The 182,048-nt window shown below is 71.5% G+C and carries 171 protein-coding genes, 1 tRNA gene, 1 pseudogene and 1 riboswitch; of the genes and pseudogenes, 72 read left to right on the top strand and 101 right to left on the bottom strand.

All coding sequences use genetic code 11. From position 1 onward, the window contains the following. The first annotated feature begins 287 nt into the window (after window positions 1-287). The gene (locus tag ACHBTE_RS19470) at window positions 288-1,043 is read left to right on the top strand and encodes an SIS domain-containing protein (protein ID WP_394725216.1); all 756 of its coding nucleotides are present in this window, start codon (window positions 288-290) and stop codon (window positions 1,041-1,043) included. Between the two features lie 55 nt (window positions 1,044-1,098). Here ACHBTE_RS19470 and ACHBTE_RS19465 read toward each other — a convergent pair whose 3' ends face one another. From ACHBTE_RS19465 to pdxH, 3 genes are all read right to left on the bottom strand, one after another. Further along, window positions 1,099-2,514 carry a PAS domain-containing protein gene (locus ACHBTE_RS19465; RefSeq protein WP_394725215.1) on the bottom strand — a complete coding sequence of 472 codons (1,416 nt, stop codon included), beginning with the start codon at window positions 2,512-2,514 and terminating at the stop codon, window positions 1,099-1,101. 123 nt (window positions 2,515-2,637) lie between these two features. Next, the gene (locus tag ACHBTE_RS19460) at window positions 2,638-3,048 is read right to left on the bottom strand and encodes a RidA family protein (protein ID WP_394725213.1); all 411 of its coding nucleotides are present in this window, start codon (window positions 3,046-3,048) and stop codon (window positions 2,638-2,640) included. Between the two features lie 410 nt (window positions 3,049-3,458). Then, on the bottom strand, window positions 3,459-4,127 hold the full coding sequence (gene pdxH / locus ACHBTE_RS19455; protein WP_394725212.1) for a pyridoxamine 5'-phosphate oxidase: 669 nt from the start codon (window positions 4,125-4,127) through the stop codon (window positions 3,459-3,461). Between the two features lie 330 nt (window positions 4,128-4,457). Here pdxH and ACHBTE_RS19450 point away from each other — a divergent pair, with 330 nt between their 5' ends. Together ACHBTE_RS19450 and ACHBTE_RS19445 are read left to right on the top strand one after the other, a co-directional pair. After that, a complete protein-coding gene (locus tag ACHBTE_RS19450; protein ID WP_394725211.1) occupies window positions 4,458-5,558 on the top strand; it encodes a citrate synthase 2 in 1,101 nt (366 codons plus the stop codon). Between the two features lie 257 nt (window positions 5,559-5,815). Beyond that, complete coding sequence (locus tag ACHBTE_RS19445; RefSeq protein WP_394725208.1) at window positions 5,816-7,246, top strand: protein kinase; 1,431 nt, start codon at window positions 5,816-5,818, stop codon at window positions 7,244-7,246. A gap of 37 nt (window positions 7,247-7,283) precedes the next feature. Here ACHBTE_RS19445 and ACHBTE_RS19440 read toward each other — a convergent pair whose 3' ends face one another. From ACHBTE_RS19440 to ACHBTE_RS19390, 11 genes are all read right to left on the bottom strand, one after another. Then, complete coding sequence (locus ACHBTE_RS19440; protein WP_394725207.1) at window positions 7,284-7,907, bottom strand: TetR/AcrR family transcriptional regulator; 624 nt, start codon at window positions 7,905-7,907, stop codon at window positions 7,284-7,286. Further along, entirely contained in the window at window positions 7,895-8,629 is a 735-nt protein-coding gene (locus tag ACHBTE_RS19435; RefSeq protein ID WP_394725206.1) for an enoyl-CoA hydratase family protein, read from the bottom strand. Before ACHBTE_RS19435 ends, ACHBTE_RS19440 begins: the two co-directional genes overlap by 13 nt. Further along, window positions 8,626-10,203, bottom strand: coding sequence for a 4-coumarate--CoA ligase family protein (locus ACHBTE_RS19430; RefSeq protein WP_394725205.1), 1,578 nt, complete (start codon window positions 10,201-10,203; stop codon window positions 8,626-8,628). Before ACHBTE_RS19430 ends, ACHBTE_RS19435 begins: the two co-directional genes overlap by 4 nt. A 38-nt stretch (window positions 10,204-10,241) precedes the next feature. Then, complete coding sequence (locus ACHBTE_RS19425; protein ID WP_394725204.1) at window positions 10,242-11,372, bottom strand: acyl-CoA dehydrogenase family protein; 1,131 nt, start codon at window positions 11,370-11,372, stop codon at window positions 10,242-10,244. An 8-nt stretch (window positions 11,373-11,380) separates the two neighbouring features. After that, window positions 11,381-13,222, bottom strand: coding sequence for a biotin carboxylase N-terminal domain-containing protein (locus tag ACHBTE_RS19420; protein WP_394725203.1), 1,842 nt, complete (start codon window positions 13,220-13,222; stop codon window positions 11,381-11,383). Window positions 13,223-13,230: 8 nt separating this feature from the next. After that, entirely contained in the window at window positions 13,231-14,829 is a 1,599-nt protein-coding gene (locus ACHBTE_RS19415; protein WP_394725201.1) for an acyl-CoA carboxylase subunit beta, read from the bottom strand. Beyond that, window positions 14,826-16,514: an acyclic terpene utilization AtuA family protein gene (locus tag ACHBTE_RS19410; RefSeq protein ID WP_394725200.1), complete on the bottom strand. Its 1,689-nt coding sequence runs from the start codon at window positions 16,512-16,514 to the stop codon at window positions 14,826-14,828. Before ACHBTE_RS19410 ends, ACHBTE_RS19415 begins: the two co-directional genes overlap by 4 nt. Then, entirely contained in the window at window positions 16,511-17,305 is a 795-nt protein-coding gene (locus ACHBTE_RS19405) for a TIGR03084 family metal-binding protein (protein WP_394725199.1), read from the bottom strand. Before ACHBTE_RS19405 ends, ACHBTE_RS19410 begins: the two co-directional genes overlap by 4 nt. Before the next feature lie 199 nt (window positions 17,306-17,504). Continuing rightward, window positions 17,505-18,461, bottom strand: coding sequence for an EamA family transporter (locus tag ACHBTE_RS19400; protein WP_394725197.1), 957 nt, complete (start codon window positions 18,459-18,461; stop codon window positions 17,505-17,507). Between the two features lie 159 nt (window positions 18,462-18,620). Continuing rightward, the gene (locus tag ACHBTE_RS19395; protein WP_394725196.1) at window positions 18,621-19,745 is read right to left on the bottom strand and encodes a lipid II:glycine glycyltransferase FemX; all 1,125 of its coding nucleotides are present in this window, start codon (window positions 19,743-19,745) and stop codon (window positions 18,621-18,623) included. A 205-nt stretch (window positions 19,746-19,950) separates the two neighbouring features. Further along, complete coding sequence (locus tag ACHBTE_RS19390; RefSeq protein ID WP_394725195.1) at window positions 19,951-22,893, bottom strand: FAD-binding and (Fe-S)-binding domain-containing protein; 2,943 nt, start codon at window positions 22,891-22,893, stop codon at window positions 19,951-19,953. Window positions 22,894-23,054: 161 nt separating this feature from the next. Between ACHBTE_RS19390 and serC the strand changes: the two genes are divergently transcribed. Continuing rightward, window positions 23,055-24,173: a phosphoserine transaminase gene (serC, locus tag ACHBTE_RS19385; RefSeq protein ID WP_394725194.1), complete on the top strand. Its 1,119-nt coding sequence runs from the start codon at window positions 23,055-23,057 to the stop codon at window positions 24,171-24,173. Window positions 24,174-24,255: 82 nt separating this feature from the next. On the opposite strand, the gene ACHBTE_RS19380 is transcribed toward serC, so the two are convergent. From ACHBTE_RS19380 to ACHBTE_RS19360, 5 genes are all read right to left on the bottom strand, one after another. Beyond that, complete coding sequence (locus ACHBTE_RS19380; protein WP_394725192.1) at window positions 24,256-28,731, bottom strand: CHAT domain-containing protein; 4,476 nt, start codon at window positions 28,729-28,731, stop codon at window positions 24,256-24,258. Next, window positions 28,728-29,678, bottom strand: a complete 951-nt coding sequence (locus ACHBTE_RS19375; RefSeq protein ID WP_394725191.1) for a hypothetical protein — start codon at window positions 29,676-29,678, stop codon at window positions 28,728-28,730. The genes ACHBTE_RS19380 and ACHBTE_RS19375 overlap by 4 nt, the downstream gene beginning before the upstream one ends. Beyond that, complete coding sequence (locus tag ACHBTE_RS19370) at window positions 29,675-30,073, bottom strand: hypothetical protein (protein WP_394725190.1); 399 nt, start codon at window positions 30,071-30,073, stop codon at window positions 29,675-29,677. Before ACHBTE_RS19370 ends, ACHBTE_RS19375 begins: the two co-directional genes overlap by 4 nt. Before the next feature lie 188 nt (window positions 30,074-30,261). Further along, on the bottom strand, window positions 30,262-31,089 hold the full coding sequence (locus ACHBTE_RS19365; RefSeq protein WP_394725189.1) for an ABC transporter permease: 828 nt from the start codon (window positions 31,087-31,089) through the stop codon (window positions 30,262-30,264). Continuing rightward, window positions 31,086-32,060, bottom strand: a complete 975-nt coding sequence (locus ACHBTE_RS19360; protein WP_394725188.1) for an ATP-binding cassette domain-containing protein — start codon at window positions 32,058-32,060, stop codon at window positions 31,086-31,088. Before ACHBTE_RS19360 ends, ACHBTE_RS19365 begins: the two co-directional genes overlap by 4 nt. An 86-nt stretch (window positions 32,061-32,146) precedes the next feature. On the opposite strand from ACHBTE_RS19360, the gene ACHBTE_RS19355 reads away from it, so the two are divergent. Next, window positions 32,147-32,956 carry a TetR/AcrR family transcriptional regulator gene (locus ACHBTE_RS19355; protein ID WP_394725187.1) on the top strand — a complete coding sequence of 270 codons (810 nt, stop codon included), beginning with the start codon at window positions 32,147-32,149 and terminating at the stop codon, window positions 32,954-32,956. A gap of 42 nt (window positions 32,957-32,998) precedes the next feature. Here the strand turns inward: ACHBTE_RS19355 and ACHBTE_RS19350 are convergent, their stop codons facing one another. Both ACHBTE_RS19350 and ACHBTE_RS19345 read right to left on the bottom strand, forming a co-directional pair. Next, window positions 32,999-33,556, bottom strand: coding sequence for a hypothetical protein (locus tag ACHBTE_RS19350; RefSeq protein WP_394725186.1), 558 nt, complete (start codon window positions 33,554-33,556; stop codon window positions 32,999-33,001). Between the two features lie 71 nt (window positions 33,557-33,627). Then, the gene (locus tag ACHBTE_RS19345; RefSeq protein WP_394725185.1) at window positions 33,628-34,602 is read right to left on the bottom strand and encodes a WD40 repeat domain-containing protein; all 975 of its coding nucleotides are present in this window, start codon (window positions 34,600-34,602) and stop codon (window positions 33,628-33,630) included. Window positions 34,603-34,730: 128 nt separating this feature from the next. Between ACHBTE_RS19345 and ACHBTE_RS19340 the strand changes: the two genes are divergently transcribed. Then, window positions 34,731-35,414 (top strand): SGNH/GDSL hydrolase family protein, encoded by a 684-nt coding sequence (locus tag ACHBTE_RS19340; RefSeq protein WP_394725184.1) that lies wholly within the window; start codon window positions 34,731-34,733, stop codon window positions 35,412-35,414. A gap of 143 nt (window positions 35,415-35,557) precedes the next feature. Next, a pseudogene (locus ACHBTE_RS19335) lies at window positions 35,558-35,764 on the top strand (Uma2 family endonuclease); the annotation flags it as partial. A gap of 16 nt (window positions 35,765-35,780) precedes the next feature. Here ACHBTE_RS19335 and ACHBTE_RS19330 read toward each other — a convergent pair. Next, a complete protein-coding gene (locus ACHBTE_RS19330) occupies window positions 35,781-36,242 on the bottom strand; it encodes a hypothetical protein (RefSeq protein WP_394725183.1) in 462 nt (153 codons plus the stop codon). A 4-nt stretch (window positions 36,243-36,246) separates the two neighbouring features. Continuing rightward, a complete protein-coding gene (locus tag ACHBTE_RS19325) occupies window positions 36,247-36,372 on the bottom strand; it encodes a hypothetical protein (protein WP_394725182.1) in 126 nt (41 codons plus the stop codon). Window positions 36,373-36,375: 3 nt separating this feature from the next. Here ACHBTE_RS19325 and ACHBTE_RS19320 point away from each other — a divergent pair, with 3 nt between their 5' ends. Continuing rightward, window positions 36,376-37,365: an aldo/keto reductase gene (locus tag ACHBTE_RS19320; protein ID WP_394725181.1), complete on the top strand. Its 990-nt coding sequence runs from the start codon at window positions 36,376-36,378 to the stop codon at window positions 37,363-37,365. A gap of 40 nt (window positions 37,366-37,405) precedes the next feature. Here ACHBTE_RS19320 and ACHBTE_RS19315 read toward each other — a convergent pair whose 3' ends face one another. From ACHBTE_RS19315 to thpR, 3 genes are all read right to left on the bottom strand, one after another. Further along, the gene (locus ACHBTE_RS19315) at window positions 37,406-39,052 is read right to left on the bottom strand and encodes an ATP-binding cassette domain-containing protein (protein ID WP_394725180.1); all 1,647 of its coding nucleotides are present in this window, start codon (window positions 39,050-39,052) and stop codon (window positions 37,406-37,408) included. A gap of 62 nt (window positions 39,053-39,114) precedes the next feature. After that, window positions 39,115-40,350 carry a DUF1611 domain-containing protein gene (locus ACHBTE_RS19310; protein WP_394725178.1) on the bottom strand — a complete coding sequence of 412 codons (1,236 nt, stop codon included), beginning with the start codon at window positions 40,348-40,350 and terminating at the stop codon, window positions 39,115-39,117. A 230-nt stretch (window positions 40,351-40,580) separates the two neighbouring features. Further along, window positions 40,581-41,153, bottom strand: coding sequence for an RNA 2',3'-cyclic phosphodiesterase (gene thpR / locus ACHBTE_RS19305; RefSeq protein ID WP_394725177.1), 573 nt, complete (start codon window positions 41,151-41,153; stop codon window positions 40,581-40,583). A 104-nt stretch (window positions 41,154-41,257) separates the two neighbouring features. Here thpR and ACHBTE_RS19300 point away from each other — a divergent pair, with 104 nt between their 5' ends. After that, window positions 41,258-41,845, top strand: a complete 588-nt coding sequence (locus tag ACHBTE_RS19300) for a Uma2 family endonuclease (protein ID WP_394725176.1) — start codon at window positions 41,258-41,260, stop codon at window positions 41,843-41,845. Window positions 41,846-41,872: 27 nt separating this feature from the next. Here ACHBTE_RS19300 and ACHBTE_RS19295 read toward each other — a convergent pair whose 3' ends face one another. Next, window positions 41,873-43,252, bottom strand: coding sequence for an MFS transporter (locus ACHBTE_RS19295; protein ID WP_394725175.1), 1,380 nt, complete (start codon window positions 43,250-43,252; stop codon window positions 41,873-41,875). Window positions 43,253-43,281: 29 nt separating this feature from the next. Further along, a complete protein-coding gene (locus tag ACHBTE_RS19290; protein ID WP_394725174.1) occupies window positions 43,282-43,719 on the bottom strand; it encodes a MarR family winged helix-turn-helix transcriptional regulator in 438 nt (145 codons plus the stop codon). Window positions 43,720-43,874: 155 nt separating this feature from the next. Here ACHBTE_RS19290 and ACHBTE_RS19285 point away from each other — a divergent pair, with 155 nt between their 5' ends. Continuing rightward, window positions 43,875-44,057, top strand: coding sequence for a ribbon-helix-helix protein, CopG family (locus ACHBTE_RS19285; protein WP_394725172.1), 183 nt, complete (start codon window positions 43,875-43,877; stop codon window positions 44,055-44,057). Between the two features lie 6 nt (window positions 44,058-44,063). Here ACHBTE_RS19285 and ACHBTE_RS19280 read toward each other — a convergent pair whose 3' ends face one another. Then, complete coding sequence (locus ACHBTE_RS19280; RefSeq protein ID WP_394725171.1) at window positions 44,064-45,515, bottom strand: NCS2 family permease; 1,452 nt, start codon at window positions 45,513-45,515, stop codon at window positions 44,064-44,066. A gap of 116 nt (window positions 45,516-45,631) precedes the next feature. Between ACHBTE_RS19280 and ACHBTE_RS19275 the strand changes: the two genes are divergently transcribed. Next, window positions 45,632-45,919, top strand: coding sequence for a DUF2530 domain-containing protein (locus ACHBTE_RS19275; RefSeq protein ID WP_394725170.1), 288 nt, complete (start codon window positions 45,632-45,634; stop codon window positions 45,917-45,919). 106 nt (window positions 45,920-46,025) lie between these two features. Continuing rightward, on the top strand, window positions 46,026-48,422 hold the full coding sequence (locus tag ACHBTE_RS19270) for a cation-translocating P-type ATPase (protein ID WP_394725169.1): 2,397 nt from the start codon (window positions 46,026-46,028) through the stop codon (window positions 48,420-48,422). 73 nt (window positions 48,423-48,495) lie between these two features. Here ACHBTE_RS19270 and ACHBTE_RS19265 read toward each other — a convergent pair whose 3' ends face one another. Then, entirely contained in the window at window positions 48,496-49,410 is a 915-nt protein-coding gene (locus tag ACHBTE_RS19265; RefSeq protein ID WP_394725167.1) for a hypothetical protein, read from the bottom strand. A 233-nt stretch (window positions 49,411-49,643) separates the two neighbouring features. Then, a complete protein-coding gene (locus tag ACHBTE_RS19260) occupies window positions 49,644-52,766 on the bottom strand; it encodes a sacsin N-terminal ATP-binding-like domain-containing protein (RefSeq protein ID WP_394725166.1) in 3,123 nt (1,040 codons plus the stop codon). Window positions 52,767-52,991: 225 nt separating this feature from the next. On the opposite strand from ACHBTE_RS19260, the gene ACHBTE_RS19255 reads away from it, so the two are divergent. Continuing rightward, entirely contained in the window at window positions 52,992-53,639 is a 648-nt protein-coding gene (locus ACHBTE_RS19255; RefSeq protein WP_394725164.1) for a Uma2 family endonuclease, read from the top strand. 12 nt (window positions 53,640-53,651) lie between these two features. On the opposite strand, the gene ACHBTE_RS19250 is transcribed toward ACHBTE_RS19255, so the two are convergent. Next, the gene (locus ACHBTE_RS19250) at window positions 53,652-54,578 is read right to left on the bottom strand and encodes a DUF3027 domain-containing protein (protein ID WP_394725163.1); all 927 of its coding nucleotides are present in this window, start codon (window positions 54,576-54,578) and stop codon (window positions 53,652-53,654) included. Window positions 54,579-54,900: 322 nt separating this feature from the next. Between ACHBTE_RS19250 and ACHBTE_RS19245 the strand changes: the two genes are divergently transcribed. From ACHBTE_RS19245 to ACHBTE_RS19230, 4 genes are all read left to right on the top strand, one after another. Continuing rightward, window positions 54,901-56,328 (top strand): MFS transporter, encoded by a 1,428-nt coding sequence (locus tag ACHBTE_RS19245; RefSeq protein WP_394725162.1) that lies wholly within the window; start codon window positions 54,901-54,903, stop codon window positions 56,326-56,328. Between the two features lie 71 nt (window positions 56,329-56,399). After that, window positions 56,400-56,897, top strand: a complete 498-nt coding sequence (locus ACHBTE_RS19240; RefSeq protein WP_394725161.1) for a DUF2771 domain-containing protein — start codon at window positions 56,400-56,402, stop codon at window positions 56,895-56,897. A gap of 26 nt (window positions 56,898-56,923) precedes the next feature. Then, on the top strand, window positions 56,924-57,571 hold the full coding sequence (locus ACHBTE_RS19235; protein WP_394725160.1) for a futalosine hydrolase: 648 nt from the start codon (window positions 56,924-56,926) through the stop codon (window positions 57,569-57,571). Next, window positions 57,561-58,409: a 1,4-dihydroxy-6-naphthoate synthase gene (locus ACHBTE_RS19230; RefSeq protein WP_394725159.1), complete on the top strand. Its 849-nt coding sequence runs from the start codon at window positions 57,561-57,563 to the stop codon at window positions 58,407-58,409. Before ACHBTE_RS19235 ends, ACHBTE_RS19230 begins: the two co-directional genes overlap by 11 nt. A gap of 43 nt (window positions 58,410-58,452) precedes the next feature. Here the strand turns inward: ACHBTE_RS19230 and ACHBTE_RS19225 are convergent, their stop codons facing one another. Next, window positions 58,453-58,836: a cold-shock protein gene (locus tag ACHBTE_RS19225; RefSeq protein WP_394725158.1), complete on the bottom strand. Its 384-nt coding sequence runs from the start codon at window positions 58,834-58,836 to the stop codon at window positions 58,453-58,455. Between the two features lie 165 nt (window positions 58,837-59,001). On the opposite strand from ACHBTE_RS19225, the gene ACHBTE_RS19220 reads away from it, so the two are divergent. Then, the gene (locus ACHBTE_RS19220) at window positions 59,002-59,253 is read left to right on the top strand and encodes a hypothetical protein (protein WP_394725157.1); all 252 of its coding nucleotides are present in this window, start codon (window positions 59,002-59,004) and stop codon (window positions 59,251-59,253) included. Here ACHBTE_RS19220 and ACHBTE_RS19215 read toward each other — a convergent pair. The 4 genes from ACHBTE_RS19215 to ACHBTE_RS19200 all read right to left on the bottom strand — a co-directional run bounded on the left by ACHBTE_RS19215 (window position 59,229) and on the right by ACHBTE_RS19200 (window position 62,660). Further along, entirely contained in the window at window positions 59,229-59,855 is a 627-nt protein-coding gene (locus tag ACHBTE_RS19215) for an HAD family hydrolase (protein ID WP_394725156.1), read from the bottom strand. The two genes, ACHBTE_RS19220 and ACHBTE_RS19215, sit on opposite strands and share 25 nt — an antisense overlap. 84 nt (window positions 59,856-59,939) lie before the next feature. Continuing rightward, window positions 59,940-60,941: a hypothetical protein gene (locus ACHBTE_RS19210; protein WP_394725155.1), complete on the bottom strand. Its 1,002-nt coding sequence runs from the start codon at window positions 60,939-60,941 to the stop codon at window positions 59,940-59,942. A 76-nt stretch (window positions 60,942-61,017) separates the two neighbouring features. After that, the gene (locus ACHBTE_RS19205) at window positions 61,018-61,401 is read right to left on the bottom strand and encodes a hypothetical protein (RefSeq protein WP_394725153.1); all 384 of its coding nucleotides are present in this window, start codon (window positions 61,399-61,401) and stop codon (window positions 61,018-61,020) included. Beyond that, entirely contained in the window at window positions 61,398-62,660 is a 1,263-nt protein-coding gene (locus tag ACHBTE_RS19200) for a substrate-binding domain-containing protein (protein WP_394725225.1), read from the bottom strand. The genes ACHBTE_RS19205 and ACHBTE_RS19200 overlap by 4 nt, the downstream gene beginning before the upstream one ends. A gap of 208 nt (window positions 62,661-62,868) precedes the next feature. Between ACHBTE_RS19200 and ACHBTE_RS19195 the strand changes: the two genes are divergently transcribed. From ACHBTE_RS19195 to ACHBTE_RS19185, 3 genes are all read left to right on the top strand, one after another. Further along, complete coding sequence (locus ACHBTE_RS19195; RefSeq protein ID WP_394725152.1) at window positions 62,869-65,403, top strand: helicase-associated domain-containing protein; 2,535 nt, start codon at window positions 62,869-62,871, stop codon at window positions 65,401-65,403. Between the two features lie 188 nt (window positions 65,404-65,591). After that, window positions 65,592-65,717, top strand: a complete 126-nt coding sequence (locus tag ACHBTE_RS19190; RefSeq protein WP_394725151.1) for a hypothetical protein — start codon at window positions 65,592-65,594, stop codon at window positions 65,715-65,717. A gap of 102 nt (window positions 65,718-65,819) precedes the next feature. Continuing rightward, window positions 65,820-66,017 carry a hypothetical protein gene (locus ACHBTE_RS19185; protein WP_394725150.1) on the top strand — a complete coding sequence of 66 codons (198 nt, stop codon included), beginning with the start codon at window positions 65,820-65,822 and terminating at the stop codon, window positions 66,015-66,017. Here ACHBTE_RS19185 and istB read toward each other — a convergent pair. Beyond that, complete coding sequence (gene istB, locus ACHBTE_RS19180) at window positions 65,986-67,266, bottom strand: IS21-like element helper ATPase IstB (RefSeq protein WP_394725149.1); 1,281 nt, start codon at window positions 67,264-67,266, stop codon at window positions 65,986-65,988. The genes ACHBTE_RS19185 and istB overlap by 32 nt on opposite strands. Before the next feature lie 111 nt (window positions 67,267-67,377). Next, window positions 67,378-67,764: a hypothetical protein gene (locus tag ACHBTE_RS19175; protein ID WP_394725148.1), complete on the bottom strand. Its 387-nt coding sequence runs from the start codon at window positions 67,762-67,764 to the stop codon at window positions 67,378-67,380. Between the two features lie 200 nt (window positions 67,765-67,964). On the opposite strand from ACHBTE_RS19175, the gene ACHBTE_RS19170 reads away from it, so the two are divergent. Beyond that, complete coding sequence (locus tag ACHBTE_RS19170) at window positions 67,965-69,617, top strand: DNA repair helicase XPB (RefSeq protein ID WP_394725147.1); 1,653 nt, start codon at window positions 67,965-67,967, stop codon at window positions 69,615-69,617. A gap of 63 nt (window positions 69,618-69,680) precedes the next feature. Here the strand turns inward: ACHBTE_RS19170 and ACHBTE_RS19165 are convergent, their stop codons facing one another. Beyond that, window positions 69,681-69,860: a hypothetical protein gene (locus ACHBTE_RS19165; protein ID WP_394725146.1), complete on the bottom strand. Its 180-nt coding sequence runs from the start codon at window positions 69,858-69,860 to the stop codon at window positions 69,681-69,683. 290 nt (window positions 69,861-70,150) lie between these two features. Here ACHBTE_RS19165 and ACHBTE_RS19160 point away from each other — a divergent pair, with 290 nt between their 5' ends. Further along, window positions 70,151-72,199 (top strand): HelD family protein, encoded by a 2,049-nt coding sequence (locus tag ACHBTE_RS19160; protein WP_394725145.1) that lies wholly within the window; start codon window positions 70,151-70,153, stop codon window positions 72,197-72,199. Between the two features lie 172 nt (window positions 72,200-72,371). On the opposite strand, the gene ACHBTE_RS19155 is transcribed toward ACHBTE_RS19160, so the two are convergent. Further along, window positions 72,372-73,079, bottom strand: a complete 708-nt coding sequence (locus ACHBTE_RS19155; RefSeq protein ID WP_394725144.1) for a copper homeostasis protein CutC — start codon at window positions 73,077-73,079, stop codon at window positions 72,372-72,374. Between the two features lie 126 nt (window positions 73,080-73,205). Further along, complete coding sequence (locus ACHBTE_RS19150) at window positions 73,206-73,880, bottom strand: maleylpyruvate isomerase family mycothiol-dependent enzyme (RefSeq protein WP_394725143.1); 675 nt, start codon at window positions 73,878-73,880, stop codon at window positions 73,206-73,208. Window positions 73,881-73,949: 69 nt separating this feature from the next. Here ACHBTE_RS19150 and ACHBTE_RS19145 point away from each other — a divergent pair, with 69 nt between their 5' ends. The 4 genes from ACHBTE_RS19145 (at window position 73,950) to ACHBTE_RS19130 (ending at window position 76,881) form a co-directional block, all read left to right on the top strand. Next, window positions 73,950-74,663 carry an HD domain-containing protein gene (locus tag ACHBTE_RS19145; protein WP_394725142.1) on the top strand — a complete coding sequence of 238 codons (714 nt, stop codon included), beginning with the start codon at window positions 73,950-73,952 and terminating at the stop codon, window positions 74,661-74,663. Between the two features lie 27 nt (window positions 74,664-74,690). Continuing rightward, the gene (locus ACHBTE_RS19140; protein WP_394725141.1) at window positions 74,691-75,812 is read left to right on the top strand and encodes a GNAT family N-acetyltransferase; all 1,122 of its coding nucleotides are present in this window, start codon (window positions 74,691-74,693) and stop codon (window positions 75,810-75,812) included. Between the two features lie 57 nt (window positions 75,813-75,869). Continuing rightward, complete coding sequence (locus ACHBTE_RS19135) at window positions 75,870-76,301, top strand: PPOX class F420-dependent oxidoreductase (protein ID WP_394725140.1); 432 nt, start codon at window positions 75,870-75,872, stop codon at window positions 76,299-76,301. 106 nt (window positions 76,302-76,407) lie between these two features. Further along, complete coding sequence (locus ACHBTE_RS19130) at window positions 76,408-76,881, top strand: carboxymuconolactone decarboxylase family protein (protein ID WP_394725139.1); 474 nt, start codon at window positions 76,408-76,410, stop codon at window positions 76,879-76,881. Window positions 76,882-76,946: 65 nt separating this feature from the next. Here ACHBTE_RS19130 and ACHBTE_RS19125 read toward each other — a convergent pair whose 3' ends face one another. Continuing rightward, window positions 76,947-77,219, bottom strand: a complete 273-nt coding sequence (locus tag ACHBTE_RS19125; RefSeq protein ID WP_394725138.1) for a DUF4031 domain-containing protein — start codon at window positions 77,217-77,219, stop codon at window positions 76,947-76,949. Continuing rightward, on the bottom strand, window positions 77,216-77,584 hold the full coding sequence (locus tag ACHBTE_RS19120) for a hypothetical protein (RefSeq protein WP_394725137.1): 369 nt from the start codon (window positions 77,582-77,584) through the stop codon (window positions 77,216-77,218). Before ACHBTE_RS19120 ends, ACHBTE_RS19125 begins: the two co-directional genes overlap by 4 nt. A 55-nt stretch (window positions 77,585-77,639) precedes the next feature. On the opposite strand from ACHBTE_RS19120, the gene ACHBTE_RS19115 reads away from it, so the two are divergent. The 4 genes from ACHBTE_RS19115 (at window position 77,640) to ACHBTE_RS19100 (ending at window position 81,106) form a co-directional block, all read left to right on the top strand. Next, entirely contained in the window at window positions 77,640-78,548 is a 909-nt protein-coding gene (locus ACHBTE_RS19115) for a MurR/RpiR family transcriptional regulator (RefSeq protein ID WP_394725136.1), read from the top strand. Between the two features lie 52 nt (window positions 78,549-78,600). Further along, window positions 78,601-79,536 carry an N-acetylmuramic acid 6-phosphate etherase gene (gene murQ, locus ACHBTE_RS19110; protein WP_394725135.1) on the top strand — a complete coding sequence of 312 codons (936 nt, stop codon included), beginning with the start codon at window positions 78,601-78,603 and terminating at the stop codon, window positions 79,534-79,536. 141 nt (window positions 79,537-79,677) lie between these two features. Then, window positions 79,678-80,562: an aldo/keto reductase gene (locus tag ACHBTE_RS19105; RefSeq protein ID WP_394725134.1), complete on the top strand. Its 885-nt coding sequence runs from the start codon at window positions 79,678-79,680 to the stop codon at window positions 80,560-80,562. A gap of 10 nt (window positions 80,563-80,572) precedes the next feature. Next, window positions 80,573-81,106, top strand: a complete 534-nt coding sequence (locus ACHBTE_RS19100; RefSeq protein WP_394725133.1) for a DinB family protein — start codon at window positions 80,573-80,575, stop codon at window positions 81,104-81,106. Window positions 81,107-81,145: 39 nt separating this feature from the next. Here ACHBTE_RS19100 and ACHBTE_RS19095 read toward each other — a convergent pair whose 3' ends face one another. Beyond that, window positions 81,146-81,535, bottom strand: coding sequence for a hypothetical protein (locus tag ACHBTE_RS19095; RefSeq protein ID WP_394725132.1), 390 nt, complete (start codon window positions 81,533-81,535; stop codon window positions 81,146-81,148). Window positions 81,536-81,651: 116 nt separating this feature from the next. Here ACHBTE_RS19095 and ACHBTE_RS19090 point away from each other — a divergent pair, with 116 nt between their 5' ends. From ACHBTE_RS19090 to ACHBTE_RS19070, 5 genes are all read left to right on the top strand, one after another. Next, on the top strand, window positions 81,652-82,491 hold the full coding sequence (locus tag ACHBTE_RS19090) for a Scr1 family TA system antitoxin-like transcriptional regulator (RefSeq protein ID WP_394725131.1): 840 nt from the start codon (window positions 81,652-81,654) through the stop codon (window positions 82,489-82,491). Beyond that, window positions 82,475-82,735, top strand: a complete 261-nt coding sequence (locus ACHBTE_RS19085) for a DUF397 domain-containing protein (protein WP_394725130.1) — start codon at window positions 82,475-82,477, stop codon at window positions 82,733-82,735. Before ACHBTE_RS19090 ends, ACHBTE_RS19085 begins: the two co-directional genes overlap by 17 nt. Before the next feature lie 220 nt (window positions 82,736-82,955). Next, window positions 82,956-83,834, top strand: a complete 879-nt coding sequence (locus ACHBTE_RS19080; RefSeq protein ID WP_394725129.1) for a hypothetical protein — start codon at window positions 82,956-82,958, stop codon at window positions 83,832-83,834. A gap of 59 nt (window positions 83,835-83,893) precedes the next feature. Beyond that, window positions 83,894-84,574, top strand: coding sequence for a Uma2 family endonuclease (locus tag ACHBTE_RS19075; protein WP_394725128.1), 681 nt, complete (start codon window positions 83,894-83,896; stop codon window positions 84,572-84,574). 5 nt (window positions 84,575-84,579) lie between these two features. Beyond that, window positions 84,580-85,149: a hypothetical protein gene (locus ACHBTE_RS19070; RefSeq protein WP_394725127.1), complete on the top strand. Its 570-nt coding sequence runs from the start codon at window positions 84,580-84,582 to the stop codon at window positions 85,147-85,149. A 41-nt stretch (window positions 85,150-85,190) separates the two neighbouring features. Here ACHBTE_RS19070 and ACHBTE_RS19065 read toward each other — a convergent pair whose 3' ends face one another. From ACHBTE_RS19065 to thrC, 5 genes are all read right to left on the bottom strand, one after another. Further along, a complete protein-coding gene (locus ACHBTE_RS19065; protein WP_394725126.1) occupies window positions 85,191-86,318 on the bottom strand; it encodes an NADH:flavin oxidoreductase in 1,128 nt (375 codons plus the stop codon). Window positions 86,319-86,772: 454 nt separating this feature from the next. Then, complete coding sequence (gene groL / locus ACHBTE_RS19060) at window positions 86,773-88,395, bottom strand: chaperonin GroEL (protein WP_394725125.1); 1,623 nt, start codon at window positions 88,393-88,395, stop codon at window positions 86,773-86,775. Window positions 88,396-88,767: 372 nt separating this feature from the next. Next, a complete protein-coding gene (locus ACHBTE_RS19055) occupies window positions 88,768-88,971 on the bottom strand; it encodes a cold-shock protein (RefSeq protein WP_003986833.1) in 204 nt (67 codons plus the stop codon). A gap of 475 nt (window positions 88,972-89,446) precedes the next feature. Beyond that, window positions 89,447-89,722 carry a MoaD/ThiS family protein gene (locus tag ACHBTE_RS19050; RefSeq protein WP_394725124.1) on the bottom strand — a complete coding sequence of 92 codons (276 nt, stop codon included), beginning with the start codon at window positions 89,720-89,722 and terminating at the stop codon, window positions 89,447-89,449. Beyond that, the gene (gene thrC / locus ACHBTE_RS19045) at window positions 89,719-91,005 is read right to left on the bottom strand and encodes a threonine synthase (protein ID WP_394725123.1); all 1,287 of its coding nucleotides are present in this window, start codon (window positions 91,003-91,005) and stop codon (window positions 89,719-89,721) included. Before thrC ends, ACHBTE_RS19050 begins: the two co-directional genes overlap by 4 nt. 18 nt (window positions 91,006-91,023) lie before the next feature. Continuing rightward, window positions 91,024-91,179, bottom strand: a riboswitch (SAM riboswitch). Window positions 91,180-91,310: 131 nt separating this feature from the next. Here thrC and ACHBTE_RS19040 point away from each other — a divergent pair. Both ACHBTE_RS19040 and ACHBTE_RS19035 read left to right on the top strand, forming a co-directional pair. Continuing rightward, window positions 91,311-92,255, top strand: a complete 945-nt coding sequence (locus ACHBTE_RS19040) for a glucosyl-3-phosphoglycerate synthase (protein ID WP_394725122.1) — start codon at window positions 91,311-91,313, stop codon at window positions 92,253-92,255. Between the two features lie 110 nt (window positions 92,256-92,365). Next, the gene (locus tag ACHBTE_RS19035; protein WP_394725121.1) at window positions 92,366-93,799 is read left to right on the top strand and encodes a trehalose-6-phosphate synthase; all 1,434 of its coding nucleotides are present in this window, start codon (window positions 92,366-92,368) and stop codon (window positions 93,797-93,799) included. Between the two features lie 711 nt (window positions 93,800-94,510). On the opposite strand, the gene otsB is transcribed toward ACHBTE_RS19035, so the two are convergent. From otsB to ACHBTE_RS19020, 3 genes are read right to left on the bottom strand one after another with little or no spacing between them, the layout of a single operon-like run. Further along, entirely contained in the window at window positions 94,511-95,356 is an 846-nt protein-coding gene (gene otsB / locus ACHBTE_RS19030; RefSeq protein ID WP_394725120.1) for a trehalose-phosphatase, read from the bottom strand. 40 nt (window positions 95,357-95,396) lie between these two features. Beyond that, window positions 95,397-95,684: a DUF3263 domain-containing protein gene (locus ACHBTE_RS19025; RefSeq protein WP_394725119.1), complete on the bottom strand. Its 288-nt coding sequence runs from the start codon at window positions 95,682-95,684 to the stop codon at window positions 95,397-95,399. Between the two features lie 45 nt (window positions 95,685-95,729). Further along, window positions 95,730-97,022: an extracellular solute-binding protein gene (locus ACHBTE_RS19020; protein WP_394725118.1), complete on the bottom strand. Its 1,293-nt coding sequence runs from the start codon at window positions 97,020-97,022 to the stop codon at window positions 95,730-95,732. A gap of 98 nt (window positions 97,023-97,120) precedes the next feature. Between ACHBTE_RS19020 and ACHBTE_RS19015 the strand changes: the two genes are divergently transcribed. From ACHBTE_RS19015 to ACHBTE_RS19005, 3 genes are all read left to right on the top strand, one after another. Further along, window positions 97,121-98,098: an ROK family protein gene (locus tag ACHBTE_RS19015; RefSeq protein WP_394725117.1), complete on the top strand. Its 978-nt coding sequence runs from the start codon at window positions 97,121-97,123 to the stop codon at window positions 98,096-98,098. Between the two features lie 104 nt (window positions 98,099-98,202). Continuing rightward, window positions 98,203-99,309, top strand: coding sequence for an N-acetylglucosamine-6-phosphate deacetylase (nagA, locus tag ACHBTE_RS19010; protein ID WP_394725224.1), 1,107 nt, complete (start codon window positions 98,203-98,205; stop codon window positions 99,307-99,309). A gap of 142 nt (window positions 99,310-99,451) precedes the next feature. Next, window positions 99,452-100,381, top strand: coding sequence for a 1-phosphofructokinase family hexose kinase (locus ACHBTE_RS19005; RefSeq protein WP_394725116.1), 930 nt, complete (start codon window positions 99,452-99,454; stop codon window positions 100,379-100,381). A 63-nt stretch (window positions 100,382-100,444) separates the two neighbouring features. Here ACHBTE_RS19005 and ACHBTE_RS19000 read toward each other — a convergent pair whose 3' ends face one another. Continuing rightward, complete coding sequence (locus ACHBTE_RS19000; RefSeq protein WP_394725115.1) at window positions 100,445-101,389, bottom strand: CBM35 domain-containing protein; 945 nt, start codon at window positions 101,387-101,389, stop codon at window positions 100,445-100,447. Window positions 101,390-101,509: 120 nt separating this feature from the next. Continuing rightward, window positions 101,510-103,168, bottom strand: coding sequence for a diguanylate cyclase CdgB (cdgB, locus tag ACHBTE_RS18995; protein ID WP_394725114.1), 1,659 nt, complete (start codon window positions 103,166-103,168; stop codon window positions 101,510-101,512). A gap of 330 nt (window positions 103,169-103,498) precedes the next feature. Here cdgB and ACHBTE_RS18990 point away from each other — a divergent pair, with 330 nt between their 5' ends. Further along, window positions 103,499-104,098: a flavin reductase family protein gene (locus tag ACHBTE_RS18990; RefSeq protein ID WP_394725113.1), complete on the top strand. Its 600-nt coding sequence runs from the start codon at window positions 103,499-103,501 to the stop codon at window positions 104,096-104,098. Window positions 104,099-104,163: 65 nt separating this feature from the next. Further along, window positions 104,164-104,637, top strand: coding sequence for a GNAT family N-acetyltransferase (locus tag ACHBTE_RS18985; protein ID WP_394725112.1), 474 nt, complete (start codon window positions 104,164-104,166; stop codon window positions 104,635-104,637). Between the two features lie 52 nt (window positions 104,638-104,689). Here ACHBTE_RS18985 and arfB read toward each other — a convergent pair whose 3' ends face one another. Next, window positions 104,690-105,127 (bottom strand): alternative ribosome rescue aminoacyl-tRNA hydrolase ArfB, encoded by a 438-nt coding sequence (gene arfB, locus ACHBTE_RS18980; RefSeq protein ID WP_394725110.1) that lies wholly within the window; start codon window positions 105,125-105,127, stop codon window positions 104,690-104,692. 291 nt (window positions 105,128-105,418) lie between these two features. Here arfB and ACHBTE_RS18975 point away from each other — a divergent pair, with 291 nt between their 5' ends. Together ACHBTE_RS18975 and ACHBTE_RS18970 are read left to right on the top strand one after the other, a co-directional pair. Then, entirely contained in the window at window positions 105,419-105,994 is a 576-nt protein-coding gene (locus tag ACHBTE_RS18975; protein WP_030050335.1) for a TerD family protein, read from the top strand. A 91-nt stretch (window positions 105,995-106,085) separates the two neighbouring features. Further along, window positions 106,086-107,081 (top strand): GNAT family N-acetyltransferase, encoded by a 996-nt coding sequence (locus tag ACHBTE_RS18970; RefSeq protein ID WP_394725109.1) that lies wholly within the window; start codon window positions 106,086-106,088, stop codon window positions 107,079-107,081. A 36-nt stretch (window positions 107,082-107,117) separates the two neighbouring features. Here the strand turns inward: ACHBTE_RS18970 and ACHBTE_RS18965 are convergent, their stop codons facing one another. Then, window positions 107,118-108,521, bottom strand: a complete 1,404-nt coding sequence (locus ACHBTE_RS18965; RefSeq protein WP_394725108.1) for a M1 family metallopeptidase — start codon at window positions 108,519-108,521, stop codon at window positions 107,118-107,120. Window positions 108,522-108,562: 41 nt separating this feature from the next. Between ACHBTE_RS18965 and ACHBTE_RS18960 the strand changes: the two genes are divergently transcribed. Beyond that, window positions 108,563-109,063, top strand: coding sequence for a hypothetical protein (locus ACHBTE_RS18960; RefSeq protein WP_394725223.1), 501 nt, complete (start codon window positions 108,563-108,565; stop codon window positions 109,061-109,063). Between the two features lie 303 nt (window positions 109,064-109,366). Here ACHBTE_RS18960 and ACHBTE_RS18955 read toward each other — a convergent pair whose 3' ends face one another. After that, a complete protein-coding gene (locus ACHBTE_RS18955; RefSeq protein WP_394725107.1) occupies window positions 109,367-110,065 on the bottom strand; it encodes a pentapeptide repeat-containing protein in 699 nt (232 codons plus the stop codon). 132 nt (window positions 110,066-110,197) lie between these two features. On the opposite strand from ACHBTE_RS18955, the gene ACHBTE_RS18950 reads away from it, so the two are divergent. Together ACHBTE_RS18950 and ACHBTE_RS18945 are read left to right on the top strand one after the other, a co-directional pair. Continuing rightward, window positions 110,198-111,358 (top strand): FAD-dependent oxidoreductase, encoded by a 1,161-nt coding sequence (locus ACHBTE_RS18950; RefSeq protein WP_394725222.1) that lies wholly within the window; start codon window positions 110,198-110,200, stop codon window positions 111,356-111,358. 123 nt (window positions 111,359-111,481) lie between these two features. Continuing rightward, window positions 111,482-112,462 (top strand): zinc-binding dehydrogenase, encoded by a 981-nt coding sequence (locus ACHBTE_RS18945; RefSeq protein ID WP_394725106.1) that lies wholly within the window; start codon window positions 111,482-111,484, stop codon window positions 112,460-112,462. A 268-nt stretch (window positions 112,463-112,730) separates the two neighbouring features. Here ACHBTE_RS18945 and ACHBTE_RS18940 read toward each other — a convergent pair whose 3' ends face one another. Continuing rightward, window positions 112,731-114,137, bottom strand: a complete 1,407-nt coding sequence (locus ACHBTE_RS18940; RefSeq protein WP_394725104.1) for an NAD(P)/FAD-dependent oxidoreductase — start codon at window positions 114,135-114,137, stop codon at window positions 112,731-112,733. A gap of 18 nt (window positions 114,138-114,155) precedes the next feature. Between ACHBTE_RS18940 and ACHBTE_RS18935 the strand changes: the two genes are divergently transcribed. Both ACHBTE_RS18935 and ACHBTE_RS18930 read left to right on the top strand, forming a co-directional pair. Beyond that, a complete protein-coding gene (locus ACHBTE_RS18935) occupies window positions 114,156-115,079 on the top strand; it encodes an aminoglycoside phosphotransferase family protein (protein WP_394725103.1) in 924 nt (307 codons plus the stop codon). A gap of 9 nt (window positions 115,080-115,088) precedes the next feature. Continuing rightward, window positions 115,089-115,568: a GNAT family N-acetyltransferase gene (locus tag ACHBTE_RS18930; protein WP_394725102.1), complete on the top strand. Its 480-nt coding sequence runs from the start codon at window positions 115,089-115,091 to the stop codon at window positions 115,566-115,568. A gap of 94 nt (window positions 115,569-115,662) precedes the next feature. On the opposite strand, the gene ACHBTE_RS18925 is transcribed toward ACHBTE_RS18930, so the two are convergent. Then, window positions 115,663-117,429, bottom strand: coding sequence for an HEXXH motif domain-containing protein (locus tag ACHBTE_RS18925; protein WP_394725101.1), 1,767 nt, complete (start codon window positions 117,427-117,429; stop codon window positions 115,663-115,665). A gap of 11 nt (window positions 117,430-117,440) precedes the next feature. Further along, window positions 117,441-117,611, bottom strand: a complete 171-nt coding sequence (locus ACHBTE_RS18920) for a hypothetical protein (RefSeq protein ID WP_394725100.1) — start codon at window positions 117,609-117,611, stop codon at window positions 117,441-117,443. Window positions 117,612-117,892: 281 nt separating this feature from the next. On the opposite strand from ACHBTE_RS18920, the gene ACHBTE_RS18915 reads away from it, so the two are divergent. The 4 genes from ACHBTE_RS18915 (at window position 117,893) to ACHBTE_RS18900 (ending at window position 121,432) form a co-directional block, all read left to right on the top strand. Beyond that, the gene (locus ACHBTE_RS18915) at window positions 117,893-118,195 is read left to right on the top strand and encodes a trypco2 family protein (protein WP_394725099.1); all 303 of its coding nucleotides are present in this window, start codon (window positions 117,893-117,895) and stop codon (window positions 118,193-118,195) included. Window positions 118,196-118,199: 4 nt separating this feature from the next. Beyond that, a complete protein-coding gene (locus tag ACHBTE_RS18910; RefSeq protein ID WP_394725098.1) occupies window positions 118,200-119,312 on the top strand; it encodes a trypsin-like peptidase domain-containing protein in 1,113 nt (370 codons plus the stop codon). A gap of 132 nt (window positions 119,313-119,444) precedes the next feature. Further along, a complete protein-coding gene (locus ACHBTE_RS18905; RefSeq protein WP_394725096.1) occupies window positions 119,445-119,603 on the top strand; it encodes a hypothetical protein in 159 nt (52 codons plus the stop codon). A gap of 26 nt (window positions 119,604-119,629) precedes the next feature. Beyond that, the gene (locus ACHBTE_RS18900; RefSeq protein ID WP_394725095.1) at window positions 119,630-121,432 is read left to right on the top strand and encodes an HEXXH motif domain-containing protein; all 1,803 of its coding nucleotides are present in this window, start codon (window positions 119,630-119,632) and stop codon (window positions 121,430-121,432) included. 551 nt (window positions 121,433-121,983) lie between these two features. Here the strand turns inward: ACHBTE_RS18900 and fxsT are convergent. The 8 genes from fxsT to ACHBTE_RS18860 form a co-directional block, all read right to left on the bottom strand. Next, the gene (gene fxsT / locus ACHBTE_RS18895; RefSeq protein WP_394725094.1) at window positions 121,984-125,877 is read right to left on the bottom strand and encodes an FxSxx-COOH system tetratricopeptide repeat protein; all 3,894 of its coding nucleotides are present in this window, start codon (window positions 125,875-125,877) and stop codon (window positions 121,984-121,986) included. A gap of 354 nt (window positions 125,878-126,231) precedes the next feature. Beyond that, window positions 126,232-127,704: a hypothetical protein gene (locus ACHBTE_RS18890; RefSeq protein ID WP_394725092.1), complete on the bottom strand. Its 1,473-nt coding sequence runs from the start codon at window positions 127,702-127,704 to the stop codon at window positions 126,232-126,234. 81 nt (window positions 127,705-127,785) lie between these two features. Beyond that, window positions 127,786-129,024, bottom strand: a complete 1,239-nt coding sequence (locus ACHBTE_RS18885) for a wax ester/triacylglycerol synthase domain-containing protein (RefSeq protein ID WP_394725091.1) — start codon at window positions 129,022-129,024, stop codon at window positions 127,786-127,788. 22 nt (window positions 129,025-129,046) lie between these two features. Next, window positions 129,047-130,255 (bottom strand): beta-ketoacyl-[acyl-carrier-protein] synthase family protein, encoded by a 1,209-nt coding sequence (locus ACHBTE_RS18880; RefSeq protein WP_394725090.1) that lies wholly within the window; start codon window positions 130,253-130,255, stop codon window positions 129,047-129,049. Continuing rightward, window positions 130,252-130,530, bottom strand: a complete 279-nt coding sequence (locus ACHBTE_RS18875; RefSeq protein ID WP_394725089.1) for an acyl carrier protein — start codon at window positions 130,528-130,530, stop codon at window positions 130,252-130,254. Before ACHBTE_RS18875 ends, ACHBTE_RS18880 begins: the two co-directional genes overlap by 4 nt. 37 nt (window positions 130,531-130,567) lie before the next feature. Further along, window positions 130,568-131,839 carry a wax ester/triacylglycerol synthase domain-containing protein gene (locus tag ACHBTE_RS18870; RefSeq protein WP_394725088.1) on the bottom strand — a complete coding sequence of 424 codons (1,272 nt, stop codon included), beginning with the start codon at window positions 131,837-131,839 and terminating at the stop codon, window positions 130,568-130,570. Between the two features lie 137 nt (window positions 131,840-131,976). Beyond that, window positions 131,977-132,258, bottom strand: coding sequence for a hypothetical protein (locus ACHBTE_RS18865; RefSeq protein ID WP_394725087.1), 282 nt, complete (start codon window positions 132,256-132,258; stop codon window positions 131,977-131,979). Window positions 132,259-132,328: 70 nt separating this feature from the next. After that, the gene (locus ACHBTE_RS18860; RefSeq protein WP_394725086.1) at window positions 132,329-133,141 is read right to left on the bottom strand and encodes a hypothetical protein; all 813 of its coding nucleotides are present in this window, start codon (window positions 133,139-133,141) and stop codon (window positions 132,329-132,331) included. 476 nt (window positions 133,142-133,617) lie between these two features. Between ACHBTE_RS18860 and ACHBTE_RS18855 the strand changes: the two genes are divergently transcribed. The 3 genes from ACHBTE_RS18855 to ACHBTE_RS18845 all read left to right on the top strand — a co-directional run bounded on the left by ACHBTE_RS18855 (window position 133,618) and on the right by ACHBTE_RS18845 (window position 135,146). Further along, complete coding sequence (locus ACHBTE_RS18855) at window positions 133,618-134,100, top strand: hypothetical protein (RefSeq protein ID WP_394725085.1); 483 nt, start codon at window positions 133,618-133,620, stop codon at window positions 134,098-134,100. 178 nt (window positions 134,101-134,278) lie between these two features. Then, window positions 134,279-134,572 (top strand): hypothetical protein, encoded by a 294-nt coding sequence (locus tag ACHBTE_RS18850; RefSeq protein WP_394725084.1) that lies wholly within the window; start codon window positions 134,279-134,281, stop codon window positions 134,570-134,572. Between the two features lie 268 nt (window positions 134,573-134,840). Further along, window positions 134,841-135,146 (top strand): hypothetical protein, encoded by a 306-nt coding sequence (locus tag ACHBTE_RS18845; protein WP_394725082.1) that lies wholly within the window; start codon window positions 134,841-134,843, stop codon window positions 135,144-135,146. A gap of 118 nt (window positions 135,147-135,264) precedes the next feature. On the opposite strand, the gene ACHBTE_RS18840 is transcribed toward ACHBTE_RS18845, so the two are convergent. The 5 genes from ACHBTE_RS18840 to ACHBTE_RS18820 form a co-directional block, all read right to left on the bottom strand. Further along, window positions 135,265-135,609 (bottom strand): hypothetical protein, encoded by a 345-nt coding sequence (locus ACHBTE_RS18840; RefSeq protein ID WP_394725081.1) that lies wholly within the window; start codon window positions 135,607-135,609, stop codon window positions 135,265-135,267. A gap of 243 nt (window positions 135,610-135,852) precedes the next feature. Next, window positions 135,853-136,221, bottom strand: a complete 369-nt coding sequence (locus ACHBTE_RS18835) for a hypothetical protein (RefSeq protein ID WP_394725080.1) — start codon at window positions 136,219-136,221, stop codon at window positions 135,853-135,855. Between the two features lie 354 nt (window positions 136,222-136,575). Beyond that, complete coding sequence (locus ACHBTE_RS18830) at window positions 136,576-136,956, bottom strand: hypothetical protein (RefSeq protein WP_394725079.1); 381 nt, start codon at window positions 136,954-136,956, stop codon at window positions 136,576-136,578. 246 nt (window positions 136,957-137,202) lie between these two features. After that, window positions 137,203-137,442, bottom strand: a complete 240-nt coding sequence (locus tag ACHBTE_RS18825) for a hypothetical protein (protein ID WP_394725220.1) — start codon at window positions 137,440-137,442, stop codon at window positions 137,203-137,205. Window positions 137,443-137,629: 187 nt separating this feature from the next. Beyond that, a tRNA-Thr gene (locus ACHBTE_RS18820) sits at window positions 137,630-137,704 on the bottom strand. Between the two features lie 218 nt (window positions 137,705-137,922). Between ACHBTE_RS18820 and ACHBTE_RS18815 the strand changes: the two genes are divergently transcribed. The 3 genes from ACHBTE_RS18815 to ACHBTE_RS18805 all read left to right on the top strand — a co-directional run bounded on the left by ACHBTE_RS18815 (window position 137,923) and on the right by ACHBTE_RS18805 (window position 140,502). Further along, window positions 137,923-139,014 (top strand): ABC transporter ATP-binding protein, encoded by a 1,092-nt coding sequence (locus tag ACHBTE_RS18815; protein ID WP_394725077.1) that lies wholly within the window; start codon window positions 137,923-137,925, stop codon window positions 139,012-139,014. A 232-nt stretch (window positions 139,015-139,246) separates the two neighbouring features. Continuing rightward, entirely contained in the window at window positions 139,247-139,702 is a 456-nt protein-coding gene (locus ACHBTE_RS18810) for a hypothetical protein (RefSeq protein WP_394725076.1), read from the top strand. Window positions 139,703-139,770: 68 nt separating this feature from the next. Then, complete coding sequence (locus ACHBTE_RS18805) at window positions 139,771-140,502, top strand: NDP-sugar synthase (RefSeq protein ID WP_394725075.1); 732 nt, start codon at window positions 139,771-139,773, stop codon at window positions 140,500-140,502. Window positions 140,503-140,671: 169 nt separating this feature from the next. Here ACHBTE_RS18805 and ACHBTE_RS18800 read toward each other — a convergent pair whose 3' ends face one another. From ACHBTE_RS18800 to ACHBTE_RS18775, 6 genes are all read right to left on the bottom strand, one after another. After that, entirely contained in the window at window positions 140,672-142,327 is a 1,656-nt protein-coding gene (locus ACHBTE_RS18800; RefSeq protein WP_394725219.1) for a DoxX family membrane protein, read from the bottom strand. Between the two features lie 134 nt (window positions 142,328-142,461). Further along, window positions 142,462-143,403, bottom strand: coding sequence for a 23S rRNA (guanosine(2251)-2'-O)-methyltransferase RlmB (gene rlmB / locus ACHBTE_RS18795; protein WP_394725074.1), 942 nt, complete (start codon window positions 143,401-143,403; stop codon window positions 142,462-142,464). 98 nt (window positions 143,404-143,501) lie between these two features. After that, on the bottom strand, window positions 143,502-144,899 hold the full coding sequence (cysS, locus tag ACHBTE_RS18790) for a cysteine--tRNA ligase (RefSeq protein ID WP_394725073.1): 1,398 nt from the start codon (window positions 144,897-144,899) through the stop codon (window positions 143,502-143,504). Window positions 144,900-144,965: 66 nt separating this feature from the next. Next, window positions 144,966-145,463, bottom strand: a complete 498-nt coding sequence (ispF, locus tag ACHBTE_RS18785; protein WP_394725072.1) for a 2-C-methyl-D-erythritol 2,4-cyclodiphosphate synthase — start codon at window positions 145,461-145,463, stop codon at window positions 144,966-144,968. Continuing rightward, complete coding sequence (ispD, locus tag ACHBTE_RS18780) at window positions 145,453-146,229, bottom strand: 2-C-methyl-D-erythritol 4-phosphate cytidylyltransferase (protein WP_394725071.1); 777 nt, start codon at window positions 146,227-146,229, stop codon at window positions 145,453-145,455. Before ispD ends, ispF begins: the two co-directional genes overlap by 11 nt. 307 nt (window positions 146,230-146,536) lie before the next feature. Beyond that, window positions 146,537-147,019, bottom strand: a complete 483-nt coding sequence (locus ACHBTE_RS18775; protein WP_003953493.1) for a CarD family transcriptional regulator — start codon at window positions 147,017-147,019, stop codon at window positions 146,537-146,539. A 626-nt stretch (window positions 147,020-147,645) separates the two neighbouring features. Here ACHBTE_RS18775 and ACHBTE_RS18770 point away from each other — a divergent pair. Further along, window positions 147,646-148,347 carry a DUF461 domain-containing protein gene (locus ACHBTE_RS18770; protein WP_394725070.1) on the top strand — a complete coding sequence of 234 codons (702 nt, stop codon included), beginning with the start codon at window positions 147,646-147,648 and terminating at the stop codon, window positions 148,345-148,347. A 105-nt stretch (window positions 148,348-148,452) separates the two neighbouring features. On the opposite strand, the gene ACHBTE_RS18765 is transcribed toward ACHBTE_RS18770, so the two are convergent. Then, entirely contained in the window at window positions 148,453-149,133 is a 681-nt protein-coding gene (locus ACHBTE_RS18765) for a response regulator transcription factor (protein WP_015659563.1), read from the bottom strand. Next, entirely contained in the window at window positions 149,130-150,419 is a 1,290-nt protein-coding gene (locus ACHBTE_RS18760) for a sensor histidine kinase (RefSeq protein WP_394725069.1), read from the bottom strand. The genes ACHBTE_RS18765 and ACHBTE_RS18760 overlap by 4 nt, the downstream gene beginning before the upstream one ends. 447 nt (window positions 150,420-150,866) lie before the next feature. Here ACHBTE_RS18760 and phoU point away from each other — a divergent pair, with 447 nt between their 5' ends. From phoU to ACHBTE_RS18745, 3 genes are all read left to right on the top strand, one after another. Further along, window positions 150,867-151,568 (top strand): phosphate signaling complex protein PhoU, encoded by a 702-nt coding sequence (gene phoU, locus ACHBTE_RS18755; RefSeq protein ID WP_394725068.1) that lies wholly within the window; start codon window positions 150,867-150,869, stop codon window positions 151,566-151,568. Between the two features lie 503 nt (window positions 151,569-152,071). Beyond that, window positions 152,072-152,320 carry an SCO4226 family nickel-binding protein gene (locus ACHBTE_RS18750; protein WP_394725067.1) on the top strand — a complete coding sequence of 83 codons (249 nt, stop codon included), beginning with the start codon at window positions 152,072-152,074 and terminating at the stop codon, window positions 152,318-152,320. Window positions 152,321-152,365: 45 nt separating this feature from the next. Beyond that, window positions 152,366-152,617, top strand: a complete 252-nt coding sequence (locus ACHBTE_RS18745; RefSeq protein ID WP_394725065.1) for an SCO4226 family nickel-binding protein — start codon at window positions 152,366-152,368, stop codon at window positions 152,615-152,617. A 112-nt stretch (window positions 152,618-152,729) separates the two neighbouring features. Here ACHBTE_RS18745 and ACHBTE_RS18740 read toward each other — a convergent pair whose 3' ends face one another. From ACHBTE_RS18740 to ACHBTE_RS18730, 3 genes are all read right to left on the bottom strand, one after another. Then, window positions 152,730-155,447 carry a SpoIIE family protein phosphatase gene (locus ACHBTE_RS18740; RefSeq protein ID WP_394725064.1) on the bottom strand — a complete coding sequence of 906 codons (2,718 nt, stop codon included), beginning with the start codon at window positions 155,445-155,447 and terminating at the stop codon, window positions 152,730-152,732. A 123-nt stretch (window positions 155,448-155,570) separates the two neighbouring features. Further along, a complete protein-coding gene (locus ACHBTE_RS18735) occupies window positions 155,571-156,176 on the bottom strand; it encodes a dihydrofolate reductase family protein (RefSeq protein WP_394725063.1) in 606 nt (201 codons plus the stop codon). A 214-nt stretch (window positions 156,177-156,390) separates the two neighbouring features. After that, entirely contained in the window at window positions 156,391-157,152 is a 762-nt protein-coding gene (locus ACHBTE_RS18730) for a phosphoglyceromutase (RefSeq protein WP_359094813.1), read from the bottom strand. Window positions 157,153-157,324: 172 nt separating this feature from the next. Here ACHBTE_RS18730 and ACHBTE_RS18725 point away from each other — a divergent pair, with 172 nt between their 5' ends. After that, window positions 157,325-158,581 carry an MDR family MFS transporter gene (locus tag ACHBTE_RS18725; protein ID WP_394725061.1) on the top strand — a complete coding sequence of 419 codons (1,257 nt, stop codon included), beginning with the start codon at window positions 157,325-157,327 and terminating at the stop codon, window positions 158,579-158,581. A gap of 82 nt (window positions 158,582-158,663) precedes the next feature. Here the strand turns inward: ACHBTE_RS18725 and ACHBTE_RS18720 are convergent, their stop codons facing one another. Next, the gene (locus tag ACHBTE_RS18720) at window positions 158,664-159,101 is read right to left on the bottom strand and encodes a DUF2000 family protein (RefSeq protein ID WP_394725060.1); all 438 of its coding nucleotides are present in this window, start codon (window positions 159,099-159,101) and stop codon (window positions 158,664-158,666) included. A gap of 49 nt (window positions 159,102-159,150) precedes the next feature. Here ACHBTE_RS18720 and ACHBTE_RS18715 point away from each other — a divergent pair, with 49 nt between their 5' ends. Continuing rightward, complete coding sequence (locus ACHBTE_RS18715; RefSeq protein ID WP_394725059.1) at window positions 159,151-159,957, top strand: AraC family transcriptional regulator; 807 nt, start codon at window positions 159,151-159,153, stop codon at window positions 159,955-159,957. 27 nt (window positions 159,958-159,984) lie between these two features. On the opposite strand, the gene ACHBTE_RS18710 is transcribed toward ACHBTE_RS18715, so the two are convergent. Beyond that, window positions 159,985-160,485 carry a YbjN domain-containing protein gene (locus ACHBTE_RS18710; RefSeq protein ID WP_394725058.1) on the bottom strand — a complete coding sequence of 167 codons (501 nt, stop codon included), beginning with the start codon at window positions 160,483-160,485 and terminating at the stop codon, window positions 159,985-159,987. Beyond that, on the bottom strand, window positions 160,478-161,818 hold the full coding sequence (mshA, locus tag ACHBTE_RS18705) for a D-inositol-3-phosphate glycosyltransferase (protein WP_394725057.1): 1,341 nt from the start codon (window positions 161,816-161,818) through the stop codon (window positions 160,478-160,480). Before mshA ends, ACHBTE_RS18710 begins: the two co-directional genes overlap by 8 nt. 599 nt (window positions 161,819-162,417) lie before the next feature. On the opposite strand from mshA, the gene ACHBTE_RS18700 reads away from it, so the two are divergent. The 3 genes from ACHBTE_RS18700 to ACHBTE_RS18690 all read left to right on the top strand — a co-directional run bounded on the left by ACHBTE_RS18700 (window position 162,418) and on the right by ACHBTE_RS18690 (window position 166,047). Continuing rightward, window positions 162,418-163,212 (top strand): class I SAM-dependent methyltransferase, encoded by a 795-nt coding sequence (locus ACHBTE_RS18700; RefSeq protein WP_394725056.1) that lies wholly within the window; start codon window positions 162,418-162,420, stop codon window positions 163,210-163,212. Window positions 163,213-163,382: 170 nt separating this feature from the next. Beyond that, entirely contained in the window at window positions 163,383-164,465 is a 1,083-nt protein-coding gene (locus ACHBTE_RS18695; RefSeq protein WP_394725055.1) for an NlpC/P60 family protein, read from the top strand. A gap of 283 nt (window positions 164,466-164,748) precedes the next feature. Beyond that, a complete protein-coding gene (locus ACHBTE_RS18690) occupies window positions 164,749-166,047 on the top strand; it encodes a PP2C family protein-serine/threonine phosphatase (protein ID WP_394725054.1) in 1,299 nt (432 codons plus the stop codon). A 141-nt stretch (window positions 166,048-166,188) separates the two neighbouring features. Here ACHBTE_RS18690 and ACHBTE_RS18685 read toward each other — a convergent pair whose 3' ends face one another. The 4 genes from ACHBTE_RS18685 to ACHBTE_RS18670 form a co-directional block, all read right to left on the bottom strand. Beyond that, window positions 166,189-166,521 (bottom strand): DUF2516 family protein, encoded by a 333-nt coding sequence (locus tag ACHBTE_RS18685; RefSeq protein WP_394725053.1) that lies wholly within the window; start codon window positions 166,519-166,521, stop codon window positions 166,189-166,191. Between the two features lie 153 nt (window positions 166,522-166,674). Then, a complete protein-coding gene (locus tag ACHBTE_RS18680; RefSeq protein WP_394725052.1) occupies window positions 166,675-167,385 on the bottom strand; it encodes a hypothetical protein in 711 nt (236 codons plus the stop codon). Window positions 167,386-167,540: 155 nt separating this feature from the next. Next, on the bottom strand, window positions 167,541-168,191 hold the full coding sequence (locus tag ACHBTE_RS18675; RefSeq protein ID WP_394725051.1) for a helix-turn-helix domain-containing protein: 651 nt from the start codon (window positions 168,189-168,191) through the stop codon (window positions 167,541-167,543). A 156-nt stretch (window positions 168,192-168,347) separates the two neighbouring features. Beyond that, entirely contained in the window at window positions 168,348-168,692 is a 345-nt protein-coding gene (locus ACHBTE_RS18670) for a hypothetical protein (protein WP_394725050.1), read from the bottom strand. A gap of 178 nt (window positions 168,693-168,870) precedes the next feature. Between ACHBTE_RS18670 and ACHBTE_RS18665 the strand changes: the two genes are divergently transcribed. Further along, a complete protein-coding gene (locus ACHBTE_RS18665; protein WP_394725049.1) occupies window positions 168,871-169,794 on the top strand; it encodes an NAD-dependent epimerase/dehydratase family protein in 924 nt (307 codons plus the stop codon). Window positions 169,795-169,832: 38 nt separating this feature from the next. Here ACHBTE_RS18665 and ACHBTE_RS18660 read toward each other — a convergent pair whose 3' ends face one another. Continuing rightward, the gene (locus ACHBTE_RS18660) at window positions 169,833-170,375 is read right to left on the bottom strand and encodes an HAD domain-containing protein (RefSeq protein WP_394725217.1); all 543 of its coding nucleotides are present in this window, start codon (window positions 170,373-170,375) and stop codon (window positions 169,833-169,835) included. A gap of 11 nt (window positions 170,376-170,386) precedes the next feature. Further along, a complete protein-coding gene (locus tag ACHBTE_RS18655) occupies window positions 170,387-171,058 on the bottom strand; it encodes an RraA family protein (protein ID WP_394725048.1) in 672 nt (223 codons plus the stop codon). Window positions 171,059-171,241: 183 nt separating this feature from the next. Here ACHBTE_RS18655 and ACHBTE_RS18650 point away from each other — a divergent pair, with 183 nt between their 5' ends. Then, window positions 171,242-172,081: a nitroreductase/quinone reductase family protein gene (locus ACHBTE_RS18650; RefSeq protein ID WP_394725047.1), complete on the top strand. Its 840-nt coding sequence runs from the start codon at window positions 171,242-171,244 to the stop codon at window positions 172,079-172,081. A 53-nt stretch (window positions 172,082-172,134) separates the two neighbouring features. Here ACHBTE_RS18650 and ACHBTE_RS18645 read toward each other — a convergent pair whose 3' ends face one another. The 5 genes from ACHBTE_RS18645 to ACHBTE_RS18625 form a co-directional block, all read right to left on the bottom strand. Next, window positions 172,135-174,177: a HelD family protein gene (locus tag ACHBTE_RS18645; RefSeq protein WP_394725046.1), complete on the bottom strand. Its 2,043-nt coding sequence runs from the start codon at window positions 174,175-174,177 to the stop codon at window positions 172,135-172,137. Between the two features lie 74 nt (window positions 174,178-174,251). Then, a complete protein-coding gene (locus ACHBTE_RS18640) occupies window positions 174,252-174,863 on the bottom strand; it encodes a TetR/AcrR family transcriptional regulator (protein WP_394725045.1) in 612 nt (203 codons plus the stop codon). Window positions 174,864-174,872: 9 nt separating this feature from the next. Beyond that, a complete protein-coding gene (locus tag ACHBTE_RS18635; protein WP_394725044.1) occupies window positions 174,873-177,047 on the bottom strand; it encodes an aminoglycoside phosphotransferase family protein in 2,175 nt (724 codons plus the stop codon). A 258-nt stretch (window positions 177,048-177,305) separates the two neighbouring features. Further along, on the bottom strand, window positions 177,306-178,028 hold the full coding sequence (locus ACHBTE_RS18630; RefSeq protein ID WP_394725043.1) for an HAD family hydrolase: 723 nt from the start codon (window positions 178,026-178,028) through the stop codon (window positions 177,306-177,308). 29 nt (window positions 178,029-178,057) lie between these two features. Continuing rightward, on the bottom strand, window positions 178,058-178,936 hold the full coding sequence (locus tag ACHBTE_RS18625) for a winged helix-turn-helix domain-containing protein (RefSeq protein ID WP_394725042.1): 879 nt from the start codon (window positions 178,934-178,936) through the stop codon (window positions 178,058-178,060). Between the two features lie 153 nt (window positions 178,937-179,089). Between ACHBTE_RS18625 and ACHBTE_RS18620 the strand changes: the two genes are divergently transcribed. Further along, window positions 179,090-179,278 carry a hypothetical protein gene (locus tag ACHBTE_RS18620; protein WP_394725041.1) on the top strand — a complete coding sequence of 63 codons (189 nt, stop codon included), beginning with the start codon at window positions 179,090-179,092 and terminating at the stop codon, window positions 179,276-179,278. Window positions 179,279-179,332: 54 nt separating this feature from the next. On the opposite strand, the gene ACHBTE_RS18615 is transcribed toward ACHBTE_RS18620, so the two are convergent. Next, on the bottom strand, window positions 179,333-180,244 hold the full coding sequence (locus ACHBTE_RS18615) for a GntR family transcriptional regulator (protein ID WP_394725040.1): 912 nt from the start codon (window positions 180,242-180,244) through the stop codon (window positions 179,333-179,335). Between the two features lie 298 nt (window positions 180,245-180,542). Continuing rightward, window positions 180,543-181,802 carry a GNAT family N-acetyltransferase gene (locus ACHBTE_RS18610; protein ID WP_394725039.1) on the bottom strand — a complete coding sequence of 420 codons (1,260 nt, stop codon included), beginning with the start codon at window positions 181,800-181,802 and terminating at the stop codon, window positions 180,543-180,545. Window positions 181,803-182,048 lie beyond the last annotated feature (246 nt).

The following is a 182,048-nucleotide window of genomic DNA, read 5'->3' as shown; positions in this document are numbered from 1 at the left end:
CCCCCCCCCCCCCCCCCCCCCCCCCCCCCCCCCCCCCCCCCCCCCCCCCCCCCCCCCCCCCCCCCCCCCCCCCAGCCCCGCCCCACACCCCACCCGCAAGCGCTACACGCACCCCCACCAAGAAGCCACAGGCCGCCGCAGGCACCAACGCGAACCCCCACCGAGCAGCACCGCAGGCGAAGCGCACCCCCACCCCACCCGGCCGTATTGACACCGCACTGGTCCAGACCGCACCGTGATCCGCAACACACCCCCACCGCCCGCACCCCACCCCCGGAGGGCCCCGCATGAGCGACAGCACGCCGGCCGACCAGTTCTTCGACGCCGCGATCGGACTGCTCCAGCAGGTCCGGGACGACGAGGCCGAGAACATCGAGGCAGCCGGCACCCTGCTCGCCGACACCGTCGCCACCGGCGGCCGGCTCTTCGCCTTCGGCGCCGGTCACTCCTCCCTGGCCGCCCAGGACGTCGTCTACCGCGCCGGCGGCCTCGCCCTGATGAACCTCCTGACGGTCCCCGGCGTCGTAGGCGTCGACGTCATGCCCGCAACCCTCGGCTCCGCCCTGGAACGCGTCGACGGCCTCGCGAGCGCGGTCCTGGACAGCTCCCCCCTGCGCGCCGGCGACGCCTTGGTCGTCATCTCCCTCTCGGGCCGCAACGCCCTCCCCGTCGAGATGGCCACGAACGCCCGCGCCCGAGGCGTCAAGGTCATCGGCGTGACCTCGGTGGCGTACGCCTCGGAGACGACGTCCCGCCACGCCTCGGGCACCTACCTCAAGGACCACTGCGACATCGTCCTCGACTCGAAGATCGCGATCGGCGACGCGGAACTCACCCTCGACACGATCCCGGCCCCGTTCGCCCCCGCGTCCACGGTCGTCACCGCCGCGCTCCTCCAGGCGGTGATGGCAACGGCGGCGAGTGAGCTCGCCGCCCGCGGCATCGAGCCCCCGCTCCTGCGCTCCGGCAACGTCGACGGCGGCCACGAGTGGAACCGCCGCGTGTTCGAGCAGTACGGCGACAGGATCTTCTACCGGCAGTGAAATGAAGCGTCGCCTCACCACCCCGCCCGCTACTCCGCCCCCGCACCTCCGCCCGCTACTCCGCCCCCAGCACCCCCGCCAGATCCAACGCGGAAGCGATCCGCACCGCCACATCCTCCGCATACACCGCGTCGGCCCGCCCGAACGCGCTCCGCCCGGCCCCCCGCAGAAACGTGACGACACCGATCGTCCGCCCCCGGCTGCGCAGCACCGCGCACAGCGCGTGGACCGTGTCCGCCGGCCACTGCCGCCCCACCGCCCACTCGCGCGCCCGCTCCGCCGCGACGTTGCCCGCGTCGGCCCGTACCGACCCGGTCCGGGTCACGCACTGGAGCGCCGGGTGCCCCTCGCCGTAGCGCACCGGCAGCCCGGCCTCCCCGCCGAGGAGGCTCGGCCCGGGCGCCCCTGAGGGCGTCACGGCGACACGCACCAGCCGCACCGGATCGTCCGGCGGCGCATCCGACGACGCGCCCGCGTCCCGGCCGGCACCCCCCGCGACCCGGTCGATCATCGCGTGATCGGCGAACCCGGCCAGCGCGAAGTCCAGATGCACGGCCGCCGCCTCCGCGGGGTCCTCGCACTCCGCGGCGGCCCGCGCCGCCCGGTGCAGCTGGTTGGTGCGGAACCGCAGCAGCGCGGCCTCCTGCTCCGCCTGCTTGGCCTGGGTCATGTCCTGGAAGAGCCAGCCCACACCCAACGGCACCGGCTCCTCCGCGAGCGGCGAGGCCAGTCGTACGAAGCCACAGCGCCAGCACCGACGCCGCTCGCCCTCCGGTGTCCGTACGCTCACCCAGATCTCGGCGGGCGCGGGCGGCGCGCCCTCCGCCAGCACATGGGTGAGCGCGCTCTCCAGCTCCTCGACGCCCTGGGCCAGCAGCTCCCCGAGGGGGCGCCCGAGTACGGACGTCCGCCCGATGCCCAGCGCACGGGCCGCATGGGCGTTCACCACGGCCGGCCGCAGATCCGCGTCGACGAGCACGACACCCCACGACGCGTCCTCGAACAGGGCCTCGCTGAGCGCGATGGACCGCTCCAGATCGATCTGCGCGTGCACCTCGCTGAAGGCGCAGTACACCCCGGCGGGCTTGCCGTCCGGACCGCGTACCGCAGCCGACTGGGTCCGTACGAGCACCCGGCCGCCGTCCTTGGTCAGCAGGGCGAACTCGTGCACCTGGCGTCCGGGGGCCTGCATGGCGGACATCAGCCGCCCCTCGACCTCCTCGGCGTCGGCCTCGCGCACCGCCCAGCCGGCGAATCCGTGCCGCCCCACGGCCTCGGCGGCGCTCCAGCCCAGGATCCGCTCCGCCTCGCGGTTCCAGTGGGTGACGGCACCGTCCGCGTCGAAGGCGCACAGGGCCGCGTCCATGCCGTCGAGCAGGGCGGCGAGCAGGTCCGAACCGTCCCGTTCCGGCTGTTCGGGCTCGTCCGGCCCCAGCTCGTCGGTGGTCCCACTACGCCGGGAAGCACTCACCTGGACCCCCTGCCAAGCTGCGTCCGCATGTACGACGCGTCCGTTCGCTCACCAGCAATCATCTAACTGGAACGTGACACAGCGCACATCAAGTTCCCCAAGATTGAAGGAATCGTTGTACGGTCACGCGCGCGTGCCGCTTCCCCGGCGGGCGTACACCTCGATCTCGATCTTCATACGGGGATCGGCGAGTCCGCACATCATCATGGTCGCGGCCGGCCGCACATCACCGAAGTGTCTGCGCAGCACCGGCCAGCAGGGCTCGAAGTCCGCCCGGTCCGGCAGCAGGTACCGCACCCGCACCACGTCGGCGAAGGAGCTGCCCGCCTGGGCGAGCGCCGCGGCGACGTTGCGCAGGCACTGCTCGGCCTGCTCCACCACGTCCTCGGAGATCGTCATCGTCGTGTAGTCGAACCCGGTCGTCCCGGAGACATGCACCCAGTCCCCGTCGACCACGGCACGCGCGTATCCGATCTGCTCCTCGAAGGTCGAACCGCTGAGGATCGCCTGCCGGGTCACGCCTTGCTCCACCATGCACGGAACGCTAGGTGACCTGCGCGGATACCGACAAGAAAAAAACGGGTTGATCGGGTGGCCCACCACTTTTTATGGTGTGGGCACACGAGAAGGGAGGTGGTTCGGCAGATGTATGAGAACCGGACGCGTGAGGTGGCTGCGGGCTAGCGGCCCGTCACCCCACCAGTGCGGTGCCGGACCAGCACGTGACCGATACGTGCAGCCGGCCCAATCCCAAGCAGTCACCCGACCCGCGAGCTCGCCGGCACGTCCGGCCGGCTCCCCCCGTCACCGACGGTGGGACCCGAGCTCGCGGGTCGTCTGCTGTCCAAAAGCCTTCCAGAGCTCTCGGGAGCCTCTCGGGGGCCTTGAGCGGCTCTCTACGAGCCTTCCGGGGCCGTGCGCCGGTATGCCCAAGGCTCCGCCCCTCACGGGCTGAGCCGCTCCACGCGCCAGCTCCCGTCCTGCTCCACCACGTACCGCAACCGGTCGTGCAGCCGGTTCTCGCGGCCCTGCCAGAACTCCACCGTCTGCGGCGCCACCCGGAAACCGCCCCAGTGCGGCGGCACCGGCACCTGCTCGCCCTCGGGGTAGCGCGCCGTCAACTCGGCGTAGGAGGCGTCGAGTTCGGCACGGGACGGGATGACGGTGGACTGTGTGCTGGCCCAGGCGCCGAGCTGGGAGCCGTGCGGACGGCTGCGGAAGTAGGCGGCCGTCTCGTCGCGGCCGGTGCGTCGCGCCACGCCCGTGACGATGACCTGGCGGGCCATGGGGTGCCAGGGGAACAGCAGGGAGACGTACGGGTTCTCGGCGAGGTCGCGGGACTTGCGGGAGTCGTAGTTGGTGTAGAAGACGAAGCCGTGCTCGTCGAACTGCTTCAGCAGCACCGTGCGGGAGCTGGGCCGCCCCTCGGCGTCGGCGGTGGAGACGATCATCGCGTTCGGCTCGAAGAGATGGGCCTCCGCGGCGGCCTGCTTGAACCAGCGCGCGAACTGTTGCACCGGGGTCGCGGCCAGGTCGGTCTCGGCGAGGCCCTCGGCCCGGTACTGCTTGCGCATGGCGGCGGGGTCGAAGGGGACGGCGTCTCGGTCGGTCACCCGGTCATCTTGCCGTATGACACCGGCCCTGTACGGAGCGGTGTCCTTCGTCACTGGCTGGCACTGAGTGCCGCAGGGCCTCCCCAAAGGTGACACCCGGGGATATCGTGCTGATGCCGACGCGGTTGGATGACCCACAGCCGCACGGGGCATCACAGGGATACGCCCCGGACCGCGAGTCCGCCGAGGCCCGGTGTCCGAACGACCGGAAGCCGAGTCCGTGACCGTGGATCCACCCGGCGTACATGCCGTCTTTGCCGTCTCTGCCGACCGACATGTGGCCGTCCCACCCACGAACCATCTGTCGCCCACCTCACGAGGAGCCGCCTGATGTCCGACTTCGTACCCGGACTCGAAGGAGTCGTCGCGTTCGAGACGGAGATCGCCGAACCGGATAAGGAAGGCGGCGCGCTGCGGTACCGGGGCGTCGACATCGAGGACCTGGTCGGCCATGTCTCGTTCGGCAATGTCTGGGGGCTGCTCGTCGACGGGGCCTTCCGGCCCGGTCTGCCGCCCGCCGAGCCCTTCCCGATCCCAGTGCACTCCGGCGACATCCGCGTGGACGTGCAGTCGGCACTCGCCATGCTGGCGCCGGTGTGGGGTCTGAAACCGCTGCTGGACATCGGTGCGGAGCAGGCCCGCGAGGACCTGGCCCGGGCCGCCGTGATGGCTTTGTCGTACGTCGCCCAGTCAGCGCGCGGCCAGGGCCTGCCCATGGTTCCGCAGCGCGAGATCGACAAGGCCCAGTCCGTCGTCGAGCGGTTCATGATCCGGTGGCGCGGCGAGCCCGACCCCAAGCACGTGGCGGCCGTGGACGCCTACTGGACGTCCGCCGCCGAGCACGGCATGAACGCCTCCACCTTCACCGCCCGCGTCATCGCCTCCACCGGCGCCGACGTGGCCGCGGCGCTCTCCGGTGCCGTGGGTGCCATGTCCGGCCCGCTGCACGGGGGTGCCCCGTCCCGCGTCCTGCACATGATCGAGGAGATCGAGCGCACCGGCGACGCCGAGGCGTATGTGAAGCAGACCCTGGACAGGGGCGAGCGGCTGATGGGCTTCGGGCACCGCGTCTACCGCGCCGAGGACCCGCGCGCCCGGGTTCTGCGCCGCACCGCACGCGAACTCGGCGCCCCGCGCTTCGAGGTCGCCGAGGCGCTGGAGAAGGCGGCGCTGGAGGAGCTGCACAACCGGCGCCCGGACCGGGTCCTCGCCACGAACGTGGAGTTCTGGGCGGCCATCATGCTGGACTTCGCGGAGGTCCCGGCGCACATGTTCACGTCCATGTTCACCTGTGCCCGTACGGCGGGCTGGTCGGCGCACATCCTTGAGCAGAAGCGCACCGGCCGCCTCGTGCGCCCCTCCGCGCACTACATCGGCCCGGGCCCGCGCGACCCCCGCGAGGTCGAGGGCTACGCCGACATCGCGCACTGAGTTCCCCGACCCTCGGCGCACCCGGCGTCACGCGGATCCGATCGGCTCCGCGTGACGCCGTGACGCCGTGACGCCGTGATGCCGTGATGCCGCCCGCGGGCCGCTGTGCCGTCCGGTGCGGATGCCGTACGGAACGTGACTGATCCACTGCGCCAGTATGCTGGGGCGGCTGCGGCATCCCACCATCGCCCGTCCCGATGTGGTGAGTTGAGGCCCGCGGCGACCAGGTCGTCTCACTGCGCGAGGGATGGGAACAGGTGCTGACAGCGGGCCGCTACCGGCTGCTCGAGTCGATCGGGCGTGGGGGGATGGGGGAGGTCTGGCGGGCCTACGACGAGGCGCTCGCCCGGCACGTGGCCGTCAAGCTCCTGCTGCCCCAGGACTCCGACCCCACGGCCGTCTCCCGCTTCCGGCTGGAGGCGCGGACGGCGGCACGGATCGACCATCCCAACGTGGTGAGCGTGCGGGACTTCGGCGAGTACGACAACCGGCTCTTCCTGGTGATGGAGCTCGTCGCCGGCGACAGCCTCGCCACGACGCTGGTGCGCTCCGGCCCGCTGCCCGCCGAACGCGTGGCCCGGATCGCCGCCGAGGCCGCCGCGGGGCTGGCCGCGGCGCACCGGCAGGGCATCGTCCACCGGGACATCAAGCCCGGGAACCTGCTCCTGGACGCGGACGGCACCCTCAAGATCGGTGACTTCGGGATCGCGCGCTTCATGGACGATCCCGGCGCCGCGCTGACCGCGACGGGGCAGATCGTGGGCACCAGCCTCTACCTCGCCCCCGAGCGGGCCCTGGGCAAGCCGGCCGGCCCGGCCTCCGACGTGTACGCGCTGGGCTGTGTGCTCTACCAGTTGCTCACCGGACGCCCGCCGTTCCAGGCGGACACCGCCGTCGCCATCCTGCACCAGCACCTCGACGCGGTGCCGGTGCCGCCCCGGGAGCTGGGTGTGCCAAGTCTGCCGCCCGCCTTCGAGAGTTACTTGCTCAGCCTGCTCGCCAAGGAGCCCGAGCAGCGGCCCACCGCCCAGCAGGCCGCCGACTGGTTCGCCGGCGGCGCCTGGCAGGGCCGTCCCGAGCCCCTGCCGGACGCGGCCCCGCCGGGTCGGCGGAGGACGGCCGCCCCCGCGTCGGCGCCGGGGTCGCAGCAGGTCGGGGAGACCAGCAGCCCGACCACCTACATGCTGCCGTCGGCAAGGGGGACGTCGTCCCCCGCCGCCCCCGCCCGCGGCAGGCGCCCGGCCGGGTCCCGGCGCGTCGTCGTCACGGCCGCCGCGGCGGTGCTGTTCGCAGCCGCGATGCTGCTCGGCATGCTGTGGTTCTCCCCGGACAACACCGGCGCCGAGGGCACGGACTTCGAGGCCCCGCCCGGCGCGAGCGCCTCCCCGGCCGCGGACACGGCAACGGCCTCGGCCACGTCCCTCGAGCCGACCGGTCCGTCCTCGACGGCCTCACCGGTGCCTGCCGCGCGGACGGGCGCCCCGCAGGACGAGCAGGCGAACGAGCAGCGGGAGCAGGAGAGGGAACAGCAGCGGGAGCAGGCGAAGCGGGAACAGGAGCGGGCCGAGGAGCGGGAGCGGCGGCGCGAGCAGGAGCGCCGGCAGGAGCTTCAGCGCGAGCTCGATCAGCAGCGCCAGGCGCAGCAGGACGACGACGATGACGGCGGCGGCGGCGAGGACGACGACTGACGGAGCCGCGTCCAGGTCACAGCTTGCCCCACGGCCCTCAGCCCAGCGTCTCCTCCAGCAGCGCCGCCCACTGGGTCACCACGCGGTCGCGGCGGGCCGTGTCGTCGGTGAGGAGGTTGGCGAGACCGAGGCCGCGGGCCATGTCCAGCAGGCCCTGGACCGTTTCGCGGACGCCCGGGGCGGACTCGTCCGCGCCCAGCAGGTCGACCGCGATGCGGTGGGTCTCGCGGCCCACACGGGCCTCCAGCTCGGTGACCCGGGGGCGCAGCTGCTCCTCGTTCGACGCGGCCACCCACAGGTGCAGGGCCGCGCGGAACAGCGGACCGGTGTAGAGATCGACCAGCGCCGCCACCACCGCCCGGCGGTCCCCGGCCGCGCCCTCGGGGAACAGGTCGCGCAGGGCCGTGGAGCGTTCCTCGGCGACGTACTCGACGGCCGCCGTGAAGAGGTCCTCCCGGGTCGGGAAGTGGTGCTGGGCGGCGCCTCGGGAGACTCCCGCGCGTTCGGCGACGACGGAGACCGTGGAGCCCGCCCAGCCGTGTTCGGCGAGGCAGGCCACGGCGGCTTCCAGAAGACGCTGCCGAGTGGCGCGGCTGCGGTCCTGTTTGGGCACGCGGTCCGCCCGGTCCACGCGGTCGCCGACCGTGCTCACACCACCCATTCCGGATCCCGTCGTTCGAGGAAGGCCGTCATCCCCTCGCGGGCCTGCGCGGAGGAGAACAGCCGGGCCGAGAGCGCGGTCAGGTCGGCCGCGTCCCGGTCGAAGGTATCCAGCACCTTAGCCGTGAGCAGTGCCTTCGTCTCGGCCAGGGCCTCGGGGGAGGCCCTGCGCAGCCCGTCGAGGACGGGAGCCAGCACCTCGTCGACGTCCTCGCCCTGCGTCGTGAGCAGGCCGATCCGGGCCGCCTCCGGCGCGGTGAAGCGCTCGCCGGTGAGGTAGTAGCGGGCCAGCGCGCGAGGGTCCGTGCGGGGCAGCAGCGGCAGCGAGATCACCGCGGGGGCGACGCCGATGTGGACCTCCGTGAAGGCGAAGGTGGCCCCGCCCGATGCCGCCGACATGTCGCAGGCGGCGAGCAGGCCGAGGCCGCCGGCGCGTACGTGGCCGGTGACGCGGGCCACGACCGGTTTGGGCAGTTCGACGATCTGCCTCAGCAGGGCCACCAGCGCCTGTGGGGCCGGCGGGTCGCGCAGGTCGGCGCCGGCGGAGAAGGTGTTGCCGGTGTGGGTGAGGACGACCGCGCGGACGCCGGCGTCCTTGCCGCAGTCGGTCAGCGCGTCGGCGAGCTCGCCCACCAGCGCCGCCGACAGCGCGTTGCGGTTGTGCGGCGAGTCCAGGGCGAGGGTCTCGACGCCACGCGCGCGGGTACGGCCGATCAACGTCATGTGCTCTCCTTGGGCGCCCTCAGTTCGCGGCGCAGGATCTTGCCGGAGGCGGCCCGCGGGACTCCGTCGATGAAGGTGACCCGGCGGATCCGCTTGTAGGGGGCGACGCGCTCGGCGACGTACATCATGACCTCTCCTTCGGGGAGGTCGGTGGCGGTGGGCCGGCGCACCACATAGGCGTGCGGGACTTCGTTGCCGTCGTCGTCGTAGACGCCGATCACCGCGGCGTCCGCGATGCCGGGGTGGGTGAGCAGGAGGGCCTCCAGTTCGGCGGGGGCCACCTGGAAGCCCTTGTACTTGATGAGCTCCTTGACGCGGTCCACGACGAACAGCCAGCCGTCGGCGTCCACATGGCCGACGTCGCCGGTGTGCAGCCAGCCGTCGGGGTCGATCATCGCGGCGGTGGCGTCGGGGCGGCCGAGGTAGCCCTTCATCACCTGCGGGCCGCGGATCAGGATCTCGCCGGACTCGCCGACGCCGAGGTCCTTGTCGGGGTCGTCGAGGGAGACGATGCGCATCTCGGTGCCGGCGATGAGCTTGCCGACGGTCCCGGCGGGGGCGTCCCGCATGGCGGCGAGCGGCACCACATGGGTGCCGGGCGACAGCTCCGTCATGCCGTACGCCTGGCCGACGGGGGGCAGGCCGAGGCGCTGCGAGCAGGCCGTCGCGAGCTTCGCGTCCAGGGGTGCGGCGGCGCTGACGATGTACTTCAGTGACGACAGGTCGTACTGCGTGACCAGCGGGTGCTTGGTGAGGGCCAGGACGATCGGCGGGGCCACGTACAGGCCGGTGATGCGGTGGTTCTGGATGGCCGCGAGGAACGTCTCCAGGTCGAAACGGGGCAGGACGACGACGGTGGCGCCCACCCTGAGGGGCGCGTTCATCAGGGCGGTGAGGCCGTAGATGTGGAAGAACGGCAGCACGGCGAGGATGCGGTCGCCGGGGCCGGCCGGGACGGCGGGCTCCAGCTGGGCGAGGTTGGTGGCGATCTGGCGGTGGGTGAGCATCACCCCCTTGGGGATGCCGGTCGTGCCCGAGGAGTACGGCAGCGCGGCGATGTCCGCGGCGGGGTCGATGCCGACCTGTGGTTCGGGGGCGGCGGACGCCAGCATGTCGATGAGCGAGCGGTGTCCCGGCGCGCTGTCGCAGACGAAGATCTCCCGTACGCCGCCCGCGAGTTCGGCGGCCCGGCGCGCGGTCTCCAGCAGCGGGGAGACGGTGACGATCCAGCGGGCCGCCGAGTCCTTCAGCTGCTTGGCGAACTCCTCGGGCGTGGCGAGCGGGTGCACGGTCGTGACGGACGCCCCCGCGCGCGTGGCGGCGTAGAACGCGGTGGGGAAGGCCACCGTGTTGGGGCTGTGCAGGGCGAGGACGTCGCCCTTGCGTACGCCGGCCTCGGCGAGGGCGGCGGCGACGCGCCGGTGGAAGCGGTCGAGCTGCTCGTAGGTGAGGGTGGTGCCGTCCGTGCCGTCGATGAGCGCGGGTGTGTCCCCGAACTCGGCGGCGCGGCCCAGCACGGCCTCGTGGATGGGGAGTTCTACGGCCGGGACGTCTGCGTACTCGCTGCGGAACATGGTTCCTCCTCGCGACACGGTGCCGACGGACCTGCCGTTCAGTAGGACTTGGGCAGGCCCAGGGTCTGGTGGGAGACGTAGTTGAGAATCATCTCCCGGCTCACCGGGGCAATACGAGACACGCGCGCGGCGGTTATCAACGAGGCGAGGCCGAACTCACGCGTGAGGCCGTTGCCGCCGAGGGTGTGCACGGCCTGGTCGACGGCCTTCACACAGGCCTCCCCGGCCGCGTACTTGGCCATGTTGGCGGCCTCTCCCGCGCCGACGTCGTCCCCGGCGTCGTAGAGGTGGGCCGCTTTCTGCATCATCAGACGGGCCAGTTCCAGGTCGATGTGCGCCTGCGCGAGGGGGTGCGCGATGGCCTGGTGGGCGCCGATGGGGGCCTTCCAGACCGTACGGTCACGGGCGTACTCGACGGCACGTGCGAGGGCGTGGCGGCCCATGCCGATCGCGAAGGCGGCCGTCATGATGCGTTCGGGGTTGAGACCGGCGAAGAGCTGGAGGAGGCCGGCGTCCTCGTCGCCGACGAGCGCGTCGGCGGGCAGCCGCACGTCGTCGAGGGTCAGCTCGAACTGCTTCTCCGCGGCCTGCAGTTCCATGTCGATCTGGCGGCGCTCGAAGCCTTCGGCGTCGCGCGGGACGATGAACAGGCAGGGCTTGAGGTTGCCGGTGCGGGCGTCCTCGGTGCGGCCGACTATGAGGGTCGCGTCGGCTATGTCGACGCCGGAGATGAAGACCTTGCGGCCGGTCAGCCGCCAGTCGGCCCCGTCACGGTGGGCCGTGGTCGTGATGCGGTGGGAGTTGGAGCCGGCGTCGGGTTCCGTGATGCCGAAAGCCATGGTGAGCGTGCCGTCGGCGAGGCCCGGCAGCCACTGGCGCTTCTGTTCTTCCGTGCCGAAGCGGGCGATCACCGTGCCGCAGATGGCGGGGGACACGACCATCATGAGCAGGGGGCAGCCGGCGGCGCCGAGTTCTTCGAGGACGATGGAGAGTTCGGCGATGCCGCCGCCTCCGCCGCCGTGTTCCTCGGGGAGGTTGACGCCCAGGTAGCCGAGCTTGGCGGCTTCGGACCAGAGGGCTTCCCGGTCGTAGGAGCGGCCGTGGCGTTTGCCGAGGGCGGCCACCGCTGCGCGGAGGGCCTTGTGTTCCTCGGTTTCGGTCGTGGTCATGTGACTCCTCAGGTCTCCTGCACTACTGCCAGCAATGCGCCGACCGTCACCTGCTGGCCGGGCGCAGCGTCCAATGCCGTGAGCGTCCCTGTGACCGGCGCTGTGACCTTGTGCTCCATCTTCATCGCCTCCAGCCACAGCAAGGGCTCTCCGGCCCGCACAGCCGCTCCTACGGCCAGCCCGTCGGCGACTCGTACGACCGTCCCCGGCATCGGCGCGAGCAACGACCCCGGGGCGTGCTGGGCCGTCGGGTCGGGGAAGCGGGACAGTGCGGTCAGGCGTGTGGTGTTCACATGGATCTCGTCGCCGTACCGCGCCACCTCGAAGCCGCGTCGTACGCCGTCCACTTCGAGTACGACCCGGCCCGCGTCGGCGTGCACCACCCGCACCCCGTCCGCGTCCGGCCCGCCTCGCGTGTGGCGGTAGCGGACCTCGATCTCCTCGCCCGCCATCGTGTACCGCTTCACCTGCGGCTGTGACGGCACATTGCGCCAGCCGCCGAAGCGGGAGCGGCCGTGGGCGTCGGCGAGGGCGGCGGCCAGGGGCGCATACGGGTCGGGGACCGATTCGGTCAGGGCGGTGAGGTGGCGGTCGTAGAAGCCCGTGTCCATGCGGGCGGTCGTGAACTCCTCGTGGCGCAGGGAGCGGACGAGGAGATCGCGGTTGGTGGCGGGGCCGTGGACCGTGGCGCGCTCCAGGGCGCCCGCGAGTTTGCGGATCGCCTCCGCGCGCGTGGGGGCGTACGCGACGAGCTTGGCGAGCATCGGGTCGTAGTGGACGCCGATGTCGTCACCATCGGTGAAGCCCGTGTCCAGCCGGACGCCCTCGGGGACGGTGAACCGGTGCAGTGTGCCGGTCTGCGGGGCCCAGTCGCGGGCGGGGTCCTCGGCGTAGAGGCGGGCCTCGACCGCATGGCCACGCGCGCGTGGCGGATCGTCGCCGAGGGCCTGGCCTTCGGCGACCCGGAGTTGCTCGGCGACCAGGTCGATGCCGAAGACGGCTTCCGTCACCGGGTGTTCGACCTGGAGGCGGGTGTTCATCTCCAGGAAGTGCGCGTGGCCGTCGGCCACCAGGAACTCGACGGTTCCGGCGCCCACGTAGTCGACGGCACGGGCGGCGCGTACGGCCAGCGCGTGCAGTTCGCCGGTGAGCTGTGAGGAGAGTCCGGGCGCCGGGGATTCCTCGATCACCTTCTGGTGGCGGCGCTGGAGGGAGCAGTCGCGGGTGCCGAGGGCCCAGACCGTGCCGTGGGTGTCGGCGAGGATCTGCACCTCGACGTGACGGCCGTTCTCGACGTACGGCTCGACGAACACCTCGCCGTCACCGAAGGCACCGGCGGCCTCGGAACGGGCGCCGGCCAAGGCGGCGTCGAGGTCCTCCAGGCGGCGCACGACCCGCATGCCCCGCCCGCCGCCGCCCGCCGCCGCCTTGACGAGCACGGGAAGGTCGGCCTCGGTGACCTCGCCCAGCGGTGCGAGCCCCATGAGCTGCTTCGCCCGCGTCTTGGACGCCATCGCCTCGATCGCCTTTGGCGGCGGGCCGATCCAGACGAGACCCGCGTCGAGGACGGCGCGCGCGAAGTCGGCGTTCTCGGAGAGGAAGCCGTAGCCGGGGTGCACGGCGTCCGCGCCGGCGGCCACCGCCGCCTTGACGATCAGGTCGCCGTCCAGATACGTGGCGGAGGGCGCCGCTCCCGGCAGCCGTACCGCCGTGTCGGCCACGCGCGCGTGCAGGGCGTTCGCGTCGGCGTCCGAGTACACGGCGACCGTCCGGATTCCCAACTCACCGCAGGTGCGGAAGATGCGACAGGCGATCTCGCCCCGGTTGGCGACAAGCACAGAAGTGATCACTGGATCCCTCACATCCGGAAGACGCCGAAGCCACCGCGCGCGCCTTCGTACGGCGCGGTGTGGATGGCGGACAGGCACAGGCCGAGGACGGTGCGGGTGTCGCGCGGGTCGATGACGCCGTCGTCGTACAGCCGCCCGGACAGGAACATCGGCAGCGACTCCGACTCGATCTGCTGCTCCACCATGGCGCGCAGGGCCGCGTCGCCATCCTCGTCGTACGGCTGCCCCTTCGCGGCGGCCGACTGCCGGGCCACGATCGAGAGCACCCCGGCGAGCTGCTGGGGGCCCATCACGGCCGACTTGGCGCTCGGCCAGGCGAACAGGAAGCGCGGGTCGTAGGCGCGACCGCACATGCCGTAGTGGCCGGCGCCGTAGGACGCGCCCATGAGGACGGAGAGATGCGGCACCCGGCTGTTGCTGACCGCGTTGATCATCATCGCGCCGTGCTTGATGATGCCGCCCTGCTCGTACTGGCTGCCCACCATGTAGCCGGTGGTGTTGTGCAGGAACAGCAGCGGGATGTCGCGCTGGTTGGCGAGCTGGATGAACTGGGCGGCCTTCTGCGACTCCTCGCTGAACAGCACCCCTTGGGCGTTCGCCAGCACTCCGACCGGATAGCCGTGCAGGGCCGCCCAGCCGGTGACCAGGCTCGTCCCGTACATCGGCTTGAACTCGTCGAAGTCGGAGGCGTCGACGATCCGGGCGATGACCTCGCGCGGGTCGAAGGGCGTCTTGAGGTCGCCGGGGACGATGCCGAGGAGTTCGTCGGCGGCGTACTTGGGGGGTTCGGCGGGGCCCGGATCGCGGTACGCCTTGCGGTGGTTGAGCCGGGCGACCACGCGCCGCGCCTGCCGCAGGGCGTCCGGTTCGTCGACGGCGAAGTAGTCCGCGAGACCCGACACGCGCGCGTGCATCTCCGCGCCGCCCAGCGACTCGTCGTCGCTCTCCTCCCCGGTCGCCATCTTCACCAGCGGCGGGCCGCCCAGGAACACCTTGGCGCGCTCCTTGACCATGATCACGTGGTCGGACATGCCGGGCACATACGCGCCGCCCGCCGTCGAGTTGCCGAAGACGACCGCGACGGTGGGGATCCCGGCCGCCGACAACCGCGTCAGATCCCGGAAGATGGCACCTCCGGGGATGAAGATCTCCTTCTGGGAGGGCAGGTCGGCGCCGCCGGACTCCACGAGGTTGACGACGGGCAGCCGGTTGGCGAGCGCGATGTCGTTCGCGCGCAGGGCCTTCTTCAGCGACCAGGGATTGCTCGCCCCGCCGCGCACGGTCGGGTCGTTGGCCGTGATCAGGCACTCCACGCCCTCGACGACCCCGATGCCGGTGACGAGGGATGCGCCGACCGTGTAGTCGCTGCCCCAGGCGGCCAGCGGGGACAGCTCCAGGAAGGGCGTGTCGGGGTCGAGAAGCAGCTCGATTCGCTCGCGGGCGAGCAGTTTGCCGCGCTCCCGATGCCGTTCGACGTACTTCTCCCCGCCGCCCGCGAGGGCCTTGGCGTGCTCGGCGTCGAGGTCGGCGAGCCTGGCGAGCATGGTGTCGCGGCTCGCCCGGTAGTCGGGGCCGTTGGTGTCCAGGGTGGACGGCAGGACGGTCACAGCAGACTCTCCGGGATGTCCAGGTGTCGGGAGCGCAGCCATTCGCCGAGGGCCTTGGCCTGCGGGTCGAAACGGTGCTGGGCGGCGACGCCCTCGCCGAGAATGCCTTCGACGACGAAGTTGAGGGCGCGGAGGCCGGGCAGGACGTGCCGGGTGACCTTCAGCCGGCGGCTCTCGGGGATCAGCTCCTGGAACCGGTCCGCCGTCAGCTCGTGCGCGAGCCAGCGCCAGGCGTCGTCCGTGCGCACCCACACACCGACGTTGGCGTTTCCGCCCTTGTCCCCGCTGCGGGCACCCGCGATGAGGCCGAGGGGGGCACGCTTCCTGGGCGCGGGTACCGGCGGTTCCGGCAGGGGCGGCTCGGGCACGTCGTCGAGTACGCGCGTGTCGTGGGCCGGCGGCACAGGGATCCGGCGTCCGTCGTGGAGGACGGCCACATGGTCGACGGCCCCATGGGGGACGTACACGCCCTCGAAGACCCCATGGGGCGTGCCCTTTCCGGGTGGGGCGAGCACATGGAAGCCGGGATAGCTGGCGAGCGCCAGCTCCACCGCCGCCCCGCTCAGCACCCGTCCGACGTTCTCCTGGGCCGGGTCCCGTACGACGAGCCTGAGCAGCGCGCTCGCGGTCTCCTCGGTCGGGGCGTCGGGCCGGTCGGTGCGCACCAGGTCCCACCGCACCTCGGCCGGTCGCGCCTTGGCGAAGGCGTCGCTCATCTGCTGTCGCACCAAGGCCGCCTTGGCCTCGATGTCCAGCCCGGTCAGCACGAACACGACCTCGTTGCGGAAGCCGCCGAGGCGGTTCACGCCGACCTTGAGGGTCGGTGGCGGCGCCTCGCCCCGTACGCCGTCGATCCGTACCCGGTCCGGGCCGTCCTGGGTGAGCCGCACGGTGTCCAGCCGGGCCGTGACGTCCGGCCCCGCGTACCGGGCGCCCGCCGTCTCGTACAGCAGCTGGGCCGTCACCGTGCCGACATCGACCAGACCGCCGGTACCCGGGTGCTTGGTGATGACACAGCTGCCGTCCTCGTGGAGCTCGGCGAGCGGGAAGCCGGGGCGGGTGGCGGCGCCCTCGTCGAAGAAGGCGTAGTTGCCGCCGGTCGCCTGGGCCCCGCACTCCAGCACATGTCCGGCGACGACGGCACCCGCGAGCCGGTCGTGGTCGCCGGGCAGCCAGCCGAAGTGGGCGGCGGCGGGCCCGGTCACCAGGGCAGCGTCGGTCACCCGCCCGGTCACCACCACGTCGGCGCCCTCGCGCAGACAGGCCGCGATGCCGAAGCCACCGAGATAGGCGTGGGCGGCGAGGCTGTCGGGGTAGCGGTCCTTGAGGTCGTCGCCCTCGACATGGGCTACGCGCACGGACACACCGAGCCGGTCCGCCAACCGCCGTACGGCGTCCGCCAGTCCGGCCGGGTTGAGTCCGCCCGCGTTGGCGACGATCCTGACGCCCCGCTCCTGCGCGAGCCCGAGGCACTCCTCCAGCTGCCGCAGGAAGGTGCGGGCATATCCGGCACCGGGGTCCTTCAGCCGGTCGCGGCCGAGGATCAGCATGGTCAGCTCGGCGAGGTAGTCGCCGGTCAGCACGTCCAGTTCGCCGCCGGTGAGCATCTCACGCATGGCGTCGAAGCGATCGCCGTAGAAGCCGGAGGCGTTGCCGATCCGCAGCGGGCGGGCGGCGGGCGTCACCGTGCGGCCCTCTTGGGCGCGCGGCCCTCGCCGGGCGGGCCCGCGAAGACCTGGGCGATGTCGAACCAGCGGTCGGCGTCCGGGCCTTCGGCGCGCAGGGCGAGATCGGAGCGGTGGGCGCGCTGGGTGACCAGCAGGCAGAAGTCGACGGCGGGGCCGGTGACCCGTTGCGCGGCGTCCTCGGGACCGAAGGCCCACACCTCTTGGGAGGGAGCGACGAGTTCGACACGGAAGTCGTCCTGCGGTGCGGGGAGCCCATGCACTCCGAAGGCGAAGTCACGGGTCCGCACCCCGATCCACACCACATGCCTCAGCCGGTCGGTGGGTGTGCGCACCACACCCAGCGCGTCGGCGACATCCAGGCCATGGGCCCAGGTCTCCATGAGTCGGGCCGTGGCCATGGAGGCGGCCGACATGGGTGGGCCGTACCAGGGAAACTTGGCGCCCTTGGGTGCCTCGCGCAACGCCTGGTCCAGCGCGGCCCGCCCCTCCCGCCACCGCGCCAGCAGCTCGGCGGACGGCAGCGCCGCCCCCTCCTCGGCCCCCTCGTCGACGAACGACCCCGGCGACACCAGCGCCTTCTCCACCACCGAGTGGAACGCCTCGACGTCCGTCACGGCCAGCAGCGCGGAGTGATCCGTCCAGGCCAGATGCGCGATCTGGTGGGCGACGCTCCAACCGGGCGCCGGAGTGGCGAGCGCCCACTGCTCGGGGGTCGACTCGGCCACGAGCCGGTCGAGTTCCTCGCTCTCCTCGCGCAGGTCGTCGAAGACGGGCGTCGGATCGGACACGAAGCGCTCCCCTCGGGGCACGGCGGTGTGCGGCGTGCTGAGGAGCATGGCAGCGCGAAGGAAAACAAGCAAGCGTGCTTGCATTAATCGGCGGCTGGTCTCCGGAGCCTCACCGAAGGGCCTCGCCCTCAGGGCCTCAGCGCAGGGCCCCACCGCAGGGCCTCACCCCAGGGCCCCACCGCAGGACCTCGCCCCGGGACTAGCCCTTGTCGCGCTTCGAGGCCCTCGCCCTGCCCCGCCCCACCTGCGTCCGGACCGCGCCCATGCTCGCCGCGATGACCAGGGCGATCGCCAGGGCCTGGACGGTGGAGAGGGCCTGGTCGAGGACGAGGAAGCCGGCTGTCGCGGCGACCGCCGGTTCCAGGCTCATCAGGATCGCGAAGGTGGCCGCGGGAAGGCGGCGCAGGGCGAGGAGTTCGAGGGTGTAGGGGAGGACGGAGGAGAGGATCGCCACGGCCGCGCCGAGGCCGAGGGTCACCGGGTCGAGGAGCTTCGTACCCGACTCGGCGACGCCCAGCGGCACGAACAGGACGGCCGCCACCGCCATCGCCAGGGCGAGACCGTCGGCCTGGGGGAAGCGTCGGCCCGTGCGGGCGCTGAAGATGATGTAGGCCGCCCACATGGCACCGGCCGCCAGGGCAAAAGCCACACCTATGGGGTCGAGGCTGTCGAAGCCCCCACCGCTGAGGAGGAACACGCCGCCCAGGGCGAGCCCGGCCCAGACGATGTTGATCGCGCGGCGTGAGGTCAGGACGGACAGGGCGAGGGGCCCGAGGACCTCCAGGGTGACCGCGGCGCCCAGCGGGATGCGGGCGACCGACTGGTAGAAGAGGCCGTTCATCGCGGCCATGGTGACACCGAAGACGATCACCGTGCCCCAGTCGGTGCGGGAGTGGCCGCGCAGCCGGGGCCGGCAGACCACCAGCAGGACGACCGCCGCCACCACCAGCCGCAGCGCCACCACGCCGAGCGCCCCGGCCCTCGGCATCAGGCTCACCGCCAGGGCGCCGCCGAACTGCACCGAGATCCCACCGGCGAGCACCAGGCCCACGGGGCCGAGGGAGTTCCAGCGACGCGGACCACCTGTCGTCGACTCGGAGACGGCCGCCCGGGTGGGGGTCGATGAGGTCACGGCGGCGGCGTCAGGGGTGCTCACGGGCGTTCCAGGGGCTCGACTCGGGGGGTGTTCATCGTGCTGTACTGCCGAGTCCAGGGTAGTAGACCTCGTCAGGAGTGTGAACCCCGAATGCCACTGTCCCGGAGTATGGACATGTGGACAGGCGGGATGCGCGAGGCCACCGCCCCGGCCCGCGGTTCACCTGCGGGTCATGTACAGGTCCAACGCCTTGTGCAGCAGCCGGTTGAGCGGGAAGTCCCACTCCCCCAGGTACTCGATGGCCTCACCGCCGGCTCCCACCTTGAAGCGCAGCAGGCCCAGCAGATGGTTGGACTCCTCCAGGGTGTCGGTGATGCCGCGGAAGTCGTAGACGGAGGCGCCGAGCGCGTGGGCGTCGGTCATCATGCGCCACTGCATGGCGTTGTTCGGCTGTACCTCCCGCTTTCTGCTGGTGGAGGCGCCGTAGGAGTACCAGACGTGATCACCGACGGTCAGCATGGTGGCCGCGGCCAGGACGTCGCCGTCGTGGTGGGCGAGATACAGCCGCATGCGGTCGGGGTGTTCGGCCGTGAGCGCGGTCCACATGCGCTGGAAGTAGGGCAGGGGGCGCGGGATGAAGCGGTCGCGCTCGGCGGTCTCCGCGTACAGGGCGTGGAAGACGGGCAGATCGTCGTAGCCGCCGCGCACGACCTTCACGCCCGCCTTGTCGGCCTTCTTGATGTTGCGCCGCCACTGCTGGTTGAGGCCGCGCTGGATGTCGTCCAACGACCGCCCGGCGAAGGGAACCTGGCAGACGTACCGTGGCTGTCCGGCCGCGAAGCCCTCCTCGCCGCCCGGCTCGGTCTGCCGCCAGCCGGCCTGCCGCAGCCGGTCGGCGATGTCGAGGGCGCGGGTGTCGCACGACGTGGGCTCGGCGTCACGCAGGCGGCGCGCGGCCGGGTCGGCGATCGCCTCCTTCACCGCCTCGGGGCTCCAGCGGCGTACGACGACGGGCGGGCCGATCTTGACCGAGAAGGCCCCCTGCCGCTTGAGGTGGGCGAGCATCGGTTCCAGCCAGCGTTCGCAGAGATCGGGGGCGTGCCAGTCGATGAGCGGGCCCTCCGGGAGATAGGCCAGGTACTTCTTCAGCCTCGGCAACGGGCGCAGCAGCACCAGCCCCGCCCCGACCAGCCGCCCCTCCTCGTCGAACCACCCGAGACTCTCCGCCCGCCAGTCCGGCTTCACCTCACCCCAGGAGGGCACCTGTGTGTGGCTGGCGGCCGGGCGCGAGGCGACGAAGGCGAGGTGCTCGTCGCGGGTGAGGGGCCGGAGGCCGAGGGGCATGCGAGGCTCCTTCGAAACGGGGCAAATGCGCCCACCAGGCTATAGATCCCAGGCGGTGAGAGGCGGTCCGACACCAGCCCGGCGATCCGGCTGCTCACCCTGGCTCGTCCCGCCCGGCCATCCGGGTGCTCACCCTGGCTCATCCCGCCCGGCGATCCGGATGCTCACCCTGGGCTCACCCCACCCGCGCTCCGGGGCCTCGCCCCTATCCCGCCCCGTTCGTATCCCTCGCCCCATCCGCACTCTCCGCCCCCTCCGCCCCTACCGCGCCCTCCGCCCCTTCCGCCCCCTCCGCCAACGCCCGCGCCAGCACCTCCGCGAGATGCCACCCCCGGACGTCCCCCACCTGCGCCAGCTGGGTCCGGCAGGAGAACCCGTCCGCGAGCACCACGGCCTCCTCCCCCGCTCCCCGCACCGCCGGCAGCAACTGTTCCTCCGCGCACGCCACCGACACCCCGAAGTGCCCCTTCTCGAAGCCGAAGTTGCCCGCGAGGCCGCAGCAGCCGCCACTCAGTTCCCCGGACAGCCCCGCGGCCTCGCGCAGCCTGCGATCGGCCGCGTCGCCCAGGACCGCGTGCTGATGGCAGTGGGTCTGCCCGACCGCCGGCCGGTCCACGCGGGGCGGCGTCCAGTCGGGCGCCAGGCGCTCCAGCGTCTCCGCGAAGGTCAGGACACGGTCGGCCAGGCGCCGGGCCCGCGGATCGTCGTGCAGCAGTTCCGGCAGGTCGCAGCGGAGCGCCGCCGCACAGCTCGGCTCCAGCACGACGACCGGGGCGGTGGTCTCCAGCACCGGTTCCATCAGGTCGAGGGTGCGCCGCAGCACCGCGCGTGCACGGTCGAGCTGCCCTGTCGAGACGTACGTCAGCCCGCAGCAGACGCGGCCCCGCCCCCGCAGCAGGGATGCCGGATCCAGCGCCACCGTCACCCCTTCGCCCTCCCGCGGCCTGCGCAGCGGCACCGTGGGCGGCAGCGCCACCCGCAGCCCGGCCGCCTCCAGGACCCGTACGGCCGCCTGCCCCACGGACGGCGACAGGTGCTCGGTGAAGGTGTCCGGCCACAGGATGACCAGCGCACCGTCCCCCGCCGACGCCCCCCGCCGTTCCCACCACCGGCTGAACGTCCGCGTGGCCAGCCGCGGAATCTCCCGCTCCGGCGCGATCCCTCCGAGCCGTTTCGCCGCCGCCAACGGCCGGATCGCGGCCAGGGCGTTCACCAGTGCCGCCGTACGCGTACGCGCCACCAGGCGAAGCCACCGCGGGAGCCGTCCCATGCTGTGGTGCGCGGCGGGGCGGCGCCGGCCCTCGTAGTGGTGGTGCAAGAACTCCGCCTTGTAGGTGGCCATGTCGACCTCGACCGGACAGTCCGAACGGCACCCCTTGCAGGCCAGGCACAGATCCAGCGCGTCGCGCACTTCGGTCGAGCGCCACCCGTCGGTCACCAGTTCCCCGGCGAGCATCTCGTGCAGCATCCGGGCACGCCCGCGCGTGGAGTGCTCCTCCTGCCCGGTGACCCGGAAGGACGGGCACATCACGGCGGAGCCGGTCCCCGACGTCGTACGGCACTTGGCGACCCCGACGCATCTCCGTACGGCCGCCGAGAAGTCGCCGCCGTCGGCCGGGTAGCCGAAGGCCACGTCCACCGGCTCGCGGGGCAGCACGGAGAAACGGAGGTTGGAGTCGAGCGGGGCCGGGCGTACCAGCATCCCCGGGTTGAGCAGGTCGTCGGGGTCCCAGACGCCCTTGGCCCGCTCGAAGAGGGCGACCGTCTCGGCGTCGTACATCTTCGGCAGCAGCTCGGCGCGTGCCTGCCCGTCGCCGTGCTCCCCGGAGAGCGAGCCGCCGTGCGCCACGACGACCTCGGCGAGCTCCTCCGAGAAGCGCCGGAAACGGCCGACACCCGCCTCCGTCAGCAGGTCGAAGTCGATCCGGACGTGAATGCAGCCGTCGCCGAAGTGCCCGTACGGCGTCCCGCGCAGCCCGTGCGCGCTCAGCAGCGCGCGGAAGTCCCGCAGATAGGCCCCGAGCCGCTCGGGCGGAACCGCACAGTCCTCCCACCCGGGCCAGGCCTCGGTGCCGTCCGGCATCCGGGTCGCCGTGCCGCTGGCGTCCTCCCGGATGCGCCACAGGGCGCGCTGCCCGGCCGGGTCGGTCACGACCTGCGCGTCCAGAACGTCGGCGGCCCGCACGATCGCTTCCGCACGCGCGCGTGCCTCCCCGTCCGTTTCCCCGCCCGTCTCCACGAACAGCCAGGCCCCGCCCCTGGGCAGCGCGGCCGAGGCCGCCGGCGGCACCAGGTCCTGCGCCATGCCCTCCACGGTCAGCGGCGCGTACGGCAGCAGCCCGGCGGCGGCCTGCGCGGCGGCGCTCTCGTCGGCGTAGGCCAGCACGGCGAGGGCACGCGCGCGTGGCGGCTCCACCAGCCGTACGACCGCCTCCGTGAGAATCCCGAGGGTGCCCTCGCTGCCGCAGAAGGACCGGGCGACATCGGCACCCTTCTCGGGCAGCAGGGCGTCGAGGGCGTATCCGGAGATGCGGCGGGGCAGCTCGGGGAACGCGGTCCGCAGCCGGGACAGCTCCCCTTCCACCAGCCCGCGCAGCCCGTCCGGGGCGCCGGCCCACCCCTGCCCCAGCCGCAGCCTGCGCCCGCGCGCGGTCACCACGTCCAGCTCCCGCACGCTGTCCGCGGTCGTCCCCCACGCCACCGAGTGCGAGCCGCAGGAGTTGTTGCCGATCATGCCGCCGAGCGTGCACCGGCTGTGGGTGGAGGGATCGGGTCCGAAGCGGAGCCCGTGCGGGGCGGCGGCCTCCTGGAGCCGGTCGAGGACGAGACCGGGCTGGACGACGGCGGTGCGGGCCTCCGGGTCCAGCGACACGAGCCTGTTCATGTGCCGGGTGAAGTCCAGGACGACGCCGGTACCAGTGGCCTGTCCCGCGATCGAGGTCCCCCCGCCCCGTGCCACGACCGGCACCATGTGGTCCCGGCACACCTCCAGCACGGCGGCGACGTCGTCGGCGTCATGTGGTGCGACCACACCCAACGGGACGCGTCGGTAGTTGGACGCGTCCATGGTCGTCAACGCCCGGGAGGTGACATCGAACCCGACCTCGCCCCGGACGACCCTGCGCAGCTCCGCCTCAAGTTCCGACATACGTCCACTCAATCAGCCCGTCCGGGGTTTGAGGACAAGGCCCGTTCGGGGCCGAAGCGGAGGTCCGGGGGTGGCGGCCCGCAGCTCACGGGCACGACAGCCCTGTCTCACCCGACGGACGAGGTTTCACCCAGGTTTCCCGAAACGGCTACGCTCCCACCGTGGCTGAGATCCAGATTCCCGCTGACATCAAGCCCGCCGACGGACGTTTCGGCGCGGGCCCCTCCAAGGTGCGGACGGAAGCGCTGGACGCGCTGGCCGCGACCGGAACCTCCCTGCTCGGCACCTCCCACCGCCAGGCCCCCGTCAAGAACCTGGTCGGCCAGGTGCGCGAGGGCATCCGCGAGCTGTTCCAGCTGCCCGACGGCTATGAGGTCGTCCTCGGCAACGGCGGCTCGACGGCGTTCTGGGACATCGCGACGCACGGCCTGATCGAGAACAAGTCGCAGCACCTCACGTTCGGTGAGTTCAGTTCCAAGTTCGCCAAGGCCGCCAAGCTCGCCCCCTGGCTCGCCGAGCCGGACGTCATCGCCTCCGACCCCGGCACCCACCCCGAGCCGGAGGCCGCGGCGGGCGTCGACGTCTACGCCTTCACGCACAACGAGACCTCCACCGGCGTCGCCATGCCGATCAAGCGCGTGGCCGGTGCCGACGAGGGCGCGCTGGTCCTGGTCGACGCCACCTCCGGCGCCGGCGGTCTGCCGGTCGACGTCTCCGAGACGGACGTCTACTACTTCGCCCCGCAGAAGTCCTTCGCCTCCGACGGCGGCCTGTGGATCGGCGTCTTCTCCCCGGCGGCGATCGAGCGCGCCGAGCGCGTCCACGCGTCCGGCCGCCACATCCCGGAGTTCTTCAGCCTTCCCACGGCGATCGACAACTCCCGCAAGAACCAGACGTACAACACCCCGGCCCTGTCCACCCTCTTCCTGCTCAACCAGCAGCTGGAGTGGATCAACGGCCAGGGTGGCCTGGACTGGGCGGTCCGCCGCACGGCCACCTCCGCCCGCACCCTGTACGGGTGGGCCGAGGACATCAAGTACGCCAACCCGTTCGTCACCGACCCGGCCAAGCGCTCCGCGGTCATCGGCACGATCGACTTCACGGACGAGGTCGACGCCGCCGCCGTCGCCAAGGTCCTGCGCGCCAACGGCATCGTCGACACCGAGCCCTACCGCAAGCTCGGCCGCAACCAGCTGCGGGTCGCGATGTTCCCGGCGATCGACCCGGCGGACATCGAGGCGCTGACGAAGTGCGTCGACTACGTGATCGAGAAGCTGTAAGCGGCGAAGCGGCTTCGACCACGATCCCGAAGGGCGCCCGGCGAACACCCGGGCGCCCTTTGCCGTGCAGCGCGTCCGCTCCTCATGGTCCGACATGGACGAACGGCGCCCAGACGGACGGGCGTTGGGGCAGCTCGTCCCGCATGGCCAGGGTCACCCGGTGGAGCACCCGGGCGATGTCGTCCGCGTCGACCCGGCCGTCGCGCACGAGCTGCCGGTAGGTGGCGGTGCTGATCATCGCCGCTGCCGCGTCCCCCACCGACCACAAGGTGCCCACCACATGCCGCCATCCGGCGTGCTGGAGCGCGGAGGTGAGGGTGATGGCCTCGTCGAGGTTGTCCAAGCCGCCCAGCGCGGTCTGGCAGGCGGACAGGAAGGCCAGTTCACCGCGGCCGTGCCGGACGGAGGTGAGTTCCTCCACCGTCAGCATGCCGTCGTGGAGGTGCACACCCCCTTGGGAGGGATCCCTGAGGTTCTGGCCGCCATGGCAGCTGAAGTGCACCCAGGCATGCTCCGGCAACGCGTCCCCGACGGCCCGGCAGGTCGCCCGCGGGCCCGTGAGCTCGGTGCACCGTCCGGGTAACAGCGCGGTGAGGGCGGTGCTCTCGGCCTGGACGTTGGGCAGGTTCGGCAGGCCGGGGGTGGCCGCCAAGGTGACGAGAAGCAGGCGCGCGGCGTCGTCCGGGGTGCCCGGCCCGGTCCGGGGTGCCGGCCCGGTCTGGGGTTCCGGTCTCGTCCGGCTGCCGCTCAGCACCTTGAGCGTCGGAGCGTACGACGACACGACCCGGTCGAGTACGGTGCGTCCGGCGTTCTCCTGGTGGTGTCCCGCGGCGTGCAGCGGCAGCAGGGTCAGCGGTCCGGTGGGGTACCACCACACCCGGGGCAGGGCCTCGGGTGTCCCGCCGAGCGGGCCGTGTGCGTCGAGTGCGTCGAGTACGGGAGCGGCGACCGTGTCCCACAGCCAGCGCAACAGCTCGTCCACCGCCTGCTCCAGGCCGACCTGCTCCGCGAGGCCGCGCCGCCCGCCGGCGAATGCGATGAGGGCCGCCAGATAGGCGTTGGCCCGCTCCCCCGCCTCGGCGCCGCTGAGTCCGGTCAGCGGCACGCTCCGCACCGAGCCCGCCGCGACCAGCAGCGCGTCACAGCGCAGGCCGCTGACGTTGACCACCACGACAGGACCGTCCCCGAGGGCCGCGCACAGTGCCGACGCGGACAACGGCTTCAGGAACGTCTCGAAGTCGGGCAGGGACCGGACCTGCTCGACCAAGGTGTCCCAGCGTTCCGCCAGCCGCATCCTGTGGTCCGCCGGGACCGGCACGGACTCCCCGAGCAGCGACTCCGCCGGGCGGTCCAGTTCCAGGCGGACCGTGTCCAGTTCCCTCGCGAGGTCAGGCGCGGTCGCGTGCAGCTCGGCGAGATCGGACCGGACGTCGAGGATCTGCGACCAGATCACTCCGCGTCCCTGTTCCAGCAGTTCGAGGGCGAGGTCCGGCCGGTCGGCGGCGATCGCCGCGGCAGCCGCGTCCGCGGCCAGTCCACGGGCCTGGGTCAGCAGTTGCTCCCGGTCGCCGCGGCCGAGCCCGTGCCAGGCGAGCAGCGGCAGCTGGGCCACGGCGGTGGCGTAGCCGCTCAGCGCCGACTCGTGCTGGTCGCCCAGGCCGGCCGCGATCTGGCCCCACTGCCGGGCGGAGGCCAGCCTGGGCCAGGCCGGTGCCGCGGGATGACCGGCCACCTGACGCCAGCTGTCGATGGCCTCGAGGGCTTCGGCGCGCCGCCCAGTCCACTCGTACCGGCGCCGGTGCGCGTTGCCCAGGTTGACCAGCAGATGGAACCGGTCCTGGCTGTCGTCCGCGGCGAGTTCCAGACCTTGCTCATAGTGGCCGACCGCCCTGGACAGGTCCTGCGCCGCGGTGTCGTCGGCTGCCTCGCCGGCTGCTTCGTCGGCCCTGGCGACGAGGTGGACACCGAGGTTGTTCAGGTAGGAGGCCCGCCTGGGGTCCTTGGGCCCGGTCGCTTCGACCGCGGCCAGGGAGGACTCCACCGCCTGGTCCGCGTCCGCCCGCCGGCCGTCGTGCAGGTGCCGTTGATGCAGGGCGTAGGCGAGGGAGTTCAGGTAGCCGCCGCGCTGGGAGTGCCCCACCGGGGTCGCGTCGACCGCCTCCCGGGCGGTCGCGATGGCCCGCTCCAGGTCCTCGTCGTCGAACGTGCGCCGGTGCCGGGCGCGCAGCGCGATCGACAGGTTGTTCAGGCGTCCGCCGCGCCATGGCGAGCCCGGCTCGGTCAGGTCGGCGGACCGCTGCGCGAATTCGATGGTCTCGTCGAGGTCGGCGGCGGCGCCGCGTCGCTCGTACCTCGTGCCCACGGCACCGGCGAGGATCATCATCGCCGCCGCGTACTCGTCCCTGTCCTGGTCGGACCGTTCCACCGCGAGCCGCGCCTGGGCCACCGCGTCGTCGAGGTCCGCCCGGTCCCCCGAGCTCATGAACCGCTGCACCAAGGCACCCGCCAGATGGGACAGCGCCCGACCGTACGGCCCTGGAGCGGGCTGCGACGGGTCCGTCGCCGCCACCGCGGCCCGGCCGAGACCGACGGCCTCCTCGAGGTCGGCCGGTGCCCCGAGCGCCTCGTAGCGCTCTCGCAGCGTCGCGCAGAGCTGGGAGAGCACCTCATGGTGTTCCGGATGCCCGTCGGGGGCCGCTTCGAGGGCCGCGCGCCCGAGCTCGACGGCCTCCTTCCAGTCGCCGGGTGCGCCTTCGACGCGGGCCCTGCTGCGCAGATCGGTGCTGAGGTTCATCAGGAACTCGGCCTCGGGCTCCTCGGCGACAGCGGCCCGGAGCAGCGTGATCGCCTCGTTCAGCGCGTCGAGGTCCGAGGTGCGGTCGAAGCGGATGGACAGCAGCAGGGCGAGGGAGCGCCGCAGCGTCGCCCCGCTGAGGTCCGCCCTGCCGGTGCCGGATCCCTCGGCCAGGGACACCGCGCCCCGGCCGGCCTCGATCGCCGCGGCCATGTCCTCCTCGGTCTTGGTGCGGCGATAGCGCTCCGAGGTGAGGACCCACAGCTTGACCACCCGGTCGGGATACCTCGGGTGACTCCGCCGGGTCCCCGCACTCGCCTCCCTCAGGGCGTCGAGTGCCGCGTCGAGGTCCGCGAGGTCCTGACCGGCCTCGTAGGTCAGGTACCGGATCCACGCCGACTCCGCCAGGAACTCGGCGAGCTGACCCGGGTCCCGCTGCGCGCACCGGGCGACCGCCTCGTCGGCGTAGCGCAGGGACTCCTCCAGGTCGCCGCGCTCACCCTGCCTCTCGAATCGAACGCGCAGCATCCGGGCGAGATTGTGCAGGACGGAGTGGCGTTCGGCGCTGTACCCCGGATCGGTCAGCCCCTCCCGTCCGAGCGCGATCGCCCTCTCGAGGTCGGCGGGCTCGGGATGCTCGGCGCGCTCGAAGCGGGCCATCAGAGCACCGGCCAGGTTGGCCGTGACCGCCCCGCGGAAGACATACGCGGGCGGCAGGCACCGTACGGCTTCCTCGCCCAGGGCCACCGCCGCCTCGAGGTCGGCCGGGTCGGGGTCCGGTTCCATCTGCCAGCGGTTGAGATGGGCGCCCGCCGCGTTGGACAGATAGCGGGGGCGGTCGCGGTGGTCCGCAGGCAGGGCGTCCAGTGCTCGGCGACCCGCCTCGACGGCACCGGTGAGGTCGGAGAGGTCCCCGGTGTGAACGAAACGCCGCTGATGGGCGACGCCCTGTTTGGCCATCAGCACGCCACGGCTGACGTGGTCCGGTGGCAGTGCGTCGGCCGCGCGGGCCAGCAACGTGATCGCCTCGTCGACGCTCGGCAGGTCGCAGGCCCAGGACAGTGCGGCCATGGCCCGGTGGGCCCGCCGTGCCACCACCGGCTCCGCTGCGGTGAGCGGCCAGAGTTCGTCGGGCAGCTGGTCCGCGTCGACCGTCTCGATCCACCGGAAGAGCCGGACGGCTTCGTCGAGGTCGGCCGCGTGGTCCTCCTCGTCGTGGACGGCGAGATGGCGGTACCAGTGGAAGAGGGCCATGGCATGGGCGACCGGGTAGGGAATCCCGTCGGTGTCCGCGACGGTCATCACCAGGCGCCGTACCAGGGACGGACCTCGATCGTCCACCAGCCCTGACGGGTCGCCGTGGTTGCGGTAGAGGTCGACTCGCCTGCGGACTTCGTTCAGCAAGGTGTCCGGGGTCTCGGCGGACGCCCCGAGCAGGTCCAGGGCCTCCGGCGGTACGACCTCCGGGGCGGCCTCGGCGAACGGCGCGAACAGGGCCAGGGCCTGCCGGAGGTCGGGCCCCTGGTCCCGTTCGGGCAGCGCCAGATGACGGCACCAGTGGAAGAGCCCCAGGACGTAGGCGGCGTACGGGTCCAGCGCGACCGACGTGCCCGGCCCGCCGTCGTCCGTCCGATACGCCCGCAGCACGGCGTCGGCCTCCTCCAGCGCCTGCGGATCCAGGACCGTCCGGGGGTCCCCCTGCTGCCGATAGCGGTCGGTACGGTCCTTCAAGCGGTCCAGCGGACCCTCGGCTTCACCGGTCATGTCCCCTGCTCCCCGTCGGATGGGTGCTGGTAGGTGGGCGAGAACGGCACGTTCTGACGCCACTCGTCACACAGCGCCCGGTTCACGGCACGCTCCGCCGCCCGGTCGGCGGGCAGCGGCAGACGCAGTGCCGTCAGGAGTGTGAAGCGGTGCAGGTCGACGGCCGCGTGCACGGTCTCGGCATAACCGAGGGCGGCCTGCACCGCTCCGGAGTACGCGAGCACGGCGAGCGCCGCCGGCAGCAGCGCCAGGCACAGCCACCACCCGGACCGTGACAGCAGCGCGGTGGCGAACACGGCCGTGAGCGCGCCGGTCGCGGCCATCCGGACCGCGGTGTCCAGTGCGTTGCGCCGGTCGTCGACGACGGCTCGCATCCGGTCGTCGAGCAGCGGGTACAGACGTGGCCAGGCCACTACGGCGTCGAGTCCGTACGCCCGTCCCGCGGTGTCCTCCATGGCCGCGAGCACATTGCCCAGCGCCGTCGGCCGTACGAGATGGTCCGGCGCCGGAAAGCAGCGGTGCAGCGCCGATGCCGCCGCCCCCGCCCGCTGAACGTCCTCCTGCGCAGGGTCGCCGCCGGACGCGGGGCGGTTCAGCACGGCCCTGTCCGACATCCGCCGCTTCCGTACGAGCTGCCGTCGCCGGGCGAGTCCGGAGCCCAGCCGGCGCGGCCAGCCGCCCTCCAGAAGACGGACCAGGGGGAGTTGCAGCGGGGCGGCGAGCAGCGCCACGAGCAGGATCCCGAGGAGGATGCCGAGGATTTCCCCGGCCCCCAGCTGGGCCGCGGTGTCCCAGGAGGCGCTGAAGTCCAGCCCCGCTCCGGGCGCTCCGGCCCAGATGAGGGCCAGCAGGTACAGGGCGGCTGCGCACGTGGGCAGATAGCCGACCACGAAGAACCGTGCGGTGAGGACCTCTTGAGGTGGTTTCAGCAGGTCCCCCGGCCTCACCCGACGAGCTCCATCGCATGACCGCAGCCGGGACAGGCCGGCCGGAACCGGTCGTCGTGGAAGGCGCCGAATCCCTCGCCGGGGCAGCCGGGCTCGGGGCACCGGTAGTGCAGGGCGAGGTACTGGGTCGACGCACCGGGCAGGCTGCCGCCGTCGCCCTCGCCCGTGCCCCTCACCTGAACCGACACGCCGAAGGTGCGGGTCAGAAAGGACCGGGACGTCAGCACCACGGCCCGGCCGTCGACCACCAACGACACCGTCTCGGCATCCGGAGCTCTGAGCAGCACGTCCTCGATCACGGCGGCGGCATGCGCCTGAGAGGTTCCCTCGGGTACATGCACCGGGATCGCGCCGCTCGCCTCGGCGTCCGGATCGGCGAACATCCGATAATCCATCCGTTGAGAATGACACGCTTGGACATAACTGGCGCCTGTATGTGCGGAATTGACGAGACAAGACCAGACAGGGCCATGCAGGACAGACCGGACCTTCACCCGGCGCCCGCCCGCCCGTCCGCAGGCAGGCGCCGGGTGCACCGCGTGTCACGCAGCCGTACGGCCCACGGGTCACGGCGCCACGACGGTCACCGACTCAGCTTCTGGAAGCGCCGCACCGCGAGCGGCAGGAAGATCGCCGTGAGGATCACCGGCCACACCCCGGCCATCAGCAGCGCGTGCTGCTCGACCCAGGAGTCCCCGGCCACGACCCCGCCCGGCACCCCGAACAGCTCGCGGCTGGCCGCGGCCGTGGAGGAGATGGGGTTCCAGGCCGCCACCCAGCCCAGCCAGTCCGGCATCAGCTGGGGCGCGACGAAGATGCTGGAGATCATCGTCAGCGGGAAGGCGACCGCGAACAGACCGCCCGCGGCCTCCGGGTTGGGCACCATCAGGCCCAGCCACACGCCGATCCAGATCAGCGCGAACCGCAGCCACAGCAGCAGTCCGAAGGCGCCCAGCAGACCGAGCCCGCCGTCCGGGCGCCAGCCCATCGCGAAGGCCGTCAGCATCATGATCGCCAACTCGGCGCAGGCGGCGAGCAGATCGGTGATCCCGCGCCCGGCGACCACCGCGGACGAGGCCATCGGCATGGAGCGGAACCGGTCGATGACGCCCTTGGTGGAGTCGTGGACGACCAGCGTGGCGGTGTTGATGAAGCCGAACGCCATCGTCATCACGAACATGCCCGGCATCAGGAAGTCCTTGTAGTCGCCACCGCCGGGTACCTTCATGGCGCTGCCGAAGACATAGCCGTAGAGCAGGACGGACAGGATCGGGAAGCCCAGCTGCCAGGCGATGTTGACCGGTTGGCGCCGGTAATGGGTCAGGCCGCGGCGGACCATGTTCCAGACGTCGGCGAGGGTCCAGTACAGGCGGCCGTGCACGGGCGGGGCGGTGAGGTCCACGGCGGTCATACGACGGCCTCCTTCTCGGTCTTCTCGGTGCGGTGGCCGGTCAGGCTCAGGAACACGTCGTCGAGGCTGGGCCTGCGCAGTCCGATGTCCTCGACCGGAACGCCCTCGTCCTGGAGTGTGCGGGCCACCTCGGTCAGGGCGGCGACCCGGTCGACGACGGGGGCGTGCACGCGCAACTCCGTCTCGTCGGCCTCGGGTTCGCCGTCCGAGACCCGGGCGACGACCTTCACGACCCGCGGGATGTCGGACCGCTCGGCGACGACGACCTCGACACGGTCGCCGCCGACGAGGTTCTTCAGCCCGTCCGGGGTGTCGTCGGCGATGGCCCGGCCCTGGTCGATGACGGTGATGCGCGAGGCCAGCTTGTCGGCCTCCTCCAGATACTGGGTGGTCAGCAGTACGGTCGTGCCGCCCGCCACCAACCCCCGCACCGATTCCCAGACTTCGCCGCGACTGCGCGGGTCGAGTCCCGTGGTCGGCTCGTCGAGGAAGAGGACGGCCGGGGCGAGGATCATCGAGGCGGCGAGGTCGAGCCGGCGCCGCATGCCGCCGCTGTACTTGCCGACGCCCTTGTCGGCGGCGCCGGTCAGGTCGAACTGCTCCAGCAGCTCGGTGGCGCGCAGCTTCGCCCGCTTGCCGCCGAGGTGGAACAGCCGGCCGAACATCTCCAGGTTCTGCCGGCCGGTGAGCACCTCGTCCACGGCGGCGTACTGCCCGGTGAGGCCGATGCGTGCGCGGGCCTCGCGCGGCTGCCGGGCCACGTCGACCCCGGCCACGACCGCCCGGCCGCCGTCGAGCTTGAGCAGCGTCGACAGGATGCGTACGGCGGTCGTCTTACCGGCGCCGTTCGGGCCGAGCAGGCCGTGCACGGTGCCTTCGCGGACCGTGAGGTCGAAGCCGTCGAGCGCACGCTTGTCGCCGTACCGCTTCTCCAGGCCCTCGGCCCGGACCGCGTATCCGTCGTCCCCCATGGGTCCCCCTTTCCTTAACTGAGTACACCGTACCCTATTGCGCGTACAGTGTACTCGTTTTTTCCGGAAGGACTTAAGCTGACCGCATGACGAGGGGCAAGGGCGACAGGGACACCGGCGGCACGGGCACGGAGACCAGCGGGAGCGGCGACATCGCCCGCAGGCTGGAACTCCTCTGGGAGACTGGCCGCCGTCCCAGCCGCGGCCCCAAGCCGACGCTCACCCTGGACCAGATCGTGGAAGCGGCCGTCCGGGTCGCGGACGCCGAGGGCCTGGAGTCGGTGTCCATGCGCCGCGTGGCCACCGAGCTGGGCACCGGCACGATGTCGCTGTACCGGTACGTCCCCGGCAAGGCCGAGCTGCTGGACCTGATGCTGGACCGCGTCCAGCGCGCCTCCGAGAACCCGGCCGACCTCGGCGACGGCGGCTGGCGTTCGGCGCTGGAGGCCATGGGCCACGCGACCCTCGACCTGTACCGGCGTCACCCCTGGCTGCTCCAGGTCAACCAGTCCCGCCCGATCCTCGGCCCGAGCGCGTTCGACGGCATGGAGAAAGTGCTCGCCCGCATCAAACCCATGGGCCTGGCCGACCGCGAGCTGATCTCGGCGATCATCATGGTCGACGCCTATGTCGTCGGGGCCGCGCGCACCCAGCTGTACGCTCAGGAGGCGGAGCGCAGCACGGGCCTGACGGACACGGAGTTCTGGCAGGCCCAGAGCCCGATGCTGGAGAAGATCATGGCCTCCGGCCGCTACCCGCTCCTCGCCTCCCTCGACGAGAACACCTGGGGCTCCGACTTCGACCACTTCGGGTTCGGATTGCAGCGGATCCTGGACGGGCTGGAGGCCCTGGTCACCCGGCGCGCGGGCACGGACCCGCAGACGACGGCCGACTGACGGCGAGAAGGCGGCCGGTGCCGTGACACGCGCTCGTGATCACTACCTCCAGGGCGTCGGCTCCATGAGCATGGCGATCCAGCTCAGGATGCCCACAGGGAGGGCGACCAGGACGGCGTAGCCGAAACGGTCGGCCACCTTCTGGCGCCGTGAGGGCTCCCGGCGGCGTTCCGCAGGGCGCCCGCCGTTCCCGCGCGGCTTGACCGCCTGGTACGCGAGGACGGCCAGGACGACCACGCAGAGCGCGACCTGCCAGAGCTCGCCCAAGAAGCCCCAGATACCGGTCCGTTGGATTGTCTGCGCCTCGATGCCCTGGCGCGCGTCGAAGCGGGTGCCGTCCGGATAGTCGTGCCCGGTGCTCTCCAGGTGAACGGCGACGGCGTCCCCGGCGCCCCCGGCGTCCGGCGTGAAGTCGCCGTGGCAGTCGTAGTCGGAGTTCTTGCGGCTGGAGTCGGTGTCGAAGCAGCGCTCCACCTCGTAGGTGCCCGGCGTGCCGTAGATCCCCGCGGCCAACGCGAGGTCGGCGCTCGCGGTGACGCACCACAAGCCCATGACCACGGCGAGGACGCCCCCGCAGCCCCACCCGAGCACCCGCTTCACCAAACCGGCGTCACGCCCCCCTCGCCCCCTCATCCTCCCCCACCCCTCGACCCCTCGTCCCCGTCGATCCCTCATCCCCTCCGCAACAGCCGCCGCAGACCGAGGACCAGGACACAGCCGACCACGACCGCGACCGCGCCGACCTTGAGGTCACCGCTCGTGCCGCCGTCGCCGTCGCCGTCCGAGGAGGCCGAACTCCCGCTGCCGGAGGACGAGTCGGACGCCCCGCCGGCCTCGGGGGCGTCGTTGGCGATCACGGCGCTGCCGGCGCCCTCGCTGCCGAGCAGGAGCTTGGTCCCGTCGGCGGAGTAGGTGGCGGACTCGCCCTGCCCGAGGGGCACGCTGATGCGCCCGAGCCGCTTAAGTTCGCCGCCGTTCCAGTCGTACGCGATGCCGCCGAAGTAACCGCGTACGGCGAGCGTGCGGCCGTCCGGCGAGAAGGCGGCGTCCGTGGCCCACAGGTCGACCGGGGTGATGGGCTTGAAGACGTTCGTGCCCGAGGCGGAGAGCTCGGCCGGGGCCTCGTACAGATGCCCGCCGTCCTCCTGCTTGTCGATGATGTAGACACGGCCGGTCTTCGGGTGGACGACGAGCGACTCGGCGTCGCGCGGCCCGTCGGAGTACTTCACGACGTACTGCGTGGCGCGGACGGTCTGATCCTTGAGGGTCTTGGGCTCGGGCAGGCGGTAGATCCACACATAGGGCCACTCCACACCGTCGTTGTCGCCGATGTCGCCGACGTAGAGCTGGTTGTCCGGCCCCATGGAGACGGCCTCCACGTCACGCGGGGTGCCCACGCCCGTCAGGGTGATCGTCGCGACCGTCTCACCGGTGCTGCTGTCGACGGCGTACAGGAAGGCGCCCTTGTCCTGGTCGTTGTGCGTCCAGTAGATGCCCTTGTGCTGACGCGAGGCGGCGAGGCCGCTGGACTCGGTGATCCGCGGGTCCTTGATCGTGAAGTCCTCGTCGCCGTCGGCGGCGGAGGCGGGCAGCGTGAGCGCACCGGTGAGCAGGACCCCGGCGAGTATGGCGAGCGGTCGGCGCATGCCCCAAGCCTGCCATCCGCCCCGGTGTTCCGGAGACGGGGAGGGCGGCGGACGATCACGCGGGGGCGTGTCCGGGTTCACACGCCACCGGTCCCTACCCCTGGGTAGCGATCGTCCATCATGAGCGGATGCTCAGGTTCATGCCCGTCGGCGACTCCATGACCATCGGCAGCGCCGGCGAACACACGTGGCGCTACCGCATGTGGCAGCACCTGCGTGAGACGTACGGCGGCTCCTTCGCCCTCGTCGGCCCGCGCGAGACGCTGTACGACAAGGCCACGGACGCGCCCACGTCGTACGAGTACGCCGACGCCGACCCGGCCTTCCCGCGCGCCCATCTGGCCGGCTGGGGCGAGGGCTGGCTGCACATGGTGCCGCTGATCGGCGAGGCGGTGCGCTCGTGCCGGGCCGATGTGCTGCTGGTGTCGCTGGGCCTGATCGACCTGGGTTTCTACACGAACGCGGAGCAAACGGCACAGAACGCAAGGGCGTTCGTGACCGAGGCACGCTCGGCGAACCCACGGGTCCGCATCGTCGTCCTGCCGGTGATCCCGAACGTCCGCGCCGAGACGGACGCCCCCTTCGCCACCGAGGTCGCCCGCTTCAACGAGCTCCTCGCCAAGGCGGTCGCCGACCTCGACGAGCCCCGCTCACCCCTCCTGCTGGCCTCCCCGCCCCCGTCGTACGACATCCACCTCGACACCTACGACGGCACCCACCCCAACGCGACCGGCGAACACCGGATCGCGGAGGCGTTCGCGGAGGCGATGCACCAGGCTTGGGGGGTGGGCGAGCCGTACGAGGCCGCCTGACCTCTGGGGGGACAGGACGACCTGGTGGCGAGGCCGTCGCAGGTGAGCTTCCTCTCCGTGCCGCGGACGCTGTACGTATCGTCGTACTGCGCGGCTGCACAGGTCCGTGGGGCAGCCGGGGAGGAGCGCCACGATGACCGTCCTACGGCCCGAAGAAGAGGGCCTATGCGACCGCCGAAGTCCCGGTCCACCTCATCGCCGACCCGTACCAGGGGCGATGCTACGTCTACACCGAGCCCAAGGACGCCGACCACCAGCGCAGGACTCCCGTGGACTTCGGCACCGACGTCGACCTGACCGGCACCGTCGCCGACCTCGCGCTCAAGACCGACGGCTTCCCCCGCGACTGACGTCGCCGTCACGCCCTCAGAGCCTGAAGAACACCCCGCGCCAGGTCCACCCCGCCGCGAGCACCGTGTTTCGCAGCGGGTCCTTCACGTGCTTGGTGTCGAAGCTCAGCGTCTCGACCCGTCGGCGGCGGCCGTCGGGGCCCCGCTCGTACGTCCATTGCCGGTAGACGCCCGTCACCTGCCCCCGCGTGTACCGCCGGCCGCCCTCGGGCGAGGACGCCTCCCAACGCTCGTCGAAGGTGCGCACCTCACGCTTCGCCGGGTCCAGCTTCATCCGCGTCCGGATGGTCATGCGCAGCTCCGGGATCCTGGACTCCGCCACCAGGTCGGCGCGTTCCTTCGAGGTGCCGTGCCGCACGACGAAGGGCACGCCCGGACCGTTGAGGGCGAACAACGCGGCCCTGAGTTCCGTGGTGGGCAGCGGCGCGGTGGCGCTGTCGGGGTATCTGGTGCCGGTCAGCTTGTCGAGAAGGGCCATTGGATCAACGTACGCGGCCGGTGCGCCGTACCACCACGTCGTACGACAACTCCTCGGCCCCGGTCGCGGCACCCTGACGCGCCTTCAGGAAGCCCTTGCCTAGAGCGCACTCCACGTCGCTAGCGTGCACTGCATGAAGTACACGCAGCTCGGACGCACGGGACTCAAGGTCAGCCGACTGGTCCTCGGCACGATGAACTTCGGACCGCAGACCGACGAGGCCGACAGCCACGCGATCATGGACGCGGCGCTGGACGCCGGCATCAACTTCTGCGACACCGCCAACGTCTACGGCTGGGGCCAGAACAAAGGCCGTACCGAAAGCATCATCGGCAACTGGTTCGCGAAGGGCGAGCGGCGCGACAAGGTCGTCCTCGCCACCAAGGTGTACGGCAACATGGGCGCGGACGGCGAGGCGTGGCCGAACCACGACAAGCTGTCGGCCGTGAACATCCGGCGCGCGGTGGACGCGTCGCTCAAGCGGCTGAAGACCGACTACATCGACCTCTACCAGTTCCACCACATCGACCGCAGCACGCCGTTCGAGGAGATCTGGCAGGCGATCGACGTCCTGGTCCAGCAGGGCAAGATCCTGTACGTGGGGTCCAGCAACTTCCCCGGGTACAAGATCGCGCAGGCCAACGAGATCGCCGCCCGGCGGGGCGGGACGATCGGCCTGGTCAGCGAGCAGTGCCTGTACAACCTCTATGAGCGCCGCGCCGAGATGGAGGTCGTCCCGGCGGCACAGGACTACGGCCTCGGTGTCATCCCGTGGTCGCCGCTGCACGGCGGACTGCTCGGCGGCGTGCTCAAGAAGGAGGTCGAGGGCGGGCGGCGCGGCTCCGGGCGGGCCGCCGACTCCCTCGCCGACCCGGCCGTACGGGCGAAGATCCAGGCGTACGAGGACCTGCTGGACAAGCACGGTCTGGAGCCCGGCGAGGTCGCCCTGGCGTGGCTGCTCACCCGCCCCGGCGTGACGGGGCCGATCGTCGGCCCCCGCACCGCCGACCAGCTGCGGTCCGCACTGCGGGCGGCCGAGCTGGAGCTGAGCGAGGAGTTGCTGGCGGAGCTGGACGAGATCTTCCCGGGGCCGGGGCCTTCGCCGGAGGCGTTCGCCTGGTGAGGTCGTGAGAGCGGGAAAGGGCCGTCGGGTGACCGTCCCCCTAGGCCCTTTCCCGCTCCGCGCCCGGTCGGGCTCGTTCGTGGACCGTCAGACGGCCGTCGTCCATGCGCCACAGCACGTCCGCGCGGGCGGCGAGCCTCGGCTCGTCGGTGACGTAGATGACCGTGCCCGGATAGCGCTCGAACAGGCGTTGCGTCAGGTCGGAGCCGAGTGCTTCCTCCGACCTGGCGTCGTCCAGCAGCAGCACCCGGGGTTCGCTGCGCAGCGCCCGTACCATCGCCACCTGGTAGCGCACGGCCATGGAGACGCCGTGGCCGCCTTCGCCCACCCGGGTGTGCAGTCCGCCGGGCAGCAGTTCGGCGAGGGCGGTCATGTGCTCCGCGCTCGCCGTCCCGGTGACTTCCGGTGCTTCACCGAGGCGCAGGTTCTTGGCCACGCTGCCGCGCAGCAGGGGCAGTTCGGGGCTGGTGAGCCTGATGGCCCGGCGCACCGATTCGGGGTCGTGCCGGGTGAGGTTCTGGCCGTCGAGCAGCACCGCGCCGGTGTCGGGGTCCTGTAGGCGGGCGATGAGGCGCAGCAGCAGTGACTTTCCGGCGCCGGGGGGTCCTTGCAGCACGATCCGCTGCCCGGGCTCCGCGACGGCGGACGCCTCGAGGACGCCGTCGACGCCGAGCCCCACGAGTTCCAGGCGGCCGGGCCCGTCGGCGAGCGGCTCGGCTCCGGGCAGTGTGCCGAGCGGTGCCGGTGCGTCGAGGATCTCGGCGATGCGCCGGCGCGCGACGCGCGAGTGCTGCCAGTGTTCCTGCACGCGGGCCAGCGACGACAGGGGCCCGCCGAGGAAGTTCGCCACGGTCAGCAGCGCGGCGAGGGCTTCCCAGGTGGTGCCGGCCACGAGGCCCACGGTGACCACGATCAGCAGGATGCCGATGCCGCATGCCTCGGCCGTCGCCGACATCGCCCCGGTGAGGCGGGCTTGGCTCACCATGGCGTGGCCGTAGTCCCGGCTGCGCCGCCGCATGACGCGGCGCTCCTGGGTGACCCGCCCCAGGGACTGCATGACGGCGGTGTGGGTGACGCGTTCGTTGACGAACGCGGCGAGTCTGCCGTTGTGCCGTCGGGTGTCGCGTACGCGGTCACGCAGGCGGCGTCCGAGCAGGGCGACGGCGGTGGCGGCGAGGAGGATCAGGGCGGCCGAGAGCGCCCCGATGGGCGGCGAGATGACGGTGAGCACGCCCAGTGCGCAGGTGACGAACACGCCGTCCACCAGGATCGGTGCCACGCCCTTGCTGATCCACAGGCGCAGGGCCGAGGCGTCGCCGGTGAAGCGGAGCACGGTGACGCCGACGGTGCGCCGGTCCGGGCCCCCTGCCTCGCTGCCGGCGATGTGGTCGAACAGGCGCATTCTGACGCTGTGCACATAGCTCTGGGCCAGCCGTTCGGCGAGCGGCTCGCCCGCCGCCTTGAGCAGCACGGTCGCGCAGGCCGATATGGCCAGTCCCACGGCCAGGGTGGTGGGGGCGTACCCGGCGACATGCGTGTAGAGGGCGTTGCGGTGGTGGCCGGACGCGATCTCGGCGCCGTGCGTGACGCGGTAGGCCGCGCCGTGCACCAGGAGGGTGAAGCCGACCACGCAGACCGCCTGCCCGAACCCGGCGAGCACCAGCAGGAGCATCAGACGGCGCCGCACACCGCCGAGCGTGTGCGGCATCCGGACCCGGCGTCGGCCCGCGGTGGCCCCGCGGACCGCCCTCACGCCACTGTTTCGGCCGTCAGAGGGCTGCCGTACTCCACCAACCGCCCGTGCTCGTGCGCCGGCCCGCCGTGCTGCGTCAGCCGGGCGGCGTCCTCGGCCCCGGTCCCGGCCCCGTGGCCGTCCGCCGCGACACCCGCGACGCCCGCGACACCCGTGCCGCCCACAGCTCCTACGGCTCCCACGGCGCCCGCGAGCACGCGGCCGGCGACGGACGGATCGGCCAGGGCCGCCGCTTCGTACACCGGGATGTCCACGCCGGTCACCGCTTCGGCCATGGCCAGCGGCGACGCCGTCAGCACTCCGCTCAGGGCGATGACGGGAAGCCCTTCCTCGCGCAGCTGCCGTACGCCCGCGACCGCGCTGACCGAATCGCCGGCGGCGAAGACGATGCTGTCCACACCGGCGCGGAACTCCGGTGTGCGCATCAGTGCCGCGGTCTCCCGTTGCAGGATCCCGTCGGCGACCTCCAGGACGATGGCGTCGGCCTGGTGGCTCGTCAGATCCGTGATGGCGCTGCGCAGGACGCGGATCACCTGCGGCATCGGCAGCCGGTAGGTGGAAGGGAAGCCCAGGTCGGTGAAGTCGATGACGCGTGACGCGCCCGCGTCGGCCATCAGCGTGGGGTCGCCGGGCGCCCCGGTGCCGGTCACCTTCGCCGCGCCGACCCGGTGGCCGGCCAGGCTCAGGCCGCGGATGAGGGCGGCGGCCACGGTCGTCTTGCCCGCGTTCATGGAGGTGCCGAGTACGGCGATGGTGCGCGGGCGGGGAGCGAGGACCGGCACCACGGGCCGGGCGAGGCGGGCGAGGTTGATGACGTCGCCGTGCTCGTCGGTCACCAGGCCGAGGGGCTCCAGCCGGGTGGGGGTTTTCATCCTGGAGTGGGAGGACACGACCCGTCCCGCTATTCCGCCACCGGCGACCAGGTCGCAAGGTCCGAGGTCGTCCGGCACCTCGGCCTCGAACTGGTCGGGGGCGTAGCGGGCGCCGTAGGACACCACGACCGTGTCGCCGACGAACAGTCGGTTCCGCTTGCCGTGCACCTGCCCCAGGAAGCGGTGCTGGCCGATCTCGGTCACCCGGCCCAGCACCAGGTCGCCCGGCCGCGGAGGTCCGCCCTCCTTTCTCAGCCCCAGGGGTCTGGTGGTTCCGTAGCCCAGCTCGACAAGACGGCGAGCCGTGTACGAAACCTTCGCCACCTCATTGCCGGCAGCACTGAACAGCACGCTCTGCATGGACCGCTCCTTAACCCTCGTCCCGCGGAGCACCAGCATCATCCGCGCTCGCGGAGTGCGCACTCCGACCACGGTCATATGCGGCAATCCGGAACTCCGTACGGACGACGAGCCGCTGGAGGGCGCGGCACTACCTGCCGAGGGCTGCCGCCAGCGCCACCACGACGAACATCAACACAAGCGCACCGGCCATGATCCGGTTCCGGGTTTTCGGGTCCACGCCTTCGAGCCTAACCGGCCCCGCCGAGCGGCCGACGGGCGAGGGCCTCGTACCGGGGCTGTTCGCCCGCCGCTCCGGACGTCGGCAGGTTGCTGCGCACGAGCACCAGCTCCTCCACCGTCCAGGTACGGCTGTGGAACTCGTCGAGCGCCGTCACATACGGCCGTACGTCCACCGCCGACCGGCTCCTCGCGACCGTGAGGTGGGGCTTGTAGCGGCGGTGCTCCCCCATCGGTACGCCCGCCTTGCGTGCCGCCGCCTCGCTGCGGTCCGCCAGCAGCCGCAGGGTCGCGAGGTCCCCCTCCGCCCCCGTCCACAGGGCTCGCCCGTGCCCGAACTGGCCGCCGCCGCGCAGCGCCAGCGGGAAGGGGGCGGTGCGCCGGGCCACCCGCTCCAGGCGGGCCGACAGGTCGGGGACGAGGGCGTCGTCGACCTCGCCGTAGAAGGCGAGGGTGAAGTGCCAGCCGGGGCGGCCGGTCCAGCGCAGTTCGTCGGCGCCGGGCAGCTTCCGCAACTCCGCGACTGCGGTGGCCAGTTCGTGGGTCACGTCGTTCGGTGGCAGCACGGCGGCGAAGAGTCTCATGGGTCCAGTCTCGCTGTCACAGCCATACGTGACCCGGTCACCGTGCGTATCGTTGTACTGCGCGGCTGACCGTGACCGAGCGGTGGCCGGGGAGGAACGCCACGATGACCGTCCGTGACGACAGGATCGAGATGGCCGAGCAGAGCGGCGAGCTGACTCTGGACGTCCTGTTCGAGTGGCTGGAGACGATGCCCGTCCCCGAGGGAACGAAGGTCGAGATCGTCGGGGGGAACATCTTCATGTCGTCGCAGCGGCAGAACCACTGGGAGATCACCTTCGGTGTCGCGGAGCAGTTGCGGACCAACTACCCCCGCAAGCGCCTGGCGTCCGGGGTCCGGATCGACTTCCCCGGGCATCTGAACGGCTTCACCTGTGACCTGGCGGCCATGGCCGAGCGGTCGGTGAAGGACGGCAGGGGCCGCTGGCGCTGTCAGGACGTCGAATTCGTGGCCGAGGTGATCTCCAAGGACACCTCGGCCAACGACTACGGCCCGAAGAAGGACGTGTACGCCGCGGCCGAGGTGCCGGTGTACCTGATCGTGGACCCGTACACCGGCGAGTGGCATCTGCACACCCTGCCCAAGGACGGCAAGTACCACGGCGCCGTCGGCTTCTCCTTCGGCGAGGACATCGACCTGACCGGAACACCGGTCGGCCTCGTCCTCAAGACCGACGAGTTCCCCCGTGACTGACCGCCGCCCGACCCCTCCCGCGGGCCGCTACGCCACGGCCGCCAGCTGATCCTCCCGCCGCTCCTCGTCGGCCCGGGCGACGAAGCGGATGCGCGGGTGGCCGCCGTTCCAGCCGACCGAGAGCCTGAGGCCGCCCACCCGGGCCAGCAGCAGGGCGATCGTGACGGCCGCGGCGGCGGTGATGGCGCCGCCCACCGCGAGGCCCGCCCGGACGCCGTACTCGTCCGTGATCCAGCCGGCGATCGGCGCGCCCAGCGGCGCACCGCCCATGAAGACCATCATGTAGAGGGCCATCACACGGCCCCGCATGGCCGGGTCGGTGGACATCTGGATGCTGCTGTTGGCGGTGACGTTCACCGTCATGCCGAACATGCCTATGGGCGCCATGAGCAGGGCGAACAGCCACAGCGAGGGCACGAAGGCGGCCACCATCTCCATGGTGCCGAAGGCCACCGCCCCGACGATCAGCACCCGCATCCGGGCCGTGCCGCGCCGCGCCGCGAGCAGGGCGCCCGCCAGGGAGCCCACGGCCATCAGCGTGTTGAAGAGGCTGTAGGACCCGGCGCCGGCGCGGAAGACGTCGTCGGCGAAGGCGGACAGGTAGACGGGGAAGTTGAAGCCGAAGGTGGAGACGAACCCGGCGAGGGTGATGGTCCAGATCAGCTCCGGGCGCCCGGCGACATAGCGCAGCCCCTCCCGAAGCTGTCCCTTGGCCCGTGGGGCGCGCTGGACGACATGGAGCTCACGCGCCCGCATCAGCAGCAGTCCGGTGATGGGCGCGAGGAAGGACAGGCCGTTGGCGAGGAACGCCCAGCCGGTGCCGACGCCGGTGATCATCAGTCCGGCGACGGCGGGGCCGACCAGGCGGGCGGACTGGAAGTTCGCCGAGTTCAGGCTGACCGCGTTCTGAAGCTGGTCGGGGCCGACCATCTCGGTGACGAAGGACTGGCGGGCAGGGTTGTCGACGACCGTCGCGAGGCCGACGGCCAGGGCGGCGAGGTAGACGTGCCAGACCTCGACGTGTCCGGTGAGGGTGAGCACGGCGAGCGCGATGCCGGTGGCGGCCATCGACGTCTGGGTGACGAGCAGCGTGGGCCGCTTGGGCAGGCGGTCGACGAGGACGCCGCCGTAGAGGCCGAGCAGCAGCATCGGCAGGAACTGCAGAGCCGTCGTTATGCCGACGGCGGTGGCGGAGCCGGTGAGGCTGAGCACCAGCCAGTCCTGCGCGATGCGCTGCATCCAGGTGCCGGTGTTGGAGACGACCTGGCCGAGGAAGAACAGCCGGTAGTTGCGGACCTGCAGCGAGCTGAACATCGAGGACTTGCGGGGCTTGCGGGTGTCGAGGGTGTGCGGGGAGTCGTTGGCGTCCGGTGCGGGGGCGGAAGCTGCTCCGGGTCCCGAACTCAAAGGGGTTCGCCTCCTTGCGACGGCTGTGCCTACAGGTGTGCGAGCTTCTCCAGCACGGGGGCGGCGGCGCGCAGCTTGGCCCACTCGTCCTCGTCCAGTCCCTCGACCAGGGTGGCCAGGAAGGCGTTGCGCTTGCGGCGGCTCTCCTCGAGCATCGCCTCGGCCTGCTCGGTCTGCGTGACGACCTTCTGGCGCCGGTCCTCCGGGTGCGGCTCCAGGCGGACCAGTCCCTTGGACTCCAGCAGGGCGACGATCCTGGTCATCGACGGTGGCTGTACGTGCTCCTTGCGGGCCAGCTCACCGGGGGTGGCCTTGCCGCAGAGGGAGAGGGTGCCCAGTACCGACATCTCGGTGGGGCTCAGCGACTCGTCGACCCGCTGGTGCTTGAGCCGACGCGACAGTCGCATCACGGCGGAGCGCAGGGAGTTCACGGCGGCAGCGTCGTCGCCATGGGTAAGGTCCGACATGTTCTTTAGCGTAACTCATTACTCTCGCTAAAGACCACCGGATGCGCGCGAAGATGCCCGTGACCCGGACCACTGAACCACCTCATCACTCATATGGGTGATCCGGCGGCGGAACGTGACACAGCGCACCGAAGAGTGCCGCGACCCTCGTGTTCATGGGGACCAGCGTGCTCAGCCTGCGAATAGACCATGAGCTGCTCGAACGGCTCCGACAGCATGCGGCGAAAAGGGGAATGAGCGTCCAGGACTATGTCGTCCGGACGCTCATCCGCGATGACTTCGACGAACGGTTCCAGGCCGCCGTGGAAGAGACGGAGAAGTTCTACGGGCTCACCTGAGCCGGATCACGTCAGACCCAGCGCCGGCATCAGGTAGTAGAAGGTGAAGACCGCCGCCACCACATACATCGCCACCGGCACCTCCCGGCCGCGCCCGGCGGCCAGCCGCAGCACCGCGAAGGTGATGAAACCCATGCCGATGCCGTTGGTGATCGAGTAGGTGAACGGCATCATCACCATGGTCACGAAGGCCGGGATCGCGATCGTGTAGTCGGCCCAGTCGATCTCCTTGACGGAGTTCGCGAGGATCAGGAAGCCGACCGCGAGCAGGGCCGGGGTGGCCGCCTGGGACGGGACCATCGTGGCCACCGGCGTCAGGAACAGCGCCGCCCCGAACAGGGCGCCGGTGACGACGTTCGCGAGTCCGGTACGGGCCCCCTCACCGACGCCGGCCGTGGACTCCACGAAGGCGGTGGTCGCCGAGGAGGAGCTGGCGCCGCCCGTGGCGACGGCGAGGCCGTCCACGAACAGGACCCTGTTGATGCCCGGCATCTGGCCCTGGGCGTCGGTCAGCTTCGCCTCGTCGCTGACGCCCATGATCGTGCCCATGGCGTCGAAGAAGCAGGACAGCAGGACGGTGAAGACGAAGAGGATGCCGGTCAGCGCGCCGACCTTGTCGAAGCCGCCGAACAGGCTGACCTCGCCGATCAGCCCGAAGTCGGGGCTCGCGACAGGGTTGCCGGGCCACTTCGGCGTGGTGAGGCCCCAGGACGGCACGTTCGCGATCGCCTCGATGACGACGGCGACCACGGTCATCGTCACGATCGAGATGAGGATCGCGCCGGAGACCTTGCGCACGATGAGCGCGAGGGTGAGCAGCGCGCCCAGGATGAAGACGAGGACCGGCCAGCCGTTGAGGTGACCGTCGCCGCCGAGCTGGAGCGGGACGGTCGTCTGCGCGGCGTCCGGGATGCGGGAGACGAAGCCGGCGTCGACGAGGCCGATCAGCATGATGAACAGGCCGATACCGATGGAGATGGCCTTGCGCAGGCCGTAGGGCACGGCGTTCATGACGCGCTCGCGCAGTCCGGTGGCGACGAGCAGCATGACCACGAAGCCGGCGAGGACCACCATGCCCATGGCGTCCGGCCAGGACATCCGGGGCGCCAGCTGGAGGGCGACGACCGAGTTCACGCCGAGTCCGGCGGCGAGCGCGATCGGCACATTGCCGATGACGCCCATCAGCAGCGTGGTGAACGCCGCCGTCAGTGCGGTCGCGGTGACCAGCTGTCCGTTGTCCAGCTGGTGGCCGTACATGTCCTTCGCGCTGCCGAGGATGATCGGGTTCAGCACGATGATGTAGGCCATCGCGAAGAAGGTGGCGAGACCGCCGCGGACTTCGCGACCCGGCGTGCTGCCACGCTCGGAGATCTTGAAGAAGCGGTCGAGTGCGCCGTAGGCGGGGCCGGCTCCCGGCTGTTCAGGGGCGGGGACCTGGGCGGGGGCCGAGGTGGGCATGCTTGGCGGTTCCTACGAAGAGAAGTGGTCAGACACAAACCGTTTCAGTATGAACATATAAAGCCGCGATCGGCCATCTCCGCGCGTAGACAGCGCGGCCTCGTAAGCTGTCCCCCATGGCGAAGTGGACCCCGAAGCACGAGGCACCGGAGCCCCTGGAGGGGCCCGTGGTCGCCACCATCACCGGCGGCACGATCATCTGGTTCGTCCTCTTCGTCGTACAGCTGCCCTTCTACGGCTGGTTCGACGACCACGGACACACCTGGTGGGTGTGGACCTGCCTGGCCGGCGGCGGGCTGGGGCTCATCGGCATCTGGTACGTCCGCAAGCGCGACGCCGCCATCAAGCGGGCGGCGTCGCAGCAGCCGAGCGACGACGACGCCAAGGCGCCCGCCGCCGACTGAGGACGTACAACCACGGCACCACATCGGGCCGTTCCGGTCGTACCCAGGTCGGAACTTGTGCGCACTCGGCGGGTGAAGCCGTAATTCCGCACGTACCGTCGAATGCATGACGCATACCGACGCGGGTGCCGAAGTGGACAGCGCTGTGCACCCTGCCCCCGTCACGGTGGCGCCGGGCGGGCTGAGCGCGGCCGAAGTGGCCGAGCGGGTCACGCGCGGGCAGGTCAACGACGTCCCGGTGCGCAGCAGCCGGTCGATGACCGACATCGTCCGCGCCAACGTCTTCACCCGGTTCAACGCGATCATCGGCGTGCTCTGGCTGATCATGCTGTTCGTCGCGCCGATCCAGGACAGCCTGTTCGGCTTCGTCATCCTCGCCAACACCGGCATCGGGATCATCCAGGAGTGGCGGGCGAAGAAGACCCTCGACTCGCTCGCCGTGATCGGCGAGGCACGGCCCACGGTGCGGCGGGACGGGGTCGCCGCCGAGGTCAGCACGTCCGAGATCGTGCTGGACGATCTGATAGAGATCGGGCCGGGCGACAAGGCCGTCGTGGACGGGGTGTGCGTCGAGGCCGACGGCCTGGAGATCGACGAGTCACTGCTCACCGGTGAGGCCGATCCGGTCGTCAAACGGCCCGGCGACCAGGTCCTCTCCGGCAGTTTCGTCGTCGCCGGCGGCGGCGCCTTCCAGGCCACCAAGGTCGGCCGCGAAGCCTACGCCGCCCAGCTCGCGGAGGAGGCGTCGCGCTTCACCCTCGTCCACTCCGAGCTGCGCTCCGGCATCTCCACCATCCTCAAGTACGTGACCTGGATGATGATCCCGGCCGCGACCGGCCTGATCATCACCCAGCTGTTCGTCAAGGACAACGAGCTCGACGACTCGATCGCCCGGACCGTCGGCGGCATCGTTCCCATGGTCCCGGAGGGGCTGGTGCTTCTGACCTCCGTCGCCTTCGCGATCGGCGTCATCCGACTCGGCCGCAAGCAGTGCCTGGTGCAGGAGCTCCCCGCCATCGAGGGCCTGGCCCGGGTCGACACCGTCTGCCTCGACAAGACCGGCACCCTCACCGAGGGCGGCATGGACGTCACCGATCTACGGCCCCTGAACGGCGGCGACGAGGCATACATACGCAAGGTGCTCGGCGCCCTCGGCGAGTCCGACCCCCGCCCGAACGCCTCCCTGAAGGCCGTCATCGCCGCCTACCCGGACGCCGAGGACTGGCGCTGCACCGAGTCGCTGCCCTTCTCCTCCGCCCGCAAGTACAGCGGCGCCACCTTCAGCGAGGGCAACGGCGAGGCCAGCACCTGGCTGCTGGGCGCACCCGATGTGCTTCTGCCCGACGACGATCCGTCCCTGGCCGAGACCGACCGGCTGAACGAACAGGGGCTGCGGGTCCTGCTGCTCGCCCGCGCGGGCCGCGACCTCGACGACCCCGAGGTCTCCGAAGGGGCCGAGCCCGCCGCGCTCGTCGTGCTGGAACAGCGGCTGCGGCCCGACGCCGCCGACACCCTGCGCTACTTCGCCGACCAGAACGTCCGCGCCAAGGTGATCTCCGGGGACAACGCGGTCTCGGTGGGCGCCGTCGCGAGCAAGCTGGGGCTGGCCGGCACGACCGTCGACGCCCGCCGGCTGCCCCACGACACGGCCGGCATGGCGACGGCCATCGACGAGGCCACGGTGTTCGGGCGGGTAACCCCGCAGCAGAAGCGGGACATGGTGGGCGCGCTCCAGTCGCACGGCCACACCGTCGCCATGACCGGCGACGGGGTGAACGACGTGCTGGCCCTGAAGGACGCCGACATCGGCGTGGCGATGGGCTCGGGATCGGAGGCGACCCGGGCCGTCGCCCAGATCGTGCTGCTCAACAACAGCTTCGCGACACTGCCGTCGGTGGTGGCGGAGGGGCGCCGGGTCATCGGCAACATCACGCGCGTGGCGACGTTGTTCCTCGTGAAGACGGTCTACTCGGTGCTGCTCGCGCTGATGGTGGTGTTCTGGCAGGTGGAGTATCCGTTCCTGCCGCGCCATCTGACGCTGCTGTCCACGCTCACCATCGGCGTCCCGGCCTTCTTCCTGGCCCTCGCGCCCAACAAGGAGCGCGCGAAACCGCACTTCGTGCGGCGGGTCATGCGGTACGCCATCCCGGGCGGGCTGGTGGCGGCGGTGGCGACCTTCACGACCTATCTGATCGCCCGTCATCACTACACGGGCGAGGACACCCTGCCCGCGGAGACGAGCGTCGCCACGCTGACGCTGTTCCTGATCTCGATGTGGGTGCTGGCCATCATCGCCCGGCCCTACACCTGGTGGCGGATCGCGCTGGTGGCGACGATGGGCCTGGGGTTCCTGCTGGTGCTGGTGGTGCCGTGGCTCCAGGAGTTCTTCGCGCTGCGGCTGGTGGGGGTGACGATGCCGTGGATCGCGGTGGGCATCTCGGCGGTGGCGGCGGTCGCCCTGGAACTCACGTGGAGGTGGGTCGACCGCCGCTTCCCGGCCTGAGTGATGCCGGCTGCCGCAGCTGGTGCCTATGGCACGGGTGACTACGACAGCCGGTGCCTACGGCACGGTGTGACTACTGGACGTCGACGAAGTCACCCGCGGCGACGACCGCCGGGGTCGTCGAGGTGCCCGCGAAGTTGTAGCGGAAGTAGCCGTCGGTCGACGCGGTGACCGTGGTCTTCAGCTCACCGGTCGAGTTGGTCTTGATGGTCTTGACCGTGCTGTAGGTGTCGCTGCCCTTCTTGCGGAACTGCAGCTTCACCGGCTGGTTGGTGTAGCCGTGGTACTTGTTGTCCTCCCAGTTGGCCCGGGAGAGCTTGCCGGTGACGGTGATCGGCTTGCCCTTCTTCACCGGCTCCGGCGAGGCGTTGACCGTCTGCTTCGAGTAGCGCTGGACCAGCGTGGAGGCGAGGCCGCCCTGGTCCTTGTAGCCGACCTTGGTGATGTCGAAGGTCTCGCCGTCCGGGTCCTCACCGTTGAAGGCGATGGCCATCGCGCCGGCCTTCCAGCTGCCCGCGTCGGAGTTGATCAGCTCGCTGTCGGCCGGGTAGAAGTCGATCGTGCCGGTGCAGTTGGCCTTGGTCGACGACGCGGGCGTGCACTTCGCGTAGTTGTTGCCGAACAGCATGTTGTCCGGCGAGTCGAAGGAGCCCTTGTAGAGGTAGGGGTCGGTGTAGAAGTCACTGGCGGTGACGTCGACGTCCGCACCGTGCGTCATCGTGAACGACACCTTGGTGGAGACGTGGTTCGTCGTCCCGACCTTGACCGCCGTGGCGATCTTGAAGTTGGAGAAGGTGGCGTTCAGGGTGTACGGCTGGCCGTCTCCCGGGGCACGGGTGCCCGCGCTCCTGCCGGAGTCCTGCGCGGCCTCACGGATCTTCGCGATGTCCGCACGGCTCGCCGCGTCGTCGGCCTGCGCGGCCGGAACGGCGAGGGCGGAGAGGGCCAGGGCGCCGGAGACGGCGGCCACGGTGGCTCGTATGCGCATGCGTTCTCCACGTGGAGAAGGGGCCCCGCTGGTCGCTGTCCACTTGCGTGTCGCGGTCGCACCGGGGCCCGAGTGATCGTTGGAGTCTGTTGACCCACAAGATCAGATATGTGGCGGGGGCGCTCGGTTGTGCCGCAGATGAGGATGTTGCGCAAGTGTTATGAAGCTGCTGAACTCACGGTGCAGGCATACGAGTTGCCCGGCCCCGCACGAGAGCGCCCTGACCGGCCGCCTCAGTCGAACCAGCGGTCCCGTGCCAGCTCCGCCGTCCGGGAGGGATCCTCCAGCAGGGCCGCCACCTCGAACCGCCGCGGCCACTGCCCCGCCGCCCATGCGAGACCGGCGGCGACGCCCTCCAGGGTCGAGGCGTGCAGGGCGCCGTCGTCGGTGAGACGCCAGTCGATCTCGACTCCGTCCACGACGAGCTCCTCGTGCTCGACGTAGCTGTCCGGGGTCCGCGCCCCGAGCAGTACCCGCACCGATTCCGGTACGTCGTGCTCGGCGCCCTCGCTCGTCACCTCGCCGGTGACCGACTCGCTCAGCCGCCGCACCTGGAACAGCTCGGCCAGCTCGACGGCCCGGGACGGCCGTACCGGAAGCAGCGGCACGCCCTCGGTGAAGGGCAGCAGATCCGGCGAGTCGACGACCACCGCGTCCGCCGCGTCCACGACCTCCACCCGCCCGTCGACCACGGCCCGCAGCTCGTCCGGCAGCGTCACCTGCTCGGGATCGAGCTCGGCCAGCGCGCCGTACAGGGCGTGCAGCTGGGCCGCGGTGACCTCGCGCTCCGGGTCGGCGAGCCGGTCCAGCAGCTCGGCGGCGCCGCCCGGCTCGTCGAGCAGCGCGGCGACGGACGTGCGCACGCCCAGCGCCCGCAGCACCTGCTCGTCGTCGAAGCCGGTGGCGTCGGCCTCGTCGTACAGCCCGCGCAGCAGCGGGTCCCCGCCGGAGGCGAGCAGTCCGGCGGGACGGCGGCCGTCCAGCACCGGGTGGCCGCGCAGCCACCAGGCCGTGTACGGGCGCACCACCTCGTGGGTGCCGTCCGGCAGCAGGATCCGTACCGGCTGGGTGAGCGCGTCACGCAGCGGCGGCTGGGCGAGCAGGGCGAGGGCCTGCGGCCACTTGTCGTCGTCGACCAGGTCCAGATCGCGTACGGCGATGAGTTCGGTGGCGACCGGCGGTACCGGCGTGTCGGGGAACCGGTCGAGGATGTCCTCGCTCCACACGTCCACGGCGTCCAGCAGACCGGCGTCGTCGGGCTCGGCGAAGTCGCTCTCGCGCGGCTCCAGTTCGTCCGGGTCGAGGACGACGTCGGTGGCCCGGACCAGGGCGAAGTTGGCGAGCACTCCACACGCGGCGAGCGGCCCGGCACCCCACCTGTCCGCCAGATCGGCGTCCACGGTGGCCAGTTCGCCCTCGCGCATGACCTGGTGGAAGGGGCTGCCGGGGAGGACCAGTTCACCGGCGGGCGCCGGCTCCCCCTCCTCGTCGGGGAGCGCGAGGGCGCCGAGCCAGGGCTCGTCACCGGGCTCCAGGGCGGCGTCCCGCACGAGCGCGAGCACGGTCTCGGCCAGTTCCTCGGCGTCCGGGGTGTCCTCCTCCCAGCTCACACCGCCGTCGTCGTCGAGGGAGGCGGCGACGGCCGCGCGCACCTGGGGCGTGGTGAGGACCGCGCGGGGCGTGGCGGGCAGGGCGCCGAGCTTCTCCAGGAGCGGGTGGGCCGCTTCCCGGTGGGCGACCTTGAGGCCGAGCCGGGCGAGGACCTCGGCGTCGATGGGGGCGCCGTCGGAGGTGGGCAGCAGCACCTGCCGGGGGCCGATCGTCGTCCGCCCGTCGGCGAGCGGCACGGGGAGCCCGGACAGCCGGTCCGGGTCGACTCCGGCGAGGCTGTCGTACAGCCTCCGCCACCAGCCGGGCTCCTTCTCCAGCCCGGCCAGCCGGTCGACGGCGTCGGTGAGCGGGACGCGGGCGACACCCAGGGTCCGCAGCTCCACGCGTCGTTCGAGCCCGGCGGGCAGCAGCGTGGGCAGCACCTCGGCGAGCACCCGCACCGTGTCGCCACCGGCGCCCTCGACGACCTCCGCGTCCCGGGGCCGCAGCGATTCGGGCAAGTCGGAGTCGTGCTCGCGGGGCTCGACCGCGGGCGGCAGGAAGGAGGTCCGGGGCAGCCGCTCCAGGATCGCCTGGCGCAGCGCCCCGTCCAGCTCGCCCTTGCCGAGCGGGCCGGGCACCAGCCCGATGACGCCCTCGTTCACCGGCCGCCAGTCGGCGAGCAGTTCGGCGTAGGCGTCCGCCGCGCGCTGCACCAGGAAGTCGGTCAGCGGGCCGGGGGCAGCATGCCGGCGGGTGGTGTCGAGAGGGAAGGACGCGATGAGGAGGGCGGGGACACCCAGGGGTTCGTCGCTGGGCGTGGGGGCGTGGACGACGGGGGCGGTGCGGGGGCGGTCCGGGGTGCTGTCGGTGGCGTCGACGGGCACGGCCCAGGTCAGCGACCAGTGCGGGCGCAGCCGCTCCTCGACGGGGCGGTCGGCGAGGAGGTCGGGGGTGAGGGGGCCGTGGGCGACGGACGTACGCCAGTGGGTGACGCCGTCTCTGGAGTCCTCGACGACCGTGAAGGGGCCGTCGACGCTGCGGCGCAGGGTGCGCGGCTCGCCGTCGCCGATCTCGAGGACGACCTCCTCCAGGCCGGGCAGGGCGAGGAGCAGCGCGTCGTCGACGGAGTGCAGCAGCCGTTCGGCGAGGTCGGTGGCCGCGGTGTCGCGCAGCGGCAGGATGACGGCGGTGTCGTACGGGGCGGGGGCGGTGCCCTCGGCGGCGAACGGGAGCCGGAGCAGCGGCACATGGCCGTCCCGTCGCCGGATCTCGTCGCCCAGCCCGGGGCTGTGCCGTGCGGTGTCGCGGGCCAGCTCGCGGGCCTCGGCGAGGGACCAGCGCACACCGCCGTGCCGCCCGACGACCGCGGGCTCGTCGGTGACGGAGAGCACGGCGGCGAAGCCGACGCCGAAGCGGCCCACCGCGGCCGTGTCCCGCTTGGCGGAGGCGCGCAGGGTGGACAGCGACTCGACGCCGGCCGCGTCGAGCGGGGCGCCGGTGTTGGCGGCGACGAGCACCCCGTCGCGCAGGGTGAGCCGGAGCCGTCCGGTCACGCCCGCCCGGGCGGCGGCGTCGGCGGCGTTCTGAGCGAGCTCGACCACGAGCCGGTCCCGGTACCCGCCGAGGACGAGATCCTCCTCGGCGTTGGCGTCCTCGCGGAACCGGGCGGGGCTGGTCGCCCAGGCGTCGATGACACCCCGGCGCAGACGGGCCGTACCGAAGGGATCGGCACCTTCGGCCGCGGGCCGCACGAACTTGCTCACGTTGACTCTCCTCATCGGCTGCGATGAAGGTACCGCCTGGGCTGGGCGGGTGCAGATCAGAGATGAGGTGAGGGCGTGCGGCACGGCCGGTGAGGCGGTCCGCAGGTCATCGCGCCCCCGAACCAGGCGGTCGCTGCCGCGAGTGCCGATCCGACGTCCTGGAGGCCGCCTAGCATGAAAGCGACGATCCTTGCCCCTGGGCACAGACGACGAGGAGCGAGCGCCATGACCATCGCCCCGGACAACGCGCGGCAGGGTGCTTCCCACCTGTACCGGGCCATGCGCGACTTCGTGGAGTCAACGGACGGCACCCTCCCCGGCAGGTTCGAGATCACCAAGGAAGGGATCGTCCTCGACATGATGTCGCCTGTCCGGCCGCATGAGCTCACCGCCCTCCGTCTCCGGAAACGCCTGGAGAAGGTCATGCCTGAGGAGATCGTGGCCCATACAGGCGAGCCCGACGTCGAGATGGAGCCAGAAGGCATCATGCACCGCCCCGACATCATGGTGATCGCCGAGGCCGACATGGAGGGAGAGGGGTCCTTCGATCCTCGTACGCTCATCGCCGCCGTCGAGATCGTCTCGCGCTCCAACCCGGACAACGACTGGGTCACCAAGATGCGCGACTACCCGCTGATCGGCATCCCCGTCTACGCCGTCTTCGACCCCCGCACCGGCACCGGCGCCGTTCTCACCGACATCCACTCCACCCCCGGTGGCCCGCGCTACGCCACGCGCAAGGACTTCGTCTACGGCGAGGATGTCACCATCGGCGACTGGACGATTTCGACGGAGAACCTGCCGCGCTACAAAGCCGAGGAAGTCGAAGCGGCCGAGGACGAGGAGAGGGCCGGCGGTCACTCGGCCTCCTGAAGGGTCCGCGCCCTACGAGTGCCCCAGCTCCGCCGAGTCGTCGTCCGAAGTGACCGGGACCGAGCCCGAGTCCGGTGCCGGGCGCAGGGGGAAGGGGTCCACGCGGGTCTCGTCGATCACCGGCGGAGCCGGCCGTGGCGGCTTGGGCATGACCGCGGCCTCGGAGTGGCCGCCGCAGCCGTAGGTCAGGGAGACGACGCGGCCGTCGGCCGGGGAGAACTCGTTCGCGCAGACGCCGAAGGCCTGGCCCAGGGAGCCGCCGATCGGGGCGAGGAAGCCGCAGGTGACGCAGGACGCCGGGGCCGCCTGGGCCATGGGGGTCTTCGCGCCGAACGCCTCGTCCCAGCGGTCCGCGGCGACATGCAGGCCGTAGCGGGACAGGACCCGGGCGCGGCGCATGCCCAGTTCCTCCGCCACCGAGGCGATCGAGCCGCGGGACGGGACGACGGAGAGGTTCGCGGGGACGCCCCCGGCCACCTCCGCGTCCTCGGCCTCCACCAGCTCGGCCATCTCGTGCGAGACGGGCGCGTTCGGCCCGGGCTCGTCCTCGCCGGAGTAGCCCGGCTCCAGGCGGAGGTCCTCGGCGTCCGTGGGCAGCAGGTCGCCCGGGCCCATGTCGCCGGGGCGCAACCGCTCGCTCCACGGCACCCACTCGGGGGCCAGCAGGGCGTCCGGGCCCGGCAGCAGCACCACCTCGTCCAGCGTGACGACCTTCGCGCGTGAGGCGCGGGCCACCGTCACCGCCCAGCGCCAGCCGCGGTATCCGAGTTCCTTGCACTCGAAGAAATGCGTGACGACGCGGTCGCCCTCGGAGACCAGACCCGCGTGCTCGCCCACGACGCCGGGCGCGGCGGCCTCCTCGGCTGCGCTGCGCGCGAGGTCGACCGCCTCGGCGCACAGACGGTCGGGGGTGCGGCTTCGCGTTGTCGCTGCGCTCACAGGTATCGCTTCTCTCCTACGCCGTCACTCGGGTGCGGCCTCAAGGGCGGTGGAACGGACGGAGCGGACCTGTGGGCCGCGTCGACGTCCGCGTCCGAATCGCGCTCGGGCGCACCTACGTCATCCATTGTGCGGGATGGCTGAGATACGCACGCTACCTGTTCGCGAGCGCTGGGCCTACACCGACGGCCCCTTTCACCGCCGCGCGGCGAGTGGCGAAAGCCCGTCGCCCCGCGCGAACCGCCCCCGCCGGGCCGAGACCTTGCCCTCCATACGCGCCGTAACCGCACTACCCACCCCCATCTCGGGGCACTATTGCGTCGTGGCAACCGCGAGGCCGCCCCAAGGAGCCACCGGCGTCGGTGGCGCCAAGGGAGGCCGCAGTCGAGGTGGCGGAACGGGCCGGGTGCGCGGCTCCCTCCGCGCCATCGGCCGTGCCCTGCACTTCCCCTTCACCGGCCCCGCCCGCGGCATCCGCAAGGCCACGCACGCGCAGGGCGCCGGCGAGTCCGGCCTCGGCAAGCTGATCGAACTGCACGGGGTGAACGGCGCCGGGGACATGATGATCACCGTCGCCCTCGCCTCCACCGTCTTCTTCTCCGTCCCCACCGACGAGGCCCGCGGCCGGGTCGCGCTCTACCTCGGCATCACCATGGCGCCGTTCACGCTTCTCGCGCCCGTGATCGGCCCCCTCCTCGACCGGCTGCCGCACGGCCGCCGCGCGGCGATGGCGGGTGCGATGCTGGCCCGGGCGCTGCTCGCCCTGGTGCTGTCCAGCGCCGTCATCAGCGGCGATCTCCAGCTCTATCCGGCTGCACTCGGGGTGCTGGTCGCCTCGAAGGCGTACGGCGTCGTCAGAAGCGCCGTGGTGCCCCGTCTGCTGCCACCCCGCTTCTCCCTGGTGAAGGCCAACTCCCGGGTCACCCTCGGCGGTCTCCTCGCCACCGGCATCGCGGCACCGATCGGCGCGGGGCTCCAGGCGATCGGGCCGCGCTGGCCGCTGTACGGCGCCTTTGTGATCTTCATCGCCGGTACGTTCCTGTCGTTCTCCCTGCCGCGGAAGGTCGACTCGGCCAAGGGCGAGGACACCGCGCTGCTGGCCGCCGACGAGCAGCATCTGCACGGACCGCACCGGCAGCCGGTCAAACGCCCCGGGCTGCGTACCGTCGGCATCGCCGTCACCCACGCGCTCGGCGCCAACGCGGCCCTGCGCTGTCTGTCCGGCTTCCTGATCTTCTTCCTGGCGTTCCTGCTGCGCGAGCATCCGATGTCCGGGCAGAGCGCCGCCGTGTCGCTGGGGATAGTGGCCGTCGCCGCCGGGCTGGGGAACGCGTGCGGCACGGCCGTCGGGGCCTGGCTCAGATCCCGGGCGCCGGAGATCATCATCGTGACCGTCGTGGGTCTGGTGCTGGGCGTGGCGATCACGGCCGCGGCCTTCTTCGGCGCGGTCCTGGTGGCGGGCCTGGCGGCGGTCGCCGGGTTCGCGCAGGCGCTGGCCAAGCTGTCGCTGGACGCGCTGATCCAGCGGGATGTGCCCGAGCTGGTCCGCACCTCGGCGTTCGCGCGCTCGGAGACCCTGCTGCAGATGTCCTGGGTGCTCGGCGGCGCGATCGGCATCGTGCTGCCGCTGGAGGGCTCGCTGGGCCTGCTGGTCGGCGCGGCGATCGTCGCCACCGGCTGGCTGACCACCGTCAAGGGCCTGATCGGCTCGGCCCGGCACGGCGGGCACACGCGGCCACGTGTGGCATGACGGGCCGCGTGACCCACGGCACGCCGCCCCCGCGTAGAGAGAGCGTCATACCCGCCCGATAGCCTTCGCCCATGACCACGCTGCCCCGCGGCGAAGCCGCTGATGTACCACGTGCTGTGCGACGCCGCCGCGCCGTCGCCGCCGCCGGCGCCGTTTCCGCCGGACTGCTCGTCCTGTCGGCCTGCGACCAGCCGACGCCGCTGGCCACGATCACGGTCGGCTCCTCCTCCGTCCACTCGGAGGCCACCTGCGGTGGTGAGGGCAAGGCCCTGAAGACGCCGGACCTGGCGAAGTGCCTCAAGAACAAGAACCTCGAGTCCATCAAGGTCGACCCGGACGACACCGTGCGCTTCGGCGTCGACCCGGAGATCGCGGACGAGGGCTGGACGATCCTCATGAACGGCCAGCCGCTCACCGACTCCAGCAAGAAGACGTACCGCACCGTCCCGGGCAGCGTGTTCTTCAACGCCCAGTACGGCGCGAGCGGCGACTCGACGCTGGTGTCGATCAAGGAGGGCGAGCAGGACGTGACGGGTCTGTGGTCCTTCAAGCTCAAGAAGGACAGCTGACCACGTCCGCCGTACCACGGGTCCTGGTGGCCACCGCGGTCCCTGCGGAACGGGACGCGGTGGCCCGGGCGCTCACGGCCCCCGGCGCCGAGCTGATCGCCGTCGGCGTGGGCCCCGCCCAGGCCGCCGCCGCCACCGCCACGGCACTCACCACCGCCGCCCTGAAGGGCACCCCTTACGGGCTGGTCGTCTCGACCGGCATCGCCGGCGGCTTCGCCCCGCACGCCCCCGTCGGCTCGCTCGTCGTCGCCGACGAGATCACCGCCGCCGATCTGGGCGCGGAGACCCCCGACGGCTTCCTTCCCGTCACCGAGCTGGGCTTCGGCACCGTCACCCACCGTCCGCCGGAAGCACTCGTACGAGAGGTCGTGGCCGCCACCGGCGCCCGTCCCGGCGCGGTCCTCACCGTCTCCACGGTGACCGGCACCGCCGTGCGCGCCGCGCAGCTTCGGGAGCGTCACCCCACCGCCCTCGCCGAGGCCATGGAGGGCTTCGGCGTCGCCGAGGCCGCCGCCGCGCACGGCACACCCGTGCTGGAGCTGCGCGCGGTCTCCAACGCCGTCGGCCCCCGCGACCGCGCCGCCTGGCGCATCGCGGACGCGCTGGCCGCGCTGACGGAGGGCTTCGGGAAGCTCGCGCCGGTACTGGAGAGTTGGAACCCCCATGAGCAGTGAGCTGTTGCAGATCGCGTACTCCCCCTGCCCGAACGACACCTTCGTCTTCGACGCCCTCGCCCACGGCCGGGTGCCCGGCGCCCCGGCGCTCGACGTCACATTCGCCGACATCGACATCACCAACGGCATGGCCGAGCGCGGGGAGTTCGACGTCCTGAAGGTGTCGTACGCCGTGCTGCCGTACGTCCTCGGCGCCTACACCCTGCTGCCCTGCGGGGGCGCGCTGGGGCGGGGGTGCGGGCCGCTGGTGCTGACCCGGGAGGCGGGGGTGGACCTCACCGGGCGTACCGTCGCGGTGCCGAGCGAGAAGTCGACGGCGTATCTGCTGTTCCGGCTGTGGGCCGCCGACACGCTGCCCGGCCGGGTCGGCGAGATCGTGGTGATGCCGTTCCACGAGATCATGCCCGCGGTGCGGGACGGGAAGGTCGACGCGGGACTCGTCATCCACGAGGCGCGCTTCACGTACCAGAACTACGGGCTGCACAGGCTCGCCGACATGGGCGAGCACTGGGAGGACACGACCGGGCTGCCCATTCCGCTGGGCGCGATCATCGCCAAGCGGTCACTGGGCGAGGAGCAGCTGCGGCTGCTCGCCGACTCGATCCGGACATCCGTCCGGGCCGCCTGGGACGACCCCGAGGCCACCCGCCCGTATGTCATGGAACACGCCCAGGAGATGGATCCGTCCGTCGCCGACCAGCACATCGGGCTGTACGTCAACGAGTTCACCGCCGACCTGGGCGAGGACGGCTACGCGGCGGTGCGCGGGCTGCTCACGCGGGCTGCGGCCGAGGGGCTGGTGCCGCCCCTCGGACCGGAAGCGCTGGACTTTCCGTAGGACCGGAAGAAGCCCGTGTCCAGCGCCTGTGCGGGGGCTGGGGCTAGACGTCGAGCTGGTCGGCGACCGCCCGCAGGAGGCCCGCGATCTTCTTGCCAGCGGTCTTCTCCGGGTAACGGCCACGCTCCAGCATCGGCGTGATGTTCTCCAGGAGTGTGGTCAGGTCCTGGACGATGGAGGCCAGTTCGTCCGGTTTCTTACGCTGGGCGGCGGCGACCGAGGGCGTCGGATCGAGCAGGGTGACGGAGAGCGCCTGGTCACCTCGCTGACCGGCGACCACACCGAACTCCACTCGCTGTCCCGGCTTGAGTGTCTCTACTCCGGCGGGGAGGACCGAGGAATGAACGAAGACGTCACCGCCGTCGTCGCGGGAGAGAAAGCCGAAGCCCTTCTCGCTGTTGAACCACTTGACCTTGCCGGTAGGCACGTCTGTCCTCGTCCTCGTACTCGTCGGAAAACTGCTTCTGAAAACGGCTCTTGATAGCACTACAGCGGGTCGACCATGACCCGCCGGTTCCAAGGCTAATGCTCCCCGGGCAGGTGACAAGACGTCGCCCGGTTGTTCCCTCGCGCAGGGAACTACCCTGGTCGAGTGCGTGACAAAACCCAAACGAATTCCGCCGCTCCCGGTGACCGACTGATCCGTGCCGGTGGGGTCGTCTTCATCATCGGTGCCGTGGCCACTTTGGTCACGGTGGCCCCGTTCCTCCTCGGCACGACGCCTTTTCCGACGTACATGTTCGGACTGAGCATGCTCATGGGCGTCGGATTCCTCGTCGCCGGGGCCGGCGTGCTGCGGTCCGTCGCGGCCGGAAGGCGTCAGGCGCGCGGCGCCGCCAGGTAGCCGGTGAGCCAGTCCGGGAACTCCTCCAGGCCCGGCAGGACGACGTCCGCGCCGAGCGCCCGCAGCTGATCGGCGTCGTACGGCCCGGTCGCCACGGTCACCGACAGGGTGCCGGCGGCACGGGCGGCGCGTACGTCGCCCTCGTGGTCACCGACGTAGACGCCCGCCTCGTGCGCGCGCAGGGCCTCCGCCTTCTGCTCGGCCCAGAGGTTGCCTATGACCGCGTCCGGCTCGATGCCGAGATGGGCGAGGTGCAGCTTGGCGTTCGGCTCGTACTTGGCGGTGACGACGATCGCGCGTCCGCCGGCCTCGCGCACGGCGGCGATCGCCTCGCGGGCACCGGGCAGGGCGGGGGTCGCGGCGATGGCGGTCGTGGGGTACATCTCGCGGTACAGGTCGGCCACGGCCGGGACCTGCTCCGCCGGGAACCAGTTGATCAGCTCCTGGGCCAGGGGCGGGCCGAGGCGGGTCACCGCGAGGTCGGCGTCGATGTAGGTGCCCGTCCGCTCGGCGAGCGCCGTGTAGGTGGCGTGGATGCCGGGGCGGGAGTCGATGAGGGTCATGTCCAGGTCGAAGCCGACGGTGAGTGCCATATGGGCCATTGTGCCCAGGGCCGCCTACGGGCAGACGCCGGGTGCGGGTGAGGGGCGCGCGGCGACTCGGTCGTGGGCGCTGCCGGACGCCCCCTAGGTCTTGCGCTGTGAACGCCAGACGATGAACAACGCCGACGCCAGCGCCGCGCCCCGCACCACCCAGGGCCATGTCTCCGCGAGCGCCGCGTTCGCCTGGCCCTCGGCGATGGGGGTGCCCCAGCGGGCTTCGGTACGGCCCCAGAGCCAGACGACGCCGGCGGTGAGGGAGAGGGCGGGGAGGATCACGACCGCCCACTTGGTCTCGGCGTCGGACAGGCGTCGTGAGCCCCACGCGATGAGCCAGCCGAGCAGGAGCACGACGAGGTTGCCGAGGACCGCGCCGGCGACGAGGAGGGCCGCGGCGAGCAGCAGGAGGGGGTTGCTCCAGCGGCCGTCGGGGAGGGTGGGGCGGCGGATGAACCGGCGGCGCGGTGCCGCCTTCGGTGCGGCCTCCTCGGTCTGCGCGGCGGTCGGGGCGGGCTCCTCGGCCGGTTCCTTCTTCCGGAGGCTCGGGTCGTCGGGCGCGGGCGGGCGCCTGAGCATCTCCGGGATCTCCACGCCGCCGACGAAGCCCGGCACGTCCTCGCCCGGTCCGAAGGGGCTGCTGTCCACCCGCCACCAGTCCGCCTGGAGCGCGCTGCCGCCGAGGTCGGCGGTGCTCGCGAGGTGGGGCGGCGGGGACGCGTCGTCGGCTGCCGGCGCCGGCTCGGCGGGGCGGGGACGCGGCACCATGCGGCGCAGGCCCTTGGGGCGGGCCGGCTCGCTCCCGCCACGGCTGTCCGGCTGCACGGGCACGGAGGTGACCGGCCCCTGCGGGGCGGGGGCGGCGTCGCCCCCGGCGGCCGTGACGACCTCGTCCGGGGTGCCGAGGCGGGCGATGATGCGACGGACGGCGGCGGGGCTGTCGACGGGCACCTTGGCGCGCCGCCGGTCGATCTCGCCGCGCAGCTCGGACACCAGGCGCATGCGGGTGGCCGACGGCAGCTGCCGTTGCTGGGCCACGTCGCCGACGCGGCTCAGATACTCGTAGACGACCTGGTCGCTCTCGATCCCCACGAAGTCCCCTCCGGGGTGGGTGCGTCGGATACCCCGTGGCACGACGTTAGCGCAGGACAGCAGGCGGGTGCGCGGGTCAGTCCGGGCGGCACTCCCCCGAGTTGCGGGCCTCGGAGCACAGGCCGTGGCCGTGCTCGTGGAGGATGTCGCCGCCGCTCTGCCGGGTGAGGAAGTTCAGGAAGGCGGCGGCGACGGAGCCGGCCGGGGGCTCGCCGTAGGTGTAGGCGAACTCGGTCTGCCAGTAGGGGTAGTTCGTCTCCTCCACGCCCTCGGCGGTCGGCTGCCTGCCGTCGATCGCCACCTTGACGAAGCGGTCCGCGCCGCCGTGTCCGGCGACGACGGCGGCCTCGCTGTAGCCGAGGGCGCCGGGGGTCGAGGCGACGGTGTCGAGCATGGTGTCGGTGCTGCCGACCTCGCAGCGGCCGTATCCCCCGGTGTCCAGGGCCGCGCAGTCCGTCACCGTGAACTGGGCGGTTCGCGGCCGTCCAGGACCTTGCGGACGAGGGTGCCGCGGGTGCCGGAGCCGGGGTTGCGGTTGACGAGGTGGACGGGGACGTCGTTGCCGCCGACCTGCGACCAGTTGCGGACGCGGCCGGCGAACAGGGCGCGGATCTGGTCCAGCCTGAGGTTCTCCACGCCCGCGCCCTTGTTGACGACGAGGCTGAACACGGAGAAGGCGACGGGCCTGGGTATCAGCCGGGGGTGCCCGGCGGAGGCGAGGCCGTCGGTGAAGGCGAGATGGTCGCCGAGCCCTTCGCCGACCGGGATCCTCGCGTCCTCGCCCGCCGCGTCCAGGGCGGTCACACCCTCGGTGCTGCCCCGGAAGGTGTCCTCCTCCAGCGGGATCGCCACGTTCGCCCCCTCGCACCGGCGCAAGTAGTCCGCGGCGGCGGCCCGTACGGCGGGGGCGAAGGCGGTGGAGCCGTGCAGGTGCAGGGTGCCCTCGACGCAGTCCAGCGGGGGCCGTCGGTCCTCGCGCAGGAAGAGCGTGAAACACGCCTGGACGACGACGGCCGCGATCAGGACCCACATGGCCCACCAGGCGGGCCGGGAGGCGAAGACATGGCTCTCGGTCCTGGTGGCCTTCAGCCGGAAGAACCTCACCAGCGGGTCGTACCAGCGGCCGTGCCCGCCGACGGCCCCGCGCACGACCGGGTCCGGGAAGGGGTCGGTGCCGTGGTCGGCGGGCCAGCGTTCCAGGACGACGAGCACCTTGTACTCGGCTCCCCGGGGCAGCGTCACCTTGGGCAGCCGGATGATGCCCGTGCGCTCGCCCTCGTTGTTGTCGCGGCGGAAGCCCGGTTTGGCGACGGTGCGCACGCCGGCGCCCTCCGTCACGTCCTCGAAGAAGAAGTCCCGCAGCTCGTCCTGGGTGGGGTCGGTGAGGACCACGGCCGCCACCCGGCGGTCCCGGAAGGTGACCTTGATGCCGTAGGGGTCGGCGGGGTCGGCCAGATAGTCGTCGGGGACGATCTTGGCCGAGCCGGCGTTCTCGATGCGCAGCAGCACGAACGAGGGGTCCTTGAGCTGGTGGCCGTCGTGCCGCATGTCCCCGAGGACGTCGGCGTACGGCTTGTCGGCGGCGTCCGCGGCCAGGGTGTCCATCTGCACCCGGTAGCCGAGCCGCTTGCGTCCGACGACGGCGAACTCCCAGAGAAACGCCGCGACGGGGACCGCGAGACTCAGGATCGCGATCCACTGTTCCACCCGCTCACTCATGCTCACGCACCGCTTCCCCCGAATTCCCTTGCGCTTCGAAGCAGTTGACAGGGAGCCCAGGGTGACGGCCGGGCGCGCGGTGTTGCCGGGAGCACCGCGATCCTCCGGCCGATGTTCATCCGGCGGCCACCTGCGAAACGTTCCGTTCGCCCGGGAGCCGCCCCGCACACGCCGGTGCCCCGACCCGCCACCCGGTAACGTGAGTCGGATGAGCGACCCGGCTGCACCGCCCCGTTCCCTCGCGGAAGCGCTCCGCGCCCGGGACGACGTCTCCCTGGCCGTGCTCCTGCGCAGCCGTCCCGACCTCATCACGCCCGTCCCCACCGACCTCACCCAGCTGGCCACCCGCGCCGGCACCCGGGCGTCCGTGGTGCGCGCCCTGGAGCGGCTGGACCGGTTCGCGCTCCAGACCGCGGAGGCACTGGCGGTGGCGGCGGACCCGGCGACGTACGACGAGCTGCTCGGCCTGATGACCGGCGACGAGGGCGACCCGGCGGTCTCCGGCGCGCTCCCGCACGCCCTGGGGACCCTGCGGGACCAGGCCCTGGTGTGGGGCGGCGACGACCGGCTGCGGCTGGTGCGCACGGCGCGGGAACTGCTCGCGCCCGCCCCGCAGCATCCGTCGCCGACCGGTCTGGGCCCGACCGTGCAGGAGGCCACCGCGGGCATGTCGCCGGGCCGTATCCAGGAGATCGTCCGTACCGCCGGGCTGCCCTCGACGCACGACGCGGTGTCCGCCGTGTCTTCGCTCACCGCCCTGTTCAGCGACCGGAAGCGTATGAAGACGCTGCTCGCCGACGCCCCGGAGGAGTCCCGGGAGGTGCTGTCCCGGCTGGTGTGGGGGCCGCCTTACGGCCAGGTCACCGCCGATCCCGCACCCCGGCTGCGCTGGCTCCTGGACCGCGGCCTGCTGCTGCCGACGGCACCCGGCACCGTCGTCCTGCCGCGTGAGGTGGCCCTGCATCTGCGCGCCGGCCGCGCGCACCGCGCGACCGAGCCGCTGCCGCCCCCCGTCGAGCCGTCCGCCACGCACCGTCCACAGGTTGTGGACGCGACGGCGGCCGGGCAGGCGTACACGGCGCTGGCGACCGTCGAGGAGCTGCTCAAGGACTGGGACGAGGGCGGCCCGGCCGTGCTGCGGGCGGGCGGTCTGAGCGTGCGCGACCTCAAGCGCACCGCCGTCGCACTGGACGTCCCCGAGCCGCTGGCCGCCTTCTGGGTCGAGCTCGCCTACGCCGCCGGCCTGCTGGCCTCGGACGGCGAGGCCGACGAGCGGTACGCGGCGACCCCGGCCTACGACGAGTGGCTCGACCAGCCCCCGGCCCAGCGCTGGGCCCGGCTCGCGCAGACCTGGCTGACGGCGACGCGCACGGCGGGGCTGATCGGGGGCCGGGACGCGAAGGACCGGACGCTGTCGGCCCTCGGCCCCGGCCTGGACCGCTCCGCCGCCCCGGAGGTACGCCACCGGGTGCTGACCCTGCTCGCCGGGCTGCCGGAGGGCACCTCCCCGTCGGCCGACTCGGTGCTGGCCCGGCTGCGCTGGGAGCGCCCGCTGCGCGGCCCCCAGCAGCAGGACGACGACCTGCGCAGCAGGCTCGCCCGCTGGACGCTGAACGAGGCGGAGCTGCTCGGTGTGACGGGCCGCGGGGCGCTGTCGGCACACGGGCGGGCCCTGCTGGGAATCGCACCGCCGCAATCCGCTCCCGAGGAGCCGGTCGGGCCCGGGGACAAACTCCCCGTACATCACCGCCCCACCACTCCCCCCGAACCCCTCGCCCCCGCCGAGCAGTCCGTGGCCTGCGCTGCCGCCGCCCGGCTGCTCGCCCCGCTGCTCCCCGAGCCGCTCGACCATGTGCTGCTCCAGGCCGACCTCACCGCCGTGGCGCCGGGGCCGCTGCGGCGTCCCCTCGCCGACATGCTGGGGGTGCTCGCCGACGTCGAGTCGAAAGGCGGGGCGACGGTGTACCGGTTCACGCCGGGCTCGGTGCGGCGCGCGCTCGACGCCGGGCGCAGCGCCTCGGACCTGCACGCCTTCCTCGCCGAGCACGCGCGGACGCCGGTGCCGCAGCCGCTGGCGTATCTGATCGACGACGTGGCCCGTAAGCACGGCCATCTGCGGGTGGGCGCCGCCTCGGCGTACGTGCGCTGCGACGACGACGCGATGCTGAACGAGATCCTCGCCGACAAGCGGGCCGCCGGTCTGCGGCTGCGCCGGCTCGCGCCGACCGTGCTCGCTGCCCAGGCGGACCCGGCCGCGCTGCTGGACGGGCTGCGCGCGATGGGTTTCGCGCCGGCCGCCGAGTCGGCCGAGGGCGATGTGCTGATCACCCGCGCCGACGCCCACCGCACCCCGCCGCGCACGGCGCCCGAGCCCGTCCCGGAGGGTCCCCCGACGCCGGACGCCACGCTGCTGACGGCCGCGATCCGCGCCATCCGGGCGGGCGACCTCGCCTCCACCGCACCGCGCCGGCCGACCGCGGCCTCGGCCCCGGTGACCGGCGGCGAGCTGCCGCGCACCACCTCCGCCGAGACCCTCGCCACCATGCAGGCCGCCGTCCTGACCGGTGCCTCGCTGTGGATCGGGTACGTCAACGCCGAGGGCTCCGCGAGTCAGCGGGTCATCGCGCCGGTGCGGGTCGAGGGCGGGTTCGTGACGGCGTACGACCACACCGCGGACGAGGTGCGCACGTACCCCTTGCATCGGATCACCGGCGTCGCGGAGCTGGCGGACGACCAGATCTGACGGCGGGCCGGGCCCCGAGGGGGCGGGCCACTCGTTCGGGTGTACACGGCACTTCATGCACGCCACGCCGGGCTCTTCCAACTGTTGAGGGACCTTGCGACCCGTTCCGCATTCCGCCGCGCGGCTCAGGGCAGCCACCCGATGTCCTGATCTCGCTCAAGCGAGCGCAACAGAGAGGTTGTTGTCCCATGCGCACAGCTCGTCGCATCGCCACGGTGCTGGCTGCCACGGCCACCATGATCGGCGCCTTCGCCACCCAGGCCGCGGCGGTCGCCGTCGACGTCGCCGGAGCGGTGGTCGAGATCCCGATCTGACCCACATGCGCACCCGTCGGGCCGGACCCGTGTTCCAGGGGTCCGGCCCGACCGGTTCACCGCTCGTCACCGCTCCGGCACCAGAAAGGCTCACCCGTACCCATGTGCCCCACCGCCGCCCGCCTCACCACCGTCGCCGCGGCCCTGGTCGCCGGCGTACTCGCGTCCGTGGCCCCGGCGATCGCCGCCCCGGCCCTGCCGCTGCCCCTCCCGGCACCCGCGGCCGAGTCGCTGGTCACCGAGGGCGTCAGCATCGAAGGACCGCTGGTCAACAACCTCGCTCTGCCCACGCTGAAGTAGCGCGGCGCATCCGGTAGCTGTCCCCGTCGATCCGGACGACCTCGGCATGGTGGGCCAGCCGGTCCACCATCGCCAGAGCCGAGGAGCCGCCGAAGATCTCGTCCCACCGGCCGAGGGGACGGTCGCTGGTCACGATCAGTGAGGCCCGCTCGTAGCGGTGCGCGACCAACTGGAAGAAGAGCGCGGCGTCCTCCGCGTCGAAAGGCGTGTAGCCGACCTCGTCGACGATCAGCAGGGGATGGGCGTCGAGCGCCTGGAGTTCCTCGGCGAGCCGGTCGGCGTCCCGGGCCGCGGCCAGCCGCTCGGCCCACTGCGCGGCGGTCGCGAACAGCACCGAGTGACCCGCCTGGCAGGCGCGCACGCCGAGCCCGACGGCCAGATGCGTCTTGCCGGTGCCGGGCGGACCGACGAAGACCGCGTTGCGGCGGGCGGCGACGAAGTCCAGCTTGCCGAGCCGGGCCACGGCCGCCTGGTCGAAGGAGTGGGGGTGGTCGGCGTCGAAGTCCTCCAGCAGCTTGCGGGCGGGAAAGCCGGCGGCACGCAGCCGCTGCTCGGTGCTGGGCTCGTCGTCGCGTGCGCGGGCCTGGGCGGGGACGAAGACGTGCTCGGTGCCCTGCGCGCCGACGGGCTCGCTGTACCCGTCCTGCCCGTGCTGTCCGTGCTGTCCGTGCTGCCCGTGCTGCCCGTGGGGTGTCTGCGCATGACCCCGCTCGGCCTGCACGGCCATCGGCCCCGACATGTACGCGAGAATCGCCGCCGAGGCGATGAACGCCATGTGGATCACCGTGCCCCACAGCAGGGAGTGGCGGGACGTGTGGTGGACGTCCACGAACATCTGGAGCAGATGGACGGAGGAGATGCCCACGATGGCGGTGGCGAGCTTGACCTTCAGCACGTTGGAGTTCACATGCGAGAGCCACTCCGGCTGGTCGCGGTGGCCCTGGAGGCCGATGCGGGAGACGAACGTCTCGTAGCCGCCCACGATCACCATGATCAGCAGGTTGGCGATCATGACGACGTCGACCAGTTTGAGCACGGCGAGCATGACGTACGTCTCGGTCGCCCGCCCGGTCACGCACCGGAGGATTAACGCCCACAGCTCGTTGAAGAACTTGTAGACGTACACCCCCTGGGCGGCCACGAGGCCGAAGTAGAGCGGGGCCTGGAGCCAGCGGGTGGCGAACAGGGCATATCCGAGGGTGGTGCTCGGCGGGGAAGGATCACGAGTGAGGGACGGCACGGTCGGCATTCTTCGCAGCTGCCGCCGTCCAGGTGAAACCACGCCACTCACAAGGATGAAAAGACATCCTGTAGGACTCCGGGACGAGAGGTCCCCCGCCGAGCCCCGGCACGCGACCGGTCAGGCGGTCGCGTACTTGTATCCGGTGCAGCGGACGTCACCGACGCCACGCTTGATGTAGCAGAGCTTCACCTTCACCTTGGCGCCCTCGACGAAGTCCGTGCCTTCCTGGACCAGGTCGTCCTTGCCGCCCCAGCAGGAGGCCGTCACCATCCATTCCTCGCCGTTCTTCATCGAGAAGGCGTAGGTGCGGACGCCGTAGCCGTCCGCCTTGGTGTCGTGGCACTCGACCCGGTCGCCGTAGTCGAGGAACTTGCCCGTGCCACCCGAGACCTTGATCGTCGCGATCGTCCCGGCACTCGCGCTGCCGCCGAGTCCGGCCGTCACGGCCAACGCGACGCCGGCCACCAGCCCGGCCCGGGCGGTCTTGCGCATACGGTTCCGCATGTTTCCCCCATGGATCAGTACGGATTGCATCGTGTACGGATGGGATCAGTCCGGATTGGATCAGTCCGGATGATCAATGCACGGCGAAGCTAACACGGACCGAACCGGCGGCGGCCCCTCGCACGAGCCTGATGTGATCACCCTCGCATGAGGCACACTGGACGTTTGGCCCCGCCGAGCATCCGGAAAGGCAGCCACGCGTGAACGGACCACTGATCGTCCAGTCGGACAAGACTCTGCTCCTGGAGGTCGACCACGAGCAGGCCGACGCGTGCCGTCGGGCGATCGCGGCGTTCGCGGAGCTGGAGCGGGCGCCCGAGCACATCCACACCTACCGGGTGACACCGCTCGGTCTGTGGAACGCGCGCGCCGCCGGTCACGACGCCGAGCAGGTCGTGGACGCGCTGGTGACGTACAGCCGCTACCCCGTGCCGCACGCGCTGCTCGTGGACATCGCCGACACCATGGACCGGTACGGCCGCCTCACCCTCTCCAAGCACCCCGCGCACGGCCTCGTCCTCACCACCACCGACCGTCCGGTGCTGGAGGAGGTGCTGCGCTCGAAGCGGATCGCGCCGCTCGTCGGCAACCGCATCGACCCGGACACCGTGGTCGTGCACCCCTCCGAGCGCGGGCAGATCAAACAGACGCTGCTGAAGCTGGGCTGGCCGGCCGAGGACCTCGCCGGGTACGTCGACGGCGAGGCGCACCCGATCGAGCTGGCCGAGGACGGCTGGGCGCTGCGGCCGTACCAGAAGCAGGCCGTGGAGAACTTCTGGCACGGCGGCAGCGGGGTCGTGGTGCTGCCGTGCGGCGCCGGGAAGACCCTGGTCGGCGCCGGGTCCATGGCGCAGGCGAAGTCGACCACGCTCATCCTCGTCACGAACACCGTCTCCGCCCGGCAGTGGAAGCACGAGCTGGTGAAGCGGACATCTCTGACGGAGGACGAGATCGGCGAGTACAGCGGGACGCGGAAGGAGATCCGGCCCGTCACCATCGCCACGTACCAGGTGCTGACGACCAAGCGGAAGGGTGTCTATCCGCACCTGGAGCTCTTCGACTCCCGGGACTGGGGCCTGATCGTCTACGACGAGGTGCATCTGCTGCCGGCGCCGGTCTTCAAGTTCACCGCCGACCTCCAGGCCCGGCGGCGGCTCGGGCTGACCGCGACCCTGGTGCGGGAGGACGGGCGCGAGTCGGATGTCTTCTCGCTGATCGGTCCCAAGCGGTTCGACGCGCCGTGGAAGGAGATCGAGGCGCAGGGCTACATCGCGCCGGCCGACTGCGTGGAAGTGCGGGTCAACCTCACCGACTCCGAGCGGCTCGCGTACGCCACCGCCGAGCAGGAGGAGAAGTACCGCTTCTGCGCGACGACCGACACCAAGCGGAAGGTGACCGAGGCGCTGGTCCGCCGGTTCGCCGGGCAGCAGATCCTGGTGATCGGGCAGTACATCGACCAGCTCGACGAACTGGGCGAGCATCTGAACGCGCCGGTGATCAAGGGCGAGACGTCGAACGCCCAGCGCGAGAAGCTGTTCGACGCGTTCCGGGAGGGCGAGATCAGCGTCCTGGTGGTGTCCAAGGTCGCGAACTTCTCCATCGACCTGCCGGAGGCCACGGTCGCCATCCAGGTGTCGGGCACCTTCGGCTCCCGCCAGGAGGAGGCCCAGCGGCTCGGCCGGGTGCTGCGGCCCAAGTCGGACGGGCACCAGGCCCACTTCTACTCGGTCGTCGCCCGCGACACGATCGACCAGGACTTCGCCGCCCATCGCCAGCGGTTCCTGGCGGAGCAGGGGTACGCGTACCGGATCGTGGACGCGGACGAGATCCTCGCGGAGGGGCAGGAGAGGTAGCGGGGGGACGACTGTCCCGGGCGGGACGGCTGTCCCTGTGGCGGGACGGCTGTCCCTGGGCGGTCACTTGCGGCGGACGCCCGCTTCCTCGCCGTACTCACCGAGGATGATCACGTCGAAGGCGGCGCCCACGAACACCTTGATGGCACGCAGGGCTTCGCCGAGACGATGACGGTGGCTCCCCTCGAGCGCGGTCGCGCCGTGGGGGCCCACGGGGGCTGGGTGAATGGTTGCTGCGCTCATGTCTCCATGATGGATTCGCGGACATAAAGACCGCATCGGCCTGCGGGCCGAAGCCGCGCACCGTCCGCGTACGCCTCTGGACGGACGGTGTCCCCCCGGGGAGGAGGGCGGGCTCCCATGCCGTCCCCTAGGGGACACGCTCAGGGGACGCGATATTCGTTGGCGCCCGCCTCGCCCGTTCACCTAAAATCTCCGCTCTTGCCCGCCTCCCCCGCGGAGTGCCGCCGTCCGGACGGAAACCGGTCGGCTCTCTCACCCACCTACCTGTAGGTCCCTCCGGAGGCACCCCCGTGTCCACGCCCGTCGACGACGCCCTCGACCCGCTCTCCCGAGAGCGCTCCCATCTCGCCGAGTCCCGCGCGGCCCTGCGTGCCATGCGCGAGGACGTCGAGTCCCTCGACATCAGCGACGTCACCGCGAACTGGGTCAACGCCGAAGTGCTGTCCCGCCAGATCGACGAGCGCATCAAGGCACTGGCCGACCTCAGCGACACACCGCTGTTCTTCGGCCGGCTCGACTATCTGCACTCCCCCGGCGCCGAGGCGGCGGAGGGTGCGCAGGGGGAGCGCTTCTACATCGGGCGCCGGCATGTGCACGACGCCGAGGGCGACCCGATGGTGATCGACTGGCGGGCCCCGGTGTCACAGCCCTTCTACCGGGCCTCCAAGAACGACCCGTTGGACATCGCGCTGCGCCGGCGCTTCGGCTACACGGGCGGCGACCTGACGGCGTACGAGGACGAGCACCTCTCCGATCCGGCGGAGACCGCGAAGACCAGCAAGCTGCTCCAGCAGGAGATCGAGCGTCCGCGCGTCGGCCCGATGCGGGACATCGTGGCGACGATCCAGCCGGAGCAGGACGAGATCGTACGGTCCGGGCTGTCCGGCACGGTGTGTGTGCAGGGCGGTCCGGGCACCGGGAAGACGGCCGTCGGCCTGCACCGGGTCGCGTATCTGCTCTACGCCCACCGCGAGCGGCTCGCCCGGACCGGCACGCTCGTCATCGGGCCGAACCGGTCCTTCCTGCACTACATCGAGCAAGTGCTGCCCGCGCTCGGCGAGTTGGCGGTCCGCCAGGCCACGGTGGACGACCTGGTCGCGCATGTCCAGGTGCGCGGTACGGACGAGGCGGCAGCCGCGGTGATCAAGGGCGACGCGAGGATGGCTGAAGTCCTGCGGCGGGCCGTCTACGCGCAGGTGGCGATGCCGACCGAGCCGGTCGTCGTCGTGCGCGGATCGCGACGCTGGCGGGTGGCGGCGTACGAGATCGAGGAGATCGTCCGTGAGCTGCTCGCCCGCGACATCCGCTACGGCGCCGCGCGGGAGGCCCTTCCGCAGCGGATCGCGCATGCGGTGCTGGTGCAGATGGAGCGGTCGGGTGAGGCGCCGGACGACCGGGTGCAGGACGCGGTGGCCCGCAACAGCGCGGTGAAGGCGGCCGTCAAGGCGATCTGGCCGCCGGTGGAGCCGTCGAAGCTCGTGCTGCGGCTGCTGGCGGACGCGGACTTTCTCGCCGCGCACGCGGAGGGGCTGCTGAGCGAGGACGAGCAGAAGACGATCCTGTGGGCGAAGCCTGCGCGGTCGGTGAAGTCGGCCAAGTGGTCGGCGGCGGACGCGGTACTGATCGACGAGGCGGCCGACATCGTGTCCCGGACGCCGTCACTGGGGCATGTCGTCCTCGACGAGGCGCAGGATCTCTCGCCCATGCAGTACCGGGCGGTGGGGCGGCGCTGTACGACCGGTTCGGCGACGGTCCTCGGGGATCTGGCGCAAGGCACGACGCCCTGGGCGACGCGGAGTTGGGACGAGGCGCTGGCTCATCTCGGCAAGTCGGAGGGCGTGATCGAGGAGCTGACGGCCGGTTTCCGGGTGCCGACGGACGTGATCGCGTACGCGTCCCGCCTTCTGCCGCACATCGCGCCGGGGCTGACGCCGGTGGCGTCGATCCGTGAGAACCCGGGGTTCTTCGAGGTGCGTGCGGTGCCGGGCACGTCGGAAGTGGTCGCCGCGTGCGAGGAGTTGCTGCGCAACGAGGGGTCGATCGGTCTGATCGCGGCGGATGCGCGCGTTGCGGCTCTGGCGGAGGCTCTGGCGGAGGCGGGGATCACATGCCTGGCCCCCGGCGAGGAGACGACCCGGGAGAACCGGCTGACCCTGGTGCCGGCGTCGCTGGCGAAGGGTCTGGAGTACGACTACGTGGTACTGGACGAGCCGGGGGCGGTGGTGTCCGGGGAGCCGGATGAGCGGACGGGGTTGCGGCGGTTGTACGTGGCGCTGACGCGGGCGGTGTCGGGGTTGATCGTCACGCATGTGGGGGCGTTGCCGGGGCAGTTGGGTTGACGGCGGCTTCTCTGCGAGGCGAGGGCGGTTGCTTCCGGGGTGGTTCGGGGGGGTCTCGCCGAGGCGGGGTGCGGGGTCCTGCCGGGGCGGTGAAGGGGGTTCTCGCCGAGGCCTGGTGCGGGTGGTCTGTGGCGGGTCGCGCAGTTCCCCGCGCCCCCAAGGGTGTTGCAGGCTAAGCGGTCTCCTGGGGTACGCCGTCCAGGGCTGCGCGCCACTTGGCCACCGCCGGGGTGGAGACCGGGGCGGTCCAGCCGGACGGGCGGGCCGCGCCGCCGATGTGGAAGGCGTCGATCCCGGCCGTCAGCAGCCGGGGGACGTGCTCGAGGCGCAGCCCTCCGCCCACCAGGATCTGCTGCTCGTACCCCGGTTCCCCGCCCCGTGCCGCCTCCGCGAGCAGGGTGGGAAGTCCGTCGTCCACTCCCGTCGCCGAGCCCGCGGTGAGGTAGGTGTCCAGTCCGGGCATCCCGTCCAGCTGTTTACGCAGCGCGTCCCGGTCGGCGGCCCGGTCGAGCGCCCGGTGGAAGGTCCACCGGCACCCGTCGAGCGCACCGACCACCCGCTCCACGGCCCGCAGGTCCACCCCGCCGTCCGCTTCGAGGAACCCGAACACGAACTCCTGCGCCCCGGCCTCCCGCATCTCGCGAGCCACCCCCGCCAGCCGGTCGAGGTCCCCCGCGGCGAACCCGTCCGCCAGCCGCAGCATCACGCGCAGGTCGATGTCGACGGCGGCCCGGATCCGGGCGACGGTGTCGACCGGCGGGGTGAGCCCGTCGGCCGCAATGTCGGTGACCAGTTCGAGCCGGTCCGCACCCCCGGCCTGGGCGGCGACCGCGTCCTCGACGCCGAGGGCGATCACCTCCAGGACTGCACGCTTGCTCATGGGACCCCATTCCTCGGCATTCGACGGCGACGACAGACTTACAGGTCTAGTCCAATCACAGGGTAAGGGGTCGGGCCGCCGCGGCGGAGGAGGGCCGCGCAGTTGGCGCGATCACACCGTTCACCGTCACCCGAAGATGTTCAGCTCCCCCGCCCGCGCCCCGGCCAGCTCGTAGGAGGCCCCGTCGGCCCGGCGGCCCCCGTACAGCCGTACGAGCGTGGCGGCGTCCCCGATGTACCGCGCCGGCGGCCGTGGCGCGGTCGGGTCGCCCAGGCGCAGGGGCTCGTCGACGTCGTCCAGGTCGGCGTGGAGCGGGAGGTGCCGGCGGTCCCGGGTGAGCCGGGCGAGCAGCGCGAGCGCGTCCGGCAGACCGGCCCCGGCGTACGCCCCCGGCGCCCCGAGGACCTCGCGTACGTCCCCCGCGTGCACCCACTCGCCCAGAGCGATGCCGTCCAGCGCCCCGTCCGCCTCGGCGATCACCGGCCCCGCCTCGGTCATCCCGCGCTCCAGTTCGTCGACGATCCGCGCGTTGGTCCAGTCGGCGCGCTCGGCGATGTCCCGGTCGTTGGACTCGGGCGTGAAGACGCCCTCCTCGAAACGGTTCTCCACCACCCGCAGCAACGCGGCCGAGCAGTGCGCCAGCACATCCCGCACCGACCACCCCGGACACGCGACCGTCGGCAGCGCGAAGTCGGCGTCCGCCCTCCCCCGCAACAGCGGAACCAGCGCATCCCGCTCCACGACCAGCAGCCGCCCCGGCAGCTCGGGATCCCGTACGTCGTGCACGTCAGCAGTTGTCATGGCGTCCACGCTAGGGGGTGTCCGGCCGTCACGGGGGAGGACGGCGGACGCACGCGCCACAATGACGCCATGGCCGATCCCCGCACCCTCGACGCCCTGCGCACCCGGTTCGTCCGAGCCCTGAGCGCGGCTCGCTCCTCCGCCGCCGCCCCCGAGCCCGCCGCCGCCCCCGACCCCGCCACCGCGCCCGAGCCCGACACCGACCCCGGATTCGACCCCGCCTCGTACGCCGACAACCTCCTGGCCCGCTGGCAGGAGCCGCAGCGTCACTACCACACGCTCACCCACCTCACCGCGGTCCTGGACCGCATCGACGAGCTCGCCGACCACGCGGACGATCCCGACGTCGTACGCCTCGCCGCCTGGTTCCACGACGCCGTGTACCTGCCCGACCGCTCCGAGAACGAGGAGCGCTCCGCCCGCCTCGCCGAACGCGCCCTGCCCGAAGCGGGCGTCTCCGCGGAACGGACGGCCGAGGTGGCCCGGCTCGTCCGTCTCACCACCACCCACGCCCCGGCCCCGGACGACCGCGACGGACAGGTCCTGTGCGACGCCGACCTGGCGATCCTCGCCGCACCGCCGTCCGTGTACGCCGCCTACACGGCCGCCGTGCGCGAGGAGTACCACTTCGTACCCAACGACGCCTTCCGTGAGGGCCGCGCGGCGATCCTGCGGCAACTCCTGGACCTGCCGAGCCTGTTCAGCACGCCGTACGGCCGGGAGAAGTGGGAGGCCACCGCCCGCTACAACCTCTCCTCCGAGCTGGAAATGCTGTCGCTGTGACCAGCCCGCCGCCGTAACCTGCACGGCATGCGAGACATGAGCGGGGAACGTGTGGAAGAGGCCGTCGCGAGCTGCGTCGCACTGCTGCGGACGGTCGCGGACCGGGACTGGACAGCCGTGAAGGCCGGGCAACTGGACTGGGACTGCCACGCCACCGCGTTCCACATCGCCGAGGACCTCATCGCGTACGCCGCCAACCTGGCCGGACGGGCGCAGGACGACTACGTCCCCTTCGAGATCACCCTCGACGAGGGCACCGACAACGAGGGTCTGCTCCAGGTCATCGCGACCACCGGCGCCCTGTTCACCGCTGCCATCCGCACCACCCCCCGCGAGGTCCGCGCCTTCCACCCGTACCCCTTCCGCAGCGCGAACCGCGAGGGCTTCGCCGCGATGGGGGTCGCGGAGGTCCTGCTGCACACGCACGACATCGCCGAGGGTCTCGGCCTGACGTACGAACCGCCCGCCGAACTGCCCAAGTTCGTGCTCACGACGATCTTCCCGCACGTACAGCGCGAGCCCGACGACCACTGGGCCACCCTGCTGTGGGCCACCGGCCGCGGTGAGCTGCCCGGCCGGGCGCCGGTCACCGAGTGGCGCTGGCGCAACAACCTGGTCCTGCCCGCCGGCCGCCTCACCCTCCAGGGCGTCACACCCGCAGCCGCCGCCGATCTGAGCGCGGGCGGCGACGGCGGGTTCACCTGGGTCGACGGCGGGCCCTTCGAGGGGACGCGGGAAGCCGCCGGGATGATGCTGAGCGCTTACGAGATGGGTGTGCACCAACCCGAGTTCGGCCTGTTCGTCATGGTGCGCGAGGAGGACGGCCGTGCGGTCGGCGGCATCGGCTTCCACGGCTCCCCCGACGAGGACGGCCGGGCGGAGGTCGGTTACGACCTGGTGGAGGCTGCCCGTGGACGCGGCTACGCGAGCGAGGCGCTGAGCGCGCTGTCGGAGTGGGCCCTGGCCAGGGACGACGTACGCCTGCTGTGCGCCACCGTGGAGGCCGGCAACCTCCCCTCGCAGAGGGTCGCCGAGCGCGCCGGGTTCGTCCGGGCGACGGCCGAGGAGGAGCGGTCCCTGCGCGAGGGACGGGACGAGGACGGCACGCTGTGGCTCTACCTCCGCGAGGGGCGGCAGCAGGCGGCCTAACCTGGGCGGAGCCGCACCGGGCAGGTCAGCCGGGCCGCGCCGTCGGAGGGAGCCGCCATGTCGTTCAGCGACGAGGAGATCGCCTACCTGCGTTCGAATCCGTTCGCCCAGTTCGCCAGCCTCTGTGCGGACGAGCAGCCCGATGTGGTGCCGGTGGCCCTGGAGTTCGACGGCACCCACTTCTGGGTGGGCGGCCCCGGTGCCGAGGTCCTGCGCACCCGCAAGTTCCGCAACATCGAGCACGGCCGCCGCAAGGTGGCCTTCGTCGTGGACGACCTCGTCTCCATGGAGCCGTTCGTCGCCCGCGGCCTCCGGGTGTACGGCGTCGCGGACGGACCCGTGGAGCGGGTCGGCATGGTGGGCGCCGGTCCCTATCTGCGCATCACGCCGACGCTCTCCTGGAGCTGGAACCTCTCGGACCCTCCCCGACCGGTCGGCGACACTTGGTACGCCACGCGCCGCACCGAACACCGCACACCGGACAGGTGAGTGGCCCACGTCACATCCGCCCGTGTCACATCCCGCCGAGCCGTTCCGTCATAGCTGTGCAACCCACATGGCTGCGCAACACACGACAACGGCAGAGGAGTTCGCCATGGGCGCCCGTCTGAACGTCTTCGAGATCCCGACCGCCGGCAAGGTCATCAAGCACATCGTCTCGGCCAGCAAGGTGGTGCACGATTCAACGTTGCCCCTCACCACCCAGCACCTGGTGACGCTGCGGGCGAGTCAGATCAACGGCTGCGGCTTCTGCACCGACATGCACAGCAAGGACGCCGTCGCCGGAGGCGAGGACTGGCTGCGCCTCAACCTGGTCGCGGCCTGGCGGGAGGCCACCTGCTTCACCGAGGCCGAGCGCGCCGCCCTCGAACTGACCGAGGAGGGCACCCGTATCGCCGACGGCGCCGGCGGGGTCCCGGACGAGGTCTGGCAGAACGCCGCCAAGCACTACGACGAGGAGCAGCTCGCGGCCCTGGTCTTCCTGATCGGCCTCATCAACGCCTTCAACCGGATGAACGTCATCATCCAGCAGCCGGCGGGCGACTACCAGCCGGGGCAGTTCGCGTAACGCGTGACGTGGGGCGGACCGGGCGGCGAGCGGCAGACGGGACTTCACCACAGGCCCCCCGGGCCCTAGCCCGCCGCCCGCCGCCCCTTCGGCCTGCGCAACCCCGCCCCCTGCAGCAGCCGCACCACCTCACGGCTGCTGACCTCCACGGCCCCCGACCGCACCGCGTCGGCGTACCGGTGCGAGGGGAGGTCGTAGTGGTCCCGCTCGAAGGCCCGTCTCGGTACGCCCAATCGGTCGGCGAAGGCGTGCAGTTCGTCGTACGAGGCGTCGCTCACCAGGTGCGACCACATCCGCCCGTGTCCGGGCCAGGTCGGCGGGTCGATGTAGATCGTCACGGCGTCACGCGTCCCAGGGAGCCGACGGCCGCGACCTTCACCCCCGCCTTGTGGCACACCCAGTACGGGTCGGGGCCGAGTTCCGGCTCGACGTCCAGCGCGTGTGGATCACCGCCCCCGCACACCGGGCACAGCGGCCAGCGGCCCTGCCGGTCCAGCAGCGCGTCCTGTACGTCCTGGGCGACGAGCCCGGCCACGAACGCCACGCCTTCCGGCCACTGCTCCACCCACCAGCGTCGCTGTGCGACCGACTCCTCGACCAGCGACACGACGTCCGCCTCGGCGACCCCGCCCGCGACCAGATCGGCGAGCACGAGCGCGCGGGCCGTGTGCAGCGCCTGCTCCAGCGGACTGATGGGTTCCATGCATCCATTGTGCGCACTCTTGACCACGGGACCGGGATGAAAATACCTTTCAGAGGTGACCCGTGAAGTGAAGGAAACTTTCGGCGCCGGCGCTCCCCCCGCACCCGCCGCCCTCGCGGCCAAGGTGCGCACGCTCGCCCCGTCGATGACCCGCTCCATGCAGCGCGTCGCCGAAGCGGTCGCCGGCGATCCGGCTGGCTGCTCGGCCCTCACGGTCACCGGCCTCGCCGAACTCACCGGCACCAGCGAGGCCACCGTCGTCCGCACCGCCCGCCTCCTCGGCTACCCCGGCTACCGCGATCTGCGCCTCGCCCTGGCCGGCCTCGCCGCCCAGCAGCAGTCGGGCCGGTCGCCCGCCATAACGACCGACATCGCGGTGGACGACCCCATCGCCGACGTGGTGGCCAAGCTCGCCTACGACGAGCAGCAGACCCTCGCGGACACCGCCGCCGGACTCGACACCGCCCAGCTGGGGGCGGCCGTCTCAGCCGCCGCCACCGCCCGCCGCATCGATGTGTACGGCGTCGGCGCGAGCGGCCTGGTCGCGCAGGACCTCGCCCAGAAACTGCTGCGGATAGGGCTGATAGCCCACGCCCACAGCGATCCGCATCTCGCCGTGACGAACGCGGTGCAGTTGCGGGCGGGTGACGTGGCGATCGCCATCACGCACTCCGGGTCGACGGGGGACGTCATCGAGCCGCTGCGGGCGGCGTTCGAGCACGGGGCCACGACGGTCGCCATCACCGGCCGCCCGGACGGGCCGGTCACCCAGTACGCCGATCACATTCTCACGACCTCGACGGCCCGGGAGAGCGAGCTGCGGCCGGCGGCGATGTCGTCGCGGACCAGCCAGTTGCTGGTGGTGGACTGTCTGTTCGTAGGGGTCGCCCAGCGCACCTACGACCAGGCGGCGCCCGCCCTGGCCGCGTCCTACGAGGCCCTGGCACACCGGCATCGCCGCTGAGCGCCCCTTACGTACGTCAGCTGCACCGAAGTCGAAAAGAGCCGCCCCCGTCATGACCTCTCCCTCCGATCCCCGTGATCTGCGCGCCGAGTTGGACACCCTGACCACCGAGGCGTTCCGTCCCGAGCTCGCCGAGATCGACCGGCTCCCCACCCTGGAGATCGCCCGGCTCATGAACGGCGAGGACGCCGCCGTACCGGCCGCCGTGGCGGCGTGCCTGCCCCGGATCGCAGCGGCCGTCGACGCGATCGCGGAGCGAATGGCACGGGGCGGCCGGCTCGTCTACGCGGGCGCGGGCACGGCGGGCCGCCTGGGCGTCCTGGACGCCTCCGAGTGCCCGCCCACCTTCAACACCGACCCCACCCAGGTCGTCGGCCTCATCGCGGGCGGCCCGGACGCGATGGTCACCTCGGTCGAGGGCGCCGAGGACTCCACGGACCTGGCCCGCGCCGACCTCGACGCCCTCGCGCTCACCCCCGCCGACACGGTGGTCGGCATCTCCGCCTCCGGGCGCACCCCGTACGCGATCGGCGCGGTCGAACACGCCCGCGCGCGGGGCGCGTTGACCATCGGCCTGTCCTGCAACCCTGGCAGCGCCCTCGCGGCTGCCGCCGAGCACGGCCTGGAGATCGTCGTCGGCCCGGAACTGCTGACCGGCTCGACCCGCCTGAAGGCCGGGACCGCCCAGAAGCTCGTCCTGAACATGCTCTCGACGATCACGATGATCCGCCTCGGCAAGACCTACGGAAACCTGATGGTCGACGTCCGCGCCTCCAACGACAAGCTCCGCGCCCGCTCCCGCCGCATCGTCGCCCTGGCCACGGACGCGGACGACACCGACATCGAACGGGCCCTGACGGAAGCGGGCGGCGAGGTGAAGACGGCGATCCTGATCCTCCTGGCCAAGGTGGACGCCCCCACGGCGAACGAACTGCTGACCGCGGCGAACGGTCATCTGCGGGCGGCGATGGGTGAGGGCGGGTCCTGACCTGGGGTGTGGCGGGGGGCAGGACCTGGGCCGTGGCGGGGGGCAGGGCCTGGAGTGTGGCGGGGCGGCAGGGCATGGGCCTCGGCTCCGGCTGCCCGACAAACCCCGGCCGGACCCCAACTCCCCTGCTAGCGTGCGCACATGGCCCATACGACGGTACCGACCACCTTCCGCATCGGCGGCGATCTCGAAGTTCGGCGGCTCGGATTCGGCGCCATGCATCTGCGGCCGGAGACGGGTGAGGCCCGTGCGGGCTGTCTCGCGGTGGCCCGGCGCGCGGTCGAGCTGGGTGTCACTCTGATCGACACGGCCCATCTCTACGGCTGGGGAGCGAACGAGGACCTCCTTGCCGAAGCCCTCCACCCGTACGCCGACGGGCTCGTGATCGCCACGAAGGTCGGCTTCCTCAGCACCACTTCCGGCGAGGGCTGGCGGCACGCGGGCGCGCCCGCCGATCTGCGCGCCCAGGTCGACGAGGCCCTGCGCCGCCTGCGCCTGGACCGCATCGAACTGCTCCAACTCCATCGCCTCGACCCGGGCGTCCCGCTCCCCGAACAGCTCGGTGCCCTGCGCGACCTGCGCGACGAGGGCAAGGTGGGCCGGATCGGCCTGTCCGAGGTGACGGCCGCCGAACTCGCCGAGGCACGCGAGATCGTGGACATCGCAAGCGTCCAGAACCGCTACAACCTCCTCGACCGCGAGCACGAACCCGTGCTCAAGGCATGCGAGGCGGCGGGCATCGCCTTCCTGCCGTGGCGGCCGGTCGCCGCCGGGCAGTCGGGGGCGCAGGCCGAAATCGCCGCGGTGGCGCAGGAAGTGGACGCCACCCCGACGCAGGTCGTCCTCGCCTGGCTCCTCGCCCACTCCCCGGTGATCGTCCCCATCCCGGGCACGAGCAGCATCGCGCACCTGGAGGAGAACATCGGCGCCGCCGCCGTACGGCTCACCCAGGACCAGTACGACCGCCTGACGCGAAAGTCCGCTCAATTCGACAAGCGGACAGAACCTGACCTAAAGGGTTCCTAATGTGGGTCCCATGACCGAGACCACGAACAACACCGTCACCGACGAGCGCGCCGACCTCCTGCAGACACTGGCCAAGCACCGGCACTTCCTGCGCTTCACCACCCGCGACCTCACCGACGAGCAGGCGGGACAGCGGACCACGGCCAGCGAGCTGTGCCTCGGCGGCCTGATCAAGCACGTCACGTCGACGGAACGGGGCTGGGCGAACTTCATCGAGCAGGGCACGTCGGCGATGCCCGACTTCGACTCGGTGACCGAGGCCGATTACGCCCGCCGGGCGGACGACTTCCGCATGCTGCCCGGCGAGACGCTGGAAGACGTGCTGGCGGCGTACGAGGAAGTGGCCAACCGCACCGACGAGCTGGTGGCCAAGCTGCCCGACCTCAACGCCTCACACCCGCTCCCCAAAGCCCCGTGGTTCGAGCCCGACGCCCAGTGGTCGGCCCGCAGGGTGCTGCTGCACATCATCGCCGAGACGGCGCAGCACGCCGGCCACGCGGACATCATCCGGGAGTCGCTCGACGGCCAGAAGAGCATGGGCTGACCGGAACGGGTACGTGTACGTGGTCGCACCGCGGCTGGTTCAGGGCATCCGACCCTCCCGGTTGACGCTCTGCACCTGCGCCCGCAACACCTCCGCCCGCGGTGCGGCCTCCAGGGCCTCCATGGGACAGTCCCACTCCCGCCCGCCCCCGACGGGCCGCAACTGCACCCTGCCGCCCACGTGCCCCCTGACCTCGCCGATACGACCGTCCCGCGCGTCCACGGCATGACTGCCGACGACCGGCCGCTCCCCACGCACCACGGAGGCGAGCTTCTCGGCGACACGGACATTGCAGCGCCCGAGATCGACCAGCGGGAACGGCTCGTCACCGGCGCCGGTCACCGGATCCACGCACAGAGACGGCAGCACGACCCCGGCGCCCACCAGGGCCTCCCTCAGGGACACCACGACTTCTTCGGTCGACCGCACACTTACCTCCATGTCCACGCTGAGTTTGCGATTCGCAACACAGCGTGTCGGTTGCGTGCCTAACCTGGCCATACGGGGCGTCCCAACAACCACGTCTGGTGGACCGGGAGTTGCACATGCCAGGACCGAAGGACCTCGACCCGTCGTCATCGCCGCGCGCGCTGCTGGGCGCGGAGCTGCGACACGCACGCGAGAAGGCGGGGCTGAGCCAGGAGCAGCTGGGCCAACGGCTGTTCGCGAGCGGCTCGTTCGTCGGGCAACTGGAGGCCGGGACGCGGCGGATACAGCCGGAACACGCACGGGTGTTGGACGAGGCGCTGGAGACGGGGGATTTCTTCCAGCGGAACTGCAGGGCTTCGGCCAAGTCCCGCTATCCGGATCACTTCGCGGAGGCGGCGGAGGCGGAAGCGGGGGCCGTGGCGATCCGTCAGTACGCGCCCATGCTTGTCCCGGGGCTGCTCCAGACGCCTGCGTACGCACGGGCTGTAACACGCGCGTACGGCCCTACGGCACCGGAGGAGATCATCCACGAGCGGGTGGAAGCCCGGATGGCGCGGACCCGTCTACTCGACGATCCAACAAAGCCGTTGTTGTGGGCAGTGCTTGACGAGGCGGCGCTGCGCAGAGTGACTGGCGGCCGAGCGGTGATGGCGGAAGCCCTGCGTCACGTTGCGGACCTGGTCCGAGGGGGCCGGGTCATCATGCAGGTGCTGCCGTTCAGCGCGGGAGAGCACACGGCGATGGAGGGCTCCCTGAAACTGATGGACTTCGAGGACGCCCCTCCGCTTGGCTATTTCGAGGGGGTCGGCTCCGGGCGGCTGGAAGACGACCCGGCCACCGTCGCCCGACTCAGGTTCACTTTCGAACTCCTCACGGCCTCCGCTCTCTCGCCGCAGAAGTCTCTAGCCTTGATCGAGGCGTTGGCGCAGGATTACGCCCATGAGGAACTTGCCTGACTACGACCTGAGCACCGCCACCTGGTACAAGTCCAGCCACAGCGGCGGCAGCGGCGGCGACTGCCTGGAGGTCGCCCGCTGGCGCAAGTCGACATACAGCGGCGGGGATGGCGGCAACTGCCTCGAAGTAGCCGACGGCCACCCCGCCCTCGTCCCCGTCCGCGACTCCAAGAACCCGCACGGCCCGAAGCTCGTGTTCCGAGCCTCCGCCTGGGCGGCGTTCGTCGACGCGGTCAGGAACTGATCCGCCCCCAAAGCTCAAGCGGCCAGCCCCGAGCGCTCTTTTCAAGGAATGGTTGGAGGGCCTCAACCCGCCCTCCCACCCCGCGAGTTGACGCGACGCGTCCGGTTTGCCACGCACGGTGACGATCGTCTAGCGTGCCCGCATAACGAACAGCCCCCGCCAGGCGCTACCAACACCTGCGGGGGCTTGACCTACGAGATCGAAGAGGAAGTTCGATCCCATGGCTGAAGCCAAGCTTAGTGCTCCCTCCCTGCCCGCGCACGCCTCCCCGCACCCGATGGCCAACCCGGGCTACGGAAAGCGCAGCGCCCCCGACCAACACCCCCGCACGAACCACGACTTCGCCGCCCTCCCACCCCGCGAAGCCGCCATCGCCGCGTACATCGACCGCCTCCCCGACGGCGCCGACATCTCCGTAAAGACGCTGGCCAAGCAGTTGCCGTACGGACAGTGCGCCCTCCGTACCGCCCTCAACAACCTCCAGCGGGCAGGCCACTTGCGTCGAGGCCGCGAGCGGATCACCGGGGAGGGCAGCTCGCGATGGATCACCCGATCGTGGTTCACCCGTACCGCGCGCGACGACGACTGGTGGGCAGCGTTCACCCGGGGTGACGTACCGCAGGAGCCCCCGGACCACAGCCCCCGCCCGACCCGCTCCCGCGCGCACATCCTGCTCGCCGCACTGGGCCGTGAGGCCCCGGCCCTGTCCCTCTCGGAGGCCGACTGCGCGGCGCTCGCCCCGCTGGTCACGGACTGGTACGCCCGGGGCGCCACCGACGCGGACGTGCGTCGCGCCCTGACCGCCGGCCTCCCCACCCCGGTCCACCACCCGGCGGCACTCCTCCGCCGCCGCCTGACCGACAAGCTCCCACCCGAACCCACACCGGCCCCACCGCCTCCCCGCCGCATCCTGGAGTGCGCGAAGTGCGGAGTACCCGGCCGCCCGGAGGCCCTGCCGGGCGGCATCTGCGGCGCGTGCCGGGGTGAACGCGCCTCCGGCCACGACAACGCACCCCTGCACGCCTCCGCAATCCACGCCTATGCGGCAGAGATCCGTGCCGGAATGTCCCTACGACGACACGAGAGGGCACCCGCATGACTGCACCCACGGTCCGACGCCACCACCGCGGGGCACGATGGAGGGAAGGAGGCGACGCCATGACCCCAGATACCGCTGACCGCCCGCAGATGTCCGTCGAGGAATTCGAGGAACTGGTCCACAGGGCTCCCAGGGAACTGCGGAACCGCCTGGAGTTCCTCGGCGGAAGGCTCTGCGTCCGGCACGGCCCGCTCGACGTCGACGAGTTCGAGGAGCTGGCCGCAGCGGCTCCCGAAACGGTGCGGCTTGAGTACATCAACGGAAAAGTAGAGGTCAAGGCAGTGCCGGACGGCAAGCACACGTCGATCTTCATGTGGCTGCTGCGGCAATGCATGCAGCAGCGTCCGGACCTGGACCTCGCGCCCGAGCGAGGGGTCAAGGCAGAGGCCTACCGCAAGGGCCGCGCGCGCACGGACGGCTTCCTGGCCCCGGTGGACCACTTCGCGAACGACGGCGAGTGGTCCCCGGCCGACGGCGCCCTCATGGCCGTAGAGATCACCTCCCACGACCGCGACACCGACCAGCGCGACCGCATCGACAAGCCCGTCGGCTACGCGGAAGCCGAGATCCCCGTCTATCTCCTCATCGACCGCGACAACCACACCGTCACCGTCTTCAGCGAGCCCAAGGACGGCCGCTACCAGCAGTCCCCGTCCTACCCTTGGGGAGCCACCGTGGAGATCCCCTCCCCCGTGAACATCACCCTGAGCACAGAGAAGCTCAAGGACTACGCAGACTGATACTCATGAACCACGCCCAGCTGACCGCCCTGGGCCGAGCCCTCCGCCTCCTCGGCGAGCACGGCGAGGCCCTCACCGCCGACACCCCGGACGCCAGGCTCCACGAGGTCAGGGCCGATCTCCGGCGCGCCCTGGAGCTGCTGGACGAGAGCGTCACCGGCGCCGCTCCCACCACCCGCTGCCTCGAGCACCCGAACGGCCCGGTCGACGAGAACGCCCAGGACCTCTGCCTGCTCTGCGAAACCCGCCGCCGGGCCGCCCGCCGCGCCGAGTACAACGGTGGTCCCGCGGCACCGCGCCCGGCCGAGACCGCCCCCTCCCGCTACGGCGTCCGGGGCGACCGCCCGCAGCCCCAGCAGCGCTGGCTGCCGGAGCTGTGGAACGGGCAGGAGTGGCAGCTGTGCGGCACCCCGCGCCGCGACCGCCGCGAGGCGGAGCTCTATCTCGCCGCCCAGCGCCGGGGCCCCCGCCCCGCCATGGCCTACCGGCTCGTGCACGAGTTCACGGACTACGAGGCGCTCCGCGTGTGGGGGACGCCGGTGCGGGTCGACATCGAGCCGATGGGCAACCTGTAGGCGCACGGTCCGGCCGGGTCGCCGCCCGGCGTCCGCCCAGGTCAGCTCAGCGTCTTGAGCGCGGCCGCGTCGTACGGCTTCAGCTCGTCCAGACGGTCACCGAGGACCTTGGCCGCCCACTCCGGGTCCTGGAGCAGGGCGCGGCCGACGGCCACCATGTCGAACTCGTCGCGCTCCAGGCGGTCGAGCAGGTCGTCGATGCCCTTGAGCGCGGAGCCCTCGCCGATGAAGGCACGGATGAAGTCGCCGTCCAGGCCGACCGAGCCGACGGTGATCACCGGCTTGCCGGTCAGCTTCTTCGTCCAGCCGGCCAGGTTGAGGTCGGAGCCGTCGAACTCCGGGATCCAGTAGCGGCGGGTGGAGGCGTGGAAGGCGTCGACGCCGGCCGCGGCGAGCGGGGCGAGGACCGCCTCCAGCTCCTCGGGGGTCTCGGCGAGGCGGGCGTCGTAGGCCTCCTGCTTCCACTGCGAGTAGCGGAAGATGACGGGGAAGGACGCGGAGACCTTCTCCCGTACGGCGGCCACGATCTCCGCCGCGAACTTCGTGCGGGCGACCGGGTCACCGCCGTAGGCGTCGGTGCGCCGGTTGGTGCCCGCCCACAGGAACTGGTCGACCAGGTAGCCGTGGGCGCCGTGGATCTCCACGCCGTCGAAGCCGATGCGCTCGGCGTCGGCCGCGGCCTCGGCGAAGGCGCCGATCACGTCGTCCAGGTCGCTCTGCGTCATGGCCCGGCCGGTGGCCTCCGTGGCGCCGATGCGCAGACCGGAGGGGCCGACGGCGGGGGCGTCGGCGTAGGGCGGCTGGCCCTGCTCGCGCACCATGCCGATGTGCCACAGCTGCGGCACGATGGTCCCGCCCGCGGCATGCACCTCCTCGGCGACCTTCGCCCACCCCGCGAGCTGGTCCTCGCCGTGGAAGCGCGGGACCCGGTCGCTCTGCCCGGCCGACTCATGACCGACGTACGTCCCCTCGGTCACGATCAGACCGACGCCGGCGGCGGCACGACGGGAGTAGTACGACACCACGTCCGCACCGGGCACGCCGCCCGGCGAGAACATGCGCGTCATCGGCGCCATCGCGATGCGGTTCGGGACGGTCAGACCGTTGATCACGGTCGGCCGGGACAGAATCTGGGCCGCCCGGGAGGCGGTGGGCTCGACGACGGTCACGGGGGCTCCTTGGGGAACGGGGATCTCTTAACCGCTGGGTATGTGCGCACGCATTGTTGCACCTCCTGAAACAACCGCGTGCACGGGTGCCCGCATTCCCCGCCCCACCGCCCCGGCACGTGATCCGGACCACCCCGCCGGCACGTGCACCGGCCGGCCTCCCGGCCCGCGGCCCCGTCCTGGCTCGATCTCTGTGCAGCGGCGAGGGCCGCGCACTTCGCGAGGCCGCCTCGGCGCTGCCCGGCGACGCGGTGCTCACCGCCGTCGACCTCGTCGGCCCACTCGTCCCCCGCCCGGCGCCGCCCACCCTGGAGGAGATCGTGGCCTCCGTGTCCACCTGGACACCGACCCGGACCTACGACCAAAACGCCCGAGGGCGGCACCCCCTGTCGGAACAGGGAGTGCCGCCCTCGGCAAGGACGTTGACGGACCGGGGTCGAGACCCCGAGGCCGATCAGAAGTCCATGTCACCGCCCGGCATACCGCCACCGGCGGGCGCGGCGGCCTTCTCCGGCTTGTCGGCGATGACGGCCTCGGTGGTGAGGAACAGCGCGGCGATGGACGCGGCGTTCTGCAGCGCGGAACGCGTGACCTTCGCCGGGTCGATGATGCCCTCGGCGACCAGGTCGACGTACTCACCGGTCGCGGCGTTCAGGCCGTGACCCGGGGTGAGGTTGCGGACCTTCTCCACCACGACGCCGCCCTCGAGACCGGCGTTGACGGCGATCTGCTTCAGCGGGGCCTCCAGGGCGAGCTTGACGGCGGCAGCGCCGGTCGCCTCGTCACCCTCCAGCTCCAGCTTCTCGAAGACACCGGAAGCCTGGAGCAGGGCCACGCCACCACCGGCGACGATGCCCTCCTCGACGGCCGCCTTGGCGTTGCGCACGGCGTCCTCGATGCGGTGCTTGCGCTCCTTGAGCTCCACCTCGGTGGCGGCACCGGCCTTGATGACCGCGACACCACCGGCGAGCTTGGCCAGGCGCTCCTGGAGCTTCTCGCGGTCGTAGTCGGAGTCGCTGTTCTCGATCTCGGCGCGGATCTGGTTGACCCGGCCGCCGACCTGCTCCGAGGAGCCGGCACCGTCGACGATGGTGGTCTCGTCCTTGGTGATGACGACCTTGCGGGCCTTGCCCAGCAGGTCGAGCGTGGCGTTCTCCAGCTTGAGGCCGACCTCCTCGGAGATGACCTCGCCGCCCGTGAGGATGGCGATGTCGCCGAGCATGGCCTTGCGGCGGTCACCGAAGCCCGGGGCCTTGACGGCGACGGACTTGAAGGTGCCACGGATCTTGTTGACGACCAGGGTCGACAGGGCCTCGCCCTCGACGTCCTCGGCGATGATCAGCAGCGGCTTGCCCGACTGCATGACCTTCTCCAGGAGCGGAAGCAGGTCCTTGACCGAGGAGATCTTGGAGTTGGCGATCAGGATGTACGGGTCGTCGAGGACGGCCTCCATACGCTCCATGTCGGTGGCGAAGTACGCCGAGATGTAGCCCTTGTCGAAGCGCATACCCTCGGTGAGCTCCAGCTCCAGACCGAAGGTCTGGGACTCCTCGACGGTGATGACGCCTTCCTTGCCGACCTTGTCCATGGCCTCGGCGATGAGCTCGCCGATCTGGGTGTCGGCGGCGGAGATGGAGGCCGTGGAGGCGATCTGCTCCTTGGTCTCGACGTCCTTCGCCTGCTCGAGCAGGGCGGCGGAGACGGCCTCGACGGCCTTCTCGATACCGCGCTTGAGGGCCATCGGGTTGGCGCCGGCGGCTACGTTGCGCAGGCCCTCCTTGACCAGGGCCTGGGCGAGCACGGTCGCGGTGGTCGTACCGTCACCGGCGACGTCGTCCGTCTTCTTGGCGACTTCCTTGACCAGCTCGGCGCCGATCTTCTCGTACGGGTCCTCGAGCTCGATCTCCTTGGCGATGGACACACCATCGTTGGTGATCGTGGGGGCGCCCCACTTCTTCTCGAGGACGACGTTGCGGCCCTTGGGGCCGAGCGTCACCTTCACGGCGTCCGCGAGCTGGTTCATGCCGCGCTCGAGGCCGCGCCGCGCCTCCTCGTCGAACGCGATGATCTTGGCCATGTGAAGTGGTCCCTCCAGGACTGGGGGTGATTCCTTCGGACCGCGCCCGCGCCCGCGACGGACGGCTCGCCGGCCATTGGGTTCCTTGCCCCACTTGGCCTGCGGGCCTCACCGACCCGGTCCTTCTTTGTCACTCTCACCTTCAGAGTGCTAACGCCAATGATTAGCACTCGCCCCCTGTGAGTGCAAGCGGCTCTCGGGTATCGGGCGGGGCGCTCAGCCAGGCGCGAACAGGGTCGCAGCGGGTCCCGGACGAGACGCGGCCGGGCAGCGGGCAGGCCCGAGCAGGGCCGGGGCATGACGAAGGGCCCGCACCCCTCGAGGTGCGGGCCCTTCGAAGAAGAACGTCGCTGCAGTCAGTCGGCGCGTGCTTCAGCCGGCCACGCGGACCATGTCCGCCTGCGGCCCCTTCTGGCCCTGCGAGATCTCGAACTCGACCCGCTGACCTTCTTCCAGGGTGCGGTAGCCGTCCATCTGGATCGCGCTGTAGTGGACGAAAACATCCGCACCACCGTCGACCGCGATGAAGCCGTACCCCTTCTCCGCGTTGAACCACTTGACGGTGCCCTGAGCCATGCCTAACTCCCCTATTACTGGCCCTTGCACAGATCCACACTTCGCGGATCCGGGTCAGACCTCGCCCCCCAATCGGTCGGGGGCGTGCGCCGGAACGCGTCGACCGCGGCTGAATGTATCTGCCCAACTGCCGTCTGCAACAGGTCAATCGGACGAGAAATCCGGGCACGACCGGTCGGGAATGTGGGGAAAATTCCGCTGACTTCAGGTCAAGTCGGGCCAGGCAAACGGAACAAAAGCCGCATAAAACCCGCACACTTTGGCTACTTCTTGTCGGGCGGGCGGCAGAAATCAAGGGCCGCCAACCCGTGGATCGGCGGCGAGTTCCCCAACTGTACCTCGCTCAACCACACAGAATTGCCCCCTCCGCTTCTCTCACGGAGGGGGCAATTCGATGAACTCTCGGTAATTGGCGTTACCGACGGTAATGATCGGTCATTCGGTCAGGCTCCGGTCGACCCCGGGCCGACCCGGTTCAGCCGCCGGCGACGGCCGGGATGATGGAAACGCCGGCGCCGTCCGGGGTCGCGGTCTGAAGCCCCTGCTCGAAGCGCACATCGTCGTCGTTGACGTACACATTCACGAAGCGCCGCAGCTTGCCCTGGTCGTCGAGGACCCGGGCGGCGATGCCGGTGTGGTTCTTCTCCAGATCGGCGATGACCTCGCCGAGGTCGGCGCCCTCGGCGGTCACTTCGGCCTGACCGCCGGTGTAGGTGCGCAGGATGGTGGGGATGCGGACGGTCACGCTCATGCGAGGCCAGCCTCTCGGAAGGAGTCCAGGTTCGGGCGGATGGTGGCGGTGAGGCCGGTACCGGCCACCGCGTCGAGGGTCTTCAGGCCGTCGCCGGTGTTCAGTACGACGGTCGTCAGGTTCGGGTCGAGCAGCCCGTTCTCGATCAGCTTCCTGGTCACGCCGACGGTGACACCGCCGGCGGTCTCCGCGAAGATGCCCTCGGTCCGGGCGAGGACCTTGATCGCGTCGACGACCTGCTCATCGGTGACGTCCTCCACCGCACCACCGGTACGGCGGGCGATGTCCAGGACATAGGGGCCGTCCGCCGGGTTGCCGATCGCCAGCGACTTGGCGATGGTGTTCGGCTTCTGCGGGCGGACCACGTCGTGTCCGGCCTTGAACGCCGTCGACACCGGCGAGCAGCCCTCGGCCTGCGCACCGAAGATCTTGTACGGCTTGTCCTCGACCAGCCCGAGCTTGATCAGCTCCTGCAGACCCTTGTCGATCTTCGTGAGCTGGGAGCCGGAGGCGATCGGCACGACCAGCTGGTCCGGGAGCCGCCAGCCGAGCTGCTCGCAGATCTCGTACGCCAGGGTCTTGGAGCCCTCGGCGTAGTACGGCCGCAGGTTGACGTTGACGAAGCCCCAGCCCTCGCCGGCCGGGTCGCCGATCAGCTCGGAGCAGAATCGGTTCACGTCGTCGTAGTTGCCCTCGATGCCGACGAGCTCGCCGCCGTAGACCGCGGCCATGACGACCTTGCCCTGCTCCAGGTCGTGCGGGATGAACACGCAGGACCGGAAGCCGGCGCGGGCGGCGGCGGCGCCCACCGCGCCGGCGAGGTTGCCGGTGGAGGAGCAGGAGAGGGTGGTGAAGCCGAAGGCGCGGGCGGCCTCCAGGGCCTGGGCCACGACCCGGTCCTTGAAGGAGTGCGTGGGGTTGCCGGAGTCGTCCTTGACGAACAGCTTTCCGGCGGCGACGCCGAGCTCGGCCGCGAGGTTGTCGGCCTGGACGAGCTTGGTCCAGCCCGGGTTGATGTTCGGCTTGGTCGCCACGTCCGCGGGGACGGGCAGCAACGGCGCATAGCGCCAGATGTTCGCGGGGCCCGCTTCGATCCGCCCGCGGAGCTCCTCGGTGTCGTAGGCCGAGAAGTCGTAGGCGATCTCCAGCGGGCCGAAACACTCCTCGCACGCGAAGACCGGTCCGAGGGGTACCCGGTGACCGCACTCGCGGCAGGACAGCGCCGCGGCGGGGCCGAGGTCTACGGTGGATCCGGTGGTGCTTGCAACAGTCTGCACAGCCATGTGAGGCGAGGCCCTTTCTCCTCATCTTCCTCACGACGCACTTCGCCGTGAGACGGATTTGGCACCTTCCCTAGCCGGGAGCCTCGCGAAGTGGTCGCCAGTGACCTACGAGTACCGACTGGAGGGTTGCCGGGGCTTCATCGGGCCGTTTCCCTCTGCCCCTCTGGATGAGCTGTATGCGGTTGTCGTCCGCGGCGACCCTGGACATGCGATGGTCATCCGCGTTGTTCAAGACTGTAACCGACGGCCAGGACAGTTGAGATAGTCGTCCGAACCGCGAGACAACAGTGAGGAGCCGAGCGACCGTGCTGGAAGAAGTCGAACGCTGGCTGAGCACCCGCTCCTGGTCCGTGACCGATCGCCCGCTGCACCGGATACTCGCCGCGAAGCAGCGTTCGGGCCAGTCGGTGTCCGTCGTGCTGCCGGCGCTCGACGAGGAGGAGACCGTCGGCGAGATCGTCGAGGTCATCCGCCACGACCTGGTGCGGCAGGTCCCGCTGGTCGACGAGATCGTCGTCGTCGACTCCGGGTCCACCGACCGCACCTCCGAGGTGGCCGCGGCGGCCGGCGCGACCGTGGTGCACCGCGACGAGATTTTGCCGCGGATCCCGGCCGTGCCCGGCAAGGGCGAGGTGCTCTGGCGCTCCCTGCTCGTCACCCGTGGGGATGTCGTCTGTTTCATCGACGCCGACCTGAAAGAGTTCTCCTCGGACTTCGTCTCCGGCATCGTCGGCCCGCTGCTCACCGACCCGGGCGTGGACCTGGTCAAGGCGATGTACGACCGTCCGCTCGGGACCGCCGCCGGACAGGGCGGCCGGGTCACCGAGCTGATGGCGCGCCCGCTGCTGAACATGCACTGGCCGCAGCTGGCCGGTTTCGTGCAGCCGCTGGGCGGCGAGTACGCGGCCCGCCGGTCGCTGCTGGAGCAGCTGCCGTTCCCCGTCGGGTACGGCGTCGAGCTGGGCATGCTGGTCGACGCCCTGCATCTGGTGGGCCTGGACGCTCTGGCCCAGGTGGACGTGGGGGTACGCAAGCACCGCCACCAGGACGGGCAGGCGCTGGGCCGGATGTCCGCGGCGATCTACCGCACGGCCCAGCTCCGGCTGGCCCGCGGGCATCTCGTACGGCCCTGTCTGACCCAGTTCGAGCGGGGCGAGGACGGGTTCGAGCCGCGCACGTACTCCGTGGACACCGAGGAGCGCCCGCCGATGGTGGAGATCGCCGAGTACGCGGCGCGCCGGGTCGCCTAGGAGATCATGCGGGGCCGGTCGCGTAAACGTCTGATACCGGCCGTATACGGACCGACCACTGAGCGGATCCGCACGTTTGAGCGTTTCCGGGCCGGGCTAGGTTGAGGCGTATGGCTTCCACGCAGGGTGCGCAGGGCGCTGCCAAGGTGCTGGTCGCGTCGAACCGCGGCCCGGTCTCGTACACGGTGGGCACGGACGGTTCGCTGAACGCCAGACGCGGCGGCGGCGGGCTGGTCTCGGGACTCTCCGCGATCGGCTCGGACGCGGACGCGCTGTGGGTGTGCTCGGCGCTGTCCGACGGTGACCGGGAGGCGGTGCGGCGCGGGGTCGGCGAGGCCGGGGTGCGGATGCTGGACATCCCGGCCGGCGTACACGCCGACGCGTACAACGGCATCGCGAACTCGGTGCTGTGGTTCGTGCACCACATGCTGTACCAGACGCCGCTGGAGCCGGTCTTCGACGCGGAGTTCAGGCGGCAGTGGGCCTCGTACGAGACCTACAACCGCGCCTTCGCCGAGGCACTGGCCGAGGAGGCGGCGCCGGGCGCGGCGGTGGTCGTGCAGGACTACCACCTGACGCTGGTGCCGGGGCTGCTCCGTGAGCTGCGCCCGGACCTGCGTATCGGCCACTTCTCGCACACGCCGTGGGCGCCACCGGAGTACTTCCGGATGCTCCCCGACGACATCGCCGGCCAGGTGCTGCGCGGGATGCTCGGCGCGGACCGGCTCGGGTTCCTCACCCGGCGGTGGGCGGACGCCTTCGAGGCGTGCTGTGCCGAGTTCGCCGGGGGGCTCGGGGGCACCCGGGTCGGGGTGCACGGGCTGGGCGCGGACGCGGACTTCCTGCGCGCCCGCTCGCACGAGTCCGACGTCGCCGAGCGAATGGCGGCGCTGAAGGAGGAGATCGGAACCGCCCCGGACGGCACGGCCCGCCGCACGATCGTGCGGGTCGACCGCACCGAGCTGTCCAAGAACATCGTGCGGGGGCTGCTGGCGTACCGGCAGCTGCTCGACGACCGCCCCGAGTGGCGTGAGCGGGTGGTGCACGTGGCCTTCGCCTACCCCTCGCGGCAGGACCTGGCGGTGTACCGCGACTACACGGCCGAGGTGCAGCGACTCGCACAGGAGATCAACTCCGGGTACGGAACGCCGGGTTGGACCCCGGTCGTGCTGCACGTCAAGGACGACTTCGCCCGGTCGCTGGCCGCGTACCGGCTGGCGGACGTGGCCCTGGTCAACCCGATCCGGGACGGCATGAACCTGGTCGCCAAGGAGGTGCCGGTCGTCTCCGACGAGGGATGCGCGCTGGTGCTGTCGCGGGAGGCCGGAGCCTTCGCGGAACTGGGTGAGGACGCGATCGCCGTGAACCCGTACGACGTGACGGGCACGGCCCGCGCCCTGCACGAGGCGCTCTCCATGTCCCCGGCGGAACGCGCGGAACGCTCCAAACGCCTCACGTCAGCGGCAACGGCCCTCCCCCCGACGCAGTGGTTCCTGGACCAGCTGCACGCACTGGAGGCGGAGGCCCCTGACCGGCCCGCCTGACGGGCGATCCGCCGAAACGGCCGTACGGGGGGCGCGCCCCGCACGACACGCTGACCCCGAGACCGGCGGAACAGGCGAAACGCCCCGACCGCCTCGCGTCAGCCGGGACAGCCCTCCCCCGGCCCAGTGCCCCTGGACCAACTGCGCGCGCAGGAGGGGCGGAGGGCCCTGACCAGCCCGCCTGACCGGCGCTCCGCCGCAACAGCCGTACCGGCACACGCCCCGCACGACACGCTGACCCCGGGACCCTCGGAACAGACGGAACACCCCGACGGTTTCGGCGTCACCCGGGACAGCCCTCCCCCGGCCCAGTGGCGCCTGGACCAACTGCGCGCGCAGGAGGGGCGGAGGGCCCTGACCAGCCCGCCTGACCGGCGCTCCGCCACAACAGCCGCACGGGCTCGCGCCCCGCCGACGCGCCGACCCCGGGACCGGCGGAACAGGCGAAACGCCCCGACCGCCTCGCGTCACCCGGGACAGCCCTCCCCCGGCCCAGTGCCCCTGGACCAACTGCGCGCGCAGGAGGGGCGGAGGGCCCTGACCAGCCCGCCTGACCGGCGCTCCGCCACAACAGCCGCACGGGCTCGCGCCCCGCCGACGCGCCGACCCCGGGACCGGCGGAACAGGCGAAACGCCCCGACCGCCGCGCGTCAGCCGGGACAGCCCTCCCCCGGCCCAGTGGCTGCACGCGCTGGAGGGGGACGGAGGTGGTCAGCCCGCCTGATCGGCGATCTGTTGCAGCAGGCGTACGACTCCGTCCGGGCCGTCGACGACGAGGTCCGCTCGCTTCGACAGTTCGGTGACCTCCTCGCTGCCGCTGCACACCAGCAGGCCCGGGGTGCCGGCGGAGCGCAGGTCCTCCACGGCGGCGTAGGCCGGGAGGTCGCCGAGGTCGTCGCCAGCGTAGAGGACGGACTCGGCGCCGAGTTCGCGGACGTACTCGCTCAGCGCCACGCCCTTGTCCATGCCGGGCGGGCGTAGCTCCAGGACCATCCGCCCCGGTTCGACGACGAGGCCGTTGCCGGTGGCGAGGTCGTGCAGGGGCGCCCGCAGTGCCTCGAAGGCGCCCTGGGGATCGGCCGCGCGGCGGGTGTGCACGGCAAGGGCGTGCCCCTTGTCCTCGATCCGGACGCCGGAACCCGCGCCCTCGCGCTCCAGCACGCCCGGCAACTGGGCCCGGACCGCCGCGACACCGGGGTGCGGGTCAGGTGCGGTGACCTCTCCGCTCACCGCGTCCCAGCGCTCGGCGCCGTAGTGCCCCAGCACGACGAGGTGCTCCAGCCCCGCGGCCCCCGCGAAGCCGCCGTACCGCACGGCCACCTCGGCCGGGCGTCCGGTGATCACCGCGACGGCGGCCACCTTCGGCGCGAGCGCGGCCAGCGCCGGCACGGCGTCGGGGTGGGCGCGGGCCTGCTCCGGGTCCGCCACGATGGCCGCGAGCGTCCCGTCGAAGTCCAACGCCACCAGCGCCCGCTCGGGCCGCGCGAGAACGGCCTCCAGCCCCTCCCGCCCACGCGGAGTCACGGGTACCGGCAGAGATTCCTTGTGACTGCCCATACGCCGAACCTATCCAGGCGGGCCCGGGTGTACGCCTGCCTCACCGCTCCGCGCGCCGCGCCTCCCGCACCCGCCGCAAGCGGTTCACCGTGACCGGGTCATGGGCCAGGGCCCGTGGGTCGTCCAGCAGGGCGTTCAGGAGCTGGTAGTAGCGGACGGGAGCCAGGCCCAGTTCCTCCCGTATCGCCCGCTCCTTCGCGCCGGGGCCCGCGAAGCCCCGCCGCTCCAGCGCGAGGACGTCCCGTTCGCGCTCGGCGAGGCCGGGGCCGGGACCGACCCCCTCCCGGCCCCGATCCGGGTCCTGCTCCTGCTCCCGCTCCTCGTTCATGTCTCGCACGGTAGCCGCAGCCACCGACAACGCCCCGTCCCTCCCCTACTCCGCGCTCTCCACCCGCGCGGCCGTCGACTGGAGCTGCCCCAGGATCGCTTCGGGGTTGCCGCCGGCCGTGACGGTCCTGCCGATCTGCTGCTTGACCTCCGCGCTGACCGCCGCCCAGGAGGTCCGGCCGACCGGATACAGCTCGGAGAGCGGCAGCTGATCCAGGAAGGGCTTGAGGTCGGCGTCCTGCTTCGCCCCCGTCATCTCCGAGGACGCGGAGTTCGTGACGGGCAGCAGGTCGTAGCGTCGCGAGAAGTCCAGCACGTTCTGCTTGTCGTAGACGAAGTCGAGGAACTCGCCCGCCTGCTCGGCGTGCCCGTTCTTCTTGAAGGCCATCATCCAGTCGGCCACACCCATGGAGAGCTTGGCGGGCCCCTCCACGCCGGGCATCGGCACCATGCCGAACTTCACGCCCTTCTTCGTCGCCATCTGCATCAGCGAGGGGTGCCCGTTGAGCATGCCGACGTCCCCGGCCGCGAAGGCGGAGAACGCGTCGGCCCGGTTGAGCTCACCGGGCGCCACCGGCCCGGTCAGCCCCTTGCCGACCAGGTCGTTCTTGAGCCAGTCGAAGGTGGCGACGTTCTCCGCGGAGTCGATGTTGTACGTACCGGTCTCCGCGTCCGTGTAGCCGCCCCCGCCGCTGAGCAGCCACTGCATCGTCTCCGCCTGCGCCTCCTCGGGCCCGAGCGGCAGCGCGTACGGATACTTCACGCCCGCCGCCTTGAGCGCCTCGGCGTTCGCGGCCAGCTCCTTCCAGGTGCTCGGCGGTGTGATGCCGGCCTTCCGGAAGAGCGTCTTGTTGTAGAAGAGCACGCGCGTGGACGACGCGAACGGAATGCCGTACTGCACGCCGTTCACCTGCCCCGCGTCCGCGAGCTGCGGGACCAGGTCGGCCTGCACCGCGATGGAGAGCAGGTCGTCGGCCGAGTAGAGCAGATCCTTCGCCGCGTAGTCCGCGTACGCGCCGATCTGCGCCAGGTCCGGGGCGTCCCCGGCGGCCACCATGCCCTTGACCTTGGCGTCGACGTCGTTCCAGGAGTACACCGTGACGTCGATCGTCACGTCGGGGTGCTCCTCCTCGTACTCCCTGGCGAGCTTGTCCCAGTACTTCTGGGACGTGTTCGTCCCGCTGTCGCCGTAGTCGGCCGCGACCAGCTTCAGCGTGACTTCGTCCGAGCCGCCGGTCAGCCCGCAGCCGCCGAGGACCACCGTCAGGCCCAGCGCGGACACCGCCGCGATCGTTCCCGTACGCCTACGCCGCTGCACGCAAAACCGCCCCACACCCATGTTCGAAAACTTTCGAAACGTCATACAAATTGCCCCCTAAGGTCTACACCACGTAAGTGGACTAGACCTTTCTCGGGTATGCAAGCCAAACTGTCCCCGTGAGACATGTCATCGCCCTCGATGTGGGCGGCACCGGGATGAAGGCCGCCCTCCTAGGGGCGAGCGGCACCGCGCCGGCCGACGGCCCGCCCGCCACGGCCGCCCTGCTCCACCAGGCCCGCCGACCCACCGGGCGGGAGCGCGGGCCCGACGCGGTCGTCGAGGGCATCCTCGACTTCGCCGCGGAACTGCGCGCCTACGGCGAACAGCGCTTCGGCGAGCCCGCGGCGGCCGTGGGCGTCGCCGTCCCCGGCATCGTCGAGGAGGAGCGGGGCATCGCCGCCTACTCGGCCAACCTGGGCTGGCGGGACGTACCCCTGCGGCAGCTGCTCTCCGAACGGTTCGGCGGCGTCCCCGTCGCGCTCGGCCACGACGTGCGCACCGGCGGCCTCGCCGAGGGCCGGATCGGCGCGGGCCGGGGCGCCGACCGCTTCCTCTTCGTGCCGCTCGGCACCGGCATCGCCGGCGCCATCGGCATCGACGGCCGGGTGGAGGCGGGTGCGCACGGCTTCGCGGGCGAGATCGGCCACATCGTCGTACGGCCCGGCGGTGCCCCCTGCCCCTGCGGGCAGCGCGGCTGTCTGGAGCGGTTCGCCTCGGCGGGCGCGGTGAGCGAGGCATGGGCCGCCGCCTGCGGGGACCCGGCGGCGGACGCGGCGGCCTGCGCCAAGGCGGTCGCGTCCGGCGACCCGAACGCCGTGCGAGTCTGGCAGGAGGCCGTGGACGCCCTCGCCGACGGCCTGGTCACCGCGCTCACCCTGCTGGACCCGCGCACCCTGATCATCGGTGGCGGCCTCGCCGAGGCGGGGGAAACCTTGTTCACACCGCTGCGGGACGCGGTCCGGCAGCGAGTCACCTTCCAGAAACTGCCGGAGATCGTCCCTGCCGCCCTGGGCGACACGGCGGGATGCCTCGGCGCCGGGCTCCTGGCCTGGGATCTCCTGGGCAACACCGACGGTACGGAGGTAACTGCCTGATGGCCAACGCCCCAGGGGCGCGGGGAACTGCGCGACCAGCCACGCACAGCCCGCACCCCGCATCCGGCAAGGCGCCCCTGATCCTCTCCGGCGCCACAGCGGTGATGCCCACGGGAACCGTCAAAGACGCCCAAGTGATCGTCGACGGCACCCGCATCACGGGCGCGGCCCCACCGGACGCCCGAGTGATCGACCTCGCCGGCCACTACGTGGTCCCCGGCTTCGTGGATATCCACAACCACGGTGGCGGTGGAGCTTCGTTCACTTCGGGCACGGCAGACGACGTGGTCACCGGCATCCACACCCACCGCCTGCACGGCACCACCACCCTGGTCGCCTCCACCGTGACCGGCGACATGGACTTCCTGACCCGCCGCGCCGGCCTCCTGTCCGAGCTCGCCGAGCAGGGCGATATCGCAGGCATCCACTTCGAGGGCCCGTTCATCTCGCCGTGCCGCAAGGGCGCCCACTCCGAGGAGCTGCTGCGCGACCCGGATCCGGCGGACGTACGCAAGCTGATCGACGCGGCACGCGGCCACGCCACGATGGTCACCCTCGCCACCGAACTGCCCGGCGGCCTGGAGTCCGTACGGCTGCTGGCCGACCACGGCGTCATCGCGGCGATCGGCCACACCGACGCCACGTACGAGCAGACGGTGCAGGCGATCGACGCGGGCGCCACCGTCGCCACCCACCTCTTCAACGCGATGCCGCCGCTCGGCCACCGCGAGCCGGGCCCGATCACCGCCCTGCTGGAGGACGAGCGGGTGACGGTCGAGCTGATCAACGACGGCACCCATCTGCACCCGGCCGCCCTCCAGCTGGCGTTCCACCACGCGGGCGCGGACCGGGTCGCGTTCATCACGGACGCGATGGACGCGGCCGGCTTCGGCGACGGCCGTTACATGCTCGGCCCGCTGGAGGTCGAGGTGGCCGACGGGGTCGCCCGCCTCGTCGAGGGCGGCTCGATCGCGGGCTCCACGCTCACCCTGGACCGGGCCTTCAAGCGGGCGGTGACGATCGACCGGCTGCCGGTCGAGGACGCGGTGGCGGCCCTGTCCGCCAACCCCGCCAAGCTGCTCGGCCGCTACGACCGCATCGGCTCCCTGGAGCCCGGCAAGGACGCCGATCTGGTGCTGCTGGACGCGGCCTTCGACCTCAAGGGCGTGATGCGCCGGGGTGAATGGGTGGTTGAGCCCCAACTGGGGTGATCTGTCCTGCTGTTGAGGGCGGCGGTTGGCCTGGGAGACTGGGCCGGCCGCCGCCTGTTTGGCATGATCAAGCATCCGGGCGAAGCGTCCGGCAGACAGACGGCGAACGCACTCTTAACTTCTTCGGGGGAGGTCCGCCCAGGTGATCCTCACGGTCACGCTGAACACCGCTCTCGACATCACCTATCGGGTCCGGTCGCTACGGCCGCACGCCTCCCACCGGGTCTCCGAGGTGACCGAGCGCCCCGGCGGCAAGGGCCTGAACGTGGCCCGGGTGCTGGCGGCCCTCGGCCATGAGGTGACGGTCACGGGTTTCACGGGCGGCGCGACGGGCCGCGTGGTCCAGGACCGGCTCACGGCCACGCCCGGCGTGGTCGACGCCCTGGTCCCGGTCAGCGGGCCGACCCGCCGCACCATCGCCGTGGTGGACGACCGCACCGGCGACACGACCCAGCTCAACGAACCCGGCCCCACGGTCACGCCCGCCGAATGGTCCGCCTTCCAGGAGACGTACGCCGCTCTTGTGACCTCCGCCTCGGCGGTGGCCCTGTGCGGCAGCCTGCCGCCGGGGGTGCCGGTGGGGGCGTACGCCGGTCTGGTCCGTGCGGCGAAGGCCGCCGAGGTTCCGGTGCTCCTCGACACCAGCGGCGAGGCACTGCGCCGGGGCGTCGCCGCCCGCCCCGACCTGATCAAGCCCAACGCCGACGAGCTGGCCGAGCTGACCGGTTCCCATGAGCCGCTGCGCGCCACGCAGGACGCCCGCAGACGCGGCGCCCGAGCGGTCGTCGCCTCCCTCGGCGAGGCCGGCCTGCTCGCCCTCACCCCCGAGGGCCGCTGGCGAGCCACCCCACCCACCCGCCTCCACGGCAACCCGACGGGCGCCGGCGACGCGACGGTGGCGGGCCTGCTGTCGGGCCTGGTGGAACACCTCCCCTGGCCCGACCGCCTGGCCCGCGCGACAGCACTGAGCGCGGCGACCGTGGCGGCACCGGTGGCGGGGGAGTTCGACCGAGGGGTCTATGCGGAGCTGCTGGCACGGGTCACCGTGACCAGGGAGACGGCGGCGGCCTGACGCCCGGTACGGCTGAACGGCAGCCGCCGGCTCAAAGCGTCCGGTGGGTGACGGCCCGCGAGGCTAGCTGCCGGATTTGACCCAGCCCTTGACCAGCCACATCTGGTCGAGGAGGGCGTCGCACTGGTTGCCCTGCTCGCAGGAGACCTTGATCGTGTTGGTTCCCTTGTTGAGCTGGATCCAGTTGTAGGTCGCCGTCCAGCCCTTCTCGTAGTCACCCTCGGCGGCTTTCGCCCAGTTCTTCAGGTCGACGGGGTTCTCGGAGGGCGTGCCGTTGACCGTGAGCGTGGCGTTCTGGTCCTTGCCCGGAACGCTGTAGCCGACGTTGACGGTGTACTTGCCCGACTTCGGAATGCCGTTCACGGTCCAGGTGACCGAGGAGCCGACCTGATTGAAGCCGCTGACATAGACACCGCCATCGGCCTTGGCGCCCTTGATGTCGGACGCGGTGGCGGCGCCGCCGGCGAGGGCGAGGGCCTTCGTGTCGATCGTCGGCAGGTCTTCCTCGGCCGCCTGGCTGTTGCTGTTCGAAGGGCTGGGCGCGCTCGACTGCTCCGACTGCGTCGGCTTGGTCGTGGCGTCGTCCTTCGCCTTGTCGTCCTTGCTGCCGCCCAGCATGGCCACGCTGATGCCGATGACGACCGCCCCGACGACCGCGATCGCGCCGATCAGCAGGCCCTTGGTGTTGGGGCCGGAGCCGCGCCCTCCGCCTGAGCCGCCGCCGCTGTGGGCCGGCTGCTGCGGGGCCGTCGGTGCTCCCCCGGGAAACGTCTCCGGCGCCGCGTAGTGCGCGTTCGGCTTTCCGTACGCGCCCTGCTGCTGCGGTATCTGCGGCGCGGCGGGCTGGCCGTACTGGCGGTGGCCGACCGTGCGCACCCGGTTGACGGCGTTCGGGTAGCCGTAGCCACCGGACGGCGGCTGGGCCCCATTGGCCTGCCCGTCGGCGTAGAGGTAGCCGAACGGGTCGTCGTCCTCGGGCGTGCTCGCGCCGTTGTTGCCGGACGTCATCCCTTGGTACTCCTCACCAGGTGCGGGTGGATGCCATGCGTGTGGTCAGAATGGCGAGCCTACCCGCTCTCCCTGGCCCAAACGGGTGACTCGGATCGCACCGACCCGCTGACCTGGGCCTTACCCGGCGCGTCGATGTTGTTTGGGACGAGATCGTTTCTCTACGTACATCCGCTCGTCAGCGGACTTCAACACTTCGTCCGCAGTCATTCCACAGTGCGCCCACCCGATGCCGAAGCTGGCGCCCACCCGGACGGCCCGCCCCTCGGCCCTGATCGGCTGGATGATCTCGTTGCGCAGCCGCACGGCGAGGTCCTGGGCGTCGGCCCGGCCGAGCCCGTCGGCGAGGATCACGAACTCGTCGCCGCCGAGCCGGGCCACGGTGTCGCCGTCCCGCACCCCGCGGGTCAGCCGCCGGGCCACCTCGATGAGGACCGCGTCACCCGCGTTGTGCCCGAACCGGTCGTTGATCGACTTGAAGCCGTCGAGGTCGCAGAAGAGCACCGCGAGCCCCTTGGTCCCGTCGTCGCGCTCGCTCTCCACCGGGGCGACCGTGTGGACGTGGTGGTCGAAGGCGTCGTACGCCGTCGTGGCGGGCCGGAAGTCGAAGCCGTGGCCGTTGGCGTCGAAGACCGCGGGGTGGCCGTAGGCCGCGTCGGTGGACTCCAGGGCGCCCGCGTGGGCGGGCCGCTTGCACAGCCGGGAGGAGAGGCGGGCGCGCAGCTCGGCGGAGTTCGGCAGCCCGGTGAGCGAGTCGTGCGAGGCGCGGTGGGCGAGCTGGAGCTCGCGGCGCTTGCGGTCCTCGATGTCCTCGACGTGGGTGAGCAGGAAGCGCGGTCCGTCGGCGGCGTCGGCGACGACGGAGTTGCGCAGCGAGACCCAGACGTAGGTGCCGTCCCGGCGGCCGAGGCGCAGTTCCGCCCGTCCGCCCTCCGCCGAGGTCCGCAGCAGGGTGCCGATGTCCTCGGGGTGGACGAGGTCGGAGAAGGAGTAGCGGCGCATCGCGGAGGCGGGCCGGCCGAGCAGCCGGCACAGCGCGTCGTTGGTGCGCAGGATCCGGCCGTGCTGGTCGCCGCCCATCTCGGCGATGGCCATGCCGGAGGGGGCGTACTCGAAGGCCTGCCTGAAGCTTTCCTCGCTGGCCCGCAGGGCCTGCTGCTCGCGCTCCAGCCTGACCAGTGCCCGCTGCATATTCGCGCGTAGACGTGCGTTGCTGATGGCGATCGCCGCCTGGAACGCGTACATCTGGAGCGCCTCGCGCCCCCACGCGCCCGGCAGCCGGCCGTTGCGCGGGCGGTCCACGGACAGGACGCCGATCAGCTCGCCGCACGCGCCGCCCTGCACACCCTGGGTGTACATCGGCGCGAAGAGCCGGTCGGAGGGGTGCCACTCGTCCTCGAAGCGGGGCGCGGGACCGTCGGTGTACCACTGCGGTACGTCGTCGTCGTCGAGGATCCAGCCCTCGGTGTGCGGTATGAAGACCAGGTCGCCCCAGTTCTCGCCCATGTTCAGCCGGCGCTCCCAGGACTCGCGGGAGCCGACGCGGCCGGTGATGAGGGCCTCGGCGGCGGGGTTGCCGGCGAAGGCGGCGACGACGAGGTCACCGTCGGGGCGCACGAGGTTGACGCACGCGAGCTCGTAGCCGAGGCCGGTGACGACGCCGTCGGCGACGGTCTGGAGTGTGTCCGCCAGGCTTCGGGCCGTGTTCATGTCAGCCATGACCTGGTGCAGTTTTCGCAGGGTCGCAAGACGGACGTACGGCTCCGACTCGGTCTCCATGCTCGCCCTCCCCCCGAGACCTCGCAGCGAATCAAGGGTTCTCTTCGGCGTAACGTTCCTTACTGGTCTTCCCCGCCACTGAATCACAGCGCGCTGCCCACTCGGTACACAGGGTCAACAATTAATGGCTCTTGTGACTCAAGTCACAGGTAAACGTGAACAATTGAGCGGTGTTTCTGCGTTTTTCCTGTGCGTTTCCTGAACGCAAACTCGGCGCGTGTGTGGAGGTACCGCGAAACGGCCTGGAAGAAGGTAGGTCGGGAGTCCTAGGTCCGTTCTCGGGCGAAGGCCCGATGTGCCGTGCGCGGCACCGACATTAGCGTTTTCGCCGTGCCGAACACTTCTCCTGCCGCGCCGCCCGCGACCGCCGCCCTCCCCGCCTCCCGGAGCGCCTTTGGGCATGCTGAGGGAGTGAGCAACGACGACTTCCGTGCCGCCATGTCGCGGCTGGCAGCCGGTGTGGTCCTGGTGACCGCGCTGGAGCCGCCGCTGGACCCGGACGACCCGCACGCGCCGGCCGGCGAGGACGTCGGCATGACGGCGACGGCGTTCATGTCGGTGTCCCTGGACCCGCCGCTCGTGCTGGTCAGCCTGCGTACGGGCGCCCGCATGGACGACCTGCTCGACGAACAGCCCCTGTGGGCGGTCTCGGTGCTCGCCGAGAGCCAGCGCCACATCGCCGGCCGCTTCGCCATGAAGGGCCGCGTCAGCGACCGGCTGCTCTTCGCCGACATCCCCTACGTCCGCGGCAAAGAGACCGGCGCCCCCCTGGTGGGCGGCGCGCTGGCCACCCTGGAGTGCCGCACCGAGCAGCGGGTGACGGCCGGTGACCACACCCTGGTGATCGGCCGCGTACTGTCGGCCTCGCTGCCGAGTGCGGACGGGGGACCGCTCACGTATTTCCGGGGCCGTTACCGGCACTTGGCGTGAGTTCCCGGTGGTGCGGGAACGCAATTGCATGGCATGCGGTTGATCATCCCGCTTACCGTTCCGGGATGACGTCCACCACTTCATCTCCGCGCCTCGAAAAGATCACACCCGGAAACTTCGAGGCCGCAACCGGCATACGGGTCCGCCCCGACCAGGAACACGCGGTCTCCCCCGTCATGCGGTCCCTCGCCGAGGCATACGTGCACCCCGGCGTCGCCTGGCCGCGTCTGATCGTCGACGACGGCCGCCCGGTCGGGTTTCTGATGGCCTTCTTCGACATCGACTGGTACGAGAACGGCACGGTCTTGCGCTCCGGACTGTGGCGGCTGAACATCTCCGCCGAGGAACAGGGCCGCGGTTACGGCCGGTTCGCGGTCGAGTCGGTGGCCGCGGAGATCCGCCGCCGGGGCGGCGATCAGTGCTACGTCACCTGGCACCCCGGCGCCGACGGCCCGGAGGACTTCTACCTCGGCCTCGGCTTCCGACCCAACGGCGAGAAGAGCGAGGGCGAGACCGTGGGCGTGCTGGAACTCGGCTGACCCGGGCGGTGCACCTGCCGGTGCCTGCCGCCTACCGGTACCGACCGGTGCCCTACCCCCAGTCCCGCCCCGACCGTCCCCGCTTCGTCTGCGCGCGCTGCTTCTTCTCCCTCAGCCGGCGTTCGTTGATGCCGCGAGGGATCCGGGTGGGCTTGCGGGGCTTGGGGGGCGGGGCCGTCGCCTCGGCGAGCAGCGCCGCGAGGCGTACGGCGGCGGTCTCGCGGTTGCGCCACTGCGAGCGGTGCTCGGAGGCGCGGACGGTGAGGACGCCGTCGACCAGCCGCCCGGCCAGCCGCTGGAGCGCCCGCTCCTTCCACACCTCGGGCAGCGCCTCGGTGCTCGCCAGGTCGAACCGCAGCTCGACCTGCGAGTCACTGGTGTTGACGTGCTGCCCGCCGGGGCCGCTCGATCGCGAGAAACGCCACATGAGCTCGGCCTCGGGGAGCGAGACGGAGCCACGGATGACGTGAGGACCGGACATGCCGTCCATGTTCCCCGTCCTGTCCGGTCCACGTCACCCGAATATCCCTCCGGACCCTAGGGATGCTCGCGGGCCCCGCCCGCGGGTGCTCCTGATCCTTCGGGTGCTTCTGATCCTGATCCTTCGGGTGCTCCCGGCTCCCTTCGGGTGCTCCCGGCTCCTTCGGGTGCTCCTGGAGCCCTACGGGTGCTCTTTGGCAAAGAAAGTAAAGACACCTGGAACCTCCGGCACCCCTCTCCGCGTTCATAGGGGTAGCTGTAGCGTCTAGCCGTACCGCAACGAGGGAAGGGACTCCCAACAATGGCTGTAAGCCTGTCCAAGGGTGGCAACGTCTCGCTCACCAAGGAGGCTCCGGGCCTGACCGCCGTCACCGTGGGCCTCGGCTGGGACGTCCGCACCACCACCGGCACGGACTTCGACCTCGACGCCTCGGCGATCGCGGTCAACCCCACGGGCAAGGTCTACTCGGACGCCCACTTCGTCTTCTTCAACAACAAGCAGACCCCGGACAGCACCATCGTCCACACCGGTGACAACCGCACCGGCGAGGGCGCGGGCGACGACGAGGCGATCAACGTCAACCTGGCCGGCCTCCCGGCCGACGTCGACAAGATCGTCTTCCCGGTCTCGATCTACGACGCGGAGAACCGCTCGCAGAACTTCGGCCAGGTCCGCAACGCCTACATCCGCATCGTCAACCAGGCCGGCGGCGCCGAGATCGCGCGCTACGACCTGTCGGAGGACGCGGCCACCGAGACCGCCATGGTCTTCGGCGAGCTCTACCGCAACGGCGCCGAGTGGAAGTTCCGCGCCGTCGGCCAGGGCTACGCCTCGGGCCTGGTCGGCATCGCGCAGGACTTCGGCGTGAACGTCTGAGCCCACCGCACGCTGTACGGAACCCCCGGCCGCCCGGCCGGGGGTTCCCGCGTTCCGGACGCTTCACCCAGGCCCGCGAAAGGTTGCCCACGTGATACTCGACCCCCTCCCCCTCACCCCCGACCACGACATCCCCGCCCCGGTCCTGACCGAACTCACCGCCCTCTACGCCTCCAACCGCGACTTCCACGCGCTCAGCGGTGACTTCCCGAACCCGGACGACGTCCGCCCGGAGCAGGTGGCCGCAGCGCTGGCCGAGGAGTTGGCGGCCCCGGGGGCGGGCGTGCTGCTCGCCCGCAGCGAGGGCCGCCTGGTCGGCATCGCCGTCACCCTGGACCGGCACCCGGACCCGGTCGACCCGGACCCGTGGATCGGGCTGCTGATGGTGGACGCGACCGCCCACGGCCAGGGACACGGCCGCAAGCTGGCCACCCTCGTCGAGGACCGCTTCCGCACGACGGGCCGCACCGCCGTACGCCTGGCCGTCCTCGACAGCAACCCCGAGGCCCTGGCCTTCTGGAGCACGCTCGGCTACGAGACGATCGGCTACGGAAGGGACCGCCAACTCGACCGCGCCTGCACGGTCCTGCGCAAGTCGCTGGCCGACCCCCCGCACACCCCGCCCACCCCGCGCACCCCCCGCCGAGCCGCCCGCGTGGCCGTGCTCGACCCCGAGGGCTCGGTCTTCCTCTTCCGCTACGACAACTCCGAGGTCGGCGTCCACTGGGCCCTGCCCGGCGGCGGTCTGGAGGCGGACGAGACACCCCGCGAGGGCGCCCTGCGTGAACTGCGCGAGGAGACCGGCTGGACGGACCTGGAGCCGGGCCCCCTGCTGTGCACCTGGGAGCACGACTTCACGCACGCGGGCACCCCGGTCCACCAGCACGAGCACGTCTACGTCACCCAGGGCCCGCACCGCGCCCCGACCGGCCCCCACCTCGCCGCGGCCCACGCCGCCGACGGCATCCTCACCTGGCGCTGGTGGACCCGCGCGGAACTGGCCGACGCCCCCGAGCCGCTGTGGCCCCCGGACCTGGCCCGGCTGCTGGACGAGCGGGACGCGGGCGCGACAGCGACCGAAGGCTGAGGCGAGGGCGAGGGCGAGGGCGAGGGCGCCTGAACGTTACGGCCGGTCGGGCTTTCCCTCGCCGTACAGCCAGTCCTCCCAGACGGCGCTGAGATCCGCGTCCGGGGCCTTCCCCTCCACATACGCCGTGAAGTCCTCGGTGTCCGCGTTCCCGTGCCGGTGGTCGGCCGCCCAGCCCTGGACGATCTCGTGGAAGGTGTCGTCCCCGACGGCCTGGCGGATCTTGTGGAGGACCATCGCGCCGCGCTGATAGACGGGGGCACCGGAGATGTGCGCGGCGCTCGTCGGCTCCGCGGGCGGGAAGGACCACAGGTCCTCGTGCTCGTCCTCGCCGTGGTCGTACAGGGCGTCGAAGGTCTCCTGCGCGCTGTCGCCGTCGGCGTCCTCCTGCCACAGCCACTCGGCATACGTGGCGAAGCCCTCGTTGAGCCACATGTCGCGCCAGCTCTTCGGCGTCACGGAGTTGCCGAACCACTGGTGGGCGAGCTCGTGCACGAACAGCTCGGTGCCCGGGGCGCCGGGGAAGACGGGCCGGTTCTGGGTCTCCAGGGCGTATTCGGCGGCGCTCTCGGGGGCGACGACCGCGCCGGTGGAGGAGAAGGGGTAGGGGCCGAAGTTGTCCTCGGCCCACTCCATGACCTCGGGCAACCGGTCGAGCACGGCACGGCTCGCGTCGGCCTGCGCGGGGGCGACCGCGGTGAGCACGGGCAGCTCGCCGTCGGCCTCCGTGGCCACGGTGGAGCGGCGGAGGTCGTACTCGCCGATGGCGAGCATGGCGAGGTAACCGGCCATGGGCTCGCCGGTGTGCCACCGGAACGTCGTACGGCCGTCCCGGGTGCCGCGGTGCGTCAACTCCCCGTTGGAGACGGCCTTCAGGCCCTCCGGCACGGTGATCGCGATGTCGTACGCCGCCTTGTCGGACGGGTGGTGGTTGCCGGGGAACCACGCCATGGACCCGGTCGGTTCCCCGAGCGCGAGCGCGCCGCCCGACCCGGGAAGCCAGCCTTCCTCCGATCCGTCGGGGTCGGTGAGGGTCTCGGGGGTGCCGGAGTAGCGGACGGTGAGCCGGAAGGTCTCGCCCTCGTCGAGGTCGTCGCGCGGACGTACGACCAGCTCCTGGCCGTTGCGGCTCCAGCGGGCGCGCTCGCCCTCCACGGTGACGCGCTCCACGTCCATGCCCAGCAGGTCGAGATTGAGGGCGGAGAGGTCCTGGGTGGCGCGTGCGGTGATGTCAGCGGTACCGGAGAGTCGGCGGTCGTCGGGGGCGTAGGCCAGGTCGAGGGCGTAGTGCGTGACGTCGTAGCCGCCGTTGCCGGCCTTGGGGAAGTAGGGATCGCGCAGGCCGGAGCCGCCCGGGGTGCCCTCGACGCCGCCACCGCACGCCGTGAGGACGAGCAGGGCGGAGGTGACAGTCAGGGCAACGGGCGCGAAACGGGACACGCCAGTGATCCTATGAGGTGGAGCGTGACACCATCACCTCCGTGCTCGACATCGGCTACGCCCTCTCCACTCGCTTCCCGGACCCGCCGCAGACGGACTACCGCCGCGCGGACGTCCGCACCCTGCGGCACGACCTGTTCTGCGGGGACGTCTACCTCGCCGACACCAAGGCGGACCGGGAGCTGTCCACAGCCTGGGGATGGGTGCCGGTGCTCGACTTCGCCTGGGCGCTGTGCGACATCGCCGAGCGGCTGGACCAGGACCCGGCCGGCTCCCGAGCCTCCCGCCCGCAGCACGCGGAACTGGACTTCACCGAGTCCACGGACCGCATGCTCTTCGAGCGCCGGTTCGGCTGGGTGGACATCGAGGCGGACTGGATGCCGGCGGAGGAGGCCCCGCTGACCTTCTCGCACACCGAACTGCGCCGCGAGGCACGTGACTTCCTGCACGACCTGATCGCCGACCTGGTCGACCTGCACGAGGATCTGGGCGAGAACCCGGCGATCTGGACGCTCCAGGCGCGCTTCCCGCGGGTGGGCTAGCTGCGAGCGGGCCGGCCGGCTGACCGGCCGGCCGTGACAACGGACGAGCCCCTCCCGTCGGTACGGGAGGGGCTCGTCATCGGAGCGCCGGGCAGGCCTTGCACCTGCATTTCCCCGCAGGAAGCGGGGCGTCTTTCCTTGGACCACCAACGCAGCACCGTCCGCCGGGAGTTCCGGCGACCAGCTCAAGATCAAGCATACACGCCCACCCGCCTCTTACCTACTCGTCCTCCTACTCGTCCCCCGCTCGTCCTCCTACTCGTCCCCCCGCTCGCACTCTTACTCGTCCCCCGGCTCGCCCTCTTACTCCGTCTCCACCCGCAGCCCCATCTCCGCCGCCAACACCGGAGCCAGGTGGAGCAGTTGCGAGGGGCTGATCACCGCCCCCGCCAGCCGGTCCACGCCCCGCGAGACGTCCAGCTCGGCCGCGCGGCGCAGGTCCACGTCCGTCAGGGTCGCCCCGCTGAGGTCCGCCCTCTTCAACGCGCAGTCCACGAACTCCACGCGCTCCAGCCGGGCACCCCCGAAGTCCGGCTCGACCAGGACGCAGCTGTCGAAGACGACGTCCTTGAGCTTGGCCTTGCGCAGGTTCAGATAGTCGATCTTGCCCCCGCGCACCACGACCCGCTCCAGCACCGCGCCATGCAGCTGCGCCCCGCCCAGACGGGCGTCGATCACCTCCACATCGCGCAGGGTCGACTCGGCGAGGTCGGTGCCGACGCCCCGCGGGGCGGTGAGGACGGAGTCGAGGATCCGGGCGTGCCGAAGGCCCGTCTCGTCCAGGACGCAGCCCCGCAGGGCGCAGTCCATGAAGCGGGCGCCGCCGCCGTCCTGCCCGGCGAGGTCCTCCTCCTGGAAGTCCAGGCCGTCGTAGTCCCCGTCCGGCTCCAACCGCCCGCCGCGGAAGGGCTCCAGCGGCGGCAGCCGCACCTCGGGCCGCCGCGCGCCCTTCACACCGCCCCGCCCAGGACCGCCACGGTCACCCATCGCTCTCCTCACCATGCCCCCATGCTGCACCCCACCACTGACAGCGCCCCCCGATGTCACATTCCACGGCCCCCGTCCCGTCGTACTCACGAAGACAGCGCGAGAAACGCGACCCCGAGCAGAGGGAGCATCCCAGTCATGCACCGGATCACCCGGATCACCGTGATCGGCGGCGGTTTCGCCGGGCTCACCGCGGCCATCTCCGCCGCCGAGGCCGGCGCCAAGGTCACCGTGCACGAAGCCCACCACACCCTCGGCGGCCGGGCGCGCACCGCCGAGGGGCCGTACCGGACGAACGAGGGGCCGCACGCCTTGTACAACGGCGGCCCGCACTGGGCCTGGCTCAGGCAGCGGGACCTGATCGGGCCGCTCGCGCCGATCCCGCCCCTGGAGGCGGCGCGGCTGCGGCTGCGGCACCGCGGTGTGCTGCGCCGTACGCCGCCGTTCGCCATGCTCAAACTGCTGCGGCGCGGGCTGCCGCCGGCACCCGTCGACGTCGACTTCATGACCTGGGCGACCGGTGTCGCCGGCGAGGAGGGCGCCCGGGCCGCCGCGCACTACTCCGCCGTGGCCCTGTTCCACCACGATCCCGGCGCGTTGTCCGCCGCGTTCGTGCAGGAGCGGCTGCGCCGGGCCACCAAGCTGCCGCCCGAGGCGCACTACCCGAGGGGCGGCTGGGCGTCCCTCATCGACCGGATGGCGGCCCGGGCCTGGAACCTCGGGGTGCGGATGGAGACGCTGTCCCGCGTCGACGAGTTGCCGACCGACACGCCCGTGGTCGTCGCCACCTCCCTCGACGCCGCCCGCCGACTGCTCAAGGACGACTCCCTGACCTGGACGAGCGGCCGTACCGCACTCGTCGACCTGGCGGTGCGCACCCGGCGCCAGGACGCCTTCGCCGTGTCCGATCTCGACGGGACGGGATGGCTGGAGCGGTTCACCGCGCAGGACCGGTCGCTGGCACCGGCCGGCGAACAGCTGATCCAGGGGCAGCTGCCGCTCGCGCCGCACGAGTCGAAGGCGGACGGCGTGGCGCGGGCCGAGCAGCTTCTCGACCTCGGTTTCCCGGGCTGGCGCACACGGGTCACCTGGCGGCGCGAGGCCGTCGCGAACGGCCGCACCGGTGCCGTCGACCTGCCCGGCACGAGCTGGCGGGACCGTCCGGCCGTGGACCGGGGCGACGGCGTCTATCTGGCGGGCGACCAGGTCGCCGCGCCCGGCGTCCTGTCCGAGGTGTCCTTCAACAGCGCGCTCACGGCCGTGTCCCTGGCCCTCGGCCGGCACACCCTTGACCTCGAGCGTGCTTGAGGTTGCAGCATCGAGCTGCCTCCTCCGAGGCGGGTGCGGCGGTGACCTCCTGCCGCCCCCCGCACCGCACACAGGGCACGTCACGCAAGGCACGTCACGCAAGGCACATCCGATGGGGGACCCATGCACGCCATCCGCCTGCACACGTTCGGCCCGGCCGAGAACCTCACCTACGAGCAGGTCGACGACCCGGTACCGGGCCCCGGCCAGATCCGGATCGCCGTCGAGGCGGCCGGTGTCCATCTGCTCGACACGGCCCTGCGCGAGGGTCTCCGGGGCCCGGCGCCCGAGCCGCCCGTCCTGCCCACGATCCCCGGCCGCGAGGTCGCCGGCGTCGTCGAGTCCCTCGGGGAGGGCGTGGCCGCGCTCTGGCTCGGCAAACGCGTCGTCGCCCACCTCGGGTTCGCGCCGGGCGGCTACGCCGAGCTCGCCGTCACCGATGTCGAGCGCGTCCACGAGATCCCGGCGCATCTCGACTTCGCCGAGGCCGTCGCCATGATCGGCACGGGCCGTACGGCGATGGGGATCCTCCAGTTCGCCGAGCTCGGCCCGGATGCGGTGGCCGTGATCCCAGCGGCGGCCGGCGGCATCGGCACCCTGCTCGTGCAGTACGCCAAGAACGCCGGCGCCGTCGTCGTCGGCCTCGCGGGCGGACCGCGCAAGGCCGCGCTCGTGCGGGAGAACGGTGCCGATCTCGCCGTCGACTACACCGACCCCGCGTGGCCCGGGAAGGTCCGCGCCTTCCTGGGCGGGCGCCCGGCGACCGTGGTGTTCGACGGCGTCGGCGGCGAGGTCGCCCGTGAGTCGGTCGCCCTGCTCGGCCCCGGCGGCAGACACGTCGTCTTCGGCTGGTCCGGCGCGGGGCTGCACGACGGCGAGCCCTACCTCGTCGACGGTGTCTCCGAGGAGGTGCTCGGCCCGGTGATGATGCAGAAGGCCGGCGGCCCCAACCCCGTGCGGACCCTGGAACTGCGCGCTCTCGCCGAGGCCGCCGCGGGCCGCCTCACCCCGGCCGTGCAGCGCTTCCCGCTCGCCGCGGCTACGGCCGCCCACCGCGCCCTCGAGACCCGCCGGACCACCGGCAAGGTGGTGCTGGAGCCATGACCGGCCGCGCGTCCTGCCGGAGCCCGGCATCCCGGCCGCCGGCACAGGGGGCGCCCCGGATGCGACCCATCCCGGATCGTGGTCTTCTGGCCAGGTGAGGCCGGTACCGGAGCCGGTGGCCCAGGACCCGCTGCACAGACGGAGGAGGGGCCCCCTCGGACCGCGGAGCCCCTCCCCCGTCCACGCACCACTGATCGTCCTGCCGTCTGCGTACCACTGGTAGGAGTACGTCGTCGGCGCGGGCTCCACGTCCCGTTGGGGGTTGCGCTCAGTGCCGCCCGGCCACCCGGTCGGCGATCCGCGCCAGTTTCGAGGGCTCGGCGCGGTTGGTGAGGTCCTCCCGCCGGTCCGCGGCCCGGTAGGTGGCGTACAGCCCGTGCACCCCGAGCCACCGGAAGGGCTCCGGTTCCCATTTGCGCACCTTGTGCCCCACCCAGGGCAGTTCGGTGAGCCCGGTCGGGCCGCCCTGCCCCGAGTCCAGCTGGACCAGGTCCCGCAGCGTCCGCGCGGCGAGGTTCGCCGTGGCCACGCCCGAGCCGACGTAACCGCCCGCCCAGCCGAGCCCGCTCGACCGGTCCAGTGTCACCGTCGCACACCAGTCGCGCGGCACCCCGAGCACACCGGACCAGGCGTGCTCGACGCGCACCCCGGCCAGCGACGGGAAGAACCGGACGAGGATCTCGCGCAGCGCCGCCACCGTCTCGGCCTGGGTCCGCCCGTCGTTGTCGGTGCGGGACCCGAAGCGGTACGGCACTCCGCGCCCGCCCAGCGCGATCCGCCGGTCGGCCGTGCGCTGGGCGTACATGTAGGCGTGGGCCATGTCGCCGAGCGTCTCCAGCCCCGCCCACCCCACCGACTCCCACTGTTCGCCGGTCAGCGGCTCGGTGGCGATCATCGAGGAGTTCATCGGCAGCCAGGTCCGCTTCTCCCCCTTCAGCGCGGCCGTGAACCCCTCGGTGCAGCGCAGCACATAAGGGGCGCGGACCGTGCCGTACGGCGTGACGGCGTGCTTCGGCCGGATCTCCGTGACCGGTGTCAGCTCGTGGATGGTGACGCCGAGCGCCGCCACGGCCGCCGCGAGGCCCTTCACCAGCTTCACCGGGTGCAGCCGCGCGCCGTGCGGTGTCCAGGTGGAGCCGACCGCGTCCGCGACCTTGATCCGCTCCGCCGTCTCCCTAGCGCCGTAGAGCGCACGGTCCTTCTCGCCGTACGCCAGTTCGTGCTCGTGGAATGCCTTCAGCCGCGCCCACTGGGCCGGTGTACGGGCGACCTCCAGGACGCCGCCCTTGTGGACGTCGGCGTCGATGCCCTCGGCCGCCGCGACCCGGACGACCTCCTCGACGGTGTCGTTCATGGCCTGCTGGAGCCGTACGGCCGCCTCGTGGCCGTGCAGTTTCGCGTACCGGTCGCGGCCCGCGATGCCGTTGTACAGCCAGCCGCCGTTGCGCCCGGAGGCCCCGTATCCGCAGAACTTCTGCTCCAGGACGGTGATCCGCAGGAAGGGGGCCGCCTTCTTCAGGTAGTACGCGGTCCACAGTCCCGTGTACCCGCCGCCCACGATCACGACGTCCGCGGAGGCGTCCCCCGCCAGCGGCTCGCGCACCTCGGGGAGGCCGTCGTCCGCGTACCAGTAGGAGATGCCGCCGTTGACGGCACCACTGTCCGAGCTGCTCATGCGAGGACGTTAATTGGAGTGAGCCGATTCCGGTACACCAGTAGGGTCCCCAAAGTGATCGACATCCCGGAGGAACTCGCGGCGGTACAGGCGGAGGTCAACGGCGATGAGGGGCGGGCGTTCATCGCACGGCTGCCGGAACTGGCGGCGGAGTTCCTGCGGCGCTGGGGCCTGCGCGTCGACGGCCCGCCGATGCACGGCTGGTCGGCCCTGATCCTGCCGGTCACGGCGGCCGACGGCACCCGCGCCGTGCTGAAGCTCCAACTCCTCGACGAGGAGAGCGCGGGCGAGCCGGTGGCCCTGCGCCGGTGGGACGGCGACGGGGCGGTACGCCTCCTCGGCCACGACGAGGCGAGCGGCACCATGCTCCTCGAACGCCTCGACCCGGACCGCATGCTCGCCCACCTCCCGGACGTCCATGAGTCCGTCCTGGTCATCGCCCGCCTGCTGGCGCATCTGACGTCGTTCGCCGCGCCCACCGGGCTGCGCCGCCTCGGCGACATCGCGCGGGACATGCTGGAGCAGACCCCGGGGGCGCTGCGGCAGATCCCCGACCCGCGAACCCGCCGCACGGTCGCCGACTGCGCCGCCGCCGTACGGGAGGTCGTCGACGAGCCCGGCGACCGACTGCTGCACTGGGATCTGCACGACGAGAACGTCCTCGCCTCCGCGCGCGCCCCATGGCTCGCCATCGACCCCAAACCGCTCGCCGGCGACCCGGGTTTCGAGCTGTGGCCCGCCCTCGCCAACCGCTTCGACGCCGCCGACGTGCGCTGGCGCTTCGACGCCATGACCGACGTCCTCGGCCTGGACCGGGCACGCGCGCGTGCCTGGACGTACGGCCGGCTGCTCCAGAACGCGCTGTGGGACGTCGAGGACGGCAACGCGCCGGAGGAGCAGCATCTGGAAATCGCCCGGCGGCTGCGCGAGCCACGCGGTTAACCTCACGGCATGATCCGCACCGCCGCACCCGACGACATCCCCGCCCTGCACGCCCTGATCCGTGAGCTCGCCGAGTACGAGAAGGCCCCGCACGAGGCGAAGGCCACGCCGGAGCAGCTCCATGAGGCCCTCTTCGGCGACCGCCCGGCCGCCTACGCGCACATCGCGGCCGACGACGCGACCGGCGAGACCGTCGGCTGTGCCATCTGGTTCCTGAACTTCTCCACCTGGCGTGGCGTCCACGGCATCTACCTGGAGGACCTCTACGTCCGCCCCACGGCCCGAGGTGCCGGACACGGCAAGGCCCTGCTCACCGAACTGGCCCGGCTGTGCGTGGAGCGTGGCTACGAGCGCCTGGAGTGGTCCGTACTCAACTGGAACACCCCGTCCATCGCCTTCTACGAGTCCCTCGGTGCCCGCCCTCAGGACGAGTGGACGGTGTACCGCCTGACGGACGAGGCGCTGACGAAACTGGGCAGCGGCGGCTGACGGCGGACCCACTGCCGCACCGCCCGCTCTCACCGCCCCGCCCGCTCTCACCGCCGCACCGCCCGCTCTCGACCGGTCAGGTCGACGCCCGCTCTCAGCGGGTCACGTCGACGCCCGCCAGGGCGCGGCCCAGCCGCAACGGGTCGGCCCGGCCCCCCAGTTCCGTGTGCAGGGCCATCGCCCACTGCGGGCGGGCGAGCAGAGCGTCGCCCGCCGGGTCACCTGCGGCCCGGGCGGCCAGGCCGAGCCCCACCCAGGTCTCCGGGTCGCCGTCGCCGCGGCCGATGCGCGCGAGGCAGGCGCTCAGTGCCCCGGCCGGATCCCCCGTGACCAGCGCGATGTCCTCCGGCCGGGCCCCGCTCACCGTGCCGCCCGGGTCGTCGCGCAGCGCCTCGAAGCCCGCCGGGTCGGCCAGCGACCAGCGCAGCAGGACCGCCCGCGTGTCGAAGCCGCGCGCCGGGCTGCCCGGGGTGAGCGTCCCCTCGGTCGTCGGGGACGGGAGCGGGTCCCCGTCGGCCCAGGCCGCGGCGAGCGCGCCGACCTCCCGTGGATCGGGCCGCAGATGGTGGGCCCGCCAGGTCGCCCTGTGGTCCGCGACCGCGAGCTCGGCGGCGGACCGGGCCCGCGCGTCGACCGGCTCGTCGAGCCAGGGTTCCAGGCGCCGGGACAGCTCGCCCACCAGCCGTCGGCCCAGCTCGGTGAGCCCCTCCGCCGAGGCGATCGCCCGCAGCGCGTACGCCGTCTGGGCCCTCCACAGCGCGAACTCGAACTGCCCGAGCGCATGGGTACGCCGCCGCCAGAACCCGGTGACGCCGAAGAAGGCGTACACGCCCTGGAGCAACCCGCCCAGCGGCCGGGGGTCGTCGCGCCACGGGGCGTAGTGCAGCCCGGCGCTCCGGTCGTCGTACAGGGTGAACAGGTGCATGAAGGCGCTGAGCTTGTTGTGCTGGAACTCGTGGACCAGCGTGGACGCGAGCTGCTCGGCGTCGTCCGGCATCGACGCCAGCGCGGCCCCGAAGGCGTCGCCCGAGGAGGCACTGTGCGGCCGGAACCGCTCGGCGCGCGGTCGCGGCACCAGCGTGACGAGCCCGCCGGCGAGCGCGTCGGCCTCCTCGGTACCGCTGCCGCTGCCGCTGCCGCTGCCGCGCAGGATCTCCCAGGCCGCACCGAACAGTTCCTGCCAGGCGGCGGCGTGGTCCGGGGGCTCGGGGGCCGTCGGTCGGCGCAGGGAGCGGTAGGGATCGATGCCGTCCAGCAGCAGGGTGCAGCCGGCGGTCCGCAGCTCGGTCAGGCCGTGCCAGTCCGGCCCCGCCAGTGGCCGCCCGCCGATGCGCACGCCCTCGGCACCGGCGACGACTTCGGCCACGCACCATTCCGCCGGTCCGGGCACACGCATGGCCCCGAGCGAGGGAAGCACCGCCCAGCCGTGCCGGACCGGGACGGTCGTACGGAATTCGAGGCCGGCGCGGATCGCCGCGCAGGCCGCGATCGCGTGCAGGTGACCGGTGTCCGCCCACAGAGGGGCGTCGTCCTCGGCGGTCCCGCGCAGCCGGCGCAGCGTATGCGCGGCCCACACGCCGACGGGCGGATAGAGCAACAGCCGTTCCACCGCGCCCTCGTCCGCCGCCCGGGCCCTGGACAGCAGCAGCCAGCCGTCGCCGAGCGGGGGCAGCGGCCCGGTGGGGGCCGCCACGGCCGAGTCCAGCAGGGCCCGTACGACGAGCAGGCGCCAGCTGCGCTCACTCGCCCGCAGCGCGTCCACGGTCGCGGGACCGCCGCCGCCCGCCAGCAGTTCGTCGAACGACCGGGGAGGCAGGGAGTGTCGGCGGGGGCGGCGGTCGGTCTGCGGTGTGCGGGACACGGAGGCGGGGCCTACGCGTCGCGCTGCGGGTTGTAGCCGCCGAGGCTGCTCGCCGGGTCGTCGATACGGCTGAGCAGCCGCCGCATGGAGCCCTCGGCACCGGAGAGGTCGAGGGACGGCCAGGCGTCCAGGGGGACCTCACTGAGATCGATCAGCTCGGACTCGACCGACGACTTCTCCATGACCCGTCCTTGTGACAGTGAAAGTGCTGACGTACGTGAAGGTGCTGACGTGAAGGGTGCTGATGTGAAAGTGCTGACGTGAGGGTGCCGGCATCGAAGGTGCAACGAGAATGCGATGAGTACGGATCGCGATGAATACCCGCAATGATCCTGACCATCACATTTTCAGGTGTTTTCATGCCGCTTCAGCACCCTAATGCATCACAGGATTCGCACAGCTCAACAGCGCGGAACCGGCCCCCGATCGAGTGACGGCAGGCCGATACGGGTAGGCCCCGTTCGTGATTGAACTCGCGGAGATGATCGAGGAGTTGCGCAGGGAACTGACCGCCGCGCGGACCGCCGCGGCAGGTGAGGACCTCTACTTCGAGGTGGGCCCTGTGGAGTTGGAGGCGACCGTGGCGGTGGAGCGGTCGGCGACGGCGGGCGGCAAGATCCGCTTCTGGGTGGTGGAGGCGGGCGCGGACGGCCGGGTGGCGGACAACGTCACCCACCGGATCAAGCTGACCCTCGATCCGCGCACCCACAGCGGTGGCGGACGGGCGCCCTGGGTGGGCGGCGACGAGGCCGAGCGGGAGCGCTGAGCCGATGCCGGCAGCGGACGGGCGCCGCGGGCTGGACCCGGTGCGGGTGGCGGAGGTGCTCGCGTGCACGGCACAGGGCACCGGACGCCGTGGTTCCGGATACCGGGTGGGGCGGCGCTGGGTCCTCACCGCGGCCCACGTCGTCAGGGACGCCGACCCGGCGGCCACGCGGGTGCGTTTCGAGGCCGACCGGGCCGACGAGTGGACGGTGCCCGTCGACGTGGTGCTGGCCTCCGACAAGGCCGATGTGGCGCTCCTGGAGATCTCCGGGCCCGTGCCGGCGGGCGTGCACGCGACCGCCGCCGAGTCCCCGCCCGCGTACGGCGCCCTGTCCGACGCGGACGACGTACTGCCGGTCACGGCCATGGGCTTCCCGCGGTTCAAGCTGCGCGAGGACCGGATGCGCCGGCTCGACGACGGCTCGCCGTCCCAGTACCGCGACTCCTGTCACGCGACCGGGCTGACGTCGGTGCTGTCCAACCGCCGCGAGGGCACCCTCGAACTCGCGGTCACCCCACCCGGATCGGACCCCGAGCCGGACCGGTCACCGTGGGAGGGCATGTCCGGCGCGGCGGTCTGGCACGACGGCACCCTCGTCGGCCTGGTCAGCGCGCACCACCGCACGGACGGACTGGGCAGGCTGGCCGCCGTCCGTGTGGACCGCTGGCACGCCCTGCTGACCGGCGCCGAACTCGCCCTGCTGCACCGGCATGCCGGGCTGCCCGCGACGCCGGACGAGCTCATCCACGCGTCCGCCCCGCATCCGGGAGCGACGGCACCGGCCGGCCTCACCCACCTCCCGGACGATCTTCCCCTGCGCGAACTCAACGGCCTGGTCGACGCGTTGACGGCGCTCCCCACGGTCAGCGACCGCACTTCCCTCGCTCTCGTCCTGGCCGGCATCGACCCGGTGATCGCCGCCATGAGCCCCCGCTCCCCCGCCCTGCGCCCGGACGTCTTCGGCATCGTACGGACGTGCCTGCGCTACCGGGGCACACTGGACCAACTCCTCGAAGCCATACGCTTGTTGGAGGGCGGCTCGGCCGGCGTGGCCCGCCTCGACCAGGAGGCGGCGGAGTTGTCCCGACGCCACCGCCGAGCCGACGGGAGAGGCTGACCTGATATCGCGGCGCCGTGCGGACGCGGGGTTTCATCCTCTGTACGGCGGGCCATTATCAGGGGGATGTGGGCAGATCGCATCCACCAACCAGTCGGGGAGGGAAGGGGTTTGGCCGTCATGGAGCCGTCTGTGGCCGCCGTCGAGTCCAATCTGGTCGATCTCGCGGGGGTGTCTCTTGAAGCGCTGCGCTCCATTGACGGTCGAGTTCTCGCCACGTCATTGCAGGAGCTGCTGCGAGGGATCGACCACCCGGCGGCCAGTGTCAGTGACTACAGAAACGTGGAGTAGCCGGGCTGGCACCGGCTGGGGCGTAGATGAGCGCTGAATCGTTCCTGCCCCATCATCGCCTCCCACCGGACACCCTCGCCGAACTGATCCGCGGTGAAGGCGGTCCGGCGACGGTGGACCTGCTCCTCGCGGCCGAACTCAGCCGCCGTCTGCTGCTGTTGCGGATGCTCGACGACGCGGCCGGCCTCGGCCCCGCATGGGACCTGCTCAGCGAGGCGCAGCGACGCGCCCCGTCCGTCGTCGACGACCTGCTGCTGTATCCGCAGACCGGCATGTGGCTGGCCACCGCGCTGCGCCAGGTGCGCGGGACGACACCACGGGACGAGCCGCCCCGGTGGGTCGTACTCGGCCACTTCTGCGCCCTCGCCGCGGTGGCCGGACTGCGCGCGGGACTGGACTTCACCGTCGAGGTGCCGGTGCGGCACGGCCGGGTGCCCCTGCCGACCCTCGGCTGCGCGGTACTGCCCACCACCACGCCCTGGGCCACGGCCACGGTACGGAGCGAGGGCGGACGCACGCTGATCGAGACGCCCGGCGCCACGGTCCCCCTGCCGCTCCCTCCGCACTCCGCCGCGCCCGGCTGGCATCCGGTGCGCCGGCTCGCGGTGGGCCCGGCGGACCGTCGGTTCGAGCTGGTCCTGGACGACGTGGACCCGTACCGGACGTATCCGGAGCCCACCGAGCCCACCCCGCTCTCGGAGGGGGCCGCCGAGCAGTGGCGGCGGCTGCTGGAGCGGGCCTGGACGGTGCTGCTGCGGCAACAGCCGGGGACGGCCGAGGCCATCCGGCGCGGTGTGCTCTCGCTGAGTCCTACGCCGGCGAGGGGGAGGTTCCGGCCGCGCAGCGTGTCGTCGGGCGACGCGTTCGGCGGTATCGAGGCGTCGGAACCGGATGACGCCGTCCAGCTGGCCGCCACCCTCGTGCACGAGTTCCAGCACACCAAGCTGGGCGGACTGCTGCATCTGACGCCGCTGTCGTCCGACGCCGACGGCCTCGGCCCGGACCTGTGGTACGCACCCTGGCGGGACGACCCCAGGCCCATGGCCGGGCTCCTCCAGGGCATCTACGCCTTCGTGGGGGTCGCCCGCTTCTGGCGCGCCCACCGCCGGGCCGCCGACGACGGCTCCGCCCTGGCGCACTTCGAGTTCGCGCTGTGGCGGGAACAGGTGGCGAGGGCGATGGCACAGATCCATCGCCATCCGCGGCTCACCCCGCTCGGCGCCGCCTTGCTGGACACGCTGCGCGACCACTGCGCGCAATGGCTCCAGGAGCCCGTGCCGACGGACCATCTGGCCCTGGCCCGGCTGTGCGCCGCCGACCATGTCGCCCGCTGGCGGGCGCACCACCTGCGCCCCGCCCCGGCGGCGGTGGACGAGACCGTACGGGCGTACCTGGACGGGGCACCCGGCCCGCCCCCCTCCTTGGCTGCCGAGCCGAAGGTCGTGCCCGAACCCGCCGCGCGCGGGCTCGACAGCGTGGCGATCCTCGTCCGCTACCGCCTCACCGCGGACGGCCCACAGGAGGAACCCGAGAAGGCCGCGGACCGGGTCACGGGAGCCCTCACCGGCGACGCCCTCCTGGCCGCCGGAGACGCCACGGCGGCCCAACACGCCTACCTGGCCCACCTCACGGCACACCCGGGCCACCCGGCCGCCTGGGCAGGACTCGGCAGCGCCCTCACCGCCACCGGCACCGCCCCCGCAGCAGCCCACCTCCTACGCCACCACCCGGAACAGGCCCGCACCCTCCACAAGGCCCTGTCCCACCACCCCGGCCCCCACCCGACCCCCCTCCAACTCGCCACCTGGCTCAGCACACCCCGCACCTGACAGCCACACGCGCCGCCAGACTTCGCGCAGGCCCCGGGGCCCACCCGACCGCCCCGACCCAACTCACCACCCGGCCCGGCACACCCAACCCGCCCCCCGCCAGACCCCACAGAGGCACTCCACCTCACACCCCACCGCCCCCGACGCGGCTCACAACTCGGCGCGGTTCACCGCCGACCCGCCAGCTGCCCCCACGCCCCAAAGGCACCACAACCAGCACCACCAGCAGCAGCCCAGCTCCCACACCACTCCCGGAAACAGACCCGCGCCCACCACCGGCCCGCGTCACCCTGCCCGCCATCCGACCGGACCCACACGCGCCGCCAGAACCAACGGGCACCCCGGCACCCACCCCACCGCCCCGACCGCGGCTCACCACCAGGCCCGGCGCATCCCCACCGGACAGCCCACCCGCTCCAGCTCCACCAAGCCCCCATCAAGGCGATCGCGCACCGACGGGCCGCGACCCTGCGTCAGGGCCTCGACCCGGCTCGCCACCCGGCGCGGTTCACCGTCAGCCGGCCGGTGCCGTCACCCCGGCCGGACTCACGTCACAGCGGCATGGGGTCGATGTCGCAGTTGGTGCGTACTCGGGCGCGTACCTGGACCGTCGCCGGGTGATGTACGGTCTCGGGCTCTCCGGAGCCCAGTCGGATCGTGTCCAGGACCCGTTCCATCCGCTCCAGGACGTCCGCGCGCAGCGCCTCGCCCTCGGTCTCCTGGCCGACGGCGATGAGGTCCAGGGAGAGGTTCGCCGCACCCACCAGCGTGGTCGGATGGTCCTCACCGAGCCGGGCCCGGCACAGCGCCACCGTCTTCTCACCGAGCTGCCGGGCCTCCTCCACCCGCCCCAGCGCGGCGAGATCGCTCGCCAGATTGTTGGCGCAGGCCAGCACGATCGGATGGCTCTCCCCGAGCCGCCCGGTGAGTGACTCCAGCGCCGCCTCGTCCAGTTGCCTGGCCTCCTCCGCCCGGCCCAGCAGACGCAGGGTCACCGCCAGGTCGACATCGGCAGCCAGGACGTGCGGATGGTCGGAGCTGAAGATCTCACGGAAGAGCTCACACGCCTTCTTGCCCTCGTCGCGCGCCTCTTCCAGTTCCCCGTTGTGCCGCAACGCCACCGACAGGGCCAGGGCAGCCGCAAGGGACTCCGGGTGCAGGTCGCCGTAGCGGCGGGTGAACTGGTCGAAGGCCTCGCGCGCCAGCTCCAGCGCGGTGGCGTGGTCGCCCTCCTTGCGGCAGGCCGCGCTCAACTGACGCAGGGTCTGCAGGGTCGTCGGGTTGCCGGGCCCGAAGCTGGCCCGGTAGCCGTCGACGACCGCCTGCTGAAGGGACCGCGCGCCGACGTAGTCCCCGGCCTCCCGCACATCGACGGCGATGCTGGCCTCGGTCGTCAGGGACTGCTGATGGTCCCGGCCGAACAGCCGCGTCTTCATGGCATGGGTGTGCCGGTCTAGTTCCAGCGCGCGCCGGAAGTCACCGATCAGCCGCAGGCTCACACCGAGGTTGTGCGCGGTGACCAGCGTGGCGGGGTCGTCCTCGCCGAAGGCCCGGCGGGCCCGGTCGTAGACCATCTCGTCCAGTTCGGCACCGGCGGTGAAGAACCCCTGGGCACGCCGTACCGCCGCCTCGAAGTTCAGCGCCTCCAGCGCGTCCTCGCGGGTGTCCTCCTGGCCCTCGGGAGCGGTGCGGGCGTAGACGTCCTTGAGCCGGGCGGCCACTTCCGACGCCTCGTCCAGCCGGCCCAGCTTCAGATAGAGGTAGCCCATCCAGAAGCCCATCAGCCGGGTCTGCTGGTCCTCCTCACCGAACATCTCCTCCCATGTCTGGTAGGCCTGCTCGGTGAATTCGAGCGCGACGTCGTGGTCGCCCCAGAACCAGAGGTACTTGGCGACGTTCCGCACGAGCTCACGGACCCACGCCTGGTCGGACTCGATGGCCCGCGAGGCGATGACATGGCCGTAGAGCTCGGCGTAGCGAGGCCAGTTGGCCGCCTGGTTGGGGCCCTTCGGGTCGGCGGCGGCCAGGAGCGTGTGAGCCCCGTTGCGCATGCGGTTCTGCTCCTCGGTGGTCATGCGGTTGATCAGTACGGCCTGGACGAGACGGTGCATCTCGATCGAGTTGGTCCGGTGGTCTATGCGAGCCAGGGAGTACCGGTTGATCTCGCGCACGGCGCGCGCCAGCCGCATCGGGTCGTTGAGCGCCCGGTCGAGCTCCGGGTCGATGCTGCCGCCGCCGAGGCCGGAGAAGATGGAGCGGGAGATGGGGTCGGGCGCGAAGTAGGAGCACAGCTGGAGCAGCCGAAGGGCGGTCGGGCTGCGGGTCTCCAGGCGGTCCAGGGAGACGTTCCAGGCCGCGGCGACCGGCAGCTGGTAGTCCGGGGGCGGCGAGACCTCCAGCAGTTCGCTGCGCTTGTGCTCGAACAGGCGCAGGTACTCCGACACCGGCATTCCGGTCTCCGCACGCCAGGCGGCCGCCTGTTCCAGAGCGAGCGGGAGGTCGCCGAGCGCCTCGGCCAGCCGGTCCGCGTCGGCGTCCTCGAGGTCGTCGCCGATCGGCCCCGAACGGCGCAGCAGCTCCTTGCTCTCCTCACGGGTGAAGACATCGACCTCGAGCGACGGACCGACCACGCTCCACCGCCGGTTGCGCGAGGTGACCAGGATGGTCCCGCTCCCCCCGGTGGGGAAGTACTCACGCACCCGCTCGGGGCTGTCGGCGTTGTCGAAGATCAGCAGCCAGCGGGAGTACGGCCGTCCCTCGCGCAGCGCCTCACGCAGCGCCGGGCCGGCGATGTTGGCCTCGGCACTGGAGACCAGGCCGAGCCGCTGGGCGAGCTCCACCAGCGCCTGCCCGATCTGCCCGGGCCGCTCGGCCGGGATCCACCAGACGATGTCGTACTCGGACTGGTGGCGATAGGCGTACTCGATGGCCAGCTGTGTCTTGCCGACGCCGCCCATGCCGTGGATGGCCTCGGGCAGCACGGTCGTGGTGCCCTCGCGAAGGCGTTCGCTCAGTCGTTCCAGAAGGTCCACGCGGCCGGTGAAGTTCGGGTTGCGCGGGGGGATGTTCCCCCAGATACGCGGCTGTGTCGAAGGCCCGCTCCCCACTGTGGGCTGCTGCGTGGTGGCCATCGTCGTCGCTCCTTCTGAAGTTGTCGGGGGCCTCGTGGACCTCTGTTCGGTGGGGTGCGGCACAGCGGCGCGGCCCGGGCGCCCGGCCCGGCCGCCCGGGCCCTTGCGCAAGCTGACGCTGTTCTGCCGGTCGTATGCGCGCAATGCGCGTTCAAGCCGCTCGGCGCGGGGCAGGAAGCGCCCGGACAGGGCGCGCAGCGCGGCCAGTTCGACCCGCAGGAACGCCACGTTCAGCCGAGTCACGGACGGCACATCGCTCGTCTCGAGCGGTTCCTCCGCAGCGGGCGGCCCCGCCTCGGTGTCCGCCCGGCGCTGCGCGAGCAGCTCCCGCATGTCGTGCAGCACCCGGGCGGTGTCACGGCGGCGGGACAGCGCCAGTAACTCCTGGCGGATGTCGGGGCCGAAGACATAGGCCACGTCGGCGGCCCGCTCGGCGTCCGCGCCCGCGGGCCGCACGAGTCCGCTCATCAGCAGCTCGGTGAGATGCTCCGGCCCGGCCCCCGGGACCGAGGCGGTCACGGCTCTCATCGCCGGCAGTGTCAACGGCGCCGCGGCGAGCCTGGTGGCCAGTGCGAACGCGGTCGGGGACGCGGCGGCCCGGAACTCCGAGACCCGCTCCCACGGCCGTACGGCGCTGGCGGGGTCGGGGACGTCCTCGATCCAGGGCACCGCCCGCGCGGCGTCCGGCCGCCGCTTCCAGTCACGGGCCCGGACACCGGACATCTCCACCCAGTCGTGGGCCCGCCCGGCCACCAGGGCGGCCCAACAGGCCATGGAGCGCTCGGTCAGCTCCAGCACGGGGACGGGCACCACACCGACCCGGGCGGCGGGTTCGTCGACGGGTTCCAGGGGGGAGGTTCGCAGCTCCCAGCCCAGGGAGTCGTTCGACGCCCAGGGGCGTGCCGTACGCAGCCGCATGCGGTACACGTCCAGACCGGTGCGGAACCACAGCCGCTGCGGCAGCAGATGCAGGATCGCGAGCGGCTCGCTCCGGCCCAGTTCGCGCAGCAGCGGCAGCACCGCGTCCGAACGCCAGCCCGCGGCCAGCCCGTCGGTCAGCACCAGCACCACCCGGGCTCCGGCGTCGGCGGGCGGAAGGTGCTCCAGCCGGATCCGGGCCGGCTCGGTGTCGTCGGAACTCAGCAGCCGTACGGTGGAGATCTCACCCAGCCGCTCCTCGCGGGCCAGCGACTCGGCCAGTCGGGCGACCGTGTCCTCCCAGACCCGCATGGTCACATGACTGTCCACCACGAGCAGCACGCCGGGGCGGCCGGACTCCGGGCGCTGAAGTTCACTCAGGGCCCGCACGAGCACGTCGACCGACGCGACGTCAGATGGCGGTCCCGGTACGGGTCGTGGGCCGTCGTCACATTGCATAAGCGCTCTCAGAGCGTCCGGTAGTGCCCGAGGGCGACGGGAGTGACCGAGGGGGCGCTGCCGAGGAGTCCCGCAGTCCGCGGGCATGCGTGACATCCACGTGCCAAGACTGGCAGCGGTCCGCTTGCGTTGCAACACGGACACAAGCCACAAAGCCGTGGTGAAAGGGCCACCCTGCCCGAGAGCAACAGCCTCGCCTCCACCGTGCGGGTGAGTCAAGGATCTGTGGATGCCGCCCCTTGCTGCGAGATGGCCGGGGACTGCCGGATCGTATACCTGAAATCATGGCGGCTACACGGGCCCTGGCGGGCTCGGCTTGCGCTCCGGATCGTCGAGCAGGATGGCCAGATGCCGGCCGACATGCTGGTCCCAGCCGCCGGGGCCGAGGGCCAGCGCCTCCTTGCGCCACTTGCCGACCCGCTCGGCCAGACTGCCGAGTCCGCGGTCCTCCAGAATCTCGCCGATGGCGTCCTGGAACATCGGGTCGGAGCAGTCGTTGCGATGCCAGATCATCGCGGGCACCCCGGCCCGCAGCCCGGCGAGGACCTCACGCCGCCCGGTGCCCGAATCGTCGCCGGGCGGCTCACTGAGCACCAGGCACACCGCGTGCAGATCCTCCTTGAGCTCCCGCTCCAGATGGAAGAAGTACGCCCCGTCCTCCTCCGGACGGCTCCAGTGCGGATGGCTGTCCGCCGGACGCTCCCGCAGCTGACGCCACTTGTGGTGCCAGGGCCGGTGCCAGGCGCCACGCTGGAGCCGTTCGAGACTGCGCACCACGATCGGGTAGTCCAGGGCGAGTGGGGTGGGAGCGGCGGAATCGGACTCCTTCGGCCACCACTCGACCGGCTCGTTGAGCAGCTCCCACGGAAGCACGAACTCCAGTATCACCGGCTGCCGCAGGTCGGCCCACTTCTCCTCGACCTCCTCGATGAGCCGCTCCACCGCACCCGGCAGCTCCTCCCGCCCCAGCCGCTCGGTCTCACCGCGCACGGGATGCCAGCCCTCGGAGTCGGACTGGCGCCAGTGCGAGAGGTAGTAGTGGTCCGCCTCGATGCGGTCCGGCTCGAACTGGATGAGCAGATACGCCGGCACGAGGGAGGGCGCCGGCTGCGGGAACTCCGAGTGCTGCCAGTCCGCCAGCAGCTCGGCCACGCCCAGGTCCGAGGCCCGGCCGCGGTTGAACCGGCGCAGCAGCTCGGCCGCGTCCGCCCGCCCCTCCTCCACCAACCGGTCGGCGGACAGCGCGAGGAAGGCCATGCTGGGCGGGAGCTCGCCGAGCGGGGTGTTCTCACCGGCCAGCCGCAGGAAGACCTGCCACGCCGTCTGGCACCACGCGGGCAGTTCCTGGACCCGGGACCGGCTCGCGCGCCGCGCCATGGCGGCCAGGTCCGAGGACGGCAGGGACAGCAGTACGGGCCGCAGGTCGCCGAGGTCGTCGTGGCTGAAGAAGTCGACGGCCTCCCACTCGTCCACCAGCGGCCACAGTGCGGCAACCGTCACCGACTGCTGTTCCACGTACTCCAGCGACCGCACCAGACAGGCCAGGCCGTCACCGACCTCGGTGCATCTCTTCACCACATGCAGCAGCCAGGGCCGCAGCCGGTCGCCGCCGAAGGGTTCCACGGACGAGTCGAGTTCGTCCGCGAGCATCTCCCGCCATAACTCGCGGCTGCTCGCCTGGTTCACCGTGGCCGAGCCCTGTAAGGCATCCACGATGGAGACGACCAACTTGTTCCGGACCCGCTCCGGATTACGCCCTGCCACCCCGTTACCTCCAGACAGCAGCCCAGGTGCCCTGATGGTGCCGACCAGGGTAAGGCCGCCGCCCGGGGCATCGCAGGAGGACTAGGACACTGCGACCGCTTTCAGTTCCTGGGCCACCGCCTCGGCGAGCATCCCCGCGTCCCCCGCGAGCAGGTGGCTGACGACGGTCAGCGTGTAGGCGTCGCCGGTGTGGACGAGGCAGAGGTTCGCCGTGCCCGGCGGGGAGAGCTGCGGCAGCGGGACGACGCGGGACAGCGGGCGGCCCAGCAAGTGGCTGGGATTGTCCCGCCACTTGAAGGCGGTGCACAGACTCGTGGTGATCTCGGGACGGGCCAGGCTTCTGGCCATCACCCCGGCGAGCCACGGCACCGTACGGGCGATTCGCTGGAGCGTGGGAAGGATGGCGCGATGGGCGTCGCTGCGCTGCTGGAACCGGGCGACGAGGTCCTGGCACTCCTGCAGACGGGCCACCGGGCACTCGGTGTCGACGGGCAGCGGCATGCGCAGCGCGGTGACGCCGTTGCCGAGCTGCTGGGCGTTGTCGCGGGTGCGCAGATCGACCGGCACGGTGGCGTAGAGGGGGGCCGACCCCGCGGGCCAGGAGCTCAGCGGGCCGTAACAGGCGCGCAGAGCACCGGCGTACGTGCTCAGCAGCAGTTCGTTCAGCGTCGCCCCGCGCCCGTCGGCGGGCCGGCGGCGGGCGGCGCGCATCACCTGCGGATCGAGCTCCACCACGGCCACCGACGGCCGCGCGTCACCGCCCAGAACCCCCGGGAGGCGCTGCCCGCGGGCCCGGATGCGGCGCAACTCGCCGCCGATGCCGCGCGGACGGGCGCGTGGCCGTTTCTGCGCCGCCGCGGACGGGTGGGCGGGGGCCCGGCCGGGAAGGGCCGGCGGTACGGCCGTGTCGTCCATCAGCAGCCGGAACAGGGTCTCCAGGGACCGGCCGTCCAGCAGGGCGTGATGGGCGAGCAGCACGACGGCGAGCGGGGTGACCAGCAGCCGCCACGGGGGCAGTTCGGGCGGCAGCGGGTGCCGGACACCGTCGGCGAGCAAGGTGTCCAGATCCTGGTCCGTGGCGCTGATGTGCGCCGCGGGGTCGAACGCGCCGGCCGACTGCCACCGGTGGCCCGCCAGCCCCGCCGGCCCGACGGGGGGCCTGATGGCCAGGCTCATCCGCTCCAGTGCGCCCCATCGTTCGCGGACCCGGGACCGTACCTGCGTCAGGTCGAGCGGCCCGCCGGGGAACATCGCGGCGATGCCGACCGTCCCCGGCATCCCGTTGCGCAGGTGCCCCTCCTCGATGGCCGTCAGCCTCATGCTCCGCAGCCTCCTTCGGCGCTCAGCCGTGGGGTGAATCGAACACGACACAGGCGTTGTGACCACCGAAGGCGAAGCTGTTGCTGATCACCGGCCCGCCCGGGATCTTGCGCGGCTCGGCGGTGACCGCGTCGATGTCGCACCGGGGGTCCAGCCGCGTCAGCGAAGCGGTCGGCGGCGCCAGTCCCTCCCGCACGGACAGAACCGTGATCACAGCTTCCAGCGCTCCCGCGACCCCGAGCCCGTGGCCGGTCACCGACTTGGACGCGGTGACCGGCACCGCGGCGGGCCCGAACAGGTCGGCGATGGCCCGGGCTTCGGCGAGGTCGTTGAGCTCGGTGCCGGTGCCGTGCGCGTTGACATGGGCGACGGCGTCGGGCGTCGTACCGGCGTCGGCCAGCGCCTGCTCCATGCACGCCCGGGCACCCGCGCCGTCGGGATGCGGTGCGGTGAGGTGGTGGGCGTCGGAGGTGCGCCCGTATCCGGTCAGCGTGGCGTGGATCCGCGCGCCGCGCGCCAGGGCGAGGTCCAGCCGCTCCAGCACCAGGAACGCGGCCCCTTCGGCGAGGACGAACCCCCGCCGGTCGACGTCGAACGGCCGGGACGCGGCGGCCGGATCCTCGCACTCGGTGACCATCGCGCCGGCCCGCCCGAAGGCCAGCGCCGTGGTGGGCGTCAGGGGGCTGTCGTGGCCGCCTGCCACCACCACGTCCGCGCTCCCCGCCCGGATCATCTGCATCGCCTCGCCCACCGCGTGCGTGCCGGAGGCGCAAGCGGTGGAGATCGTCAGGCTGGGGCCCGTGACACCGAGCCTGGCGCTGACCCAGTACGCCCCCGCGTTGTGCATCAGCCGGGGCGCGTAGAGCACGTCGGGATGCCCGATGCCGTTCTCCTGGCTGATCACCCCGCCGTATCCGGTGCCGGTCACCACCGCCCGCCGCACGGGCTCGACATGGAGCCCTCCGGCGTCCTCGACGGCGTCCGCGGCCGCGCACACCGCCAGCTGCACCGACCGGTCGGCCCGCCGCACCTCCTTGGGCGACAGATAGCCGGCCGGATCGAAGCCGGTCATCGCGGACGCCGGACACACGACGGTGCCCTCGTCGTCGAAGGTGTGCAGCGAGATCGCCGGACGGCCCCGCAGCAGGCTCTCCCACAGCTGCGCCACCGTGGCCCCGGCAGCACAGCGGACACCCAGCCCCGTGACGGCGACGGCAGGTCGGCGGCTCATCGGGCGACGGTGCTGTGGGCCTCGTGGGCGCGCAGCCGCACGATGAGGTCGGCGACATCACCCACCGTGGACACCCCGGACTTGTCGGTACCCCGCAGGGACACCCCGAACAACTCCTCGGACGCCGCTTCCAGTTCGGTGACGTCCAGGCTGTCGGCTCCCAGGTCGGCGACGAGCCGGGCCTGCGGCACGACCGCCTCCGGCGGCACCGACATCACCCGCGCACACAGCGGGCGCAGCGCTTCCCATACGTCGTCGCCGTGTTCCACATCCATGCAACTGCCTCCATCTCCTGGTGCCGTCAGGGCCGGCTCACTGCGACGGCGTAGCCGCCCGAGCCCATGTCTCGAACTCCGTGACGACCGCGTCGGCCAGCCGCCCCGCCTCGTCCGGGCCCAGATGGCACACCACGGTGAGCGTGAACGCGTCCCCCGCCTGTGCCAGGGCGAAGCTGACGGTGCCCGGGTGCTGCAAGGGCGGCAGCCCCACCGTGCGCACGAGCCCGCTTCCCTCGAAGGTGCTCGGGCCGCCGGGCCACTTCATGGCGGTGGTCGCGGTCGCCGCGAAGCACGAGCGGCGACCGCGACCGGTCAGCAGCCTGGTCACCCACGGGCCCGTCCGCCGAACCGCTTCTGCAACGGGAAACAGCACGCCTGCGTGTACGGCGGCCCGGTCGGGGACGGTGGCCATCGCGGCCTGGCCGGCCCGAAGCCGCGCCACGCAGCCGTCCACGTCGACGGGCAGCGGCACCCGAACCACCGTGAGGGTGTTGCCCAGTTCCCTCGGATTCGTCCGGGTGCGCAGATCGCACGGGACGGCCGTGTACACGGGCTCCGCCCGCTGCCGCCACTCCCGCACCGGCCCGTACTCGGCCCGCAGCGCGCCGGCCACCGCGCCGACCAGCAGTTCGTTCAGCGTCGCGCCCCGGCCGTCGGCGGGCTGCCGGCGCGCGGACCGGACCGTGTGGGCGGACAGTTCACACACCGCGACCGAGGGACGGGCCCGGCTCGGCGACCGCAAGGGAAGGGCCTGCCCGACGGCCGTCATCGCCCTGAGCTCCCTGCCCGCCGCGCGCAGACCGGTACGTGCGAGCGGCATCGGCCGCGCCGAGTCCCTTGCCGCCACCGGGATGTCCATCAGCGAGCGCATCAAGGTCGCCAGGGAGCGTCCGTCGAGCAGCGCATGCTGGGCCACGAGGGCCAGGGCGAAGCCGCCGCCGTCGGCCGCGTCCGGGACCACGAACAGCCGCCAGGGCGGGACGTCACCGTCCAGCGGCCGGTCCACGCTGTGCGCCCACAGATCGTCCAACTTGCTCTCGGCCAGGGTGACATGCACGGCGGGATCGAACGGCCCCGGCACGACCCACCGCACCCGCCGCCCGAAAAGCCCCCGCCGCCGGGTGCCCGCGTCGTCCGGCGCACGATCGAGTACGCAGTTCATCCGCTCCAGGCCGGTCCACCGCTCCGCGACCCGCGCCCGCACCTGCTCCAGTCCGGGCTGCTCACCGGAGAAGACCGCCGCCAGGCCGATCACTCCCGGGCATCCGTTGAGCAGCAGCATCTCGTCGGCACAGGACAGTCTCATGCGACAGGTCGCCCACCCTTCCTGGAACGAGTTCACCCTACACACAGGGTAACGAGCCTTCACTCAACGTACATGGAGCCAATAGTCCGACGCCCGCCCCGTGGTGGAGCGGGCGTCGGAGGGAACGCTGCGATGCGTTACCGGAGCGCCTGGCTGTTGCAGCCCATGTCCGAACCGAGGTGGCTGGGCTGCGCACCCGGGGAGCCTTCGCCGTTCAGCAGGTTGCCCGCCAGGCCGTTGACGAGGCCGAGGTTGCCGAGGACGTCGATGTTCATGTCGTGCGAGCGACACTCGATGCCCTGCGTGATGTCGAGGTCGTGGGCTCCCGCCTCACCGTGCGCGACGGCGGTGCCGACGCCGAACGAACCGACACTGCCGAGGACGGCGCCCACGAGGGCGACCTTGTGCAGCTTGCGCATTTCTTCTCCGTTGGTCGAGCAGATCTGATGTGCAGCAGATCGATGGAAAACGGTGGACAGTGACGGGCCGTCAGCCCAGTCGCGGCAGGCCCAACTGGCCGACGGGCGGCGCCTGGACCTGACCGAGGCCGAGACCCGGGACCTGCGGCGGGCCGGCTGGCGTGAGCAGCGGGTTGATGAGCGGGTTCACCTGCGGGTTGACCTGCGGGTTGACCTGCGGGGCGACCCGCGGCGGGGGCTCCGGGTTGAAGACCTGCGGCGCGTTGACCTGCGGGGCGACCTGCGGCATGACCTGCGGAGCCGTCTGCGGGGTGACCTGCGGCACGACCTGCGGGACCGACTGCTGCGGAGCGGCCTGCGCGCGCGGTCCGTTGGAGACTTCCGCGAAGCCGCCCGACACGGCGGAGGCGGAGGCGTAACCGCTCTGCTGCTGCGGGGCGGGCGCCGGAGCAGGCGCCGGGGCCGGAGCAGGCGCCGGAGCCGGGGCGGCGTAGTGCGGCGCCGGCTGGGGGTGCGGACGGGGAGCGCTGACCTGCGCGGCGCCGGTCGAACGGGCCTCCGCCGTGGCCTGCTGGGGCGCTGCGTACTGCGGGGCGGGCGCCGGGGCCGCGTACTGCGGCGGCGCGTACTGCGGGGCGGGTGCCGGAGCGGCGTACTGCGGCGCCGCGTACTGCGGAGCGGGCGCCGGGGCCGCGTACTGCGGCGGCGCGTACTGCGGGGCGGGTGCCGGGGCCGCGTACTGCGGCGCCGGATACTGCGGACCCGGCGCCGGAGCGCCGTTGTACCCGACGGGATATTCGGCGGCCTCGCTGACGCCGGCGCCGATGGCGGTCAGACCACCGGCTGCTGCGACGACGAGCGCGGCCTTGTGAAGCTTGCGCATGGAACCCTCGGCCCTTCATTACCTGTGCAGGGAATCCGGTGTATTCAGTGCAATCTTGCGTGCGCTCAGTCTGATATTCGTACTGCACCCTTACAGGGGTAATGCCTGAGCTGTCATGTGGACTTCACGCTTTCACGCTGGAGTCGGCAGCGAATCCCGCAGCCCTCTCCGGCTCCCGGTCGCTGCTCTCTCCCCGCTGGCAACGACAATTCCTGGGCCAAGTCACGGGGATACGAGGGTCCGTCACTCCATTGCCATCGATCCGATAAACGGCTCTGCGCACTTGTCATCCCGTCAAGCCCACGCAACAGCAGGCGCACTTCTCATCGTTGATGATTAACGCCGTATGGCAAATGGGTGACCACGTCCCGACTCACGTGACCGTCAGCGCAGTTGTTTCGTTCCCCACGGGTCAGAGCAATGGCTCACCGCACTTCCATACGTTCCATGCCAGGTCAACGAAGGGCCGAGTTTCCATGCGCAAGCTTCACCACGTCGCGCTCGTCGTCGCAGCAGCCGGTGGTCTGTCAGCCATCGGCGTCGGCCCCAGCGTCGCCGGCGACGCCGTCGGCCACCACGGCGGCGCTCCGGCCCCCGTCGGCCAGCAGGACGCCCAGGCCCAGTCATGGACCCGCTCGCAGGCATCCGTCCAGACCTCCGGCGCCCAGGGCGGCCACCAGGCGGCCCCCGCCCCGCAGCGCGGCGCCGAGGTCAGCCCGCAGCTCAACCCCCAGTTGAGCCCGCAGATCAGCCCCCAGATCACGCCGCAGCAGGCCCCGCAGTCGGGCCCGCTGGACCAGACGAACCTGTTCCGCCCCTACCAGGAGTGCAGCCCGCAGTCGCTGCTCAACGCCAATGTCCCGGTCGCCGCTCTCGCCGCCGCCGATGCCCGCGGTGTCGACTGCGACCAGTACAACAGCCAGGCGAACGCCGTCTCCAGCGCCCGCGCCTCGCGCTGAGACCGCGCGCCGAGATCACGCGCCGACGCCGCACCCTGACAACAGCCATTGACGACACGCGCACATAAAACACCGGCGCGTCGTTGCGACATATCAGATATTTCGTATTAATCTTCGGTGACTGTACGAAGTCGATCCCTTACGGGTCGCAACCACACCTCACTCCACCGGAGATGACATGCACAAGCTTCGCAAGGCTGCCGTCCTGGTCGCCGCCCTCGGCAGCGTCGGACTTCTGAGCGCCGGCACCGCCACGGCCCAGGGCCTCGACGGTCACGGCGGCAAGGGCGGGGACAAGGTCAGCGTCCTGCAGAGCTCCAACTGCAAGTCGCACGACCTGAACCTCGACGTGCTGGGCCAGGTCGGCATCCTCAACGGCCTGCTGGGCAACGGCCTCAACGGCGAGGGCACCGCCGGAAGCCAGGCCACGCACCTCGGCTCGTCGATGGGCTGCAACAACAGCGCGTTCTGAACGCCTGACAGTCGCACCGCCGACTGAAAGACGGGACAAGGTCCCGGCACCGAGCCTCGAGCCCGGTGCCGGGACCCCTCTTTTGTGCTCCGGATCAGACCCGACTCAATCCCACGACGCGCCATTTCCGGACCATCGGCCAAGACGGTGAGACCTATTCGTAATTCGGCGCGCCGCGGATTGTCTCGCATTACTTCCTATTAGCCTCCGTAACCGTACGAAGTCGATCTCTTACAGATCGCACCCCTCCACTCCACCGGAGAAGAACATGCACAAGCTCCGCAAGGCCGCCGTGGTCGTCGCCGCCCTGAGCGGCGTCGGGCTCCTGAGCGCCGGCGTCGCGCACGCCGACCAGGGTGGCTACGGCTCGAACGGCCGGGGCAAGAGCGGCACCTCGTTCAGCGTTCAGCAGAGCACGACCTGCCGGTCGCACGACGCCAACGCCTCCATCCTGGGTCAGGTCGGCATCGCCAACGGCCTGGGCGGCAACCTGCTGAACGGCGAGGGCAACCCGGGCGCGCAGGAGACGTCGCTGGGCTCGACCATGGGCTGCAACAACAGCGTCGGCAAGTAAGCCGTAGTCACGACGCTTTCCCGGTGCCCCGGCCGCAAGGCCGGGGCACCGGGCTTTTGCCGGAACACGAAAATGCCGGACCGGGCTCGATCCCGGTCCGGCATTTTCCCGTGCGCACTCAGAACTTGAACTTGGGCAGCTTGTAACCCTTCGGCAGCTTCGCCCTGTTCGAGCAGTCCACCTCCGGCCCGGAGTCCGTGGAACCGTCGTTCAGCAGGCTGCCTTCGGGGAACGTGACGCGGGGCCGCTCGACCGTCTGGCAGTCGTGCCGCTGCTTGACGACATAGCCGCGCTTGTCCTTGCGGATCGACTCGTCCTTCTTGATGCAGACGATGTCACCCTGGGCGGACATCGTACAGGCGACCTTGTCCTCCTCGGCGTGCGCCTGCACGGCACCCCCGTAGACGAGGGCGAGAGCCCCGATGAAGCCCGAGACGGTTGCGATCTTGTGCCGACCGATCATGTGCTGCGTCCTTTGCGATCGAGGCCCGGGCGCCGGCGCGTTCACCAGCACCTGCCCGAGCCTTGGAGAACACTGACGCAGCCCGGACGCGCACCCTGATGGGTCTGCCGCGCGTCCGGGCTGCTGTTGCTAAGGGTCCGAGGAATGCCGATGCGCCCGTCGTGAACCACGCCCTAGGGGGCGGCCGTCACGACGACAACCGCAGTGCCCTGAATCTCGCGCATCGAGGCCTCGGCGCTTTTGTTACTTGGCGACGTACTCGCCGTAGCCGACCTCAGGAGCCGCGGCCTGGGGGGCGGCCTCGGGAGCGACCTGCGGGGCCACCTCGGGGGCGGCGACCTGCGGGGCGGCCTCCGGCGCGACCGCCGGGGCAGCCTCGGGCGCGGCCTGCGGAGCAGCCTGCGGGGCGGCCTGCGGAGCAGCCTGCGCCTTGTCGTCGCCCGGAACACCCCACATGCCCACGGCGTTGGCCGTCGAGGTGGAGATCGCGGTCACGTTCTCAGCGGTGACCTTGTCGTCCTCGTGAGCAAAGGCGGTGCCGGCGCCGATACCGAAGGCGGACAGACCCGCAACGGCCGCGGCTACGACTGCAACGCGCTGAAACCTGCGCATAGTTTGACCCTTTCTTCCCGGGCACGAAGCCCTGGCTTGACTACTTAATGTGAGCATATACATGCAATCAGTAGCAATTTGGGACCTTTACCCTTGTCCGTGTCGTGTCGGGCCATGCCGAGGAACCCTTTCGTCCGTCTCGTCATGGACCCGAAGGGGAATGCGGGAGCGAGTGCCGCGACCCGCCTCGGGGCCGCCCTTCTCCTTTGAAACAAACGACAGTTGCCCGAGGGCGAGTAACGGGCAGCCGGAGCCGGTCACCCATTTGCCGACGACGCAAAAGCAGCGGAGGCCGGACCAGGTCGACCCGGTCCGGCCATCCGCTGCTCGAGAGAGATGAAGAAGGCGCTGACGCTACGCCTTGGGGCTGCCCAGCAGGCGAGCCAGCGCACTGGCGTTGTCGTCGCTCGCGTCGGCGGCGGGCGCCGGCCCCGCGGGCGTCGTGTCGGCGCAGGTGATGTGCGGGCCGATCCGCGTCTGCCCGTTGCCCAGCAGCCCGGGGGAGGGCAGGGTCAGGGGCTGCGTCGGCTGGCAGGTCACCGACCGGCGGAGCGCGACCGGCTCACCCTCCGGCATCTCGCCCACGATCCGCTGGGTGCAGACGATGTTGCCCAGGGCGTCGAGCCCACAGGTGCCCTGGCTCGCCGCGGCCTGTGCCGGGGTCACGCCGATGCAGGTCATGGCGAGGCCGCCGAGAAGCCCCGTGACAGCCGCGATCTTCTTTCCGTTGAACATGTGTTGCGTCTCCTTCTGTGAGGGGTGCCCGGGCACCCGACGCCGCGATCCGCCGCGACGGGACCTGGGAAGTCGGAGAAACGAAGTGAAGGACTGATCTGCCGAGGGGCGCCGTCCGAGAGGGGCGCTGTCCGAAAGGGCCACAACCGCTCGTCGCCGCGCCTGAGTCACCGCATGAACGGGCCCCTTCGGAGATCTCCCCGAAGGGGCCCGCGGAAGGCGTCGCGCACGGCTACGCCGCCGGGGTCAGCCAGTGAAGGCGTTGTTGAACTGACCGCAGGTGGTGTCGAAGGTCTCGGCGAGACCGAGCACGGCGATCGGGAGGTCACCCTCGGCCACCGTCTGCGGGCTGCACTCCTGGTAGGGGCGGTACAGGTCGGTCCGGCTCGGCCCGGTCTCGTAAGCGACACCGGTGCCCGCACCGATGGTGGACAGGCTGCCGGCCGCCGCGGCCGCGACGATCATGACCTGGTGGAGCTTGCGCATGGAACCCTCGGTTTTCATGACAAATACTTTGAGGCTGATTGCCTACCGTGACTGAATGAACACTAGCAGTAGCGGCACGCTTCCATGACGGTCCATGTCCCGTGTCCCAAGGGGGACATGGGGATGCGAGAGAGAATGGGAAAAACGTGCGGGACGGTGTCATTCGACAACCGCCCCGCTCGGAAAGAGCCCCCTGTCGGATTCGAACCGACGACCTGCTGTTTACAAGACAGCCGCTCTGGACCAACTGAGCTAAGGAGGCCTGCGCCCGCCCGACGGGCAGGCGCCCGTGCAGTGTACCCAGGTTCCGAGCCTGCTCTGTCGAAAATTTCCGCGAAGGTCACATGCCTCCAGGTACTGACAGACCAGGCCGACGCCAGGTAGCGTCCAGAGCCAGTCCACACGTGTGGACTAAACCAACCACCTTCCTACAACGGATCGTCCGGCACGTTCCTGCCGGTAGAAGGGGGCCCATTCACCATGGCCACTGTCTCGTTCGACAAGGCGACCCGGATCTACCCGGGCACCGAGAAGCCCGCCGTGGACGCGCTCGACATCCACATCGAGGACGGAGAGTTCCTCGTTCTGGTCGGCCCGTCCGGCTGCGGCAAGTCCACCTCGCTCCGCATGCTGGCGGGGCTCGAGGACGTCAACGGCGGCGCCATCCGCATCGGTGACCGCGACGTCACACACCTGCCGCCCAAGGACCGGGACATCGCCATGGTGTTCCAGAACTACGCGCTGTACCCGCACATGACCGTCGCCGACAACATGGGCTTCGCGCTCAAGATCGCCGGCGTCAACAAGGCGGAGATCCGCAAGAAGGTCGAAGAGGCCGCGAAGATCCTCGACCTCACCGAGTACCTGGACCGCAAGCCGAAGGCCCTCTCCGGCGGTCAGCGCCAGCGTGTCGCCATGGGCCGCGCCATCGTGCGTGAGCCGCAGGTCTTCCTCATGGACGAGCCGCTGTCCAACCTGGACGCCAAGCTCCGTGTGTCGACCCGTACGCAGATCGCCTCGCTGCAGCGCCGGCTCGGCATCACCACCGTCTACGTCACCCACGACCAGGTCGAGGCCATGACGATGGGTGACCGCGTGGCGGTCCTCAAGGACGGTCTGCTCCAGCAGGTCGACACCCCGCGCAACATGTACGACCGCCCGGCCAACCTCTTCGTCGCCGGCTTCATCGGCTCCCCGGCCATGAACCTGGTCGAGGTCCCGATCACCGACGGCGGCGTGAAGTTCGGCAACTCCGTGGTGCCGGTCGACCGCGAGGCGCTGTCCGCCGCCACCGACAAGACCGTCACCGTCGGTGTCCGTCCCGAGCACTTCGACGTGGCCGGCGCGGACTCGGACCAGGGCCTCGCGGTCACCGTGAACGTCGTCGAGGAGCTCGGCGCCGACGCGTACGTCTACGGCACCGCCAAGGTCGGCGGGGACGACTCCAAGGACCTCGTCGTCCGGGTCAGCGGCCGTGACGTCCCGGAGAAGGGCAGCACGCTGCACGTCGTCCCGCGCTCCGGTGAGAGCCACGTGTTCTCGACGTCCACGGGCGCGCGTCTCTCCGACTGAGGGAGCGCCCCAGGGCGTGCACAGGAAGTACAACCCCGGGTAATTCACCCAGGTTGACGAAGAGGGCCCCGCAAACCCCTGCGGGGCCCTCTTCGTTGTCGACAAATACCCCGGCAGACCGGGGCATTTCGAGCAGTGTGCGTCAACACGCCACCGAGGATGCGCGCCAGTTCATCCCCCGAAACGGTGACCAAATGTCGCCATATCAGCACTGAACGCTACCCTCACTCGCGTGAAGCACTCCACCACCCAACAGACACGACGCGGCCACCGGGGCCCCGCCCGCCAGCTCGGCCGCACACTCGCCCTCGTCCTGCCCGTCGTCCTGGTGCTCTCCGGGACCCTCGCGGTCACCCGGGTCAACTGGTCGGGGAACCCCTCGGACTCGGTCCTCACCGCGACCGACGTCTCCGCTGCGGGTGCCAAGAACGCCGCCCCGCGCGCGCCCCAGGACGTGCTGCGCGACCAGCTGCTGACCGAGTTGCAGGAGAAGGACCCGGGCGTCGCCCTGACCCACCTCCAGGAGGCCGTCGACGACCGCCCCTCGCTGGGCCGGCACTGCGCCTCGATCGCCCGCGCCCTCGGCCGTGCCGCGGTGCGTGCCTACGGTCCGACGCGCGCCCAGTCCTTCTCCCGCCCCGTCTGCGACACGGCCTTCGCGTCGGGAGTGGCGGCGGCGCACAGCTGATCCTTTCGGCTCATCCAGGAACGGTTGCCGGCGAATGCCGCGAGCGGGACGCCGCGTACAGTTCGGTCATGACTGATCCGAACGCCGCGTCCCGTCCCGTCCAAGCCGTCGTCCTGGCCGGTGGCCAAGGGTCCCGGCTGCGTCCCTACACCGACGACCGGCCCAAGCCGATGGTCGAGATCCCCGGCACGGGGACGCCGATCATCGGCCACCAGCTCACCTGGCTCGCCGAGGAAGGCGTGACCGACGTGGTGGTCAGCTGTGGCCATCTCGCCGAGGTCCTCCAGGAGTGGCTGAAGACGGCCGACCTGCCCGTGCGGGTCACGACCGTCGTCGAGACGGAGCCGCTCGGCCGGGGCGGCGGTCTGAAGTACGCGGCAGCGCATCTGCCGCACCCGGATCAGCCGTGGTACGCCACCAACGGCGACATCTGGACGCGCTTCTCGCTGCGCGACATGGCGGACTTCCACACCGAGCGCGACGCCGTCGCCACGCTCGCGCTCGCGCGCCCCCGGATCCCGTGGGGCGCAGTGAAGACCGACGGCTTCGGGCACATCACCGACTTCATCGAGTCCCCGCCGTCGACGTTCGAGATCAACGCGGGTGTCTACGTCTTCTCCCCTGCCTTCGCCGACCTGCTCCCCGAGCGCGGCGACCACGAGCGCACCACCTTCCCCCACCTCGCGCGTGAGCGCCGGCTGGCCGGCTTCCCGATCCCGCACGGGGCCTACTGGCGCGCCATCGACACGGCGAAGGACCTCACGGAGGCCGCGAAGGAACTGGCGGCACTGGGCCGCTGAGGCCGCCCTCAGGAGGCGCTGCTCACCGTTCGTGCCGTTCTTCGGAGGGCGGGCGGGCCGCGCACAAACCGCATGGCGAAGGGCCCTGGACGACATCGCGTCCAGGGCCCTTCGTCGTGCGGATATCAGCCGGTGGAGGGCCCGCCGAGCAGCCCGCCCACCGGCCCGCCTACCCCAACAGGCCACCCACCAGGCCCGTGTCGCCGGATCCGGAGCCGCCGCTGCCGGACCCTCCGGTCGAGCCACCGCCGGACGACGGCCCCCCGGAGGTGGGACCGGTGCTGGTGCTCGGCGCCTCGTCGGCCGGGGCCGACTGCTGGGGCGGAGCCTGTCCCCCGGTGCCCTGCGTCTGGCTGGGCATACCGGCGCCGGTGCTGCCGGTGTCGCTGGTGGCGCCCGGCGTGGTCGCGGCACCCGACGGGGTGGCCGCGCCCGAGGTGGCGCCCTGGGTGGGCGAGTTGGAGGCCGACGGCGTCCGCTCGCGCTGCTCGGGCTCCTGCGGGAGCGGCGAGCCCGGCAGTTCGTTGCGGGGAGCCTCGCCGGGCCCGGGGACGACCACGCGGTCGGCGTCGCGGACGGCACCGCCGAGCAGGGAGCCGACCAGCAGGGTCAGCCCGGTGACGATCACCGTGATCAGGGCGCCGCGGCGCAGTACGTACTGACGCAGCTCCCAGATGTCGGAGCGGGGCCCGAGCCGCCGCCAGGCCATGCCGGCGAGCCGCCCGTCGATGGAGTAGACGGGGGCACCGGCGATGATCAGCGGGGACCAGGCGGCGAGGAAGATGATGTCGGGGGCGTCGTAGACCGGGACGCTCTTCCAGCTCACCGTGACCAGGAGCGCGCCGGACAGCAGCGCGCCGACGACCGCGGCGACCCGCTGCCAGCAGCCGAGGACCGTGAGGACGCCCACGATGACCTGGAAGAAGGCGATGACGAGACCGGAGCCGACGGGGTGCGCCAGGGCGAACTGGCGCAGCGGCTCGGCGACTTCCCACGGGTGCAGGGTGTTGAGCCACTTGACCATCGAGCCGCGCTGGCCGCCGTCGAAGTAGACGGGGTCGCACAGCTTGCCCATGCCGGCGTAGATGGAGATGAAGCCGAGGAAGACGCGCAGCGGGAGCAGGACGACGCCGAGGTTCATACGGCGGCCGGGGTAGTACGCGTGCCGCGCGGGGTCGTCGCCGTGCCGCTTGAACTGCGGGTCCGACTCGTCCGCGCCGTCGGCGGCGTCGTCCTCGAACTCCTCCTCCCCGTAGCGGACTTCCTCGTCGTACGCGCTCTGTACCGTGCGCATGTTGGGCAGGAGGCGGGTCTCGACCGATTCGTGGGTGCGCTGGGCGCCGACGATCGGTGTCTCGACGGTCTGCGACAACTCGTCGTCGTAGCCGATGTCATAGCCCCCGTCGTAGCCGTCGACGTCGACGCGAGGGATGACCTGGGTGCCCCCGCCGAGGGGAGCCGGTTCGTCGCCGTGGCGGACGCTGCCGTCCCGCACGGCCTGGAGCAAGCGGTGGGCGCCCGTGTCGTCCGGCGCGGAGGTGCCGTTCCAGACGGAGACCCGGCGGCGGGCGCCGGTCGCAGCGCCCGCTCTGCCGGCCGCGTTGACGACGGGGATGCGGGCGGTGTCCTCGGTGGCGCTCAAGTGCCGTGCGATCCGCGGGGATTTGGTGCGCCCGGTCGACGCGCCCAGCAACACGCGGAAGCTCGCGTGATTGACGATGATCTGCGCCGGATCGCTCGGCACCTTCACCATGCTCAGCGCGGGAGCGTCGTCGTATCCCGACGAGCGGTCCCCCGTGGGTGTGCGGGGTGTTCTGGTGTCCACACTCAACTAACCGAGTGACGTGACGTTAGGACACTGCCTTGACCGGCCGGATCTGTCCGGACTCCGTCAAAGATGCGCAGGTCGCACCACTGCCACCAGAATTACCCCGTACGGGTGACGCGACGGACGGGTGTTCAGCCGCGTCGGCGAGCCGCCTCGTACAGCACGATTCCCGCCGCCACACCGGCGTTGAGCGACTCGGCACCGCCTGGCATCGGGATGCGGACGCGGAAGTCGCACGTCTCGCCGACGAGCCGCGACAGGCCCTTGCCCTCGCTGCCCACGACGATGACGACCGGGCCCTCGAGGGCTTCCAGCTCGCCGAGTTCGGCCTCGCCGTCGGCGGCGAGACCGACGACCGCGATACCGGCCTTCTTGTACGCCTCCAGGGCACGCGTGAGGTTGGTGGCGCGGGCGACCGGAGTGCGGGCCGCCGTGCCGGCGGACGTCTTCCAGGCACCGGCCGTCATACCGGCCGCGCGGCGCTCCGGTACGACGACTCCGTGGCCGCCGAAGGCGGAGACCGAGCGGACGACGGCACCGAGGTTGCGCGGGTCGGTCACCCCGTCCAGGGCGACGATCAGCGGGTCCTCGCCGTCGTCGTAGGCGGCGGAGGCCAGGTCCTCGGGGTGGGCGTACTCGTAGGGCGGGACCTGGAGGACCAGGCCCTGGTGGTTGAGGCCGTTCGTCATGCGGTCCAGCTCGGGGCGCGGGGCCTCCATGAGGTTGATGCCGCCGCGCTCGGCGGCGAGCTGGAGGGCCTCGCGGACGCGCTCGTCGTTGTCGATGAACTGCTGGACGTAGAGCGTGGAGGCCGGGACGCCCTCGCGCAGCGCCTCGACGACCGGGTTGCGGCCGACGACCAGTTCGGACGACGACCTGCCGCCGCGGCCACGCGGCGCGGGACGGCGCACGGCCTGCTTCGCCTTGGCGTTGGCCAGGCGGTTCTTCTTGTGCCCCTTGCGCATCTCGGCGGGCGGCGTCGGGCCCTTGCCCTCCAGGCCCTTGCGTCGCTGGCCGCCACTGCCGACCTGCGCGCCCTTCTTGCCGGACATGCGGCGGTTGTTCGCGGCCATGACCTACCTGTCTGTTCGTGAGCGTTCGAATGTACGTCTATGCAGTGTGCCGCCCGGAGGCCCGGGCGGCACAATCGATCTTCCGCGGGACGGTCCGGTCAGCGCGGGCCGAGGGTCCAGCGCGGGCCCTGCGGGCCGTCCTCGATGACGAGACCCGACTGGTTGAGCTGGTCGCGGATGGCGTCCGCGGTGGCCCAGTCCTTGCGGGAGCGGGCCGCCTCGCGCTGGTCGAGGACCATGCGGACCAGGGTGTCGACCACGCCGTGCAGGTCATCGCCGCGGTCGGTCTCGCCGGCCCAGTGCGGGTCGAGCGGGTCCAGGCCCAGCACGCCGAGCATGGCGCGCACCTCGGCGAGGCGGGCCACGGCGGCTTCCTTGTCGTCGGCGGCCAGCGCGCTGTTGCCCTGCCGGACGGTGGTGTGCACGACGGCGAGCGCCTGCGGGACGCCCAGGTCGTCGTCCATCGCCTCGGCGAAGGCGAGCGGCACCTCGGGGGCGGGCTCGACCACGCCCGCCTTCTCCACGACGCGCTGCACGAAGCCCTCGATCCGCGCGAACGCCGACTCGGCCTCGCGCAGGGCCTCCTCGCTGTACTCGATCGTGGAGCGGTAGTGCGGGGTGCCCAGGTAGTAGCGCAGGACGATCGGGCGCCACTGCTTGACCATCTCGGAGACGAGCACGCTGTTGCCGAGCGACTTCGACATCTTCTCGCCGCTCATGGTGACCCAGGCGTTGTGCACCCAGTACCGGGCGAACTCGTCGCCGTAGGCCTTGGCCTGGGCGATCTCGTTCTCGTGGTGCGGGAAGATCAGGTCGAGTCCGCCGCCGTGGATGTCGAAGGCGGAGCCCAGGTACTTGTGGGCCATCGCCGAGCATTCCAGGTGCCAGCCCGGGCGGCCCCGGCCCCACGGCGTCTCCCAGTCGGGCTCGCCGGGCTTGGCGGCCTTCCACATCGCGAAGTCGCGCGGGTCCCGCTTGCCGGAGATGCCCTCCTCGGCGGGCTGCCGCATCTCGTCGAGGTCCTGCCGGGACAGCTCCAGGTAGGAGGGCCAGGAGCGGACGTCGAAGTAGACGCTGCCGTCCGCCTCGTAGGCGTGTCCGCGCTCGATGAGGCCGCGCATCATCTCGACCATCTCGGTGACATGACCGGTGGCGCGGGGCTCGTAGGTCGGCGGGAGGCAGCCGAGGGCGGTGTAACCGTCGGTGAAGGCGCGCTCGTTCTCGTAGCCGATGGACCACCAGGGGCGGTCCTGGTCGGCGGACTTGGTGATGATCTTGTCGTCGATGTCCGTGACGTTCCTGATGAACGTCACGTCATAGCCGCGGTACGTGAACCAGCGGCGCATGATGTCGAAGTTCAGGCCGGAACGGATGTGCCCGATGTGCGGTGCGGCCTGCACGGTGGCGCCACAGAGGTAGATCGAGACACAGCCCGGCTGGAGCGGGGTGAAGTCACGGATCTGCCGGGCGCTGGTGTCGTACAGGCGAATAGTCACGGCACCTAGGGTAGTGGGCCGACGGGGGTGCGTGGAGCAGTGCCTCGGCCCCCGGGCCCGGACCTCTCAGCCTTCTCGCACCACCAGCGCCGTCGCCACCGCCATCAGGCCCTCGTCCCGGCCCGGGAAGCCCAGGCCGTCCGTCGTCGCGCCCGACACGGACACCGGTGCGCCCGCCGCCTCCGAGAGGATCTTCTGGGCCTCGTCCCGCCGCTTGCCGATCTTGGGGCGGGGGCCGACGACCTGGACCGCGATGTTGCCGATACGGAAGCCCGCCTCGCGTACGATCCGGGCCGACTCGGTGAGGAGTGCGACGCCCGACGCGCCCGACCACTCGGGACGCCCGGTACCGAAGTGCTGCCCGAGGTCGCCGAGGCCGGCGGCCGAGAACAGGGCGTTGCACGCGGCGTGCGCGACGACGTCCGCGTCGGAGTGGCCGGCGAGTCCGGGGCCCTCGCCCTCCCACTTCAGGCCCGCGCACCACAGCTCGCGGCCCTCCTCGAAGGCATGGATGTCGGTGCCGATGCCGACCTGGGGCAGCGGCACGGCCGCGTCAGAAGCCATCGTTCAGCCTCCGGCGTGCCAGGACCGCCTCCGCCAGGACCAGGTCCAGCGGGCGGGTGACCTTGAAGGCCTCCTCATGGCCGGGGACGACCACGACGGTCTGCCCGAGCTGCTCGACCATGCCGGCGTCGTCGGTGACGGCGCCGTTCACCGCCTCGTGCGCGCGGATCAGCGTGTCCCGGTCGAAGCCCTGCGGAGTCTGTACGGCACGCAGGCGGGCGCGCGGCGGGGTGGCCACCACCGGTTCGGGCTCGCCCTCGGCGGCGGCCGGCTCGACCTCCTTGACGGTGTCCGCGAGCGGCAGGGCGGGCACCACGGCAGACGCCCCGTCCCGTACCGCCTCGATCACCGCGTCCACCGTGTCCACCGGGACCAGCGGGCGGGCCGCGTCGTGCACCAGCACGATGTCGTAGTCCGACGGCAGCGCGTCCAGGCCCAGCTTCACCGACTCCTGGCGGGACTCCCCGCCGGGGACGACCAGGAAGTCGGTGCGCTCGGGGAGGGCGTGGGCGTCGAGCAGCGACTTGACCTCGGCGGCGCCGTCGGGCGGGGCCACGACGACCACGAGGGAGACGGCGCGCGAGGCGGCCATCGCGCGCACGGCGTGGATGAGCATGGGCGTGCCGTTCAGCGCGCGGAGTGCTTTGGGGGCGCCCGGACCGAGCCGCACACCGCGGCCGGCGGCCGGGATCACAACGGCCGTACGGGTCCTGGCGGGGGCCGTACTACGGGCTTCCGAGGGCGAAGGACGCGAAACGTCAGACATCGGTTCCTGTCAGGTTTGTGTGCTCGGCCTACGTGGGTATGGCCCTGGGGGTACCCCCTGCTCCTGGAGCCGGGGGAAGTGCCGGGTGGGACGTCTTGACCGGACCCTTCCGTGACAGCGGTCGAGCAGCTGCCCGGCCCGGCACACCAAGTATCGGGGAGCACCCCCGGGGTAGGACGGACGGCGCCTGTGAGCGGACATGCCGCAGCGCCCGGCGACAGCATCTACGTCATCGGGCACCGCGGCACTTTTATGAATCACACAGCGCTGTGCTGAACTGAGGCGGGTGGACCGCGTCAGAAGCGCGTCAGGACGCGAGGACCTCGTCGAGCAGGGCCTCGGCCTTGTCCTCGTTGGTGTTCTCCGCGAGGGCGAGCTCGCTCACCAGAATCTGGCGGGCCTTGGCGAGCATGCGCTTCTCACCGGCGGAGAGTCCGCGCTCGCGCTCACGACGCCACAGATCGCGCACGACTTCCGCGACCTTGATGACATCGCCGGAGGCGAGCTTCTCCAGATTTGCCTTGTAACGACGCGACCAGTTCGTGGGCTCCTCGGCGTACGGCGCGCGCAGCACCTCGAAGACCCGGTCCAGCCCGTCCTGACCGACCACATCACGCACGCCGACGAACTCCGCATTGTCCGCTGGCACACGTACCGTCAGGTCACCCTGGGCGACCTTCAGCACCAAGTAGGTCTTGTCCACGCCTTTGATCTGGCGAGTTTCGATGGCCTCGATCAGCGCGGCCCCGTGATGGGGATAGACCACGGTGTCGCCAACCTTGAACGTCATGTGACAGGTACCCCTTCCGTGGCTATCCAGGGTAACACGGAAACTGCGGGTTCTGAATGGCGTTTTCGCAGGTCAGGGCATATCTCGGGGCTTGACAAGTCCGACAGGAACGTGCTTCGCGGCCGGAGCGGAAGAATGTATTCGCAGGTCGGAGGCGCTCTGCGGGCGAGGTGAAACGCGTACGTTACACACATCCGGAGGCGCCTCCAAGTGGCCGAACGTCCACATATGTCCGGTTCCGAGTGTGCGACTTCCGCTACTCCGTTCGGCGTCCGGAGTCGGGTACCGGACGATTCCGGAATTGATCACGACCAGGTCCGCGGCACACTCGGTGATCAATTCCGGGGCGGTCGCGTATTCCTTCACGGAAATTTCGCGCGCGGAGTTGCGAGGGGCTTATGTGAATGACGGACGAAGGCCGCGGCCAATGTGACGGGCGGCTCACTTCCGGGTGTCGGGACGGCTGCCGCAACAGGTACGAAGAGGTTCTTCCTCGGTACTTCGGCCGCTCAGGGGAGGGTCGGGTGCGCTCGCGCGAGAACGGCTCGGTAACCTAAGGCCGCTGACAGACACTTAGGGCGGCTTTACGCAGCCCGCCCCGTTCGAGTCAAGGAGTTGCCGCCGCCGTGAGCAGCAGCCTTCGACGCGGCGCACTCGCCGCCGCCGCCATCGCGTTCTCGATCGCCTCGCTCGCCGCGTGCGGTGCCGGCAACAACGCCCAGACACTTCAGGTCAAGCCGGACAACGCGGCCACCTCGGTCGGCGACATCAAGATCCAGAACGCCATCGTCATCACCCAGCCCGACCTGGAGTCGACGGGCCCGGCCGCGATCTCCGCGACCCTGTTCAACTCCGGCAGCACCGCCCAGACGCTGGACGCGATCAAGGTGGACGGCACCGACAAGAGCGCCCAGCTCAAGCCCGCCAAGGGCGGCAGCCTGACCATCCCGGCCGGTGGCTCGCTGATCCTCGGCGGCAAGGACAACGCCTCCGCCGTGCTGCCCAGCAGCCGTGAGGCCGTCCAGGACGGCAACGCCCAGAAGGTCACCTTCACCTTCAGCAAGACCGGTGACGTGAGCCTGCGCGCGTTCGTGGTCCCCGCCGAGCACTACTTCGAGAGCTGGGGCCCGAGCCAGGTCCCGGCGGCGCCGGGCACCTCGGCCTCCCCGAGCGGCACGCCGGCCGGCGGCGCCACGCCGAGCGCCGGGACCTCCCCGAGCGGGACGGCCACTCAGACCGGCGGGGCCGGTGCCGGAGCCGGGCACGACGCCGGCACGGGCACGGCGTCCCCGTCCGACAGCGCCTCGCAGACGACGGCCGGTCACTGAGTCGTCGTACGGCGCTGGGTCGTCGTACGGCGCCCGCACAGCCGTGAAGAAGGGCGGGACCCCCCGAAAGGGAGGTCCCGCCCTTCTGTCTGTCTTTCGTCTGGTCTACGGCTCGAACTTGTAGCCCAGGCCACGCACCGTCACCAGGTACCGGGGCGCGCCCGGGTCCGGCTCGATCTTGGCGCGCAGGCGCTTGACGTGGACGTCGAGGGTCTTGGTGTCGCCGACGTAGTCGGCGCCCCAGACCCGGTCGATGAGCTGCATGCGGGTCAGGACGCGGCCGGCGTTGCGCAGCAGCATCTCCAGCAGGTCGAACTCCTTGAGCGGGAGGTCGACCTTGGAGCCGGAGACCGTGACCACGTGGCGGTCGACGTCCATCCGGACCGGGCCCGCCTCCAGGGCGGCCGGGGTCACCTCCTCCGGCTCGCCGCGGCGACGCAGGACGGCCCGGATACGGGCGACCAGCTCGCGCGAGGAGAACGGCTTGGTGACGTAGTCGTCGGCTCCTATTTCCAGGCCGACCACCTTGTCGATCTCGCTGTCCTTGGCGGTGACCATGATCACCGGGACGTTGGAGCGGCCACGCAGCTGACGGCACACCTCGGTGCCGGGCAGACCCGGCAGCATCAGGTCGAGGAGGACGAGGTCGGCGCCGTTGCGCTCGAACTCGTCGAGTCCGTCGGGCCCGGTGGTCGCGACGGCGACCTCGAAGCCCTCCTTGCGGAGCATGTACGACAGGGCGTCGGAGAAGGACTCCTCGTCCTCGACGACGAGCACTCGGGTCACGGAAGGACCTCCGGGGCGGAAAGCGTTTCGTACGCGGTGGTGTCGGGGGGTGAGTCGGGGGACGGGCGGGAATGGGAACCGGCGGGCTGTCCGGCCTCGTCGTCGAGGTCGGGGTGCTGCTGAGCGCGGTCGCGGGCGGCACCGGCCTCCGGCAGCCGCAGGGTGAAGGTGGAGCCCTGTCCCTCGGAGCTCCACACCGTGACCTCCCCGCCGTGCGAGGCGGCCACGTGTTTGACGATCGCGAGACCGAGGCCGGTGCCACCGGTGGCACGGGAACGGGCCGGGTCGACGCGGTAGAAGCGCTCGAAGATGCGCTCCTTGTCCTTGTCCGAGATGCCGATGCCCTGGTCGGTCACGGCGATCTCGATGTGCTCCCCGCCCGGGGCGGTGACCCGGCGGGCGGCGATGCCGACGCGGGTGCGGGCGGGTGAGTAGTTGACGGCGTTCTCGACCAGGTTGCCGAGGGCGGCGGCGAGCTGGCCGCGGTTGCCCCAGATGCTGAGGTCGGCGGTGCCTCCGGCGGCCATGGTGATCTGCTTGGCCCCGGCGGCGTGCCGGCAGCGGTCCATGGCCTCGGCGACGAGCTCGTCCACGCGGACCGGCTCGGCGTCCTCCAGGGGGTCGTCGTTCTGCACCCGGGACAGGTCGATGAGCTCCTGCACCAGGTTGGTCAGCCGGGTCGCCTCGATCTGCATGCGCCCGGCGAAGCGCTGTACGGCCTCGGGGTCGTCGGAGGCGTCCATGACGGCCTCGGACAGCAGGGAGAGTGCGCCGACCGGCGTCTTCAGCTCATGGCTCACGTTGGCGACGAAGTCGCGCCGTACCGCCTCTATGCGCCGGGCCTCGGTGAGGTCCTCGACGAGGAGGAGGACCAGACGGGAGCCGAGGGGCGCGACACGCGCGGACACGGCGAGGGCCTCGCCGCGTCCGGTGCCACGCCTGGGCAGATCCAGCTCGACCTGCCGTATCTCACCGTCGCGTCTGGTGTCCCGGGCCATCTGGAGCATGGGCTCCACGGAGAGCTTGCCGCCGCGCACCAGACCGAGGGCGTACGCCGCCGAGCTGGCCTTGACGACCGCGTCCGCCTCGTCGAGGACGACGGCGGAGGAGCGCAGCACCGACAGGACCGTGTCCACGCCGGGTGGCAGGACCGGGTCGGTGTGCAGGGAGGTCCGGGTGGGGCGCTTCAGGTCGCGTTCGCTCCAGCGGAACGCCAGCATGGCGATGACGCCGGTGAGTACCCCGGCGATCGCTGCCGCTGCGGCGACCGCCGCGTTCACGTCCATGCGTCCAGGTTAGGCATGGCGCAGGCGGTGGCCACAGCCGTCGGAGTGCGAGCTCGAACACTCGTCGCCCAGAGTTCACCTTGGAGCCAGTGGTGGTTCATTTGGGGTGGCGGAAACAGACGCGTACGGGCCGGATCGTGGGAGCGTCGGGTTCGCCCCGGCCGTTTAGCGTGGAGATCACACTGACGATTTCACGACAGTCCGACTGACGTTTTGGCGACAGTCTTACTGTCGAAGTCACGACGGTAAGACTGTCGGTTAGACGGTTTGACCGGTTTGACGACAAGACTGACGGCCGGATCGAACGGACCGGGCCGATCGGCCGCGCGGATCGACCGGACCGGAACGGCGGCGCGGACCTGACCGGAACGGCGAGCGGACCGGACGTTCGACGACGGTCTTCGGCCCCCGGAACCACCGAGGCAGACGTAAGAGAGGGACTCCCTGATGCGGGACGCGTACCACGAGGAACTGGACTCGATCAGCGACAGTCTGGTGGAGATGGCCCGGCTGGTCGGGTCGGCGATCGGGCGCGCCACGGCGGCGATCCTCGACACCGACCTGAAGCTGGCCGAGAGCGTGATCGAGGCCGACCAGAAGGTCGACGATCTTCAGCACGACCTGGAGGCACGAGCCATAGCGCTGCTCGCCCGCCAGCAGCCGGTGGCGACGGACCTGCGTATCGTCGTGACCTCGCTGCGCATGTCAGCGGACCTGGAGCGCTCCGGGGACCTGGCCCAGCACGTGGCCAAACTGACGCGGCTGCGGTACCCGGAGCGGGCGATCCCGCAGGACCTGCACGCGACGATCCTCGAGATGGGCCAGCTCGCCCAGCGCCTTATGGCGAAGGCGGCCGAGGTGATCGTCACCAAGGACGTCGACCTCGCGCTCCAGCTGGAGCAGGACGACGACGCGATGGACCTGCTGCACCGCACGCTCTTCCAGCATCTGATGGACGAGCGCTGGAAGCACGGCATCGAGACGGCCGTGGACGTGACGCTGCTCGGCCGCTACTACGAGCGGTACGCCGACCATGCGGTCGCCGTGGCCAAGCGGGTCGTGTACCTGGTGACGGGCGAGCACGCGGACGAGCTCCAGGCGGACATCCAGCCGGAGATCCAGCCGGTCACGGGAGCCGAAGGGGCGTGAGTCTCCTGGGCGCTGGACCGCCGGGGGGCGGTTCCAGCTGCCCGGGCGCGGGCTTGCCGGGGCCTGTTCGGGGCGTGCGCGAGCCTCCGTGCGCCGTTGATGCGCCCAGCGGGGCGGGCATGGAATGGGGACAGGCATCAGCCCTAGGAGGGACCATGGCCGAATCCCCCAGCAGCGCCGGCGCGACACCGGACCCCACACAGGAACGCCCGACCGAGCAGCCCGCCGACATCAGGAGCCTCCCGCTCGTCGCCGCGTGCGGCTGCGGCTCGGGCTGTGGATGCGGGTGCCAGTCGGGGAACCCCTGCCAGTGCGGGTGATCTTGTACGACGCCGTATGTCCCGTACGGCGATGAGGGGCCCTGGCGCGCGTGACGTGCCGGGGCCCTTCGCCATGCTCGCCTCATGCTGGCCTCGCTCGCGGCGTCGCAGAGGCGCAGCATGGAAGAGTAAGAGCGTGAGCGACCAGGTGAGCGCTCCCGGACGAAGCGGGAGGTGCGGAACATGGCTCAGTTCATGGACGTACACCACGGGATGAAGGGCATCACGCCCGACCAGCTGCGTGCGGCGCACAACGCGGACCTCGCCATCGAAGGGGAAGAGCGCGTCCACTTCCAGCGGGCCTGGGCGGACCCCGAGTCCGGAGTCGTCTATTGCCTCTCCGAGGCACCCTCGGCCGAAGCGGTCCAGCGCATTCACGAGCGCGCCGGACACAAGGCCGACGAAGTCCATCCGGTACCGCTCTCGATCTGATGACTCCGGCCGCGACGGAGAGCGGCCGAGAGGAAGGCGCGAACCATGACACGATTCATGGACGTTCACCACGGAATGCACGGCATCACGGCCGAGCAGCTGCAACAGGCCCACGACGCCACCGCCGTGGTCGAGCAGGAAGAAGGAGTGCACTTCGAACACGCCTGGGCGGACCCGGAGTCCGGCACGGTCTACTGCCTCAGCGAGGGCCCCTCGCCCGAGGCGGTCGAGCGCGCCCATGAACGCGGGGGCGGCCAGGCACCCGACGAGATCCACGCGGTGCCGCTCGCGGTCTGACGACACGGGCGGCGCAGTGCCCCGGCAGGAGCGCCGAGCAGCGGTCGGCGCTCTCCGTCGGTGGATCCGGCCGTCGGCGGCCTGCCCCTGTTCGCGTTTCGTCGAGCGGCGCTCAGGTCGACGGCGGGGCGGAGGTGCCGGGAGGCGGGTCCGTCGGTTCCGGCAGTGTCTGTTCGGCCCAGATCACCTTGCCCTGGGGGCTGTACCGGGTGCCCCAGCGCTCGGTCATCTGAGAGACCAGGAACAGGCCACGGCCTCCCTCGTCGGTCGTCGCGGCGTACCGCAGGTGCGGTGAGGTGCTGCTGCCGTCGGCCACCTCGCAGATCAGCGCGCGATCGCGGATCAGCCGTACGGTGATCTGCCCGCAGCCGTAGCGGATGGCGTTGGTGACCAGCTCGCTCAGCACGAGTTCGGTGGCGAAGCCGAGCTCGGCCAGGTCCCATTCCTCCAGCTTGCCCGACACGGCCTCGCGCACCCGGGACACGGCCGCCGGATCGCGCGGCACGTCCCAGCTGGCGACCCGGTCGGGAGGCAGCGCCCGGGTGCCCGCGATGAGCAGGGCGACATCGTCCCTCGGCCCTTCGGGAAGCAGTTCGTCCACCACCGCACGGCAGCTCTCCTCCGGTGAGCGCTCCGGGCTGTCGGCCAGTGCCCGGCGCAGCAGTTCCTGGCCCACGTCGAGGTCGCGGGTGCGGTCCTCGATGAGGCCGTCGGTGTACAGGACGAGCTGGGTGCCGTCGGCCAGGTCCAGTTCCGCCGTCTGGAACGGCATGCCGCCGAGGCCGAGCGGCGGTCCGCCCGGCAGGTCGGGGTAGGTGACCTGCCCGTCGGGGCTGACCAGCGCGGGCGCCGGGTGGCCGGCCCGGGCCATGGCGCAGCGGCGGGTCACCGGGTCGTAGATCGCGTACAGACAGGTGGCTCCCACGATCTCGGAGGCGTTCTCCGGGTCGGCCTCGTCCTGGTCGATGCGGCCGACGAGCTCGTCGAGGTGGCTGAGCAGTTCGTCGGGGGGCAGGTCGAGCGTGGAGAAGGTGTGCACCGCGGTCCGCAGCCGCCCCATCGTCGCGGCGGCGTGGAGACCGTGGCCGACGACATCGCCGACGACCAGCGCGACCCGGCTCCCCGGCAGCGGGATCACGTCGAACCAGTCTCCGCTCACACCGGACTGGGCGGGGATGTAGCGGTAGCCGACGTCGAGCGCGCTCTGCTCGGGCAGGGCCCGCGGCAGCAGGCTGCGCTGAAGGGTGACCGCCATGGCGTGCTCACGGGTGAAGCGGCGGGCGTTGTCGATGCTGACCGCGGCGCGGGCCACCAGTTCCTCAGCCAGCGACAGCTCCTCCTCGTCGAACGGGGCGTGCGGCTTGCTCCGCCAGAAGTTGACCATGCCCAGCACGGTGCCCCGGGCCTGGATGGGGGCGGCGATGAGGGACTGGATGCCGTAGTCGACGATCTGCCGGGCGCGGTCCGGGTCCTGGGCCTGCCAGCCGGCCGCGGTCGACAGGTCGGGCACCAGCTCGGAGCGGCCGGTGCCGTAACCGCGCGCCTGGGGGGTGGAGGGCAGGAAGTCGATCAGCCGGCCCTGCTCGTAGAGCGGGTGGTCGTCACGGATGCCGTACACGGCGACCCTGCGCATGTCCGACGCCGTGGGCGCCGGTTCGTCGCCGTGCACCACGCCGTCGGCCAAATCCACGGTGACGAAGTCGGCGAAGCGCGGGACGGCGATCCGCGCCAGCTCGTCGGCCGTGCGGACCACGTCGAGGGTGGTGCCGACGCCCAGGCCCGCGTCGTACAGCAGCTTGAGCCGCTCGCGTGCGACCTCCGCCCTGCCGGACACCGCCCGCAGTTCGGTGGAGTCGCGGAGTGTCACCACCGTTCCCCTGGGGCCCCCGTGGCGGTCCGTGGGCCGCTGGTTGACCGCCAGCAGCCGTTCTCCGGCGAAGTGCACCTCGTCGGTGGCCTCCCGTCCGGACAGGAGCAGGTCGGCCGTCTGCGGGTCGAGACCGGACAACTCCCACACATGGCGTCCCTCGGACTCGGGGGACAGTTCCAGCAGCCGCCTGGCCTCGTCGTTGGCCAGCAGCAGCCGCCCGTCGGCGTCGACGATGAGGACGCCCTCGCGCACGGAGTGCAGTACGGCGTCGTGATGCTCGTACATGCGGGTCATCTCGTCGGGGGCCAGGCTGTGCGTCTGCCGGCGCAGCCTCCTGCTCACCAGCGCCGTCACACAGGTCGACAGCACCAGGGCGCCGACGCCGGCGGCGACGATGATCGGCAGCTGCCGCTGCACCTCGCTGGTCACGTTCTCGACCTTCAGACCGGCGGAGACCAGAGCGGCGACCCGGCCGTCGGCGTCATTGACCGGAACGGTCGCCTGGACCTCGTGCCCCAGCGGTCCATGGACGCTCTCGGTGTACACCTGGCCCGCCAGGGAGGGCTCGATCGTGCCCACGAACCGCTTTCCGATCCGATCCGGCATGGGGTGGGTGTAGCGGATGCCCTTGGTGTCCATGACGACGATGAAGTCGACGCCCGCGGAGGTGCGCCCCGCCTCGGTGAGCGGCTGAAGCACCTTCGAAGGGGCGGGCTCCCGCAGCGCATCCAGGACACCCGGGGAGTTCGCGAAGGTCTGGGCGACGGCTATGGAACGCCGCTTCGCCTCGCTCTGCGTGTCCCGGCTCGACTGGATGATCAGTGCGATCACGCCACAGATCACGAGCAGCACGATGAGTGCCACCTGGGGGACGAAGACCTGGCCGGCGACACTTCGGGGGCTCCTGCCGACCAGCGAGCGCGGGTTTATCCGCCTGAAACGTCCGGATCGGACCGACATGTCGACATTTGTAGCATCAGCGCCATCTGCTGGCTACGACCTGTCCACGCGCTGGACCACCCGACGCGACGGCCGACCGACGGCAAGCCCCCTGGGGCCGTCCGGACCGGCGCGCGGGGCGCGTCACGCAGGGACGGCCAGCGGCGGGTGCTCAAGCACGGTGGGCTTGTACTCGACCAGCTGGGTGCGGCCGTCGAAAGTGCGGTGCTCGATCATCTCGAGGGCGACGTCCGGGTAGCCGTCGTAGATGCGTTCCGCGCCCGTGGCCCCGGTGATCACCGGGAACATCACGACCCGGAAGCGGTCGACGAGACCGGCTCGCAGCAGGGACCGGCACAGGCTGAGACTGCCGATCGTGCTGAGGAGCCCGAAGCCGCTCGACTTCATGGCACGGACCGTCTCGACGGCGTCGTCGCGGACGAGCGTGCAGTTGGCCCATGTCAGCGGCTCTTCGAGGGAGGAGGAGAACACCACCTTGGACGCTTGCGTGAGTTCGTCGACGGACGCCTCTTCCTCGGGCCTGAACTCGTCCTGGCCACTCGGGACCTCGCCCGCGGCGAAGCCCGACATCACGCGGTAGGTGTTCGCTCCCATCAGGTAGGTGACCTCGGGCTGCTCACCGAGCCAGGCGAGGTACTCCGGGCCCTCGAGGCCCCAGAACCCGGGCCATCCCTCTCCCGATGCGTATCCGTCGAGGGAGGTGATGAAGTCGACGAGAAGCTCCGACATGGCGGTGTCCTTTCCGCTGGTCCGCTGGTCCTCTGGGTGTCATGAGTCCCATGCGTGTCATGAGCTTGGACCGGCCGGGGGCCACAAACTCATCGGCCGTGTGGGGCCATCCGCGGGCGGGGCTGGGTTCCAGAGAGGGTCCGGAGAGGTTCCAGAGCACGAAAACGCCTCCCACCCGCGCCGTATGCGCAGGTGGGAGGCATGATCACAAAGGTTACTTCTTCTTGCCCTGGTTCTTGACCGCCTCGATCGCCGCCGCCGCGGCCTCCGGGTCGAGGTACTTGCCGCCGGGGGTGACCGGCTTGAAGTCGGCGTCGAGCTCGTAGTACAGGGGGATGCCCGTCGGGATGTTCAGGCCCGCGATGTCGGCGTCGGAGATGCCGTCGAGGTGCTTGACCAGGGCGCGCAGCGAGTTGCCGTGGGCCGCGACCAGGACCGTGCGGCCGGTCAGGAGGTCGGGGACGATGCCGTCGTACCAGTACGGGAGCATGCGGACGACGACGTCCTTGAGGCACTCGGTGCGCGGGCGCAGCTCCGGCGGGATCGTCGCGTAGCGCGGGTCGTCCGACTGGGAGAACTCGGTGCCGTCCTCGAGCGGCGGCGGCGGGGTGTCGTAGGAGCGGCGCCACAGCATGAACTGCTCCTCGCCGAACTCGGCGAGGGTCTGGGCCTTGTCCTTGCCCTGGAGGGCGCCGTAGTGGCGCTCGTTCAGGCGCCATGAACGGTGGACGGGGATCCAGTGGCGGTCGGCCGACTCAAGCGCCAGCTGGGCCGTGCGGATCGCCCGCTTCTGGAGGGACGTGTGGACCACGTCGGGCAGGAGGTCGGCGTCCTTCAGGAGCTCACCGCCGCGGACTGCCTCCTTCTCGCCCTTCTCGTTCAGGTTGACGTCCACCCAGCCGGTGAACAGGTTCTTCGCGTTCCATTCACTCTCGCCGTGGCGGAGGAGGATCAGCTTGTACGGTGCGTCGGCCATGCGTCTGAGCGTAATCGAAGGCTTTGGCGGGGTGAGCCCCCCGTTCGAGGAGCGGACGGTTGACGGGATCTGTTAATCGAGTGGCCGGATCCGGCCGAGCGCTCGTAAGTTGCGTCTGGCTGTTTCGCTTCTTACAGCCGCGTCCGCTTCTTGCTTCCGTGGGGGATCCCGTATGTCCGTCGCCGCCCTGAGACGTGCCACCCGGGAAACCGTCTCCGGGCTCCCCCGTGAGTTCTGGTGGCTGTGGACCAGCACGCTGGTGAACCGGCTCGGCGCCTTCGTGGCCACCTTCATGGCCCTGTACCTCACCCTCGACCGCGGCTACTCCGCCTCCTACGCCGGTCTCGTCGCGGCGCTGCACGGACTCGGCGGCGTGATCTCCTCCGTCGGTGGCGGTGTCATGACCGACCGGCTCGGGCGCAGGCCCACCCTGCTGCTGGCCCAGGTCTCCACGGCCGTCTCCGTGGCCGTGCTCGGGTTCATGCACCACCCCGTCGCCATCGCCGCCGTCGCCTTTCTCGTCGGTGCGGCCTCCAACGCCTCCCGGCCCGCCGTGCAGGCGATGATGGCGGACATCGTCCGGCCCGAGGACCGGGTGCGCGCCTTCTCGCTCAACTACTGGGCGATCAACCTCGGCTTCGCCGTCTCCTCCATGGCCGCCGGGTTCATCGCGGAGGTCAGCTATCTCTCCGGGTTTCTGATCGAGGCCGGGATGACCATGGTGTGCGCGGTCGTCGTGTTCGCGAAGGTGCCCGAGTCACGGCCCGAGCGCACGGCGGCCGAGAAGGGCGCCGACCCGGTCGGGCTCGGGACCGTGCTGCGCGACCGGCGCTTCATGGGCGTCGTCGGGCTGTCCTTCCTCGTCGCCCTGGTCTTCCAGCAGGGCGCGGTGGGGCTGCCGGTGGCCATGGGTTCGGCCGGGTTCTCGCCGGCCGACTACGGCCTCGCGATCGCCGTCAACGGCGTCCTGATCGTCGCTCTCCAGATCCCGCTCACTCGGTTCATCGAGCGCCGTGACGCCGGTCGGATCCTCGTCCTGTCGTCCCTGCTCGCCGGGTACGGCTTCGCGCTCACCGCGTTCGCCGGATCGGTCGGCGCCGTCGCGCTGACGGTGTGCGTGTGGACGCTGGGCGAGATGCTGCACGCCCCCACCCAGACCGGCCTCGTCGTCCGCCTCTCCCCCGCCCGGGGACGCGGGCGCTACCAGGGCGTGTACACCCTGTCCTGGTCGGTGGCGGCCCTGGTCGCGCCCCTGATGTCCGGCTTCGTCATCGACCACTGGGGCGCCGGGTGGCTGTGGGGGATGTGCGCCCTCGTCGGGACGGCGGCGGCCCTCGGGTACGCGACGCTCATGCGGTGGATGCCGGCCGAGCAGCCCGTCCCGACCGTGACACCGGCCGACGCGAAACCCGAGGTCAGCGCGGCCTGAGGGGGCAGGGGGCGGAGGGGTAGAGGAGGCAGGGGGTGGAGGGGGCAGAGGGGCCAAGGGGGCCGCGGGCCACGGGCCGTGGTCACGGATGCATCCGCGCCCCCTTCAGCACCTTGTCCACCGCGTTCCTCGGCCCGTGGACCGCCAGGCCCACCAGGTCCAGGTCCGCCGTCCCCACGGCACGGACCGCGGCGCGGTTGTCGCGGTCGTTGCCCGTGGCGAACAGGTCGGAGGTGAACACCGCGCGGGGCAGGGCTCGGGAGAGGGCGCGGGTGTGGGCCGCCGTCAAGGTCTCCTTGCTGCCCTCGAAGACCAGCACCGGCTGCCGGAACATCGGCAGGTAGGCCACCGAGTCGGCGTCCTCGTACGGCTCCCCGACGACCTCGGGGACCTCGGTGCCGAGGCCGCTGACCAGGAAGGCGGTGACATTCAGCCGTTGCCAGGGCTCCAGGTCCGCGCGCAGCAGGACGGCGATCTTGGTGTCGAAACGAACAGGTGCGTCATCACTCGTGCCAGTCATACGACAAGGCTGACGGCGGCCGTACGGCGGCGTCTTGTACGTTCTTTGCATGGCCGCCGCCCGGAACCGCAGTGAAGTCTCCGCGTGGCGTCCCGACGTCCCGGGCGTCACCGAGGTGTTCCACGCCCATTTCACCGAGTACGCCTATCCGATGCATGTGCACGAGGCGTGGACGCTGCTCATCGTGGACGACGGGGCCGTACGGTACGACCTCGACCGGCACGAGCACGGCACCCCGCACGACACGGTGTCCCTGCTGCCGCCGCACGTCCCTCACAACGGCTCCCCCGCCACCCCGCACGGCTTCCGCAAGCGGGTGCTGTACCTGGACAGCAGCCGGCTCGGCGATGACCTGATCGGCCCGGCGGTCGACTCCCCCGACCTGCGGGACCCTGCACTGCGGTTGCGCGTCGGCCAGTTGCACACCGCCCTCGCCCACCCCGGTGACGAGTTGGAGGCGGACAGCAGGCTCACGCTCATCAGCGACCGGTTGCGGGCGTGCCTGCGCCCCCTGACCCGCACCGACGTTCCGCGCCGCGATCCCGTCCTCGCCCGTCGCCTGCGCGAACTGCTCGACGAGCGCGTCGTGACCGGCCTCGCCCTCGACGAGGCGACCGGGCTGCTGCACGCCCATCCCGCCCATCTCGTACGGTCGTTCAGCACCGCCTACGGCATCGCCCCGCACCAGTACCTGATGTCCCGCCGGGTCGAACGGGCCCGCCGGCTGCTTCTGGAGGGCCGCTCACCGGCCGAGGTGGCCACCGCGACCGGCTTCTACGACCAGTCCCATCTCACCCGGCACTTCCGGAAGCTGGTGGGGGTGCCGCCGGGGCGCTATCGCGCAAGGGCGCGCTGAGCGTCGTACAGATTGCGCGGGCGGGAATCAGTCGGTGGGGCGCTGGGTCAGATTGCTGAACGCGTCCAGGTTTCGCGTCGACTCGCCGCGGGCGACTCGCCACTCGTACTCCTTGCGGATCGCCGAGGCGAACCCCAGCTCCAGGAGGGTGTTGAACGCGCCGTCCGCCGCCTCCAGGACCTGGCCGAGGAGGCGGTCGATCTCGTCGGCGGTCACAGCGGCGAGCGGGAGCTTGGCGGTGACGTAGACGTCGCCGAGCCGGTCGACGGCGTAACTCACGCCGTACAGCTTGAGGTTGCGCTCCAGGAGCCAGCGGTGGACGCCGGGTTCGTTCTCGTCGGGGTGGCGGATGACGAAGGCGTTGAGCGAGAGGGAGTGACGGCCGACGAGCAGCGAGACCGTCGTCGACAGCTTGCGGGTGCCGGGGAGTTTGACGACGTAGTTGCCGGGGGCCGGGCTCTCCCAGTCGAGTTCGGCGTCCTTCAGGGCTCCCTCGACGACCTGTGCCGCCTTCTGTACGTCAGCCATGGTGGGAGCGTACGCGACGCCTGTGCGCCTGGGACGCGGCCGTGTAGACGTCCGCCGTGGCGGCGGCCGCGGTGTCCCAGCCGAAGGACTGGGCGTGCCGGGCCGCGGCCTCGCCCATCCGCGGGGACAGGTGCGGGTCGTCGGCGAAGGCGCGCAGCACGCGCGCGTAGTCGGCCGGGTTGTGGCCCTGGACGAGGAATCCGGTACGGCCGTCGCGGACCGCCACCGGGAGGCCGCCCACCGCTGCCGCGAGGACCGGTGTGCCGGCCGCCTGCGCCTCTATGGCGACCAGGCCGAAGGACTCGCTGTACGACGGCATGACCAGGACGGATGCCGCCCGGAACCAGTCCGCGAGCTGCTCCTGGCCGACCGGCGGGCGGAACCGTACGACATCCGCGATGCCCAGGCGTGCGGCCAGCTTCTGGAGGCCCTCGGGCTTGGCCATGCCGCTGCCGCTGGGGCCGCCGACGATCGGCACGAGGATGCGGGAGCGGAGGTGGGGGTGCTCGTCGAGCAGGACGGCCACGGCGCGCAGGAGGATGTCCGGGGCCTTCAGCGGCTGGATACGGCCCGCGAACACCGGGATCAGGGCGTCCTGGGGGAGGCCCAGGCGGGCTCGGGCCGCCGCCCTGCCGTCGGCGGGCGAGAAACGGGTGAGGTTCACGCCGGGGTGTACGACGGCGACCTTCTCGGGGTCGGCCGCGTAGTGGCCCACCAGGTCGTCGGCCTCTTCGGCCGTGTTGGCGATGAGGCGGTCCGCGGCCGAGACGATCTGGGTCTCGCCGATGACCCGGGCGGCGGGTTCGGGGGTGTCGCCGTCGGCCAGGTTGGCGTTCTTGACCTTGGCCATGGTGTGCATGGCGTGCACCAGGGGGGCGCCCCAGCGCTGGGCGGCCAGCCAGCCGACGTGGCCGGAGAGCCAGTAGTGGGAGTGGACCAGGTCGTAGTAACCCGGGCGGTGGCCGGCCCATGCCTGCATCACGCCGTGCGTGAAGGCGCAGAGCTGGGCGGGGAGGTCCTCCTTGTTGAGGCCCTCGTAGGGGCCGGCGTCGATGTGCCGGACGAGGACGCCGGGGGCCAGTTCCACGACGGGTGGGAGGTCGGTGGCGGTGGTGCGGGTGAAGATCTCGACCTCGATGTTGATCGCGGCGAGGCGCTGCGCCAGCTCGACGATGTAGACGTTCATGCCGCCGGCGTCGCCGGTGCCGGGCTGGTGGAGCGGGGAGGTGTGCACGGAGAGCATGGCTACGCGGCGGGGGCGGCGGTGCAGGCGCAGCCGGTGGGGGGCGGCGGCCTGGGAGCGGCGCCCGAGCCTGCTCACGTACTGGCTCACGTGGCGTTCCTCCTTGCTGCGGGCATGCCGGGCGGAGGGTGCCGGTGCGCCCTCCAAGGCGGTGCAACGCCGGAGGGAGGGGTTCCCATTCCGGGCGGGGTTGTTTTTGCCTAGGCATTACCGGGGGTCGCTCAACTGTTCGGGGCTGGGGGGCGTGGTGCCTGCCGGCGGCTGGGGGGGGGTGGGTCCTCGGGGGTTCGGGGGGTCTTGAGCCTGCGGGTGGGGTGGGGGTGCTGTTTTGTGCCTGCGGCGGCCTCTGCGGGTTTGTGGGGGGTGCTGTCTTGTGCCTGCGGCGGCCTCCGCGGGCTTGATAGGGGTGCTGTCTTGTGCCTGCGGCGGCCTCCGCGGGTTTGTGGGGGGTGCCGTCTTGTGCCTGCGGCAGCCCCCGCGGGTATCGAAGGGTGCGCGTCGCGCGTGCGGTTCGTTGGGGGTCGGGGCCGCGCCGGGGGGTGTCCGTCCTCGGACCGGCGGTCGGGCCGGTGAGGGTTCTGTTCCTTGACGCCGGCCACTGCGGGCGGACACCCCCCGGCACGTCCCCTGCTCGCCGTTGCGCCGGTGCGGGCCTCGTGGGCTTGTGGTCGGCGCATACCCTCGTGTGCATGAACTCCCGCGCCCCCGCCCGCCCTGTGGGCGCCGTCACTCGCGGGACCACCAACCCCAACCGGCTGCGCCGCATGGACCGATGGATCGCCCATACGCATGGCGGTGCGCTGCGGCGGGCTGTCGAGCCGATCGCCGTCGATCTTGGGTATGGGGCCGCCCCCTGGACCGCGGTCGAGTTGCTCGAGCGGCTTCGTGCGGTGGCGCCGGGAGTGCGGGTGGTCGGGGTGGAGATCGAGCCTGCTCGGGTTGCCGCGGCCAAGAGGTACGAGCGGGAGGGGCTCGTCTTCCGGCACGGGGGGTTCGAGGTGCCGATTCCGCAGCGGCCGATGCTGGTGCGGGCGGCGAATGTGCTGCGGCAGTACGAGGAGGGTGAGGTCGGGGCCGTCTGGGAGCGGCTGTGCGGGCGGCTCGCGGCCGGGGGGCTGCTGGTGGAGGGCACCTGCGACGAGATCGGGCGGCGGCACGTGTGGGTGGCGCTCGGGCCCGAGGGGGCGCGCACGGTCACGTTCGCGACCCGGCTGGGGTCGCTGGAGCGGCCGTCGGATCTCGCCGAGCGGCTGCCCAAGGCGCTCATTCATCGCAATGTTCCCGGTGAGCCCGTCCATGCCTTCCTACGCGACTTCGACCGGGCCTGGGCCGCCGCCGCGCCGTATGCCTCGTACGGGGCCCGGCAGCGCTGGATGCGGGCCGTGCGGGAGCTCGCGGCCGACTGGCCGGTGACGGACGGGCCGGTGCGCTGGCGGCAGGGGGAAGTGACGGTGCGCTGGGAGGCGTTGGCGCCGCGGGGCTGAGTTCGGGGGAACGATCTCTGTGAGTCGTTCGTCACAAAGGCGGGGAGTTCGTCGTACGACGGCGGGAATGGGGGAGGGAGTCACTGCCTCTGTCGTTTTGCGCCACGGCGTGGCACGATCCCTCAGGCGTCCGTATGTTACTGACGGTAAATCAGGTTGGGGGAAGAGGTATGGGACCGGGCAAGCGCACCCTCCCGGCGGGCAGGCGCAGCGTCCTCGCAGCCGTGGCCGTAGTCTGCGCGGTCACCGTACTGGCGGCGCCGGGCACGGCGTTCGCGGCACCCGATCCCTCCCCGTCGGCGTCGGCCACCGTGTCGAACGAGGAGCTCGAAGCCGTCCGCGGGAAGCTCGAGAAGCTCTATCACGCCGCCGCCGTCGCCACGGACGAGTACAACGCCGCCGAGGAGGCGACCGAGAAGCAGTCCGCCCAGATCGTCGCGCTGGCGAAGCAGATCGTCAAAGGCAAGGAGAAGCTCGCCGAGTTGAAGAAGCGCGCCGGTGCCGCCGCCGCCGCGCAGTACCGCTCGGGCGGGCTGCCCGACGAGGCGCATCTGATGCTCAGCGACGACCCGCGGCAGTTCCTCGACGGCGCGGGCCGGGTGTTGCAGGGCCAGCGGGCGACCAAGGGACTGCTGGCGGAAATGACCCGTACCCAGCAGGACTTGGAGCTGTACGCCAAGGACGCCTCCGCGCAGTGGCGCAAGCTGGAGGCGGGCCGCAAGGCCAAGGCGACCGCCCAGAAGAAGATCGAGAAGCAGATCGCGGAGGCCGAGAAGCTCGAATCCCGGCTGGAGAAGGAGGAGAAGGAGCGCCTCGCCCAGCTGGAGGAGGAAGCGGCCTACAAGGCGCAGACCGCCTGGCTGGACTCCGGCATCCTGAAGGACCTCGACACCAAGGCGTCCGAGCAGGGCCGCAAGGCCGTCGAGTACGCCACCGCCCAGCTCGGCAAGCCGTACGAGTGGGGCGCCGAGGGCCCGAAGAGCTACGACTGTTCGGGACTGACGTCACAGGCCTGGGTGAACGCAGGGCGCGGCATCCCGCGGACCTCGCAGGAGCAGTGGAAGCAGCTGGAGCGCATCGACGTCGCCGACATGCGCCCCGGCGACCTCATCATCTACAACGCCGACGCCAGCCATGTGGCCATGTACATCGGCGACGGCGCGATGGTCCACGCCCCGCGACCGGGGCGGACGGTGACCGTGGCAGGGGCGGGCTCGATGCCGATCCTCGGGGTGGTTCGCCCCGATGCGTGAGGATTCAGGGGGTCTTGTGGCGAGGGGGTCGTGACCCCGGCCACGTGACCCACCCCACGTCTCCTCGCCTCCCAAACCGAGGGCCGACGTGACGTTCGTCATCCCTCACCCGCTCCCGCCCTGTCCAACTGCGGTACGGAACGCGGCATATGACAGTGGCGAGAGTCAACGCGGCGTGGCTCACACCATTCCGTTGCGGCGCCGACTACCGCTATGGTCCCCGTCGGTGGATCGAGGACCCTCGCTCCCACCACCCTCGGGGGGAGGGAAGGAACTCAAGACAATGCCCGTACCCATACCGCGGCAGAGAGCGATCCCGGCCGTGGAGAGTGGTCAGGCGCCCGCCGCTTCCCCAGGCGGCACCTCCACGGAAGTGGCCCCGCGTAAGGAAGAAAAGGTAGAGAACACCACTCACACCAACCTGACGCTGCTGCTGATCGAGGACGATCCCGGCGGCTCGGCCATCGTGCCCGAGATGCTCGACTCGGCCGGCAAGCCGATCCGTGTGCGCACCGCCCGCAACCTCACCGAGGCCGAGCGACTGCTCACCGACGACGTCCACTGCATCCTGCTGGACCTCGCGCTGCCGGCGCCCGGCCATGCCGCCGACGACGAGCTGGCCGTGCTCAAGCACGTCCTGGAGCTCGCGCCCCGCCACGCCGTCCTCGCCCTCACCGCCTCCGGTGACGCCGAGCGCGGCGCCGAAGCCGTGCGCGTCGGCGCTCAGGACTACCTCTTCCGGGACGAGCTGGACGGGCGGCTGCTGAGCCGGGCCATTCGGTACGCGGTGGAGCGGAAACGTTCGGACACCGCCGAGCGACGGCTGGCCGAGGGCCGGATGCGGGCCCAGGAGAACCGCCGGCTGGAGCGCGGTCTGCTGCCGACGCCGCTGCTGGAGGGCTCCTCGCTGCGCTTCGCCGCGCGCTACCGGCCCGGGCGCTCGCGTGCCCTGCTGGGCGGTGACTTCTACGACGTCGTCCGCACCGCGGACGGAACCGTGCACGCCATGATCGGTGACGTCTGCGGGCACGGGCCCGACGAGGCCGCGCTCGGCGTGGAGCTGCGGATCGCCTGGCGGGCGCTGACCCTGGCGGGGCTGTGCGGGGACGCGCTGCTCGGCACGTTGCAGCAGGTCCTCGAGCACGAGCGGGCCGACGACGAGATCTTCGCGACGCTGTGCACGGTGGACATATCGCCGGATGGCCGGCGGGCCGGGCTGTGCCTCGCGGGGCACCCCTCGCCGCTGCTGGCCCGGCCGGGGCGGGCGGCGCGTCTGCTGCCGTACGACAACAACGGGCCCGCGCTCGGGCTGCTGCCCGGGGCCCGGTGGCCTCGGATGCAGGTGGAGCTGGGGGCCGAGTGGAGCCTGATGCTCTACACCGACGGGCTGATCGAGGGGCGGATCGGCGAGGGCCGGGAGCGGCTCGGCCAGGACGGCATGGTGTCCATGGTCCGGCGCCAGCTCGGTGAAGGGCTGCGGGGCGAAGCCCTGCTGCGGGCCGCGGTGAACGAGGTCCGGGACCTCAATGGCGGCGAGCTGACGGACGACGTGGCCGTGCTGCTGCTCGACCGGGGGGTCTGAGAGCGGGCGGTTCGAGAGCGGGCGGTTCGCGCGCCGCCCGTCCGGGGCGGCACGGGACCGCACCACCCGCCCCCTCGTCAGGGGGTCGTCAGGGCCTCGTCGCCCAGCGGCGCCGATCCGTGGGCGTCGGGCCGCCGCTGCTCAGCGCCCGCCGTTCCACGGGCCGTACGGGCCGTCGCTGCTGGAGCCCTTTCTGCTGCGGCCACCGCCCGGGAGGCCCTTGATCGCGGGGCGGACGTCGACCATGTAGACGATCGTGGCGATGAGGCCGATGATCGGCAGGAACGACAGGATGTTGAAGATCAGGTTCACCACGAAGGCGAGCCCGAGGATGATCAGCCAGAACGGCTTGGTCTGCTTGTCAGCGGCGCGGTAGGCGTCCTCACGGCGGATGGCCGCGTCGATCAGCGCGAAGCCGCTGAAAAGGATCAGGGCCACGCTCAGCAGCCACATGAACCCTGCGAAGCCCTGCATCAGCACAACGTCCACCACCTGAATCGGCTCGTATCTACGCGGTCACCGTACCCGCAACCGCCTGACCGCTACCCGAACAACGGGCCGAGCACTCCCTGAGTGCCCGGCCCGTGCCCATCGTCCCCTTTTCACCCGTCCGTGTTACGTGGCGGGTTACTTGGCGGGCGGCGTCGTCTTCTTGGCGGCGGGCTTGCGCGCCGGAGCCTTCTTGGCGGGGGCCTTCTTGGCCGCGGTGGGCGCCGCGGCCTCGGTGGCGGGCTTCGGCACGGCGGGCGCGGCCGGCTTGGCCTCGGTCCGGTCCTGCTTGACCTCGACCGGCTCGCCCTTCGGCTCGACCGCGATCGCGAACTCCTCGATCTCCTCGGCCGCCTCGCCGCGCCAGGTCCGCACGGCCTGCTCACCGTGCTCGGCGACCTTCTCGTAGGTCTCGCGGGCCTTCACGGCGTACTCGGCGGCGACGCCGACCGTGCGCAGCGCGAGGTCCTGGGCGCTCTCGCCGAGCTTCCTCAGGTCGGCGTCGATGCTGCTGCCGAACTTCTTGAAGTCCGCGTCCAGGTTGCTGCCCAGCTTCTTGATGTCGGCGTCGAGGGCGCCGATGAACTCGGTGACCTTGGTCTGGATGGTCTCCTGCGCCTCCTTGGCCTTGGCTCCCGCCTCCTTGGCGCGGGCGCCGGCCTTCTCCTGGACGGCCTTCGGGTCCGTGTTGCGAACGGCCTCGAACCGGGCCGGCGCCTCGGTGCGCAGCTGCTCCACCAGGCCGGGCACCTTCTTGGCCTGCTGGTAGGCCAGGTCGGCGGTGCCGGCGGCGAAGTAGAGCGGGGTCGGGTCGCTGAGGGTCTTACGCAGGTCGTCGGCGATGGCCATGGTGATGGTCCTCCCGGGTTGCTTTGAGGTGAGGGTTTTGGATCCCGCTGTCGGCCGGGCGCCGGGGCGGCCGTACGGCTGCTCGCCGGTGCGTGTCCGTGCCTGCCGATGCGTGCCGGTGCGTGGTCGCAGGGCGCGCGTGCGGCGAGGCATGGTCAGCCGGCCGACTGCTGCGGGTTGTTCGGGTTCTCCGGGTCGGCGTCGCTGCCGTCGGACGTACGGGTCGTACGGGTCGTACGGGTCGTGCGGGTCGTGCGGGGCTTACGGCTGCGGCGTACGGCGGTGTCGCCGGAGTCACTCGCGTCACCCGAATCACCGGAGTCACCCGAGTCACTGCCGTGGCCGTCCGCCGCGTCGTCGCGGTGGCCGTCGCTCCGGTCGGCGCCCAAGCCCGAGCCGACGGCCTCGGCCAGCTCGACCGCGTCGACCGCCGCCTCCCCCGCGTCGGGGGATATCCCGAACCCGTTCTCCTTGCGGAAGGATTCGTAGATCTGGAGCAGTACCTGCTTCTGCCGCTCGTTCAGCGTGGGGTCGGCGAGGATGACGGCGCGCGTCTCCACCTCGTCGCGGTCCCGCTCGGCGTCGAGGATGCCGGCCCGCACGTAAAGCGTCTCCGCGGAGATCCGCAGCGCCTTGGCGACCTGCTGCAACACCTCCGCGCTCGGCTTGCGCAGCCCGCGCTCGATCTGGCTCAGGTACGGATTGGACACCCCGGCGGCATCGGCGAGTTGCCGCAGTGACAGCTGCGCGGTGCGCCGCTGCTCACGCAGATACTCGCCGAGATTGCCGACGTTGAGCGATGCCATGCCTCCACCTTGCACCACCCTCGCTAACTATTGCAAGCACCTGCTTGCAAAAGTGCGCCACGCCACGGCCGGCGGTCCGCTCCGCCGGTGTCTGGCTGTCCTGCCCGCGTGATGTGTTGGCAGTCCCGTTCTGCTGTGGGCGTGCGGGGTGGCAGCTCAGGAGCATCGGCGTCCCATCTTCGCCGACCGGCGGTTGTACCCCTTGGTATCCCACCACTCCTCCAAAAGGCGGTGCACCAGCTCGACCAGTTGGCGAAGACGCTCAGCATCAGGGGCGGACGAGGTGAGTACATCCACAAAGGACTTGTCGCCCCAGGGCAGAGTGAACACCCAGCACTCGTCAGCGTGCCCCTTCCGCTCGACGATGATCCGGTAGGTCAGCGTGACACTGCGGTCCGGTTGGTGGTCTACCGTCAGGTCGGTGACGTTGAACCTGATAGCGCCATCATCGGTGGCGAATGAGCGAGCCAGGGCACGCTCAGCCGGCGTGTGAGTCGGCATGTGCACCTCTTACCCCTTTACGGGTAACCCAAGTTAGTCGCCAGCACCTGGCTGCGGCGAGGCCAGGTCGCGGCCGCCCGCCGTCCCGGACCCATGTCACGCCCACCCCCCGCCATCTCGTCCCAGATGACAGAGAGGCATTCCGGCCTCGAAGGACCGCATCGGGACGGTGAGGATCATGCGCGTGTTCGTGGCAGGTGGGACCGGGGTCATGGGAAGGCGGCTGGTGCCGCGGCTCGTGGCCGAGGGGTACGACGTGACGGCCACGACGAGGAGCGCGGCCAAGTTGGGGCTGCTGGCGGGGCTGGGCGCCCGGGGTGTGGTGATGGACGGGCTGGACGAGGCGTCCGTCGGCGAGGCGGTCGCGGCGGCGCGGCCGGACGCGATCGTGCACCAGATGACCGCGCTCGACATCGGCAGGCCCGACATGAAGCGCTTCGACCGGCTCTTCGCCACCACCAACCGGCTGCGCACCGAGGGCACGGACCATCTGCTGGCCGCCGCGCGGGCGAACGGCGTGTCCACCTTCGTCGCGCAGAGCTTCGGCAGCTTCAACGGCCTCCGCCGGGGCGGCTGGGTGAAGACCGAGGAGGACCCGCTGGACCCCATGACGGGGACCGCGCTGCAACCGATGGTGGAGGCCGTACGCCACCTGGAGGACGCGGTCGTCAAGGCGGGCGGCGTCGCGCTGCGCTACGGCGGGTTCTACGGGCCCGGCGCCTCCGACGACATGGTCGAGCTGATCCGGGGCCGTAAGTTCCCGCTCGTCGGGCCCGGCACCGGGCACAGCTCGTTCGTGCATCTCGACGACGCGGCGAGCGCCACCGTCCTGGCCGTGGAACAGCGGGCGACGGGGGTCTTCAGCATCGTCGACGACGAACCGGCTCCGGCCCGGGAATGGCTGCCGTATCTGGCCGCGTGCGCGGGTGCCAAGCGGCCGATGCGGGTGCCGAAGTGGCTGGCGAAGCTGCTGGCCGGGGACCTTCCGGTGCTGATGATGGTCGAGGGGCGCGGCTTCTCCAACGCCAAGGCCAAGCGCGAGCTCGGCTGGACGCTGCGCTACCCCTCGTGGCGCGAGGGCTTCCGGAAGGGACTCGCGTGAACGGGCGTGGCGCGCCCGTTCACCCTGACCTGTACGGGTCACCGAGCCGCCGGGCCGCCGCATGCGGTGAGCCACTCCTGTAGGACGGTGAAGTCCCGGTCGGTCAGGCCCTGGCGGGGATCGACGTGGTGGAGGAGGGCGGGTGCGGGGTGGTTGCCCGCCACCCAGGCCCGGTCGGCGTCGGTGATCTCGTCGTCGAGCCACACGAAGGGGCGCCCGGCGGCCCGTGCCACCAGGGGCCGCGTCTTCCAGTGCAGGCCACGCGGCCCCAGCCGGGGTGCGTCGCCCTCGTCCGGCCACTCGACCATCGGCAGCGGGGGCAGCCCTAGCCAGGGCGCTAGGCAGATGTTCGCGTCGTCCAGCCAGGTCGTGGCCCACACCAGCTCACAGCCGAGCGCGGCGAACCCGGACAGGCGGACGCCGAGGGCCGGGTCGACGCGGGAGAGCAGGGGGTGGTCGGCCGTCCGCGGGAGCGGGTGGGCCGCCTCGTACACCGGGTACGGGTGGTCCGCGCCGAAGGGGATCAGAGTTCCGTCGATGTCGAGGAAGAGAAGGACCGCAGGAGACGGGGACGGGGACAGGGACAACGCGCTCAGCCCTCGAACCCGCCCGCAGTCCCGCCCGCAGTCCCACCCTCGGACCCGCCCGCGAACCCGCCCTCGGCCAGGATCTTGTCGATGCGGGCCCGGTGTGCCGCCTCCCACTCGTCGAGGGACTCCTCCGCCTCCTTCGCCAGTTTCGTGCGGGCCGCCGCCAGGATCTCCTCCCGGCGATCCGCGGGGACGACCACGACACCCTCCTCGTCGGCCACCACCACGTCCCCGGGGTCGACCGCCGCACCCCCGCACCGCACCCGCTCGTTCAGCGGCCGTACGGCGGCCTTCGTGCCCGGGATCGGGACGACGCCCCGCGCGAAGACCGGGAAGCCCGCCTCCCGCACCTCCGCCAGGTCCCGGATCACCCCGTCGACGACGAAGGCGGCGATGCCGCGGCGCTGGGCGACGGCACAGACGTTGCCGCCGGCCAGGGCGAATCGCAGGTCCCCCGACTCGACCACCACGACCGAGCCGGACGGCGCCCGGTGGATCGCCGCGTGCAGCATCAAGTTGTCGCCGGGCGAGCACGACACCGTGTACGCGGGGCCGGCGACGCGCGGGACAGGGCTCCACAGGGAGCGGATGCCGAGGTCCAGTACCTGCTCGCGGCCCAGCAGGTCGGCGAGCGTCGTCGTGGGGATCTCCTGAAATTGCCTGGTGGTTGTCATGGGACGGACGGTACCGTGTGCTCCATGACTGCCGGGTCGGCCTTGTGCCGTGAGCGAGTTGGGTGTTGCCCGGCCTCTGAGTGAGGCCGTGGCGGCGGGCCAGGAGCCCGCCTCTTTCTCTTCGCCTTCCCCTCCGTTTCCTTCGTACGGAATCCAGCGACAGAGAAAGAGAAAGAGAGAGACTTGCCCAACGATTTCAATCAACAGGTCATCGACGAGCTCCGCGCCAACAAGGGCCGTGTCGGCGGCTACTTCGAAGGTGCGCGGCTGCTGCTGATCACCACCACGGGCGCCCGCTCCGGCCGCCGGCACACCACCCCCGTCGGCTTCCTCCCCGACGGCGAGCGCGTCCTGGTCATCGCCTCCGCGGCCGGCGCCCCGACGCACCCGGCGTGGTTCCACAACCTCCTGGCGAACCCCCAGGTCACCGTGGAGAGCGGCGCTTTCACCTACGAGGCGCGGGCGGTCGTCCTCGAGGGCGAGGAGCGTGACCGGGCCTTCGCGCGGGCCGTGGAGACGGACCCGGGCTGGGCGGAGTACCAGGAGAAGACGCGGCGAGTGATCCCCGTCGTGGCGCTGGAGGCCATCGCCCAGGACGGCCCGGGGAGCATCAACGCCTCTTCGATGGGCGAGGCCATCAAGGTCGTCCACGACGCCTTCCGGCGTGAACTCGCCCTGATCCGGGAGGAAATGGCCAAGGGGAGCGGTACGACCCTGGGCGCCCAGCTGCGCGTCAACTGCCTGACCTTCTGCGCCGGACTGCACAACCACCACACCGGCGAGGGCCTGGGCATGTTCCCCGTCCTGGCCGACCGCCACCCCGAGCTCCGGCCCACGCTGGACCGGCTGAGCGAGGAGCACGAGCGGATCGCCGAGCTCATCGAGGACCTGCGCGGCGTCGTGACCGCCGAGGACACGGACCCGGCGACCGCCCGCGCCGAGGTGGAGCGGCTGACGACGGCGCTGGAGGCGCATCTGACGTACGAGGAGGAGCAGTTGGTGCCGATCCTCGACGCCGCGTAGGCCGGGCCGCGACGAGGGGTGCCTCCACGGGGAGGGAAGCGCGGCGGCACCCCTCAGAACGGCAGCGGCCCGTCGTGCACCACCTCCAGCCCCGCCACCGCCCGCGTAACCACCACGTACAGCCGGTGCAACCCCCGCTCCTCCGCCGCCACCATCGCGGCCGGGTCCACGGCGACGACCTGGTCGTACTCCAGCCCCTTCACCACGCTCGCCGGCACGAGGGCCACTCGCGCCCCCGACTCGTCCGCGCCCCCCGCCCCGATCCCGGCCGCCCCCAGCGCCTCGCGCACCCGCTCCACATCCCCGTCGGCCGCGACGACCCCCACGGACCCCTCCCGGCCCAGGGCGTCCCGTACGGCGGCCACGACCGCACCCGGCAGATCGCCGTCGGCCGCCCGGAACCGCAACTCCCCCTCGCCCCGCAGCGAACGGGCCGCGGGCACCTCCACATCGAGCCGCGCGAGAAGCCGGTTGGCCAGCGCCAGCACCGCCCCGGGCACCCGGAATCCGGTCGTGAGCGGCACGACCACCGCGTCCGGCTTCCCCAGATGCCGCAGCACCGTCTCCCATGACCGCGCCGCCCACGGCGTCGTCCCCTGCGCCAGATCCCCCCGCACCGTCACCGACCCGAAGGCCGCCCGGCGCGCGATCGCCCGGCACTCCAACGGCGACAGGTCCTGCGCCTCGTCCACGACGACATGGCCGTACCCCTGCGGATGCTCGATGAGTCCGGCCACCTCGTCGAGCAGCACCAGGTCGGCGGCCGACCAGCGCGCCGACTTCCACGACCGGGGCGGCTTCGCCCACAGCAGCGCCTTCTGCTCGTCGGCGTCCAGCAGCCCGTCCGCCGCCGCGGCCAACACGCCTGGCTCGGTGAGCAGTTCGGCGAGGACCTCCTCGGCCCGGACCCGCGGCCATACGGCGTCGACGTACGCCCCGACCGCCCGCGACCGCGAGATCCGCTGCACCCAGGCGTTGCTCCGCGGCCCGGCACGCCGCTCGGCCTGGGCCTGAATGCGCCGCACCACACGCGTACGCACCCGCTCCCGGCCGACGGCGTACGGCGGCTCCTCGTCCCGCACGTCCGCCATGATCCGCAGCAGCTCGCTCTCGGTGACCCGCCAGCGATAGGAGCCGTCCGGCACCACGAGGGCGTCCACCCCCTCGGCGCCGACCCTCGCGTACAGCGCCCGTCGCAGGACCTGAGCCATCCGCACGTCGTGCTTCACGCCGGCCGCCCGCTCGTCGTCGGTCTCGGCAACCGGATGCCGGGCGATCTCGTCCCGGAGTGTGGACTGACGGACTCCGCTCTCGCCGAGGGCGGGCAGCACCTGGGAGATGTACGTCAGGAACGTCCGGTTGGGGCCGAGGATCAGCAGTCCGCCGCGCCGGACGCGGTGCGGGTGGGTGTAGAGCAGATAGGCGGCGCGATGCAGGCCGACCGCGGTCTTGCCGGTGCCGGGAGCGCCCTGCACGCAGACGGAGAGGGCGAGGTCGCCCCGTACGAGATCGTCCTGCTCGGGCTGGATGGTGGCCGCGATGTCGCGCATGGGCCCGACGCGGGGCCGCTCCATCTCCCGGGTGACGATCTCGCTCGCGCGGGACTCGCCACCGGCCTGCAGGTGCTCGTCCTCCAGGCCCGTGAGGTCCGCGGAGTCGCCGTTGCTGCCGGGCGCCCAGCCGAACCGCCGGCGCACGGCGACGCCCTGCGGGTCGTGGACGGTGGCCTGGTAGAAGGCGCGGGAGACGGGGGCGCGCCAGTCGACGACGAGGGGCTCTTGAGCGGGGTGCTCGCCGATGCGCAGCCGCCCGATGTGCAGCGACCGGAGCTCACCGGGGTCCGGCCGCTCGCCGCCGCCGAAGTCGAGACGCCCGAAGAACAGCGGCCCCTCGGGCAGCTCGCGCATCTCCTTGGCGCGGCTGCGCAACCCGTGGCCGAGGACCTCGGCGTCGGCTCCGGAGGCGGAGACGTCGGCGCCGGTGACGACGTGTTCCTGGGCGTCCTCGACCATGCCGTGGAAGGCGGTACGGCAGCGTTCGTGGTGGGCGCGTTCGCGGCTGAGGGCGTGACGGAGGGCGGGGTCGGGTGACGTCATTCCATGGAGCGTACGCCAAAAAACACAACCGAGTTAAATATTTTACTGAGACTCACACGGCGGAGCTCTGGACCTCAGGGAGCGGCCAGCTCCCCGAGCCCTGCCTCCAGCACCCCGAACGCCCGCTCGGCGGACGCCACCGCATCCCGCCTGACCTCGGCCAACGGCTCCCCCGCGGCGATCCGCCGCCAGTTCTCCTGAGCGAGGATCCGCTGGACGGCGACGATCTGGCCGGCGGCCAGCCGGGCCGGGAGCCCCCCGCCGAGCGCCTCGGCGAGCGCGGCCTCCGAGCGCTCCAGATAGCCGTACAGACGGGCGGCCAGCGCGGGGGTCTCGTACAGCATCGACTGGTAGGCGAGGACCTCGGGGTGGTCGTTGAGCCCGGTGACGGGATCGCACCGCTCGAGCCCGTCGAGAAAGTGCCGCCGCAGCGCCTCGACGGGCGCCGGGCCCTGTCGCACGATCCGGGCGGCCTCGTCCTCGTGGTCGGCGAACCGGTACAGGACGAGATCCTCCTTCGTCGGGAAGTACCGGAAGAGCGTCGGCTTGGAGATCTCGGCGGCGGCGGCGACCTCGGCGACGGAGACGGCGTCGAAGCCCTTCTCCAGGAAGAGCCGGATGGCGGTGTCCGACACCGTCCGGTACATCCGCCGCTTCTTGCGTTCCCGCAGCCCGATCTCACTCATGCCGTGAGCCTACGGCGATGAGATACGGGTCACCGTGGGGCGGACGGGCAGCCCCAGGAAGGCGGTGGCCGCGGCCAGGGTCATCGGGTACGAGTCCACCGCCCGCCGGACGTTGGGCGCGTCCATGCTCACGCCGGTGACCAGCCGGTCCAGGTCCACATAGGCGGAACGGACGGTCTCGATGCCCCGGTAGACCCGCCAGTCCCGCCGCCAGTTGCCGGTGTGCTCGCCGGGCAGCCGCTCCTCCCAGCGCCGGAACATCCGGTCCCGGATCTCCGGCCGGGTCGGGGTGAGGTGCATGTGCCGGACCAGGTCGTAGAGGGGATCGCCGACCACCGCCATCTCCCAGTCGATGATGGTCAGGGCCAGGCAGTCGTCCCGGCGCACCAGGTTCCACGGGTTGAGGTCGCCGTGCAGCAGGGAGGGCTTTCGGTCGCTCACCCGGTGGCGGGACAGGATCTGCCGGAGCCGGTCCGCGTCGGGGAGTCCCAGACAGCGGGCCGGCTGCTGCGACTCCTTGGGCAAGTCAGCGACCAGCTGCACCAGTTGATTGCGCAGCCACGCGAAGAAGTCGCCCTCCCCGGCGGTCGGGTCGACCTGCTTGTAGTCCACGTGCGTCAGGGCGCAGAGCTGGTCCACGAGCCGGTCCGCCTCGTGCGGGAGCAGACCGTGCACCGGATGACCGGGAGGCCTGTCACGCGGTCCGACATAGGTGTGGATGGCGAACAAGTCGTCCGCGTAGCTCACGCCCAGCGCGAGGGCCCGCGGCGCCGCCACCTCGACGGGCGCCTCCTCGATCGCACGGAGCACGGCGTGCTCGCTGAGAAAGCTGGGCTCCCGGCGGCGGACGTCGGGCAGCCTGCGCCGCACGACCACGGGAAAGTCGACCCCCGGTACCGATACGACGGTGTTGAGGTGCGCGGTCCCCTTGAACACCCGGTCCGCCGGAGCGGCCCCCTCGACCAGCAACGCCTCGCGCACGGCCGAGACGGGAAAGTCGGGCGGCGCGCCGAGCCGCCGGTCGGGCGTCCAGGTGAAGGCCCTGGTGACCCAGGCACGCCCGTCGACGCCGCCATGGCTGCGCGAGGCCAGCCAGCGAAAGAGGGCGCGTTCGATCTCCCCCGGGCTCGGCACGCTGCCCAGGCGCAGCGGTTCCGCCGCCGCCTCCAGGGCGCGGCGCACATCCGCGGTCGCCTCGTCGAGTTTCTGCTGGGTGAACGGTTCTTCCAGCGAGCACGCGGCGCGCATGACGTCCGGGTAGACGGACTGCGCCGACTCGAAGGCGAGGTAGCGGGGCAGATCCTTGCCGAGACCGCCGACGGCGGCCGGCCGGATCTCCTGCATGGCCTCGGCCCAGGCGACCACGACCTCGTCCCACTGGTGGGCCGGGTACCGCATCCGCACCAGGTGCGTCGCCAGGTCGTGCAGGGGGTCGCCGTACGTCGCCAGCTCCCAGTCGACGCAGATCAGCGGCGGGTCCCCGGCGTGGGACACGATCAGATTGTCCCGGTGCAGGTCCGCGTGCAGCAGACTGTACGGCCGCCGGGCCATGGCGGGCACCCGCTCGGCGAACCGGGTCAGCGCGTCCTCGGGGATGCCCAGCGCCGCGAACAGCCCGCCGAACGCCTGCCGGTTGGGCCGGCGGATCTGCCGGTCGGCGAGACGGGCCAGCGTCCGCAGGAACCCCTGGCTGTCCATGTCGTTGCGCGGCCAGAGCGCCGGCAGCGGCGGCAGCGCCCCCCGGCGCACCTGGGCCATCCTGGCGAGCAGCCCGGCCAGCGCCTTGACCAGCAGGGTGTCCACGGGCTTGCCGTTTCCGCAGACCTCGGACAGCGGCACGCCCTCGGCATAGCTGTGGATGGAGAAGCCGTCTCCCGCCACGAGGCACTCCGGCACATGGGGCAGGACTCCCCCGATGGCGTCGAGGATCCGCGCCTCGTCGTGCCAGGTCCTGATCACCACGGGCAGCGCCTCGGCCCTGCGGACCCGCACGGTCACGGGGGTGCCGGGCGGGCGCCCGAGGACCGCGGCCATACGCTCCGTGAGTGGCAGCACGTAGTTGTGGTTGTGGTGTCCACTGCTCGCCCGGCCCAGCTTCTCGGCCTGTCCCACGAACTCACGGACGACGTGGTCGGGCGCGGCGCGTCCCCCGTGCACGGGACGGGGAAGGGGAGGTGCGCCCACTGGCCGCTCCGGGTGAGGGTGAAAAGAAGAGGACGGTATGCCAAACGGTTAACACGCGGTGTTCTGCCTCGCACGCCATGGTGAGGCGCCGGTGGCCGCCATGGGCGGTCCGCCACCCTGTTGCACGAAGCTTTGCGAGGCCGCTCGACGTCTGGCTTGTTCGCCATCACTTACGCACGAACGGGAACGGTTGCTCAATCGGTGCGCGCATGCTAGCAGCCCCCTGTGGAGCCCTGTCCCCTTGCTCCGACGGGGATTTCAGGAGTCGGCCGCGCGGACCAGCGTCAGCACCGTCTGAAGCGAATCCACGACCGCCGTCGCCCCCGCCTGACGCAGCAGCTTCTCCTTGCGGGCGTTACGCGCGTAGCCCAGGAACGGGACGCCGGCGCTGTTCGCGGCATGGAGGTCCGAGGGGGTGTCGCCGATCATCAGGGCCGACGAGGGGGCCGCGCCCAGGGCGCTCAGAGCCCGGTTGAGGCAGTGCGGGTCCGGCTTGAGCTGGTGGAGGTCCTGGGTGCGGCCGTAGATGTGGGGGTGGAAGCAGGAGAGCAGGCCGCGGGTGCCGAGGTAGCTGCGGACCACGCGCGGGGAGTTGTTGGTGGTGATGGCGGGCCGGGATCCGAGCGCCGTCCAGGTGCGGATCAGCGGGTCGGCGTACGCCGTGGGCATCGCGGACGAGGTCGCCCGCAGTTCCTCCTGGGTGAGACGTTCCTCCAGCTCCGCCACGAGGTCGCTGCCGGGATGCCGGCGGTCGACGGCACGCAGGACGACATGGGGGTCCAGGGACTCCCGTTCGGCTTCCGTCAGCAGGCCGTGCAGTCCCCGGCTCTCCAGCCACTCCACCAGGTCGGCGGCCACACGCTCCGCCGAATGCCCGGCGAACAGCCCGCAGATCGGTCCGTCGAAGTCCCAGAGCACGATACGGGCGCGGGTGATGAGTTCGCGGAGCTGGTGCGGGTCGTTCTCGGTCTCGGCGGTCACCTGTTCAGTCTGCGTCGTCTCAGAAGTCACTAGGAGAGTGTCAGGTCCGTGCTGATGGTTTCCCAGAGGGCGTCGAACCACTTCTGGGATTCCTCCACGAACGCGGCGTCGCGCTGCCCGGCCTGCCGTACGAAGGAGAAGAGCAGGGACTGGGAGCCCAGGGCGTCGTACATGTCCAGGGTCCGGCTCTCGTACTCCTCCTGACGCTCGGTGAGGACGTAGTAGCCGATCAGCGCCTCGTCGCCGTTGAGCAGGTAGAGCTTCATCGGCGGGGTGAACGGCAGTGCGCGGAAGGTGACATGGACGTCGACACCGTGGGTGGAGCGGATGGCCTGGAGGTTGTGGCGCAGCACCTGGGCCTGGGCGTTGCGCATGGCCAGCCAGCGCTGGTGCACGGGGTCGTCGTCGCCCCGTCCGTCGACCAGTACCGGGAAGGCCAGATGGATGTCCCGGGACGGCAGCAGGATCCGTACGTCGATCGAGCCGGGGCGGATCGAGCCCTCGTGGATCAGGCGCAGGGGCTCGCCGAGGGCCAGCATCAGGGTCTCGGAGGTGTGGCACACGACGTCCACCCGGACCTGCGGGGCGGCGAACACCTCCGTCAGCCGCGGGGAGAGGCCGACCATCGTCGGCTGGGGTGCGTCCCGGGTCGGAGCGGGCAGGGCGATGCGCGGTGGGCTGCCCTTGCTGACGTTGGTGAGGAGACCGTCCTCCTGGAGCGCGCGCAGGGCCTGGCGTACGGTGCCGCGCTCCACCCCGAACTCCTCGGCCAGCTCGGCCTGGGTGGGCAGACGGTCGCCCGCCTTGAGCTCTCCGACGCGGATCCGTTCCCGCAGGATGTCGGCGATCTGCTGCGGAGAGAGTCTCCTGCTGCCGTTCACTGCCACGTTCTCCTGAGTCACGACCAAACGTTACAACTCTGATCCATCTACCGGGAGTTGTTTGCAGGTTGTTTCAACCTAGGGGCCAAGTGGGGACAACTTAGTCAGAGTTGGCGTCAAGTTGGTTGAGTTGGCGGAAGTAATCCTTCCATCCCCAGGAGCCCGAAGGAGGAAACACCGATGCCCGTCCTCGCACTCCTCTCCGCCGTCTTCGTCGTCGGCATAGAACAGACCCTCCAGTGGAAGTACGGAGCCACCGGCGTCATCGGCCTGCTGCTGCTCACCATAGGCATCAAGGCCAAGAGCCCCACCGTCTCCTCGATCGGGGCCGTCGTCCTCGCCCTTCTGTTCTCGGGGCCCGCCCTATGAGCCATACGCACCGCGGGAACGACGAACGCACAGGTCACACGCCGTGGGAGACGATCAGCTCGTGAGCACCAGCTCCGAACTGATCGTCTCCCACAGTGCGTTGAACCAGACATGGGACTGCTCCACGAACGTCATGTCCCGCAGCCCGGCCGCCTGCTCGAAGGCGAACAGCAGGGACTGGATGCCCGCGGCGTCGTACATCTGAAGCTGCTGGTGGTCGATCTCCACCTCGCGGCGCGTCAGCGTGTAGTAGGCGAAGAGCGCCTCCGCGCCGTTGAGCAGATACAGCTTCAGCGGCGGGGTGAACGGCAGCGCGCGAAAGCTGACCCGCACATCGATGCCGTGCGTGGAGCGCAGTGCCAGCAGATTGTGCCGGAGCACCTGCCCCTGGGCGTTGCGCTGGGCGAGCCAGCGCCGGCGCAGCCGCTCGTCGGCGTCGTCGGCCGAGGCGTCCACCGGCGTCGGGAAGGCGAGCGAGATGTCACGGCTGGGCAGCAGGACACGGACGTCGACCTTGGCCGGTTTCAGCTGTCCGGCATGGATCCGGCGGAGCGGTTCGCCGATGGCGAGCGTGAGGGAGACCGCGGTCAGGCACAGGGCGTCGATCTCGACGTGCGGGGCCGCGAAGGCGGCGGCGATGCGCGGGGCGAGCGCCACCATGGTGGGCTGCGGCGGGGCTCCCGGGCCGGTCAGCGCTTTGCGCAGGTCGGGGGCGACGGTTGCCGGTGCCCCCTTGGACACGTTGGTCAGCAGGTGCTCGGACTGCAGGATGCGCAGGGCCTGCCGTACGGCTCCGCGCTCGACGCCGAACTCGTCGGCCAGCTTGGCCTGGGTGGGCATGCGCTGACCGGGCCGCAACTCGCCCGAGGCGATCCGGGCGCGCAGCTCGTCGGCCACCTCCCGATGTGACTTCTGTGGCCGCTGTGACCTCTTCCGCCCATTGACGGAGGCGTGTTTCGGCTCCACGACAAGACATTACAACTTCCCGCCATCTTTAGGCAGTTCCAGAGATGGTGGTTATAAGACGCTTCCAAGCGGTCATAACTACAGTGAAGTTGGTAGCCAACTTCAGCAACATGGTCAGACTTCCTGAGGGTTGGCCGTCCGGGCTCCCTTCCGGAGGGGAGCCGGGAGCCCGATCGGTCCGCACAGCCACAACTTCACATCGACAACCGAACAGCGATGGCACAGCCACAACCGAACAACAACCACAACCGCACAGCTCGCTACGGATGAGTCCCCCGTCGTCGGCAGGGAGGAGCCGTCAGAAGATGTCCGGGCACCAAGGCCGCCTGGACGTACGCAACAGGGCGTCGGCCACTCGGGCGGCGCCCGCTCGCTGTTCTTGCACCAGGCCCAGCGCGGCGAGCCGCACCGCGGACTCGTCGCCGAGCCAGAGCCGGGCCAGGTCGGCCACCTCGAGGGTGAGTTCGGCGTCGGCCGTGGTCGGCGCGCAGGACGAACCGTCCGGCCCTGCCTCCAGGCGGTACCGCCCGCCGGCCGGCCCGCCCTCGTCCACGACCTCCAGCACCAGCGACCCCTGCCCGTCGTACGTCCGCGCCTCCAGGGCCCGTACGACATCCAGGATCCGCACCCACAACCAGTCCGCCAGCGTGGTGACTCGGGCGGCCCGCGGATCGGGCAGGCAGAGGGGCAGCAGGTCGTCGGCCGCCCGCCAGCCGCTCTTGACCGTCGTGATCCAGTCGATCGAGCACAGGTAGCGCCACAGCGCCCGCTCGGCGTCCGGGGTCGCCGCGTCCAGCCATCTCACACTCGCCGTGTTGAGCGGCTGCTTGCCGTCCCCCCATCGTTCGTCCGCGGTGTATGCCACCAGCCCCTGGACCTCGCCGCCCGCCGAGCGGTACACGGCGAAGAAGGGCTCGGTCCACGGCTCCTTGTCCAGCCGCAGCGCCCCCGTCCTGACCTGCCACCAGCGTTCGTTCCGGTCGACGGCGCCCGGCTGGGCGCGGCGCACCCGCTCATGCAGCTCAGGTCCGATCTTGCGTACGTCCGCCCCGTCCACGAGGTCGATCCGGCCGCCGTCCCCGGGCCCCGCCCACCTGGGGTCGAGGCCGGTGCGGGGGACGTCGATCGTCCACTGGGCCGTGAAGGTGGCGGGGCCGAAGCCGTAGCGGCCGTAGATCGGGTACTCCGCCGCTATCAGCGTCGCCACCACGTCTCCGCGGTCCTTCGCCGCGTCCAGGTCCGCGGCCATCATCCGGCTGAGCAGGCCGCGGCGGCGGTGGGTGGGGCTGACGGTGACGTTCGACACGGCGTCGGCGGGGACGGTCGCGCCGCCCACCACGGTGAGTTCCTGGGCGAAGGAGCGGAAGGTGGCGACGCAGCGGCCGGCGTCGAAGGCACCGAGGGTGCGGGCGGGTTCGATGAAGGATCTGCGGTCCGCGATCTCCGCCTCGGAGACGTCGGGGGTGCGCAGGAAGCCGGTGTTCAGGGCACGGGACCAGTCCGGGATGTCGGCGTCGGTGAGAGGGCGGACGTCGATGTGGGGTTCGGGACGGCTCATGGGGCCACGGTAGGTGGGCGGGGCGCGGGGTGTCGCCGGGATTTCCGCTCCCCCGGCGCCCCGCGCCCGCCCGCCGTCCACACCCTGTGGACGAAGCCTGCCCCAAGCCCCGCCCAAGCCATGCCGTGCGGCCGGCATGATCCAGACGGACAGGCCCGGACGACAGGCCCTAGGGCCTGTGTGAGGTTGTGATCATTCTCGGGTTCTGGTCCCGTGTGGGGGTGGGACCTGGTAGGACGCTGGGTG

Source organism: Streptomyces sp. M41 (genome assembly GCF_043673425.1).
Lineage (GTDB): Bacteria > Actinomycetota > Actinomycetes > Streptomycetales > Streptomycetaceae > Streptomyces.
The sequence above is the reverse complement of the archived record's forward strand: the minus strand, read 5'-3'. Positions and strand labels throughout refer to the sequence as shown.

Coding starts and splice junctions, on each gene's coding strand:
- ACHBTE_RS18670 (WP_394725050.1), bottom strand. CDS start 168,692: ATGCCGACTCACACGCCGGCTGAGCGTGCCCTGGCTCGCTCATTCGCC.
- ACHBTE_RS19365 (WP_394725189.1), bottom strand. CDS start 31,089: ATGACCGCCGTGGACCTCACCGCCCCGCCCGTGCACGGCCGCCTGTAC.
- thpR (WP_394725177.1), bottom strand. CDS start 41,153: ATGAGACTCTTCGCCGCCGTGCTGCCACCGAACGACGTGACCCACGAA.
- ACHBTE_RS18850 (WP_394725084.1), top strand. CDS start 134,279: ATGCACAAGCTTCGCAAGGCTGCCGTCCTGGTCGCCGCCCTCGGCAGC.
- ACHBTE_RS19430 (WP_394725205.1), bottom strand. CDS start 10,203: ATGTTCCGCAGCGAGTACGCAGACGTCCCGGCCGTAGAACTCCCCATC.
- ACHBTE_RS18640 (WP_394725045.1), bottom strand. CDS start 174,863: ATGAGTGAGATCGGGCTGCGGGAACGCAAGAAGCGGCGGATGTACCGG.
- ACHBTE_RS18815 (WP_394725077.1), top strand. CDS start 137,923: ATGGCCACTGTCTCGTTCGACAAGGCGACCCGGATCTACCCGGGCACC.
- otsB (WP_394725120.1), bottom strand. CDS start 95,356: ATGGGCAGTCACAAGGAATCTCTGCCGGTACCCGTGACTCCGCGTGGG.
- ACHBTE_RS18700 (WP_394725056.1), top strand. CDS start 162,418: ATGAACTCCCGCGCCCCCGCCCGCCCTGTGGGCGCCGTCACTCGCGGG.
- ACHBTE_RS18855 (WP_394725085.1), top strand. CDS start 133,618: ATGCGCAAGCTTCACCACGTCGCGCTCGTCGTCGCAGCAGCCGGTGGT.
- ACHBTE_RS18740 (WP_394725064.1), bottom strand. CDS start 155,447: ATGTCGGTCCGATCCGGACGTTTCAGGCGGATAAACCCGCGCTCGCTG.
- thrC (WP_394725123.1), bottom strand. CDS start 91,005: ATGGCTGTGCAGACTGTTGCAAGCACCACCGGATCCACCGTAGACCTC.
- istB (WP_394725149.1), bottom strand. CDS start 67,266: ATGCCGACCGTGCCGTCCCTCACTCGTGATCCTTCCCCGCCGAGCACC.
- ACHBTE_RS19000 (WP_394725115.1), bottom strand. CDS start 101,389: ATGACGTCCGGCAACAACGGCGCGAGCACGCCCGAGGACGACGACCCG.
- ACHBTE_RS18690 (WP_394725054.1), top strand. CDS start 164,749: ATGCCCGTACCCATACCGCGGCAGAGAGCGATCCCGGCCGTGGAGAGT.
- ACHBTE_RS19075 (WP_394725128.1), top strand. CDS start 83,894: ATGACCCCAGATACCGCTGACCGCCCGCAGATGTCCGTCGAGGAATTC.
- ACHBTE_RS19360 (WP_394725188.1), bottom strand. CDS start 32,060: ATGGGGGACGACGGATACGCGGTCCGGGCCGAGGGCCTGGAGAAGCGG.
- groL (WP_394725125.1), bottom strand. CDS start 88,395: ATGGCCAAGATCATCGCGTTCGACGAGGAGGCGCGGCGCGGCCTCGAG.
- ACHBTE_RS18945 (WP_394725106.1), top strand. CDS start 111,482: ATGCACGCCATCCGCCTGCACACGTTCGGCCCGGCCGAGAACCTCACC.
- ACHBTE_RS19020 (WP_394725118.1), bottom strand. CDS start 97,022: ATGGGTGTGGGGCGGTTTTGCGTGCAGCGGCGTAGGCGTACGGGAACG.
- ACHBTE_RS18825 (WP_394725220.1), bottom strand. CDS start 137,442: ATGCGCAAGCTCCACCAGGTCATGATCGTCGCGGCCGCGGCGGCCGGC.
- ACHBTE_RS19450 (WP_394725211.1), top strand. CDS start 4,458: ATGTCCGACTTCGTACCCGGACTCGAAGGAGTCGTCGCGTTCGAGACG.
- ACHBTE_RS18930 (WP_394725102.1), top strand. CDS start 115,089: ATGATCCGCACCGCCGCACCCGACGACATCCCCGCCCTGCACGCCCTG.
- ACHBTE_RS18865 (WP_394725087.1), bottom strand. CDS start 132,258: ATGCGCAAGCTGCACAAGGTCGCCCTCGTGGGCGCCGTCCTCGGCAGT.
- ACHBTE_RS19100 (WP_394725133.1), top strand. CDS start 80,573: ATGACCGAGACCACGAACAACACCGTCACCGACGAGCGCGCCGACCTC.
- ACHBTE_RS18880 (WP_394725090.1), bottom strand. CDS start 130,255: ATGAGCCGCCGACCTGCCGTCGCCGTCACGGGGCTGGGTGTCCGCTGT.
- ACHBTE_RS19440 (WP_394725207.1), bottom strand. CDS start 7,907: ATGGGTGGTGTGAGCACGGTCGGCGACCGCGTGGACCGGGCGGACCGC.
- ACHBTE_RS18870 (WP_394725088.1), bottom strand. CDS start 131,839: ATGAGACTGTCCTGTGCCGACGAGATGCTGCTGCTCAACGGATGCCCG.
- ACHBTE_RS19300 (WP_394725176.1), top strand. CDS start 41,258: ATGACCGTCCGTGACGACAGGATCGAGATGGCCGAGCAGAGCGGCGAG.
- ACHBTE_RS18760 (WP_394725069.1), bottom strand. CDS start 150,419: ATGGACGTGAACGCGGCGGTCGCCGCAGCGGCAGCGATCGCCGGGGTA.
- ACHBTE_RS18835 (WP_394725080.1), bottom strand. CDS start 136,221: ATGCGCAGGTTTCAGCGCGTTGCAGTCGTAGCCGCGGCCGTTGCGGGT.
- ACHBTE_RS18610 (WP_394725039.1), bottom strand. CDS start 181,802: ATGAGCCGTCCCGAACCCCACATCGACGTCCGCCCTCTCACCGACGCC.
- ACHBTE_RS19280 (WP_394725171.1), bottom strand. CDS start 45,515: ATGCCCACCTCGGCCCCCGCCCAGGTCCCCGCCCCTGAACAGCCGGGA.
- ACHBTE_RS19090 (WP_394725131.1), top strand. CDS start 81,652: ATGCCAGGACCGAAGGACCTCGACCCGTCGTCATCGCCGCGCGCGCTG.
- phoU (WP_394725068.1), top strand. CDS start 150,867: ATGCGGGACGCGTACCACGAGGAACTGGACTCGATCAGCGACAGTCTG.
- ACHBTE_RS19240 (WP_394725161.1), top strand. CDS start 56,400: ATGACCACGCTGCCCCGCGGCGAAGCCGCTGATGTACCACGTGCTGTG.
- ACHBTE_RS19270 (WP_394725169.1), top strand. CDS start 46,026: ATGACGCATACCGACGCGGGTGCCGAAGTGGACAGCGCTGTGCACCCT.
- ACHBTE_RS18685 (WP_394725053.1), bottom strand. CDS start 166,521: ATGCAGGGCTTCGCAGGGTTCATGTGGCTGCTGAGCGTGGCCCTGATC.
- ACHBTE_RS19215 (WP_394725156.1), bottom strand. CDS start 59,855: ATGGCCCATATGGCACTCACCGTCGGCTTCGACCTGGACATGACCCTC.
- ACHBTE_RS18745 (WP_394725065.1), top strand. CDS start 152,366: ATGACACGATTCATGGACGTTCACCACGGAATGCACGGCATCACGGCC.
- ACHBTE_RS19120 (WP_394725137.1), bottom strand. CDS start 77,584: ATGGAACCCATCAGTCCGCTGGAGCAGGCGCTGCACACGGCCCGCGCG.
- ACHBTE_RS19330 (WP_394725183.1), bottom strand. CDS start 36,242: ATGGCCCTTCTCGACAAGCTGACCGGCACCAGATACCCCGACAGCGCC.
- ACHBTE_RS18840 (WP_394725081.1), bottom strand. CDS start 135,609: ATGATCGGTCGGCACAAGATCGCAACCGTCTCGGGCTTCATCGGGGCT.
- ACHBTE_RS19470 (WP_394725216.1), top strand. CDS start 288: ATGAGCGACAGCACGCCGGCCGACCAGTTCTTCGACGCCGCGATCGGA.
- ACHBTE_RS19145 (WP_394725142.1), top strand. CDS start 73,950: ATGGCCGATCCCCGCACCCTCGACGCCCTGCGCACCCGGTTCGTCCGA.
- ACHBTE_RS18735 (WP_394725063.1), bottom strand. CDS start 156,176: ATGTCGGAGCTTCTCGTCGACTTCATCACCTCCCTCGACGGATACGCA.
- ACHBTE_RS19200 (WP_394725225.1), bottom strand. CDS start 62,660: ATGAGTGAGCGGGTGGAACAGTGGATCGCGATCCTGAGTCTCGCGGTC.
- ACHBTE_RS19285 (WP_394725172.1), top strand. CDS start 43,875: ATGGGGACCAGCGTGCTCAGCCTGCGAATAGACCATGAGCTGCTCGAA.
- ACHBTE_RS18720 (WP_394725060.1), bottom strand. CDS start 159,101: ATGACTGGCACGAGTGATGACGCACCTGTTCGTTTCGACACCAAGATC.
- ACHBTE_RS19230 (WP_394725159.1), top strand. CDS start 57,561: ATGAGCAGTGAGCTGTTGCAGATCGCGTACTCCCCCTGCCCGAACGAC.
- ACHBTE_RS19265 (WP_394725167.1), bottom strand. CDS start 49,410: ATGCGCATACGAGCCACCGTGGCCGCCGTCTCCGGCGCCCTGGCCCTC.
- ACHBTE_RS19165 (WP_394725146.1), bottom strand. CDS start 69,860: ATGAGCGCAGCAACCATTCACCCAGCCCCCGTGGGCCCCCACGGCGCG.
- ACHBTE_RS19185 (WP_394725150.1), top strand. CDS start 65,820: ATGTGCCCCACCGCCGCCCGCCTCACCACCGTCGCCGCGGCCCTGGTC.
- arfB (WP_394725110.1), bottom strand. CDS start 105,127: ATGGACGGCATGTCCGGTCCTCACGTCATCCGTGGCTCCGTCTCGCTC.
- ACHBTE_RS19085 (WP_394725130.1), top strand. CDS start 82,475: ATGAGGAACTTGCCTGACTACGACCTGAGCACCGCCACCTGGTACAAG.
- ACHBTE_RS18845 (WP_394725082.1), top strand. CDS start 134,841: ATGCACAAGCTCCGCAAGGCCGCCGTGGTCGTCGCCGCCCTGAGCGGC.
- cdgB (WP_394725114.1), bottom strand. CDS start 103,168: ATGGAGACCGAGTCGGAGCCGTACGTCCGTCTTGCGACCCTGCGAAAA.
- ACHBTE_RS18620 (WP_394725041.1), top strand. CDS start 179,090: ATGCCCGTCCTCGCACTCCTCTCCGCCGTCTTCGTCGTCGGCATAGAA.
- ACHBTE_RS18900 (WP_394725095.1), top strand. CDS start 119,630: ATGAGCGCTGAATCGTTCCTGCCCCATCATCGCCTCCCACCGGACACC.
- ACHBTE_RS19105 (WP_394725134.1), top strand. CDS start 79,678: ATGGCCCATACGACGGTACCGACCACCTTCCGCATCGGCGGCGATCTC.
- ACHBTE_RS19355 (WP_394725187.1), top strand. CDS start 32,147: ATGACGAGGGGCAAGGGCGACAGGGACACCGGCGGCACGGGCACGGAG.
- ACHBTE_RS19390 (WP_394725195.1), bottom strand. CDS start 22,893: ATGTCGGAACTTGAGGCGGAGCTGCGCAGGGTCGTCCGGGGCGAGGTC.
- ispF (WP_394725072.1), bottom strand. CDS start 145,463: ATGGCTTCTGACGCGGCCGTGCCGCTGCCCCAGGTCGGCATCGGCACC.
- ACHBTE_RS19370 (WP_394725190.1), bottom strand. CDS start 30,073: ATGGATTATCGGATGTTCGCCGATCCGGACGCCGAGGCGAGCGGCGCG.
- murQ (WP_394725135.1), top strand. CDS start 78,601: ATGACCTCTCCCTCCGATCCCCGTGATCTGCGCGCCGAGTTGGACACC.
- ACHBTE_RS18775 (WP_003953493.1), bottom strand. CDS start 147,019: ATGACGTTCAAGGTTGGCGACACCGTGGTCTATCCCCATCACGGGGCC.
- ACHBTE_RS18695 (WP_394725055.1), top strand. CDS start 163,383: ATGGGACCGGGCAAGCGCACCCTCCCGGCGGGCAGGCGCAGCGTCCTC.
- ACHBTE_RS19320 (WP_394725181.1), top strand. CDS start 36,376: ATGAAGTACACGCAGCTCGGACGCACGGGACTCAAGGTCAGCCGACTG.
- ACHBTE_RS19190 (WP_394725151.1), top strand. CDS start 65,592: ATGCGCACAGCTCGTCGCATCGCCACGGTGCTGGCTGCCACGGCCACC.
- ACHBTE_RS19035 (WP_394725121.1), top strand. CDS start 92,366: ATGGCTTCCACGCAGGGTGCGCAGGGCGCTGCCAAGGTGCTGGTCGCG.
- ACHBTE_RS19135 (WP_394725140.1), top strand. CDS start 75,870: ATGTCGTTCAGCGACGAGGAGATCGCCTACCTGCGTTCGAATCCGTTC.
- ACHBTE_RS18985 (WP_394725112.1), top strand. CDS start 104,164: ATGACGTCCACCACTTCATCTCCGCGCCTCGAAAAGATCACACCCGGA.
- ACHBTE_RS19080 (WP_394725129.1), top strand. CDS start 82,956: ATGGCTGAAGCCAAGCTTAGTGCTCCCTCCCTGCCCGCGCACGCCTCC.
- ACHBTE_RS18830 (WP_394725079.1), bottom strand. CDS start 136,956: ATGTTCAACGGAAAGAAGATCGCGGCTGTCACGGGGCTTCTCGGCGGC.
- ACHBTE_RS18710 (WP_394725058.1), bottom strand. CDS start 160,485: ATGGCTGACGTACAGAAGGCGGCACAGGTCGTCGAGGGAGCCCTGAAG.
- ACHBTE_RS18885 (WP_394725091.1), bottom strand. CDS start 129,024: ATGAGGCTGACGGCCATCGAGGAGGGGCACCTGCGCAACGGGATGCCG.
- nagA (WP_394725224.1), top strand. CDS start 98,203: ATGCCCACGGGAACCGTCAAAGACGCCCAAGTGATCGTCGACGGCACC.
- ACHBTE_RS19290 (WP_394725174.1), bottom strand. CDS start 43,719: ATGTCGGACCTTACCCATGGCGACGACGCTGCCGCCGTGAACTCCCTG.
- ACHBTE_RS18730 (WP_359094813.1), bottom strand. CDS start 157,152: ATGGCCGACGCACCGTACAAGCTGATCCTCCTCCGCCACGGCGAGAGT.
- ACHBTE_RS18750 (WP_394725067.1), top strand. CDS start 152,072: ATGGCTCAGTTCATGGACGTACACCACGGGATGAAGGGCATCACGCCC.
- ACHBTE_RS18860 (WP_394725086.1), bottom strand. CDS start 133,141: ATGCGCAAGCTTCACAAGGCCGCGCTCGTCGTCGCAGCAGCCGGTGGT.
- ACHBTE_RS19055 (WP_003986833.1), bottom strand. CDS start 88,971: ATGGCTCAGGGCACCGTCAAGTGGTTCAACGCGGAGAAGGGGTACGGC.
- ACHBTE_RS18875 (WP_394725089.1), bottom strand. CDS start 130,530: ATGGATGTGGAACACGGCGACGACGTATGGGAAGCGCTGCGCCCGCTG.
- ACHBTE_RS19140 (WP_394725141.1), top strand. CDS start 74,691: ATGCGAGACATGAGCGGGGAACGTGTGGAAGAGGCCGTCGCGAGCTGC.
- ACHBTE_RS19175 (WP_394725148.1), bottom strand. CDS start 67,764: ATGCGGAACCGTATGCGCAAGACCGCCCGGGCCGGGCTGGTGGCCGGC.
- rlmB (WP_394725074.1), bottom strand. CDS start 143,403: ATGGCCGCGAACAACCGCCGCATGTCCGGCAAGAAGGGCGCGCAGGTC.
- ACHBTE_RS19310 (WP_394725178.1), bottom strand. CDS start 40,350: ATGCAGAGCGTGCTGTTCAGTGCTGCCGGCAATGAGGTGGCGAAGGTT.
- ACHBTE_RS19435 (WP_394725206.1), bottom strand. CDS start 8,629: ATGACGTTGATCGGCCGTACCCGCGCGCGTGGCGTCGAGACCCTCGCC.
- ACHBTE_RS18655 (WP_394725048.1), bottom strand. CDS start 171,058: ATGACAACCACCAGGCAATTTCAGGAGATCCCCACGACGACGCTCGCC.
- ACHBTE_RS19150 (WP_394725143.1), bottom strand. CDS start 73,880: ATGACAACTGCTGACGTGCACGACGTACGGGATCCCGAGCTGCCGGGG.
- ACHBTE_RS18805 (WP_394725075.1), top strand. CDS start 139,771: ATGACTGATCCGAACGCCGCGTCCCGTCCCGTCCAAGCCGTCGTCCTG.
- ACHBTE_RS18645 (WP_394725046.1), bottom strand. CDS start 174,177: ATGACGTCACCCGACCCCGCCCTCCGTCACGCCCTCAGCCGCGAACGC.
- ACHBTE_RS18725 (WP_394725061.1), top strand. CDS start 157,325: ATGTCCGTCGCCGCCCTGAGACGTGCCACCCGGGAAACCGTCTCCGGG.
- ACHBTE_RS18910 (WP_394725098.1), top strand. CDS start 118,200: ATGCCGGCAGCGGACGGGCGCCGCGGGCTGGACCCGGTGCGGGTGGCG.
- ACHBTE_RS19275 (WP_394725170.1), top strand. CDS start 45,632: ATGGCGAAGTGGACCCCGAAGCACGAGGCACCGGAGCCCCTGGAGGGG.
- ACHBTE_RS19345 (WP_394725185.1), bottom strand. CDS start 34,602: ATGCGCCGACCGCTCGCCATACTCGCCGGGGTCCTGCTCACCGGTGCG.
- ACHBTE_RS18665 (WP_394725049.1), top strand. CDS start 168,871: ATGCGCGTGTTCGTGGCAGGTGGGACCGGGGTCATGGGAAGGCGGCTG.
- ACHBTE_RS19130 (WP_394725139.1), top strand. CDS start 76,408: ATGGGCGCCCGTCTGAACGTCTTCGAGATCCCGACCGCCGGCAAGGTC.
- ACHBTE_RS18940 (WP_394725104.1), bottom strand. CDS start 114,137: ATGAGCAGCTCGGACAGTGGTGCCGTCAACGGCGGCATCTCCTACTGG.
- ACHBTE_RS19340 (WP_394725184.1), top strand. CDS start 34,731: ATGCTCAGGTTCATGCCCGTCGGCGACTCCATGACCATCGGCAGCGCC.
- ACHBTE_RS19195 (WP_394725152.1), top strand. CDS start 62,869: ATGAGCGACCCGGCTGCACCGCCCCGTTCCCTCGCGGAAGCGCTCCGC.
- ACHBTE_RS19460 (WP_394725213.1), bottom strand. CDS start 3,048: ATGGTGGAGCAAGGCGTGACCCGGCAGGCGATCCTCAGCGGTTCGACC.
- ACHBTE_RS18975 (WP_030050335.1), top strand. CDS start 105,419: ATGGCTGTAAGCCTGTCCAAGGGTGGCAACGTCTCGCTCACCAAGGAG.
- ACHBTE_RS19025 (WP_394725119.1), bottom strand. CDS start 95,684: ATGAACGAGGAGCGGGAGCAGGAGCAGGACCCGGATCGGGGCCGGGAG.
- ACHBTE_RS19380 (WP_394725192.1), bottom strand. CDS start 28,731: ATGACCGGTGAAGCCGAGGGTCCGCTGGACCGCTTGAAGGACCGTACC.
- ACHBTE_RS18920 (WP_394725100.1), bottom strand. CDS start 117,611: ATGGAGAAGTCGTCGGTCGAGTCCGAGCTGATCGATCTCAGTGAGGTC.
- ACHBTE_RS18675 (WP_394725051.1), bottom strand. CDS start 168,191: ATGGCATCGCTCAACGTCGGCAATCTCGGCGAGTATCTGCGTGAGCAG.
- ACHBTE_RS19050 (WP_394725124.1), bottom strand. CDS start 89,722: ATGAGCGTGACCGTCCGCATCCCCACCATCCTGCGCACCTACACCGGC.
- ACHBTE_RS19070 (WP_394725127.1), top strand. CDS start 84,580: ATGAACCACGCCCAGCTGACCGCCCTGGGCCGAGCCCTCCGCCTCCTC.
- ACHBTE_RS19155 (WP_394725144.1), bottom strand. CDS start 73,079: ATGAGCAAGCGTGCAGTCCTGGAGGTGATCGCCCTCGGCGTCGAGGAC.
- ACHBTE_RS19425 (WP_394725204.1), bottom strand. CDS start 11,372: ATGACCACGACCGAAACCGAGGAACACAAGGCCCTCCGCGCAGCGGTG.
- ACHBTE_RS19255 (WP_394725164.1), top strand. CDS start 52,992: ATGACCATCGCCCCGGACAACGCGCGGCAGGGTGCTTCCCACCTGTAC.
- ACHBTE_RS18680 (WP_394725052.1), bottom strand. CDS start 167,385: ATGGCCATCGCCGACGACCTGCGTAAGACCCTCAGCGACCCGACCCCG.
- ispD (WP_394725071.1), bottom strand. CDS start 146,229: ATGTCTGACGTTTCGCGTCCTTCGCCCTCGGAAGCCCGTAGTACGGCC.
- ACHBTE_RS18715 (WP_394725059.1), top strand. CDS start 159,151: ATGGCCGCCGCCCGGAACCGCAGTGAAGTCTCCGCGTGGCGTCCCGAC.
- ACHBTE_RS18955 (WP_394725107.1), bottom strand. CDS start 110,065: ATGGTGAGGAGAGCGATGGGTGACCGTGGCGGTCCTGGGCGGGGCGGT.
- ACHBTE_RS19395 (WP_394725196.1), bottom strand. CDS start 19,745: ATGCCCCTCGGCCTCCGGCCCCTCACCCGCGACGAGCACCTCGCCTTC.